Below are 173,710 nucleotides of genomic sequence, written 5' to 3'. Positions count from 1 at the left end.
GTGCCAGAACAGGTGCAGGAAGTCGCCGCCCGGGGTCTCCTCGAGGTAGAGCCCGAAGTTCTTCAGGTCGGACTTGTTCGGCGGGATGCTGCCGGTGACAGGCGAGGGCACCGGGGTGTCCTCCTTGGATCCCTGGCCGAACGAGTCGTCGCCGGTGCCGGACTCGGCGTCCGGCTGCACGACGTAGTCCACCGAGGCCCAGTCGTCCCATCCGACGTTGTCGACCACGAGGTTCGCGTCGGAGTCGATCTCGAAGTTGCTGCCGTCGAGGCTGATGATGCCCGGCGGGTTGACCGCCTGCGCCGGACCGCCGATCATCACGGTGCTCACGAGCGCGAGGAAGCCCACTCCTGCGGCCCCTCGTAGACATCGTCTCCGGAAGGCCGCGCGCTGCTCGGGTGTCCGGATTCGGGTTGTGTGGGGCATCATCGCCTCCGGTGTCGCAGTTTCGTCCGGTCCGGGCGGGCCGGACGTCCCCTGCGGGCGAGCGGGCAGGATCGGGCTCCTGTCATCGGCGCGTCCGCCGACGTGGGTAGGTCGTCGCGGGCGTGCGTCGCGCCGTAGTGGTCCTTGGGTACGCCAGTCCGCACGATACTCCGGCAGCGGTGCGCCCGGAACCGGTACTGAGCAATGCTCATATCCCCAGAACAGGGGTCGATCCGCGCTCGCCGTGGCCGCGGGCGCGGGCGTGGCAGCATGGGTCCATGACCACCGGAGCGCCCAGGCCCAGCGCCGCCCACGTCCTCCGCACGAGCTTCGTGACCGAGGAGTCGGTCTACGGCGTCATCCTCGTCTCGGGCATGATCGTCGTCGCGGCCGGCCACGGCGAGAGCTCGTGGCAGGTGTTCTGGACGGTCCTCATCACGGTGCTGGTGTTCTGGGCCGCGCACGTCTACGCCGGCACGGTCGCCCACCACGGGTTCGACGACGGCCGGATGGTCGGCCTCGGCGAGGCCTTCCGCGGCGCGCTCCGACGCTCGTTCGGCATGCTCGTCGCGGCGCTCATCCCGTCGGCGATCCTGCTGCTCGGCGCGACGCGCGCGATCCCGGACACCCTGGCCAACTGGACCGCCCTCTGGACGGGCGTGGTCGTGCTCGCGGTCCTCGGCTTCATCGCCTTCCGCCGGCGCGGCGCGAGCGTGCTCATGCAGGTGATCGGCGCACTCGGCACGGCGGCCTTCGGCGTCGCGATGATCGTGCTCAAGGCGCTCGTGCACTGACGACGGATGCCGCGCCGCGGCGTGTCGCGGGACCATGGACCCCTGCGCGGGCGGGCCCCTCGATATCGTCGGCTGCGAAGCCGACCCCGGGGGAGTGGATCGCACATGAGCGATGCGACGGACACCGACGACGACCTGCGCGCCCGCATCGCCGAGCTCGAGGCCGAGAACGAACGCCTCCGCGCCGACGTCGCCGAGACGCGCGACCTGTCGGCCGACGTCGCGGCAGTCGCGACCGCGCCGCCGAAGCGGCGTCGGGGGCGCACCGTCGCCGCCGTCGTCCTCGTCGTGCTCGGACTGCTGCTCGCGCCGGTCGCGGTCGTGAGCGCGTGGGCCCGCGCCGAGCTCGTCGACACCGACCGGTTCGTCTCGACGTTCGGTCCGCTCGCCGACGACCCCGAGGTGCAGGCGTTCATCGCCGACGAGGTCACCGTCGCGATCGAAGAGCAGGTCGACATCCCGCAGCTGACGTCGGACGTGTTCGACGGCATCCGCGCCCTCGACCTGCCGCCCCGCGCGGAGGACGCCCTCGGGCTGCTCGAGGCGCCCGCCGCGCAGGGCCTCAGCTCCCTGCTCTCGTCGACGGTCGACCGGGTCATCGCCTCGGACGCGTTCGCGGACGTCTGGCGCGCGTCGCTCACCGCCACGCACCGACAGTTCACCGCCGCGCTCCAGGGCGATCCCGATGCCGCGCTGGCGATCGGCGGCGACGGCACGCTGTCGATCCAGCTCGGGCCGATCATCCAGGCGGTCAAGGACCGCCTGACCGAGCAGGGGGTGGGCTTCGCGGCCGCGATCCCCGTGATCGACCGCAGCGTGCAGATCGCGCAGTCCGACTCGCTCGTCCTCGTGCAGACGATCTACGCGCTCGCGGTCGCCGCCGGCACGTGGCTGCCGTGGGTGGTCCTCGCCCTCCTGGCCGCGGGCGTGCTCGTCGCGAAGCGACGCAGCGTCGCGCTCGTCTGGACCGCGGTCGGGCTGGCGCTCACGATGCTCCTGACCCTCGCCGGCTTCGGCACGGGCCGCCTCTTCTTCGTCGGCACGGTGAGCCCGTCGATCATGCCGAAGGGTGCGGCGGAGTCGCTGTTCGCGGGCCTGACGCAGCTCATGGTGTCGTCGATCACCGCGCTCACGGTGCTCGCGATCGCCGTCGCGCTCATCGCCTGGCTCTCCGGTCCGTCTGCGCCCGCCCGGCGCGTGCGCGGTTTCGCGGACGACGGCTTCGGCGCGGTGCGCTCGAGCGCCGCGTCGCACGGCATCAGCACCGGTCGCTTCGGCGCCGGCCTGCACCGCTGGCGGGTCGTCGCGTACGCCGCGATCGCCGTGATCGCGTCCCTCGTACTGCTCGCGAGCCGGCCGCTGAGTGCGTCGACCGTGCTCTGGACGGTCGTGATCGCCCTCCTGGCCGTGCTCGTCGTCGAGCTGGTCCGGCGACCGGAGGAGGTGCCCGCGCCCTCGGAGACGGACGCGGCGGCCGACGCGGCCGCGGACGCCGGGCATCCGGCCGAGCCCGCACGTCCTGTCGGCTGAGCGCGCACGGCCGGGTTAGGCTCGCGTGCGATGAGACGCACGACGATCGCCCTCCTGGCCGCGCTCGAGGCCACGGTCGCCGCCCTCGTCGGCTACGGCCTCGCGCTGGTCCCGCTCATGCTGCTCTGGGCCGTGCACTTCGGGCTCGCCGTGCCCGTCGACGCGTTCTTCCGCGCCGCGGCCGACGCCTGGCTCCTCGGCCACGGCGTCGACCTCGTCGTGCACCTCGACGCCGCCACCGCGTCGGTGGTCGGCATGGCGGGCGCCGACGAGCCGTTCACGATCGGCATGGCCCTCCTCGGCTTCGCCGCGCTGACCTTCGCGTTCGGCCTCCGGATCGGGCGCCGGGCGACCGCGAGCGGCACCCCCATCGTCGGCGCCGTCTCGGCGGTCCTCGTCACGGCCCTGCTCGGCACCGCGTGCGCGCTGCTCGCGTCGTCGCCCGTCGCGATGCCGGTGGTCTGGCAGGCCGCGGTGCTGCCGGGCGCGATCATCGCCGCCGGCGTGCTCGCGGGCGTGATGGTCTCGTTCGGGCGGCGCGGCTGGGCGACGGATGTCACGACGAGCGCCGTGCGCGAGCGCCTGGACACGGTGCCGTTCGTCGCGAGCGCCGGGGTGCGTTCGGCGATCCGGGTCGGCGTCGGCTCGGCGCTCGGCGTGATCGCCGTCGCCGCGGTCCTCGTCGCGGTGCGCATCGTGCTCGACCATCCGACGATCATCGGGCTCTACCAGACGCTCGGCGCCGGCGTCGACGGTGGCATCGCGATCACGCTCGCCGAACTGCTGCTCCTGCCGAACGTCGTCGTCTGGACCGCGTCGTGGATGCTCGGGCCCGGCTTCGCGCTGGGCACGGGCACCATCGTCTCGCCGAGCGTCACCCTCATCGGACCGGTGCCGGGACTGCCGCTGCTCGGCGGGCTGCCCGCGGAGGGGGCGCCGCTCGGCGTCCTCTGGCTGGCGCTGCCGGTGCTGCTCGGCTTCCTCGGCGCGGCGCTCGTGGCGCGGTCGAAGCCGGAGCGGGACGACGAGCCGTGGTGGGCCACGCTCGCGGTCGGTGCGGGCTCCGGCGTCGTCGCGGGCCTCGTGCTCGGCGTGATGGCGGCCGCGTCGGCCGGTGCGGCCGGCCCGGGACGCCTCGCGGACGTCGGGCCGGACGCCCTGCTCGTGGCCGGGGTCGCTGCGGCGAGCGTCGGGGTCGGTGCGATCGCCGGCGCGTTCGCCGCACGTTCCCGCTCGCGGCACGGACGCCCCGATGAGGAGGAGCCGCCGCCGAACGACCCGTGGTGGCGCGACGCCCGCGCCGACGGCGAGGATCGACCGGCGGAGGACCCCGACGCCACCGTGGAGCTCGACGGCATCACGCGCGGGCGGCGCTGACGCAGCGCCCCGCTCGCGTGCGCGGACCGGAGCGTGTCATCCGCTCGTCCGCGCGACGGGTACCCTCATAGGGTGCTGAAGCTCGTCGTGCTGATCTCGGGCACGGGATCGAACCTCCGCGCGCTGCTCGAGGCGTCCGAGGACGCCGAGTTCCCCGCCCGCGTCGTCGCCATCGGCGCCGACCGGGACTGCGAGGGGCTGGCGCTCGGCGAGGAGTTCGGGATCCCCGCGTTCACCGTGCCCTACACCGCCTACGACTCCCGCGAGGAGTGGGGCGACGCCCTGATCGCGCAGGTCCGCGCGTGGGGCGCCGACCTCGTCATCCTGTCGGGTCTCATGCGGCTCGTGCCGCCCGCGGTCGTCGACGCGTTCAGTCCGTTCCTCGTCAACACGCACCCCGCGTACCTGCCCGAGTTCCCGGGCGCGCACGGCGTGCGCGACGCGCTCGCCGCCGGCGTCACCGAGACCGGGGCCAGCCTCATCGTCGTCGACAACTCGGTCGACGGCGGGCCGATCATCGCCCAGGAGCGCGTGCCGGTGCTCCGCGGCGACACCGAGACCACCCTCCACGACCGCATCAAGCCCGTCGAGCGGCGCCTGCTCATCCAGGCCGTGCTCGACATCGCCAACTCGCACCTCGACCTGAAGGAGCTCGCCGCATCATGAGCGGAGCCACGATCGACCCGGCCCTCTACCGTGAGCGCGACCTCGTCCCCGTCCGCCGCGCCCTCATCGCCGTGAGCGACAAGACCGGGGTCGTCGAACTCGCCACCGCGCTCGTCGACGCCGGCGTCGAGATCATCTCGACGGGCGGCACCTCGAAGGCCATCGCCGACGCGGGCCTGCCCGTCACCCAGGTGGCCGACGTCACCGGCTACCCCGAGCACCTCGACGGGCGCGTGCGCACCCTCCACCCCGCCGTGCACTCCGGGCTGCTCGCCGACCTCCGGCTCGAGCACCACGAGCGGGAGCTCGCCGAGCTCGCCATCGCGCCGTACGAGCTCGTGGTCGTGAACCTCTACCCGTTCGTCGAGACCGTCGCGTCGGGTGCCGAGCCCGACGCCATCGTCGAGCAGATCGACATCGGCGGACCCGCGATGGTGCGCGCGTCGGCGAAGAACCACGCGAACGTCGCCGTGGTCGTCTCGCCCGAGCGCTACGACGAGGTCGTCTCGGCGGTGCGCGCGGGCGGCACCACGCTCGTGCAGCGCCGCGCGCTCGCGCGCGAGGCGTTCCGCCACACCGCCACCTACGACATCGCCGTCGCGTCGTGGATCGGCAACGCGATCGCGCCGGACCAGGCCGCCGAGGAGTCGCCGTTCCCCGCGTGGGTCGGCGCGGCGTGGACCAAGGACGCCGACCTCCGCTACGGCGAGAACTCGCACCAGCAGGCGGCCCGCTACTCGGCCGTCGGCGGCCGCCCGGGCATCGCCCAGGCCCGGCAGCTCCACGGCAAGGAGATGTCGTACAACAACTACGTCGATGCGGATGCCGCGGTGCGGGCCGCCTACGACTTCGCGGCCCCGGCCGTGGCGATCATCAAGCACGCCAACCCGTGCGGCATCGCGGTCGCCGCCGTCGGTGCGGCCGACCCGATCGCGGACGCCCACCGCCGTGCCCACGAGTGCGACCCGGTGTCGGCCTTCGGCGGCGTCATCGCGGCGAACCGCCCCGTGACGCGCGAGATGGCCGAGACGGTCTCCGGCATCTTCACCGAGGTACTCGTCGCGCCGGGCTTCGAGCCCGAGGCGGTCGAGATCCTCACGCAGAAGAAGAACATCCGCCTGCTCGAGCTGCCCGACGGCTTCGAGCCGCCCGTCACCGAGATCCGGCAGGTCTCCGGCGGGCTGCTTCTGCAGCAGGCCGACCGCTCGTTCGCGCCGGCCTCGGAGTGGACGCTCGCCGCAGGCGAGGCCGCCGGCGAGGCGACGCTCGCCGACCTCGAGTTCGCGTGGCGGGCCTGCCGCGCGGTGAAGTCGAACGCGATCCTGCTCGCCTCGGGCGGGGCGTCGGTGGGTGTCGGCATGGGCCAGGTGAACCGCGTCGACTCGTGCAAGCTGGCGGTCGAGCGCGCGGGCGACCGCGCCGCGGGCTCGGTCGCGGCATCCGACGCGTTCTTCCCCTTCGCCGACGGCCTGCAGATCCTGCTCGACGCGGGCGTCACGGCCGTCGTCCAGCCGGGCGGGTCGGTGCGCGACGAGGAGGTCATCGCGGCCGCGAAGGCCGCCGGCGTGACCATGTACTTCACCGGCGAGCGGCACTTCTTCCACTGATCGGATCCGGCCCGCCGGGCGGCGGCCGCGGCGGCGCCGCGGGGGCGGTGCGCGGCGGTACCCTTGAGGTGAGGGCGCCCACGAAGCGCCCGCACAGCCACGCCCACAAGGCGATGAACAAGGAGAACCGATCGATGTCGATCACCCACGCCCCGGCCCCCTCCCCGTCCCACGGGGTCCACGCCGCACTGCCCGTCGACGCCCCCGACCACGAACGCGTGCTCATCACGCGCGGTCCGCGCTCCGGGCTCACCATCATCGTCGCCGTCCACTCGACGGCCCTCGGCCAGGCCCTCGGCGGCGCCCGCGTCTGGCACTACGAGCACTGGACCGACGCGCTGGCCGACGCGCTGCGCCTGTCGCAGGCCATGACCCTCAAGAACGCCGCGGCCGGCCTCGCGCGCGGCGGCGGCAAGTCGGTCGTCTGCATCCCGGCGGGGGAGACGCTCGACGAGGCACGCCGGCACGACGCGATGCTCGACCTCGGCGACGCCGTCGAGTCGCTCGGCGGGGCGTACATGACCGCCGAGGACGTGGGCACGAGCGCCGAGCTCATGTCCGTCGTGCACGAGCGCACCGAGCACGTCTGCGGCCTGCCGGCCGACCAGGGCGGCGTCGGCGAGCCTGCGGATGCCACGGCCGCGGGCGTGCACGCCGGGATCCTCGCGACCCTCGAGCACGTGTTCGGGTCGCGCGAGGTCGCCGGCCGCCACTTCGTGGTCGCCGGCCTCGGCCAGGTGGGCGGGCGCCTCGCGCGCGCGCTCGCCGCGGGCGGCGCCCGCCTCACCGTCGCCGACGTCCACGAGGGCAAGCGCGCCCTCGCCGACGAGCTCGGCGCCGAGTGGGTCTCGCCGGCCGACGCGCACCGCGTCGAGGCCGACGTGTTCGTGCCGTGCGGCCTCGGCGGCGTGCTGACGCCCGAGGTCGTCGAGGAACTCCGCGTCCGCGCCGTCGTCGGCGCCGCCAACAACCAGCTCGCCGAGCGCGACGTGGCCCGGATGCTGCGCCAGCGGGGCATCGTGTGGGCGCCGGACTTCGTGGTGAACGCGGGCGGCGTCGTCTACCTCGACCTCGCGGCGGCGCCGGGCATCGGCCAGGACGAGCTCGACCGCCGCATCGCCGGCATCGGCGACGTGGTCGGCGCCGTCCTGCGGGACGCCGACGCCGCGGGCATCACGACCCTCGAGGCCGCCGAGCGGCTCGCCGTGGCACGCCTCGACGCCGCACGCTGAGCACCCGCGTTGCGGGGCGATGCCGGTCGCCCCGCAACCCGGCGCGACCCCGTTCGCCCGGCCGATAGGCTCATGGCCATGACGCCCCCTGCGACCCAGCCTCCCGCCGTGCCCGCCCCCAGTCCCGCGCAGGCCACCGTGGCCCGTCGCTCGATCGCGGCGCTGGCGTCGGCGGGCTCGGTCGCCCTCGTCGCCTTCGGGGCGGGCGTGCTCGCGAACCTCGTCTCGCGCGACCAGAACCCGGCGGTGCTCGGCCAGATCGTCCCCTACTTCGCCCTCGCGGCGCTCGTGCTCCTCGGCCTGCTCGCGATCGGCAACGCCGTCGGCGCGCTGCGCGCGTGGTTCCTCGCGCTGCCGGTCGGGCTCACGTCCGCCGTGCTCGCGACGCTCCTCGCCGCGAGCGTGAACGTTGCCGCGAGCGGCGTGCAGGTGACGGGCCAGGTCTTCTCGCTCGTGCTCTCGAGCCTGCTCGGGCTGAACCTGGTCTTCATCGTGGCGGCCGTCCTGGCCGAGGTGTTCCTCGCACCACGGGTGTCGCGCGCGGTGCTCCAGCACCGTCCGCGACGCACCACGCGTCGCGTCGCGCTCGTGCGCATCCCCGCGTCGAACCTCGACGAGGCCGAGCTCACGCACGTCGATCGCCGTCCCGTCGACCAGGCCCGGGCCGACGAGCAGTGGGACGACTACTGCGCCGCCCTCGTCGCGGAGGGCTGGGAGACCGTCGAGGTCGACGCGGCGCCCGACCTGCCCGACTCGGTCTTCATCGAGGACACCGTCGCCTTCTTCGGCGACACGGCGGTGCTCACGAACCCCGGCGCCGAGTCGCGGCGACCCGAGCTCGACGCGGTCGAGCGTGCCGTCCGCGCACTGCCGGGCGTCTCGGTGGCCCGCATCGCGGCGCCCGGCACACTCGACGGCGGCGACGTGCTCAAGGTCGGCTCGACCGTGTACGTGGGCGCCTCGTCGCGGACGAACCCCGAGGGAATCCGCCAGCTCCGCGGCATCCTCTCGCCGCTCGGCTACACCGTCGTCGCGGTGCCGATGACCCGGGCGCTGCACCTCAAGAGCGCGGCCACCGCGCTGCCCGACGGTACGGTCATCGGCCATCCCGACCTGCTCGAGACCACGACGCTGTTCCCGCGCTTCCTCGCGGTGCCGGAGCCCGAGGGCGTGGCCGTCGTGGTGCTCACGGACGAGACCCTGCTCATGTCGGCCTCCGCCCCGCGCACGGCCGAGCTGCTCTCGGGCCTCGGCTACCGGGTCGTCACGGTCGACGTCAGCGAGTTCGAGAAGCTCGAGGGCTGCGTCACCTGCCTGTCGGTGCGGGTGCGCTGACGCCGGGCGCCGCGTCGGCGACCCGGCCGTCGGTGCGGCGGCCGACGCATCGGCCGCGCCGGGAAGAATCCGCTCTTGCGTGATCGACGCCGAGGGGCATAGCCTGAAGGGCTGGCCGCTCGGGGACCCATCCGGCGGCCATCGGGTTCGTGACCACGACGTAGGAGGACGACATGAAGAACACCGGCATTCCCGCCCGCACGGTCGCGGCGTTCGGTGCGCTCGTCCCGACGTACGCCGCCCCCGCCACGGCCTCCCGGCACTAGCGCCGCAGGCCGTCCAGCCGGCGGGTCGCCGGCACTCTCCCGCGGGGCCGATGCCCCGCCGTCCGCGCGCTACTGCGCGCTGCCATTTCGCGTATCCCTACGACGAGTCCGCACGTTCGCGACCCGTCGCGCTCTCCCGGAAGGAACCGGCGTGACCGCCACCCATCCCACCCTCCACCCGCCTCAACCGGCGCGCCTCGGCACCGTGCGCGCGCTCATGCGCCTGCGCGCATACGTCGGTCCGGCCATGGCCGCCATCGTCGCGAGCATGGCGGCGTACCTCGTCGCCCAGCTCATCGCGCTGGCCATCCCGCAGGTCCTCGAGTCGATCGTCGACGGACCCCTGGCCGACGGCGACCGCGCCGCGGTCGTGCCGCTGTCGCTGCTCGTGCTCGCGCTCGGCGCCGGCGAGGCCGCCATGTTCGCACTGCGCCGCTGGCTCGTCATAGGCCCGACCACGCGCGTCGAGGCCCGCATGCGCGACGCGCTGTACGCGAAGCTGCAGGACCTCCCGGTGAGCTTCCACGACCGCTGGCCGAGCGGGCAGCTGCTCTCGCGCGCCGTCAGCGACCTCGGCCTCATCCGCCGATGGCTGGCCTTCGGCCTCGTGCTGCTCGTGATGAACCTCGTCGTGATCGTCGTCGGCGCGGCCATCCTGATCTCGATGAGCTGGATGCTCGGGCTCATCTACCTCGCCTGCTCGATCCCGCTCTGGATCGTCGGCTACCGCTTCGAGGGGCGGTACTCCGAGGTCTCGCGCCGCAGCCAGGACCAGTCCGGCGACCTCGCGACCGCCGTCGAGGAGTCCGTGCACGGCATCCGCGTGCTCAAGGCGTTCGGTCGCGGCAAGCACGCGCTGACCTCCTTCCGCGCCCGGGCGGAGGAGCTGCGCTCGACCGAGATCGAGAAGGCCCGGCTCGATGCCTCGATCTGGGTGTGGATCCTCGTGGTCCCGGCGGTCGCGCTCGCCGTCTGCCTCGTGCTCGGCGTCGTGCTCGCGTCGCAGGGCGAGCTCACGGTCGGACAGCTCGTGGCGTTCTTCGCGACGGCCGCGGTGCTCGCGTGGCCGATCGAGTCCATCGGCTTCCTGCTGGCGTTCTCGCTCGACGCGCGGACGGCGACCGACCGGTACTTCGACATCATGGACACCGAGAACGAGGTCACCGATCCGGGGCAGCCGGTCCGCGTCGAGCGGCCCCGCGGCGAACTCGCGTTCCGCGACGTCCGCTTCCGCTACCAGGACTCGCCCGAGCGGTTCGGCGACCTGCTCGACGGCATCGAGCTCGTGCTCGAGCCCGGTGAGACGATGGCGCTCGTCGGCCTCACGGGGTCCGGCAAGACCACGATGACCGCACTCGCGACGCGCCTGTACGACGTGACGGCGGGCTCGGTCGAGCTCGACGGCGTCGACGTCCGCGCGCTCAGCCGCGAGGAGCTGCGTCGCCACATCGCGATGGCGTTCGAGGACGCGACCCTGTTCTCGGCGTCCGTCCGCGACAACGTGCTGCTCGGTCGTCCCGAGCTCACGGGTGACGCGGCATCGGACCCGGCGGTCGCCGCGGAGGCGGAGCGCGTGCTCGAGGAGGCGCTGCGCATCGCGCAGGCCGGGTTCGCGTACGGACTGCCCGACGGCGTCGACACGAAGGTCGGCGAAGAGGGCATGAGCCTCTCCGGCGGCCAGCGGCAGCGGCTCGCGCTCGCGCGCGCCGTGGCGGCCGATCCCGCCGTGCTCGTGCTCGACGACCCGCTCTCGGCCCTCGACGTGGCGACCGAGGCGAATGTCGAGGCCGAGCTGCGCACCGTGCTCGCGAGCACGACGGCCCTGATCGTCGCGCACCGTCCGTCGACGGTCATGCTCGCCGACCGGGTGGCCCTCCTCGAGGACGGGCGCATCACCGCGGTCGGCACCCACTCCGAGCTCCTGCGGGAGTCGGAGCACTACCGCTTCGTCATCTCGAGCCTCGAGGACGAGCAACGACGCGTCCGCGCGGACGCGTCCGACCTGATCGAGGACGAGCTGACGGCCCCGGTCGAGACGAAGGAGGCGATCCGATGAGCACCGTGACCGGAGTGCAGGGCGAGGAGCGCGAGGAGTACACGAAGGCGGAGTCGCGGTGGATCCGCGCGCGCAGCCTCCGGCTGCTCGGCTCCCTGCTGCAGCCGCTGCGGGCGCAGCTCTGGCTGACGATGGCGGTCATCGTCGTCTCGACCGGTGCGCAGGTCGCGGGCCCCGCGATCATCGCGTACGGCATCGACCAGGGACTGCCGGCGCTCATGCGGCAGGACTGGATGCCGATCGGGCTCGCCGGCCTCGCGTACCTGGTGACCGGTGCGGTCGGAGCGTTCCTGATCGCCTGGTACATCCGCCTCGCGGCGCGAGTGAGCCAGTCGGTGCTCATCGAGCTGCGCACGCGGGTGTTCCTGCACACGCAGAAGCTCTCGCTCGAGTTCCACGAGTCGTACACCTCGGGCCGGATCATCTCGCGCCAGACGAGCGACCTCGACGCCATCCGCGAGCTCATGGACGAGGGCATCAACCAGCTCGTCCGGGGCGTGCTGTACATGCTGTTCACGGCGATCGCGCTGGTCTGGCTGGACTGGCTGTCCGGCCTCCTGCTGCTCGTCACCCTGCTGCCCCTGGCGGTGCTCACGCGCTGGTTCCAGGTGCGCTCGCAGCGGCTGTTCCGGCGGTCGCGCGTGGCGAGCGCGAAGCTGATCGTGCAGTTCGTCGAGACGATGACCGGCATCCGCGCGGTGCAGGCGTTCCGGACCGAGCGGCGCAACGAGCGCGTGTTCGGCGACCTCGTCGAGGACTACCGCGACGTCAACGCCAAGGCGCTCGGGCTCTTCGCGGTGTACAACCCGGCGCTCAACTTCATGGGCTACGTCGCGGTCGCCGCGGTGCTGCTCGTGGGCGGGTTCCGCGCCGTCGACGGGGCCATCGAGGTCGGCGTGCTGCTCGCGGCCGTGCTCTACACCAAGCGGTTCTTCGACCCGATGGAGGAGCTGGCCATGTTCTACAACTCCTACCAGTCCGCGGCGTCGGCGCTGGAGAAGATCTCGGGCGTCCTCGAGGAACAGCCGAGCGTACCCGACCCGGCCGACCCGGTCGACCTGTGGACGGCCGACGGCCGCGTGCGGTTCGAGGGCGTGGAGTTCGCGTACACGGCGGATCGCGTCGTGCTGCCCCGGTTCGACCTCGACGTCCCCGCGGGCCAGACCGTCGCGCTCGTCGGGTCGACGGGTGCGGGCAAGTCGACGCTCGCGAAGCTGATCTCGCGGTTCTACGACCCGAGCGACGGGGTGGTGGAGCTCGACGGGGTCGACCTGCGCCGGATGCACCCGAAGGACCTGCGCCGCGCGATCGTCATGGTCACGCAGGAGGCCTACCTCTTCTCCGGCTCGGTCGCCGACAACATCGCCCTCGGCAAGCCGGAGGCGTCGTTCGAGGAGATCGTCGCCGCCGCGCAGGCGGTCGGCGCGCACGAGTTCATCGAGGGACTGCCGAACGGCTACGACACCGACGTGAACAAGCGCGGCGGGCGCGTGTCGGCGGGCCAGCGCCAGCTGATCTCGTTCGCGCGCGCGTTCCTGGCCGACCCGGCGGTGCTCATCCTCGACGAGGCCACGAGCTCGCTCGACATCCCGAGCGAGCGGCTGGTGCAGGAGGGCCTGCAGACGCTGCTCGCCGACCGCACCGCGGTGATCATCGCGCACCGGCTCTCGACGGTCGCCATCGCGGACCGCGTGCTCGTCATGGAGCACGGCCGCATCGTCGAGGACGGCTCGCCCGACGAGCTCATCGGTGGCACCGGCCGGTTCGCCGCGCTGCACGCCGCCTGGCGGGACTCGCTGGTCTAGGGGGGCGGGGCGGATGCCGCGGGCGCGCGCTCGCGGCATCCGCCCCCTGTTGCGCCCGGGCCCGCCGGGACGCGGCGTCAGGCGCGCGGCGCCCGGGTGACGCCGTCGTCCATCGCCGGCACCCGGCGGACGAGGTCCGGCATCCACCAGACGACGTTGGCCCAGACGATGACGAAGACGGTCGCGGCGATCGTGTCGGCCAGGAGCGGGGCGATGCCCCGTGTCGCGACGGCGGCGCCGGCATGCGCGAGCCAGCCCGCCGCCACCGACAGCGCCGTCACCGTGACCCAGTTCACGGCGTTCACACGCTCGAACCATCGCGGCCGGTCCGGGCACGGGGTGTTCCGGTCCGGCCGGTAGACGATCCTGAGCCAGTCGACGGTCAGCGCGATCGTGACGGCGGCGGCACCGGCGGAGAGCACGGCGCGGTTCCACGTGTTCGGCACCTCGGGCGAGCCGCCGGTGGACTCGATGACGAACTGCACCATGGGCAGCACGCCGCCGAGCAGGCCGAAGGTCGCGATCATCAGCACCGCGCGGGCGCGCCGATGCGGCACCGGTGCGCGCGACGACGCCGACGCGAGCCGGACGGCGATCATCGTGAGCGTGACCGTGACGCCCAGGCAGAGGACCATGAGCAGGAAGTTGCTGCCCATGATCGCGATCATGAACGGGAAGACGCTGGCCAGCGCGACGCCCGTCATGACGCGGACCGGGAGGAGCGCCCGGGACCGCGCCGCCTCCGCGTTCGCGCGGAGCGGTCCGGACAGCTCGTCGGCGACGCGCGTCCAGGCACGCAACCGGGTCGTCACCTGCGCGATGATCACGCCGAAGGCGATGAGGCCCGAGATGGCCGCCACGATGATCCAGGTCGTGGACTGGAGCGTCAGGTCGTCCCAGGTGAGCAGCCACGCGACCGCGGCGACGAAGCCGGAGATCAGCGCCAGGCGCGGCGGGTCGGCGATGGTCGGCAGTGGGACGAGCAGCGGCCGCACGAACGCGAGCGCGATCCACGACAGCACGCGCGTCGCGGTCCGGATCGGCTGCACCGCGACGCGGTCGACCAGGCGGAGCGCACGCGACGCGATCGCGAACCGGTACGTCGGACGGAGGTTGGCGATGGTGTCGGTGCCCGCGCGCATCCGTGCCCGCCGGGCGTCGCCCGGGTCCTCACCCGCCGCGTCGTCCTCGGGCATCCGCTGCGTCGGATCCGTGGCGACGGGCGCCTCGGCGGGTTCGAGCGGGGAGAGCCCCTCGTCGGCGAGATCGATCGCGTCCGACTCCGCCAGCACCGCGTCCTGGAGTCGATGCGTCGTGGCATCCGTTCCGGTCGAGCCCGGCGTGATCGAGGCGAAGAAGCGCGTGATGCCGCCGGCGGCGTCGAGTCGCCCCCACCACCAGTCGTTGACCCGCCACTCCCGCGAGAGGAAGCCGAGGAAGTTGCCGATCCCGTAGCCGGCGAGCTTCGAGCCCCGATCGAGCGCCGAGGTGGCTGTCGGCCCGCTCAGCAGCTCCGCCGCGTCCTTCGGGGTCGTGCCCGGCGTGCGGAGCACGCGACCGAGCATCGCGTACCACCGGTCGAGGACCAGCGTCCGGTACGCGCGCGGGTTCACCGGCGGCTCGTCGACGCCGATCGCCCAGTAGCGCACGTTCGACAGTGCCGGCGGGATGCCGGCCGAGTGGTAGAGCGGAGGGAGGTCGGCGGCAGCGAGGATCGGCGCGGCGGCGAGCGGACGCCAGGGGGAGGTCTCCCACTCCGGCGACGACGGCCGGCTCCCGTCGGCGAGTTCTCGCTCGATGGTGACGCTGGCGATGCGGAGGCGCGCGACGGCCCGGTCGAGGTTGTCCCAGAGCTCCCGGAGCCGCCAGCGGCGGTCCTCGGCGAGCCAGCTCGCGACCCAGGCCCCGAGCTCCGTCGTCGAGGGGGCCCCGTCGTGCTCCGTCGCGAAGCGGTCGGACCGCTCGAGCACCTCGGCCGTGGCGCGGTCGCGACCGTCGATCGCCGCGGTGAGTGCGTCGTAGGCGGCGGTGCGGACGGTCGCGAAGTCGGGGCCCTGCCGGGACGACGTCCGAGCCGGCATCGCCTCCAGCGCGCGGGTCCAGCCGAGCACGCAGTTCGCGGCGTCGGCCAGTGCCAGCGAGGAGCGGGCGAGGCGATCCCGATGCTGGGATGGGAGCGCGTCGACCACCCGGCCCGCGGCGTCGTCCAGCCCGGTGAGCCGGAGGAGCGGGATCGGGCGGAACCGGCGACGGCGTGCGAGCGACGAGTGCAACTGCCACAGGCTCGGGGCGGCGATGGTCTCCGCGAGGTGGTCGGCCAGTTCCGCGCCGAGCGCCGCGAGGTACGCCTCGCGTCGGGGGCCGGCGCCGGCGGGGTCGGCGAGCGCACTCCGCACGATCGGAGCCGAGCTGCGGAACCTCGCCGCGGCGACCTGCTGGTCGGTGTTGAAGCGCTCGAGCTCGGCGACCTCGCGGGCCACGGACTCCCGGCGGAGCTGGCGGTCGTACATCGCCTTGATCGCGCTGAAGAAGCGTCCGGCGTGGGGGTTCCAGATCCCGCCGCCGATCGGCGGGTCCGGCTCCGGGTCGAGGAAGAGCATGACCCGGTCGGCGCGCCTCGTCGAGGTCCTGGAGCGTGCGGCGCGGAGGGCTCGCTCGATCGGCACGTTGTCGAACACCGCGCCGTCGACGATGCGGTACGGGTGCGACGCGTCCTCGCGGTGGGCGGCGAACGCGAAGCGCATCCCGGGCCCGGGGCGGTCGTCGCCGTCGTCGGTGTCGTCCCCGCCGTCGATCGAGCGGATCAGGGCGGGCTCGAACCCGCCGGGCAGCGACGACGTCGAACGCGCGGCGAGCGCGAGCCGGGAGAGCCCCACGAGGTCCTGCCGCCGCTCCTCCCACGCCTCGCGGACGTCCTCGTCCGCTGCCGCCTCCCGCCGTTCGACGGCGCGCCCCACCGGGTCCAGCCGGTCCGGTGCGCACGGGTCGGCGCCGAGCTCGATGAGTTCGCGCCCGTCCGCCCGACGACGACGGGCGGGGATGCGATTGCCGGACGGCTGGTCGTCGTCGCCGACGAACCGGAAGTGGCCGCGCCCCTCGTTCGCGTCGATCTCGTACTCGTCCGACGCATCGATGACCGTGGCCGAGAGGTCCACGGCGGCGTACTCGGTCACGAGGTCGCCGTGGCGGTCGTCGTCGTCGTAGATGCCGACGAGCGCGTCGAAGACGTTCTTCCGGAAGTAGTCCTCACCGCGCATGAGCGCGAGGATGCCCTTCGCGCCGGGCGGGTGCAGCAGGCCCCAGAATCCGCCGACCCGGCCCCACGTGCGGAGCAGGCCGCCGAGCCCGGTGCCCGCCCGCTGCGCCACCGCGTACATGACGGCGTTCAGGCCGCCCGCGCTCGCTCCGGCCAGCAGGTCGAACTCCACGCGGTCGAACCCCGCCGCGTCGAGCATCTCGGCGTAGGCCTGCAGGCGGATCCGCACCGGTTCGGTCAGCGGTGTCCCGGGCGTCTCGGGGACCAGGGCGAGCGTCGTGGGGCCGTCGTCGTAGAGGCGGATGCGGCGGAGGAGATCGAGCTCCGCGACCGCTCCGCCGATCCACACGGCGAGGCTCACGCCGCCGCGCATCGCGAGCGCGACCCTGAGGGTCTTGTTGAAGGACGCCGTCGCGCCGGGATGCCGGGCGAGCACCGATTCGACGGTCTCGTCGGGCCCGACCACGACGACGTGGACGGGTCGGGCGGGGGCGGCGCCGACGCCCGTGCTCGGGTCGGATGCCGCGGACGATCCGGTTCGGATCATGACGCTCCTCGGATGGTCGGCGCGGGCCGGCGCCACGGGGCCGCGCGGGGCGGGCAGGGGGTGCGCGGGCCTGGGTACAGCGTGGCACGCCGGGGGACGGCCGCGCACGGGACTGTCCCCACAACGGGGTCCCCCACCGCATCGACGCGACGCGATACCCTCGCCGTAGGCGGCGCTTGGACGTCGGGGGCTCACGCACGCCTTCGATCGGAGGTGCCTTGATGGTTGAGCTCGCACAGGACCGGCCGCTGCGCGTGGCCATCGCGGACGACGCGATGCTGCTCCGCGAGGGGATCGCGAAGGTGCTCGAGGAGGGCGGCATCGAGGTCGTCGCGTCGGTCGGCACGGCCGACGAGCTCCTCGCCGTGCTCGGCGACACCGAGGCCGATGCCGCGGTGCTCGACATCCGCATGCCGCCCAGCTACCGGGACGAGGGCATCGTGGCGCTCGAGCGCATCCGCGAGCGCGGCGACGACCTCGGCGTGCTGCTGCTGTCGATGTACGCGACGCCGGAGTACGCGCTGCGCGTCATGGGCGCGGGCAGCGGCACCGGCTACCTGCTGAAGGAGCGGGTGTCCGAGCCCAAGACCCTGGTGCGCGCGGTGCAGACCGTGGCGGCCGGCGGCTCGGTCGTCGACCCCGAGGTCGTGGAGCAGCTCGTCAAGCGCACGCGCGCGGACGATCCGCTCGCCCGGCTCACCGAGCGCGAGCGCTCGGTGCTCGAGCTCATGGCGCAGGGCTACTCGAACGGCGGCATCGCGCAGACGCTGTTCCTCGGGCTGAAGACCGTGGAGACCCATGTGCGCAGCATCCTGCAGAAGCTCGACCTCGAGGAGTCGCCCGAGCACCACCGCCGGGTGCTCGCGGTGCTCACGCTCCTGGGACAGCGGTGAGGTGACCGCGACGTGATGGCCCCGGGCCGACGCGGACGGATCGCGCGCCGCAGCGCGATCATCGCCACGGTCGTCGCGCTCAGCCTCTTCATGGAGGTGTCGGGCTACCTCGTCACCCCCGAGGCGCTGCGCCCTGAGCTGTCGTGGACGACGGTGCACGCGAGCGTGCCGCTCGTCTTCGCGGCGTGCGCGGGCGTCGCCTGGGCGATCGGGCCGAACCCCGTGCCTGCGCGGCTCATGATCATCTTCGTCCTGTTCTGGATCCCGCAGTCGTTCTACCCGGTCGTCGAGCAGCTCGGCTGGCTGTGGCCGGTCCTCCGCGGGGTCGACCTCGGCTGGGCGGTCGTCGCCGGCATCCTGGTGCTCGTCTACCCCCGCGGCGGCCTCGGCGGGCGGTTCGACCGGTTCATCGCCGCGACGGCGCTGACGGCGACGGTCGTGAACTTCTTCACGGTCCTCGCGCTCGCGGGGACCGACTCGGTGCCCTGCGCCTGCGTGCCGAACCCGTACCGCATCGCCGAGGCGCCGGCGGTCTTCGCGGTCGTCGACATCGGCTACCGCGTCGTGGGCGTGGGCCTCGCGATCGCGATCGCCGTGCGCCTGCTGCTGCGGTGGGTGCGCGGCAGCGTGCCCGCGCGCACCGTCGCGTTCCTCATGCCGGTCGCCCTGCTGGCCTGGGTGAGCACGCTCGCCGCCCAGATGGTGCGCTACGCGACCGGTTCCCCGGCGAACCTCGCGCTCGAGACCGTGTCGCTCGTGGCCATGGCGTCGGTGCCCGTGTGCTTCGTCGCCGGCGTCTCGCACGCCCGCAACATGCGCGCCCGGGTCGCCGATCTCATGCGCATCACGCGCGAGGGCGCCGACCGGGGAATCTGGGCGGAGTCGCTGGCGCGCACGCTGCGCGACGACTCGGTGAAGGTCTACTGGTGGGAGGAGGAACGCGGACGCTACGTGGACGCGTCGGGGCAGCCGATCGACTCCGCCGAGGCGGGTCGCGGGCACAGCATTCTGCCCGTCGCCTCGCCCTCCGGGCTGCCGATCGCGCTCATCCGGCACGACCGGGTGCTCACCGACAACATGCGCCTGCTCGACGGGGTCTCGAGCGCGCTCCGGCTCTCGGTCGACAACGGGCGCCTGCGCTCGGAGATCGAGCGCACGCTCGAGCAGGTGCGCCAGTCGCGCCAGCGCATCGTCGAGGCGGGCGACGAGGCGCGCCGGCGGATCGAGCGCGACCTGCACGACGGCGCGCAGCAGCAGCTCGTGTCGCTCGGCATGCACCTGCGGCTGGCGGCCAACACGGCCCGCCAGGGCGGGCAGGAGGAGCTCGCGGATGCGCTCGACCGATCGATCGACGCGCTGAACCAGGGCCTGAAGGAGCTGCGCGAGCTCGCGCACGGCATCCATCCGAGCCTGCTCTCGCAGGGCGGGCTCGCCCTCGCCCTGCCCGAGATCGCGGGCCGCTGCCCCGTGCCCGTCGAGGTCGGAGTGCAGCCCGAGGGTCGCCTGCCCGAGCTGATCGAGTCGACCGCGTACTTCGCCGTCGCCGAGTCGCTCGCGAACGTCGCGAAGCACTCGCAGGCGACCCGGGCGTGGGTGCGCGCCTACGTCGACGGCGACGAGCTCGTGCTCGTGGTCCGCGACAACAGCGTCGGCGGGGCGTCGCTCGACCGCGGCACCGGCATGCTCGGGATCGTGGACCGGGTCGACGCGGTCGGGGGCACGGTCGAGCTCGACAGCCCGCGTGGCGAGGGCACCACGGTGACGGTGCGGATGCCGGCGCAGCTCGAGGCGTCGCCCGACCTGCCGGTCTCCGGCGCCGGCCTGCTCGTCGCGGCGGAGCCGGAGGCGGCCGCACCCGACTCGGCCGCCGAACCGGGGCCGACGACCTCGGTCGCCCCGGGCGTGATCGGCACGCCGGTCGACCACTGACGGCGGCCGCGCGCGTCGCGTCGCGCCGTGCTCAGCCGCGCCGCCGGCAGGCGGCGAGGTCGATGCGGTAGCCGTCCTCGTCGTCCGCGGCGCGGATCGGGACGCCCTCCGCCTCGTAGTGCCCGCGCGCAGCCTCGGCGTGGCCGGCGGGCGGGCGGCCGTCGGCGCGGACCACGCGCCACCAGGGCACCGTGCCGCCGTAGCGCGCCATGACCTGCCCGACGGCGCGGGCGCCGCGCGAGCCGAGGGTCGCGGCGACGTCACCGTACGTCATCACCGTGCCGGGCGGGATGTCGGCGACGACGGCGAGCACGGCGTCGACGAACCCGTCGCCCTGGCGTGGCATCCGTCGTCGGCCGTCGCGGGTCAGCTGTGGAGTTCGAGCGCCCCGATGACGTCGCCGTACTGGGTCTCGCCGACGTCGCGGAAGCCGATCCGGTGGAAGAACTCGCCGGGGCCGCCCTCACCCGGCTCCCACAGCACCGTGATGCGGTCGAACCCGCGTCGCTCGGCCTCCTCGGCCAGGGCGTGCGCGAGGAATCGGCCGACACCCTTCCCCTGCGCCTCGGCGTCGACGTTGATGCGCCAGATGCAGGCCCGGAACTCCTCGTGCTCGTTCTCGGGGTCGAAGTTGCCGTGGATGAAGCCGACGACCTTGTCGTCGCTCCGGGCGACGCGCTGCCATGCGGTCGCGGGGTTCACGACCGACGACTCGGCCGCGTACGTGACGGGGGCGATGAACTGCTCCTGACCGGGCTTCAGCGACAGGGTGTTCGCCGCGACGATGTTCGTCGCGTTCAGTTCTTCGAGTCGCAGATCAGCCATGCACCGCAGCCTAACCGGATGCGGTGTCGCGCGGGTAACCCCATGCAGGCGGATGCGGTCCGCTCCGAGCGCTCCCGGCGGCGCCACGGAACGGCATCGATCTCTCGATGTCGAGATATTCCGGCGACGCGGTAAGCTGGTCGACGGCGTGTCCGGACACCCCCGAGACTTCCTCGCTTCCCAAGCAATCCCACGAGATCCCAAGGAGACCGCCCCTTGTCGAAGATCAAGGTCGAAGGTACCGTCGTCGAACTCGACGGCGACGAGATGACCCGCATCATCTGGCAGGCCATCAAGGACCAGCTCATCCACCCGTACCTCGACGTGAACCTCGAGTACTACGACCTCTCCATCCAGAAGCGCGACGAGACCGACGACCAGATCACGGTCGACGCGGCGAACGCGATCAAGCAGCACGGCGTCGGCGTCAAGTGCGCGACGATCACGCCCGACGAGGCGCGCGTCGAGGAGTTCGGCCTGAAGAAGATGTGGCGGTCGCCGAACGGCACCATCCGCAACATCCTCGGCGGCGTCATCTTCCGCGAGCCGATCATCATCTCGAACATCCCGCGGCTCGTCCCCGGCTGGAACAAGCCGATCATCGTCGGCCGCCACGCGTTCGGCGACCAGTACCGCGCCACGGACTTCAAGTTCGAGGGCGCCGGCACGCTCACGATGACCTTCACCCCGCAGGACGGCTCCGAGCCGCAGCAGTTCGAGGTCTTCCAGGCCCCGGGCTCGGGCATCGCGATGGGCATGTACAACCTCGACGCGTCGATCCGCGACTTCGCCCGCGCGTCGCTGAACTACGGCCTCGACCGCAACTACCCGGTCTACCTCTCGACGAAGAACACGATCCTGAAGGCCTACGACGGCCGCTTCAAGGACATCTTCCAGGAGGTCTTCGACACCGAGTTCAAGGAGAAGTTCGAGGCCGCCGGCATCACCTACGAGCACCGCCTCATCGACGACATGGTCGCGGCGTCGCTCAAGTGGGAGGGCGGCTACGTCTGGGCGTGCAAGAACTACGACGGCGACGTGCAGTCCGACACCGTCGCGCAGGGCTTCGGCTCGCTCGGCCTCATGACCTCGGTGCTCACCACGCCCGACGGCGGCATCGTCGAGGCCGAGGCGGCGCACGGCACGGTCACGCGCCACTACCGCCAGCACCAGCAGGGCAAGCCCACCTCGACCAACCCGATCGCCTCGATCTTCGCCTGGACGCGCGGCCTCGCGCACCGCGGCAAGCTCGACGGCAACCAGGAGCTGATCGACTTCTCGCACACCCTGGAGGACGTCGTCATCAAGACGGTCGAGTCCGGCGCGATGACGAAGGACCTCGCGCTCCTCGTCGGCCCGGAGCAGGAGTGGCAGACCACCGAGCAGTTCCTCGACTCGATCGACGCGAACCTCAAGGCGCGCCTGGCCGCCTGAGCCTCGCGCTCGCACTTCGAAGGGCCGGATGCCTGGTGCATCCGGCCCTTCGCCGTGCCCGGGCGCGCGCCCGAGCGCCGTTGCCCGCCCGAGTGCCGTTGCTCGTTCGAGTGCCGTTGCTCGTTCGAGTGCCGTTTCTGCGGTGGAGTGCGTCCTGAATCCGCCCTCCACCGCAGAAACGGCACTTCGGCGAGGGCCGGGGCGAGCGGCCGCGCGGGATCGGGGAGGATGGAGGCATGGCCCGCGGCATCCGTCTCGTCCGTCAGTACCCCGTCGTCGCGCTCACGCTCGCGATCGGACTCGTCGGCATCGTGCTCGCGCTCGCGGGGCAGGGCTGGCTCGTCGCCTGGATCTTCAGCGGCTACGCGCTCGCCGTCGCCGCGTGGCAGGCGGTCGGCATGGTGCGCGACATCCTGCGCGGGCACTGGGGCCTCGACATCCTGGCCGTCACGGCGATCGTCGCGACGGTCGTCGTGGGGGAGTACGTCGCCGCCCTCATCGTCGTGCTCATGCTCACCGGCGGCGAGGCGCTCGAGGACTACGCGAACCGCCGCGCCAAGCGCGAGCTCGACGCCCTCCTGACACGCGCGCCGCAGCGCGCGCACCGCGTCGTCGACGACCACTTCGTGGACGTGCCCGTCGACGACGTGCGGCCCGGCGACGTGCTGCTCGTGCGCCCGAGCGAGATCGTGCCCGTCGACGGCACGCTCCGCTCCGACGAGGCCGCGGTCGACGAGTCGTCGATCACGGGCGAGAGCGTGCCGGTCGACAAGCAGTCCGGGGACGCACTGCTCTCGGGCTCGGTCAACGGGCTCTCCGCGATCGAGATCACGGCGACGGCCCGCGCGGCCGACAGCCAGTACCAGCAGATCGTCGCGCTGGTGTCGGAGGCGGCCGCGAGCAAGGCGCCGGTGGTGCGGCTCGCGGACCGGTACGCGGTGCCGTTCACGGTCTTCTCGCTCCTGCTCGCGGGCGTCGCGTGGTGGGTCTCGGGCGACCCGGTCCGGTTCGCCGAGGTGCTCGTGCTGGCGACGCCGTGCCCGCTCCTCATCGCGGCCCCCGTCGCGTTCATCGGCGGCATGAGCCGCGCGGCCCGCAACGGCGTCATCGTGAAGGGCGGCGGCGTGCTCGAGCAGCTCGCCCGGGCCCGCACCGCGGTGTTCGACAAGACCGGCACGCTCACCCACGGCTCGCCCGAGCTCGTCGCGGTGCGACCCGAGCCCGGATTCGGCGACGACGAGCTGCTCGGACTCGTCGCGTCGGCCGAGCAGTACTCGTCGCACGTGCTCGCGGCCTCGATGATCGACGCCGCGACCGAGCGCGGCATCCCGCTCGCCGAGGCGGATGCCGCACGCGAGGCCGCGACCAACGGCGTCGTCGCCCGCATCGGCGGCCGCGAGGTCGTGGTCGGCAAGTACGCCTTCGTCGCCGAGCACGCCCCTGCCGCGCGCCGCACGGAGATCGCCCCCGGCGAGCTCGCGATCTACGTCGCCGTCGACGGCGCATACGCCGGTGCCCTGCTCGCCCGCGACCGGCTCCGCGGCAATGCGGCGGCGACGCTCCAGCGGCTCGACGAGCTCGGCGTGCACCACACGATGATGCTCACCGGCGACGCGCAGGCCACGGCCGACCACATCGCCGCCGAGCTCGGCATCGAGCGCGTCCGGGCCGAGTGCCTCCCGGCCGACAAGGTGCACGAGGTCGCCGAGGTCGCCGAGCGCCCGGTCGTCATGGTCGGCGACGGCGTGAACGACGCCCCCGTCCTCGCGGCGGCCGACGTCGGGATCGCGATGGGCGCGCGCGGTGCGACGGCGGCGAGCGAGTCGGCGGGGGCCGTGATCCTCGTCGACGACATCTCGAGGACTGCGAAGGCGGTCGAGATCGGCCGCGACACCGTGCGGATCGCCCTGCAGTCGATCTGGCTCGGCATCATCGTGAGCGTCGCGCTCATGCTCGTCGCGGCGTTCGGCCTCATCCCGGCGACCGCGGGCGCGCTCCTGCAGGAGCTCGTGGACCTCGCCACGATCCTGGCGGCGCTGCGGGCCATCGGCGGCCGTCGCGACGCACGGGCGGCCGAGGCGGCGGGGTCCGCGGCGGGGTCGGGCTCGTCGGTCGGGGCGGACGCCGCGCGGCGCTGAGTCCCGGCGCCGGTACCCCTCGGGAGCGCCCCGGGCGTCGCGCGTCCCGTCGCGTCGCGACCCGTGCGTGCGCGACTGCGCGCGGCCGGCGGAAGGTCACGGGTTTGTAAAGAACATGAACGAATTTCGTCCGAGGGGTTGCGCCGAGGTTTGTTCGTAAGGTCTACTAACAAACGTGACGGCAACGGAAGCACCACGAGGGCAGGCGCCCGCACCCACCGCGAACGGCGGACGGGCGGGCAACTCCGCCGAGGGCACGACGGCATCGTTCCCCACGAGTCCGCTCTTCGCGGCGCGGGCCCTGCGCACCTCCGGCAAGGTGCTCCCCGAGCACGCGCGCAGCAACAACCGGTCGCTCGTGCTCCAGACGCTCTACACGCTCGGTGCGCAGAGCCGCGCCGACGTCGCCCGGCAGACCGGGCTCACCCGCGTGACCGTCTCCGACCTCGTGGGCGAGCTCATCGCCGAGGGCCTCGTCGTGGAGCTCGGCCAGCGCGAGGACGCGCGGCCGGGCAAGCCCGCGACCCTCATCGACATCGACCGCTCGGGCCACCACGTGATCGCGCTCGACCTCTCCGAGCACACCCGCTTCCGCGGCGCGGTGCTCGACCTCGACGGCGGCATCGTCGCCCAGGCCGAGGTCGCGCTCGACGGCGCGACGGGGGAGCGGGCGTTCGAGCTCGTCGCCGAGCTGCTCGACGGCCTGCTCGCGCTCACCACCGCGACCGTGCTCGGCATCGGCGTCGGATCGCCCGGCGTCGTCGAGCCCAACGGCGTCGTGCGCTCGGCGCCCAACCTCGGCTGGGTCGACCTGCCCCTGCAGGATCGGCTGCACGCCGCCTTCCACCTCCCCGTGCACGTCGCCAACGACGCGAACGTGGCCGTGCTCGCCGAGCACGCCGGCGCCCCCGGCGACCTCGTGCTCGTCAAGGTCGGCCACGGCGTCGGCGCCGGCCTCATCGTCGGCGGCCGACCCGTCCTCGGCGCGGGCAGCGCCGCGGGCGAGATCGGCCACGTCGTCGTCGGCACCGACGGCGGCCCGCGCTGCGCGTGCGGCAAGGACGGATGCCTCGAGGCGTGGCTCGCCGTGCCCCGACTCACTGCCGAGCTCGAACGGCTCGGCGAGGCGGGCGCTCCGGCATCCGCCCGCGAAGAGACCCTGCGGGAAGCGGGCCGACGCCTCGGCATCGTGCTCGCCCCCGTCGTCGGTGCGCTGAACCTCTCCGAGGTCGTGCTCAGCGGACCGGCGGAACTGCTTGACGGCCCGCTGCTCGAGGCGGCCGTCGAGACGGTCCGGAACCGGACGATGACGGAACACCACCGGGAACTGAGGCTCCGGATGACCGCGCACGGGCAGGACATCGTCCTGCGCGGGGCGGCCGTCATGGTCCTCTCCGGCCAACTCGGGGTCTCGTAGGCCCCAACCCCTGCACCACGGGTGGCAGCACCCCCGCTCCCACCTTCCCCCTACGAAAGGAAACCACGCAATGAGGAACCTCGGCATCGTGGCGCTCGGCGCCGCGGCGGCGCTGACCCTCGCCGGGTGCGCGACCAGCGGAGGCGACGCTGCCTCCACCGACGAGAACGCGGAGATCCGCGTCTGGCTCGTCGGCACCGACACCCCCGACGCGGCGCGCGAGCTGCTCGTCGAGACCTTCGAGGAGGAGCACCCCGGCTCCACGCTCGTGATCGAGGAGCAGTCGTGGGACGGTCTCGTCGACCGCCTCACCACGAGCCTCTCCGGCTCGGACAGCCCCGACGTCGTCGAGGTCGGCAACACCCAGGCCTCGGCGTTCACCTCGGCGGGCGCGTTCATGGACCTCACCGACCACTACGACGAGCTCGGCGGCGACGACCTGCTGCCCGGCTTCGTCGAGGCGGGCTCCTACGACGGCAAGTTCTACGCCGCCCCGCTGTACTCGGGCTCGCGCCTCGTGTTCTACAAGAAGGACGCGCTCGCCGCGGCCGGCCTCGACGTCCCGACCACGCTCGACCAGTACGTCGACCAGGGCATCCAGCTCGCTCAGGAGAACGACGGCAAGTCGGGCATCTGGTGGCCCGGCCAGGACTGGTACAACGCCCTGCCCTACATCTGGGAGAACGGCGGCGAGGTGGCAGTCCCGGACGGTGAGGGCTGGGACGCGCAGCTCTCGAGCCCCGAGTCCATCGCCGGCCTCGAGCAGGTCCAGCAGGTCATGACCGAGGCGTCGCGGGCCCCGAAGGACGGCCAGGAGACCAACCCGCAGGTCGGCTTCTGCGACGGCACCACGCTGCAGCTGTCGGCCCCGAGCTGGGTCAAGTGGTCGATCCTCGCTCCCGAGGACGCCGAGACCCCCGGCTGCCCCGACCAGGAGGAGAACCTCGGCGTCTACGCGCTCCCGGGCGCTGACGGCGGCGCGGCGCAGGTCTTCGCCGGCGGCTCGAACATCGCCGTCTCGGCGAAGTCCGCCCACCCCGAGCTCGCGCTCGACGCGCTGAAGATCATCCTCTCCGACGAGTTCCAGACCGTGTACGGCGAGAACGGCCTCGTGCCGGCGAAGCTCTCGCTCGCCGACACGCTCGGCACCGACGAGGTCGCGCAGGCGATCTCCTCTGCCGCGGGCAACGCCAAGCTCACCCCGGCCTCGCCGAAGTGGGCCGACGTCGAGGCCGCGGGCATCCTGCAGGACCTCTTCGTCAACATCGCGCAGGGCGGCGACGTCGCCCAGCTCGCCGCGGAGGCGGACCAGGAGATCGAGGACATCCTCAACGGCTAGTCCCTTCCCACGCGGTGCGGCCGCGCGCACACTACGAAGTGCGGCCGCACCGATCCTCACCAGGCCCCGGGCCGGCAGCGCCCCACACACGCCGCCGGCCCGGACCCATGAGCGGGCACCGCCCGCGGCATCCGTACCTCGCCGTCAGACGCAGGAGCCCCACATGACCACCACCGACACCGGCCTCCCCCCGGCCGTGAGCTCGGTCGAGGGCGAGCGCATGGTCGCGCCGCAGCCCGACCGGCCGCGCCGGCGCCGCCTCAGCCGCCGCGCCGGGGGCCTCACCCCGTACGCCCTCCTCGTCCCCGCCTCGCTCGTCCTCGCCGCCATCGTCGGCTGGCCGCTCATCCAGCTGCTCGTCACGTCGATGCAGGAGTTCGGCCGCGCCCAGGTCTTCGGCGCCCCGCCCGAGTGGGTGTGGTTCCAGAACTACGTCGACGTCCTCACCGACGCCACCTTCTACGAGGTGCTCGCGCGCAGCCTCGTCTTCGCCGCCGCGTGCGTCGTGACCACGATGGTCCTCGGCACGCTCGTGGCCCTCCTCCTCCAGCGCCTGCCCAAGGGCTTCCGCCTGCTGCTGTCCGTGGGCATGCTCCTGGCCTGGGCGATGCCGCCGCTGTCGGCGACGATCGTCTGGGGCTGGATGTTCGACACCGACTACGGCATCGTCAACTCGGTCCTCGTGAACACGTTCGGGCTCGAGGAGTTCCGCCAGCACTCCTGGCTCATCGACCCGCTGAGCTTCTTCCTCGTCGCGGGCGTCATCATCGTCTGGGGCGCGGTGCCGTTCGTCGCCTTCACGCTCTACGCCGGACTGACGCAGGTGCCCGAGGAGGTCCTCGAGGCGGCCCAGCTCGACGGCGCGGGCGCCGTCCACCGCTTCCGGCTCATCGTGTTCCCGTACCTCAAGCCGATCTTCCTGATCACGACGATCCTGCAGATCATCTGGGACCTCAAGGTCTTCACGCAGATCTTCGCGCTGCAGGACATCGGCGGCATCCGCGCCCTCACCAACACGCTGGGCGTGTACATCTACCAGGTCTCGATCGCGGGCGGCGACTTCGGCACCGGCGGCGCGATCGCCGTCATCACGGCCATCATCCTGATGACCGTCTCGCTGTACTACGTCCGCCAGGTCATCAAGGAGGAGGAGCTGTGAGCGCCACCACCGCCACCGCGCCGCGCACCGGCGCCCCGGCCGCGACCTCGTCGGCCCCACGCCGCCGCGGCGGCCGCCGAGGACTCTCGACCGCGCTCTGGAGCGCCCTCTCCGTCGTGCTGTTCGCCCTGTTCTCCTTCCCCGTGTACTGGATGGTGAACACCTCGTTCCAGCCCAACAACGAGATCCGCGGCTCCGAGATCCACTTCTGGCCCGACAACTTCACGCTGCGCAACTACGCGACCGTGCTGTTCGACCCGGGCCGCACGCCCTTCGCACCCGCCGCCGTGAACTCCCTCATCGTGACCCTGACCACGGTGGTCGTCGCGCTCGTGTTCGCCTTCCTCGCCGCGATCGCGGTCACGCGGTTCCGCTTCTCGAGCCGGCGAGGGTTCATCGTCATGATCCTGGTGATCCAGATGATCCCCGGCGAGGCGATGATCGTCTCGATCTTCCGCGTCATCGACGGATGGCACCTGCTCAACACCCTGATCGGCCTGACGATCGTGTACGTGGCGACCGTGCTGCCGTTCACGATCTGGACGCTGCGCGGGTTCGTGAACGGGGTGCCGGCCGACCTGGAGGAGGCCGCGATGATCGACGGCTGCTCCCGTGCCGGCGCGTTCTGGCGGGTCACGTTCCCGCTGCTCGCCCCCGGCCTCGTCGCGACCGGCGTCTTCGGCTTCATCCAGGCGTGGAACGAGTTCGTCATCGCGCTCGTGCTGAACGCCCGCCCCGAGATGATGACGCTGCCCGTGTGGCTGCGCACGTTCCTCGTGGCGAACGGCACCACCAACTGGGCCGCCATCATGGCAGGCTCGACCCTGATGGCGATCCCGGTCATCGTCTTCTTCCTGATCGTCCAGGGCCGGATGACGAGCGGACTCGTGAGCGGAGCGGTCAAGGGATGAGCGAGACGATCCGGAGCGGCGCGGGCACCGACCTGCGTCGCGACATCCTCACGACCCTCCTGCCCGGGTTCGCCGGGCCCGAGGCGCCCGAGTGGCTCCTCGGCCTGCTCCGCGAGGGCCTCGGCGGCGTGTGCGTGTTCGCCACGAACGTGGCATCCGCTCCGCAGCTCGCCGGCCTGACGGCCGAGCTCCGCGCGGCCAATCCGCTCGCGGTCGTGGCGATCGACGAGGAGGGCGGCGACGTCACGCGCCTCTTCGCGGACCGCGGAGCGCCCTTCCCCGGCAACGCCGTGCTGGGCCGCATCGACGACGTGGAGCTCACCCGCGCGGTCGGGCGCGCGGTCGGCGATGCGATCGCGGCGGCGGGCTGCACGATGACCTTCGCCCCGGACGCCGACATCAACTCGAACGCGCAGAACCCGGTGATCGGGGTCCGCAGCTTCGGGGCCGAGCCCGGGCTCGTGTCACGGCACACGGCCGCCTGGGTCGACGGCGTGCAGGCCGCGGGGGTCGATGCGAGCGCCAAGCACTTCCCCGGCCACGGCGACACCGCGACCGACTCGCACCTGGCGCTGCCGGTCGTCGACCTGCCCCTCGGGCGACTCCGCGAGCGCGAGCTCGCTCCGTTCCGGGCCGCGATCGCCGCGGGCACGCGCTCGATCATGACCTCCCACATCCTGCTCCCGCAGCTCGATGCGGAGCACCCCGCCACCCTGTCTCCCCGCATCCTGCACGGCCTGCTCCGCGGGGAGCTGGGGTTCGAGGGCGTCATCGTGTCCGACGCCCTCGACATGGCCGGGGCGAGCGGCGTGCACGGCATCCCCGAGGCCGCCGTGCTCGCGCTCGCCGCCGGCTGCGACCTGCTGTGCATCGGCACGGACAACACCGGTCCCCAGATGGAGGAGATCGCGGCCGCGATCGCCGCGGCGGTCGAGTCGGGTCGCCTGCCGGCCGAGCGCGTCGCCGATGCGGCCGCGCGGGTCCGGGGCCTGGCCGCCGCCCGCTCCGCAGGCCGGGCGACCGTGCCGGCGGCGACCTCCGCCGCGCTCGCCGAGGACCTCGGCGGTCGCGTCAGCGCCTCGTTCCACGTCGCCCCCGAGGTGCGGGAGCGGCTGGCGGGCGCCGCCGCGGTCGGCACCGTCGTCCGCATCGAGACCGTGGCGAACATCGCGGTCGGCGCGGTGCCATGGGGTCCGTTCGCGCTCACCGCGGTGCCCGACGACGACCGGCCGGCTCCGGCGTGGCTCCGCGAGGCCGCCGAGGTCGTCGTCGACGCCGCCTCGCCGCTCGACGACGCCGTCGCGCTCGCGGGACCGGTGCTCGTGATCGGCAAGGACCTGCATCGCCACGCGTTCGCCGTCGAGGCGATCGAGCGGCTGCGTGCCGAGCGCTCCGATGTCGTGACGGTCGACATGGGCTGGCCGAGCGAGGACCTCGCGTTCGCGGACGTCGCGACGTTCGGCGCCTCGCGGGGGGTCTCGGCGCGGTTCGCCGAGCTCGTCGCCGAGGCGCTCGCGGAACCGGCGGAGGTCTCGTGAGGCTCGGGATCGACATCGGCGGCACGAAGACCGCCGCCGTCGCGATCGGCGAGGACGGCGAACTCAGCGACCAGGTGCGCATGCCGACCGGCTTCGGTGCGGAGGCGGTCGTCGCGACCGCGCTGCGGACGGTCGAGCGGATGTCGGAGCTCGCCGGCGTCGAGCCGACCGCGTTCCACTCGATCGGCATCGGCATCCCCGGGTCGGTCGACAGCGCGACCGGCCGCGTGACGCACGCCGTGAACCTCGGGCTCGAGGGGCTCGACCTGGGGCCGCGGCTGGCCGACCGGCTCGGCGTCGACGTGCGCATCGAGAACGACGTGAAGGCGGCGGCCCTGGGCGCGCACCACCTGCTCGGCGTCGCCGACGGGCTCCGGGCGCACTCGATGGCCTACCTCAACCTCGGCACCGGGCTCGCCGCCGGCATCGTGCTCGACGGGCACCTGCTCCGTGGCGGTCGGGGCGTGGCCGGGGAGATCGGGCACATCCCGGTCGACCCGGCGGGCGAGCGCTGCGCGTGCGGGCAGCGGGGATGCCTCGAGACCCTCGCCTCGGGCTCGGCGCTCGCGACGCTGTGGCCGACCGGCCACCGCTACCCGGCCGTCGACCTGTTCGACCGCGCGGACGAGGGCGACCCGGTCGCCGTCGCGGCGCGGCACCGCTTCCTCACGGGCGTGGCCTCGGCCGTGCGACTGCTCGCCCTCACGACCGACGTCGACGACATCGTCGTCGGGGGCGGCCTCGCCGCGCTCGGCGACCGGCTGCTCGAGGGCACGCGCAGCGTGCTGGCCGCGTGGGCGGAGGACTCCGCGTTCCTCGCCTCGCTCGACCTGCCCCGCCGGGTGCAGGTCATCCCGCGCGGATTCCCGGCCGCCGCCGTCGGCGCGGCCCTGATCGGAGAGGAACTGGAGGCGCCGGCATGGCAGAGGTCGTGATCGTCCGAGACGAGCAGGAGGCCGGCGAGCTCGCGGCGACGGTCGTCGCGGACCTGGTCCGCAGGCGCCCGGACGCGGTGCTCGGCCTCGCGACGGGCTCCACGCCGCTCTCGACGTACCGCGCGCTCGCGGGGCGCATCGCCGGCGAGGGCCTCGACGTCTCGCGGGTGCGCGGCTTCGCACTCGACGAGTACGTCGGCCTGCCCGCCGGACACCCGGAGGGCTACCGTCAGGTCATCACGCGCGAGGTCGTGGAGCCGCTCGGGCTGACGCCGGAGCTGGTGCGCGTGCCCAATGGCGATCCCGCGAGCATCCGGACGGCCGCCGAGGACTACGACGCGGCGATCCGCGACGCCGGCGGCGTCGACCTGCAGGTCCTCGGCATCGGGCGCACCGGACACATCGGGTTCAACGAGCCGGGGTCGTCGCTCGCGTCGCGCACGCGCGTGAAGACGCTCACCGAGCAGACGCGCATCGACAACGCCCGTTTCTTCGACTCGATCGACGACGTCCCGATGCACTGCATCACGCAGGGGATCGGGACGATCCTCGAGGCGCGGCACCTGGTGCTCCTCGCGTTCGGCGAGGCGAAGGCCGAGGCGCTCGCGGCGGCCGTCGAGGGCCCGGTCTCGGCGAGCCAGCCGGGTTCGGCGATCCAGCTGCACCCGCACGCGACCGTCATCGCCGACGAGGCGGCGGCGTCGCGGCTCGAGCACGCCGCGTACTACCGCTACGCGTGGGCCAACAAGCCGGACTGGCAGGGCATCTGACGGGGTCCGGGGTCGCGGTGCTGCGCGTCCCGTCGGTGCACGGCCGTGCGATCGGGCGCGCCTCGGTTCAGTGGGCGAGCGCCTCCTCGAGCGCGCCGAGGTAGGCCGCCTCGTCGAAGTCGTCGAGGAGCGCGCGCTGGAGGATGAAGCCCGGCGCCGCGGAGAGGATGACGGGCGTCACCCGCTCGGCCCAGCCGACCGGGTCGCCGTCGACGCGGTCGGGGTTCGCGCGCGCCCAGTCGGCGAGCTGCACGCCGATCGCCGTGCGCAGCCGCAGGAACACGACCTGCACGAGGTCGCGGATCTCGCGGTCGACGATCGCCTCGGACCAGAGCTGGGGGAGGACGTCGCTGAACGGCTCGGTGCGGATGCCGGAGAGCAGCGTCGCGATGACCTCGCCCGGCGACAGCGGGCCCTCGCCCCTGCGACGCTCGGCGAGCTCGATCCGGCGCGACTCGAGGACGCGCGCCGCGGCGGCCGCGAACAGCTCCTTCTTGCCGTCGGGGAAGTTGCCGTAGATCGCCCCGGCCGAGAGCCCGGAGGCCTCCACCAGGTCGGCGATCGAGGTCTTGGCGTAGCCGCGCTCGGCGAAGCACCTGAGCGCGACGTCCAGGATCTCCTCCCGGCGCGCGGCGCGGTACTCCTCGCTCACCTTGGGCATCGGCATCCTCCCGTCGCTTGACGATCCTACGTCGCGGGTCCATTATAAAGAACGAGCATTCGTTTTTTATGAAAGGACGGATCATGTCCTCCCACACCACCCATCGGACCCCGATGGTCCGCGCCGTCGGCATCGGCGCCGTGCTCTCGCTCGTCGTCGGCGTCATCCTGCTGGCGTTCGCCTGGCCATCGGTCACCGCCGATCCCCAGGACCTCCCCGTCGGCATCGTGGGCCCCGACGCCGCGGTGAGCCAGGTCGAGCAGCGCATCGCCGACGAGGCAGGCGGGGCCATCGCCCCCGAGCGCTACGACGACCGCGACGCCGCCGTGTCGGCGATCGAGCAGCGCGAGGTCTACGGCGCCGTCGTGCTCGGCGACGCCCCGACCGACGCGCCCGAGGTCCTCATCGCCACCGCCGCGAGCGCGCCGGTCGCGCAGCAGCTCACCGCCCTCGCCCAGCAGCTGCAGGCGGGCATCGACGAGCAGGTGCGGGCCGCACTTCCGGAGCAGCTCCAGCAGGTGCTCGAGTCGGCCGTGAAGGCCGCCGTCGCCCAGGCCACCGGCCAGGCCGGCGACGGTGCCCCGAGCGCTCCCTCGGTGCCCGAGCTGCCGCAGGTCACCGTGACCGTGACCGACGTCGTGCCGCTCGCCGACACCGACCCGCGCGGCACGGGCCTCGCGGTCGCCATGTTCCCGCTCGTGCTCGGCGGCATGCTCGGCGGCATCGCCATCTCGCTCGCCGTCATCGGCGCCATGCGCCGCGTCGCGGCCGTGATCGCCTACGCGGTCGCCACCGGCCTCGTGCTCGGGGGCATCCTGCAGGGCTGGTTCGGCGCGCTGCAGGGCGACTACTGGGTGAACGCCGGTGCCATCGCGCTCGCCGTCGCCGCCATCGCCGCGCCCATCACCGGGCTCGTCGCGATCATGGGCCGGGCGGGCATCGGCGTCGGCGCCGTGCTGTTCATCCTGGTCGCGAACCCGATCTCGGCGGCGACCGTGCCGGTCGAGTTCCTCGTCTCGCCGTGGGGCGCGATCGGGCAGTGGTTCCCGCCGGGGGCCGCGGCCACGCTCCTGCGCGACCTGTCGTACTTCCCCGACGCGCCGATGGCGTTCCCGTGGCTGGTCCTCGCGGGCTGGGCGGCGGCCGGCATCCTGCTCTCCCTGGTCGGGCACTTCCGCACGGCCGGCGGCGCGGAGTCCGACGACGAGGCGTCCCACGCCGACGAGGAGCTGGCCGAGGCGGATGCCGCGGGCGAGCGTCCCGCGTCGTCAGCCGCGACCGACCGCGACGCCGCCCCGGTCGGCTGAACCGCGCCGACCACCGCAGTGCTCCACCGCGCCGCGGCATCCCCGATCGGATGCCGCGGCGCGGCCGTGCAGCCGGCCCGATTAGGCTTGAACCTCGTGAACGACGCCTCGCCCGAGCCGACCCCCGCGGTCGGCGCCAACGACCTGCTGCGCTTCCTGCTCGAGCTCTTCGCGATCGCGACCCTCGCGATCTTCGGGTTCACGGCGTTCGCCCTGCCGTGGCCCGGCATCCTCACCGGGCTCGGCCTGCCGCTGCTGGCGATCCTGCTCTGGGGCCTGTTCCGGTCGCCCAAGGCGGTCTTCCGGGTGGACCCCTTCGTGAAGGCGCTCGTCGAGATCGCGGTCTTCTCGACGGCGGCGATCGCCTGGTGGGTCATGGGCCAGCCCGTGGTCGCGGTCGTCTTCGCCGTCGTCGCGGCCGTGAGCGGCGTCATCAACGGGCGCCGCGAGTTCCGCGACTGAGGCCCGCCCCGGTCAGCGGAAGATGACCGTGCGCTGGCCGTCGAGCAGCACGCGGCGCTCCGCGAACCACTTCACGGCCTGCGAGAGCGTGCGGCTCTCCTCGTCCTGGCCGATCGCGACGAGCTCCGCGACCGAGCGCGAGTGATCGACCCGCACCACGTTCTGCTCGATGATCGGGCCCTCGTCGAGGTCGCTCGTGACGAAGTGCGCCGTCGCCCCGATGAGCTTCACGCCGCGCGCGTGCGCCTGGCGGTACGGGTTCGCGCCCTTGAAGCCCGGCAGGAACGAGTGGTGGATGTTGATGCAGCGCCCGGCGAGCGCCTCGCAGAGCTCGGGGGAGAGGATCTGCATGTACCGCGCGAGCACCACGAGCTCGATGTCGTGCTCGTCGACCGCCGCGAGGATCCGGCGTTCGAACTCGGCCTTCGTCTCGGGGGAGGTGACCGGCGCGGACTCGAACGGCACGCCGTAGAAGTCGACGAGGTCGCGCAGCGTTCCGTGGTTCGAGAGCACGAGCGGCACCTCGATCGGCAGCTGCCCCGCGTGGTGGCGGAAGAGCAGGTCGTTGACGCAGTGCCCGGCGGTCGAGGCGAGCACGAGGGTGCGCAGCGGCCGACCCACCTCGTCGAGGTGCAGCTCCATGCCCCACCGCTCGACGACCGGCGCGAGCGCGGCCTCGAACTCGTCGCGGCCGGCGGTCGACTCGACCTGCACGCGCATGAAGAACCGGCCCGTGTCGTCGCTGGCGAACTGCTGGCTCTCGGTGATGTTGCCGCGGGACGCGACGATCGCGCCGCTCACGGCGTGCACGATGCCGGGTCCGTCGGTGCAGCTCAGCGTGACGACCCAGTGGTAGCGGTGCGGGCTGTGCGGCTCGGCCTCCGTGGTCATCCGCTCAGCGTACCGTTCGGCCTCCACTCAGGCGGACGCCGCTACACTGGTCGACGGTCGTGCGGACACCGCCGGCCCCGGGCGCGCACGTGAGCGCGTAGTCGACCCGCCGCCGGCCAGGCCGCGAGCGGGGAACGCCGTCGGATGAACCCTTCATGCCGATCACTGAATCGTCGCGCCCGCGCGCGACCACCATGCCCACGATGCCCTGGCGGGCGCTCGTCGCCCTCGCCTCGGCCGTGTTCCTCTCCATCACCATCGAGATGCTCCCGACGGGGCTGCTGCCCGAGATGAGCGCCGACCTCGGCGTCGGCGCGCCGTTCGTCGGGCTGCTCGTCTCGGTGTTCGCGTTCGCCGTCGTCGTGACGTCGACGCCGCTCACCGCACTGCTCCGGCGCGTGCCGCGGCGCACCCTCATGACGGTGGTGCTCGTCGTCCTCGCGCTCTCGACCGGCGCGTCGGCGCTCGCGCCCGACTACGGCACGCTCGTCGCCGTCCGCGTCGTCGGCGGCGTCGCGCACGGGCTCTTCTGGGCCCTCGTCGGCGCCTACCCGGCCCGGCTGGTCGGCGAGGCGCACCTCGGCCGCGCCGTCTCGGTCGTGCTCGGCGGCGGCACCATCGCGCTCATCGCCGGCGTGCCGCTCGCGACGGCGCTCGGCCAGGGCCTCGGCTGGCGCTGGGCGTTCGGCGTCGTCGCGCTGCTCACGCTCGCCGGTGCGGTCGTCGTGCGGCTGGTCGTGCCGGCGGACGACGCCGCGCGCACCGCTCGGCCGACCGCCACCGGTTCGGTGCCGGCGGCCGGCGCCCGGGCCGTGCGCCCGTCCATGCGCGGCGTCGTCGCGGTCAGCGTCGTGACCGCGATCGTGATGGTCGGCCAGTACGCCGCCCTCACGTACGTGGCCCCCCTGCTCACCGACGTCGTCGGCGCGTCGCCGGCGGCGGTCGCCCCGCTCCTGTTCGCGTCGGGCCTCGCCGGTGCCGCCGGGCTCCTCGTTGCGGGCAGCGCGATCGCGCGCGACAGCGTCCGTGCGCTGGTCGTGGCGATGACGCTGCTCGCGATCGCGCTCGTCGCGATCGCCGCCGAGCCCGGGATCTGGCCCGGGATCATCGCGTACACCGTCTGGGGCTTCGCGTTCGGCGCCATCCCGCCGCTGCTCCAGACGCGGCTGCTGCAGGCGGCACCCCCCGAGCGCCGGGACGCCGCGAGCGCGCTCTACACGACCGCGTTCAACGTGGGCATCGGCGGCGGCGCGCTCGTCGGTGCGGTGCTCTTCGGGGCCTTCGGGGTCGGCTCGGTCCCGGTCGCGTACGCGGTGCTGCTCGTCGTGGCGATGCTGGTCGTGGTCGCCTCGGCGCGCGCGGCGCGGGCCCGTGCGGGCGTGCCCGTCCGCGCGTAGGCGGAGCGCCGGCGACCGCCGCCTCCGGGCGGCTCAGGCGTAGCGCGCCCCCGCCGTCCACTTGTGGTTCGCGGGCGCGAGCAGCTCGATCACCGTGGTGCCGGTCGCGTCGATCGTGACCGTCGCGAAGGCGACGCCGTCGGCGAGGAGCTCGACCTCGGCGCCCGGTTCGCCGGTCACGGTGAGCACCAGCTCCGACCCGTGCGCCTCGGCGACCAGCACGGGTTCGGCGACCGGCGCGGGCTCCGGCTCCGGGGCCGGCTCCGGCTCGACGGTCGGCTCGGGGTCGGGTGCCGGCACGCGGTCGACCGCCGGCGCCGGGTCGGCGGCGGGCTCCGCCTGCGGAGCCGGCGACGGGGTCCCGGTCTCGGTCTCCGTCTCGACGGGCGGGGTCGCCGGGTCGGGCTCGGGTTCGGGTGCGGTCGTGGGCGGGATCGCCGGCGCGACCTCGGCGGCGGGCGCGTCGGCGGCGACCGCCGCGGGCAGCTCCGGTGCGCCGTCGGTCGGGGCGAGGGCGGGCAGCAGGAGCAGCGTGGCGGCCGTCGTGGCGACGAGCAGTGCGCCGCCCACTCCGGCCCCGATGGCGACCGCACCGCCGGCGCCGCCCGCGGCGGCGGAGGCCGCGGCGCCCCCGGTCGATGCGGCAGCGCCGGACGCACCGGCGCCCGCGCCGCCCGTGACGGTGATGCCGCCGGACGTCGACGCAGCGCCGGCGAGGCTCCCCGCCCCCGCGGCCGCCACCGTGACCGGGGCCGACGCGCCCAGCGCGGCAGAGTACGCCGTGGCGGCGGTGGTGCCCGCCGCCAGCGGCAGCAGGACGATCGCGAGCCGCGAGCCGACCTCGCGCGCCTCCGCCGCGACGACCGTGCACCGGGCGCAGCCGTCCAGGTGGGCCTCGACCTTCGCCGTGTCGCGCGCGCGGAGCCGCCCCCGCAGGTAGGCGGCGAGTCGGTCGACGGTCCAGCGGCACTCCGGGTCGTGGCCCGCGTCGGCGAGGTGCGCGCGGATCCACTGCTGGCGCAGCCCCTCGCGGGCGCGGTACGCGAGGGCGGCGGTCGCGTTGGCCGACATGCCGACGAGCGGTGCGATCTGCGCCGGCGACATCCGCTCGACCTCGGCGTACCAGAGCACCTCCTGCCAGCGCACCGGGAGCGCCCGGAACGCGGTCGCGGTCGTCGAGCGGTCGAGCTCCGCGAGCACGGCGGCGTCGCTCGTGGCCGGGTCCTCGACCTGGTCGAGCGTGTCGAGCGCGTGCTCGCGCGCGGCGCGGCCCCAGCTCGCCGCCGTGTTGCGGATGGTCGTGAACAGGTAGGGCCGGAAGGCGCCCGTCGGCCCGTGCCCTGCGCCGATCGCCTCGTAGATGCGCGTGAAGGCCTCGGCGACGAGGTCCTCGGCGTCGAGGGTCGTGTGCGACCGGGCGACCGTGCGGGCGGATGCCTCGTGGCGTCGCCACAGCTCGGCGTAGGCCTCGCGGTCGCCGGTCCGGGTCGCGGCGATGAGCGCCGCGTCGGCGAGTTCGGTGCGTGCTGGGGACACGTGCCTGCCTCTCGTCGCGGGCGCGCGGGCGCGCCCGGATCGCGCGCGGTGCCTTCGGGTGCCGGCGGCCTGCGCCGGTCAGGCGTGCGTGCGTTCCCGCTCATTCCACCAGATGGCGCGGCACGTCCACGACCCGGCGATCGGCAGGATCTTCGGGATTCCGCGGATCCGTGGCGGAAGTCGCGTCATGGATGACGGCATCCGCCGTCTCTCCAGTGAGCGACCGTGGACCGGGATGAAGGGCCGGGTGGTCGCTCGGACCCCGCCGGGGCATCGGATCGACACGGGAGACGCACAGCGTCCTCACGGGTCGGGCCGGGAGGATGGCGGAGCGGTCGCCCGAGGGCGGCCGACGGTCAGGCGGACCGCTCGGGGGAGCAGTGCGGTACGACGACCGGGCCGGGCGAGGAGGCGAAGGGGAACAGGCCTCCCGCCCCGCCCGGTGACCGGCTCAGGCGATCCGCTCGCCGGCTCCCCAGACCGCCGCGACCCCGAGGTGCTCGTCGAGCAGCACGGCGTCGGCGGCGAAGCCCGTGTCGAGCCGGCCGAGGTCTCCCGCCCGCCCGATCGCCGACGCGGGCGTGACCGTGAGCGCGCCGACCGCCTCGTGCAGCGGCACCCCGGCGTCGAGGACCGCCCGCCGCAGCGCCTCGTCCTGCGTGAGGGTCGACCCGGCGATGGCGCCGTTCTCCGCGAGGCGCGCGATGCCGTCGCGGACGGTCACCGCGAGCGAGCCGAGCACGTAGTCCCCGTCCGAGGCACCGGCCGCGGCCATCGCGTCGGTCACGAGGGCGACGCGACCCTGCGCGCCGGCGAAGGCGAGCCGCACCACGTCGGGGTGCACGTGGACGCCGTCGTCGATCACCTCGAGCGTCACGTGGTCGGCGTGCATCGCCGCGACCACGGGACCGGGGGCGCGGTGGTGGATGCCGCGCATGCCGTTGAACGCGTGCGTCAGGATCGACGCACCGGCGTCGAACGCGCGCAGCGCCGTCTCGAAGTCGGCACCGGTGTGCCCCACCGCGACGGCCACGCCGGCGTCGACGAACCTGGCGATCGCCTCGGGGGCGCCGTCGTGCTCGGGAGCGATCGTCACCTGCCGGAGGCCGCCGTCCGCCGCCTCGAGCAGCCGGTCGACCGCGACGGCGTCGGCCTGGCGCAGCATGACGGGGTCGTGCGCGCCGCGGAACTCGTGGTCGAGGAACGGGCCCTCGAGGTGCGCACCCAGCACGAGCGGGTCGGATGCCGCGACGCGGGCGATCGCCGAGACGCGCTCCGCGAGCACGTCGACCGGCGCCGTGACCAGCGAGCACACGCTGCGCGTCGTGCCGTGCGCCCGGTGCACCGCGAGCGCCCGCGAGATGGCCTCGCCGCCGTCGTCGAACGCCTCGCCGCCGCCGCCGTGGCAGTGGATGTCGACGAATCCGGGCGTGAGCCAGCGGCCGGCGGCATCCGTCACCTCGACCGCGGCACCGGCCCGGACGTCCTCGGCCTCGCGCCAGGCATCGCCGATGCCGCGGTCCGCGATGCGGTCGCCCTCGAAGCGCACCCACGAGTCCGGCACGGTGTCGCCGCCCGAGACGATGCGGGCGGAGTGGATGACGGTGATCGGCGCGGAGCTCACCGGGCCACGATATCGCTGCGTCGTGAGCCTCCGGCGGGGCGCGTGACGCCCTGCGCAATGCGGCGAGGGCTCGCGGCATCCGTTGCTATGCTTGGCGGCGTCGCGACTGGCGTTGAGATGGGTGACCATCGGGGAGCGACTGGCACGGACCGACCGCACGCCTGGGCCGGTACGCGAGGCCTCGTGGCGCGAGTCGCGCACGAGGCGATTTCCGCAGGTCCGCATGTCATCCCGAAGGAGCCATCCATTGGCTGAGTCACTCACCACCGACGCCCCCGCCGCCGCAGTCGCGGGCGCCGAGTCCGTCTTCAACCAGCCGCTCGCGCAGGTCGATCCGGAGATCGCCGAGGTCCTCGAGCTCGAGCTGAACCGCCAGCGCACCACGCTCGAGATGATCGCGAGCGAGAACTTCGTGCCCGTCTCGGTGCTGCAGTCGCAGGGCTCGGTGCTCACGAACAAGTACGCCGAGGGCTACCCGGGCCGCCGCTACTACGGCGGCTGCGAGTTCGTCGACGTCGCCGAGAACCTCGCCATCCAGCGGGCGAAGAGCCTGTTCGGCGCCGAGTACGCCAACGTGCAGCCCCACTCGGGCGCGACCGCCAACGCGGCCGTGCTCTCGGCGATCGCGACGCCCGGCGACACGATCCTCGGCCTCGAGCTCGCGCACGGCGGCCACCTGACCCACGGCATGAAGCTGAACTTCTCGGGCAAGCTCTACAACGCCGTCGCCTACGGCGTCGACCCCGAGACCTTCCAGGTCGACATGGACGTGGTCCGCGACAAGGCCCTCGAGCACAAGCCCCAGGTCATCATCGCCGGCTGGTCGGCCTACCCGCGCCAGCTCGACTTCGCCGCGTTCCGCGAGATCGCCGACGAGGTGGGCGCGAAGCTCTGGGTCGACATGGCGCACTTCGCCGGCCTCGTGGCCGCGGGCCTGCACCCGAACCCGGTGCCGCACGCCGACGTGGTCTCCTCGACCGTGCACAAGACGATCGGCGGACCGCGCTCGGGCTTCATCCTGTCGCGCGACATGGAGCTGGCGAAGAAGCTCAACTCGAACGTCTTCCCCGGCCAGCAGGGCGGCCCGCTCATGCACGTGATCGCCGCCAAGGCGACCGCGTTCAAGATCGCCGCGTCCGAGGAGTTCCGCGACCGCCAGGAGCGCACCGTCCGCGGCGCGCGCATCCTCGCCGAGCGCCTCGTCGCCGACGACTCCCGCGCCGCGGGCGTCGACGTGCTCACGGGCGGCACCGACGTGCACCTGGTGCTCGCCGACCTCCGCACCTCGGAGCTCGACGGCCAGCAGGCCGAGGACCGCCTCCACGAGGTCGGCATCACCGTCAACCGCAACGCCGTGCCCTTCGACCCGCGCCCGCCGATGGTCACCTCGGGCCTGCGCATCGGCACGCCGGCCCTCGCGACCCGCGGCTTCGGCGACGCCGAGTTCACCGAGGTCGCCGACGTCATCGCGCTCGCGCTGCAGTCGAACCCGGATGTCGCGGCGCTCCGCTCGCGCGTCGAGGCGCTGACCGAGGCCTTCCCGCTCTACCCGGGCCTGCAGCAGTAGTCCGCGCGGCCGGGCCCCGGGGCGCGCGATCGCCCGACCCCGGGCCCGGCCGTACCGATCGGAGGAGTTCCGCGGCGACACGCCGCCCGTGGCATCCGCCCACCGGCGTGTCGGCCGGAATCTCCTCCGTTCCACCCGTCGACCAGCTCGGAAGAGGTACCGAACATGACCGCCACCACCCTGGACGGCGTCGCGACCGCGGCGGCCGTCAAGTCCGAGCTGACCTCGCGGATCGACGACCTGCGCTCCAACGGCGTCGTGCCGGGCCTCGGCACCCTGCTCGTCGGCGACGACCCGGCCTCGCGCTCGTACGTCGCCGGCAAGCACCGCGACTGCGCCGAGGTCGGCATCGAGTCGATCCGCGTCGACCTGCCCGCCTCCGCGACCACCGCCGACGTTCGCGCCGCCATCCACGACCTCAACTCGGCGCGCGAGGTGACCGGCTACATCGTCCAGCTGCCGCTGCCCGCGGGCCACGACGAGAACGCCATGCTCGAGCTCATCGACCCCGACAAGGACGCCGACGGGCTGCACCCCACGAACCTCGGCCGACTCGTGCTCGGCATCGAGGGCGAGCTGCACTCGCCGCTGCCGTGCACGCCGGCCGGCATCGTCGAGATGCTGCAGCGCTACGACGTGGCGATCCGCGGACGCCACGTCGCCGTCATCGGCCGCGGCCTCACGGTCGGCCGCCCGCTCGGGCTGCTGTTCACGCGCAAGGGGCTCGACGCGACCGTGACGCTCACGCACTCGCGCACCGTCGACCTCGCCGACGAGGTGCGCCGCGCCGACATCGTCGTCGCCGCCGTCGGCGTGCCGCACATGGTGAAGGCCGACTGGATCAAGCCCGGCGCAGCCGTGCTCGACGTCGGCATCACGCGCGTCGCCGACGAGGAGACCGGCAAGGGCCGGCTGACGGGCGACGTCGACCCGGCGGTCGCCGAGGTCGCCGGCCACCTCTCGCCGAACCCCGGTGGCGTCGGTCCGATGACCCGCGCCATGCTGCTCGCCAACGTCGTGAAGGCCGCCGAGCTCAAGCTGTACGGGCGCTGACCCGCGCCGCGGCGGCATCCGCCCGCCGCCTGCCCGTCGACGCCCGTTCACCGGGCGTGCACCCGGTGGACGCGTCGCGCGCATAGCTTCGCGGCATGAGCCGCAGCGACCTCACCGAGGCCACCGCCGCCGACGCGACCGCGGGATCCGCCCAGGACGGCGCCGGCGCGCACGGGGAACGTGCCGCGCGCGCACCGGGCGACCGTGGCGCGGCCGGCGGCGGTCGGAGGGCCGGCGCCGCGCTCGCGACCGCGATCATCCCGGCGCGCGGCGGGTCGCAGGGCCTGCCCGGCAAGAACGTGGCGCGCGTGGGGGGCGTGCCACTCGTGGCCCGGGCGGTGCACGCCGCGCTCGCCGCGGAGCGCATCGGGCGCGTCGTCGTCACCACCGACGACGAGGAGATCGCCGAGGTCGCGCGCGGCGCCGGTGCGGAGCTCGTGGAACGCCCCGCGGACCTCGCCGGCGCGACCGCGTCGAGCGAGTCCGCGCTGCTCCACGCGCTCGACGTGCTGGGCGCGCGCGACCGCGCGCCCGTCACGGTGTTCATCCAGGCCACCTCGCCGTTCATCGACCCCGCCGACCTCGATGCCGCCGTGCACCGCGTCGAGACCGGGGAGCGCGACGTCGTGTTCGCGGCGACCCCCACGCACGGGTTCCTCTGGCGCGAGCGTGCCGACGACGCCGACGGGGCGAGCGCGATCGGCGTGAACCACGACCCCGGCGACCGTCCGCGGCGCCAGGACCGCCAGCCCGAGTTCCTCGAGACCGGGGCGTTCTACGTGCTCCGCACCGACGGCTTCCTCCGGGCGCGGCACCGGTTCTTCGGGCGCGTGGGCATCCAGCGCGTCCACCCGGACACGGCCGTCGAGATCGACGACGCCGCCGACCTCGCCCGGGCCCGCGCCCTCGCGCCCCGCGTCGACCGCCGCCTGGCCGGCGCCGTGGCGGCGAGCCTCGCCCGTCGCGCGGGCACGGCGTGGGTCGCCGACCCGCGGCATCCGTTCGTCGACGTCGACGCCGTGGCGACCGACTTCGACGGCGTCCACACCGACGACACCGCGCTGGTCGACGAACTCGGCCGCGAGTCCGTCCGCGTGAGCCGTGCCGACGGTGCGGGCGTCGCCCGCCTCCGCGACGCCGGCATCCCGGTGCTCATCCTCAGCGCCGAGCCGAACCCGGTGGTCTCCCGGCGCGCCGAGAAGCTCGGGGTCGACTGCATCCAGGGCGTCGCCGACAAGGGCGCGGCGCTGCGCGAGTGGGCCGCCGCGCGCGGCCTCCGGCTCGACCGCATCGCGTACCTCGGCAACGACCGGGGCGACATCCCCGCGCTCGACGCGGTCGGCTGGCCGCTGGCGGTGCCCGACGCGGCGCCCGACGCGCTCGAGCGGGCGCGGCACGTGCTCGAGCGGCACGGCGGGCACGGCGCGGTGCGCGAGCTCGCCGACCTCGTGCTGGCCGCCCGCGAGGCGATCGCCGTTTCGGCGACGCCCCGTGACGCACGGCCGGCCGACGGCGGTCGCGACGCCGAGGCCGACGACCGCTGGGAGGGCGAGCCCGCCCCGCCCCGCGAATCCCGCGAGCTCGATCCCGCCCACCCCACGCGCGAGCAGCGCGAGGCCATCAGCGCGGCGTCCTCCGCGACCTGACCGAAGAGAGAGCGAGCACCGGATGTCCGTGCGCATCGGCCACGCCGCCATCGGCGAGTACGACCCCGTCTACGTCATCGCCGAGATCGGCCTGAACCACAACGGCGACGTCGAGCTCGCCAAGCGGCTCATCGAGGTCGCCGCGCGCGCCGGCGCGCAGGCGGTGAAGTTCCAGAAGCGCACGCCCGACCTCTCGACGCCGGAGCACATGAAGGCGACGCCGCGCGAGACGCCGTGGGGCACGATGACCTACCTCGAGTACCGCCACCGCGTCGAGTTCGGCCGCGACGAGTACGCCGCGATCGCCGCGCACGCCTCGCTGCACGGCCTCGACTGGTTCGCCTCGCCGTGGGACGTGCCCGCCGTCGCCGACCTGGAGTCGTACGGCGTCGTGGCGCACAAGATCGCGTCGGCGTCGGTGACCGACCTCGAACTGCTCGAGGCCGTCCGCGCGACGGGCAAGCCCGTCATCCTCTCCACCGGCATGTCGACGATGGACGAGGTCGACCGCGCGGTCGCCGTGCTCGGCACCGAGCGGCTCGTCATCATGCACGCGACCTCGAGCTACCCGATGCCGCCCGAGGAGGCCAACCTGCTCATGGTCCCCGCCCTGAAGCGGCGGTTCCCGGGCGTGCCGATCGGGTACTCGGGCCACGAGCGCGGGCTCCAGATCTCGCTCGCGGCCGTCGCGTTGGGCGCGGTCGCGGTCGAGCGGCACATCACCCTGGACCGCACGATGTGGGGCTCCGACCACTCGGCATCGCTCGAGCCGCAGGGCCTGGAGCACCTCGTGCGCGACATCCGGATCATCGGCGACGCGCTCGGCGACGGCATCAAGCGCGTCTACCCGGGCGAGGAGGCGCCGAAGGCCAAGCTGCGCCGGGTGCTCGCGTGACGGACGCCGTGGAGCGGCGCCTGCTCGTCGTGGGCGACGCCGACTCGTACGTGAAGTGGGGCGCGGCGCTCGCCTCGACGCTGCCGGAACCGTGGCGCGTGCGGCTCGTGGTCGTCGCGTCCCCCGTGCAGCCGAGCGCCCGGCAGCTCGCGCATGCGCTCGACGGGACGAGGTTCGCCCCCGACGAGGTGCGCACGGTGCCGCTGGACGGCCGGGGCGGGCTCGACGACGAGGTCGACGCGTTCGACCCGCACGCGGTGCTGCTCGCGCTGCGCGGGCCGTTCGTGCGGGTGGTCGCGCCGCGGCTCCTGCGGCGCCCGGACCGACCCGCGCTCCTCAGCGGCTTCCCGGGGCTGACCGTCCCCGCGGTCCCGAAGGCCGTGGTCTACCGGGAGCAGACCGACCTCGTGGTCCTGCACAGCCGCCGGGAGGTGCGCGAGTTCCGGGCGATCGCCGCCGAGCTCGGTGTCGACCGGATGTTCGGGCTCGCGACGCTGCCGTTCCTCGCCGGTCGCGGCGCGGCCACCACCACGGATGCCGCGGCCCCCCGCGGCACCGACGTCGTCTTCGCCGCCCAGGCGAAGGTGCCCGCCGAACGGGAGGACCGCGCGCTGCTGCTCGCCGCACTGGCGGAGCTCGCGCGACGGCGGCCGGAGGCCCGCGTGGTCGTGAAGGTCCGCGCCCGGTCGGGCGAGGCGCAGACGCACGCCGAGGCGCACGACTACGCCGACCTCGCCGCGGAGCTCGCCGACCCGCCCGCGAACCTCGTGGTCGAGGACGGGCCGATGGCGGGTCACCTCGCCCGCGCGTCGGCGCTCGTGACCGTGAGCTCGACCGCGGCGCTCGAGGCCGTGGCGCTCGGGATCCCCGTGCTGCTCGTCGACGACTTCGGCGTCTCGTCGGCGATGATCAACACCGTCTTCGAGGACGCCGGGCTGTTCGGCTCGACCCTCGACCTCGTCGAGGGCAGGTTCCGGCACGCCGAACCCGGCTGGCTCGCCGACAACTACTTCCACGCCGCCGACGCGGACGACTGGGCCGCGCGGATGGGGGCCCTCGTCGAAGCGCGCGAGATCGTGCCGCTGCCGATGCTGGAGCGGCGCCACAACCTCGCCGGCGGCGCGCTCCGCACCGCCTTCGAGCGCCGCCGCATGCTCGGCGGGTTCGACCGCACGGCCTCCGGCGCGATCGCCTGGGGCGTCGGAGTCCCGGTCCGCGCCGTCGTCCGTCGCGTGCGGAGGCTCCGGCGCCGGCTCGTCGGTGCGGCGCGGGGCGGGCTTCCGGCGCCGGGCGGGCTCGCCTCGGACGGAGCGGCCGCGACCGCGGCGGCTCGCTCAGTCGACCGGGGCGGTGTGCAGGTCGATGTGCGCGAGGTACGCCTCGGCGTTGCGCCGGATGCCGGCCTGCTCGTCGGCGGAGAGCTCGCGGCGGACCTTGCCGGGCACCCCGGCGACGAGCGAGCCGGGCGGCACGACGGTGCCCTCGAGCACCACGGCGCCGGCCGCGACGAGTGACCCGCGGCCGATGACGGCGCCGTTCAGGACCGTCGCGCCCATGCCGATGAGGCAGTCGTCCTCGACCGTGCAGCCGTGCAGCACGGCGCGGTGGCCGACCGAGACGCCCGCGCCGACCTCGACGGGGTAGCCGGCGTCGACGTGGCAGACGACGCCGTCCTGCAGGTTCGACCGCTCGCCGAGCGTGATCGTCTCGGCCTCCGCGCGCAGTACGGCGTTGTACCAGACGCTCGAGCGCGCCGCGAGGCGCACCTGCCCGACGACGACCGCGCCAAGGGCGACGAAGGCCGTCGGGTCGAGCTCGGGGGCGGGGATGCCGGCGATGGTCAGGATCCGGGCTGAGGGGTCGGCGCTCATGCCGCCAGCCTATTGCGGGCGCTCCGATCGAGTGGATGCCGGGTGCACCGTCGCGGGTCGCGAGCGGTGCACCCGGCATCTCCTCGACGGGCTAGTCGCGGGGTTCGTCCCCGCGGGCGCCGGCATGTCCGCGACGCGCGGCGATGACGAGGCGGATGCCGCGCACGGCGGCCCCCACGGCGAACACCGCGACGCCCGCGACGATCGACGCGACGGGGAGCGTCACGACGAGCACGACGCATCCGATGGCGCCGAACCACGAGAGCCAGTGCGGCACGAGCCGCTCGCCGGCGGGCTGCGTGAGCGCCGACGCGTTCGCGACGAGGTAGTAGAGGAGCACGCCGAACGACGAGAAGCCGATGGCGCCGCGGAGGTCGGCGACGAGCACGAGCACCACGACGGCGAGGCCCGTCGCGAGCTCGGCGACGTGCGGCACCCCGAACCGCGGATGCACGGCGCACAGCGCGCGCGGCAGCTCGCCGTCGCGGGCCATCGCGAGGCTCGTCCGGCCGACGCCGGCGACGAGCGCCAGCAGCGAGCCCAGCGCGGCGACACCGGCGGCGACGCGGACGACGGGCTCGGCCCAGCGCCACCCGGCGACCGCGACCACGTCGACGAGCGGGGCGACGGATGCCGCGAGGTCGTCCGCGCCGAGCGCGCCGACCGCCGCGGTGCCCACGAGCGCGTACACGACGACCACGACCGCGAACGCGATGCCGATCGCGCGCGGGATCGTCCGGCGCGGGTCGCGCACCTCCTCGCCGAGCGTCGCGATGCGCGCGTACCCGGCGAAGGCGAAGAACATGAGGGCGGCCGCCTGCAGCACGCCGTAGGCTCCGAGCCCGCCGGCCGCGGCATCCGTCGCCCGCAGCGACGACTCGGCCCCCGCGGCGCCCACGCCCCAGCCGACGCCCGCGATCGCGGCGACGCCGGCCGCGACGACCACGACGAGCACCGCGAGCACGGCCGACACGATCGCCGACGCGACGCGCGCCGTGCGCGTGACGCCGAGCACGTTGACGCCGACGAGCACGGCGACCGCAGCGACCGCGACCGGCTTCTGCCAGGCGGGCGGCACGAGGTACGCGGCCGCGGTGAGCGCCATCGCGGCGCAGCTGGCCGTCTTGCCGATGACGAACCCCCAGCCCGCGAGGAACCCCGGCCAGGCGCCGAGCCGCTCGCGGCCGTAGCGGTAGGCGCCGCCCGCCTCGGGGTACCGCACGGCGAGCTGCGCGGTCGACCCGGCGTTCGCGAACGCCACGGCCGCCGCGATCGCGAGCCCGGCGAGCAGCCACCCGCCGGCCGCCTTCGCCGCCGGCGCCCACACCGCGAAGACGCCCGCGCCGATCATCGCGGCCAGGCCGATCGCGACCGCGCCGCGGAGCCCGAGACGACGGGCGAGGCGGTCGTGCGGGGCGGCGGAGTCGGTCACGCTCGAACCCTACGGCAGGGCGGTGAACGGGCGGCGGCGGGCGGGCGGTCACCGGGCGACGGATGCCGGGGCATCCGCTCGTAGGATCGACGCATGACCGCCGAGCAGCCCGCCGGACCCTCGCACGCCGCCGTCGACCGCGTCGCGGACGCCCTCGCCGCGCGGGGCGTCGACGCGCGCATCGTGTGGTTCGACGACGCCGTCACGACCGCGCAGCTGGCCGCCGACGCGCTCGGCGTCGAGGTCGGGCAGATCGCGAACTCGCTCGTGTTCACGCTCGACGACGAGCCGATCCTCGTGCTCACCTCCGGCGCGCACCGCGTCGACACGGCGTGGCTCGGCGACCAGCTCGGGGGCACGATCGGCCGGGCCTCCAAGGACGTCGTGAAGGGCGCGACGGGCCAGGTCATCGGCGGCGTGGCGCCGGTCGGGCATCCCACGCCCGTGCGCACGTTCGTCGACACCGACCTGGAGGCGTTCGACGAGGTGTGGGCGGCCGCCGGGCACGCGAAGACGGTGTTCCCGACGACCTACGACGAGCTCGTCCGGATCACGGACGGCACGCCGACCGCGGTCGAGCCGCGCTGAGCGCCGCGGAGGCCGCCGCGCGCCCGAGCGCCGCGTCTCCTACGCGTCGCGGCGCGCGCCCTGCGCCGCGTGCACGGGGAAGACGCCGGGCTCGCGGTAGCCGTGCTCCGCGAACGCCTCGAGCACCTTGCGGGTGATCACGGGCACGAGGTCGTCGATGACGAGCGCGATCGCGGCGCCGCCGAAGCCGCCGCCGGTCATGCGCGCGCCGATCGCGCCGTTCGCCTGCGCGGTCTCGACGGCGAGGTCGAGCTCGGGCACCGAGATCTCGAAGTCGTCGCGCATCGACACGTGCGAGGCGTCGAGCAGCGGCCCGATGGCGCCCGGCCCCTGCTCGCGGAGCGTGCGGACGGTGTCGAGCACCCGCTGGTCCTCGGTGACGACGTGGCGCACCCGACGGAACGTCTCGTCGTCGAGCAGCTCGCGCGCCCGGTCGAGGTCCTCGACGCGCACCTCGCGCAGCGACTCCGCGCCGAGCGCGCGGGCGCCCGCCTCGCACGACGCGCGGCGAGCGGCGTAGCCGCCGGTCGCGTGCGAGTGGCTCACGCGCGTGTCGATCACGAGGAGCGAGAGCCCGGCCTCGGCGAAGCCGAGCGGGATCACGTCGGCGTCGAGGCTGCGGCAGTCGAGGAACACGCCCGAGTCGGCCTCGCCGAGCAGCGATGCGGACTGGTCCATGATGCCGGTCGGCGCGCCGACGACCCGGTTCTCGGCGAGGCGGCCGACCTTCGCGAGCGCCGGGCGGTCGAAGCCGAGGCCCCAGTGCTCGTCGAGCGCGAGCGCGACGGCGCACTCGATCGCGGCCGACGACGACAGGCCGGCGCCCACGGGGACGCCGGAGTCGATGTGCAGGTCGACGCCGCGCACGTGCTCCAGGTCGGCTCCGGACTCGCCCAGGGCCCAGACCACGCCGAGGGGGTACGCCGCCCAGCCGTCGACGGCGTCGGGCGTGAGGTCGTCGAGGTGGACCTCGACGACGTCGGGCGAGAAGGTCGAGGCGACGCGGACCACGCGGTCGTCGCGGTCGCCGAGTGCGACGGTGGTGCGCCGGTCGATCGCGAAGGGGAAGACGAAGCCGTCGTTGTAGTCCGTGTGCTCGCCGATGAGGTTGACGCGGCCCGGCGCGGACCACACCCCTGCCGGGCGGCGGCCGAACTGCTCGGCGAAGAGGTGCTCGGCGGAGGCCACGGGGTCGGTCACAGTTCCACTCCTTCGATCGCGGTGCGCAGCGCGGCGGCCTGCGCCTCGGGCGGCACGTCGCCGATCCAGGCGCCCATGGCCGCCTCGGAGCCGGCGAGGTACTTGAGCCGGTCGGCGGCCCGGCGCGGGCTCGTCAACTGCATCGTGAGGCGCACGTCGTCGCGGTGCTCGTGCACGGGCGCCTGGTGCCAGGCGGCGATGTACGGCGTGGGCGTGTCGTAGAGGCGGTCGACGCCGCGGAGCAGGCGCAGGTAGACGCGCGCGAGCTCGTCGCGCTCGGCCGCGTCGGTGGCCGCGAGGTCGGGCACGTGCCGGTTGGGCACGAGGTGCACCTCGATGGGCCAGCGCGCGGCGAACGGCACGTAGGCGGTCCAGTGGTCGCCGGCGATGAGCACGCGCCCGCCGGACCGCTCGCGCTCGAGCAGGTCGGCCTGCAGCGTCGGGCCGTAGGCGTCGACGGAGGCGAGCAGGCGCTCGGTGCGCGGCGTGACGTACGGGTAGGCGTAGATCTGGCCGTGCGGGTGCGGGAGCGTGACGCCGATCTCGCGGCCGCGGTTCTCGAACGGGAAGACCTGCTGCACGCCCGGCATCGCCGAGAGTGCGGCCGTGCGGTGCGCCCACGCCTCGATGACGGTGCGGGCGCGCGAGACGGTCTGGGTGCCGAACGAGCCCTCGTGCTCCGGGCTGAAGCACACGACCTCGCAGCGGCCGTGCGAGGGGAGCCGGCGTTCCAGCCCGATGGTGCGGACGTCGGCGAGGGCGGATGCGGATGCCGCGGCATCGGCCGACCCGCTCCAGTCGGGCAGTTCCGGGCCGAAGGACGGCGAGCGGTTCTCGAAGACCGCGACGTCGTAGGTGCTCGGGATCTCGGACGGGTTCGTCGCCGTCTGCGGGGCGAGCGGGTCGGCGTCGGCCGGCGGGAGGAAGACCCGGTTCTGGCGGGCTGCGGCGATCGAGACCCAGTCGCCGGTGAGCGGGTCCTGGCGCATCTCGGCCGTCGCCGGCCGCGGGTCGAGCGCGCGCGCGTCGATCGCGCGCTCGGGCGGGAGCGCGGTGTCGGCGTCGTCGAAGTAGATCAGCTCGCGTCCGTCGGCGAGCGTCGAGCGGCGCACCGCGATGCGCGGGTCGAGGATGCCGGGTTCGGTCTGGTGCACGCCGCCACGGTACGCGATTTGCGTTTGAGAAACAAGCAGGTTTCGTATTGCAAAGTCTCGTCGGCCCGGCGATGATGGCCGCATGTCCTCCGACGCGCACGTCGAGCCGCCTCGCGGCCTCGCCGCCGCGGCCACCGCCCGCGACGCCGCCCACCGCCGGTCGCTCACGGCCGACCTCGTCGCCGAACGCGGCTTCGTGCGCGTCGTCGAGCTCAGCGAGTCGTTCGGGGTGACGCCGGTGACCGCACGGGCCGACCTCGATGCCCTCGAGCGCGCCGGCCTCGTCCGTCGCGTGCACGGCGGCGCGGTGCCCGCGGGCACGGGCGTCGCCGAGTCCCGGCCCGAGCGCGAGCCCAGCTTCGAGGAGGCGCTCGCGGCATCCGTCGTGCCCAAGCAGCTGATCGGCGAGCGGGTCGCGGGCATGGTGCGCAGCGGATGGAGCGTCATCCTCGACGTCGGCACGACCACGCTGCAGGTCGCCCGCGCCCTCCGCGCCCGCGACGACCTCGACGACGTGACGATCTTCACCAACGGACTCTCGATCGCGCTCGAGCTCGAGCCCGAGATCCCGCGGTTCACCGTCATAGTCACGGGCGGCACGCTGCGGCCGCGCCAGCACTCGCTCGTGCACCCGCTCGCCGACTCGATCCTCGACGAGGTGCACGTCGACCTGGCGGTCATCGGCTGCAACGGCGTCGATCCCGCCCTCGGGGTCACCAACGCGAACCTGCCCGAGGCGAGCGTCAAGTCGCTCATGCTCCGGCGCGCGGCGCGCGCCGTCGTCGTGGCCGACGCCTCGAAGCTCGGCGAGGTGCACCTCGGGCGGATCGCGCCCGTCGACGCGTTCGACGCGCTGGTCACCGACGCCGCCGCACCGGGCGTGCTCGTCGGCGAGCTCCGCCAGGCCGGACTCGACGTCATCGTCGCCCGTCCGCCCGACCGGCCATAAGGTGGTGTGCATGACCCACCCCACGGGCGATCAGTTCGAACTCGAGACGACCACCTCCACGGGCGACGTCCGCGCGACGGTCACCGCCGTCGCCGCGGGCCTGCGGACCCTCACGATCAACGGCACCGACCTCGTGCCGCCGTACGGCGAGGACCGGACGCCGCCGTCGGGCTCGGGCATCGTGCTCGTGCCGTGGCCGAACCGGATCCGCGACGGCGTCTGGCGGCACGGCGACGAGTCGCACCAGCTGGCCATCACCGAGCCGGCGCGGAACAACGCGATCCACGGCCTCCTCCGCTACACGGAGTACCGGCCGATGGAGCAGGATCGCGACTCGGTCACCCTCGCGGCGACGATCTACCCGCAGCTCGGCTACCCGTTCACCGTCCGGACGGCCGTGCGGTACGAGCTCGTCTCCGACGGCCTGAAGGTCACGCACTTCCTCGAGAACCTCGGCGCCGAGGCCGCACCCGTCGCCGTCGGCACCCACCCGTTCGTGAAGATCGGCGGCGTGCCCACCGAGGAGCTGGTGCTGCGCCTCGACGCCGCGAGCCACCTCGAGGTCGACGACCGCCTGCTGCCGACCGGCGAGGTGCCGGTCGACGGCACCGAATGGGACTTCCGCGAGGGTCGCCGCGTCGCCGACGTCGAGCTCGACGACGCGTTCGGCGAGCTCGCCTCGGTCGACGGCACCGTCGAGCACACGCTGATGGCGCCCGACGGACGCACGGTCTCGGTCTGGGCCGACGACGAGTTCGCGTACGTGCAGGTGTACACGACCGAGAGCTTCCCCGGGGAGTCGAAGGCGATCGCCGTCGAGCCGATGACCGCGCCCGCCGAGGCGTTCAACTCGGGCAAGGGCCTGCGCTGGCTCGACCCGGGCGAGCAGTGGGAGCTCAGCTGGGGCATCCGCTTCGCCGGGTTCACCGCCGAGTGAGCCGCTCGCGCCGCTGACGCGGTCGGGGCCGTCCCGACCCGTCGCGGCGCCGCGCCGGCGCGGTCAGAAGGCGCAGCGGCCCGAGTCGACCTGCTCGCTGAGCGAGGGCGCCTCGTCGGCGAGCGGCTCGAGCGTGCCGACGGGCACCGCGAAGCCGACGTTCTCGACGGTCTGGGACTTCGCGAAGACCACGCCGCCGACCTCGCCGTCGCCCGTGAGCACGGGCCCGCCCGAGTTGCCGTGGTCGACCTGCGCGGCGAGCGTCATGACGTCGCGCGAGCTCGTGTCGCCGTCGATCGAGATCGTGATCGGGCCGTTCGCCATCACCCGCGCGGCCCGCAGCTCGAGCGGGCCGCCGAACGGGTAGCCGGCGACGGCGACGTCGGCCTCGGGGCCGGGCGCGTCGGCGACCTCGAGCGGTGCCACGTCCAGGCCGTCGACCGCGATGACGGCGAGGTCCACGTCGGGCTCGAACGCGACGACCCGGCCGGCGACGGGGCCGCGACCGGGCGCCTCGACGATCGGCTCGACGACGCCGGCGACGACGTGCGCGTTGGTGACCACGCGGTCCGGTGCGACCACGAACCCCGAGCCGGTCAGGTTGCCGCCGCACTCGAACGCCAGTCCGGTGATGCGCACGACGGATGCCGCAGCGGCCTGCAGCTCGGGATCGTCGAGGCCGCCCGACGGCAGCTCCGGGGCGACCGTCGGCCCGTCGAGCACGCCCGTGAGCCACGGGATCGCCTCGCCCGTGGCGACCGTGCGCAGCTCCGCCATGAGGGCGCGGGCCGGCGCCGGGGTCACCTGGTCGATGCCGCGCACCACCCACGAGCCCGACACGGCGGGGGAGACGACGGGCACGCCCATGCTGCCGACGCCCGAGGCGACCAGACCGACGACGAAGGCGGTGACCATCGTGTTCACGATCGCGCCGAGGACGCGGTCGAGGACGCCGAGCTTCACCGCTTCGGCACCGCGCCCCAGCGCCCGCCCGATGGCGGCGCCGAGCGACGTGCCCGCGACGAGCAGGAGCACGGCGACGGCGATCGCGACCGGCGCGCGCCACTCCGGTGCGGCGATGAACGAGACCACCCACGGCATCGCGACGTACGCGGCGATGCCGCCGGCGATGAGGCCCAGCAGCCCGCCGAGGGTGCGCAGCAGCCCGGCGCGCCATCCGTGCACGAGCGCGCCGATGAGCACGAGCACGAGCAGGATGTCGAGGACGAGGCTCCAGGTCATGCGGGGGTGGCTCCGATCTGCCGAGGACACCCCAGCCTCGCGCACCCTCCTCGGAACGGGCTGAGCGGTCGGCGTCCGTCCAGCGTGCGCCGGTAGCGTCGCAGGCATGACGACGACATCCCTGCATGCCGCCGCCGATCCCGACGTCACCGGGCTCGCCGCATGGGCGGTCGGGCTCATGGAGGCCCTGGGCGCTCCCGGTGCCGGACTCGCGATCGCCCTCGAGAACCTCTTCCCGCCGCTGCCGAGCGAGGTCATCCTGCCGCTCGCGGGCTTCACCGCCAGCCGCGGCTCGTTCACGCTCGTCGAGGTGCTCGCCTGGACCACGGCCGGCTCGGTCGTGGGCGCACTCGCGCTCTACCTCGTGGGCGCGCTGCTGGGGCGCGAGCGGACCCGCGCGATCGTGAAGGCGATCCCGCTCGTCGACGTCGCCGACGTCGACCGCACGGAGGCGTGGTTCGACCGCCATGGGCGCCGTGCGGTCTTCTTCGGCCGGATGGTCCCGCTGTTCCGCAGCCTCGTCTCGATCCCCGCGGGCGTCACGCGCATGCAGGTCGGCGCGTTCCTGGCGCTGACCACGCTCGGGAGCGCGATCTGGAACACCGTCTTCGTGCTCGCCGGCTACGTCCTCGGCGAGAACTGGCACGTCGTCGAGCCCTGGTCGGATGCGCTGCAGGTCGTCGTGATCGCGGCCGTCGCGATCGCCGTCGCGGTCTTCGCGGCGAAGCGCGTCGCACGGATCCGCGAGCACCGTCGCCGGGTGGCACGCGGCGAGGAGTCGCCCGGGGGCATGTAGCGCCGGCCCGGGCGACGGCGAGGGTGCGGCGCCGCGGAACCGACGGGCGGGACGCATTCCCCGCGACCCCCGGCGGGACTAGCCTGATCGCGTGGGCAGCCGTCGAGGTGGTCGCGGGGGTGGAGGGTGATCCCGGCGACCCGATATGCGGGACGGACGGGCGTCGACCTCGCCTACAAGGCGTTCGGCGAGGGCGACCGCGACATCGTCCTCGCGTTCGCGTTCATCTCGAACGTCGACGTCTTCTGCGAACTCCCCGAGCACCTCGAGTTCATCGAGCGGCTGCAGGGCCTCGGCGCCCGGGTGATCCTCTTCGACAAGCGCGGCACGGGGCTGTCGGATCGCGGCGGGCTCGACGCCGGCATCGAGGACCACGCCGACGACCTCGTCGCGGTGCTCGACGCCGCGGAGAGCGCGAAGGCGACCGTGATCGGCTGGTTCGACGGCGGCGCGACCGCGCTGGTCGCCGCGGCACGGCACCCCGGGCGCATCGAGTCGGTGATCGCCTACGAGGTGCTCGCGGTCGGCCACGCCGACGAGGGCTTCCCGTGGGCGCTGGATGCCGCGTGGATCGCGAGCCTCATGCGGGGCCTGGAGCCGTCCGAATGGGGGAGGGGGCTCGTCGTCCGGCAGTTCTGGCAGGCGCAGGGCGCGGAGCGGCTGGTCGCGTGGTGGGAGCGGTACGAGAGCATGTCGGCGACGCCGACCGCGGCGAGGCGGCTCGCCGAGGCCATCGTCGGACTCGACATCCGCCCGTACCTCGCCGACGTGCGTGCGCCCGTGCTCGTGCTCCACGACACCGCGCTCGAGGGCGTCGAGGAGGCGCCCATGCGATGGCTCGCCGACGCCCTGCCCGACGCTCGGCTGCAGCTCGTGCACCGGTCGTCGGCCCTGCCGGCGATCCTCCCGGACAGCGCGCTCGTCGACGAGATGGAGGAGTTCCTCACGGGCACGCGGAGCGGTGGACGCCGGGACGTGCTGACGACCGTCTTCACCGACATCGTCGGGTCGACGGCCACGCTCGCCCGGACCGGCGACGAGCGCTGGCGGAGCATCCATGCGGCCCACGACGACGCGCTCCGGCGCTCGATCGCCCGGTTCTCGGGGTCCGAGGCGAACACCACGGGCGACGGGATCGTGGCGACGTTCCCGCTGCCGTCGTCGGCCCTGCACTTCGCCACGCAGGCGCTCGAGTCGGCTGCCGCGCTCGGACTGGAACTGCGCGTCGGCGTCCACTCCGGCGAGCTCATCATGCGGGGCGACGGCCTCGTCGGACTCGCCGTCCACGCGGCGGCGCGGATCTGCGCGATCGCGGATCCCGGTCGCATCATGGTGAGCGACGCCGTCCGGTCGCTCCTGCTCGGGTTCCCGTTCGCGTTCGAGCCGGCCGGGGAGCACGATCTCAAGGGCGTCCCGGACCGCTGGCGACTCTGGTACTGCGTCGACGGTCCGGACGGCCCCGGCGCCGTTCCGCGCTGATCCCACCGGGCGCGCGCACGCCGGACCGCCCTGCGCGCCAATCCCCGACGCGCTCCGCGCCGAACCACACCTGAGAGCAACCCCGCACCTCAGGAGCACCGAATGACCCTCGTCCAGGCCCCGAGCGCCGTCGCACGGCGGCCCGTGCCGACCGCGACGCGCGGGCCGCGGGCGGTGCGGTCTGCCATGCTGGGACCCGTGACCGACGCCGAGCTCGAGCCCGCGGCATCCGGCCCGACCCTCGACGACCTGCTCGTGGGCACCGGTGCCGGCGACCGGGCGGCGTTCGGCGAGCTCTACGACCGCACCGCCTCGCGCGTGCTCGGACTCGTGCGCCGCATCGTCGTCGACCCCGCCCAGGCGGAGGAGGTCGCGCAGGACGTGTTCCTCGAGGTGTGGCAGACGTCGCCGCGCTTCGATCCGGCGCGCGGCTCCGCCATCTCGTGGATGTTCACGCTCGCCCATCGGCGTGCCGTCGACCGCGTGCGGTCCTCCCAGTCCGCCCGCGACCGCGACGAGCGGGTGGGCGTCCGCGACCTCGAGGTGCCCGCCGACACCGTCGCCGAGGCCGCCGAGGTGCGGCTCGACCACGAACGCGCCCGCGAGGCGCTGGCCGAGCTCAGCGAGCTGCAGCGCGAGTGCGTCGCGCTGGCGTACTACGGCGGGCTGACGCAGGCGCAGATCGCCGAGCGCCTGGAGGTGCCGCTCGGCACCGTGAAGACGAGGATGCGCGACGGCATGATCCGGCTGCGCCGACTGATGGGGGTGAGCACATGACCGAGCCCGGAACCGCGGGCGATCCCGTCCCCGAGGACCTCGACACCCTGCTCGCGGCCTACGCCCTCGACGCCGTCGCCGACGACGAGCGCGCGGTCGTCGAGGCGCGGCTCGCGGCCTCGGAGGCGGCGCGCGAGCGCCTGCGCGAGCATCGCGAGGCCGCTGCCGCGCTGGCCGCGTCGGCCGAGCCGGTCACGCCGTCGTCGTCGCTGCGCGCGTCGATCATGGACCGGCTCGACGACCACCCCCAGGTCCCCGCAGACCGGCGGCGCGTGGCGCCGTCGACGACGCCGGAGTCGATGCTGCCCGCGCCTGCCGAACCGCTCGCGCCCGTCTCGCCGCCGGCGCCCGCGACCTCCGCCGGCGCCGCCAGCCCGCCCGGTGCCGGTCCCGTCGAGCGGGCGGCCCGGCGTCGCTGGTTCCAGCGTCCCGGCGCGATCGTCGCGGCCGCCGCGGCCGCGGTGCTGCTCGTCGCGGGGGCGATCTTCGGCGTCAACTGGCCCGGCCCGGCCGGCTGGGGCGCGCAGCGCGACGTCCAGGCCATCGCGTCCGCGCCGGACGCGCAGACGTCGACGACCGCCTCGGCCGCGGGCGGCGAGGTCACGCTCGTGTGGTCGGAGGAGCTCGGACGGTCCGCCGTGCGGACCGCGGACCTGCCCGATCCCGGCAGCGGCTCGACGTACGAGCTGTGGTACATCGACGAGACCGGGGCGGAGCCCGCGGGCACCTTCGACCCGGCGGGCGGCGCGGCCTACGTCGTGCTCGACGGCGCGTTCCGCCCGGGCGTCATCGTGGGGATCACCGTCGAACCTGCCGGAGGATCTCCGGCGCCGACCACCGACCCGGTCGCCGTCTTCGAGACCTGACCCGGTCGGCTAGGGTCGTCAGGGGCCGCGACCGGGCCCACCACCCCACGACGACGAGGAGTGTCGCATGCGCATCGGCATGTTCCTGAGCTACGCCGGCGGATTCCGAGAGGCCGCCGACGAGGTCGCCGAGCTCGAGCGCGCGGGCGTCGACCTGATCGTCGTCCCCGAGGTCTACTCGTTCGACGCGGTGAGCCAGCTCGGGTTCCTCGCGGCGCGCACGTCGCGCATGACGCTCATGAGCGGCATCCTGCAGCTGTACACGCGCACGCCGTCGCTCACGGCGATGACCGCCGCGGGCCTCGACTACGTCTCCGACGGCCGCTTCGAGCTCGGCATCGGCGCCTCCGGTCCGCAGGTCATCGAGGGCTTCCACGGCGTGCCGTACGACGCTCCGGTCGGGCGGACGCGCGAGCTGGTCGACATCTGCCGCATGGTCTGGCGGCGCGAGCGCGTCGTCCACCAGGGCCGCAACTACACGATCCCGCTGCCCGCCGACCAGGGAACCGGACTCGGGAAGCCGCTGAAGCTCATCAACCACCCGGTGCGCGAACGGGTGCCGATCACGATCGCGTCGCTCGGGCCGAAGTCGGTCGAGCAGACCGCCGAGATCGCCGAGGGCTGGCTGCCCATGTTCTACCACCCGGAGCGCGCCGAGCAGGTCTGGGGCGCCTCGCTCGAGGCGGGCCGCGCACGCCGCGACGCCGAGCTCGGCCCGCTCGACGTCTTCGCGAGCCCGGCGCTCGCGATCACCGACGACCCCCGGCTGGTGGAGGCCGCGCTCGCCTCGGTGAAGCCCAACCTCGCGCTGTACGTCGGCGGCATGGGCGCGCGCGGCAAGAACTTCTACAACGACCTCATCGCGAGCTACGGCTTCGCGTCGGACGCCGAGCGCATCCAGGACCTCTTCCTCGACGGACGGCGGGAGGAGGCCGTCGCCGCGGTGCCCGACGACCTCGTGCGCGCCATCTCGCTCATCGGGTCGCCCGCCGAGGTCGCCGAGCGCGTCGCCGCGTTCGCGCGGTCGGGGGTGACGACGCTGAACGCGACCCCGCTCGGACGCGACGCCGACGAGCGACTGGCGCTCATGTCGGGGCTGCGCCGCATCGTCGGCTGACCCGTCACGGCGCCGCGATCGGGCCTGCGGGGGCGACCGGAGTGGGGCCGACGTCGCGCCCGATCGGCCGGTCCGCGCCTGATCGTCGAGCATCACTCACGTCCATCCCCCGTTCGAGGGTGTTCCTGCGGACGGGGTCCCGGACGTACGCTCGGTGCACCGCACGAGGCCGTGCGGGAAGGGGACACCTGGGGAGGAGCCGCCGCGTCGGGGCATCGAGGCCCGCGAACTCCCTCGATCCCCCCGGCGGTGCCCCGGTCCGCCACCGCTCACCCGGCCGATCCGGCATCCGCTGCTCGTGCGAGCGCACGTGGCATCATGGTGCCCACGGGGGCTCCCGGCTCCCGTCGAGCGGGAGGTCGCATGGCCCGGCGAGACGCCGTCGACGCGATCGTGGTCGGGTCCGGCCCGAACGGGCTCGCCGCGGCGGTGACGCTCGCCCGCGCGGGACTGTCGGTGCGCGTGCACGAGGCCGCAGCGGAGCCGGGCGGCGGCGCGAGGACGGCCGAGCTCACGACGCCGGGCTTCCGGCACGACCTGTGCTCCGCCGTGCACCCCATGGCGCTCGCGTCTCCGTTCTTCCGCGCCTTCGGGCTCGACCGGCGCATCTACCTCCGGGTCCCCGAGATCTCGTACGCGCATCCGCTCGACGACGGTCGCGCCGGCATCGCGTGGCACGACCTCGACCGCACCGCGGACGGACTCGGTCGCGACGGCCGCGCCTACCGCCGCCTCCTCGGGCCGCTCGTCGCGCACGAGCGGGCCGTCACCGAGTTCACGGGGTCGACGCTGGTGCGCGTGCCGAGGCATCCGGTCACCGCCGCGCGCTTCGGCCTCCGCGCCCTCGAGCAGGGCGGCCCGGCCTGGGGCCTCCGCTTCCGCGACGAGGTCGCACCGGCGATGCTCACGGGGGTCGCGGCGCACACCATCCGGAGGCTGCCGAGCGTCGCCTCCGCCGGTGCCGGGCTGGTGCTCGCGATGCACGCCCACGCCCGTGGCTGGCCGATCCCCGTCGGCGGCAGCGGCGCCATCATCGCCGCGCTCGTCGACGACCTCGTCGCGCACGGCGGTGAGATCGTGACCGATGCGCCGGTCGAGGACCTGCGGGCGCTGCCCGCCGCGCGCGCCGTGCTGTTCGACGTGACCCCGCGCGCGCTCGACCGGATCGCGGGGGAGCGGATGCCGGCGCGGTACCGGCGCGCCCTGCGACGGTTCCGGTACGGCAACGCCGCCGCGAAGGTGGACTTCGCGCTGTCCGGCCCGGTGCCGTGGACGAACCCGGACCTGGCCGGTGCCGGGACCCTGCACCTCGGCGGGTCCCGCGAGGAGATCGCGGCGGGCGAGCGCGAGGTGGCGCGCGGGCGGCATCCGTCGTCACCGTACGTGCTGGTGTCGCAGCCGTCCCCGTTCGACCCGACGCGCGCACCCGAGGGCCGGCACGTGCTCTGGACGTACACGCACGTGCCGGCCGGGTCCACGGTCGACCCCACCGAGGCCGTCATCCGGCAGGTCGAGCGCTTCGCGCCCGGCTTCCGCGACGTCGTGCTCGCCTCGTCGTCGCGATCGGCCGAGCGGATGCAGTCGGAGAACGCGAACTACATCGGCGGCGACATCGCCTCGGGCGCCCCGTCGCTCGTGCAGCTCGTGCGCCGCCCGGTGCTCTCGCCGGACCCGTGGCGCACGCCGCTGCCGGGCGTCTACCTCGCGTCGGCCTCGACGCCGCCCGGACCCGGCGTCCACGGCCTCGCCGGCTGGCACGCGGCGCGCAGCGCCCTGCGCCATGAGTTCGGGCTCGGGATGCCGCGGCTCGCGCCGTGACGCGTGGCCCGCGGATCCGGCCCACGGGTGCGTGTCTCGCCGGCATGCCTGGCGGACTCACCGGCGCCGCGGATCGAGGTGCCGCGAAACCCGGTCCGCGACGAGGTGCCCCCACAGGGACTCGAACCCTGGACCCACGGATTAACCTGCTGCACTGAGTTTCCCCAGCCACCGCAGAGCGGCTTGCAGTCTGGACTATATCTTCACCTTCGGCCGAGCCGGTCAGGTGCGCCGCGTGTAGTCTCTGAGGTTCCCTTGCGGTTACCTGCTGATTGCCCAATCCCTCGGATTGTCACTGCCCTCAAGGGCGAGTACCTCGGGCTCTCAGGGTGTTCCAGCATATAGCGGCGGTCATCCATCGCATTTCGGCGATGGCGCTCCTGTGTTCTGTTGAAGTCCGTTGCTCTAACCAACTGAGCTATAGGGGCGTGTCAACAATAACAGCCCGGAAGCGGGGATCACGGCGCTCGGAGCGTGCGCTGAACGAGCGGACCAACCGCTGTGGGTGGCACGACGTAGCGTGCATTCATGCCCTCGGAAGGACGTGCGTGAAGACCTGCCCGGTGTGCCGCCGATCGTTGGCAATCACCGCATTCAACATCCGCGCGCGATCCGCCGACGGGCGTCAGTCCGTATGCCGTGAGTGCAACTCGGCGAGAGCACGACGCTACTACGCAGAGAACCTGGACACGCGCCGGAGGGCTGTCGCCGCGCAGGTCGCGAAGACGCGAGCGGCGCACCTGCAGAGGATCGGGAAGTACCTGCTGGAGCACCCCTGCGTGGATTGCGGACAACGCGATGTCCGCGTCCTCGATGTCGACCATCGGGAGGGCGTCGAGAAATCGGCTGAGGTCATGAGACTCGCGAAGGCGGCGTACTCGTGGCGACGAGTACGCGCCGAGATCGCGAAGTGCGAGGTCCGGTGCCGCAACTGCCGTGCCATCGTGACGTATGAGCGCATGGGACCGACGTGGCGGACCGAGCTCATGCGGGCTACCACGCCCGACGCATCCTGACGTCACGGCCGCCGATTCCGCTGACCGCGGAACCCCCGTGGATCGCGGTTCCGCGGGGTATCGTGTCCGCGATGGCCGCAGACTTCCACCGCCCCACGCGCTTCCCGCCGAGCATGTTCGAGGGCTACCTGGGCGCCGAGGACCCGGCGCACGTCAGTCGCGTCGCGCACGACACCGCCGCGGCCGTGCTGTCGCGCGTGCGCGCGGACCCCGACCCCGAGATCGTCGCACGGCTCATCTCGTACGCCGACGAGCACGGGATCGACGCGATCGCCGAGCTGTGGTCGCAGGCCTCGCCCAAGAGCCTGCCGGGCGCGCTCTGGCGGCTGTACCTGCTCCGCACGATGATCCGGCAGGACGCCCCGGGCGTGAGCCTCGCGTTCCAGCGCGGCACCGAGGTCTCGCACACGATCGACCAGGTCATCGCGGGAGCGCCGACCCCCGCCGGGCCGGCCGAGGTCCGCGACCTCGCCGACACGATCCTGCGGGGCGTGTTCGCGGGCGACTTCGCCGCGGCGCTCGAACGCGCCGCCGCCTTCTGCCGGGTGACCTCCATCGGCTTCACGAGCCTCGCCGACGACGCGGATGCCGCGGACGCGGTGCACCCCGAGCGCCCGGGGGTGCTCACGCAGCGTGCCCTCCGGCTCTCCGCGCTCGCGGAGGAGTTCGCCGCCTGCGCCCGCCTCTGGCGCCACGACAGCCTCGACTGACCGACGCGCGAGTCGGGGCGTCGCGGCTCCTCCGCAGGCGCGGGCGGCCGACACGCCCGGCTCGAGCCCGCAGACGCCACGGGGAATAGGTTCCCAGCCGACCTCGTTTAGACTCTTCGTGGCCGGTCGCAGTAACCCCGGGCTCCAACATTCGCCGCTCCGAGCGGCCTCGCGCCGAGAGGCGTTCTGCGGCCGGCCATTTCCCTGCCCGGCGCGAGCATCGCGCCTCCGCGACCGAACTCCCACCATCCCGCCCGACGCCACGGCGTAGCATCGGGGCATGGCCGAGACCGTCACGTTCCTCGTCGATCCGCTGCCGGTGGATGCGTCCACCGAGTTCCTCGAGGCCTCCTTCCGGGAGATCGAGCCCGGGTCCGGCGCCCTCGCCGTGAACGACTTCGCGCCGCACCGCGGCGACGGCGTCTTCGAGACGCTCGCGGTCGTCGACGGCCACGTGCAGGAGGTCGAGCCGCACCTCGCCCGCCTCGCGAACTCGGCGCGCTTGACGGAGCTGCCCGAGCCCAACCTCGAGCAGTGGCGGCTCGTGATCCGCCGCGCCGCCGAGCGCGTGCCCGCGGAGGGCGAGTTCGCCCTCAAGATCGCGCTCAGTCGAGGTGTCGACCCGGGCAACACGCCGACGGGCTGGGTGCATGTCACGCCCGGCGCCGACTTCGCCGCGTCGCGCGAACGCGGCATCCGCGTCGTGACGCTCGATCGCGGCGTGGCACGCGGCGCGGGGGAGCGGTCGCCCTGGCTGCTGCTCGGCGCCAAGACGCTGAGCTACGCGTCGAACATGGCCGCCATCCGCGAGGCCAAGCGCCGCGGCGCCGACGACGCCGTGTTCGTCTCCGCCGACGGGTACGTGCTCGAGGGCCCCACCTCGAGCGTGCTCGCGAGGATCGGCGACGTGATCGTCACCCCGCCGCCCGCCGCCGGCATCCTGCACGGCACGACGCAGCGCAGCGTCTTCGCGTACCTCGAGGGCCAGGGGCGCGCGGTCGAGTACCGCGACCTCACCGTCGACGACCTGCGTGGGGCGGATGCCGCATGGCTGATGTCCAGCGTGCGCATGGCGGCGCCCATCGCCGAGCTCGACGGCACGTCGATGCCCGTCGACCACGAGGCCACGGCCGAGCTCAACGCCTACCTGCTCAGCCCGCGCGACTGACGCGCACCCGCGCCGAGCACGACGACGGCCCGGCCCCGCGAGGGGACCGGGCCGTGGGGCGTCGGGCGCGGATCAGCCGAAGCGACCCGAGACGTAGTCCTCGGTGGCCTTCTCGGCCGGGTTCGAGAAGATCGTCGTCGTCTCGTCGTACTCGATGAGCTTGCCCGGCTTGCCGGTGCCCGCGATGTTGAAGAACGCGGTCTTGTCCGAGACGCGGCTCGCCTGCTGCATGTTGTGGGTCACGATCACGATCGTGTACTCCTGCTTCAGCTCCTCGATGAGGTCCTCGATCGCCAGGGTCGAGATCGGGTCGAGGGCCGAGCACGGCTCGTCCATGAGGATGACCTCGGGCGACACCGCGATCGCACGGGCGATGCAGAGGCGCTGCTGCTGGCCGCCCGACAGGCCGGAGCCCGGGCGGTCGAGACGGTCCTTGACCTCGTTCCAGAGGTTCGCGCCGCGCAGCGACGACTCGACGAGGTCGTCGGCGTCGGACCGCGAGATGCGCTTATTGTTGAGCTTCACGCCCGCGAGCACGTTCTCCTTGATCGACATCGTCGGGAACGGGTTCGGACGCTGGAAGACCATGCCGACCTGGCGGCGCACGAGCACCGGGTCGACCTCGGGCTCGTAGAGGTTGTTGCCGTCGATGAGGACCTCGCCCTCGACGCGGGCGCCGGGGATGACCTCGTGCATGCGGTTGAGGGTGCGGAGGAACGTCGACTTGCCGCAGCCCGACGGGCCGATGAACGCGGTGACGCTCCGGGGCTCGATCTCGAGCGAGACGCCCTCCACGGCGAGGAACTTGCCGTAGTAGACGTTCAGGTCTCGGACTTCGATGCGCTTGGACACTTCGTTTCCTTACTGGGGGTCAGCGACCGTACTTGGGGGCGAAGAACCGCGCGACGAGTCGGGCGACGAGGTTCAGCACCATGACGATGAGGATGAGCGTGAGGGCGGCCGCCCACGCGCGGTCGAGGTACGCCTCGGGCGGGTTCCCCTGGTTGGCGTACTGGGTGTAGACGAACACGGGCAGCGACTGCATGCGTCCCTCGAAGAGGTCGTAGTTCATGCTGTTCGTGAAGCCGGCCGCGATGAGCAGCGGCGCGGTCTCGCCGATGACGCGGGCGATCGAGAGCATGATGCCGGTCGTGATGCCGGCGATCGAGGTCGGCAGCACGACCTTCACGATCGTCAGCCACTTCGGCACGCCGAGGGCGAAGGATGCCTCGCGGAGCTCGTTCGGCACCAGGCGCAGCATCTCCTCGCTGGAGCGCACGACGACGGGGATCATGAGCACGGCGAGCGCGACCGCGCCGGCGATGCCGGTGCGCGTGCCCGGGCCCCAGAAGATCGCGAAGAGCGCGTAGGCGAACAGGCCCGCGACGATCGAGGGGATCCCGGTCATCACGTCGACGAGGAACGTGATCCCGCGGGCCAGACGGCCGCGGCCGTACTCGACGAGGTAGATCGAGGTCATGAGCCCGATCGGGATCGAGATCAGGGCCGCCGTGCCGGTCATGAGCAGCGTGCCCACGATCGCGTGCAGGGCGCCGCCGCCCTCGCCGGTGACGTTGCGCATCGAGTACGAGAAGAACTCGGCGTCGAAGCGGTGCAGACCGAGGGTGATGACCGTGAACGTCAGCGAGACGAGCGGGATCATCGCGATGATGAACGCGCCGGTGACGAGCGCCGTGACGAAGCGGTCGGTCGCCCGTCGCGAGCCCTCGACGATGCGCGAGATCAGCGTGATCGTGACGACGTAGAGGATCGCGCCGATGATGAACGTGCCGACCCAGTTGAACTCGCCGGAGGCGAACGCCAGGACGCCGAACAGGCCGGCCGACACGAGCAGGCTGACGCCGAGCACCATCCACGGGGCGCCGTTGGGCAGCTTGCCCGCGGTGAGCGAGTTGCTGACGGGCGCCGCGGCGGGTCCGCGGGTCTCGGGAGGGGTGATCGTCGTGGTCATCAGTTCGCTCCCGAGAACTCGGCGCGGCGGGCGACGATCCAACGGGCGATCGCGTTCACCGCGAAGGTGACGATGAAGAGGATGAGGCCCGTCGCGATGAGCACGTTGACGTTGATGCCGTACGCCTCCGGGAAGCTCAGGGCGATGTTCGCCGCGATGGTCGACGGATTGACCGAGGTGAGCAGCTGGAACGTGACGGCGCCGGTGGCGGAGAGCACCATGGCGACCGCCATCGTCTCGCCCAGGGCGCGGCCGAGGCCGAGCACGGCGGCCGAGATGATGCCGGGGCGGCCGAACGGCAGCACCGACATCCGGATCATCTCCCAGCGGGTCGCGCCGAGCGCCAGCGCGGCCTCCTCGTGCAGCACGGGCGTCTGCAGGAAGACCTCGCGCGAGATGGCGGTGATGATCGGGATGATCATGACGGCCAGCACCATCGCCGCCGTCAGGATCGTGCGTCCGGTGCCGGAGACCGGACCGGCGAAGAGCGGGAACCAGCCGAGGTTGTCGACGAGCCAGGTGTAGACCGGCTGGACGGCCGGCGCGAGCACGCCGATGCCCCAGAGGCCGAACACGACCGAGGGCACCGCGGCGAGCAGGTCGACCACGTAGCCGAGCACCGACGCGAGCCGGCGCGGGGCGTAGTGCGAGATGAACAGCGCGATGCCGATCGAGATCGGGAGGGCGATGACCAGCGCGAGCGCGGCCGCCCAGATCGTGCCGAAGACGAGGGGGCCGACGTACGACCAGAAGTTCGAGTCGAGGATCGACGCGTCCTCGTGCGTCGCGAAGAGCGCGGGCACGCTCTGCACGATGAGGAACGTCGCGACCGCGGCGAGCGTCACGAGGATCATCGATCCGGCGAACACCGCCGACTTCGAGAAGACGCTGTCGCCGGGGCGCTGCTTCGCCTTGATCGGCGTCGTGGCTGTGGTCATCGAGGAGATCCTCCGATTGTGGTGCGAATGGCACGGGCGTGCCCGGCCCGGCGCTCCGTGGCGGGAGCGACCGGACCGGGCACGCGTCGCATTACTGGATCGAGTCGATCGCCGCCGTGACCTTCTCGCGGAGCGAGTCGGAGATCGGGGCCGAACCGGCGGCCTCGGCCGCGACGTCCTGGCCCTCGGGGCTGGCGATGTAGGAGAGGTACGACTTCACGAGCTCGACGTTCTCGGTCTCGGCGTACTGCTGGCAGGCGATGAGGTAGCTGACCAGGACGATCGGGTAGACGCCGGCCTCCTCGGAGGTGCGGTCGAGCTCGATCGCGAGGTCGTGGTCGTCACGGCCCTCGACGAACGGCGAGGCGTCCACGATCGCGGCCGCGGCCTCGGGCGAGTACTCGACGAAGTCGCCGCCCACGCCGACCGCGACGGTGCCGAGGTCGCCGGCGCGCGACGCGTCGGCGTAGCCGATGGTGCCGGTGCCGTTGGTCACCGCGTCGACGACGCCCGAGGTGCCCTGCGCGCCCTCGCCGCCCTCGAACGGCCACACGCCGTCGGCCTCGTAGGTCCACACGTCGGGCGCCGCAGCACCGAGGTAGTCGGTGAAGTTCTCGGTCGTGCCCGAGTCGTCCGAACGGTGGACCGGGGTGATGGCCTGGTCGGGGAGCTCGACGCCCTCGTTCGTGGCGGCGATCGCCGGGTCGTTCCAGTTGGTGATGTCACCGGCGAAGATGCCCGCGAGCGTGGCCGGGTCGAGGTTGAGGCTGTCGACGCCCTCGACGTTGAAGATCACGGCGATCGGCGAGATGTAGAGCGGGAGCTCGACGATCGTGGTGTCGGGGGCGCACTTCTCGAAGCCGCCCGCGGCGATCTCGTCGTCCTTGAACGCGCGGTCCGAGCCGGCGTAGTCGCTGGCACCGGAGAGGAAGGTGTCGCGACCCGCACCCGAACCGGTCGGGTCGTAGTTGATCGTGACGTCGGGGTTCGCGGTCTGGAAGCCGGCGATCCACGCCTGCTGTGCCGAGTCCTGCGACGACGCGCCGGCGCCGACGAGGTTGCCCGAGAGGGTCGACTCGGAGGCGGCGGTGTCGGTCGAGCCGCCCTCGTTCGCCGCGCAGGAGCTGAGCGCGAGCGCCGCGGTCATGGCGATGACGGCGGGCGCGCCGAAACGCTTGAGGTTCACGTGATTCCCTTCCGGGGGTTGGAGTGCAGGATCCGGGTCGGGTGCCCGACCCGCCTGCGACGCTAATCAGCGTGCGTGACGAGCGTCCCCCACGATGGTGAACGGCAGGTGAACGGCGGCTTTCGGTGCGGATGCCCCCGCTGGGAGTCCGCGGTGAACTAGGCGGACGGCGCGTGCGTCTCGATCGCGATGATGCCCGAGGACGGGTTCGACGACGACAGGTGGACCACGCTGAACGCCCCGACCTCGAGGCTCGCGGCGTCCGACACGTACGCGCCCAGCGGGGTGCCGGTCGCGAGCGCGATCTCGCGCATGATCTCCGGCAGCACGGGGCCGTGGCTGCAGACCACGGCCGTCTTGCCGACCCGCACCCGCTTGCCGATCACGCGGCGCACCTCGTCCGTGCCGGACTCCCACGCGTCCTGGCTGATGCCGTCGTCGCGCTTGATGGGGACGCCGGTGGCGGCCGAGAAGGGCGTGACCGTCGTCACGCACCGCACGGCGGGGCTCGAGACGATCTTGCGGGGCTTCCACGCGCGGAGCGTCTCGACGAGGCCGGCGGCCTGGGTTACGCCGCGGTCGACGAGCGGGCGCGACGTGTCGGCGCCCTTCCACCCCGAACGGGACGTCGCCTTGCCGTGGCGCAGCACGATGAGCGCGAAGGTGTCGGTGACGCCCTGGTCGACGAGGGCGGCGAAGTTGTCGAGGATCTCGCGATCGGGTTCGTAGGTGAGGTAGGAACGGGCGCGCTTGATCGTGACCCACTCGAGCGCCGCGATCTCGGAGTTCGGCCGGAACGTCGAGGCGAGCACGGCCTTGTCGGTGACGTGCGCCGCCCAGTAGTGCACGATCTTCTCGCGGCCGCTCGGCAGCGGGTAGCGGGAGACGCCGACCGGCACGCCGAGCGCGATCCGAAGCCCGGTCTCCTCCGCGATCTCGCGCACCGCGGTCTGCGGCAGCGTCTCGCCCGGGTCGACCTTGCCCTTGGGGATCGTCACGTCGCCGTAGACGGTGCGGTGCACGACGAGCACGTGGATCCGCCCGTCGATGACGCGCCAGCAGACCGCGCCGGCTGCGTAGACGGCGGTGGCGACCTTGCTCATCGGCGCTTCGCCGATCGCGTGCCGCGCTGGGCGACGCGGGTGCTGCGCTGGGCGACCCGCTGGATCCGGAGGTGCTGCAGGTCGTCGAGCGGGCGGCCCGAGTCATCCGTCGAGTGCCTCGTCCAGGTGCCGTCGCCCGCGAGCCACCACGAGCTGGTGTGCTCGGCCATCGCCTCGTCGAAGAGCTCCCCGATCTCGGCGACGTGGTCGGGGTCGGTGAGCCGGACGAGCGCCTCGACGCGTCGATCGAGGTTGCGGTGCATCATGTCGGCCGAGCCGATGTAGACGACCGGGTCGCCGTCGTTGTGGAACGAGAAGATCCGCGAGTGCTCGAGGTAGCGCCCGAGGATCGAGCGCACCTCGATGTTCTCGCTGAGCCCGGGGATGCCCGGTCGCAGGCTGCAGATGCCGCGCACCCAGATCTCCACGGGCACGCCCGCGTTCGAGGCACGGTAGAGGCCGTCGATGATGGCCTCGTCGACCATCGAGTTGACCTTGATGCGGATGCCGGAGGGCCGGCCGGACTCGGCGTTGCGGGTCTCCTGCGCGATGAGCTTGAGCAGTCCCTTCCGGAGGTGGAGGGGGGCGACGAGCAGTCGCTTGAACTTCTTCTCGATCGCGTAGCCCGACAGCTCGTTGAATAGCCGGGTCAGGTCCTTGCCGACCTGGTCGTCGGCCGTGAGGAGCCCGAGGTCCTCGTAGATCCGGCTGGTCTTGGGGTTGTAGTTGCCCGTTCCGATGTGGCTGTAGTGCTTGAGGCCGTCCTTCTCCTGGCGGATGACGAGCGCGAGCTTGCAGTGCGTCTTCAACCCGACGAGGCCGTAGACGACGTGCACGCCGGCCTTCTCGAGCTTGCGCGCCCACGAGATGTTCGCCTGCTCGTCGAAGCGGGCCTTGATCTCGACGAGTGCCAGGACCTGCTTGCCGGACTCCGCGGCGTCGATCAGCGCCTCCACGATCGGGCTGTCGCCCGACGTGCGATACAGCGTCTGCTTGATGGCGAGCACGTCGGGGTCGTCGGCCGCCTGCTCGAGGAACGCCTGCACGCTCGTCGCGAACGACTCGTACGGGTGGTGCAGGAGGACGTCCTTCTCGCCGATCGCGGCGAAGATGTCGGCGCGGCGGTTCGGCTCCGACGGTTGCAGCTGCACGTTCGTCGCCGGCACGTGCGTCGGGTAGTGCAGCTCCGGCCGGTCGATCTTGGCGAGGTCGAAGAGGCCGCCGAGGTCGAGCGGCGAGGGAAGGCGGTAGACCTCCTGCTCGGTGACGTCGAGCTCGCGCACGAGCAGGCCGAGGGTGACCTCGTCCATGTCGTCGGAGATCTCGAGGCGGATGGGCGGACCGAACCGGCGGCGCAGCAGTTCCTTCTCGAGCGCCTTGATGAGGTTCTCGGTCTCGTCCTCCTCGATCTCGACGTCCTCGTTGCGCGTGACGCGGAAGACGTGGTGGTCGAGCACCTCCATGCCGGGGAAGAGGTCGCCCAGGTGGTTCGCGATCAGTTCCTCGAGCGCGATGTAGCGGGCGTCCTCGACGGACTCCGACGGGTCGACGCGCACGAACCGGGGGAGCATCTGGGGCACCTTCACGCGCGCGAACTCCTGCCGGCCGGTGCGGCTGTTGCGCACGCGGACGGAGAGGTTCAGCGAGAGGCCGGAGATGTAGGGGAACGGATGCGCCGGGTCGACCGCGAGCGGCATGAGCACCGGGAAGATCTGCCCGCTGAAGTAGTCGTGCAGGTGCTCGCGCTCGGACTCGTCGAGCCCGCCCCACGAGACCACGTGGATGCCGGACTCCGCCAGCGCCGGCTTGAGCAGTTCCTGGTAGGCCGCCGCGTGCCGGTACTGCAGCTCGTGCGCCTTCTGCGAGATGTCGGAGAGCACCTCGTGCGGCGTCCGCCCGATGTTCGTCGGCACCGCCAGGCCGGTGTTGATGCGGCGCTTCAGCCCGGCGACGCGCACCATGAAGAACTCGTCGAGGTTCGAGGCGAAGATCGCGAGGAAGTTCGCCCGCTCGAGCACCGGCAGCCGCGGGTCCTCCGCGAGCTCGAGCACGCGCTGGTTGAACGCGAGCCAGCTCAGTTCGCGGTCGAGGTAGCGCTCGTCGAGGAGTTCGGGCGCGCCGTCGGTGTCGAGCGGCTCGAAGTCGTCGTCGAAGTCGCTCGCCGTGCGGTCTTCGTCGAGGGTCGTCTCCGCGGTCATCCACACATCATGCCACCGGGCCGTGACGCGGTGGTGAAGTGCGGGTCACCGGCTGGTGAGGTTCGCGTCCTGCTCGTCGTCCTCGTGGACGTTGAAGCGGTAGCCGACGTTGCGGACCGTGCCGATGAGGCTGTCGAGGTCGCCGAGCTTGGCGCGCAGCCGCCGCACGTGGACGTCGACCGTGCGCGTGCCGCCGAAGTAGTCGTAGCCCCACACCTCGCTCAGCAGCTGCTCGCGGGTGAAGACGCGCGACGGGTGCGCCGCGAGGAACCGGAGGAGCTCGAACTCCTTGTAGGTGAGGTCGAGCGTGCGACCGTGCACCTTCGCGGAGTAGCTCGCCTCGTCGATCACGACGCCCGAGGTCTGGATCCGCTCGGCGGGCTGCGACGCCTGCGCGCGGCCGAGCGACAGCCGGATGCGGGCGTCGATCTCGGCCGGCCCGGCCTGTTCGAGGATCACGTCGTCGACGCCCCAGTCCGGCGTGACGGCGGTCAGCCCGCCCTCGGTGACGACGAGGATGAGCGGTACCGAGAGCCCGGTCGTGCGGAGGATCTGGGAGAGGGCCTTCGCACCCGCGAGGTTCGTGCGGGCGTCGAGGAAGACGAGGTCGGCCTCGGGCGCGCGCACCAGCTGGTCGGGCGACGCCGGGATCACGCGCACCCGATGGGTCAGGAGAGACAGGGCCGGGAGAACGTCTTCGTTGGCTGCCGGCGTCAGGATCAGCAGCTGCGCCACGCACACCCTCCAGTAGTAAGGTGCGGTCAATACTACGGGACGATGAACGACGTGGGACGGAAGATGGCGGCGGACGGCATGCAGCAGGGCGAGGCGGCCCCGGCGAGGGGGCTCGTCAGGTGGGGCACGCCCATCACCTGGGCGATCGCGCTCGCCGGCACGGCGACGGTCGTCGGGCTGTCGTGGGGCGGGCGCCACGTGTGGTTCAAGGACGCCGGGCCGTACGCCGCCCTGTCGATGCTCGGCATCGTCTTCGCGGCATCCGTCATCGCGGCGCTCCTGCTCCAGCTGGCCTCCCGCCAGCCGCACGGCTACCTCGGCCGGGCGAGCGCGTCGGTCGCCGGCGTGGTCGTGATCATCGCCCTGGGGGTGCTCGCGCTGCTGCCGGTGCTCGGGTGAGCACCGGGTAGACTCGCACCATGTCCTCGCTGCTCGCGCTCGAACTCTTCTTCATCGGCCTGCTCGGTCTCGCGAGCCTGACCATCGCGTGGATCAGCGGCGTGGTCGTCTACAAGCTCTTCAAGGGGCAGCGCTAGACCGTGATCGAACTGCCGGTCGACCTTCCCGCGGAGCTCGTGCCGCTCTCCTGGCTCATCGGGGTCTGGGAGGGGTCCGGGGTCCTCGACTACACGGTCGGCGACGACTCGGTCACGCACGAGTTCGGCCAGCGCGTGAGCTTCAGCCACGACGGCCTGCCCTACCTCAACTACACGTCGTCGACGTGGCTCTTCCCGCGCGATGCGGATGACGAGCCCACCCCGCTCGCGTCCGAGACGGGGTACTGGCGGCTCTCCCGCCCGCTCGGCGAGGGCGACCCCGGCCCGGGCATGCTCCCGCCGGTCGGCGAGCCCCGCTTCCCCGACGCGGAGTCGGTCGAGACGCTGCGCAACGACGCCGGCGGGTTCGACCTCGAGGTCTCGATCGTGCACCCCGGCGGCGTCAGCGAGCTCTACCTCGGCCAGGTGAAGGGCCCGCGCATCGACCTCGCGACCGACGCCGTGATGCGCACGGCGGGCGCCAAGGAGTACGCGGCCGCGACCCGCCTGTACGGCCTCGTCGAGGGGCACCTGCTGTGGGCGTGGGACATCGCGGCGCTCGGCCAGGACCTGCGCACGCACGCGTCCGCCCGCCTCGCGAAGGTCGACTGATGACCGGTTCGCCCTTCCTCGCCCTGCCGGGTGCGGTCGTCGGCGATCCGCCCGATGAGGGCGTCGCCGCGCACTACGGCAACCCGATGGTCGAGCAGCGCCGACTCGAGCAGGGGCGCGCCATCGTCGACCTCTCCGATCGCGGCGTGCTGACGGTGACCGGGCCCGACCGCCGGTCGTGGCTGAACTCCATGGCGAGCCGGTCGCTCGACCACCTGCAGCCCGGGCAGAGCGCCGAGGCGCTGTTCCTCGACGCGGCCGGGCACGTCGAGCACGCCGTGCACGTCGTCGACGACGGCGAGCGCACGTGGCTCGTGCTCGAAGGCGGCGCCGCGCCCGCGCTCGCCGCCTGGCTCGACCGGATGCGGTTCATGCTGCGCGTCGAGGTGGCGGACGTCACGGCCGACCACGCCGTCGTCGCCGCGATGCCGTCGGGCGACGGCTTCCCGGTCGCGCTGCCCGAGGGCTCGCTCACCTGGACCGACCCGTGGCGGCGCGTGCTCGACGACGGGTACGCGTACGCGCCCGAATCCGGTCATGCGGGCGCGACCTGGCGGCTCGTCGAGGCGATCGTGCCGCGCACGGCCCTGCCCGGGCTCGTGGCGGCCGTCCGCCGCGGGGAGGTCGAGGTCGCGGGCGCGCTCGCACTCGAGGCCCTCCGCATCGCGGCCTGGCGCCCGCGCTTCGCGACCGAGGTCGACGAGCGCACCCTGCCCCACGAGCTCGACTGGCTGCGCAGCGCGGTCGACTTGAACAAGGGGTGCTACCGAGGGCAGGAGACCGTCGCCAAGGTCGTGAACCTCGGCCGCCCGCCGCGCCGCCTCGTCATGCTCCACCTCGACGGCAGCGACACCATCCTCCCGAGGCCGGGCGATGCCGTCGTCGGCATGAAGCAGCGTCCCGAGCCGGCGCCCGGCGAGGAGCCCGAACGGCGCGTCGTCGGTGCGATCACGTCCGCGGCGATGCACCACGAGCTCGGCCCGATCGCGCTCGCCGTCGTCAAGCGCTCGGTGCCCGCCGATCTCGAGCTCATCGTCGAGAGCCACGGCATCGACGTCGCGGCGGCGCAGGTCGAGATCGTGCCCGCCGGTGCCGCGCCCGCCGTGGCGGTGCCCCGCCTGCCGAGGCTCGGCATCCGGCCGTGACCCCGGCGCGCGGCGAGACGGCCGGTCGCCTCGCCGCCGGCCTCGCCCGCCTGCGCGACTCACTCCCCGCGATCCTCCAGATCACGGTCACCGCGGTCGCCGCCTACGCGTTCTCGCGGTACGTCGTCGGCCACGAGCAGCCGCTGATCTCGGCGCTCGTCGCGATCACGTCGCTCGGGTTCGTGCGCGACGCGCGCCCGGTCCGGGTGCTCGAGACCGTCATCGCGATGACGCTCGGCATCGCGCTCGCCGAGGCCCTGCTGCTCGCCGCCGGGCCGGGACTCGTGCAGTACGCCGTCGCGCTCTCGGTGACGCTCGCCGTCGCGCGCTTCCTGTCGCCGAACGCGGCCTTCGCGATCGCCGCCGCGGTGCAGTGCTCGCTCGTCATGCTGGTGCCGGCGCCCGAGGGAGGCCCGTTCGTGCGCACGCTCGACGCGGTCGTGGGCGGCGCGTTCGCCCTGCTCGCGACCGCCGTGATCCCGCGCGATCCCCGACGGGCGGCGCTCCGCGACGGACGTCGCCTGCTCGCGGAGCACGTCGCGGTCCTGGCCGCGCTCACCGACGCGCTCCGCGAGGGCGATGCGGATGCCGCGGGCCGGGCGCTGTCGCGGGCCCGCTCGACGCAGCCCGCGGTCGAGGACTGGACCGCGAGCGTCGACTCGGGCCTCGCCATCGCGCGGGTCTCGCCGATCGTGCGGCGCTCGCGGTTCGACCTCGAGCGGCAGCGGGTCATGCTGTCGGGCGTCGACCTCGCCACGCGCAACCTGCGCATCGTCGCGCGACGCGTGGAATGGGTGCTCCGCGACGGGCGGCCGCGCGACGCCGTCGCGGACGTCGTGGCGCGCATCGGGGTCGCGGTGCAGGCGCTGGAGGAGTCCCTGCGGGACGTCTCCCAGCAACCGGTCGCGCGGCACGCCTTCGCCGAGATCCTCCGTCACCTCGACCCCGCCGCGATCCTCCCCGAGGGGTCCCAGGGGGAGCGCAACACGCTCGCCGCGCTCCGCCCGTACCTCGTCGACCTGCTCACCGCGACCGGGGTCGGCCTCGAGGACGCCCGTTCGCTGCTCCCGGGCGACTGAGCGATCGGGGGTGTCGGTGCGCCACCGCGCTCGCCGCCGCGGCACGCGCGTGGTCACCGAGGGGCGACCGCGGCCCAGTCGAGGCTCAGCTCGCCGAGCCGCCACCGGCGCACACCGCCGTGCACCGGCCATCCGCCGTCGCGGAGCTCCCGCGCGACGGCGATCCAGCGCTGCGACGGCCCGTACACCGAGAGCGGGGCGTGCACGCGCCAGGCCCGGTCCAGCGCGACGAGCAGGTCGTGGATGCGCTCGCCGGGCACGTTCCGGTGGATGAGCGCCTTCGGCAGGCGCTCGGCGACCACGGACGGCGCCTCGAGCCCCGTGAGGCGAAGGCTGATCGTGAACGTCCGGGCACCGGCATCCGTCACGCCCACCCAGCTCGCGATGCGGCCGAGCTCGTCGCACGTGCCCTCGACGAGCAGGCCGCCCGGGGCGAGCCTGGCCGTCATCCGCGACCACGCCGCGCGCACCGCCTCCTCGTCGTACTGCCGCAGCACGTTGAACGCGCGGATGACCGCGGGCGCGCGCCCACCCGGCACGGGCACCTCGAACCCGCCCGGGGCGAACCCGACCGGCAGGTCCGCGGCGAACGGCGTGCGGCCCGCCCGCACGTCGGCGAGCTGCGCCTCGGCCGTCCGGACGCGCCCCGGCTCGATCTCGAGCCCGAGCACGCGGACGTCCGGTCGCGCGCGGCGGAGGCGCGCGGCCAGTTCGAAGGCGGTCACGCCGCTCGCCCCGTAGCCGAGGTCCACGACGAGCGGGTCCGCCGCCCGCCGGAACTCCGGTTGCTCGGCGATCCAGCGGTCGACGCGGCGCAGGCGGTTCGTGTTCGTCGTGCCCCGCGTGATGGATCCGACCGGCATGCCCCCAGTCTCGCAGGCACCCGCACCGCGCAGGCGGCGGCATCCGTCACCGGCCGACGCCCGCCCGTGAGGCGCGCACGGCGCGCCGCTAGGCTGGGCGCATGGTCTACACCCTCGTGCTGCTGCGCCACGGCCAGAGCGACTGGAACGAAAAGAACCTGTTCACCGGCTGGGTCGACGTCCGGCTCAGCGAGACCGGCCGCGCCGAGGCGAAGCGCGCCGGCGAGCTGCTCGTCGAGCAGGGCGTGCTGCCCGACGTGCTGCACACCTCGGTGCTCACGCGTGCGATCCAGACCGCCGACATCGCCCTCGAGGAGGCCGACCGGCTCTGGATCGACGTCCGCCGTTCGTGGCGCCTGAACGAGCGACACTACGGTGCGCTGCAGGGCCTCGACAAGGCCGAGACGCTCGAGAAGTACGGCCAGGAGCAGTTCATGCTCTGGCGCCGCTCGTTCGACGTGCCGCCGCCCGTGCTCGCCGACGACGCCGAGTGGTCGCAGGTCGGCGACCCGCGCTACGCCGGCCTCTCCGACGACGAGATGCCGCGCACCGAGTGCCTGAAGGACGTCATCGCGCGCATGCTCCCGTACTGGGAGTCCGACATCATCCCCGACCTGAAGACGGGGCGGACCGTCCTCGTCACGGCGCACGGCAACTCGCTGCGCGCCCTCGTGAAGCACCTCGACGGCATCTCGGACGAGGACATCGCCGGGCTGAACATCCCCACCGGCATCCCGCTCGTCTACGAGCTCGGCGAGGACTTCATGCCGACCAAGCCGGGCGAGTACCTCGACCCGGAGGCAGCGGCCGCCGGCGCGGCCGCGGTCGCGGCGCAGGGCAAGAAGTAGCCCGTCCGACACGCGACGAGGGCCGAGCGGATGCGACATCCGCTCGGCCCTCGCTCGTGGGTGACGCCGATCAGACCGGCTCGGGCACCCAGTCGCCCGTGGCGAGGTACTGCACCTTCTTCGCGATCGACACGGCGTGGTCGGCGAACCGCTCGTGGTAGCGGCTGGCGAGCGTCGCGTCGACCGTGTCGACCGCCTCGCCCTTCCACGTCTCGCCGAGCACCTTGTCGAACACGGAGAGGTGCAGCGCGTCGACCTTGTCGTCCTCGTTGCGGATCTCCTCCGCGAGCTTGACGTCCTCGCTGCGGAGCAGCTCGACGAGCTGCTTCGCGATCTCGACGTCGAGCGCGCCCATCTCGGCGAACGTCGGCCGCAGCGACTTCGGCACGACCTTGTCGGGGAAGCGGTAGCGGGCGAGCTGCGAGATGTGCGTCGCCATGTCGCCCATGCGCTCGAGCGACGCCGAGATGCGCAGTGCGCTCACGACGATGCGCAGGTCGCGCGCGACGGGCTGCTGGCGCGCGAGGATCGTGATCGCCAGCTCGTCGAGGGCCTGCGCCCGCTGGTCGATCAGGTGGTCGTCGGCGATGACCTCCTCGGCGAGGCTCACGTTCGACTCGTTGAAGGCGCGCGTCGCCTTCTCGATGGCCTCGGCGACGAGCGTCGCGATCTCGACGAGGCCGTCCTGGACCTCGCGCAGTTCCTGCTGGAACACCTCACGCATCTGATTGACCCTCCGATGGTCTCGGGTTCCCACGCGGGCACGCGGGACGACCGGTGCGAACCGGCCCGCGACATCCTCGCCGTCGAAGGTGAACGGCAGGTGCCGTGCGGCTGAACAGTCTCCAACCTACCCCGCAGCGACGCGGGGACGGGCGATCGGGGCCGGACCGCCATGGTTAGGGTGGTGCCATGGACTCCACCTGGTCGGTGCTGGCCGCGCTGACCTTCGGCATCCTCCTCGGGGCCGGGTTCACGGTCGTGCTGCACATGGCCGAACGCCGCGGCCAGAGCGCTGCGCGCGTCGCCGCGCCGACGATCCCGGACGGGGTCGACCAGGTGCTCGACGTGCTGGAGTCCGCGGGCGTGGTCCTCGACCCGTCCAACAACGTCCTGCGGGCCTCGCCGGGCGCCCTCGCCATGGGGCTCGTGCGCAACCAGATGCTGGCGCACCAGGAGCTCGTCGACCTCGTGGCGAAGGTCCGCCGCACCGGCGAGCCCATCGCGGTCGAGCTCGAACTCCCGCGCGGGCCGTTCGGCGACGCGACGCTCCGCCTGGTGGTGCGCGTCGCGCGCCTGGGCACCCGCTTCGTCGTGCTGCTCGCCGACGACCGCACCGAGGCGCACCGCCTCGACGAGGTGCGCCGCGACTTCATCGCGAACATCAGCCACGAGCTGAAGACCCCGATCGCGTCGGTGAGCCTGCTCGCCGAGGCCCTCGACCAGGCCGCCGACGAGCCCGACCAGGTCCGTCGCTTCGCGGACCGGCTCGGCGTCGAGTCGACCCGGCTCGCGCACATCACGGGCGAGGTCATCGAGCTGTCGCGGCTGCAGGCGCGCGACGCGCTGCGACGCGACGAGCTCGTCGACGTCGACCGGGTGGTCGCGGCCGCGGTCGACCAGAACCGCGTGGTCGCCGCCGCGAAGGGCGTCGACGTGGCGGTGCGCGCGAAGTCGCGCGCGGAGGTCTACGGCGACGAGGCGCTGCTCGTCGTCGCGCTGCACAACCTCGTCTCGAACGCGATCGCGTACTCGACCGAGGGCGGACGCGTCGGCGTGGGCGTCATCGTCGACGACGACGCCGTCGAGATCTCGGTCGCGGACCAGGGCATCGGCATCGCGCCCGAGGACCTCGATCGCGTGTTCGAGCGGTTCTACCGGGTCGACCAGGCGCGCTCGCGCAACACGGGCGGCTCCGGGCTCGGCCTCAGCATCGTCAAGCACACGGTGCAGAACCACGGCGGCGACGTCCGCGTGTGGTCGCACCCCGGGCGGGGGTCGACGTTCACCATCCGCCTGCCGCTCGCCGAGCGGCCGATCCCGCGCGAGGCGCCGCCCGCGACCGAGCCCGAGTCCGACGCGGCCCCGCCCGTCGGCGACGACGCCAAGACCCGCATCGCCGCGGCCCTGCCGGCCGCGCCATCCCGAGGAGACCGAGAGTGACCCGCATCCTGCTCGTCGAGGACGAGATCGCGTTGAGCGACCCGCTGAGCTTCCTGCTCGAGCGCGAGGGCTACGAGGTGGAGGTGGCCGCGGACGGCCTCGTCGCCGTGGCCGCGTTCGACCGCGACGGCGCCGACCTGGTGCTGCTCGACCTCATGCTGCCGGGGCTGCCCGGCACCGAGGTGTGCCGTGAGATCCGCCAGCGGTCGAACGTGCCGATCATCATGCTGACCGCGAAGGACTCCGAGGTCGACATCGTGGTGGGGCTCGAGCTCGGGGCCGACGACTACGTCACGAAGCCGTACTCGACGCGCGAGCTGCTCGCCCGGATCCGGGCCGTGCTGCGGCGGCGCGCCGAGCCCGACGACCTCGACGAGGCGATCGTCGAGGGTGGTCGCGTGCGCATGGACGTGGACCGCCACACGGTGGAGGTCGACGGCGAGGCCGTCGCGATGCCGCTGAAGGAGTTCGAGCTGCTCGAGCTGCTCATGCGCAACGCGGGGCGCGTGCTCACGCGCGGCCAGCTCATCGACCGCGTGTGGGGGAGCGACTACTTCGGCGACACCAAGACGCTCGACGTGCACATCAAGCGCATCCGGTCGAAGATCGAGCGCACGCCCTCCGAGCCGGTGCAGCTGGTGACCGTGCGCGGCCTCGGCTACCGGTTCGAGGCGTAGCCGGAACGAGCGGAGCGGATGCCGCCGGCTCTCGCCGCGGCATCCGCTCCGGTGGTCTCGGGGTGTCCCTTACGGGACGAGGTCCTCGTACTCGGGCAGGCGGCCGTCGAGCACCGGGACGGTGATCTCGACGCCCTCGGCGCTGCCGGCCTGGAGGTAGACCTCGACCAGGCCGCCGACCTCGGCGTCGAGGTCCTCGATGAGCAGCGGCTCCTCGTCCTCCGTGCCGAGCGAGACGGTCTCGCCGGCGTCGACGTCGATCTCGAAGGTGTCGCCGGCGTCGACGAGCTGGACCTCGAGGGTCTCGTCGTCGGTGCCCGTGTTGGTGATGGACATGACGAGGTTGCCCTCGGCGCCGTCGTCGCTCACGATGAGGGCGTTGCGCACGTCGAGCGGCCCGACGTCGGCGGAGACGCCGTCGCTCGGGTCGTACTTCTCGGTCGTCGCCTGGTAGGTCAGCATGGCGCACCCGCTGCCGCCGATGGCGATGCCGAGAGCCAGGGCGACGGATGCGGCGAGACGCGCCTTCACAGAACCTCCAAGGACGAGCGTGCGCGCAGCGGCATGGACCCGCGCGCGTGGGATCGAGTCGAGTGTAGCCTACGGCGACCGCGCCCCCCGGGGGCGGAGGCGGAACCTTAGCACTACCTCGGTGTGATATCCTGAAAGTTGCCGAAAGGACGTCTATTCATGCTTTTTGAGGTTGGCGAGACCGTCGTTTACCCCCACCACGGTGCCGCAACGATCGTCGAAGTCAAGAAACGCATCATCAAGGGCGAAGAGAAGCTCTACCTCAAGCTGAACGTCACGCAGGGCGACCTCGTCATCGAGGTTCCCGCCGAGAACGTCGACCTCGTCGGCGTGCGCGACGTGATCGGCAAGGAGGGCCTCGACAAGGTCTTCGAGGTGCTTCGCGCCCCCTTCACCGAGGAGCCGACCAACTGGTCGCGTCGCTACAAGGCGAACCTCGAGAAGCTCGCCTCGGGTGATGTCATCAAGGTGTCGGAGGTCGTGCGCGACCTGTGGCGCCGCGACCAGGACCGCGGCCTGTCCGCCGGTGAGAAGCGCATGCTCGCCAAGGCTCGCCAGATCCTGATCTCGGAGCTCGCGCTCGCCGAGAAGACCGACGAGGAGCAGGCCTCGACGGTCCTCGACGAGGTGCTCGCCTCCTAGCGCTCGACGCAGCAGACCATCGCCGCCGCGGCCCACGCCCGGCGGCGATCGTCGTGTCCGGGGCACCGCGCGGGCGGCGCCCGCGCATGGCGGATCCGGGCGGGTCGCCGCCCTGCGGCGGGACTACGGTGGAGACGTGAACGACTCCACCGTCGCCGTCATCGTCGTCGCCGCGGGCAGCGGCACCCGGCTCGGGCACGCCGAGCCCAAGGCGCTCGTGCCCCTCGGCGGCGACACGATCCTCGGCGTCGCGTTGGATGCCGTGTACGGCATGCGCGAGGCGCCCCACGTCGTCGTCGTCGTCCCGGCCGACCGCGTCGCCGAGGTCCGACGCCGGTACCAGCCGCGTGCCCGCGCGGCCTCCGCGGGCCTCGTCGTCGTCGCGGGCGGCCTGACCCGGCAGGAGTCGGTCGCACGCGGGCTCGCCGAGCTCCCGCGCGAGATCGAGGTCGTGCTCGTGCACGATGCGGCGCGCCCGCTCGCCCCGGCCGCGGTGTTCGACGAGGTCGCCGCCGCCGTCGAGGCGCGCGGCCACGGCATCGTGCCCGGGCTGCCCGTCGTCGACACGGTCAAGCGCGTCGATGCCGAGGGCCGCGTGCTCGAGACCGTCGACCGGTCCGAGCTCGCGGCCATGCAGACCCCGCAGGGCTTCCCGCGGGAAGTGCTCGAGTCGGCGTACGCCGCGGCCCCCGCCGACTTCACGGACGACGCCGCGCTCGTCGCCGCGGCCGGCGTCCCCGTCGACGTGGTGCCGGGCGACGCGCGGGGCTTCAAGGTCACCGTGCCCTCCGACCTCCACCGCGCCGAGCAGCTCGTGGCCGAGCGCGCGGGAGGCGGGCCCGCGGCGGAGGAGCGCGCGGCGCATCGCGCGCTGCCCGCCCACGCGGCGGTCCCGCGCGTCGGCACGGGCGTCGACGTGCACGGCTTCGCCGACGACCCGGCGACGCCGCTGTGGCTGGTCGGGCTGCACTGGCCGGGCGAGCGCGGGCTCTCGGGGCACAGCGACGGCGACGCGGTGGCCCACGCGATCTGCGATGCGCTCCTGGCCGCCGCCGGGCTCGGCGACATCGGCGGCATGTTCGGCACCGCCGACCCGCGGTTCTCGGGTGCGCACGGCGAGGTCTTCCTCGCCGAGACCGTGCGCCGGCTCGGCGCGGACGGCTGGCGCGTCGGCAACGTCTCGGTCCAGGTCGTCGGCAACCGGCCGAAGCTCGCGCCCCGGCGTGCCGAGGCCGAGGCGCTGCTCACCCGCATCGTCGGCGCGCCCGTCAGCGTCGCCGCGACGACCACCGACGGCCTCGGCTTCACCGGGCGGGGCGAGGGCGTCACGGCGATCGCCACCGCGCTGGTGCTCCCGGCCTGACGCGGCCGGGGCGTTGCACGTCACCCGCGCCCGAGGCCCGCGGCGCGTGCCAGCGCGACGGCCTCCTCGCGGGTCGCGACGCCGAGGCGCGCCGGGACGCCGGCGAGCACGTTCCGGACCGTCTTGACGCTCACGTGCAGCCGGGTCGCGATCGCGGCCGGCTCGAGTCCGGCGGCGAGCAGGTCGAGCACCTCGCGCTCGCGTTCGCGCAGCTCCGGCAGCGGCGGCCGCCACGGCCCCGCCCGGGGCTGGAGCAGCGTCACCGCCCGCGCGGCGACGCTCGCGCCGAGCAGGAGCTCGCCGCGTGCCGCGGCGCGCACGACGCGGACCAGCTCGTCGGGATCGGCGCCCTTGAGGACGAAACCGACGGCGCCGTCGCGGAGGGCGGCGGCGACGGCGTCGTCGTCGTCCACCATCGTCAGCATCACGATGCGCACGCCGGGGGCCCGGGTGCGGATGGCGCGGACGGCGTCGATGCCGGTGCGCCGCGGCATCCGGATGTCGAGCAGGAGCACGTCCGGCGCCTCGGTCACCGCGACGCGGATCGCCTCCTCGCCGTCCTCCGCCTCGGCGACGAGCTCGAGGTCGTCGACCGCCCCGAGCATCGCGCGAACGCCGCGACGGAAGAGCGCGTGGTCGTCCGCGATGGCGACGCGGATCGGGGCGGTCACGACGCCTCCGCGGCGGGTGCGTCGACCAGCGGCAGGCGCGCCTCCACCGTGGTGCCGCCCGGGCCGTCGACGACCTCGAGCCGGCCGCCGAGCTCGCGGGCGCGCCGCTCCATCGACGCCAGCCCGAGCCCGGGGGCCTCGTCGCGCCGGCCGTGCCCGTCGTCGGCGACGACGAGGAGGAGCCGGTCGCCGTCGCGGTCGAGCGACACCGTGCATCGCGATCCGCCGGAGTGCCGCACGGCGTTCGCGACGGCCTCGAGCGCGATGGCGTACGCCGCGGACTCGACGGCGGCGGGCAGGGCGGGAGGGTCGTCCGCATCGACCTCGACGCGCACGGGCCCGGTCACCGCCTCCGCGTAGGCCCGGATCGCCCCGACGAGCCCGACGTCGTCCAGTGCCGGCGGACGCAGGCCGCGGACGATCCGGCGCACGTCGTCGACCGCCTGCGTCACCTGCTCGCGGGCGTCGGCGACGAGGCGCACGGCCTCGGCCGCATCCTGCGCCGCCTCGCGTTCCGCCGCGCCGAGGATCAGGGTCGCGGCCGCGAGCGTCGGGCCGAGCTCGTCGTGCAGGTCGTCCCGCACCCGCCTCCGTTCGTCCTCGCGGGCCGCGAGCTGCGCGCGCCGCGACGCCTCCAGCTCGCGCGCCAGCCGACGCCCGTGCAGGACCGCCGCGAGGTGGGCGCGCACCGGTTCGAGCGCCGCCGATTGGGCCGGGTCGAGCAGGTCGGCGCCGCCGCGCTGCTCGAGCACGAGCGTTCCCTCGATGCGGCCGGCGTGGACGAGCGGCACGGCGACCCCGGCGTGGCGCGGGGCCGAGCCGCCGAACTCGATCGCGGCGCTGCGCATGCCGAGCGCCTCGGCGATCGTGGAGGCCACGAGGTCGGGCGCGAGCGACGGGCTCGCCGCCAGCGCGAGTCCGGAACCGAGGTCGGCGAGCATCCGCCGTCGGTCCGCGTCGCTCCCCGTGAGCACGCGTCGCGACGCGCGCAGCACCAGACCATCGAGCGCGGGCAGCACGACGGCGAGGAGCGCGGCCGGCAGGGCCAGTGCGACGGCCGGCTCGGCGCCGGCCGCGCGGAGCGCGGCCGCACCGCCCGCGAACGCCGCGACCGCGACGAGGGCGGTGACGGCGGCGGCGACGACCCGGGCGACGGGTGCGGCCGCACCCCAGAGCCCCCGCCGCAGCACCGCGGCCGCGACCGACACCGGAACGGCCAGGAACGCCGCGACGAGCACGACCTGGAGGACGAGGTCGGTCGGGCCGCCCACCGGAGCGAGGCCGGCGCCCTGCACGCCGGCCGCGAGGCCGAGGACGGCGAAGGACGCGCCGATGGTCGCGTACGTCCCGGCGACGAGCCGGCGCCGGTCGCGGTCGCCGGCGAGGAGCTGCGCGGTGACCGTCGCGAGCACGAGGGCGGCGACGATCACGGTGCCGACCGCGACCACGACGCCGCCCGCCTCGGTGCCCGACGCCAGGGTCGTGAGCAGCACCCACGCGATCGCGACGACGACGAGGGCGCGCGCCCACCACCCGCGGACGACGCCGTCCGGGAACGAGGCGATCCACCAGACGACGAGCAGGATCGACGTGTCGACGAGGATCCCGAGCCAGCCGAGCCCGGGATGCTCGGCGACGAGTGCGGGGACCGATTGCGGGAAGCCGACCGCGATCGCGGTCAGTGCGGCCGCCGCGGTGATCGCGCCCCGCGGTGCGGCGCTCGACAGCGCCCCGCGCAGCAGCAGCGTCGCGACCGCGAGGCACGCCCCCGCCATGAGCAGCGACAGCGCGAGCCCGATGGCGGCGTGCCCGTCGACACCCGTGCCGAGCGCCGAGAGCCGGTTCGCGGCGGCGGTGTCGATCGCGCCGGGCGGGCAGTCGCCGCCGTCGCAGATCGTGGTGCGCGCCCGCCACGCCGCAGGGACGGCGGCGAGCACGAGGATCCCGGCCGACACGGCGGCGGCCGCCACGAGCGCGACGGCGACGCGGCTCGCAGCGGTCCGCTCGGGTCGCTCCCGCTCGGGGGCCATGGCCGCAGTGTATCCGCGGGCGGTCTCGCAGGTCAGGACCGCGGATCCGGACGCGCCGTGAGCGCCACCGCCGCCCAGGCGAGCGCGAGCGGCAGGGAGTTGACGGGCACGAGGAACATGACCGGGACGACGAGCGCCAGGGCCGTCCCGACCCACCACGGCCAGACCCGGCGGCGCAGCGCGCCGAGCACGCCGGCGACCAGCAGGCCGAGCGCCATGAGCGCGACCTCGGCGAGGAACACCTCGACGGGTGGCTCGACGCGCGTGCCGACGACCCACGCCATCGTGAGGCCCGACGCCGCCAGCCCCGCGATGCCCGGCACCCACGCGGCGAGGCGCGCGCCGCGCGGTGCGAGGGCCCCGAGCACGACGGCGCCCGCCAGGAACGCGAGCCCGCCGAGCGCCTCCGAGGCGCCGCCGAGGCCGGTCGCGTGATCGGCCGCGTCGCCGCCGGAGACCACGGCGGCGGCGCCGACGGCGAACTGGGCGGCGTACAGGGCGACGGCGGTCCAGGCGGACCATCGCGCGACGGCGCGGCGCCGGGCGATCGCGGCCGGCGACGGGCCGTCGAGCGGCGCCGACTCGGCGACCTCGGCGGAGGCGGCGAACGCGGTGCGCGGAGTGCGGCTGGACATGGTCGGGCTCCTCTCGGGCAGCGGGCACCGGGCCCGTGCGGCACCGGCGGGCGACCCGCCGCGACGATGCTCCCGCGCCGGGCGTCCCGGGCGGTCGGGCGCCGATCCCGGATGCCGGGCGGCCGGTACGCTTGACGGGTGACCGTGCGACTCTACGATTCGAAGGCCCAGGCGCTGCGTGACTTCGTGCCCCTCGAGGAGGGGCACGTCGGCATGTACGTGTGCGGCCCGACCGTGCAGTCGAGTCCGCACATCGGCCACCTCCGCAGCGCGCTGGTCTACGACATCATGCGCCGCTGGTTCGACGCGCGCGACTACCGCGTCACCTTCATCCGGAACGTCACCGACATCGACGACAAGATCCTGAACGCCGCCGCCGAGGAGGGCATCGGCGAGCAGTGGTGGTCCCTCGCCTACCGCGTGGAGCTCGAGTTCACCGCCGCCTACAACGCCCTCGGCATCCTGCCGCCGACCTACGAGCCGCGCGCGACCGCGAGCGTCACGCAGATGCAGCAGCTCATCGGGCGGCTGATCGACCTCGGCCATGCCTACCCCGCTCCGGACGGGTCCGGCGACGTCTACTTCGACACCGGGAGCTGGCCCGCCTACGGCGAGCTCACGCGCCAGTCCCGCGACCACATGGAGGCCGCGGCCGACAGCGATCCGCGCGGCAAGCGCGACCCGCGCGACTTCGCCCTGTGGAAGGGGCGCAAGCCGACCGAGCCGGTGTCGGCCGGGTGGGACTCGCCGTGGGGTCCCGGGCGGCCCGGCTGGCACATCGAGTGCTCCGCCATGTCGGCGCGATACCTCGGCCCCGAGTTCGACATCCACGGCGGCGGCCTCGACCTCCGCTTCCCCCACCACGAGAACGAGCTGGCCCAGTCCACGGCCGCGGGTGACGGCTTCGCGCGCTACTGGGTGCACAACGGCCTCGTGAACATCGGCGGCCAGAAGATGTCGAAGTCGCTCGGCAACTCGGTCTACGCCTACGAGCTCACCGCCCTCGCCTCGCCGCTCGCGGTGCGGTACCTGCTCGGCCAGGCCCACTACCGCTCGATCCTCGACTACTCGCCGGACTCGCTCGACGACGCCGAGGCGGCGGTCGACCGCATCCGCACCTTCCTGCAGCGCGTCGACCGGCGCCTCGCCGGCACGCGGTACGCCGGCGGCGGGGCGGATGCCTCGTGGCCCGACGCCTTCGCCGAGGCGATGGACGACGACCTCGGCGTGCCCCAGGCGCTGGGCGTGCTGCACGAGACCGTCCGCGCCGGGAACCAGGCGCTCGACGGCGAGGACCTCGGCGTCGCCGCCGAACTGCGCGGGCAGGTGCTCGCCATGGTACGGGTGCTCGGGATCGACCCGACCGATGCGCACTGGTCGACGGATGCCGGACCGGCCGCGGGCGCGCTCGACGCCCTCGTCGCCCGGCTCGTCGACGACCGCCGCGCGGCGCGCGACGCGAAGGACTGGGCCGCCGCCGACCGCATCCGCGCCGAGCTCGCGGACGCCGGCATCACGATCGAAGACAGTCAGACCGGAACGCATTGGAGCCTCACCTCATGAAGGGCAGCAGCGGGAAGTCGCGGCCGGGAGCCGTGCGCAAGAAGGGCAAGGGCAAGCAGGTCGGCACCGGCGGGCACAGCCGCAAGGCGCTCGAGGGCAAGGGGCCGACCCCGAAGGCCGAGGACCGGCCCTACCACCAGGCGTACAAGAAGAAGGCGGCCGCGGAACGCGCGGCCGCGCGCTCGGGCGGGCGTACCTCGCAGCGGCCCGGTGCCCCTCGCGGCGCCTCGGGCGCGGCCAAGCGCGCGAAGTCGGGCGACGAGTCCGAGATCCTCTCCGGGCGCAACTCGGTCGTCGAGGCGCTGCGCACGCGCATCCCCGCGACGACGCTCTACGTGGCGGCCCGCATCGAGATGGACGACCGGGTCAAGGAGTCGCTGAAGATCGCGACCAGCCGCGGCATCCCCGTGCTCGAGGTCATGCGGCCCGAGCTCGACCGCCTCGCGGGCGAGGGCGCCGTGCACCAGGGCGTCGCGATCAAGGTGCCGCCGTACGACTACGCGCACCCCGTCGACCTGCTCGACGAGATCGTCGACGCCGGCGACACGCCGCTCCTCGTCGCGCTCGACGGGGTGACCGACCCGCGCAACCTCGGTGCCATCATCCGCTCGACCGCCGCCTTCGGCGGCCAGGGCGTCATCGTGCCGCAGCGCCGATCGGTGGGCGTCACCGCCGCCGCGTGGAAGACGTCCGCCGGCGCGGCCGCGCGCATCCCGGTCGCGATGGCCTCCAACCTCACCCAGACGCTGAAGGTGCTCAAGGAACGCGGCGTCTTCGTGCTGGGCCTCGACGGCGACGGCGACGTGAGCCTTCCCGGCCTCGACTTCGCCGACCGGCCGGTCGTGATCGTGGTCGGGTCCGAGGGCAAGGGGCTCTCGCGCCTCGTGACCGAGACGTGCGACGCCGTCGTGTCCATCCCGATCTCGTCGGCGACCGAGTCGCTCAACGCGGGCATCGCGGCATCCGTGACCCTCTACGAGATCGCGCGCCTGCGCGCGGCTGCCGAGTAGCCCGGGTTCTCGCCTGAGCGGATGGGATCGCGTTCCACCGGTGTGCGGGGCTCGCCCCGGCGCGGCTCAGGCGGCTCGGTCGAACCAGTCGAGCGCGAGGCGGGCGACCGCGGCGGGGGCGTCGTCGGCGATGAAGTGCGCCGCGTCGTCGACGTACGCGAACTCGACGCGATCGGCGTACCGCTCCGGATGCCGGCAGACGCGCCCGATGATCTCCTCGGTCCAGGGGTGCCCGGGCCGGCCCAAGACGACGAGGGTCGGTACCGTGAGCCTCCGCCGACGGTAGACGCCGCGGGCCATGCGCATCGCCTCGGGGAGCGCCATGCCGCGGAAGAGGGGACGCACCGCGGCGTCGATGGCGGAGCGGCGCATCGGGGCGAGATGGGCGTCGATGACGTGCGATGGCATCGGGTGGGCGACGAACTCCTCGGAGAACGTCGCGCGCAGTGAGGCGCCGGGGCGGTGCCAGAAGTACGGGGGCAGGTGCCGGAAGGCCGGGGCGACCTTCGGGCTGAACGTGATGAAGGCCGGGGGGACCGAGAGCTGCACGGCCGTTCGGACCCGATCCGGATGGTCGTAGGTCAGCTGCACGGCGGTGATCACGCCCATGTCGTGGGAGACGAGGTGCATGCGATCGATGTCGAGGGCAGCGAGGAGGGCGAGCAGGTCGCGCAGCCGGCTCTCGCGGTCGATGCGGGGATCGTCGGCCGTGGTCCAGCCGGCCCCCCGCAGGTCGGGGCAGTAGACGCGGTAGCCCTGTGCGGCGATGACCGGCGCGATGGCGTGCCATTGCCACCAGTGCTGTGGGAATCCGTGCAGCATCATCACGGGTTCGCCCGCGCCGACCGCAGCGACATGGGTGCGGAGGCCGGGCGTCGCGACGACGAGGTGGTCGAAGCCGGGGGCCGACGGCAGCGGCGGCGCCCACGCCGCGACGTCGATCGGAGTGAGGTTCGGCTCGGGTGCGGGCATGACGACCCCTTTCGGCCCGACGTGCACTACGTTCATAGTAGATTCCGTGCAGCGGGGCGTCAATGCCGGCATCGCCGACGGCGTCGCCGGGCCCTCGCGATGCCCGGTTCCTCGACCGCTCCCGCCGTCAGACCTTGAGGCGCCAGTCGCCTTCGTCGTCCGGGTCGTGCACCGGCACGGCGGCCGTGTCCGGCGCGACCGAGGGCAGCGGCGCGGTGATCGCCTCCGTGGGCGGGCCGATGACCGTCGCCTCGTCGCGGCGGTGCCGCAGCACGTCGTTGATGTACGCCGTGAGCGCCTCGGCGAGGGGGATGTCGCGTCCTTCCGTCTGCGCCATGTACCAGCGGTGCTCGAGCAGCTCGTGGAACACCTCGGCGGGCTCGAGCTTGCCGCGGAGCTCCTGCGGGACGGCCCGGATGACCGGTTCGAAGACGCGCATGAGCCACTCGTGGGCGACCATCTCCTCGTCGGCGTCCTGCCGGTAGGCGGCGCGATACGAGTCGAGGTCGTTGAGCAGCCGGCGCGCCTGGTTCTCGCCCGCGTCGAGGCCCGTGAGCCGCAGCAGTCGCCGTTGGTGGTGGCCGGCGTCGACGACCTTGGGCTGGATGCGCAGCGTCGTGCCCGACGTGTCGGTGCGGATGGCGAGCTCCTCGATGTCGAAGCCGAGGTCGTTGAGCCGGTTGACGCGCTCGTTGATGCGCCACCGCTCGGTGACGCCGAACGACTCGCTCCCGGTGAGCTCGCTCCACAGGTTGCGGTAGGCGTCGACGATGCCGTTCGAGATGTTCACCGGGTCGAGCTCGTCGGCAACGCGGCCGCCGGCCTCGAGGTCGAGCAGCTCGCCGGCGATGTTGACGCGGGCGATCTCGAGGTCGTTCTCGCGCTGCCCGTTCGAGAGCCCGCCCTCGTACAGCTTGCCGGTCTCGGCGTCGACGAGGTACGCGGCGAACGCGCCGGCGTCGCGCCGGAAGAGCGTGTTCGAGAGCGACACGTCGCCCCAGAAGAAGCCGATGATGTGCAGCCGGACGAGGAGCACGGCGAGGGCGTCGACGAGGCGCGTCGCGGTGTCCGGGCGTAGGGTCTGCGAGAACAGCGCACGGTAGGGGAGCGAGAAGCGCAGGTGCCGCGTGACGAGCACGGGCGCGAGCGCCTCGCCGTCGGCATCCGTGCGGTTCGTGATCACGGCGACCGGTTCGACGCAGGGGATCTCGAGACGCTGCAGCGTCCGCAGCATCTCGTACTCGCCCTTGGCCATCTCGGCCGTGGTCTCCTTGATCGCCACGACGTGGCCGCTGAGGTGCGCGAAGCGCACGAGGTGGCGCGAGATGCCCTTGGGCAGCGCCGCGATCGCCTCGCTGGGCCACGCCTCGAGGGGCAGGTCCCAGGGGAGGTCCAGCAGGGCGGGGTCGGTCATGGCCGACGTGATCGAGAGAGTGCCGCTCATCACGTCACAGCGTACCCGTGGGGTCCTGCGACGCATGGTGCGGGCGTGCAACTCGGGGTACGATCAGTCGCAATCGATTGCAACAACGCGATCGATTCCCGAGCGACGGGAGCGTGCGGTGAGGTCGGAACGGATGGTGCTGCCGCTGCTCCTGGCGGCGTCGTTCCTCACGTTCACCGACCGGGCGGAGCTGCCTCCGCTGTTCACGACCGTGGCCGACGAGTTCGCGGTCGATGCGGCGGTGGTCACCGTGGCGATGACGGCGTACGTCGCCGCCTACGCGGTCGGCCAGCTCGGCTGGGGGATCGCGGCGCTGCGCGTGGGCCGGGTGCGACTGCTCGTGATCGCGCTCGCCGCGGCCGCCGTGGGACAGCTGGGCACGGCCATCGCGTGGGACCCGGTGTCGCTCACCCTCGCGCGCATCACGGCAGGCGCCGCCTTCGCGGCGATCGTGCCCGCCGCGCTGGTCTGGATCGGCGACAACCTGGACCTCAGGTCGAGGGGCGCCGCGGCCGCGAACCTCGCCGTCGCGCTGTCCCTCGGCATGACCGCGGGAACGGCGGTCGCGGCGCTTGCGGGCGAATGGGGCGCGTGGCGAGCGGTGCCGGCCTCGGCGGCGCTGCTCGCCGCCGTGCTGGCCGTGCTGCTCGCCCGGACGGGTGAACCCGTCCGGGTCGGGCCGGGCCTGCCGGTCCTCGCCGGGTTCCGCGTCGTGCTCGGCGATCCCTGGGTCGTCGCGGTGCTCCTCCTGACTGCGGTCGAGGGGGCGCTCCTCGTCGGCGTGTTCAGCTACCTCCCGGTCGCGGCGGAGCACGGCGGGGCGGGCACGCTCGTCGCCGGGCTGGTCACCGCGCTGTACGGTGTCGCGGTCATCGGCTCGAGCCTGGTCCTGCGCCTGGTCCTGCACCGCGTGGTGCCCGCGGCCGTTCTGGGGATCGCGGGTGCGGCGATCGTCGCCGGCTACTCGCTCCTCGCGCTGCGCACGGACGCCGTGGCCGTCGCGATCGCCGCCGCGCTGCTCGGGCTGGCCTGGGCGGCCGGGCACGTCCAGTTGCAGGTCTGGATGACCGATGCGGTCGCGCGATCGCGTCCGATCGGCGCCGCGGTCTTCGCGCTCGCGCTCTTCGGCGGCGGAGCGATCGGCGCCTGGCTCGGGGGATTCGCCGTGGCAGGACTGCGGTTCGGGCTGCTCTTCGGCGTCTCCGCGCTCGGCGGCGCGGCCTTCGCCCTCGCCGCCGCGATGAGCCGGTCGCGGTACCGTGAACGGGAAGGATGACTCGCCGACGGCGGCGAGGGGGACTGCCGGGGGTGGGGATGCCGAAGCGCGTCACGATGGACGATGTCGCGAAGCTCGCCGAGGTGCACAAGGCCACCGTGTCCCGTGCACTCGATCCGCGGACGCGCGACCAGGTGAACGCGGAGACGGTCAAGCGGGTCAAGCGGGCGGCGCGCCAGCTCGGGTACGTCCCGAACGCCATGGCCCGCGGCCTGCGCACGAGCTCGTCGATGACCGTCGGGGTGATCATCCCCGACCTCATGAACCCGATCTTCCCCCCGATCGTCCGCGGGATCGAGCGGCTGCTCCAGCCCCGCGGGTACACCGCGCTGCTGGCGAACACCGACGGCGACGACGAGGTCGAGCTCTCCGCGTTCGAGTCGTTGCTGCAGCGACGGGTCGACGGGTTCATCCTCGCGACCGGTCGCCTCGGCGAGCAGCCGATGCTCCGGCGCGCGCGCGAGTCGGGCGTCCCGATCGTCATGGTGAACCGGACGTCCGAGACCGGCGACTTCCCCGTGGTCACCGGAGATCAGCGAGCCGGCGTCGAGGCGGCGCTGCGCCACCTGTTCGACCTCGGGCACCGCAGGATCACGCACCTGGCCGGTCCGCCGATGTTCTCGACCACCAAGGCGCGGGCCGAGGCGTTCCGGTCGATCTGCGCCGCCGAGCCCGGGGTCGACGGCGACGTGGTCGAGGCCGCCGCGCTCACGGCCGACGCCGGCGAGGCGGCCATGGACCGGATCATCGCGACCGGAGCCTGCCCGACCGCGGTCCTCGCGGGCAACGACCTCGTGGCGCTCGGTGCGATCCGGGCGATGCGGGCCCACGACCTCCGGGTCCCCGAGGACGTCTCGATCGTCGGGTTCAACGACATGCCGTTCGCCGCCGACTTCTCGCCCGCGCTCACGACCGTCCACGTTCCGCTCCAGGAGATCGGTGCGGAGGCGGCGCGGCTGCTCCTCTCGGGGATCGCGGATGCCGCCCAGCAGCCGGTCACGGTCTCGATGCCCGTCGAATTCGTCGTCCGGGCCTCGACCGCCCCGGTGCACCCCGCCTGACGTCCGAGCGTTGACATCGCCCCGGCTCATGCATATGCTGACCGCAATCGATTGCAGTGCGAAGGCGCCGATGCCTCCGTGCGTTCTCGGCGATCGGGATCTGACAGAGAGGTTGGAAGCCATGCGCAAACCCATCAGCCCGCGTGCCGCGCTCGCATCCGTCTGCGCCGCGTCCGTGCTCCTCGGGGCGACGGCGTGCGCAGCGGATGCGCCGGAGTCCGGCGAGGACGGCCCGATCACGATCGGTGCGTCGCTGCCGCTGACCGGCGAGTTCAGCCAGGGCGGCCTCGACACGCAGCAGGGGTACGAGGTGTGGGTCGAGCTCCAGAACGAGGGGGGCGGCCTGCTCGGCCGCGACGTCGAGATCCTGGTGAAGGACGACGCGACCAACCAGAACACCGTGGTCACGAACTACAACACGCTCGTCGACCAGGACGGCGTGGACCTCCTGCTCGGCACCCAGTCGTCGCTGCTGAACATCCCGGCATCGGCCGTCGCCGAGCGTGCCGGCATGCTCTACGTCTGCCCCTCGTGCGCGTCCCCCGACATGTTCAACCGGGGATTCGAGTACATCTTCTTCTCCCAGCAGGCCACCGCCTCGACGCAGGCCGAGACGTTCGCCGAGTGGGTCGCGGACCTCCCCGCCGACGAGCGCCCGGCCACGGCCGCGTACCCGTCGCTCGACGATCCCTTCGCATCTCCGGTCGTCGAGGGCGTGCGCGAGACGCTCGAGGCCGCCGGCATCGAGACGGTCTATGCGGACGTCTACCCCGCGACGACGAAGAACTTCGACGCCATCGTCGGCGCCATCCGCGACTCCGGCGCCGAGCTCGTGGTCCAGGGTGCGCAGTTCGAGGACGGCGTGAACTTCGTCCGGGCGATGAACCGTGCCGGCTTCGCGCCCGAGCTGCTCTACCAGAGCTCCTCGCCGACGTACGGCGAGCAGTACCTCGAGGGCGTCGGACCCGAGAACGCGCAGGGCGTGTTCTTCTCCTCCAGCTACCACGTCGCTGCCGAGACCGAGGGCAACGCGGAGTTCGTCGCCAAGTACGACGAGATGTTCGGCGGGCTGCCCCCGGAGGACGCCGCCGACGGCTTCGCCGCCGCCCAGGTCGTGGCCGCCGCGGTCGAGGCGGTCGGCGGATACGACGACCAGGCCGCCCTCGCCGACTGGCTGCGCTCGAACTCGGTGGAGACGATCCTCGGGACCCTGCGCTGGAACGAGGACGGAAGCCCCGACGGGCAGTTCCTCGTCGGGCAGTGGCAGGACGGCGTGAGCGATGTCGTGCTCCCCGCCGACGTCGCGACGACGGACCGGATCCTGCGCTGGCGCGGGGACGCGCTCTGATCCGCCGGAGGCGATCCCCATGAACGTGATCCAAGCCCTCGTCTCGGGCCTGCTCGTCGGGGCGGTCTACGCCCTGATGGCCTCCGGCCTGACCCTCGTGTTCGGCGTGATGCGCGTCGTCAACCTCGCGCACGGCGCCTTCGCGATCCTCGCCGCATTCCTGACCTGGACCCTCTGGTCGGGGCTGGGGCTCGACCCGCTCGCGAGCATCCCGATCCTCTCGGTCGTGATGTTCGGCGTCGGCTGGCTGGCGTACGTCCTCATCGTGCGACATGTGCGCAACCGCCACATGAGCATGACGATCCTCGCCACGTTCGGCATCGCACTGCTGCTCGAGGGTGTCATGGGGTTCGCCTGGGGCAACCAGTCGGCCGCCGTGCGCACCGCCTACACCGATTCCTCGGTGACGATCGGACCGCTCTACCTGCCGACCGTCACCCTGATCGCGGCGGCGATCGCGGTCGTGGTCCTCGTCTCGCTCAAGGTGCTGCTCGACCACACGTGGGCGGGGCGCGCGATCCGCGCCTCCTCCGTGAACGAGAGCGGGGCCCTGTTGGTCGGGGTCAGCGTCAAGGCGATCGCGGCGACCACCTTCGGGATCGGCATCGCGACGCTCGGCGCGGGCGGCGCGATCATCGCCGCCACCTACCCCTTCATCCCCGGAAGCCACTACCAGTGGATCGCCCGGCTGCTCGCGATCGCCGTGCTCGGCGGGCTCGGCAGCCTGCCGGGCGCCGTGATCGGCGCGCTCATCATCGGGGTCGGCGAGCAGCTCGCCACGCTCTGGCTGGGTGCGTCGTGGGTGGTCGCGGTGCCCTTCCTCGTGATCTTCATCGTGCTGCTCGTCCGCCCCCAGGGCATCCTCGGGCAGCGACTCAGAGAGGACGCCGTCGCATGAGCATCGACAAGGGTTCGGCGTACACGACCAATCTCCCCACGCCGCCGGCAGCACCCACGAGCGCGGTCCCGCTCTGGGCGCGACCGCGCACCATCCGCATCGCGACGACGATCGTCCTGTCGGCGTCGGCGATCGTCCTGCTCCTCTTCCCCCTCTCGCCCAGCCGATCCGCGCAGAACACGGTGATCATCGCGCTCGTGTTCGCGATCGGCGCCGTGGGACTGAACATCGTGACCGGGTACACGGGCTACCTCTCGCTGAGCCAGTTCGCGTTCGTCGGCATCGGCGCCTACACCGTGGCGATCCTCGCCAGGGCGTGGCCGGACGTGTCGCCGTTCGCCTGGGTGCCCATCGGCGGACTCCTCGCCGCCGCGATGGCCTGCATCCTCGGGCTGGTCACGTACCGCTCGCGGGGTCCGTCCTTCGTCATCATCACGATCGCGTTCCTCTTCCTCGTCCAGTTCATCGCCATCGAGTGGGACGAGCTCACCAACGGCACGGCCGGCATCACGATGCCCCTGCCCGACTGGCCGCGGGAGTGGGGCAACTGGCCGTTCCATCTCGCCCTCGTCGTCCTGCTGGGCCTGTCGCTGCTGATGAGCTGGTGGATCCGGCGCACGAAGTTCGGGCTCGGGCTCATCGCCATCCGCGAGGACGAGGGCAAGGCGGGCACGGTCGGCGTCACCGCTCCGGTCTACAAGCTGCTCGCCTTCGGTGCCAGTGCGCTCTTCGTCGGGATGGCGGGCGGCGTCTACGCCTATTACCTCGGGTTCGTCGACCCCGTCAACATGTTCTCGATCCTGTTCAGCGTCCAGATCGTGCTGTCCGTGATCCTCGGCGGGCGCGGCACGCTCTTCGGCCCCGTCCTCGGTGCGTTCCTCATCGAGCCGTTGAACACCTTCGCGAACAACGTCTCGTTCGGCGTGATCCAGGGCGGAGGCAACCTCCGGCTCGTCATGTTCGGCAGCCTGCTGCTGCTGCTCGTCGTGCTGCTGCCCGAGGGCATCGTGCCCTCCCTGAAGGCGCTCGTGGAGCGAGCCCGCGCGAAGGGCCGGGTCGGCCTGTCCGGCGCACGGCTCGCGCCGCTGTCCTCCTCGACGACGCCGGCCGTCACGACCGAGCGTGCGCCCGCGCACCCGGGACCCGCGCGGGCCCTCCTCGAGGTCCGCGGGCTCTCGAAGTCGTTCGGCGGGAACCACGCGGTCGACGACTGCACGTTCACCGTCCCCGAGGGGTCGATCACCGCGCTCATCGGGCCGAACGGCTCGGGCAAGACCACGGTGTTCAACCTCGTCTCGGGAACCCTCCTCGCCGACCGCGGCGAGATCCTGCTCGACGGTGAGCGCGTCGACCGGGTCGCGCCCTGGGGTCGCGCCCACCGGGGCGTGGGGCGCACCTTCCAGATCACGCGCCTGTTCCGCGAGATGACGGTGCTGGAGAACATCGTCACCCCGCTGCGCAGCTTCTCGATCCCGCGGCTCGGCGTCCCCGCCGTGAGCGGCGCCGAGGCGTCCCGGGCGATGGAGCTGCTCGACTTCGTGGGCCTCGCCGCATACCGCGACGTCCGGGCGGGCTCGCTGTCCTACGGGCAGCAGAAGCTCATCGAGCTCGCGCAGGTGCTCATGCTCGATCCCAAGCTGATCATGCTCGACGAGCCCGCGGGCGGGATCAACCCGACGCTCATCGAGCGCATGGGCGACCTGATCCGCGACCTGAACCGCCAGGGCAAGACCTTCCTGCTCGTCGAGCACAACATGCCGTTCGTGCTCGGGCTGTGCGATCCGATCCGGGTGCTCGCGAAGGGGCACGTCATCGCCGAGGGCGATCCCGACCGCATCCAGAAGGACCCCGCCGTCATCGACGCCTACCTCGGTGACGACTACCTCCTCGAGCGCAAGCCGGCACCGGCCGCTGGGCTCGTGACCGAAGGGAGCACGAGATGATCCGCATGCGCGGCGTCGTCGCCGGGTACGGCGGCGGCCACGTCCTCCAGGGCGTCGACCTCGAGGTCGGCGCGGGCGAACTGGGCTGCATCGTCGGCCCGAACGGCGCGGGCAAGTCGACCGTGCTCCGGACCGTCAGCGGCCTGCTCAAGCCGGCCTCCGGCACGATCACGCTCGACGGCGAGGACATCACGGGCCTCCCGCCCGACCAGATCCTCGGCCGCGGCGTCGCCCAGGTCCCGCAGACGAACGGGCTCTTCGCGAACATGTCCGTCCGCGAGAACATCCTGATGGGCGCGTACGTGATCCGTCGTGATCGGAGCCTCGTGCGCGATCGCCTCGATCACGTGCTCGAGCAGTTCCCGCTCGTCAAGGACCGGCTCGGCGCGAAGTGCGGGCTCCTCTCCGGAGGGCAGCGGCGCATGGTCGAGTTCGCCCGCTCGCTCATGCTCGATCCGAAGCTCGTCCTGCTCGACGAGCCCTCGCTCGGACTCGACCCGCGCTCGCTCGGCGTGATCGACGAATCGGTCTCGGTCATGCGCGAGCGAGGCACCGCGATCCTCATGGTCGAGCAGAACGTCCGCTTCGGGATGCGGATGGCCACGACCGGGATCGTCATGGAGAGCGGTCGCGTGCTGCTGACCGGTCCCGCCTCCGAGATCCTCGACGACCCCGAGATCGCGGACCTGTACTTCGGCGGCGCCGTGACGCACGGCGACGCCGAGACGGACGGGCGCGCACCGTCCCGAACCACCACCACGACGCAAGGATGACACTGATGCCCACCACTCTCCCCACCATCGGTTGGATCGGCGCCGGACGCATGGGCTCGCAGCTCGTGCGGCGCCTGCTCGACGCCGGCTTCGACGTCACCGTCTACAACCGCACCGCCGAGAAGGCGCGTCCGCTCGTCGAGCGCGGCGCGAAGGCCGTCACGCGGCCCGTGGACCTGGCCGACCGCGACGTGGTGTTCACCATGGTCTCGGCGCCGAAGGACCTCGCCGAGGTCACCACCGGGCCCGGCGGCCTGCTCACCGATCCCGACGCGGCGCCGAAGTACCTCGCCGACTCGTCGACGGTCTCGATCGCCGCGAGCGAGGCGCTGCGGGCCGCCGCGGCCCAGCGGGGCACGCAGCTGCTCGCGACGCCCGTCAGCGGCAACCCCGCCGTCATCGCGTCGGGCAAGCTCACGGTCGCCGTCTCCGGTCCGCGGGAGGCGTTCGACGCCGTCGAGCCCGTCCTGCGGCACTTCGGGCGAGGCGTCACGTACGTCGGCGACGGCGAGGTCGCCCGGCTCGTGAAGATCGCCCACAACGTGTTCCTCGGGGTGGTCACGCAGTCGCTCGCCGAGATCACCGTGCTCGCCGAGAAGGGCGGCGTGAGCCGCGCGGCCTTCCTCGACTTCCTCAACGACTCGGTCATGGGGTCGGTGTTCACGCGGTACAAGACGCCCGCGTTCGTGAACCTCGACTTCACGCCGACCTTCACCAACGTGCTCCTGCAGAAGGACTTCGACCTCGGGCTCGAGGCGGGCCACGAACTCGCGGTGCCCATGCCGCTCGCCTCGGCGACGCGCAACATCGTCGCGCAGGAGGTCGGCAACGGCAACGTGGAACTCGACTTCGCGACGCTCCTGCTGACGGTGGCCCGCGGCGCGGGCCTGGAGCTGGAGTCCGAGGAGGCGGCGGTCACCGACGGCCTCGAGCCGGAGCCCGCGCCGGAGTATGCCATGGAGTCGGTCGGATGACGGGCCACGCCCACGGAGCCGGGGCGCACGGCGCCCCGGCGTCCGCCCGGTTCGCACGCCCGTCGGCTCGTCCGGCGGGCGTCCGCCCGCTCGGGGCGCCGGGCCAGAACGGCGTCGACTACGAGCACCGCGTCGACTTCGACCGGCTCCGCAGGTACCGGCTCGATCGTGCGAAGGCGGCGCTCGAGGCCAGCGAGTGCGGCGCCTTCCTGCTGTTCGACTTCTACAACATCCGCTACACCACGCAGACCTGGATCGGCGGGGCGCTCGGCGACAAGATGATCCGCTACGCCCTGCTCATGCGCGGGCACGATCCGATCCTCTGGGACTTCGGCTCCGCCGTCCGCCACCACCAGCTCTACTCGGGCTGGGTGCCCGAGGAGAACTACCGTGCCGGGTTCCTGGGCTTCAAGGGCGCCGTCGCGCCGGAGGGCGGCGCCGGCCTGATGCGCGACGCGGTGAGCGAGATCCGGTCGCTGCTCGCCGGGGCCGGCCTCGCGGACGCCCCCGTCGGGATCGACCTCGTCGAGCCCCCGTTCCTGTTCGAACTCGAGCGGCAGGGCATCCGGGTCGCCGACGCCCAGCAGGCGATGCTCGACGCGCGCGTGATCAAGAACCAGGACGAGGTCATGCTGCTGAACCAGGCCGCGGCGATGGTCGACGGCGTCTACCAGGACATCGCCGAGGCGCTGAAGCCCGGGGTCCGGGAGAACGAGATCGTCGCGCTCGCGAACAAGCGGCTCTACGAGTACGGCAGCGACCAGGTCGAGGCCGTCAACGCGATCTCCGGCGAGCGGTGCAACCCGCACCCGCACAACTTCACCGACCGCATCATCCGCCCCGGCGACCAGGCGTTCTTCGACATCATCCACTCGTTCAACGGCTACCGGACCTGCTACTACCGCACCTTCGGCGTGGGGTGGGCCACCGAGAGCCAGCGCGACGCCTACAAGCAGGCGCGCGAGTGGATGGATGTCGCGCTCGACGCGATCCGACCGGGCGTCGGCAGCGACGACGTGGCCAAGGTGCTTCCGCGGGCGACCGACTTCGGGTTCGACAACGAGCTCGCCGCGTTCGGCCTGCAGTTCGCGCACGGGCTCGGGCTGGGCCTCCACGAGCGCCCGATCATCTCGCGGCTGAACTCCCTGAAGGACCCGGTGGAACTGCAGGCCGGCATGGTCTTCGCGATGGAGACGTACTGCCCCGCCTCCGACGGGATCTCGGCCGCGCGGATCGAGGAGGAGGTCGTGGTCACCGACTACGGCATCGAGGTCCTCACGCGCTTCCCCGCGCAGGAGCTGTTCGTCGCGAACCCCTACTCGAGCTGACGACGCATCCCGAACGCGACGCGGGCCCGGCCGGATCGGCCGGGCCCGCGTCGCGTCGGCGGGTGGGCGTGCTCAGGCCCGCCAGACCGTCTTCAGGTTCGCGAACTCGCGGATGCCGGCGGCGGCGAGCTCGCGGCCGTAGCCGGAGTTCTTGATGCCCCCGAACGGCAGCTCAGGGTAGGAGACCGTCATGCCGTTGACGAACACCGCGCCGGCGTCGAGGGACCGGATGAACCACGCCTCCTCGTCCGGATCCTGCGTCCACACCGCGGAGCTGAGGCCGAAGGTCGTCTGGTTGGCGATGCGCACGGCCTCCTCCCGGTCGGCCACGCGGTAGAGGGATGCCACGGGGCCGAACGCCTCCTCCTGGATGAGCCGCGCGTCGTCGGGCAGCTCGGCGAGCACGGTCGGCGGGTAGAACCATCCCGCCCCGTCCGGGACGCGACCGCCCGCGAGGACGCGGGCGCCCTTGGACACGGCGTCGTCGACGAGCTCGGCGAGCTCGTCGCGGCCGGAGCGGGTGGCCAGGGGCCCCACCTCGACCGTCTCGTCGAGCGGGTCGCCGACTCGCAGGGCCGACATCCGCTCGGCGAACCGGCGGGCGAACTCGTCGTAGACGTCGGCGTGGACGAGGAACCGCTTGCCCGCGATGCAGGACTGGCCGTTGTTGGCGACGCGTGCACGCACCGCGGTCGCGGCCGCGGCGTCGAGGTCGGCGCTCGGCATCACGATGAAGGGGTCGGATCCGCCGAGCTCGAGCACCGCCTTCTTCACGAACCGGCCTGCCGTCGCGGCGACGGCGCGTCCGGCGGGCTCGCTCCCGGTGAGGGTGACCGCCTTGACGCGCGGATCGGCGATGACGGCGTCGACGGCGGCGGAGCCGATGAGGAGCGTCCGGAACGAGCCCTCCGGGAAGCCGCCGCGCTCGAAGAGCGTGTCGAGGTACAGCGCCGACTGCGGCACGTTCGACGCGTGCTTGAGCACCCCGGCGTTGCCGGCCATGAGCGCCGGCGCGGCGAAGCGGATGACCTGCCACAGCGGGTAGTTCCACGGCATGACGGCGAGCACGACGCCCAGCGGCTCGTAGCGGGTGTACGCCCGCGAGGCGCCGACGGCGCCGGGGTCCTCGAGCGGTTCGTCGGCGAGGAAGCGCTCGGCGTTCTCGGCGTAGAAGCGCATGTTCCTGGCGCATTTCCCGACCTCGGCGCGCGCCTGGGCGATGGGCTTGCCCATCTCGACGGTCAGGGTCCGGGCGAGCGATTCGAGGTCCTCCTCGAGCAGGTCGGCGGCGGCGCGCATCCACGCGGCGCGCTCGCCGTACGTCGTGGAACGCAGCGCCCGCGCGGCAGCGTCGGCCTGCGCGATCCGGCGCTCGACCTCGGCCGCGTCGTGCGGCTCGAACTGCTCGACCGGGTCGCCCGTCGCGGGGTTGACGGTGGCGATGGACATCGGTGTCTCCTCTCAGGGGCGTGGTCCGCCCGGCGGTCACCGGGCGAAGATCTCGGGATGCTGCGCGAGCGCGAGCCGCGTCCGGCGGATGTGGTCCGCCAGCACGCGCTCGGCCTCCTCGGCATCGCCGCGACGGATGGCGGCCACGATGAGCCGGTGGTCGTAGTGGGCGCTCCGGTCGCCCTCCGAGCGGAACACGCGGGTGAATGCCCGGCGGTAGTGCTGGGTCCGGTTCCAGAGCTGGCCGACCGTCTCGCCGAGCGTGATGGTCGGCGCCGCGCGGTACGACGCGAAGTGGAATCGTCGGTCGAGCGCGAGGAACTCCTCGGTGTCGCCCGCCTCCTCCATCGCCTCGGCCAGCGTCTCGAGTTCCTCGACGTCGGCGGCCGAGAGCAGCGGCACGTTCATGGCGAGCAGGAGCGGTTCGAGTCGCTCGCGGATCCGGTACAGCTCGTCGCACTCGGCCGGCTCGAGGGCGGTGACCCAGGCTCCGGTGTTCGCGACGACGGTGATGAGGCCCTCGGCGGCAAGCATGCGCAGCGCCTCGCGGACCGGCAGGCGGCTGGCCCCGTGGCGGTCGGCGAGCTCCTCCTGGCGGACGCGGTCGCCCGGGGCGTACTCGCCGCCGAGGATCGCATCGCGCAGGCCCGTTGCGATGCGAGCGGCGGCGCCGCCGTGCCCGGCCGGGACGATCTCGGGCGGCGCGGTCCGATCGGAGATGCGGGCGCTCATCGCGTCGGCTCCGCCGGATGCCAGAGCCGCACCGCGGCATCCCGCTCGTAGGCCTTCCCGCCGGGGAAGCTGACGAGTTCGAACTGCAGCCCCCATGGCGCGCGGAAGTAGACCCATCGTTGGCCGTCGGCGGCCTGCCGGCTCGAGGTCGGCGCGCCCATCGTCTCGACGCCGTGCGCGCGCAGGTGCGCGACCGCGGCGTCGAGGTCGTCGACGTACAGCGCGAGGTGATGCCCGCCGTCGTCGCTGTTGCGCGGAGGGGGCGCCGCGTCTTCGGCGGGCACGTACTTGAAGACCTCGAGGTTCGTGCCGGTGCCGAGCCGGTAGAAGCGGATCTCGGAGATGACGGTGCGCGGGTGCACCCCGAGGTGCTCGTGCATCCACTCGCCGTCGTCGTCGCGCTTGGCGCCGAGGGTGTAGGCGTGCACTGCGCCGAGCACGCCGACGAGGAAGCGCTCGGCCTCGTCGAGGTCCGGGACGTTGATGCCGACGTGGTCGATGCCGCGCAGCCCCGGGATGGTGTCCGTCATTCGGCGGCCCTCCGTTCGTTGGATTGTATCCATTATGACCGTGCGACCTCTGAAATGTCGAGAATGAGAGGATGCGATCGGTTGCATTGAATCCAATTGAGGCGTAGATTCTGGCACCACGACAGAGCGGAACGCCTGTCGCGACGGAGCGAGGGAGCGGGCGAGGATGCCGAGACGACGACGTTTGCAGACCGGGGTCGACTGGATCGAGCTGTCGACGACGACGGCCGACTGGGATCGCGCCGAGCCGGACCTCCTCCTGACCATGCTCGGCCAGCTCCACCTCATCCGCGCGTTCGAGGAAGCCGTGCTCGAGCTCGCCGGCGAAGGGCTGGTGCACGGCCCCGCCCACTCGAGCATCGGCCAGGAGGGCGGCGCGGTCGGATCGATCGTCGGCCTGCGCAGCTCCGATGCCGTGAACGGCTCGCACCGCGGACACCACCAGTTCCTCGCCAAGGTCATCGGGCACGTCTCCGGAGGGCGCCTCGACGTCGGATCCCTCGTCTCCCCGCGGCTGCAGGCCGTGCTGCAGCGCTCGCTCGCCGAGATCCTGGGCCTCGCGCAGGGCTTCTCCGGCGGGCGGGGCGGCTCGATGCACCTGCAGTGGCTCGAGGCGGGCGCACTCGGCACGAACGCGATCGTCGGAGGCGGCGCCCCGATCGCCGCCGGGCACGCCTGGGCGCAGAAGCACGCGGGGACCGACGACCTGACCGTCAACTACTTCGGCGACGGCGCCGCGCAGATCGGCTCCGTCCTCGAGACGATGAACCTCGCCGCCGCGTGGAAGCTGCCCGTCTGCTCCTTCATCGAGAACAACCTCTACGCAGTGGCGACCCGTGCCGACGAGATCACGGCCGACCCGCGGTTCTCCGTCCGGGGGCAGGGCTTCGGCATCCCGTCCTGGCGCGTCGACGGCATGGACCCGCTCGCCGTGCACCTGGCCATGGAGGAGGCCGCCGAGCTCATGCGCGGCGGCGGCGGTCCGACGATCGTCGAGGCCGAGGTGTACCGGTTCTTCCACCAGAACGGCCCCTACCCGGGCAGCGCGTTCGGCTACCGGAGCAAGCAGGAGGAGGCCGACTGGCGCGCCCGCGACCCGCTCGAGCGCGTGGCCGCCGAGATCCGCCGCCGCGACCTCCTCGACGATGCGGCCGTCGCCGCGGTGCGCGACCAGGCCCGGGACGCCATGCGGGCGGCCGTCGCCGAGCTGGTCGAGGACGACCCGGATGCCGCGGGCACCCGCCGCATCCGCCCCGAGCTCTGGCCCGACCCCGCGCGGGTCGACGCCGGCATGCGCGGCGACGCGCGCGAACTCGACGGTCTGCCGGAACTGGAGCCGCTCGCACACACCGGCGCCTGGACCGAGACCCGGTTCGTCGACGCCGTCGCCGGCGTGATGGACCGTCGGATGGGCGCCGACCCCCGCATCATCGTGCTCGGCGAGGACGTCCACCACCTGGGCGGAGGCACGAACGGCGCCACGAAGGGCCTCCTGAAGACGTACGGTCCGGACCGCATCATCGGCACGCCCATCAGCGAGAACGCCTTCACCGGACTCGCGGGCGGAATCGCGCTCGACGGGCGCTTCCGGCCGGTGGTGGAGCTCATGTACCCGGACTTCCTGTGGGTCGCCGCCGACCAGATCTTCAACCAGATCGGCAAGGCGCGGCACATGTTCGGCGACAACGACACCGTCCCGCTCGTCGTGCGGACGAAGGTCGCGATGGGGTCCGGATACGGGTCGCAGCACCTCATGGACCCGGCGGGCATCTTCGCGACCGCCCCGGGCTGGCGCATCGTGGCGGCGTCGGACGCCGCGGACTACGTCGGGCTCATGAACGCCGCACTCGCACTCGAGGACCCAGTGCTGGTCATCGAGCACGTCGACCTCTACGGGCGGTCCGACCGCGTTCCGTCCGGCGATCCCGACTACGTCATCCCGCCGGGGTCCGCCGCCGTGCGTCGAGCGGGGAACGACGTGACGGTCCTCAGCTACCTCACGATGGTGCAGCACAGCCTCGACGCCATCGAGCGGACGGGCGTCGACGCCGAGCTCATCGACCTCCGGTGGCTCGACCGCGCCTCGCTGGACTGGGAGACGATCGGCGAGAGCATCCGGAAGACGAACGCGGTGCTCATCGTCGAGCAGGGCGCGCGCGGCACGTCCTACGGAGGATGGCTCGCCGACGAGCTCCAGCGGCGCTTCTTCGATTGGCTCGACCAGCCCGTCGAACGCGTCACGGGCGGAGAGGCGAGCCCGAGCATCTCGAAGGTGCTGGAACGGGCCGCGATCGCTCGGACCGAGGAGGTCGTCGCCGGACTCGAGCGGGTCCGCGCGGGAATGGGAGGTGCGTGATGGCCACGGTCGTGCGGATGCCCGCCGTGCTGGCCGGCTCCACCGAGGCGGCACTGCAGTCCTGGCTCGTCGAGGAGGGCGCGCAGGTCTCGGTCGGTCATCCGATCGCCGACATCGAGACGGAGAAGGCGGTCGTCGAGTACGCGGCCGAGGCGGAGGGCACGGTCGCCGGGTTCCTCGTCCCGGTCGGAGAGAACGTCGCCGTCGGGACGCCGATCCTGGTGCTCGCCGATCCCGGCGAGAGCGTCGAGGCGGCCGTGCTGGCCGCCGCGGACCTGACGGGCGAGGCGGATGCCGCGGGACCCTCCACCGCGACGGACGCAGCGTCACCCGAGCAGTCCGGGGCCCCCGAGCCGTCCGAGGCCCCCGAGCCGTCCGAGCCGCGTGCACCGGCCGAGCCCGCCCCCGACCCGCTGCCGACCGGTCCGTCGCCCGACGACCACGGCGGGCGTCGGTTCGCGAGCCCGATCGTGCGCCGCCTGGCACGCGAACGCGGGCTCGACCTCGGTCTCCTCCGCGGCACCGGGCCCGGTGGGCGGATCGTGCGCCGCGACCTCGACGCCCTGCGGGAGGACCCGGCACCGGAGGTGCCTGCGCCTTCTGCGGCGTCGGCAGCACCGGCGGGCGTCGCCCCCGCGCCCGCTGTGCCCGTCGACGCGGGCGCCACCGCGACGTCGACGGACTTCGTCGACGTCCCGGCGACGGGCATGCGACGGGCGATCGCCCGCCGCCTCACCGAGTCCGTCACGACGATCCCGCAGTTCCAGCTCGTCGCCGACATCCGGGTCGATGCCCTGCTCGAGCTGCGCGGCCGGATCGCCGAGCAGACGGGCGCCAAGGTCTCGGTCAACGACTTCGTCGTCAAGGCCGTCGGCGCGGCGCTCCGCGACGTGCCGGACGCGAACGCGATCTGGCTCGACGGCACGATCCGCCGGTTCGAGCGGGCCGACATCGGGATCGCCGTGGCCGTCGAGGGCGGCCTGGTCACCCCGGTCGTCCGGGGCGTCGACCGGATGCCGGTCGGCGCGCTCGCCGAGGCCGGGCGCGCGCTCGCCGAGCGGGCGAGGGCCGGAGGGCTGAGGCAGGACGACCTCGAGGGCGGATCGTTCGCCGTCTCGAACCTCGGCATGTTCGGGACGAGGGAGTTCACGGCCATCATCAACCCGCCGCACTCGGGCATCCTCGCGGTGGGCGCCGCCGCGCCGCGTGCGGTCGTGGTCGACGGCGCGCTGGCGATCGCGACGGTCATGACGGTCACGCTCACGGCCGACCATCGCGTGGTCGACGGTGCGCTCGCGGCGCAGTGGATGGCGGCCTTCACGGAGCACGTGGAGCATCCCCTCGGGCTGCTGCTGTAGGTCTCCGTGCGGCCGGTGCCGCCTCGTCGCCGCGGAAACGGATCGGCCGGGCCTCCATGCGGAGACCCGGCCGATGTCGTGGTGCGATCGTCAGCTGACGACGGCCTCCTTGAGCAGGCGCTCACCCGACTCGGCGTCGAAGACGTGCACGTGCTTCGGCGTCGGGAGCAGGTAGACGGTGTCGCCCGCGAACGGGTGCGTGCGGCCGTCGACGCGCGCCACGATGTCGGTGCGCTTGCCCTCGATCTCGGTGTGGCCGTAGAGGTAGCCGTCGGCGCCGAGCTCCTCGACGAGGTCGACCTTCACCTCGAGGCCCTCGCCCGCGCTGGTCGAGACCTGGATGTCCTCCGGGCGCACGCCGACCGTGACGACCGTGCCCGTCGCCGAGTCGAGCGCCTCGCGCTCGATCGGGACGACCGACTGGCCGAAGGCGACGCCGCCGTCGGCGATCGGCGCGTGGAAGAGGTTCATCGCGGGCGAACCGATGAAGCCGGCGACGAAGACGTTGCTCGGCCGCTCGTAGAGCTCGCGCGGGGTGCCGACCTGCTGGAGGACGCCGTCCTTGAGGACCGCGATGCGGTCGCCCATGGTGAGCGCCTCGGTCTGGTCGTGCGTGACGTAGACCGTGGTGACGCCGAGGCGGCGCTGCAGCGAGGCGATCTGGGTGCGCGTCTGGACGCGGAGCTTGGCGTCGAGGTTCGACAGCGGCTCGTCCATGAGGAACACCTGCGGCTGGCGCACGATCGCGCGGCCCATGGCGACGCGCTGGCGCTGGCCGCCCGAGAGGGCCTTCGGCTTGCGGTTGAGGTACGGCTCGAGGTCGAGCAGCTTGGCGGCCTCGAGGACGCGGGCGGCGCGCTCCTCCTTGCCGACGCCGGCGATCTTGAGCGCGAAGCCCATGTTCTCGGCGACGGTCATGTGCGGGTACAGCGCGTAGTTCTGGAAGACCATGGCGATGTCGCGGTCCTTCGGCGGAACGTCCGTGACGTTGCGGTCGCCGATGAAGATGTTGCCCTCGTTGACCTCTTCGAGGCCGGCGAGCATCCGCAGCGAGGTGGACTTGCCGCAGCCCGAGGGACCGACCAGGACGAGGAACTCCCCGTCTGCGATCTCGAGGTCGAGCTTGTCGACGGCGGGACGGGTGCCACCGGGATAGAGCCGGGTGGCCTTGTCGAACGTGACTGATGCCATGGTTCTGCTTCTCCTTCACCGGCAGGTACGTGCCGGACGATCCGTAGTGAATGGAAACGTCGACTTCGGCGTCGACGCCTCCCCAGTATGCCATGGGATGCCGCGGGGGCCGATTCGACGACGTCATCGCCGCACGCGCTCGCCGCCCCCGTCCAGCGCGTGTCCGGGCGTCGTTTGGGCGATTCCCAGTGATCGCTCCTACACTCGTCGATGCGTGCGCCTGCACTCACGCGCGCCCCCACAGCGACCCGGAGTTGACCATCGATGAGCACTGGCGGATCAGAGCCACGTCCCACCCGTAACGAACGACGCGAGGCGGCCCGCGAGAAGGCGCGAGTCCTCCGGGAGGAGCAGAAGAAGCGCGAGCGACGCAACAAGCTGCTCATCCAGGGCGGCGTCGTCGTCGCGATCATCGCGGTGGCCGCCCTCATCGGCGGGCTCATCTTCAACAGCGTGCGCCCCGAGGGCCCCGGGCCGAAGAACATGGCGAGCGACGGCATCCTCATGATCGGGGGCGACGAGGGCATCCAGGTCGTCGAGACCACCGCGATCAAGGCCGGCGGCGAGCCCACGCCCACCGTGCCCGACGAGAGCGGCACGGTCGCCAACATCGTCGTCTACCTCGACTACCTCTGCCCGTTCTGCGGCCAGTTCGAGAACACGAACTCCGAGACCATGCGCACCATGGTCGAGCAGGGCGCGGCGACCCTCGAGATCCACCCGATCGCGATCCTGACGAACAAGTCGGCCGGCACGCAGTACTCGCTGCGCGCCGCGAACGCGGCGGCCTGCGTGGCGGAGAAGTCGCCCGAGGCGTTCTTCGACTTCAACTCGCTGATGTTCCAGAACCAGCCCGAGGAGCTCAGCGCGGGCCTCACGAACGACGAGATCAAGGACCTCGCGAAGCAGGCGGGAGCGGCGTCGTCGGTCGACTCCTGCATCGACGACACCCGCTTCAAGAGCTGGGTGCAGGCGGCCACGGAGCGCGCGCTCACGCAGCCGATCCCGAACTCCGACCTCGCATCGGTCACCGGCACGCCGACCGTGCTCGTGAACGGCAAGCAGTACGTCGGCTCGCTGGAGGACCCGGCCGAGTTCCAGGCCTTCGTCCTGCAGGCGACGGGCGAGAGCTACTCCGAGTCGGAGGCGACCCCGACCCCGACGCCGACGCCCGAGGCGGGCTGACCCCTCGCGTCGCTCCCGCGACGGCCCGGCCGCCCGGCCGGGCCGTCGTCGTGCGTGGGCGAGGTGGGGCTCGATAGGATGTGTGGGTCCCTGCCGGCTTGGCGCAATTGGTAGCGCACCGCTCTTGTAAAGCGGTGGTTACGGGTTCGAGTCCCGTAGCCGGCTCGATGTCGAGATCCCCGGGCCGCCCGGCTCCGTCTCGGTCCGAGGCGCCGACGGCGTCCTCGTCGCCGGGGCCCGCGCCGCACCACCACGTCCACGCCGAGTCGTCGCGCCTGCCCATGTGGCTCGCGATCGCGCTCGTCATCGTCACCGGCGCGTTCGTCGCGCTGCAGTCGCGCATCAACGGCGAGCTTGCGCGCCGGCTCGAGGACTTCTCGGTCGCCGCCGCCATCTCGTTCGGCTCCGGGCTCCTGATCCTCCTGGCGGTCGCCGCGGCATGGCCGGCGGGACGACGCGGACTCGGCCGGCTCCGCGACGCGGTTCGGACCGACCACCTCGCGTGGTGGATGCTGCTCGGGGGCGTCGCCGGCGCGTGGTTCGTCGCGACGCAGGGGATGGCGGTCGGCGTGCTCGGCGTGGCGCTCTTCACGGTCGCCATCGTCGCCGGGCAGACGCTCGGCGGCGTCGTGTTCGACGCGATCGGGCTCGGCCCGGGCGGGCGCCGCCCGTTGAGCCCGACCCGCATCGCGGGCGCCGGGCTCGCGCTCGTCGCGATCGGCTGGGCGGTGTCGGCCCAGGTCGCCGGGGCGGTGCCGCTGTGGCTGATGCTCCTGCCGTTCTCGGCGGGCGTCGGCGCGTCCTGGCAGCAGGCGATGAACGGCCGCGTGCGGACCGCGTCGTCCAGCGCCCTGGCGGCCACGCTGCTGAACTTCCTCGTCGGCACGATCGTGCTCGTCGTCGTCATGCTCGCGCACGCGGCATCCGTGGGCTGGCCCGATTCGCTGCCGACCGAGCCCTGGCTCTACGCCGGCGGCGCCGTGGGGTGCGTGTTCATCGCGGCGCAGGCCGTACTCGTGCGCCGCGTCGGCGTGCTCGTGCTGGCGCTCGGGCTCGTCGCGGGCCAGCTCGCCGCCGCCCTCGCGCTCGACCTGCTGCTGCCGACGTCCGATCGGCCCGTCGGGTTCCCGACCGTGGGCGGCACCGTGCTCGCCCTCGTCGCGGTCGCGCTGGCGAGCATCCGCTGGCGGCCGGCGAAGCACCTCGCGGCCGAGGCGCCGGCGCCGGACGAGGTCAGTCCAGCACGATGAGCCGTGCCGCGGCCGGTTCCGTGGCCCGGCGGGGCGGTCGCTCCGCCTCGATGCGGCCGCCGACGTAGAGCCACCCCATCAGGCGCTCGTGGTCGCCGAGGCCGTGGCTGCGTGCGACCTCGGCATGGCGCGTGTACGGCCCCGTGCGCCACATCACGCCCCACCCGGCATCGTCGAGCAGCAGCTCGAGGAGGTGCGCGACGCCGGCCGCGCACGCCTCCTGCTCCCACTCCGGGACCTTGGGGTGCGGCCGAGGCGCGGCGACGATCGCGAGGAGCAGCGGAGCGCGGAGCGGCTTCGCGGCCAGCTTGTCGGCCGCGGCGCCCTCGAGGCCGGATGCCGCGACCAACGCGTCGCCGAGCCGGGCGCGCGCATCGCCGCGGAGCGCGATCACGCGCCACGGGGCGAGGGCCGCGTGGTCGGCGACGCGGGAGGCCGCATCGAGCAGCAGGGCCAGTTCGGCGTCGGACGGGGCGGCATCCGTCACCTTCGGACGGGACCTGCGCGCGAGGACGGCGTCGCGGACGCGGCCCATCGTCAGGACTCGGGGGTGAAGTCGAGCGCGATCGAGTTCATGCAGTAGCGGTCGCCGGTCGGGGTGCCGAAGCCGTCGGGGAAGACGTGGCCGAGGTGCGAGCCGCACTGCGCGCAGCGCACCTCGGTGCGGACCATGCCGAGCGAGGTGTCCTCGAGCAGTTCCACCGCGTCGGGTCGGACGGACTCGTAGAAGCTCGGCCACCCGCAGCCGGAGTCGAACTTGGTACCCGACTTGAACAGCTCGTTGCCGCACGCGGCGCAGGCGTAGACGCCGGCGCGCTCCTCGTCGAGCAGCTCGCCCGTCCAGGGGCGCTCGGTCGCGGCGTCGCGCAGCACGGCGTAACGATCGTCGCCGAGCTCGTCGCGCCACTGGTCGTCGGACTTGCTCACCTGGTACGGCATCGGTCTCCTCTGGGTGTCGGGCCTTCCATCGTCGCAGCTTCCGGCCGCGTCGGGTGCAACGTCGACCCGCGCGAGGCTGTTCCCGACCCGGGCGAGGCCGCCCCCGCCCGCGCCATCCCGGGCCGCGCCGGGGCGTGGGGCGGCCGCACGGGCTCCGGTCCCTAGGATGTGGTCCACGGATCTCGACACGGGAGGACGACGATGGACGGAGACGGCCTCGACGACGCGCAACGGGCGATCCTCGCCTTCGAGTCCCGGCCCTGGCGGGACCCCGCCCGCAAGGCGGATGCCATCCGCGATGAGCTCGGGCTGTCCGCGGCCCGCTACTATCGGCTCCTCGGCGCCCTCGTCGACTCCCCGGCCGCGCTGCGGCACGATCCGATGCTCGTCGGACGGCTGCAGCGCCAACGGGCCGATCGCGTGCAGTCGCGCTCGCGCCGAACCATCCCGACCGCCCGGCCGCTTCCCTGAGCGCCCCGACCGACTGGATCCCAGGTGCAGAAGTTCCCCCGCGACCGGTTCGACTCGATCCCGCACGGCATGGACCGGGTCGGCGCGCATCGCGCGCCCGAGCGTCGCGGACGGCGCTGGGTGGCCCTCGGCTGGGCCGCCCTCGCGACCGTCGTGCTCGCCGGTGCGGGCATCGCGGCGGTGTCGGTCTACAACCAGCGCCTGAACTTCGACGACGCGGTGCCCACGCCGACGGCGACCGCCGGGCCGACGGCGGAGCCGACGATCGCGCCGGACGTCAACGTCGCGGTACTCAACGGCACGACGACGAGCGGCCTCGCGGCGCGTGCCGGCGAGGCGCTGACGGCCGCCGGCGTGCCCGTCGGCGTCACTTCGAACGCGGACCGGTCCGACGTCGAGCAGACCGTCGTCTACTACGCCACCGCCGACCTCGAGGGGGCCGCCCGCGGCATCGCCCAGACGCTGCCCGAGGCGGAGGTTCAGCTCTCGGAGCAGTTCAGCCTCGAGGGCATGCAGCTGGTCGTCGTGCTGGGGGCCGACTACGCGGAGGCGAGCGCCGGCTGAGGCCGGTGACCGAATCGTTGCCATTCTGCGACCATTCCCGGCCACCGAACTCTTGTGCCCGGGTGTCGCCGCGTGCGTATCTAGATTCGGCGGCTCGAACAACCCGTGTGAGCACCCGACGCCGGTCCCGGTCGTCGACGTCGGCACGACGACCGCCCGGTACCGCCGAAGGCACGTGCTGACTCGAAACACGGCAACATGGGAGCAACGCATGGCGAACGGAACCGTCAAGTGGTTCAACGCTGAAAAGGGATACGGATTCATCACCGTCGACGGTGGAGGCCAGGACGTGTTCGTCCACTACTCCGCCATCGACATGGCCGGCTACAAGGTCCTCGAAGAGGGCCAGCAGGTCACCTTCGAGGTCGGCTCGGGCGCCAAGGGCCCGCAGGCCGAGGCGGTCCGTCCCGCATAGTCCGAGACGTCGGAAGCGCCGCCGGTGACCCCGGCGGCGCTTCCGCATGTCCGCGCGGTGGTCCGGTCGTGTCGCTCGCTTGCACTCGGGACGGGAGAGTGCCAGAATCGATCTGGCACTCACTCGTTCTGAGTGCTAACCCCTTGGAATCTTTCATGACGTCCGGAAGGGACGAGAGACACACATGGCAAAGATCATTGCTTTCGATGAGGAGGCCCGCCGCGGCCTCGAGCGTGGCCTGAACACGCTCGCCGACGCGGTCAAGGTGACCCTCGGCCCGCGCGGCCGCAACGTCGTGCTCGAGAAGAAGTGGGGCGCCCCCACGATCACGAACGACGGCGTGTCGATCGCCAAGGAGATCGAGCTCGACGACCCGTACGAGAAGATCGGCGCGGAGCTCGTCAAGGAGGTCGCGAAGAAGACCGACGACGTCGCCGGTGACGGCACGACCACGTCGGTCGTGCTCGCCCAGGCGCTCGTGCGCGAGGGCCTGCGCAACGTGGCCGCCGGCGCCGACCCCATCTCGCTGAAGCGCGGCATCGAGAAGGCCGTCTCGGCCGTCTCGGAGGAACTGCTCGGCGCGGCGAAGGAGATCGAGACGAAGGACGAGATCGCCGCCACCGCGTCGATCTCCGCCGCCGACGCGCAGATCGGCGAGATCATCGCCGAGGCGATCGACAAGGTCGGCAAGGAGGGCGTCGTCACGGTCGAGGAGTCGAACACGTTCGGCACCGAGCTCGAGCTGACCGAGGGCATGCGCTTCGACAAGGGCTACCTGTCGGCGTACTTCGTGACGGACCCGGAGCGCCAGGAGGCGGTCTTCGAGGACCCGTACATCCTCATCGCCAACCAGAAGATCTCGAACATCAAGGACCTGCTTCCGATCGTCGACAAGGTGATCCAGTCGGGCAAGCAGCTCCTGATCATCGCCGAGGACGTCGACGGCGAGGCCCTGGCCACGCTCGTCGTGAACAAGATCCGCGGCATCTTCAAGTCGGTCGCCGTCAAGGCGCCGGGCTTCGGCGACCGCCGCAAGGCCCAGCTCCAGGACATCGCGATCCTCACCGGCGGTCAGGTCATCTCCGAGGAGGTCGGCCTCAAGCTCGAGAACGCGACGCTCGACCTGCTCGGCCAGGCGCGCAAGGTCGTCATCACCAAGGACGAGACGACCATCGTCGAGGGCGCCGGCGACCCCGACCAGATCGCGGGCCGCGTCGCCCAGATCCGGTCGGAGATCGACAACACCGACTCGGACTACGACCGCGAGAAGCTGCAGGAGCGCCTCGCCAAGCTCGCCGGCGGCGTCGCCGTCATCAAGGCGGGCGCGGCCACCGAGGTCGAGCTCAAGGAGCGCAAGCACCGCATCGAGGACGCCGTCCGCAACGCGAAGGCCGCCGTCGAGGAGGGCATCGTCGCCGGTGGTGGCGTGGCCCTCATCCAGGCGGGCGCGAAGGCGTTCGAGCACCTCGCGCTCGACGGCGACGAGGCGACCGGTGCCAACATCGTTCGCGTGGCCATCGAGGCGCCGCTCAAGCAGATCGCGCTGAACGCGGGCCTCGAGCCGGGCGTCGTCGCGAACAAGGTCTCGGAGCTCCCGGCCGGCCACGGCCTGAACGCCGCGACCGGCGAGTACGGCGACCTCATCGCGCAGGGCATCATCGACCCGGCGAAGGTCACCCGCTCGGCGCTGCAGAACGCCGCGTCGATCGCCGGCCTCTTCCTCACCACCGAGGCCGTCGTCGCCGACAAGCCGGAGAAGACCCCGGCCGCTCCCGCCGACCCGACGGGCGGCATGGACTTCTAGTCCGACGCGGACCCGGGTCCGCACCGCGGCTCCGGCCGTACCACTGCGCGAAGGGCGCCTCCTCCGGGAGGCGCCCTTCGTCGTCCCCGCACGCGGCGCGCCGCCTGCGGCCTCCGGCCGTGCGTCAGCGCACGAACAGCCGTGCGTTCGCCTGCTCGGCGTCGGCGTAGTGCGCGGCCGCCGCGCCGAGCGCCTGGTTCAGCGCCGCGAGGCTCTGCTCCACGTGCTGCTGGGTCACGCGCCAGTCCGCGACGGCGGACTGGAACGCGGTCGAGGCCTGCCCCGTCCACGAGCCCTGGAGCCCGGCGAGCTGCGCGAGCAGGGCCGCGACCTCCGACTGGATCCGCCCGATCGTGGCCTGCACGCCCTGGGTGGCGGCCTGCACCTGCTCGCTGTCGACCTGGTACCTCGTCATGCCTTCATCCGTCCTCTCGTCTCGACGCGCTCCGCGTCGAGGCGACGCTAGGGTTCGCGGCGGCCCGTACCGCGCCGGACCCCGATGATGCGGCGAGACCCTCGGCGACGCGAGCATGTGGAGGACGGGCGGGGAGACGCGCCCCACGACGGCGCGGACGCGCACCTCGCACCGGTGACGCGCTCGCCGGCCGGTCGCCGGCCGGTCAGTCGCGCGCGACGGGCTGCGGGGCCGCGGCCGAGCCGGCCAGCGGGAGCGCGACGCGGAAGGTCGCGCCGCCGCCGGGCGTCTCGACGACGTCGACGTGCCCGTTGTGCGCCGACACGATCGACGAGACGATCGCGAGGCCGAGGCCCGATCCGCCGGTCTCGCGGGTGCGCGAGGTGTCGGCGCGCCAGAACCGCTGGAAGATCTTGTCGCGGATCTGGGGCGGGATGCCCTCGCCGTGGTCGACGATCTCGAGCAGCGCACGCTCCACGTCGTCGTCGACGGACACCCGGATCTCGATCGGGCTGTCCTCGGGCGTGAACCGCATCGCGTTGCCCATGAGGTTGGTGATCACCTGGCGGATCTTGTTCTCCTCGGCCAGCACGATCGCGCGGCGCACCGGCACCGTCGCGGCGGGCTCGGCTGTCGGCGTCGAGGGAGCGGCGATCGGCTCGGCCGTGGTCGTCGTCGCGGCGTCCGCGGCCTCGGTCGCCGTCGCTCGCGACGCACCCGTCCTGGCCCCTCGTCCCCCGTTCGACCCGCGACCTCCGCGGCGCGGTCCGCGCGAGCCGGCGCCGCCCGAGCCGTCCGCGCCGGACTCCACGGGCTCGGCGGGGCGACGGCCCCGGAGTCGGGCGAGGGTGGCGCCGGCGAACGCGATCGGACCCGAGCTGCGGGTCGTCGCGGAATCGAGGTCCACCTCGACGTCGGCCGGGACGACCTCGGTGGCGCCCGTCGCGATCGCCTCGGGCGCGATCACGGTGACGGTTCTGCCCGGGTTCGCGGCCATCGCGTCCAGCGCCGCGTCGCGTGCGAGGGGGACGAGGTCGACCTCGGCGAGGTCCATCGGCTTCGCCTCGTCGAGGCGGGCGAGCGCGAGGAGGTCCTCGACGAGGCCCCCCATGCGGATGGCCTCCTTCTCGATGCGGTCCATCGCCTGGCCAACGTCCTCCGGGTTCTGCAGCGCTCCCATGCGGTACAGCTCGGCGTAGCCGCGCACCGAGACGAGCGGCGTGCGGAGCTCGTGCGACGCGTCGCCGACGAAGCGGCGCATCTGCTCGATCGTCCGCGCGCGGTCCCGGAACGCCCGGTCGATGCGGTTCAGCATCGTGTTCAGCGATCGGTTCAGCCGGCCGACCTCGGTGTTCGGCGTCGCCCCGCCGAGCCGCTGGCTGAAGTCGCCGTCGGCGATCGCCGCCGCGGTGTCCTCGACCTCGCGCAGGGGCGTGAAGGTCGAGGTGACGAGCATGCGCGTGAGGAGCGCGCCGACGAGCACGACGCCGATGCCGAAGCCGAGGAAGATCGTGAGGTACGCCGCGAGGAGTCGCTCGGTGTCCTGCGACGAGATCGCGATGAGGATCGGCGCGTAGCCGCCGCGGTCGTCGGAGCTCATGATCGCGTAGACGCCGCGGAACGTGAGGTCGCCGTTCGTGTCGGGCAGCGAGAAGACCCGGTAACCGCCGCTCGCGTTCTGCTCGAACACGTCGGCCTGGGTGAGGTGGGTCGGGATCAGCGGATAGGTGGACGGGTCGCGCAGGCGCCAGTTGTGGTCGAGGAACGCGCCCGTGCGCGAGTCGTAGATCGCGACGAAGACGTCGTCCGACGTCGTGAAGTCGAACGCGCCGCCGCCGCCATCGGTGGCGGGCGCCTCCGCGTCGCGCGTGAGGTACTCGTAGATCTTGCTCGACGCGATGGTCTCGAGCTTCGTCTCGAGCTGCGACTCGACGTACGAGCGCAGCATCGCCGCCGTGCCGATGCCCGAGACGAGCAGTCCGAGCGTGAGCATGAGCACGGTGACACCCGTGATCTTGGTCCGGAGCGAGATCCGGTTCCAACGGTCGGCGAGGGTCTGGTGCATGGCGTGGCGAGTCTACGCAGCCTCCCTGTACCGGCGCTGGGCTAGGACTTCGACTTCAGCATGTAGCCGAAGCCGCGCTTGGTCTGGATGAGCGGCTCGGAGGAGTGCTGGTCGAGCTTGCGACGCAGGTACGAGATGTAGCTCTCGACGATGCCGGCGTCGCCGTTGAAGTCGTACTCCCAGACGTGGTCGAGGATCTGCGCCTTCGACAGCACCCGGTTCGGGTTCAGCATCAGGTAGCGCAGCAGCTTGAACTCGGTCGGCGAGAGCTCGACCGGCACATCGCCCACGAGGACCTCGTGCGTGTCCTGGTCCATCGTGAGCTCGCCCGTGCGGATGACCGCGTCCTCCTCGGCGTGCATCGTGCGGCGGAGGATGGCGCGGATGCGCGCCACGATCTCGTCGAGGCTGAAGGGCTTGGTGACGTAGTCGTCGCCGCCGACGGTGAGGCCGGTGATCTTGTCCTCGGTGTCGTCCTTCGCCGTGAGGAACAGGATCGGAGCGGTGTACCCGGCCGAACGGAGGCGCTTCGTGACACCGAACCCGTTCATGTCGGGCAGCATCACGTCGAGGATGATGAGGTCGGGCTCCTCCTCGAGCACGGCCGAGATGGTCTGCGCCCCGTTGGCGACGGCGCGCACCGCGAAGCCGGCGAATCGGAGGCTCGTGGTCAGCAGGTCGCGGATGTTGGGCTCGTCGTCGACGATGAGAATGCGGGGTCCCTCACTCATGCAACGATTCTGCTGCACGTGGGCTGGATCTTGGCTGGGAATCAGTCGAGCGCCATGGGTGCGGATGCCATGAGCCTTCGACGCTCGCCCACCGGCGTGCAAGACTCGCGACCATGGCACGCGAACGAGTGGTGGTCGTCGGGGGAGGGCTCACCGCGGCGCGCGCGGTCGAGTCCATGCGGGAGCACGGATTCGACGACGAGATCGCCGTGGTGACCGAGGAGCGCCGCCTGCCCTACGAACGGCCCCCGCTGTCGAAGGGGTACCTGGCCGGATCCGACCCGTCGAGCGTCGTCTACCCGCTACCCGCTCGGTGGTACCGGGAGCACGACGTCGACGTGCGGCGCGGCGTGCGCGCCACGGCGATCGACCCCTCGGCACGCACCGTCGCGACGGACGAGGGCGAGCTCGCCTACGACCGCCTGCTGCTCGCGACCGGCTCCTCCCCGCGGCGCTTCGAGGGACCCGGCGCCGGGCTCCGAGGCGTGCACGTGCTCCGATCGCTCCCCGACTCCACGAGGCTGCGCACGGCGCTCCGCGAGGGCGATCGCCGGGTCGTCGTGCTCGGCTCGGGCTGGATCGGACTCGAGGTCGCGGCGGCCGCGCGCGACTACGGGAACGCCGTCACGGTGCTCGGGCGGAGCGAGGTGCCGCTCGTCGGGGCCGTGGGTCGCGAACTCGGCGGGATGTTCGCCGAGCTGCACCGCGAGCACGGCGTCGAGGTGCGCAACGAGGTCGCGGTCTCCGCCATCGAGGGCGTGGGCCGGCGGGTGCGCGGCGTCGTGCTCGGCACCGGGGAGGAGGTGCCCGCCGACCTCGTCGTCGTCGGCATCGGCGCGACGCCGAACGTCGGGCTCGCGGCATCCGCGGGCCTCACGGTCGAGGACGGCATCGTCACGGACGCGTCCTTCCGCACGAGCGCGGACGGCGTGTTCGCCGCGGGCGACGTGGCGAACGTCTTCAACCCGACGCTCGGCCACCGCCTCCGCGTCGAGCACTGGGCGAACGCCGAGGCGAGCGGCCGCGCCGTCGGGCGCGTGCTCGCCGGCGAGGTGCTCGAGTTCGACGAGATCCCGTACTTCTACACCGACCAGTACGACCTCGGCATGGAGTACTCCGGCTACGGCGAGCTCGCAGACGGGGCCGACCTCGTCGTCCGCGGCGACCTCGCGGCGCGCGAGTGCGTGGCGTTCTGGCTGCGCGAGGGCCGGGTCGTGGCGGGCATGAACGTGAACGTGTGGGACGTGAACGACCAGGTGCAGCGACTCATCCGCTCGGGAGCCGTGGTCGACCCGGTGGCGCTCGCCGACCCCGACGTGCCGCTGGACCGGATCGGCGCTCCCGCGTGAGCGACGTCGTCCGTCGCATCGGTCCGCGCGAGTTCGACTTCTCGCGGCAGGTCGCCGTGATGGCGATCGTCAACCGCACGCCGGACTCGTTCTACGACCGGGGCGCGACCTTCGCGCTCGACCGTGCGGTCGACGCCGCGCGCGCCGCGATCGACGCGGGTGCGGACTGGATCGACATCGGCGGCGCCAAGTTCGCTCCGGGGCCGCCGATCCCGGTCGAGGAGGAGGCGGACCGGGTCGTCCCGGTGGTGGCCGCGCTCGCCGACTCCGGCGCCGTGCTCTCGGTCGACACGTTCCACCCCGAGGTCGCCCGGCGGGCCGTCGAGGCGGGGGCGCACGTGATCAACGACACCACCGGCATCCACGACCCGGCCATGGCCGACGTGGTCGCCGCGAGCGACGCGACCATCGTGATCACCCACAGCCTCGCGGCGCCGCGCACCCCGCACCCCGTGCCCGAGTACGGCGACGTGGTCGCCGAGGTGGTGGGCTTCCTGCACGAGCGCGTCGACCTCGCACGGGCGCACGGCGTGCCCGCGGACCGGATCGTGGTCGACCCCGGTCACGACCTGAACAAGAACACGCTGCACTCGCTCGAGCTGACGAGACGGCTCGACGAGGTCGCCGCGCTCGGCCCGCCGCTGCTCGTCGCGCTGTCGAACAAGGACTTCGTGGGGGAGAGCCTCGGTCGGCGCGACCGAGGCGACCGCGTGATCGGCTCGGTCGCGGCGGCCGTGTACTCGATCGGCAAGGGCGCGCGCATCCTCCGCGTGCACAACGTGCGCGAGACGGTCGACGCGGTCCGCATGGTCGAGGCCATCGAGGGATGGCGCCAGCCGGTCTTCCTCGAGCACAACCGCGCACCCGGGGAGGGGTCGTGAGCGCGGTGCTGACGGGCGCCGACCGCGGGCCGTTCGACCCCGACCGCATGCACGCGGCGTACGCGGTCGACGTCGTCGACGCCGGCGGCGGGGCGGATGCCGCGTTCTGCCGCGTGAACATGGTCGAGAGCCTCGACGGCGCGGCCACCCTCGGCGGGCGCAGCGGCGGGCTCGGCGACGCCGAGGACCAGCGCCTCATGTCGGTGCTCCGCTCGCACGCCGACGTCGTGCTCGTCGGATCCGGCACCGTGCGCGCCGAGGGCTACGGCGGCGCGGGCGTCGTCGACGCGGATGCCGCATGGCGCGCATCGCGCGGACGCGACCCGCAGCCGCGCTTCGCGATCGTCTCGTCGCGGCTCGGGCTCGAGCCGCGGCATCCGTTCTTCGCCGACGCGACGGCGCGGCCGATCGTCGTCACCAGCGAGGCGTCGCCGCCGGGCGCGCGGAGCGCGCTCGAGGAGGTCGCGGACGTGGTGGTCGCGGGCGATCGCCGCGTCGACCTCGTCGCGGCGCTGGCTGAACTCGCCCGCCGCGGCATGCGGTCGATCCTCTCCGAGGGCGGCCCGGGCCTGCTCGGCGCGCTGGCCGAGGCGGACCTCGTCGACGAGCTCTGCGTGACGCTCAGCCCGACCCTCGTCGCGGGCTCGGCGGGACGCATCGCGACGTCGGCCGAGGAGGTCGGAACGCCGATGCGGCTCGTGCACGCGATCCCCGGCGAGCGCATGCTCTTCCTGCGGTACGCCCGCGCGTGACCGACCCCGCGCCACGACGTCGGGCGATGTCCTTCGGGACGCTTCGCGCGATCGGATTGACACCGCCCGCGCACGCCGCCTAGCCTCGCCGTGCGGCGCACGAGTCGCCCGCTTCCACCCCGCTTCGCAGACGAGGAGAGGTACCCGGGTGACCGTCGACGCAGCCGAACGAGCCGAGACCGAGGAGCCCGTCGTGCGACGGGAGAACGTATGGGCGTCGCCCGCCCTCTGGTGGCGGGCGGCGATCGTGCTCGTCGTGCTCTGGGGCCTCATCGCCGGCGAGCGACGGTTCGCGTACTTCACGACGCAGAGCAACCTCATCGTGCTCGCCTACTTCGGGGGCGCCCTCTACTGGATGGTGCGCCGCCGCACCTCGGCGCCGCCCGCGCCCGTGCTCCGCGGCGGCGTGACCACGTGGATCCTCACGACGATGGTCGTCTCGCACGTGCTGCTCAACCACTTCGAGAACCCCATCCCCGGCCTGTTCGTGAACGACCCGACCGACCTGCTGTCGAATCGCGCGATCTTCGCGATGCACTACGTGGTGCCGGTCATGGTGCTCGTGGACTGGGTGGCGTTCGGCCCGCACCGGGTGGTGCGGTGGCGGGATGCCGCGTGGTGGCTCGCGTACCCGACGGCCTACGGGCTCATCTTCCTGTGGCGTGCGCTGGCGTTGCCCGAGGTGCCCGACCGCTTCCCCTACCCGTTCCTCGACACCGACGCACTCGGCGCGTTCGGCTCGTTCCTGGAGATGCTCCGGGTCGTGGCGTACATCGCGGTGCTCGGCGTGCTCGTGATGGGCCTCGACCGGCTCGCGTGGCTCGTCGGCGATCGGTGGCGGCGCGTGCGGCGCCGCGGCGCGGCATCCGGGTGACGCGCCGGGTGGCCCGGCCTCAGGCCGCGAGCGCGTGCGCGTCGAGGATCGTGTAGCTGTAGCCCTGCTCGGCGAGGAACCGCTGGCGGTTCAGCGCGAAGTCCTGGTCGACGGTGTCGCGCGCGACGAGCGTGTAGAAGTTCGCCGACAGGCCGGACTCCTTGGGCCGGAGCAGGCGACCGAGGCGCTGCGCCTCCTCCTGGCGCGAACCGAACGACCCGGAGACCTGGATGGCCACCGTCGCCTCGGGCAGGTCGACCGAGAAGTTCGCCACCTTCGACACCACGAGGACCGGCGTCGTGCCCTCGCGGAACTCCTGGAAGAGCCGCTCCCGCTCGTCGACGGGCGTCGATCCGGTGAGCTGCGGGGCGCCGATCGCCTCGCTGAGCTCGTCGATCTGGTCGAGGTACTGGCCGATGATGAGGATCCGCTCGCCCGCGTGCCGCGCGACGAGCTCCTTGACCACGCCGAGCTTCGCGGGCGCGGTCGCCGCGAGCCGGTAGCGCTCGTCGTCGGCGGATGCCGCGTACGCGAGTCGCTCGGACTGGGGCAGGTCGATGCGCACCTCGTAGCAGGCGGCGGGGGAGATGAAGCCCTGCGCCTCGATCTCCTTCCACGGCGCGTCGAACCGCTTGGGCCCGATCAGCGAGAAGACGTCGCCCTCCCGGCCGTCCTCGCGGACGAGGGTGGCGGTGAGGCCCAGGCGGCGGCGCGCCTGCAGCTCGGCGGTCAGCTTGAACACGGGCGCCGGCAGCAGGTGCACCTCGTCGTACACGACGAGGCCCCAGTCGAGCGCGTCGAGGAGTGCCAGGTGCGCGTACTCGCCCTTCCGCTTCGCGGTCAGGATCTGGTACGTCGCGATCGTGACCGGCTTGACCTCCTTGGTCTGCCCGGAGTACTCGCCGATCTCGTCGGCCGTGAGGCTCGTGCGGCGCAGCAGCTCGTCGCGCCACTGCCGTGCGGAGACCGTGTTCGTGACGAGGATGAGCGTCGTCGTCTTCGCGGTCGCCATCGCGCCCGCGCCGACGAGGGTCTTGCCGGCGCCGCACGGGAGCACCACGACGCCCGAGCCGCCGTCGAAGAAGTTGTCGACCGCCTTCTGCTGGTAGTCGCGCAGGTGCCAGCCGTCCTGCTCGAGCGCGATCTCGTGGGGCGTGCCCGGGGTGTAGCCCGCGAGGTCCTCCGCCGGCCAGCCGAGCTTCACGAGCTCCTGCTTGAGCTGGCCGCGCGCCCACGGCTCGACGAGGAAGCTGGAGTCGTCGAGGCGCTCCGTGAGCAGCCCGGCGACGCGCTTCGACGAGGCGACCTCGGTGAGCACGGCGAGGTCGTCGCTGCGCAGCCGCAGCACGCCGTCGTCGGTGCGGTCGACGACGAGCCGGCCGTACCGGTCGACGGTCTCGCGCATGTCGACGGCCACGGTCTGCGGCACGGGGAACTTCGCGTAGCGCTCGAGGGTGCCGAGCATGTCGTCGGCCGTGTGCCCGGCCGCCCGTGCGTTCCACAGGCCGAGTCGAGTGATCCGGTACGTGTGGATGTGCTCGGGCGCGCGCTCGAGCTCGGCGAAGATCGCGAGATCGTGCCGCGCGTCCTCGGCGAGCGGGTTCGCGACCTCGAGCAGGACGGTGCGGTCGCTCTGGATGATCAGGGGGCCGTCTGACATAGCGGACCAGTCTATCCCGGGTTCCTCCGAGTCCTCCCCGAGGGGCGGATGCCGCGGGCCGGCGTCGCTCAGGACCCGACGGCGCCGGCGGGAGCGGGGGCGACGGCCGCGATCGCGGAGATCGGCAGCGTCCGCTCGATGTCGGACTTCCGGTCCCGCGCGCGGAGGCGGCCGTTCGCGACGCTCGCCGGGGCGAGCAGGTAGTCGGCCGTCTCGCCGCCCGGCATCCGCACGGTGACCGTGAGCGTCTCCTTCGCCCGGGCGGCGGCCTCGAGCTGCCGCGAGAGCCACGCGAGTTCGGTGCCGCCCTCGGCATCGGCCTCGTCGAGCCGGTCGAGCATCGCCTCGAGCGGATCGGTGCGCGGCGCGGGCGCGGGCGCGTGCCCGACGTGGTGGCGTCGGAGCCGCACGATGCGGCCGTCGGCGTCCTCCGCGGCGACCGGGTAGCGCGCGTCGCTGAGGCCCCAGAAGACCACGTCCGGGGTGAAGCGCGAGAGCAGGCGGGTCGGGCCGTCCGGTCGCAGGCCGAGCGAGGAGAGGCTCTGGTCGACGAGCAGGGTCGAGATGAGCTGGGCGTCGTCGGAACGCACGTACGACCGAGCCGGCCCCTCGGTGGCCGCCGCCTCGCCCACGCGCACCGCGCCGAAGCGGGCCGCGGATTCGCCGAGCAAGTACGCGAGCGGCTGCGGGATGCCCGTGAGCGAGATCCGTTCGAGGAAGACGCGGATCTCGTCCTCGCTCTCGCCGGCCGCGAGCGCCCGGTTCACGGATGCCGCGGTGACGCGGTAGCTCGACGCGAGGTCGCGCCCCTCGACCTCGGCGAACACGCGCAGCCGGGCGTCGAGCGAGGGCTCGAGCGGCCCGGGGGAGACGATCGTCAGGTCGTGCTGCACGTAGACCTTGTCGACCTGCTGCGGGAAGTGGCGTGCGAGGCGTGCGGCGGCGGCGTCGAGGTCGCCGCCGAGCACGAGGGCGGCGGTCTCGAGCGGCTCGCCGCCGACCGCGAGCCCGAGCGCCTCGGCGTCCTCGAGCAGCCGCGCCATGCCGTCGGTGAGCCAGGCCCCGCCGCCCGGGTAGTACCAGGCGACGTCGTCGCGGATCGACGTGGCGGTCAGCGCCTCGCTGCGCTGGACGACGAGATCGCGCAGCGGGCCGGGGATGCGCTCGCGCCAGGCCTCGGCGAGGCGCGACCACCGCGGCGCCGTGCCGAGCATGATCCAGGACGCCCCGGCGTCGGACTCGAGCCAGACCGGGCCGTCGCGCACGATCAGGCCGGTCTCGACGGCGCGCCGCACCAGCCGGGGGAAGTCGTCGAGCTCGACGCCGGTGGCCTCGGCGAGCCGCTTCGCGTCGGGCAGCGCGAACCCGCCCTTGGCGAGCTCGCGCGCGGGCTGCACCGCGAGGCCGGACAGCAGCTCCGCCGTCGCGGCGACGGTCGCGTACGCGGTCTCGGCGGCGCGGCGCTCGAGCAGGCCGTGGTCGGCGCGATCCCGGGGGAGGGCGACGGGCGGGGCGTGCGCGGCGAGGGCCTCGAGGTCGGGGAGGTCGTCGCCGAGTCGCGCGTGCAGCCGGGCGGCGACCTCGCCGGGGACGTGGACCCGATCGCCGTCCGGCAGGAGGAGCAGCACGGACTCGAGGCGCTCGAACTGCGTCTCGGCGTCGTCGGCGAGCCCGTCGGCGCCGAGGCGCCGCAGCTCGGCCGACACCTCGGCGCGCTCCGCCCAGCCGGCGTCGTCGGAGGACGCCGCCGCGGCGCCGAGGACGACGAGCGCGGGCCGTTCGAGTCGCTCGACGGCGTGGTCGACGGAGTCCGTGGCGGTCAGCGCCTCCGCGAGGTCGAAGAGGTCGTGCACGCTCGCGTGGTCGAGCTCGCGCGCGGCCAGTGCGGCCGCGAGCCGCTCGCGCGGAATCGCGCGGAGCCTCGCGGCGAGCACCAGCATGGCCGTCAGTCCGTGCCCTGCTTGGATTCCCGCGAGCGGCGGAGGCCGTTGACGATGAGCAGTGCCACGAGCAGCAGGAAGCCGATCGGCAGCCCGATCAGGGGCAGCACGAGGACGACCGGCCAGATGCCCCGGCTGAACCCGTCGTCGGCGCCGACGCCGGCGAGGGTTCCGATCATGACGGCGAAGAAGGCGATGATCGAGAGCCCGACCGTCGCGGCGACCATGTAGGCGAGGATGCGCTCGACGCGATGGCCGGTGATCGGGTCCTGGTTGCTCACGCTCCCCAGAATAGGCCCAGCGGCCGTCTCGGGGGGATGCCGGACCGTAGACTTGGACCCGACGTGCCGGCGTTCCCGGTACGCCCACCACGAATGCGGGAGATCCATCGATGCCCACCGGCAAGGTCAAGTTCTACGACGAGGAGAAGGGGTTCGGCTTCATCAGCGGCGATGACGGCCAGGAGGTCTTCCTCCACGCCTCGGCGCTTCCCGCCGGTGCGACCGTGCGGTCGGGCACCCGGCTCGAGTTCGGCATCGCCCAGGGCAAGCGCGGCGCGCAGGCGCTCTCGGTGCGCGTGCTCGACGCGCCCCCGAGCCTCGCCCGCATGCACCGCAAGCCCGCCGACGACATGGCGGTCATCGTCGAGGACCTGGTGAAGGTGCTCGACGGCATCGGTGCGAACCTCAAGCGCGGCCGGTACCCGGACAACGCCCACAGCCGGAAGATCGCGGCACTGCTGCGCAGGGTGGCGGACGAGCTGGATGCCTGACACCGACCTCCCCGAGGGCGAGACGGCGGCGACCGTCGAGTCCGGGCACGACACGACCGGGTCGGCCGCCGCCGAGCCCGAGTCGCCGGAACCGATCACCGAGGCGGCCCCGGCCGAGCCCGCCGTCGCCGACGAGGTGCTGCTCGCCGCCGTCGACCTCGCGCGCGGGGCGCTCCTCGAGGTGACGGCGGCGCAGACCGTCGGCTCCGTCATCGGTCACGCCGTCGACGGCGAGCGCGTGCTCTCGCTCCACTTCGCGGCCGACCTGGCGGGCTACCCGGGCTGGCACTGGTCGGTCACGCTCGCCCGCGTCGAGGACGGGGAGCCCACCGTGCTCGAGACCGAGCTCATGCCCGGCGAGCGCGCGCTCCTGGCGCCCGAGTGGGTGCCCTGGTCGGAGCGCCTCGCGGACTACCGGGCGGCGCAGGCCGCGGCCGCCGCGGCCGAGGGCGAGTCGGACGAGGACGCCGAGGGCGACGACGCCGACGAGTCGGGGGAGGAGTTCGGCGACGACGACACCGGCGACGACGCCTTCGACGGCATCGACATCGACGCGATCGGCGCCGACGACGAGGGCGACGCCGACGACGTGGATGCGGACGCCGACGATGACGGCGAGTCCGACGACGGCGGGGACGAGGGCGACGCCGACGACGTGGATGCGGACGCCGACGACGCCGACGGCGCGGACGCCGACGACGCGGACGCCAACGACGACGGCGACGCGGGTGCCGAGCCGGAGGACGCGGCTCGCGCGGACGGATCCGCCGGGGACTGACCCTGCCGGGTCAGTCGCGGTCCGGCCGCGCGCGGCGTCGGCGCAGCTGCACGACGACGAGTCCGACGATCCCGAGCCCGACGCCGATCGCGGCCGCGGTGATGAACCACGCGATGCCCGCCTCCGCGAGGGGCTCGCGGAACGCGAGCGCCAGGCCGAGCGCCACGATCCAGCCGGCGGTGCCGGCGAGCAGCGCCTTGCGCGCGTCCGCCCGCACCGGCTCGGGATCGGGGCGTCGCTCGGACTCGGAGAGCCACAGCCGCATGGCCGTCACCCTATCCGTTCTGCGCGAGCACCCAGTCGAGCGACGCGGTCAGCGCCCGCACGTCGTCGGGCTCGATCGCGGTGAAGGTCGCGACGCGCAGCTGGTTCCGCCCGAGCTTGCGGTAGGGCTCGGTGTCGACGATGCCGTTCGCACGCAGCGTCTTCGCGAGCGCCGCGGCATCCGTCGCCTCGTCGAAGTCGATCGTGACGACGACCTGCGACCGGTGGTCGGGGTCGGTGACGAAGGGCGTCGCCTGCGGGGTCGCGGCCGCCCAGTCGTAGAGGATGCCCGACGACTCGCGGGTGCGCGCGTCGGCCCATGCGAGGCCGCCGGAGGCGTTCATCCAGTCGAGCTGGCTCTCGAGGAGCAGGAGCGTCGCCAGCGCCGGGGTGTTCAGCGTCTGGTCGAGGCGCGAGTTGTCGACCGCGTTCTTCAGCGACAGGAAGTCTGGGATGTAGCGGCCGGACGCGGCGACGCGCTCGACGCGCTCGATCGCGGCCGGCGACATGATCGCGAACCACAGCCCGCCGTCGGAGGCGAAGTTCTTCTGGGGCGCGAAGTAGAGGACGTCGAACTCGGCCGGATCGGCCGCCGCGCCGCCCGCGGCGCTCGTCGCGTCGACCACGGTCAGGGCGCCGTCGTCGCCGTGCGCCCGTCGCACCGGCGCCTGGACGCCCGTCGAGGTCTCGTTCTGCGGCCATCCGTACACGTCGACGCCCTCGACGGCCTCGGCCTCGACGCGGCTGCCGGGCTCGGCGCGGCGCACGTCGGGCGCCTCGAGCCACGGTGCGGCGGCCGCCTTGGCGAACTTCGCGCCGAACTCGCCGAAGGAGCAGAGCTGCGCGCGCCGCTCGATCAGGCCGAAGGCCGCGGCATCCCAGAACGCGGTCGAGCCGCCGTTGCCGAGGACGACCTCGTAGCCCTCGGGGAGCGAGTAGAGGTCGGCGATGCCGCGACGCACGCGGCCGACGAGCTGCTTCACGGGCGCCTGCCGGTGCGAGGTGCCGAGCAGGCTCGGGCCGACCTCGGCGAGGTGCGCGAGCTGCTCGGGCCGCACCTTCGAGGGGCCGCAGCCGAAGCGGCCGTCGGCGGGCAGGAGCGACGAGGGGATCACGAGCTCAGGCATGGTCCGATCTTAGGCGGGGGCCGATCGCCATGGCGGCGGATGACGCCGGCTCCGCCGTGCACCGCGTCCACCGCGCGGGCGCCGGGGGCGTGTCGGTCGCGGACAGTAGTCTTGTCTGATGCACGACGCGCCTGCCGGCCGAGGAGGAGTGAGTTGACCGACCTCATCGACACGACCGAGATGTACCTGCGCACCATCCTCGACCTCGAGGAGGAGGGCATCGTCCCGCTGCGCGCCCGCATCTCGGAGCGTCTCGGCCACTCCGGCCCGACGGTCTCCCAGACGGTGGCCCGCATGGAGCGCGACGGCCTGGTGGTCGTCTCCGACGACCGTCACCTCGAGCTCACGGCCGACGGCCGCGAGAAGGCCGTGCACGTCATGCGCAAGCACCGGCTCGCCGAGCGCCTGCTCGCCGACGTGATCGGACTCGACTGGGAGTACGTGCACGACGAGGCATGCCGTTGGGAGCACGTGATGAGCGAGCACGTCGAGCGCCGGCTCATCGAGATCCTCGGGCACCCGACGCACTCGCCGTACGGCAACCCGATCCCCGGCCTCGAGGAGCTCGGGGTCGAGCCCGCCGCGCCGTTCATGCAGGGGGTGCGCAACGTGCTCACCGCGCTCGACGAGGGCGACGGCAGCGCCGAGGGCGTCATCCGCCGGCTCGCCGAGCCGGCGCAGTTCGAGCCCGAGCTGCTGGCCCGCTTCAAGGCCTCCGGCGTCCTCCCCGGCGCCCGGGTCTCGCTGCGCCGCGACGGGCGCACGGTGACGGTGTCGGTCGAGGGCCGCGCCGACGACCTCGAGCTCCCGGCCGAGCTCGCGGGGCACCTCTTCATCGGAGACTGACCGGCGCACCTCGCGCGACGTCGGCGTTCCGTCGCCCGGCGGACGATTCCGGTGGTCGCGAGGTCGTGGAACGGCCGTCTCCGCCGCGCCGTGATCGAAATGTGACAATCGACGACCGCTCGCGTATCCTCGATCGAGTCCGCCGGCGACAAGCCAGCCGGAGGAACAGGGTCGGGACGCTTCCATGCTCACCGCTCGGCCCTCGATACCCGTGACGCGCCGAACGGCGCACAGGTGAGGCGGTGCTCCGGCATCGTGGGGCGGAGGACACGTTTTGGCTCGATTCCCCCGGCGCCGTTCCAGCGCACTCACTTCCCCCAAGCCCCGGACCCGGACCGCCGTCGTGCGACGTGAGGCTCCCGCCGCCCCCGCGGCCGCGACGCCCGCCGAGACGACCGCCGCCCGGTCCCAGAAGGACTCCCTCGGTCGCCGCCTGCGCCGCGGCGGCGCGAAGAACGTCATGGTGATGTCGGTGGCCGCGGGCCTCGTCGGCACCCTCGCCATCCCCGCCTACGCGTTCGCGCCCGGCACCGACGGCATCCAGTTCGGCGCCACCGCCGAGACGCAGCTCACCAAGGCCGCCCCGCAGGACGTCGAGGTCGCCGAGGACGTCATCGCGGCCCCGCTCTCCGAGGACAGCTACGACGCGGTCTCCGGCGAGGAGATCCGCGCCGCCGAGGAGGCCGCGCGAGCGGCCGCCGAGGCCGAGGCCGCCCGCCAGGCCGCCGCCGAGGAGATGGCCTCGTACGCCGCCGCCGCGAGCGAGTACACGCCGGCCGCCGTCTACGGCTCCGCCGACCCCGCGAGCGTCTTCGCGGTCGCGCAGCAGTACCTCGGCGTCCCCTACGTCTACGGCGGCGCCACGCCGGCCGGCTTCGACTGCTCGGGCCTCGTGCAGTACGTCTACGCGCAGTTCGGCATCAGCCTCCCGCACTCGTCGTCCGCGCAGGGCGCCGCGGGCACGCAGATCTCCCTCTCGGAGGCCGTCCCCGGCGACCTCGTCGTCATGAGCGGCCACATCGGCTTCTACGCCGGCAACGGCATGATCCTGCACGCGCCGTACGAGGGCACGGTCGTCCGGACCCAGCCGATCTGGACCAGCGACTACTGGATCGTGCGCATCTGACGTGTGAACACCGTGTGAAGCGTGTCTCGAATGGCGTGCCGGGAGGACCCGGCACGCCATTCGTGTCGTAGCCTTGACCCTGACGATCCGAATACCGGGTAGGGGAAGTCCGATGGTCGGTCCGCGCAACAGCACCCATTCCACGGGTGTGCGCGCGCGCCAAGACCACGGCCGCAGCAGTCAGCCGAGTCTCGACTGCGCCGGGATGCCGACGGGCACTGTCTTCACGACGGTGCCCGTTTCGCGTCTCCGGGGCGTGTCCGCCGTCCCCGCGGCATCCGGGTCGTCCTTCCCTTCACGCGGCTGGAAGCCATCCAGCACCGATCGAAAGGCACCCCATGCGCACCCTCGTGCTGAACGCCGGATATGAGCCCCTCGCCGTCGTCTCCTTCAAGCGCGCCCTGCTGCTCGTCATGAACGAGAAGGCGACCGTCATCCTGCACGACGAGGACAATCCGGTGCACGGCACGACCGGCGACTGGGTCCGCCCGAGCGTCATCCTGCTGACGAGGTACGTGCGGACGCCGCGGGTGCACCACGTCCCGGTGAGTCGTCGCGGCGTGCTCCGACGCGACGAGCACCGCTGCGCCTACTGCGGCAAGTCGGCGGCGACGATCGACCACGTGCTGCCGCGATCGCGCGGCGGACGCGACACGTGGGAGAACCTCGTCGCGTGCTGCCTCCGCTGCAACAACGCCAAGGGCGACCACACTCCGGCAGAGATGGGCTGGACGCTGCGGATCACGCCGCGCATGCCGCACGGCCGTGGCTGGGTGGTCCGCGGATTCGAGCGGCCGCTGCCGCAGTGGAGCGACTTCCTGGAGCGGGCGGCATAGTGACGACGCGCCGCCGCGGCGCATCGTGACAACCGCTCGCGCGGTGCCTTAGGGTGGAACGCGTCCGGAGCACCCCCGGCTCCGACCGACACCCGCACCACCCCCAGCGTGCAGGCCTCCTCGGAGCCTGCGCGGCCCCCCGGAGGTTCACGACCCTTGCACGGTGACGACGCGTACGGCCAGCCCCCGAGCCTGCGGCCGCGGCGCCGGTCGGCGCTGCCCGCGGACGGCTCGCCGGTCCGGCCCGAGCCGCCCCTCGGTCCGTCGACGCCGTCGAGCCGGGCGGATGCCGCGGCCGGCGGTGCGGCGGACGGTGTCGGCCGTCGAGCCGATCGGGCACGTCCTGCCGACGCGTACGGCGTCCGCGACCGGGGCTCGCTCCGCGATCCGGCCGCTCGCGATGCCGGCGCGTTCCCGGAGCGATCGACGCCGTCGTGGGAGCGGACCTCCGCTGAACGGGCCGAGCGGCGACCCGCCATGCCCTCTCCGGAGCGTCGCGAGCGACCCGCGGACCGGAGGACCGGGGCCGACCGGCCCGAGCGTGCCGGGTGGCCCGAACGGCCGGCCCGGTCCGAGCGCCCCGGCCGGGAGCCGTTCGATCGTCCCGAGCGTCCGGCCCGGTCCGAGCGGCCTGCGTGGCCCGAGCGGCCCGCGTGGCCCGAGCGACCCGACGCGCTCCGTTCCGACCCGCGCCGCTCCGAACCGGTCCGTTCCGACGCGCGCCGCTCCGACCCGCGTGAGGACGTGCGCGCCGGCGACGGCCGCGCCGGCGGGCTCGATCGCGCGGCCCTGCGATCCACCGGCGCCGACCGCTCCGACGACGACCGTCCGACCGCGTCCGAGCCCTCGCGCCCGCTCGATCGGTGGTCGTCGCGCGGACGCCCGTCGTCCGCGAACCCGTCCGGTCGGACGGAGGCCCCGGCCCCGACGCAGCGCGCCGGGCGGCGCGCCGACGCGGACCCGTCGGCCCGGCGCGCGCTCGCCGCGCCGTCGACCGGGGCCGCCCCGTCGGCATCGGCCGGCCCCGCGGCATCCGTCGTCGTCCCCGCGGCCGCCGACCCCGTCGCGATCCCCTCGGCCGTCGTGCCGGAGCGCGGCTCCACGAGTTCGATCGCTGCGGCCGAGGCTGCGGCGACCGCTCCCGCGCCGCCGACGCGCCGCTCGGGCGCGCGCGCCCGACGGGATCGCCCGCAGTCGACCTCGCCGGGCGCCGCGCCCTCGAAGACGGGTCCCGTCGCCCGGCGGAACGGTCCGGCCCGGGTCGCCGCGACGGTGCTGCTCGTTCCGGCGCTCATCGGCACCGTGGCGCTGCCCGCCTACGCCTTCCTGCCGGGTGGGCACCTGCCAGGCGGCACGCCGACGAAGTTCAGCCTCTCGATCGCCGAGGCGCAGGGCCTCGAGGTCTCGGAGCACGCCAGCGGCGCGCCGGTCTCGAGCGACAGCTTCTCGGTCACCACCAAGGAGGAGATCGACGCGGCGGCGGCCGAGGCCGAGCGCGCCGCATGGGAGGCCGAGCTCGCGTCGCGCGGCACCGGCGAGTACGCGATCGTCACGCAGCAGGCCGAGGGCGACGACTACCCGTGGTGGTACGAGACGCCGGACGACTACGGCGGCGGCCTCTCACCGCTGCGCTACTACTACCGCGAGTGCGTCGACTTCGTCGCGTGGCGGCTCAACCGCGACGCCGGGGTCACGGGCGCGCCGTGGAAGTGGGACTGGGGCAACCTCGCCTCCGGCAGCGCCTGGATGTGGGCCGACGCGTGGCAGTCCAAGGGCTGGCCGACGAGCGGCGAGCCCGTCGTCGGTGCCGTGGCGTGGTTCCCGTACAACCACGTCGCCTACGTGCAGTCGGTCAACGGCGACGGCACGGTGACGATCGAGGAGTACAACTGGAACTCCGACCACTCGTACCACGTTCGCACCATCCCGGTCGGCGAGGCGCTCTACCTGTACCCGCCCGCGTGATCGCCGGCGTGATCCGCGCCGCCTGAGCGACATCATGGCGAAACGACGTCGCGAAGTTGGACGTTCCGGACAATGACCTCGCACGGTCGGCCTCGATAGCCTGAGTCGTCCCCGACCCAGAGAAACAAGGTGACCGCGATGACGCAGCCCTCAGACGACAACCGGTTCGACGAGAACGGGTTCGTCGACGAGCTCGCCCCGTCGACGTCCGCCATCGTGGTCCTCGGCTACAACTGAGCCCGGACGGCCCACCCCGGGTGGCCGGGGGGTCGTGGCGCGCCCGCTAGACTCGACCGGTCAGCCTCTGTAGCTCAATGGAAGAGCAGCTCCGTCCTAAGGAGAGGGTTGGGGGTTCGAGTCCCTCCAGGGGCACCTGAGACGGCGAATCGCCCGTCCGTCGCGTGAGGCCCGTGCCTCGGCCTCGACCGGGGTCCCCGCCCCGAGCGAGCTTCCGCCGGGGCGGAAGCAATGCGGTTTGTGAGGCTTCCTCCCGCATTCCTAGGCTCGTGGCGAGCCGCGAGGTCGCGGTTCGTGACGCGACACGGAGCCGAGGATGCCTGCCGAGCCACAGCGAACGGGGACAGGGACCCCTGCCGTGCGCCGGCTCGCCGTCTTCGTCTCCGACGGCACCGGGATCACCGCCGAGACGCTCGGCAACGCACTGCTGGTGAACTTCCCCGCGATCTCGTTCGAGCGGTACGCCTTCCCCTTCGTCGACACGGCCGAGGAGGCCGAACTCGTCGTGAGGGAGATCCGCGACGCGGCCGACTCGGGTGCCCTGCCGATCATGTTCACGACGGTCAAGGCGCCCGCCGTGCGGGCCGTCCTCGACGGCGCGCCCGCGATGATCCTCGACCTCCTGAGCGGCCCGCTCACGGAGCTGGAGCGCGCGCTGGGCACGACCGCCTCCGAGCAGCTCGGCCAGTACCACGGCGTCGGGGACATGGAACGGTACTTCGCGCGGATGCGCGCCGTCGAGTACGCGCTCGAGCACGACGACGGCCAGAGCCTGCGCGGCCTCGACGCCGCCGACGTCGTGCTCGTCGCACCGTCGCGGTGCGGCAAGACGCCGACGACGATGTACCTCGCGCTCCGCTACGGACTGCGCGTCGCGAACTACCCGCTCACCGATGACGACTACCACGGCGAGTCGCTGCCGGCGGCCGTCGCGCCGCACCGCGAGCGGTGCTTCGGGCTGACGACCAACGCGCGACGCCTGAGCCAGGTGCGCCACGAGCGCCGACCCGACTCGCGCTACGCGAGCCTCGAGCAGTGCACGTACGAACTGCGCCGCGCGGAGGAGCTCTACCACCGGTTCGACGTCCCGTTCCTCAACTCGGCGAACAAGTCCGTCGAGGAGATGTCGGTCGTCATCCTCCGGTGGCTGCAGGAGCGCGACGCGTCGCGGCGAGACCAGAGAGAGGGGACGCCGTCGGGCGTCCGCAGCAAAGGAGCACGGACATGACGAACATCGCATGGTTCCAGGACCTGGGACTGAAGGACATCGACCAGGTCGGCGGCAAGAACGCCTCGCTGGGGGAGATGGTCAGCAACCTCTCGCACCTCGGCGTCGACGTGCCCGGCGGCTTCGCGACGACGGCCGACGCGTACCGGTCGTTCCTCGAGTCGGGGGGACTGTACGAGCGGATCCGGCGCGCCGCGGAGTCGATCGACGTCGAGGACGTGGCCCAGCTGGCGCGAACGGGCGCCGAGATCCGCGGCTGGATCGAGCGGCAGCCGTTCCCGCCGGACCTCGACCGCGACCTGAGGGACGCGTACCGGACCCTGAGCCGGGGCAATGCCGACCCGGACGAGGTCTCGTGGGCGGTGCGGTCGAGCGCGACCGCCGAGGACCTGCCCGACGCGTCGTTCGCGGGCCAGCAGGAGACGTACCTGAACATCCACGGCGTCGAGAACGTCCTCGCGGCGGTCCGGGCCGTGTTCGCCTCCCTCTACAACGACCGGGCGATCGCGTACCGCGTCCACCACGGCTTCGAGCACCACGACGTCGCGCTCTCCGCGGGCGTGCAGCGGATGGTGCGCTCGGACGTGGGCTCGTCCGGGGTGATGTTCACCGTCGACACGGAGTCCGGATTCGCGAACACCGTGCTCGTGACGTCGTCGTGGGGCCTCGGCGAGGCCGTCGTGCAGGGCGCCGTGAACCCCGACGAGTTCAGCGTCTACAAGCCGGCGCTCCGCGCCGGGCGCCCGTCGATCCTCCGCCGTTCCGTCGGCGACAAGACGGTGAAGATGGTCTACGCCTCCGGGCGCGGCGTCGGCACGAGCACGGTCTTCACCGACGTGCCGCCCGAGGACCGCATCCGCCTGAGCCTCACCGACGAGGAGGTCGTCGAGCTCGCCCGCCAGGCGCTCGTCATCGAGGACCACTACGGACGGGCGATGGACATCGAGTGGGGCAAGGACGGCGTCGACGGCAAGCTCTACATCCTGCAGGCCCGCCCTGAGACGGTGGTGTCGCGCGTCGAGGCCGGCGTGGTCAGCCGCTGGGTGCTGAACGGCCGCGGGCCGGTCGTGACCCAGGGCAGCGCGATCGGCAACCGGATCGGGGCGGGCCCTGCCCGCGTCATCGAGTCGGTGGACTCGATGGAGGACTTCCGCGAGGGCGAGGTGCTCGTCGCCGACATGACCGACCCCGACTGGGAGCCGATCATGAAGCGCGCCTCGGCGATCGTCACCAACCGCGGCGGGCGCACCTGCCATGCGGCGATCATCGCCCGCGAGCTCGGCGTGCCCGCCGTCGTCGGGACCGGGGACGCGACCCGCGTCCTCGTCGACGGACGCGAGGTCACGGTCTCGTGCGCCGAGGGCGATGCGGGCATCATCTACGACGGCATCCTCGACTTCCGCGAGGAGCGCTCGCAGCTCGCGGACATGCCCGAGATCCCGACGAAGATCATGATGAACGTCGGCACGCCCGCGCAGGCGTTCTCGTTCGCGCAGCTGCCGAACCACGGCGTCGGGCTCGCGCGCCTCGAGTTCATCATCAACCGGCAGGTCGGCATCCACCCGCGCGCGCTGCTGGAGTACGACGCGCTCAGCCCCGCGCTGCGGGCGCAGATCGCGCCGCGCATCGCGGCGTACCCGAGTCCGCGCGAGTACTTCGTCAGCCGGGTCACGGAGGGCGTGTCGACGATCGCGGCGGCCTTCGCCCCCGAGCGGGTGATCGTGCGGATGAGCGACTTCAAGTCGAACGAGTACGCCAACCTCATCGGCGGACCGCAGTACGAGCCGGAGGAGGAGAACCCGATGCTCGGCTATCGCGGCGCCTCGCGGTACGTCTCGCCGGAGTTCCGCGAGTGCTTCGAGATGGAGTGCGAGGCGATGAAGCGCGTGCGCGACGACATGGGGCTCGTCAACGTCGCGCTGATGATCCCCTTCGTGCGCACGGTCGACGAGGCACGGGCCGTGATCGAGCTCCTCGCCGAGAACGGCCTGCGCCGCGGCGAGAACGGGCTCGAGGTCATGATGATGTGCGAGCTGCCCTCCAACGCCCTCCTGGCGGACGAGTTCCTCGAGTACTTCGACGGCTTCTCGATCGGGTCGAACGACATGACCCAGCTCACCCTCGGCCTCGACCGTGACTCGGGCCTGGTCTCCTCGCTCTTCGACGAGCGCGACCCCGCCGTCCGGCGGATGCTCACGCTGGCGATCGAGGCGTGCCGGCGCAACGGCAAGTACGTGGGCATCTGCGGCCAGGGTCCGAGCGACCACCCGGACCTCGCCGAGTGGCTGCTCGACGAGGGCATCGGGTCGATGTCGCTGAATCCCGACACCGTGGTGGACACGTGGCTGCGCTTGGCCGGATCCCACCCGCAGCCCGCGTAGGCGTCGGGCGGATGGCCGTCGTCGCGTCGCGGGACGTCGCCGGGCGTCGCACGGGTTCACGCGCCCGCTCCGGATGGGTAGCGTGATGCGCGTGAGCACGCCGATCGATCCCACCACCACGCCCGCCTGGTCCGAACTCGGGACCCTCCGCGAGTCGTTCTCGCCCGACCTCCGGGGCTGGTTCGCCGCCGACCCCGCGCGTGTCGAGCGGATGAGCCTCGCGCTCGCCGACCTCCACGTCGACCTCTCGAAGAACCTCGTGACCGGCGAGGTGCTCGCCGCGCTCGTGCGCCTCGCGGAGCAGGTCGGCGTCGCCGACCGGTTCGCCGCGATGCTCGCCGGCGAGCACATCAACACGACGGAGGACCGTGCCGTGCTGCACACGGCGCTGCGGCGGCCCGCCGGGGCGAGGCCCGAGCTCGTCGTCGACGGGCAGGACGTCGACCACGACGTGCACGAGGTGCTCGACCGGCTCGGCGCGTTCGCCGACCGCGTCCGATCCGGGGACTGGCTCGGCGTGACCGGCAAGCGGGTGACCGATGTCGTGAACATCGGCATCGGCGGATCCGACCTGGGCCCGGTCATGGTCTCCGAGGCGCTGAAGCCGTACGCCGACGCCGGCATCCGCGCGCACTTCGTCTCGAACATCGACCCGACCGACCTCGCGCAGACCACCGCCGGACTCGACCCCGAGACGACGCTGTTCATCGTCGCGTCGAAGACCTTCACGACGCTCGAGACGCTGACGAACGCGCGGCTCGCCCGCGACTGGCTGTGGGACGGCCTCGAGGGCGCCGGCGCCATCGGCGGGGACGAGGCATCCCGCACCGACGCCGTCGCGCACCACTTCGTCGCCGTCTCGACGGCCCTCGACAAGGTGGCGGCCTTCGGCATCGACCCCCGGAACGCCTTCGGGTTCTGGGACTGGGTCGGCGGGCGCTACTCGGTCGACTCCGCGATCGGGCTCTCGCTCGCGATCGAGCTCGGCCCGGACGTCTTCCGAGACCTGCTGGCCGGCTTCCACGCGGTCGACGAGCACGTGCGCTCGACCCCGCTGGAGCGCAACGTCCCCGTGCTGATGGGCCTGCTCAACGTCTGGTACACGAACTTCCTCGGCGCGCAGTCGCACGCGGTGCTGCCGTACGCGCAGCAGCTGCATCGCTTCCCGGCGTACCTGCAGCAGCTGACGATGGAGTCCAACGGCAAGTCCGTCCGGTGGGACGGCACGCCGGTCGCGACCGACACGGGCGAGGTGTTCTGGGGCGAGCCGGGCACGAACGGGCAGCATGCGTTCTACCAGCTCATCCACCAGGGCACGCGGCTGATCCCGGCCGACTTCATCGCCGTCGCGAACCCGGCCTACCCGCTCAGCGACGACGGCCGCGACGTGCACGGCCTCTTCCTCGCGAACTTCCTCGCGCAGACGAAGGCGCTCGCGTTCGGCAAGACCGCCGAGGAGGTCGAGGCCGAGGGCACCACCGGAGCCCTCGTCGCCGCCCGCACGTTCCCCGGCAACCGGCCGACGACGTCGATCTTCGCGCCCGCGCTGACCCCGTCGGTGCTGGGCCAGCTCATCGCGCTCTACGAGCACATCACCTTCACGCAGGGCGTCGTCTGGGGCATCAACTCGTTCGACCAGTGGGGCGTCGAACTCGGCAAGCAGCTCGCGCTGCAGATCGCGCCCGCCCTGGAGGGCGACGCCGATGCGCTCGCCGCGCAGGACGCCTCGACCCGGGCACTGCTCGAGTACTACCGCGCGCAGCGCACCGACTGAGCGGGCGCCGGAGACGGACGGGCGCGGGCCGGATCGGCCCGTGCCCGTCCGACCTGCGGCTCAGCCGCGCATCCGCATCGTGCCCAGGCGCCGTGCGGTGTCGTCCACCGCATCGGCGAAACTCCCGTAGCGCCGCGTGACGCCGGGTCGCGGGCGCATCCACAGCATCTCGTACCCGTCGGCCACCTCGTGGAGGTAGCCGAGGATGCGGCTGGCGCCGCCGCCCTCCCTGCGGTCGGAGACGCGCCAGGTCGTCTGGCTGATCGGCTCCACGTCCAGTGCGTCGCTGATCGTCGCGCCGCGGTACGTCATCGTCGTCCTCCCTCGGCTCGGGATCTCGTTCCCCTCCTCGGTACCCGAACCCGGATCGGGCCGACAGGGCCTTGACAAGCCCCTGTCCCCAGCGGGCCCCGCCGGGATACGGTAGGGGGGTCGTGGGTCCGATGCCCGGAGGTGGATGTGGGGAAGCTGACGTACGACTCGACCCTCGGCGTCGACTTCGACGATCGCGTGCTGGCGCACCTGCAGCTCGTGATCGGCGCGAAGCTGCGTCGCGGCGAGTCCTTCTACTTCAGTTGGCGGGACGATCCGTCGATCGGCAACGGGCGGAGCACCCTGTGGATCCACCCGCGGATCTCGCTCGTCTTCAAGTACGCCGGGGGCCGCCAGCCCTCGATCAACCGCACGTGGGTGGACGCGCTGATGGCCACCGCGAACTCGCCGGGCGGGCTCGTGCTCGTGCCCGAACCCGAGACGCGGGGTGCCGAGGCCAATGGGGGGCACGAATCGTGAAGCGCGTGAACATCCTCTACGACGGCGTCCACTACTCCGTCGGCGAGGCCGACCTCGAGGCGATCAAGCAGGCCATCGAGCAGGCCCACGAGCGGGGCGTCGCCGACTGGATCACGGTGAACTTCGGCGAGGGGCGGCCGCAGCCGGCCCAACTGCTCGTCGGCCGCGGGATCCCGATCAGCATCGTGCCGATCCCCTCCGACGATCCCGCGGAGCAGGACGACGACGAGGCCGAGGTGCGGGCGACCGACGTCGGCGGCGTCGACTCGCCCGACGACCTCAGCGGCTGAAGGCCCGGCCGCACCGGCTGGGCGCCGCGCGGCTCAGCGGAAGCGGGGCCACTCGAGATCGTCGGTGTGATCGGCCACGACCGCGGACGGGTCTGCGATCGGGCGGATGTCCGAGAGGGCGCCGGTGGCGCTGCGCAGTCGACCGACGAGCTCCTCGTCCTCGAGCTCCGCGCCGTGGTCGTTTGAGACGGGCTCGGTCACGAGTTGGCTCGCCGGTCCGATGAGCAGGTGCGCACGCGCGGTGGACCCGTCGTCGAGCCGGACGGGGATGTCGACGGATGCCGCGGACTGCCGCGTCGCGAGCGCCGCGGCGTAGTCGACGATCGCGTCCGCGATCGCGGTGCCCGTCAGCAGCACGCCTCCGGCGTAGTGGATCCGCTCCATGGCGCTGGCCTCCCCATCCTTCTCGAGTCGGTGCGACGGCGTCTGCGCGGACGTCGTCGGGTCGTCAGATCCAGTCCACGGCGTGCACCCAGCCCGCGAGGTACGCGCGCTCGTTGGGTCCGAGCCGGACCCCGGAGCGCGGGACGGGACGTGGGACGAGCTCGCACAGCTCGAAGATGCGGCGCACGACGACCGGCCGGAGCGGCGAGGTGGGGTGCTCCAGGATCTCGAGCTGCAGCGACGTCTCGAGCATCGGCCACCAGACGCCGATGCTGGGCAGCGCCGGCGCCTCCGGCTCGGGCGGATCGATGACGGCGCTCATTGCGCGCGCTCCTCGGTGATCCGCCCGCGCTCGTCCTGCACGGCGACGCGCTCGCCGGCATCCGCATCCTCCTCCGCCCGGGCGCGGCGCTCGACCTCGTCGACCGCCGCGTCCAGGATCCGGTCCTCGTCGCCCGGTTCGTCCCCGCTGCGTTCGTCGCGTGGCTCGGACATGGCATCCCCCGATCGTCGGCGGCAGCGCACCCCCATGCACTGCGACCGATATCGAGGGTACGTCGCCGCGCGCGCCGGCGCAGTCCCTTGACCGACCCTGCGGCCGGTGCTACCCGGGCATCCCGGCGTGCGGTCGTGCGCGTGTCGGGGGACCGGAGCATGATGGTCGGATGGACCTGCCGGTGATGCCGCCCGTCAAGCCGATGCTCGCGAAGTCGGTGAAGCAGATCCCCGACGTCGGCCACGTCGAGCCGAAGTGGGACGGCTTCCGCACGATCGTCTTCCGTGACGGCGACGAGGTCGAGCTCGGCAGCCGCAACGAGCGGCCGATGACGCGGTACTTCCCCGAGCTCGTGGAGGCCCTCCGGGCGAACCTGCCCGAGCGGTGCGTGGTCGACGGCGAGATCGTGCTCGTGCGCGACGGCCGGCTCGACTTCGATGCGCTCCAGCAGCGAATCCACCCCGCGGCGAGCCGCGTGCGGCTGCTGGCCGAGCAGACGCCCGTCTCCTTCGTCGCGTTCGACCTGCTCGCCCAGGGCGACGAGGACCTCACCGACCGCCCGTTCGCCGAGCGCCGAGCGCGTCTCGTCGCCGCGCTCGCCGCGGCATCCGACCCGGTCTTCGTCACGCCCGCGACCGCGGACCGGGCCGAGGCCGAGGACTGGTTCGCGCGGTTCGAGGGCGCCGGGCTCGACGGCGTCGTGGCGAAGCCGCTCGAGGGCACCTACCAGCCCGACAAGCGCACGATGTTCAAGGTGAAGCACGAGCGCACGGCGGACTGCGTGGTCGCCGGGTACCGGTGGCACAAGACCGGCGGGATCGTCGGGTCCCTGCTGCTCGGGCTGTACGGCGATGACGGGAGGCTGCACCACGTGGGGGTGGCGGCGTCCTTCCCCATGGCGAAGCGCCGCGAGCTCGTCGACACGCTCGCGCCGTACGTCGAGGAGGACCTCTCGCGGCATCCGTGGGGCGAGTGGGCCGACCAGGAGGCGCATCGCTCCGGGCGGATGCCGGGCGCCGTCAGTCGCTGGAGCGCGGGCAAGGACCTCTCGTTCGTGCCGCTCCGGCCGGAACTCGTGGTCGAGGTCGCCTACGACCACATGGAGGGCGACCGGTTCCGGCACACCGCCCAGTTCCGGCGATGGCGCACCGACCGCACGCCCGAGAGCTGCACCTACGAGCAGCTCGAGGCGCCGGAGGGGCTCGACCTCGCCGAGATCCTGCCGGTGCGCGGCTGAGCCCGCGGGAGCGCCGGTCGCGGCGCTTCCGGGTCGCGACCGGCGTTCAGAGCACGGTGCGCTGTCCGGCGGAGCCGGCGGTGTGGTGCTCGAACACGAGGTTCGTCTCGGTGAGCGCGACCGCGGGATTGGCGGAGAGGTTCTTCAGGACGAACTGCCGCACGTGCTCGCTGTCGCGCACGCGCACGTGGATCAGGAAGTCCTCGCTGCCGCCGAGGAAGAACAGCTGCGCGACCTCGGGCTCGCGCCGCAGTTCGTCGGAGATCTGCTCCATGAGGTGCCGGGCGCCGGGTCGGATCCGCACCGAGATGAGCGCCTGGAGCGTGTAGCCGAGCATGGCCGGGTTGATCTCGGCCGTGTAGCGCGTGATCACGCCGCGCTCGCGGAGCGAGCGCACGCGGGCGAGGCAGGTCGACGGCGACACGCCCACCTCGCGGGCGAGGTCGACGTTCGGGATGCGCGCGTTCTCGTGCAGGAGGGCGATGATCCGGCGGTCGATGTCGTCGAGGGTCACCCGCACCGGTTCGCTGAACTGCGGCAGATCGGTCATGGGGGCGCTCCTCTACGAACATTCGAGACGGATGCCGAGAGTCTATCGAACATCATGCGGATCCTCTTCACAACAGACGAACAAGCGGCGAGCATGGAGGTACACATCCACACAGCATTCGGAGCGATACCCATGCACGTCGGCGTGCCCGCTGAGGTCAAGAACAACGAATTCCGCGTCGCCATGACGCCGGCGGGAGCGAACGCGCTCTCGCTGCGCGGCCACCGCGTCGACATCCAGGCCGGTGCCGGCGAGGGCGCCGGCTACCACGACGAGGAGTACCGCGCCGCCGGCGCGAACATCGTCGCCACCGCGGCCGAGGCGTGGGCCGCCGAGCTGGTGCTCAAGGTCAAGGAGCCGATCGAGCAGGAGTACGGGTTCCTGCGCGACGACCTCACGCTCTTCACGTACCTCCACCTCGCCGCGGACCTGCCGCTCACCCGCGCCATCCTCGACTCCGGCGTGACCGCGATCGCCTACGAGACCGTCCAGCTCGCCGATCGCTCGCTGCCGCTGCTCACGCCCATGAGCGAGGTCGCCGGCCGGCTGGCCCCGCAGGTCGGCGCCGCCTCGCTGCACGCCTCGAAGGGCGGCCGCGGCGTCCTGCTGGGCGGCGTACCCGGCACGGCCCCGGCCAAGGTCCTCGTCGTGGGCGGCGGCGTCGCCGGCGAGCAGGCCGCGGCCACCGCGCTCGGCATGGGCGCCGACGTCACGGTCATGGACATCTCGCTGCCGAAGCTCCGCGAGCTCGACGCGCGCTACGAGCACCGCATCAAGACGCTCGCCTCGTCGCCCTACGAGGTCGCGCGCCAGGTGCGCGAGGCCGACCTCGTCATCGGTGCGGTCCTCGTGCCGGGCGCTGCGGCCCCGAAGGTCGTGACCGACGAGATGGTCTCCACCATGAAGCGCGGCGCCGTGCTCGTCGACATCGCGATCGACCAGGGCGGCTGCTTCGAGGGCTCGACCGCGACCACGCACGCCGAGCCCACGTACGAGGTGCACGACGCCATCTACTACTGCGTCGCGAACATGCCCGGCGCGGTCCCCGCGACCTCGACGCCGGCGCTCACCAATGCGACGCTGCCGTACGCGCTGAAGATCGCCGACCTGGGCTGGGAGGCCGCCCTCGCCGCCGACCCCGCGCTCGCCAAGGGCCTGAACGCCACCGCAGGCAAGCTGACCAACGAGGGGGTCGCCAAGGCCCACGGGCTGGAGCTGTCCTCCCTCGTCTGACGCCGGGGTGCCCGACCAGGCGCTCCGTGAGCACACGACGGCCGCCGTCCGAGATGGACGGCGGCCGTCGTGGCGTTCCGGGCCGGGCCGCGCGGGGCGCGCCGCTCGCCGTGCGGAGTCGGCGGCGCGTCGGAGCGCCCGGTCAGGAGAGCGAGAGGAAGAGCTTCTCGAGCTCGTCGAAGTCGAGCCGCTCGCCGGAGCCGTCGACCTTGCCGTCGGGGTCCGCGGCGCAGTCGCGCATCGCGGTGGAGATGACGGCGAAGCCGGCCCGGTCGAGGGCGCTCGAGACGGCGGCGAGCTGGTTGACGACGGTGCGGCAGTCGGCACCCGACTCCACGGCGTCGATGACCGCGTTGAGCTGGCCGCGGGCGCGCTTCAGGCGGTTGGCGATGCGGCGCTGGGCGTCCGAGGTGGATTCGGTCGCGACGGTCGTGGTCATGCGGCACCTCCGGTGGTGATGGGCAGTCCGGCGCGGTACCACTCGGTGATGCCGCCGGTGATGTTGACGGCGTCGACGCCCTGCGCCGCCAGGTACTGCGTCGCCTGCGCGCTGCGGCCGCCGGCGTGGCAGAGCACGTAGACGGTGCGGTCGCGGGGGACTTCCTCGACCCGCGCGACGAGGTCGCCGAGCGGGATGTGGTGGGCGTCGTCGAGCCGGGCCTGCGCGAGCTCGCCGTCCTCGCGGACGTCGAGGATCCACGCGTCGGCCACGGCGTGGGCGTCGGTGGGGGAGATCGACTTCATGGGTGCTCCTCGTGCGGATGTCGTGCTCCTGACGAGCATACCCCCATGGTATCAATACCCGCAGGGTATCGAAATCGTCCGCACCGCGGCGATGCTCCGGGCGATCCGCGGCCCGCGCCGTATGGTGACGGTGTGCAACGGCTCGAACGGAACGACGAGGGCGACCTCTTCGACGACGGGCCCGAGACCCCGGACGCCGCGCGCGCCGACGCCTCGGACCCGCAGCGCGACCTGGTGACCCCGCACGCGGTCACCGTCGGCGACCCCTCGGTCGTCGCCGGGAACATCGCCGAGCCCAGCTGGCGGCGCTGGCACGCCGAGCTCCGCGAGCTCGGCGGACGCTCGCCGCTCATCCACTTCGAGGACGCCCCGCGCACGCGGATCGAGCTCTCGACGACGCACCCCGGCGGCCTCCCGCAGTTCATCACCGGCAAGTCGACCCTGCTCTCGAGCCTCATCCGCGACGAGCTCGCGCTGCGCAACGCCCGGCTCGCCGCGGCCGAGATCACCCAGAAGGGCGTCGAGCTGCGCTCCGTGCGCGGCATCGAGTCGGTCCACCTCGCCATCGGCCTCGCCTCGTGGCAGCACGGCGGCGCGGACTTCCTCGCACCCGTGCTCCTGCGCCCACTCGCCATCCGCCGCTACGGCCGCGACTTCGAGCTCAAGCTGAAGGGGCAGCCGTTCCTCAATCCCGCGCTCGCGCGCGAGCTCCACGAGCGCTTCCAGATCACGCTCGACGCCGACGCGTTCGTCGCACTCGCGATCTCGAACGGCGTGTTCAAGCCGCAGCCCGTGATCGACCGGCTGCGCGGGCTCACCTCGCACCTGCCGTACTTCCACGTCGCCCCGCGGCTCGTCGTGTCGTCCTTCGCCGAGGTCGGCCCCGCGATGGGGGCGGATGCCGCGCGGCTCGAGCACCCCGTCATCGACGCGATCGCCGGCAACCCGAACGCGCGCGCCGCGGTCGGTCGGCGCACCGATCCGCCGCTCATCGTTCCGCAGGACGAGCGCCCGCCCTCGACCGACCGGCTGCTCCTCGACGCCGACGCCGAGCAGGAGCAGGTCATCGCGCGCATCGAGCGCGGCGACTCCATCGTGGTCAAGACGCTCCCGGGCACCGGCGGCACCCAGACGATCGTCAACGCCATCGGGGCGCTCGTGGCGAACGAACGGCGCGTGCTCGTGGTCGGCGCCCGGCGTGCGAGCCTCGACGGCATCGCCCACCGGCTCGGGCAGGTCGGCCTCGGTGGCCTCGCGGTCTCGACCGATCGGCTGCGCCGCGACCTCATCCGTTCGATCGCCCGCAACGAGCAGGCCGAGCAGCCGCGCATCGCCGACGTCGACGACGCGCTCGTGCGCCTGCGGCGCGTGCTGCTCGACTACCGCCACGCCCTGACCCGACACGACGGCACGCTCGGCGTCTCGGTGCTCGACGCGCTCACGGCGCTCGCCGGCCTCGCGTCGCTGCCCACGCCGCCCGACACGACGGCACGTCTCGACCGGGCCTCGCTCGAGGGGCTCGCCCGGGGTCGCGACGCCGTGTCGGCCGACCTCGTGCGGGCGGCCGCGCTCGGCGAGTTCCGATACGGGCCGGGCGACTCGCCCTGGTACGGCGCCGACTTCGCGACCTCCGAGGCGGCGACGGCGGCCCACGAACTGGCCAAGCGCCTGAGCGGCACCGACGTGCCGCGGCTGCTCGAGCGAGCCCGCGCGCTCATCGCGCAGACCCGGTTGCGGCAGTTCGAGTCGATCGCCGAGCTCGGCGTGTTCCTGCGGCTGCTGCACGACATCCGCGACACGCTCGACCGGTTCCTTCCGGCCGTCTACGACCGGCCGCTCGGGGAGCTCATCGCCGCCACCGCCCCGCGCCGCGAGACCGGGATGTCGGGTGCGAACCGGCGTCGGCTGAAGCGCCTCGCGCTCGAGTACGTTCGCCCGGGCGTCCACGTCGGCGACCTCAACACGGCCCTCCGCAGCATCCAGCAGCAGCGCACGCTGTGGCACCGCTACTCCGAGGCGGGCGCGGTGCCGAGCGTGCCCGTCGGGCTCGACGACGTCCACGTCGGCTACCACACGGTCGCCGCTGACCTGCAGGAGCTCGACCGCCCGCTCGGCTTGGAGGGCACGCCGAAGCGGCTCGGCGCCCGGCCGCTGCGCGACCTCGAGGCGACCCTCGTCGGCCTCGCCGCGGAGTCGGAGGTGCTGCACAACCTGCAGGAGCGCACCGCGCTGCTCCAGAAGCTCCGCGACCTCGGACTCGATCCGCTGCTCGTCGACCTCGCCGAGCGGCACGTGCCGGAGCAGCAGGTCGCCTCCGAGCTCGAGCTGGCCTGGTGGCAGTCCGTGTTCGAGACGATGCTCGCGGGCGACCCGGCCCTGCTCGGGGCGAACACGAGCGTCCTCGACCGGCTCGAGTCCGACTTCCGGCTCGTCGACGACGCGCACGCCTCGGCCGCCGGCCCGCTGCTGGCGTGGCGTGCCGCCGAGGCGTGGCGGGTCGCGCTCGTCGACCATCCCGAGGAGGCCGAGCGGCTGCGACGGATGCTGCGCGGCGAGCGCGTGCGCCCCGACCGCCTGCACCGCGAGTCGCCGGCGCTGTTCCGCCTGCTCGCCCCGGTCTGGCTCGCGTCGCCGTACGAGGTGCCGGCCATCGACGACGCCATCCGGTTCGACACGGTCGTGCTCGTGGACGCCGGAGCGACGACGATCGCCGAGAACCTCGGCGCCATCCGCCGGGCGAACCAGGTCGTCGCCTTCGGCGACCCCGTCACGCAGACGCCGACCCGCTTCGAGACCGCGATCCGCGCCGACGGCGACGAGCGGCCCTCGCCCGAACACGGCGTCGACGCCCTCCACGCCGACTCGGCGCTCGCGCGACTCGCCGAGCTGCTGCCGACCATGACCCTCACCCGCAGCTATCGGGCGGGCGGCGAGGACCTCGCGGAACTCGTGAACCGCCGCTTCTACGGCGGCCGCATCCTCTCGATGCCGTGGGCGGGCAGTTTCCTCGGCCACGGCAGCCTCGGGCTGCACTACGTGCGCGGCAACGGACTGCCCGATCCGGTGACCGGCACCGTCGAGAGCCTCGACGCCGAGGTCGCGAAGGTCGTCGAGCTCGTCATGGAGCACGCGGTCAAGCGGCCGCGCGAGTCGCTCATGGTCATCACCGCGAGCGCGCGGCACGCCGCGCGCGTGCACCAGGCGGTGCTCGCCGCCTTCGCCAAGCGCAGCGACCTCTCCGACTTCATCCTCCGCGACCGCGCCGAGCCGTTCACGGTGCTCACGCTCGAGCAGGCCGTCGCGCAGAGCCGGGATCGCGTGGTGTTCTCGATCGGCTACGGCCGCACGCCGCACGGTCGGCTGCTGTCGAGCTTCGGCGCACTCGGCGAGCCGGGCGGGGAGCGCCTGCTCGCCGTCGCCATGACGCGCGCGCGTCGCTCCATGGACATCGTGGCGGCCTTCCGGCCCGAGGACATCGACGAGGACCGCCAGCGCCACGGCGTCGTCGCGCTCGCGAGCATCCTGTCGCACACCGAGGAGCAGAAGGACGAGCTCCGCGACGCCGGGCGCGCCGACCCGATGCTGGCCGACCTCGCGTCGCGGCTCGAGCGTCGCGGCATCCGCGTCAGCGTCGCCCACCGGGGCACCCTGTCGCTCGCCGCCGCGCACGCGGGCCGTGCGGTCGTCGTCGAGACCGACATCGCCCTGGCCGACCAGAGCCTGCGCGAGTCGCTGCGCCTGCGGCCGGACGTGCTCCGCCGTCTCGGGTGGCACTACCTCCGGGTGCACAGCTTCGAGCTCTTCAGCGACCCCGAGTCGGTCGCGGAGCGCGTGGCGTCGGTCCTCGGCCGTGCGCCGACCCCGGTGCCCGCGGACGAGGACGAGGAGCCGCGGAGCGCGTGAGCGACCGGCCCGATCGACCCGACGGGCGCGAGGCGGATGCCGCGGAGCCCGAGCCGTCCGGTGCCGACCCCGAGTCGTCGCGGCCGCATCCCGAGGACGAGGATGTCGACGGCGAGGAGGCGCCGGCGCCGCGCCAGCGGGTCGAACGCGCGCGCGGCGCGCGCCGCGCGCGGCTGACGCCCGCGCCGGACACGGACCCGTCGCCCGAGCACGCGGTCCCCGGAGCGCACGAGGACCGCGAGCGGCGGCGCGGCACCGGCCGCCCCGACGACGAGCGGATCACCCGCGAGCGACCCCCGCACTGGTGAGACGACGGAGCGCCCGCCGACGGGGCGGCGGGCGCTCCGGATTCCGCGTGCGCGGAGGGCCTACTCGGGTCGGCCGGCGTCGGCGGCCCGCCGTTCCGCGGCGAGGAGGTCGCGGATCTCGGCGAGCACCGTGAGCTCGGTCTCCGGGTCCTCGGCCTTCGGCTCGCCGGCCTCACGGCGGGCGTCGGCCCGCTCCTTGAGGACGTTCATGGGCATCACGAAGACGAAGTAGACGACCGCGGCGACGATGAGGAACGTGAGCAGCGCCCCGAGCACCGCGCCGAACTTCACCTCGGCGACCCCGCCGTCGGTCGTCGGGATCTCCCAGACGAACGCCGAGTCGAGGCTGTCGGCGCGGAACACCGCGGCGATGAGCGGGTTGAACACGTTGGAGACGATCGAGTTCACGACCGCGGTGAACGCGGCGCCGATGACGACCGCGACCGCGAGGTCGACGACGTTGCCGCGGAGGATGAACTCCTTGAATCCCTTGAGCACGCGCTGGGCCCCCTTCTGTTCCATGTGCATGGCGTGCGGCCGCGCCCTCAGGCGGCCGAGGTGGTCGGGCTCGACGAGCCGCCGGAGGACGAGCCGCCGGAGGACGAGCCGCCGGAGGACGAGCCGCTCGAGGCCTTCTCACCGCCAGACGACGAGCCGCCCGACGAGCCGGAGTCGCCCGAGCCGGCGCGCGAGTCGGTGCGGTAGAACCCCGAGCCGTTGAAGGTCACGCCGACCGTGCCGTACAGCTTGCGCAGGCGGCCCGAGCAGGCCGGGCACTCGGTGAGCGCGTCGTCGGTGAAGGCCTGCTGGATGTCGAAGGCCTCGCCGCACTCGGTGCAGCGGTACGAATAGGTGGGCATGGTCGGCTCCGGTGGTCCGTCGATGGAGGGTGCGGGGTACGCCTCGCGTCAGAGCGCCAGGATCCGCGTCGGGGTCACGACGCCGTTCACGGGCTGGTCGTGCACCTCGCGCGGCACCTCCTCGACGAACTCGCCGTCGAAGACGATGGCGTACACCGGGGGACATTTTCCCATCGAACCGAGGGTCTTGTCGAAGTAGCCCCGGCCCCAGCCGAGCCGCATGCCCGTGGCATCCACCGCGGCGGCCGGGACGAGGATCAGGTCGACGTCGTTGATCGCCATCGGGCCGAGCAGCTCGCCGACCGCCTCGGGCATGCCGTGCAGGCCCGTGACCTCGGACTCCTCCTCGCCGACCGTCCAGTCGAGCAGGCCGTCCTCTCGCGTGATCGGGAAGAGCACCCGGATGCCGTTCGCCTCGGCCCAGTCCACGAACGGACGCGTGTTCGGCTCGTTCGGCATCGAGAGGTAGCACGACAACGAGGTCGCCCCCGTGGAGCCGACGAGCTCCTGCAGCCGCGAGGTGAAGCCCTCGGTCGCCTGTTCGCGTTCGTGCGCGGGCATGTTCCGGCGGCGCTCGCGGAGCTCGGCGCGGAGGATCCGCTTGACCACGGTCGGATCGTCGGGCATGGCGACCATCCTAGGACGATGCCTCCGTCCGACGGGCGGCCCGGGCGGCTACGCTGATGCGCATGACTGATCGGATCACGAAGGCCGTCATCCCTGCCGCCGGCCTGGGAACCCGTTTCCTGCCCGCGACCAAGGCCATGCCGAAGGAGATGCTGCCGGTCGTCGACAAGCCCGCCATCCAGTACGTGGTCGAGGAGGCCGTCGACGCAGGCCTGACCGACGTCCTCATGATCACCGGGCGGAACAAGAACGCGCTCGAGAACCACTTCGACCGCGTCGCCGAGCTCGAGTACACGCTCGAGGCGAAGGGCGACACCGCGAAGCTGCAGAAGGTCAACGAGTCGACCGAGCTCGCGCAGATGCACTACGTGCGCCAGGGCGACCCGAAGGGCCTCGGCCACGCGGTGCTGCGGGCCGAGATGCACGTCGGCGACGAGCCGTTCGCCGTGCTGCTCGGTGACGACATCATCGACGCGCGCGACGTCCTCCTCACCCGCATGCTCGACGAGCAGGTCGCCCGCGACGCCAGCATCGTGGCGCTGCTCGAGGTCGATCCCGACAGCATCCACCTCTACGGCGCCGCCGAGATCGAGGAGACCGACGACCCCGACGTCGTGCGGATCACCGGGCTCGTCGAGAAGCCCGCCAAGGAGGTCGCCCCGTCGAACTACGCGGTGATCGGTCGCTACGTGCTGAAGCCGGGCGTCTTCGAGGTGCTGCACCGCACCGAACCCGGCAAGGGCGGCGAGATCCAGCTCACCGACGCGCTCATGGAGATGGCGGGCGACGTCGAGGGCACGGGCGGCGTCTACGGCGTCGTGTTCCGCGGACGCCGCTACGACACCGGCGACAAGCTCGACTACATCAAGGCGGTCGTGCAGCTCGCCGCGGACCGCGACGACCTCGGTCCCGAACTGCGCCCGTGGCTCGCGGAGTTCTCCGCCGGCCTCGAACAGGGCTGACGTGCCCGCGGCATCCGCTCCGACCCTCGCCGACGGGTCGCTCACGCTGCGACCCATCCGCGTGCGCGACGCGCGCCAGCTGGAACGGGTGCTCCTCGACAACCGCGGGTGGCTCCGCCGCTGGGAGGCCACCTACCCCGGCGGGGGCACGGTGATCGACGCGCGGGGGAGCATCCGCAACCTCAACGCGCACGCCCGCGCCGGCACCGCGCTCCCGTTCGTGCTCGAGTGGGACGGCGAGCTGGTGGGCCAGCTCAACGTCTCCTCGATCACCCACGGCTCGCTCGCCTCGGCGTCCATCGGCTACTGGGTCGCGCGCGAGGTCGCCGGGCGGGGCATCACGCCCACCGCCGTCGCGCTGGCCACGGACCACTGCTTCCGCACGCTCCGGCTGCACCGCATGGAGATCTGCATCCGACCCGAGAACGGGCCGTCGCTGCGCGTCGTCGAGAAGCTCGGCTTCCGCTACGAGGGACTGCGCAGACGGTTCATCCACATCGACGGGGACTGGCGCGACCACTTCGCGTTCGCGCTCGTGGCCGAGGAGGTGCCCGGCGGCGTGCTCCGCCGCTGGCGCGAGGGACGGGCGCCGTCGTCGGCCGCGGCGATCCCCGAGGCCGACCGGCTCGCCGCGCGTACCCCCCTTCGGGTGGGGGATCGCTGACACGCCCCCGCCCGAGCAGTGGCGGGGGGTCCCCGTGACCTAGCGTGGTGCCATGGATCCGATCGGCGGTGGCGTACTCGTGGCGGTTGCCGCGACGCTGTGGATCGCGTACCTGCTGCCCAGCTGGCTCCGCCGACGGCAGTACCTGAACACCGAGCGCAACGCCGTCCGGCTGCAGCAGACGCTGCGGATCCTCGCCGAGACCGCCGAGTCGCCCGAGGAGGTCCGCGTCGGCGTGACCGCGCGCGACGTCGCGGCGCAGGAGCGGATCCTCCACGAGCACGAGCTCGCCGCGCGGCTCGAGGCGCAGGCGGCCGAGAACCGCGCGATCGCCGAACGGAAGGCCGCCGAGGAGGCCGCGGCGGCCGCGGAGCGCGAGCTCGCGGCGCAGGCCGAACGGGCCGCCGCCGAACGTGCGGCCGCCGAGCGCGCCGCTGCGGCCGAGCGGGCGCGCGCGGATGCCGCCGGCCCGAGCGCCACGCGGGCGCGTCGTTCGCGCCGCCGCCGGCGCGCCCTGTGCACGCTGCTGCTGCTGGCGTCGCTCGTCACCGTCGCGCTCGGCACGATGATGCTCGTCGCCGGCGGGACCGGCTACGTGGTGCTCGCCGGAGCCGGCGGCCTGGTCGCCGCGATGACCGGCCTCGTCGTGCTCGCGCGTCGCACGCCGGCGCCCGTCGCGGCCGCCCCGGTGGCGCGGCCCGTCGCCGAGCCGTTCGAGCCGATCGACGTCGAGGAGGAGTCGGCCGCCGACGACGAGGGCTGGACCCCGCAGCCGCTGCCGAAGCCCCTGCACCTCTCCCGTGGCACGATCGCCGCGAGCGTGATGGCCTCCATCGCCGAGGCGGAGCAGCTGAAGCGCACGGCCTCCGACGCCGAGCTCGCGGAGCGGGCCGAGCGGATGGAACCGCAGGTGCCCGTGCTGCGCCCTCCCGCGGCATCCGCCGACCAGGCAGCGACGCAGGCGGCCGGCGACGCGGCGACGCGGCGCCCGGCCGCTTCGGCGTCCGACCCGGCGAATCCGTACGCCCGGATGGGCATCGTCGAGGGCGCCGAGCCCGGCCTCGGAGACCTCGACCAGGTGCTGCGCCGCCGCCGTACCGCCGTCTGATCCGGGTGGTCGGGACCACCCCTCACGGGATGGTAGAGTCGTTGACGGCTCGGGCCCATGGCGCAGTTGGTAGCGCGTCTCGTTCGCAATGAGAAGGTCGGGGGTTCGAATCCCCCTGGGTCCACCACCGAGCGAAGCCCCCGGAATCCGTACGGATGCCGGGGGCTTCGTCGTTGCTCGTACGCTGGAGGCATGAGCGACGCGATCGACCCGGACCGCATCGACGCGGCCGTCGAGCATGCCCTGACCCGGCGCAAGGACTACGGGGCCGAGCGGCTCGACGAGGCCGACGCAGCCGCGGATCCGATCGCCCAGTTCGACCGCTGGCTCGCGGAGGCCGACGAGCGCGGCGTCTACGAGCCGAACGGGATGGTGCTCGGCACGGTCGACGCCGACGGCACGCCGTCGAGCCGCACCGTCCTCCTGCGCGGCGTCGACGATCGCGGGTTCGTCTTCTACACCGACCGGTCGTCGCGGAAGGGCCGCGCGCTCGCGGCCCACCCGACCGCGACGCTGCTCTTCCCGTGGTATCCCGTGCACCGCCAGGTCATCGTGACCGGTGCGGTGCTGCCCGTCGACGACGCCGAGTCCGACGCCTACTGGTCGACCCGGCCGTACGGCTCCCGGATCGCCGCCACGGCGAGCCGGCAGTCGGAGCCGATCGCGTCGCGCACCGAACTCGAGGCCCGCGTCGCGGAGCTCGAGGAGCAGTACCCGGGAGTGGACGAGGTCCGCCGTCCCGAGCGGTGGGGCGGGTACCGGCTGCGGCCGTGGCGCATGGAGTTCTGGCAGGGGCGCACGTCGCGCCTCCACGACCGGCTGGTGTATGCACGCGATCGCGGCGCGACGGACGCCGCCGACGGGGCGTGGCGGCTCGAGCGACTGCAGCCGTAGCCCTCGACGGCCGCCCGTGCAAGGCCCGGTCGCGGCGACGGCGCCGCCCGGTCACGAGCGTAGGCTGAAGCGGATGTCGCTTCCCCCACCGTCGAGCGTCCGAGACGCGAACGATCACCGCTGGCGCGCCTACTGGGTGTGCGTCGGCGTCGCCGCCCTCACGATCATGGACCTCACGAAGGTCAACGTCGCCCTGCCGTCGATCGAGACGGCGCTCGGTGCCGGGTCGACCGAACTGGGCCTGCTCGTGTCCGGGTACGTGCTCGCCTTCGGGCTCACGCTCGTGCCGGCCGGTCGTCTCGGCGACCAGGGCTCGCGCAAGGTCATGTTCATCGTCGGGCTCAGCCTCTTCGCGCTCACGAGCCTCGTCTGCGCGATGGCGCCGTCGTCGCTCGTGCTGCTCGTCGGCCGCCTGGTCCAGGGCGTCGCGGCGGGCATCCAGATGCCGCAGGTCATCGGCATGGTGCAGCAGCTCTTCCAGGGCGCCGAGCGCGGTGCCGCGTTCGGGCTGTTCGGCGCGACCATCGGCATCGCGACCGCGTTCGGCCCGACGCTCGGCGGCCTCGCGATCGCGATCGGCGGACCCGACGACGGATGGCGCGGCATCTTCTGGATGAACGTGCCGCTCGCCCTCATCGCGATCGCGTTCGCCGCGCGCCTGCTGCCCGGCCGGCCGCCGGGCGCCCCCGCGAGGATCTCGCTCGACCCGGTCGGCGTGGTGCTCTTCGGCGTCGCGGTCACGGCGCTCATGTGGCCGTTCCTGCTCACCACGGGCGCGCCCGACGACGACCCGGCGCGCTGGTGGACCCTCGCCGTGTTCGTCGTGGCGCTCGGCGCGTTCCTGTGGTGGGAGCGCCGCCACGAGGCATCCGGCCGGGCGCCGCTCGTGCCGCTCGGGCTGTTCTCGCTCCGCTCGTACCGCAACGGCACGATGCTCGCGACGGCGTACTTCGCCGCGATGCCGGCGTCGTTCCTGCTCACCACGCTGTTCCTGCAGCAGGGGCTCGGGTTGGAGCCGGTGTTCGCCGGAATGGTCACGATCGGCTTCGCGCTCACGAGCGCGTTCACGTCGTGGCTCGGCGGCCGGCTCGTGAACCGCATCGGGCGGCCGCTCGTCGTCGGGGGCCTGCTGCTGCTCCTCGTCGGGTTCGGGCTGCTCGTCGTCGTCGCCGTGACGACGCCGCCGGCCCTCACGCCGTGGCTCATGGCGGTCGTGATGCTCGTCGGCGGCGCCGGCGGCGGGTTCGTGATCGCGCCGAACCAGGTGCTCGCGCTCGCCGACGTCCCCGTCCGCGAGGGCGGCCTCGCGGGCTCGGTCGGCCAGCTCGGCCAACGCATCGGCACCGCGATCGGCACGGCCGTCGCGCTGTCGCTGTTCTACTCGACCGTGTTCCGCGAGCAGGGCGCGGAGCCGCGCATCGACGTGTTCCACCAGGCCTACGCGCTGGGCATCGCCGCGGTCGGCGCCCTGCTGCTCCTGGCGCTCGCGGTCGGCCTGCTCGACCTGCGCCAGCGCATGGGCGCCGCGCGCGCGGCGGAGCCGGGGTCCGGTCGCGAGCCGGAGCGCGAGGCCGGGATGGACCCGGACGCGGACGGGCCCGTCGCGGCCTGAGCGCGTCCCGGATCAGGGCCGCGATCGCCTGCCGTCGGCGGCGTCCTCAGGCCGCGACGGCGCGCTCCGCGGCCAGCAGCCGCTCGAGCTCGGCGGCCGACAGCTCACGGCCGAACGCCGGATGGCCCGGCTCCAGGGCGCGCCCGTTCGCGAGCGCGCCGCCGTCGACGGGGTCGAATCCGAGGTCGTCGATGATGCGCGCCACCGTCGCGCGCGCCTCGGCGTCGTCGCCCACGACCGCGAGCGCGCGGCGCAGCGGCGAGCCGGCGGGCATCGGGTCGTCCTCCATGTCGTGGTAGCCGAGGTGGTTCAACGACTTGACCACGCGGGCGTCGGGATTGAGGGCGGCATGGACCTCGCTCGTCGTGCGCTCGTCGGCGTCGATCTCGGCGATGTGGCCGTCGACCGGCGGCCAGTAGTTGGTGGCGTCCACGACGACCTTGCCGTCGAAGGCGTCCCACGGGACGCTCGCGGCCTTGCCGAACGGGACGGCCACGACGACGACGTCCGCCTCGCGGACGAGCTCCTCCGGCGTGCGCACCCGGGCGCCCGGGGCGACGACCGACACCAGCAGGTCGAGCGCGGTCTGGCGGGGCGAGCCGCTCAGCGCGACCTCGTACCCGGCATCCACGAGCAGCCGGGCGAGCGCGGTGCCCACCTTGCCGGCTCCGAAGATGCCGATGACCGGTCGATCCGCCACGTGCAGCCCTCCTCCGCGCGCCGTCCGGAGGCGCGACCGTCGTCGCGTCGTGCCGCGACGCCTCACCAACCGGAACGCGACGTTCGACCCGGGCATTCCCGCACCGCCGCGGAATACCCTGTGTGCAGGCGAGGTTGCAGGTGCAGGCGCATGCGCACGCATGGACGCGCAACGGACGACGACGGGGAGCAGCGGATGTCACGGCACTGGGAATTCGGACTGGACACGTTCGGCGACGTGACCCTCGCGGCCGACGGCGAGCCGCTGCCGCAGGCGCAGGTGCTGCGCAACGTCGTCGCCGAGGCCGAGCTCGCCGACCGCCTCGGACTCGACTTCTTCGGCGTCGGCGAGCACCACCGGCACGAGTTCGCGATCTCGGCGCCCGAGGTCGTGCTCGCGATGATCGCCGGTCGCACCGAGCGCATCCACCTCGGATCCGCCGTGACCGTCCTGAGCTCCGACGACCCGGTGCGCGTCTACCAGCGCTTCGCCACGCTCGACGGGCTCTCCGGCGGTCGCGCCGAGGTGATCCTCGGGCGCGGATCGTTCATCGAGTCGTTCCCGCTCTTCGGCTACGAGCTCAGCCAGTACCAGGAGCTGTTCGAGCAGAAGCTGAACCTCTTCTCGGCCCTCCTGCCGCAGGAGCCGGTGACCTGGGAGGGCTCGCTCCGCGCTCCGCTGACGGGCCAGGAGGTCTTCCCGCGCGTCGAGGACGGGCCGCTGCGCACCTGGATCGGCGTGGGCGGCAGTCCCGAGTCGGTCGTGCGGGCCGCGCACTACGGCCTGCCGCTGGTGCTCGCGATCATCGGCGGCAGCCCGGCGCGATTCGTGCCGCTCGCCGACCTGTACCGGAAGGCCCTCGCCCAGTTCGGCCACGAGCCGCAGCCGATCGCCGTGCACTCGCCGGGCATCGTCGCCGAGACCGACGAGGAGGCGCTCGAGACGCTCTGGCCGCACTACGAGGTCATCATGAACCGGATCGGCCGCGAGCGCGGCTGGGGCGCGGTCACCCGGGAGCACTTCGAGAGCGAGGCGAGCCCGAACGGCGCGCTGTACGCCGGGTCGCCGGAGACGGTGGCGCAGAAGATCGCGGCGGCGATGCGGGCGCTCGGGGCGCAGCGATTCGACCTGAAGTACTCCAACGGCACGCTCCCGCACGAGGCGATGCTGCGCACCATCGAGCTCTACGGGTCGCAGGTCGTGCCGCGCGTGCGCGAGCTCCTCGCGCAGGACGAGCCCGGCGAGGAGGCCGAGGCCGAGGCCGCCGCCGGCGCCTGACCGGCTAGGGTCGCACGGCCGAGGCGCCCGAGGCCCCGGCGGGCCGGGCGCGACGCTTGACCGCGGCGCGGAACCACGGGGCGTCGGGCAGCCGCGACAGGAACGTGCCGGCGAGGATCGTGATCAGCACGTACCCGGTCGCGAGGGGGGCCAGTGCGGGCTCGATCCCCGAACCCACCGCGAGGCCCGCGATCACGATCGAGAACTCGCCGCGGGGGCCCAGCACGAGTCCGGCGCGCCACTGGCCGAGCGTGCCGACGCCGGCCCGCCGCGCGGCGTACGCGCCCGAGACGAGCTTCGTGAGGATCGTCACCAGGGCGAGCGCGGCGGCGGGCAGCAGCATCGACACGATCTCGACCGAATCCGTCGTGAGGCCGAAGAAGACGAAGAAGATGGCCGCGAACAGGTCGCGGAGCGGCGTGAGCACGGCGCTCGCGTTCTCGGCGACCCGCCCGGAGAGGGCGATGCCGACCAGGAACGCGCCGACGGCGGCCGACACGCTCACCTCCTGCGCCAGTCCGGCGACCAGCATCACGAGGCCGAGCACGCCGAGCAGCAGCGGCTCCGCGTGCTCCGCGGGGAAGAAGCGCGAGATCACGTGCCCCTGTCGCAGGGCGAGGATGAGGATGGCGATCACCACGGTCACGGCGACGGCGACGGCGACGGCGCCCTGCGCGAGGCTGACGCCGACGACCAGTGCCGAGAGCACCGGCAGGTAGAACGCCATCGCCAGGTCCTCCATGACGAGCACGGCGAGCACGGCCGGCGTCTCGCGGTTGGAGAGCCGGCCGAGGTCGCGCAGCAGCTTCGCGATGACGCCGGAGGAGGAGACCCAGGTCACGCCCGCCAGCGCGACGGCCGCGATCGGCCCCCACCCGAGGATGAGGGCGAACGCCGCACCGGGCAGGGCGTTGAGCAGCGCGTCGAGGATGCCCGCCCGGCGCGAGGACTTCAGGCCGATGACGAGCTCCTCGGCCGTGTACTCGAGGCCGAGGAGTGCGAGCAGCAGGATGACGCCGATCTCGGCGCCGGTGGCGAAGAAGTCCTCGCTCGCGTCGAACGGGAGCAGGCCGCCGTTGCCGAACGCGAGTCCGAGCAGGAGGTAGAAGGGGATGGGGGAGAGGCCGATGCGGATGGCGAGGCGCCCGAGAAGGCTCATGCCGAGGAGCAGCGCGCCGACTTCGATCAGGAGCAGCGTGGACTCGTGCATCCGGCCCCCAGCGTCAGTCGGGGCCGTTGGCGAGCAGTCGGGCCACTCCGTCGAGTCCGTCGCGGGTGCCGACGGCGACGATGACGTCGCCGGCGCGCAGCACGTCGGCCGGGGTCGGCGACGGGATCACCTGTCCGTCGCGCATGATCGCCACGATCGACGAATGGGTGCGCGTGCGCGCCTTGGTGTCGCCGAGCGGGTGGTTGAGGTACGGCGAGTCGGTCGGCAGGGCGATCTGCTCCGTGAACAGGCCGGTGGTCGTCTCCGACAGGCTGGTCAGCCTGGCGAGCATGACGGAGGCTCCGAGCACGTCGGCGAGCGCAGCGGCCTCGTCGTCGTTCAGGGGGATGGTGTCACGGCATGCGTCGGGATCGTCCTGGTCGAAGACCCCGAGGTCGCGCTCGCCGTCCCGGTGCGACACCACGCTGATACGCCGACCGCCCTCGGTGACGAGGTCGTGGCGGAAGCCGATCCCGGGCAGGTCGACCTTCTCGATGCGAATTCCCACGCCCGCCATGCTAACCCCGCGCGGGGCCGTCCGGGCTGAGGGACGCTCAGGTCGAGCGATCCGGTGCGCGCGCCGGGCGTCGAGCAGCGTCACGTCGCCGGGGTGGACCGCGTCGTCATGGCGAGCACCGGGGTGCCGCCGTCGTCCTCCATCGCGAACGACACGTGCACCGCGCCGAGCTCGCCGAGCGATCCGGCGTGCGTGCCGCCGCAGGGGATGCGCGCCGACGCGTCCGGGAGCTCGCACACCCAGGTCCGGCGCTCGGTGAGCCCGTCTCCGACCCGCTCGACGCGGACGGGGGCGTCGGCGTCGACCCAGCCGGCGAGCGTGGCGTCGACGGATGCCGCGAGCTCGTCGAGCGCGTCCGCCAGGCCGGCGGCGTCGAAGCCCGCCCGGCGCAGCGACTTGTTCAGCCGGTAGCGGTCGACCGAGCCCATGGGCTCGATGCGGGAGGACGTGATCGCGATGCCGTCGAAGTCGGGGGCGCCGAGCGCGTCCTCGCGGGCCGCCTTGGACCAGCGGTCGGCGAGCGCCCGGTTCAGGGCGAGCGACGCGGCGTGGCACGCGGTGTGGCCGAGCGAGAGCGAGCGGCGGGTCGCGGCATCCGCCTCGAGCTCGACCTCGTCGCCCTCGGCGACCGCGGCGTCGGCGTCGAGGAGGTGGGCGACGACGAAGGTCCAGCCCTCCGTGCCCGGTCGGACGGGGAGGGCGCCGACGTGGAGCTCGTCGCCGTCGGTGGCGGCGACGACGGCGTCGCGGATCGCGTACTCACGGCTCCCGACGCGGAGCACCCCGGCGTCGGCGGGCTGGTCCGGCCAGGCGGCGTCGACCGGGTGGATCGAGGTCCGGTCGGTGACGACGGCGAGCCGGTCGTCGTGCGGCGCGACGGCGACGACGGTCGCGATGGTGCGCAGTTCCCCGGTGGGGTAGGTGACGATCGTGTCGGCGTCGGGCAGCCCCATCAGATGCCGGATTCGCGGCGGCCGAGGACGTTGAAGGGGATCGCGAGGGCGATGGCGACGCAGAGGATGCCGCCGAAGAAGACGATCGCCTCGAATCCGGCCACCACGTCGGCGATGCTGAACAGCCACATGCCGAACACGAACAGCGCCATGGAGATGAGGAACGGGAACAGGCTCACTGGGACCTCCTTCGGACGCGGCGGGGCCGCCGCGGCGCCAGTCTATCGACCGGCCGAGGCGGTGAGGGGACCGTCAGTCCTGCACCGGCCCGAGCCATGCGTTGGCGATGGTGTTCAGTGCGCCGTCGTCGCTGGACGGGTGGAAGACGCCCGCCAGCACGTCGCGCTGGAGGCGACCGAGCTCGTGACCGGCGAAGTAGGTCGCGCCGCCCGCGACGCGGACCGCGGCGTCGACGACGTCGCGCGCGGTCTGCACGGTGCGGACCTTGACGCCCGAGAGCTTCGCGAACCAGAACGCGCCGTGGTCCGCGCCGTCGGCCACGTCGCGGGCGAGCCCGGTGAGCTGGGGTGCGACGCCGTCGAGCGCGAGGGCGGCTTCGGCGATCCGCCGCCGGACCGCCGGATCCTCGGACCGGGGCAGGCCGGTCCGGGCGGACGTCCGCAACCGCGCGGCGTCCACCGCGAGGTCGAGGGCGCGCTCGGCGAGACCCGCGTACACCGAGCTGAGGAAGAGCTCGAAGCACGCGAAGATGGCGAACACGAACGGGTCCGGGTTCGGCCCCGGGTCGAGTCGGCGCACGATCCGGTCGGATGCGGCGACCGCACCGTCGAGCACCGTCGTCCGGCTCTGCGTCGCCCGCATGCCGATCGTGTCCCAGTCGTCGAGCGTGCGCACGTCGGGGTCCTCGCGGTCGATGAACCCGTAGACGAGCTTGGGTGCGTCGTCGGAGGTCGCGTCGAGGCCGTGGACGCCCAGTCGTGTCCAGGCGGGCGACAGCGAGGTGAAGATCTTCCGGCCCGTGTACCGGACGCCGCCGTCGGGCTGCGGGTCGGCGACGGTGCCGGAGCCGAAGAGCATGAGGTCGTTGCCGGCCTCGCTGATGCCGAACGCGAAGACCTCGCCCTCGGCCGCCTCGCGCAGGAGGAAGTCGAGCGCGTCGTCGCCGCGGTCGTGCAGGAGTCGGGCGACGCCGGTCCAGACCAGGTGCATGTTCACGCCGAGTGCGGTCGCGGGGGCTGCGCCGGCGAGTCGGGACTGCGCGCGCACGACGTCCTCGAGGCTCCAGCCGAACCCGCCGAGCGCGGTGGGGACGAGCGCACGGAGGTAGCCGCGTTCGGCGAGCTCCGCGAGGTCGTCGACGAAGAACGCGTTCTCGCGGTCGTAGCGCGCCGCGCGTCCGCGGATGCGGGCGAGCAGGTCGTCGTCGAGGAGGGCTTCCGGAGTCGTCGCGGTCGGCACGGCGCCAGCCTACGCCGACGGGTCGCCCTCCGGGCCGGGCGTCGGTGCGGCGTCTTCGCGCGTGCCCGGGGCGGGGGCCCCCGCCCCGTCGGCGCCGGCGGTCGGCGATCCGTCGCCCGGATGCCGCCGCCGCGTGGCGAGCACCACGATGCCCACGACGATCGCGGCGCCGACCGCGAGCACCGCGATCCACGGCAGCAGCACGCCCACGGCGACCAGGAGTCCGGAGACGAAGCCGGTCAGCGCGTTCCAGCCGGCGACCACGCCGCTCCAGAAGTCGTTCGGCCCGGCCTCGGGCGCCAGCCCCTCGGACAGCAGCTCGACCGTGAGCGTCGAGTAGTCGACCTGGTCGGCGAGGAAGTCGCGCTGCGTCCGCAGCGAGTCGAGCTCGGCTTGGCGGGTGGTCAGCTCCGACTCGATCGCGATGAGGTCGGAGACGTCGTCGGCCTGGGCGAGCAGCGTCCGGAGGCGGTCGACGGAGGTCTGCAGCGACTGGATCCGGGAGTCGAGGTCCTGCTTCTGCTGGGTCACGTCGGAGGCCTCGAGCTGCACGGCGTCGACCTCGCCGAGCTCGCGCAGGTCGGCGAGGACGTCGTCGAACCGCTCGGCCGGGATCCGGACGACCAGGGTCGCGCGCGCCTGCTGCGTGTCGGTGCCCGGCGTCTCGCTCCGGCTGTCGACCCGCCCGTCCGCACGCCCGACGATCGAGGCGACCTCGCCCGCCCGGGCCACGGGATCGTCGACCGTGATCGTCATCCACCCCGTCGTGATGACGCTCCGGCCGTCGTCGATCGTGCCGAACTGCTCGCCCTCGGTGAAGGGCTGCTCGTCTCGTGGGGCGACGCCGCCGTCGGCGGGCGCCTCGGCACCGATGTCGGGCTGGGGTGCGACCCCGCCCCCGTCGGCGCTGCTGTCGGAGCTCCCGCCGGCCATGCTGCAGCCGGAGAGGAGCAGGGCGGAGAGCGCGGCGACGGCCGCGAACCTGAGGCGTCGGCTGGTCATGCGGTCACGGTACCGTCGGGCCGGACGCCGATGTCTGGATGCCCGCTGCGAGTCGGGTCACGATCAGGTCGCGGTCCGCTGGGAGCGCCGGACGCCGGACCGCCCCGCCGCACCGCCGGCGCGGCCGACGATCGTCAGTCGACGTCGGGGTCGCGTCCGGTCCGCTCGCCCGTCTCGAGCGACGCGATGGCGGCGAGGTCGTCGTCGTCGAGCCGGAACGAGAAGACGTCGAGGTTCTCGGCGATGCGCTCGGGGCTCGAGGCCTTCGGGATCACGATCGTGCCCTGCGCGACGTGCCACGCGAGCACCACCTGCGCCGGCGAGCGGCCGTGCTTCGCGGCGATCGGCTCCAGCACGGGATCGCCGAGGAGCCGCCCTCGCGCAAGGGGCGACCAGGCCTCGGTGCGGATGCCGAGGCGCTGGTGCGCGGCGCGCAGCTCGCGCTGCGGCAGCCACGGGTGGAGCTCGACCTGGTTCACGACGGGCGTCGCGCCGGTGGCGTCGATGATGCGCTCGAGGTGGTGGAGGTGGAAGTTCGAGACGCCGATCGAGCTCACGCGGCCCTCGTCGCGCAGGCGGACGAGGGCGCGCCAGGTGTCGACGTAGCGGTCGCGCGACGGCACCGGCCAGTGGATGAGGAAGAGGTCGAGCCGGTCGAGCCCGAAGCGGTCCATGGCGTCGTCGAAGGCGCGCAGGGTCTCGTCGTAGCCGTGGTCGTCGTTCCAGACCTTGCTCGTCACGAAGAGCTCGTCGCGGGGCAGGCCCGACTCGCGCACCGCGACGCCGGCCTCCGCCTCGTTGCCGTAGAGCGCGGCGGTGTCGAGATGGCGGTAGCCGAGGTCGATCGCGGCCGCGGCGAGCCGTGCGGCGTCGCCGACGGGCACCTTGTACATGCCGTAGCCGACCTGCGGGATCGCCCGGCCGTCGGCGAGCGGGATCATGGGTGCGAGGGGCGGATGCGGCATCCGTGCGCCTTTCGTTCCAGCCGGTCAGCTCGGGGTGATGGTGACCGGTTCGGTGTCGGGGATGGGGCTGGCGTCCCGACCTCGGAGGTCCGGGTGCCAGCGTCGTGCGAGGGCGGGGACGAGGAAGCCCAGGAACGCGAGCACGCCCGCCGCCCAGAAGGCGCCGACGGCCTCGTACCCGTCGATGAGGAAGCCCGCGAGCGCCGACCCGAGCGCCGCGCCGATGAGCTGCCCCGTGCCGACCCAGCCGTAGGCCTCGGCGGTGTCGGAGAACTTCACGCTCGCGGACACGATCGCGAACAGCACGGCGAGGGCCGGCGCGATGCCGATCCCGGCGATGAAGAGGGTGATCGCGAGCCACCAGAAGTCGAGCGAGAACGCCGCGAGCGCCGTGCCCGCGAACACGATGAACATGCGGCGCGCCGTGGACCACGGTCCGATCGGCACGTGCCCGAAGCCGAGGCCGCCGGCGAGGCTGCCGATGGAGAAGATGGCGAGCACGATGCCGGCCTCGGCGCCGTCGTGGCCGAACGCCGCGACGACGCCCGCCTCGATCGCGGCGCACGCGCCGATGAGCAGGAAGCCGACGATCGTGGCGAGCAGCACGGGCGGGCGGGCGAGCACCGTGCCGAACGCGCGCTTGGACCGCGGGATCCGGACGCGGCCGAGCTCGGGGGAGGAGATGAACCACGTGCCGCCGACGACCATCATCGCCGCGGCGAGGAGGATGCCCCAGACGGTGCCGACCTGGGTCGACACGAAGGTCGTGACGACCGGGCCCACGACCCAGATGATCTCCTGGGCCGACGCGTCGAGCGAGAAGAGCGGGGTGAGCTGCCGCGAGTTCACCATCTTGGGGTAGATGGTGCGCACGGCCGGCTGCACGGGCGGGGTCGAGAGGCCGCAGACGAGTCCGACGGCCATGTAGGCCGGCACGGTCAGCGGCAGCACGCCGATGGCGACGACGGATGCCGTGCAGACCACGAGCGTCGTGACGAGCACCGGGCGCATGCCGAACCGTCCCATGAGCCGGCTCGTGAGCGGTCCGGCGATCGCCTGGCCGATCGACGTCGCCGCGAGCACGAGGCCCGCGGCGCCGTACGACCCCGTCTCGCGTTCGACATGGAGGAGGAACGCCAGCGACAGCATGCCCGAGGGGAACCGTGCGGTCAGCTGGGCGGCGATGATGCGCGCGACGCCCTTGGTCTTGAGCAGGTCGGAGTAGCTGGCCACGGTGGCTCAATGCTAGCGATCCGAACAGTGTTCGCCTGTGCGCACATCGTATCAGGTCTTCCATATATAAATTTGGACTGATACGATGGCGACGTGCACGCGTTCGACGTCCTCGGCGACCCGGTCCGCCGCCGCATCCTCGACCTCCTGGCGGAGGGGGAGCGGCCGGCGGGGGCCGTGGTCGACGTCGTCGCCGCCGAGTTCGGGATCACGCAACCCGCCGTCTCGCGTCAGCTGCGGATCCTCCGCGAGCAGGGATTCGCGCGCGTGCGGGCCGAGGGCGCCCGGCGCATCTACGCGCTCGAGCGCACCGGGCTCGACGAGGCGGGTGCGCAGCTCGAGCGCTACCGGCGCCTCTGGCCCCAGCGCCTCGACGCGCTGCACACCGAGATCGCGCGCGGCCGACGCGACCGCCGCACCGCGGGCGCCGACGCGTCCGCCCCGACCGAGGAGGCACGATGACCGTCACCGGCGACATCTTCCCCGACGAGCCGGGGTTCCGGCTCGAGTACGACGAGTGGTACGACACCGACCCCGACGACCTCTGGGAGGCCGTCACCCGGCCCGAGCGGCTGGCGCGCTGGATGGCGACGTACCGCGGCGACTTCCGACTCGGCGGGCGCTGGCAGGCGCTCACGCTCTCCGGCGACGTCTACTGCGACGGCGAGGTCACCGACTGCGAACGACCGCGTGCCTTCACCACGACGTGGACCGTCGTCGGCGAGCCGCCGACGACCGTCGTCGTGCACCTGCTCCCCGAAGGCGACGGCACGCGGCTGCGCCTGCGCCACGAACAGGTCACCCGGCTCGAGAGCGGGCCCGGCTGGCACGCCTACCTCGAGAGCCTGTCGTGGCACCTGGCCGACCCGGCCGCACCGCGCGACCGCGAGCGCTGGGCGGCGCGCTTCGACGAGCTCGAGCCCGCCTACGCCGAGCGCTTCGCCGCGCTCACTCCGCCAGCGCCTTGACGATGCGCTTGACCGACACCGTCTCGGCGGTGCGCAGCTCCTGTGCGAACAGGCCCACGCGGAGCTCCTCGAGCATCCAGCGCACGCGCACGAGCCGCGCGTCGGCGTCGGGAGCGATCGGGACGGCGCCCCCCGCCTTCTCGTAGGCGGTGCGCGCCTGGCCGAACTCGGTCACCAGCTGGCGGTCGCGACCCGGGTTCTCCTGCATCCGGCGCACGCGGACGACGATCGCCTCCAGGTAGCGCGGCAGGTGGCGCAGCCGGTCGAGTCCCGTGGCCGAGACGAAGCCGGCCGGCACGAGCGCCTCGAGCTGCGACCGCGCGTCGGCGAGCGCCGACATGAGCTGGAGGCTCGACGCCTTCGAGATCGCGCGGTCCGCCTCGCGCGCCGCCACGAGGATCCGCGACACGAGGCCGACCGTCTCGAACATGCGGTCCATCACGCTCGCCGAGACGGCGTCGCGGACCGCCTCGAACTCGGCGCGCGTGCGGACGAGCCCGTCCGGGTGCCGGGCGCGGAGCTCGGCGTCGACGACCGCCGCGAGGCAGTCGTCGAGCAGCGCGCGCGGTCCCGGGTAGGCGCTCGATGCGAGCGCGAGCTTCTCCTGGTTGGAGAGGTGCTCCTGCACGTAGGCCACCGGGGACGGCGTCGCGAGTACCAGCAGGCGACGGATGCCGCGACGCGACGCCCGGTCCCGCTCCTCGTCGGTGGCGACCAGCCGGAGTGCGACCGAGGCGCCCTCGTCGACGAGCGCGGGGTACGCGCGGACGACGTTGCCGGCCTGGCGCGTGTCGACGTGCGCCGGCAGCTCCTCCCAGTCCCAGGTCGTGACGCCGGTGCGCTCGGCGAACGCGGGTCCGGACGGTGCGCCGCCGCGGTCGGGCCGCGCGGCGTCGGGCGCGCCCTCGCGTGCGGCGCCGCCGGCGGCATCCGCCCCACCGCGGCGACGACCGCCGCGCCCGCCGGGTCCGGCGGCGAAGGTCGAGGCGACCGCGCGACCCGCCCGATCGGCGAGCCGTTCCTGGAGCGCGCCGAGGTCCTTGTCGTCGCCGGCCGTGCGGCCGCGCTCGTCGACCGCGCGGAACGTGACGCGGAGGTGCGGCGGAAGGCGGTCGAGGTCGAAGTCGTCGCCGGTGACGGGGGCGTAGGTGAGTCGCTTGATCACGGCGGCGACCGTCTCGGGGAACGGGTCGCGCGCGGCGCCCGACTCCGGGCCGTCCGGGAGCTCGCCGGCGATCTTCGCGGCCCACTCCGCGGCGGGCACGACCTGGCGCCGGAGCACCTTCGGCAGCGTCCGGAGCATCGCCGTGACGAGCTCGTCGCGGAGCCCCGGGACCTGCCAGTCGAACCCGGTCGCTTCGAGCCTCGGCAGCAGCACGAGGGGCACGAGCACGCTCACGCCGTCGTCCTCGGCACCGGGTTCGAACCGGTACCGCAGCGTGAGGGTCTGGTCGCCCTGCCGCCACCGGTCGGGGAAGCCGTCGTCGGCCGTCGCCTCGTCCTCGCCGACGAGGTCGCGCGCGGTCATCGTCAGCAGGTCGGGCGTGCGCCGGTGCTCGCCGCGCCACCAGCGCTCGAACGCGCGCGCATCGGTCGCGTCATCCGGGAGGCGTTCCTCGTAGAAGGCGACCACGGCCTCGTCGCCCGCGAGCACGTCGCGGCGGCGGGTGCGCTCCTCGAGTTCGCCGAGCTCGCGCCGCAGCTGCCGGTTCCGGCGGATGAAGGCGTACACGTTCCGGTCGAGCCGGTTCCAGTCCCAGTCCTCCTCGACGAGCGCGTGGCGGATGAAGAGCTCGCGCGCGAGCGCGCGGTCGACCCGTGCGAGCTGGACTCGCCGCTTCGGGATGATCGGGACGCCGAACAGGAGCACCTTCTCGTCGGCGACCGCCGACCCCTGCCGGCGCTCCCACCGCGGGGAGGAGAACGAGCGCTTCGCGAGCGGGCCGGCCAGCTGCTCGGCCCACGCCGGGTCGATGGCGGCCGCGGTGCGGGCGAAGAGCCGGCTCGTCTCGACGAGCTCGGCCGACATGATCGCGGCGGGGGGCTTCTTCGCGAGCGTCGAACCGGGGAACACGACGAAGCGCGCATTGCGCGCGCCCACGAACTCCGCCTGCGGTCGGCGACCGCGTCGCTCGGACTCCCGCTGCCCGCCGGCGCCGCCCCGGCCGCTGCCGGTGCGGCCGTCGTCGCGAATGCCGATCTGGGACAGCAGGCCCGCCAGCAGCGCCCGGTGGATGCCGTCGGGGTTCGGTGCGCCGGCCTCCTTCGCGACGTGCAGCCCGAGGGGCTTGGCGAGCCGCACGAGCTGGCGGTACAGGTCCTGCCACTCGCGCACGCGCAGGTAGTTGAGGAACTCGGCGCGGCACATCCGGCGGAACGCGCTGCCCGAGAGCTCCCGCTGCTGCTCCTCGAGGTGGTTCCAGAGGTTCAGCAGCGAGAGGAAGTCGCTCGTCGGGTCGACGAAGCGGCGGTGCATCTCGTCGGCCTGCTCGCGCCGCTCGAGCGGCCGCTCGCGCGGGTCCTGGATGGTCAGCCCGGCGACGATCGCGAGCACCTCGCGGCTCGTTCCCTGGGCCTTCGACTCGAGCACCATCCGCGCGAACCGCGGCTCGATCGGCAGGCGGGCGAGCTGCCGGCCGATGCGCGTGAGCTGCGGGCCGGCCGCGGCATCCGCCTCGTCGATCGCGCCGAGTTCGCGGAGGAGGTCGACGCCGTCGCGGATGCCGCGGGCGTCGGGCGGCGTGAGGAACGGGAAGTCCTCGACGGCGCCGAGGCCGAGCGAGGCCATCTGGAGGATCACCGCGGCGAGGTTCGTGCGGAGGATCTCGGGATCGGTGAACTCCGGGCGCTTCTCGAAGTCGCCCTCGGAGTAGAGGCGGATGGCGATGCCGTCGCTGGTGCGGCCCGACCGGCCCGACCGCTGGTTCGCCGAGGCCTGCGAGATCGGCTCGATCGGCAGGCGCTGCACCTTCGAACGCGCCGAGTAGCGGCTGATTCGCGCCGTGCCGGCGTCGACGACGTAGCGGATGCCGGGCACGGTGAGGCTCGTCTCGGCGACGTTCGTCGCGAGCACGACCCGGCGGCGGAGCCCGGCGACCTTCGACGGCTCGAACACGCGGTGCTGGTCGGCGGACGACAGCCGGCCGTACAGCGGCAGCACCTCGGTGACATCGGCGGCACCACGACGCTGGGCGTGTGCGCGCACGGCGGCCTCGGCGTCGCGGATCTCGCTCTCGCCGGAGAGGAAGACGAGCACGTCGCCCGGTGCCTCCCGGCCCAGCTCGTCGAGCGCGTCGAGGATGCCCTGCTGGATGTCGCGGTCCTCGGCTGCGGCGCCCTCGTCGTCGCCCTCCTCGTCGTCGCCCGCCGCGCTCGCGGCGCCGTCCGCGACGAGCGGGCGGTACCGGACCTCGACCGGGTAGGTGCGGCCGGAGACCTCGATGATCGGGGCCGGTCGGCCTGCGGCATCCGCGAAGTGCGCGGCGAAGCTCTCGGGGTCGATCGTCGCGCTCGTGATGATGACGCGCAGGTCGGGACGCCGGGGGAGGAGGCGCTTCAGGTACCCGAGCAGGAAGTCGATGTTGAGACTGCGCTCGTGCGCCTCGTCGATGATGATCGTGTCGTAGCGGCGCAGGTCGCGGTCGTGGTGGATCTCGTTGAGCAGGATCCCGTCGGTCATCACCTTGATGCGCGTCGCGTCGCTCGCGCGGTCGGTGAACCGGACCTGGTAGCCCACGAGGTCGCCGAGCTCGACGCCGAGCTCCTCCGAGACGCGCTCGGCGATGGTGCGCGCGGCGATGCGCCGCGGCTGCGTGTGCGCGATCCGCTCCCGGCCGAGCTCGAGGCAGATCTTCGGCAGCTGGGTCGTCTTGCCCGATCCGGTGGCTCCGGCGACGATGACGACCTGGTGGTCGCGGACCGCCCGTGCGATGTCGTCGCGTCGACCGCTGACCGGCAGGTCGGCCGGGTAGGTGATCGCGGGGACGGTCGCAGGCATAGCCCTCCATCCTACGCGCGCGGCGGCGCGCGACGACGCCCGGCCGCGGGCGGTGAGGCCGTGGCCGGGCGTCGCGTCCGGATCGCTCAGGCGGCGACCGATGCAGGAGGGACGTGGTGGTTGCCGCGCACGCGGTCGGACGGATCCCATGCCGCCTTGACCGCGCGGAGCCGCGCCCAGGTCGCCTCGTCGAAGAACCGGCTCGCATCGACCGGATGCTCGACGAAGTTCGGGTACTCGCCGACCGCCAGCGGGGAGAGGACGGCGTCGAGCCCGGCGAGCCCGCGCGTCACGGCGGCATCGGACTCGGCATCCATCGGCACGCCCAGCCCGAACACGAGGATCTCGCCCGGGAGCGTGGCCCTCGCGCCCGCGCCCTCGGGACGCCGTGAGAAGGCGCCGCCGATGTGGCGGACCTGGAGCAGTGCGAGCGCGCCGTCCGTTCCGGCGAGCCCGGCCAGCGCGCCGACGGCGTCGTCGGGCAGTTCGTCGACGAGCGCCGTCGTGGACCGGTAGGGCAGCGGCGACTCCGGGTCCATGGCGAGCGTGCCGAGGGCGATCGGCTCCTGCCGTCCCAGCGTGTCCATCGCGGGACCCAGGTCCTCGAGCGGTCCGAGCAGCCGTCTGGCCTCCGATTCGGGGCCGAGGTGGGCCGCCATGACGATCGCGAAGGACTGCCCGCGGACGACGTCCGGCACGTCCGGGGTCGGCGGGAAGTGGATGACGCTCACCCAGGTCGTGAGCTCCTCGGGGAAGGCCGGCAGCAGTCGGGTCCAGGTCGCGAGGACCTCGGCGGCCCGATCGACGGGGAAGAAGAACGCGCCGGCCGCGAGCTCCGGCACCGCGACGACCTCGAACTCGATGGCGGTGACGACGCCGAAGTTGCCGCCGCCGCCGCGCAGCGCCCAGAACAGGTCGGCGTGGTGGTCGGCGTCGGCGCGGATCGCCTCGCCCTCGGCGGTGACGAGCTCGATCGCGCGGACGGCGTTGGTCTGCAGCCCGTGGCGCCGCGTGAGCCAGCCGATGCCGCCGCCCATCGAGTACCCGGCGATGCCCACGTCGAGCGACGAGCCGTGCAGCCCGGCGAGGCCGCGCTCGGAGAGCAGGGGCGCCACGTGCTGCCACTTCGCCGCCGCGCCCACCCGCACGCGACGCGCGACGGGATCGATGTCGACGCCCGTCATGCGCGAGGTGTTGACGAGCATCGCGCCGGCGAGGGTGTCGCGCGAGGAGGCGCCGTGCCCGGTGCCCTGCGCGCCGATGCGGAGCCCGGCGCGCTTCGCGATCGCCACCGCCTCGACCACCTCGTCGGCGTCGCGCGGGAGGGCGATGAGCTCGGGGCGCTGGTCGTCGAGCAGGTTGAAGGTGCTGCGCGCCTCGTCCCAACCGGCATCGCCGGGGGAGAGCACGGTGCACGTCGTGGACGCGGTCTCGAGGGTGGTCATGGTCGTTCCTTTCGGTGAACAGGTCTGTGCGACGAAAAAACGGTACGACCGGGATCACGTGATTGTCAATTGATCGAACACAAGTGTGCGTAGAATTAGGGGGTGGCACGGAGATACGAGCAGAAGGCACGCGCCGAGCAGCAGGAGCAGACCCGTCGGCGGATCGTCGAGGCCGCCCTCGAGCTCCACCGCACCGCAGGCCCGGCCGAGAGCTCGTTCAGCGCGGTCGCCGAGCGCGCCGGCGTGCAACGGAGCACCCTCTACCGGCACTTCCCCGACGACCGCGCGCTGTTCATGGCGTGCTCGGGCCTGCACCTCGACGAGCATCCGTTCCCCGATCCCGCGCCATGGCGCGCGATCGCCGCGCCGGAGGACCGCGCCGAGACCGGCATCGCGGCCGTCTACGCCTACTGGGCGGCGAACGAGTCGCTCATCGCGAACGTGCTGCGCGACGGGGAGCGCGACCCCGTGCTGCACGAGGTGAACGAGCTCCGCATGGGCGAGCCGATGGCCGCGGCACGCGACGCGCTCGTCGACGCGTGGCCCGAGCGCGACCGGACGCCGGAGCTCGTGGCCGCGGCCGCGCTCGCCGTCGACTTCCGCACCTGGCAGACCCTGGTCCGTCGCGGCGGGCTCGGACCGGCGTCGGCGGCTGCGCTCATGGCCTCGACCCTGGTGCACGCGGCGCGGCACGGCGCGGCGGCGACGGTCGCCTGACCCGGGGCGCGTCGGAGGCGCGCGATGGTGCTCGGCGCCGCCGAGGCATCCGTGTTCGCCTGTTCGCGTCCGGCGAACGACGGATGGCTCCGGGCGGCGGACCGTGTTGCATGGCCGTATGAGCGAGACTTCCGTACCGCGAATCCGATTGAACGACGGCCACTCGATCCCGCAGCTCGGCTTCGGCGTGTTCCTCGTCGAACCCGCCGAGACGGAGCGCATCGTCACCGATGCGCTCGACATCGGGTATCGCCATATCGACACCGCACGCATCTACGGCAACGAGGAGGGCGTCGGCCGGGCCCTCGCCGCCTCCCGCATCGCGCGCGACGAGCTGTACGTCACCACCAAGCTCTGGAACGACGACCAGGGCACGCAGTCGGCGTTCGACGCGTTCCAGGGCAGCCTCGACCGCCTCGGCCTGGACCACGTCGACCTCTACCTGATCCACTGGCCGGTCCCGGCGCAGGATCGCTACGTGGAGTCGTGGAAGGCGCTCGAGCAGATCCGCGAGTCCGGCCGGGCCCGGTCGATCGGCGTCTCGAACTTCATGGTCCCGCACCTGCGTCGCCTGCTCGACGAGACCGAGGTCGTGCCGGCCGTCGACCAGATCGAGCTGCACCCGGCGCACCAGCAGCCGGAGACCACGGCCTTCGCCGCGGAGCACGGCATCGCGATCGAGTCGTGGGGGCCGCTCGGGCAGGGGAAGTACCCGCTGCTCGAGTTCCCCGAGGTCACCGAGGCGGCGGCCGCTCACGGGAAGTCCCCGGCGCAGGTCGTGATCCGCTGGCACCTGCAGCGCGGGTTCATCGTGTTCCCGAAGTCCAACCGGCGTGAGCGGATGGCGGAGAACTTCGACGTCCTCGACTTCGAACTGTCGGGCGGTGAGATGGAGCGGATCACGGAGATCGAGCGAGCCGGGCGGCTCGGGCCGGACCCCGCACGCTTCGGCTGAGGCATCCGGACCGCTCCCGCAGGTGGATCCGGCGCGCCATCGGGGGTTCGAGCCTCGGCTCGCACCCCCGCGGCGGTGCCGCTCCGACCGCGACACGCGCGGGCGGCGTGACCGATTTGTGATCGGGTCGCGCCGTGCGTATGTTTGTACCCGTTGCCACGGCAGCCGGGAGCGAGAGCTCAGGGGCCGGGCAGCGAAACCCCAGCCAAACAGCCTCGTAGGCGCTTCGTGCGACTCGGTTGCTTCAAGCCTGGGGGTCACCTCCTCGATGTCGTTCGGTTCGGTCTGAACCTGCGGGTCGAGGTGGTACAGTAGAGAGGTTGCCCCGGGGGCAGGTCGAGAGGCTGAAGCCCGGGTGCGTCCGTTCCTTGAGAACTCAACAGCGTGCACTATGTTCAATGCCAATTTATTTGAACCCCGTGTTCTTCTGCCTTTTGGTGGGGGGACGGGTTTCCTTTGATTGATGGACAATTTGATTTTCGAGTCAGTTGTTTCTCTGTCAGTGATTGAACTTGACCTTCCTTTCGGGGTTGGTTGAACCATTTTTTTTGGAGAGTTTGATCCTGGCTCAGGACGAACGC

General features: G+C 73.1%; 158 protein-coding genes, 3 tRNA genes, 1 pseudogene and 1 riboswitch. Of the genes and pseudogenes, 98 read left to right on the top strand and 64 right to left on the bottom strand.

The window, feature by feature from the left end; genetic code table 11:
- The coding region (locus ABD230_RS18965; protein ID WP_344378901.1) for a hypothetical protein at positions 1 to 348 on the bottom strand (348 nt) is incomplete at its 3' end.
- 356 nt (positions 349 to 704) lie between these two features.
- On the opposite strand from ABD230_RS18965, the gene ABD230_RS18960 reads away from it, so the two are divergent.
- The 9 genes from ABD230_RS18960 (at position 705) to ABD230_RS18920 (ending at position 13,094) form a co-directional block, all read left to right on the top strand.
- Positions 705 to 1,220, top strand: coding sequence for a hypothetical protein (locus ABD230_RS18960; protein ID WP_344378899.1), 516 nt, complete (start codon positions 705 to 707; stop codon positions 1,218 to 1,220).
- Positions 1,221 to 1,325: 105 nt separating this feature from the next.
- Positions 1,326 to 2,750, top strand: a complete 1,425-nt coding sequence (locus ABD230_RS18955; RefSeq protein WP_344378894.1) for a hypothetical protein — start codon at positions 1,326 to 1,328, stop codon at positions 2,748 to 2,750.
- A gap of 30 nt (positions 2,751 to 2,780) precedes the next feature.
- Positions 2,781 to 4,127 (top strand): cell division protein PerM, encoded by a 1,347-nt coding sequence (locus ABD230_RS18950; RefSeq protein WP_344378892.1) that lies wholly within the window; start codon positions 2,781 to 2,783, stop codon positions 4,125 to 4,127.
- Positions 4,128 to 4,199: 72 nt separating this feature from the next.
- Entirely contained in the window at positions 4,200 to 4,793 is a 594-nt protein-coding gene (gene purN, locus ABD230_RS18945) for a phosphoribosylglycinamide formyltransferase (protein WP_344378890.1), read from the top strand.
- On the top strand, positions 4,790 to 6,400 hold the full coding sequence (gene purH / locus ABD230_RS18940; protein ID WP_344378887.1) for a bifunctional phosphoribosylaminoimidazolecarboxamide formyltransferase/IMP cyclohydrolase: 1,611 nt from the start codon (positions 4,790 to 4,792) through the stop codon (positions 6,398 to 6,400). Before purN ends, purH begins: the two co-directional genes overlap by 4 nt.
- 134 nt (positions 6,401 to 6,534) lie before the next feature.
- On the top strand, positions 6,535 to 7,632 hold the full coding sequence (locus ABD230_RS18935) for a Glu/Leu/Phe/Val dehydrogenase family protein (protein ID WP_344378883.1): 1,098 nt from the start codon (positions 6,535 to 6,537) through the stop codon (positions 7,630 to 7,632).
- Positions 7,633 to 7,710: 78 nt separating this feature from the next.
- Entirely contained in the window at positions 7,711 to 8,967 is a 1,257-nt protein-coding gene (gene ddaH, locus ABD230_RS18930; RefSeq protein WP_344378880.1) for a dimethylargininase, read from the top strand.
- Positions 8,968 to 9,450: 483 nt separating this feature from the next.
- On the top strand, positions 9,451 to 11,289 hold the full coding sequence (locus tag ABD230_RS18925) for an ABC transporter ATP-binding protein (RefSeq protein ID WP_344378921.1): 1,839 nt from the start codon (positions 9,451 to 9,453) through the stop codon (positions 11,287 to 11,289).
- Entirely contained in the window at positions 11,286 to 13,094 is a 1,809-nt protein-coding gene (locus ABD230_RS18920) for an ABC transporter ATP-binding protein (RefSeq protein WP_344378878.1), read from the top strand. The genes ABD230_RS18925 and ABD230_RS18920 overlap by 4 nt, the downstream gene beginning before the upstream one ends.
- A 77-nt stretch (positions 13,095 to 13,171) precedes the next feature.
- Here the strand turns inward: ABD230_RS18920 and ABD230_RS18915 are convergent, their stop codons facing one another.
- On the bottom strand, positions 13,172 to 16,897 hold the full coding sequence (locus ABD230_RS18915; RefSeq protein WP_344378876.1) for a DUF3376 domain-containing protein: 3,726 nt from the start codon (positions 16,895 to 16,897) through the stop codon (positions 13,172 to 13,174).
- Between the two features lie 221 nt (positions 16,898 to 17,118).
- Between ABD230_RS18915 and ABD230_RS18910 the strand changes: the two genes are divergently transcribed.
- Together ABD230_RS18910 and ABD230_RS18905 are read left to right on the top strand one after the other, a co-directional pair.
- Complete coding sequence (locus ABD230_RS18910) at positions 17,119 to 17,790, top strand: response regulator (protein ID WP_344378874.1); 672 nt, start codon at positions 17,119 to 17,121, stop codon at positions 17,788 to 17,790.
- 15 nt (positions 17,791 to 17,805) lie between these two features.
- Positions 17,806 to 19,719 carry a sensor histidine kinase gene (locus ABD230_RS18905; RefSeq protein ID WP_344378918.1) on the top strand — a complete coding sequence of 638 codons (1,914 nt, stop codon included), beginning with the start codon at positions 17,806 to 17,808 and terminating at the stop codon, positions 19,717 to 19,719.
- A 31-nt stretch (positions 19,720 to 19,750) separates the two neighbouring features.
- On the opposite strand, the gene ABD230_RS18900 is transcribed toward ABD230_RS18905, so the two are convergent.
- Together ABD230_RS18900 and ABD230_RS18895 are read right to left on the bottom strand one after the other, a co-directional pair.
- Positions 19,751 to 20,065, bottom strand: coding sequence for an MGMT family protein (locus ABD230_RS18900; protein WP_344378872.1), 315 nt, complete (start codon positions 20,063 to 20,065; stop codon positions 19,751 to 19,753).
- Between the two features lie 20 nt (positions 20,066 to 20,085).
- Positions 20,086 to 20,544, bottom strand: a complete 459-nt coding sequence (locus tag ABD230_RS18895) for a GNAT family N-acetyltransferase (protein ID WP_344378870.1) — start codon at positions 20,542 to 20,544, stop codon at positions 20,086 to 20,088.
- A gap of 216 nt (positions 20,545 to 20,760) precedes the next feature.
- On the opposite strand from ABD230_RS18895, the gene ABD230_RS18890 reads away from it, so the two are divergent.
- The 9 genes from ABD230_RS18890 to nagB all read left to right on the top strand — a co-directional run bounded on the left by ABD230_RS18890 (position 20,761) and on the right by nagB (position 32,185).
- Positions 20,761 to 21,978 carry an NADP-dependent isocitrate dehydrogenase gene (locus tag ABD230_RS18890; RefSeq protein WP_344378867.1) on the top strand — a complete coding sequence of 406 codons (1,218 nt, stop codon included), beginning with the start codon at positions 20,761 to 20,763 and terminating at the stop codon, positions 21,976 to 21,978.
- A gap of 236 nt (positions 21,979 to 22,214) precedes the next feature.
- Positions 22,215 to 24,116 carry a heavy metal translocating P-type ATPase gene (locus ABD230_RS18885; protein WP_344378864.1) on the top strand — a complete coding sequence of 634 codons (1,902 nt, stop codon included), beginning with the start codon at positions 22,215 to 22,217 and terminating at the stop codon, positions 24,114 to 24,116.
- A gap of 301 nt (positions 24,117 to 24,417) precedes the next feature.
- Positions 24,418 to 25,533: an ROK family transcriptional regulator gene (locus ABD230_RS18880; RefSeq protein ID WP_344378914.1), complete on the top strand. Its 1,116-nt coding sequence runs from the start codon at positions 24,418 to 24,420 to the stop codon at positions 25,531 to 25,533.
- A gap of 70 nt (positions 25,534 to 25,603) precedes the next feature.
- Entirely contained in the window at positions 25,604 to 26,872 is a 1,269-nt protein-coding gene (locus ABD230_RS18875; RefSeq protein ID WP_344378861.1) for an extracellular solute-binding protein, read from the top strand.
- Positions 26,873 to 27,035: 163 nt separating this feature from the next.
- Positions 27,036 to 28,031, top strand: coding sequence for a carbohydrate ABC transporter permease (locus ABD230_RS18870; RefSeq protein ID WP_344378858.1), 996 nt, complete (start codon positions 27,036 to 27,038; stop codon positions 28,029 to 28,031).
- Positions 28,028 to 28,942: a carbohydrate ABC transporter permease gene (locus tag ABD230_RS18865; RefSeq protein WP_344378852.1), complete on the top strand. Its 915-nt coding sequence runs from the start codon at positions 28,028 to 28,030 to the stop codon at positions 28,940 to 28,942. Before ABD230_RS18870 ends, ABD230_RS18865 begins: the two co-directional genes overlap by 4 nt.
- Positions 28,939 to 30,480 carry a glycoside hydrolase family 3 protein gene (locus ABD230_RS18860; protein WP_344378850.1) on the top strand — a complete coding sequence of 514 codons (1,542 nt, stop codon included), beginning with the start codon at positions 28,939 to 28,941 and terminating at the stop codon, positions 30,478 to 30,480. The genes ABD230_RS18865 and ABD230_RS18860 overlap by 4 nt, the downstream gene beginning before the upstream one ends.
- Positions 30,477 to 31,415, top strand: a complete 939-nt coding sequence (locus ABD230_RS18855) for an ROK family protein (RefSeq protein ID WP_344378847.1) — start codon at positions 30,477 to 30,479, stop codon at positions 31,413 to 31,415. The genes ABD230_RS18860 and ABD230_RS18855 overlap by 4 nt, the downstream gene beginning before the upstream one ends.
- Positions 31,400 to 32,185 carry a glucosamine-6-phosphate deaminase gene (nagB, locus tag ABD230_RS18850; RefSeq protein WP_344378844.1) on the top strand — a complete coding sequence of 262 codons (786 nt, stop codon included), beginning with the start codon at positions 31,400 to 31,402 and terminating at the stop codon, positions 32,183 to 32,185. Before ABD230_RS18855 ends, nagB begins: the two co-directional genes overlap by 16 nt.
- Before the next feature lie 67 nt (positions 32,186 to 32,252).
- Here the strand turns inward: nagB and ABD230_RS18845 are convergent, their stop codons facing one another.
- The gene (locus ABD230_RS18845) at positions 32,253 to 32,846 is read right to left on the bottom strand and encodes a TetR/AcrR family transcriptional regulator (protein ID WP_344378842.1); all 594 of its coding nucleotides are present in this window, start codon (positions 32,844 to 32,846) and stop codon (positions 32,253 to 32,255) included.
- Positions 32,847 to 32,929: 83 nt separating this feature from the next.
- Between ABD230_RS18845 and ABD230_RS18840 the strand changes: the two genes are divergently transcribed.
- Positions 32,930 to 34,153, top strand: coding sequence for an ABC transporter permease (locus ABD230_RS18840; RefSeq protein ID WP_344378839.1), 1,224 nt, complete (start codon positions 32,930 to 32,932; stop codon positions 34,151 to 34,153).
- Positions 34,154 to 34,249: 96 nt separating this feature from the next.
- Complete coding sequence (locus ABD230_RS18835) at positions 34,250 to 34,615, top strand: YrdB family protein (protein WP_344378835.1); 366 nt, start codon at positions 34,250 to 34,252, stop codon at positions 34,613 to 34,615.
- 12 nt (positions 34,616 to 34,627) lie between these two features.
- On the opposite strand, the gene purU is transcribed toward ABD230_RS18835, so the two are convergent.
- Positions 34,628 to 35,506, bottom strand: a complete 879-nt coding sequence (purU, locus tag ABD230_RS18830; RefSeq protein WP_344378832.1) for a formyltetrahydrofolate deformylase — start codon at positions 35,504 to 35,506, stop codon at positions 34,628 to 34,630.
- A gap of 155 nt (positions 35,507 to 35,661) precedes the next feature.
- Here purU and ABD230_RS18825 point away from each other — a divergent pair, with 155 nt between their 5' ends.
- On the top strand, positions 35,662 to 36,903 hold the full coding sequence (locus ABD230_RS18825) for an MFS transporter (protein ID WP_344378829.1): 1,242 nt from the start codon (positions 35,662 to 35,664) through the stop codon (positions 36,901 to 36,903).
- 33 nt (positions 36,904 to 36,936) lie between these two features.
- On the opposite strand, the gene ABD230_RS18820 is transcribed toward ABD230_RS18825, so the two are convergent.
- Complete coding sequence (locus ABD230_RS18820; protein ID WP_344378826.1) at positions 36,937 to 38,439, bottom strand: sigma-70 family RNA polymerase sigma factor; 1,503 nt, start codon at positions 38,437 to 38,439, stop codon at positions 36,937 to 36,939.
- Between the two features lie 451 nt (positions 38,440 to 38,890).
- Positions 38,891 to 40,063: an N-acetylglucosamine-6-phosphate deacetylase gene (gene nagA / locus ABD230_RS18815; RefSeq protein ID WP_344378822.1), complete on the bottom strand. Its 1,173-nt coding sequence runs from the start codon at positions 40,061 to 40,063 to the stop codon at positions 38,891 to 38,893.
- Between the two features lie 92 nt (positions 40,064 to 40,155).
- A riboswitch (ZMP/ZTP riboswitch) is annotated at positions 40,156 to 40,237 on the top strand.
- Between the two features lie 73 nt (positions 40,238 to 40,310).
- Between nagA and glyA the strand changes: the two genes are divergently transcribed.
- The 5 genes and pseudogenes from glyA to ABD230_RS18790 form a co-directional block, all read left to right on the top strand.
- Positions 40,311 to 41,630, top strand: a complete 1,320-nt coding sequence (gene glyA, locus ABD230_RS18810; protein ID WP_344378819.1) for a serine hydroxymethyltransferase — start codon at positions 40,311 to 40,313, stop codon at positions 41,628 to 41,630.
- 165 nt (positions 41,631 to 41,795) lie between these two features.
- Positions 41,796 to 42,683 carry a bifunctional methylenetetrahydrofolate dehydrogenase/methenyltetrahydrofolate cyclohydrolase gene (locus tag ABD230_RS18805; protein ID WP_344378815.1) on the top strand — a complete coding sequence of 296 codons (888 nt, stop codon included), beginning with the start codon at positions 41,796 to 41,798 and terminating at the stop codon, positions 42,681 to 42,683.
- A 95-nt stretch (positions 42,684 to 42,778) separates the two neighbouring features.
- The gene (locus ABD230_RS18800; RefSeq protein ID WP_344378812.1) at positions 42,779 to 44,329 is read left to right on the top strand and encodes a cytidylyltransferase domain-containing protein; all 1,551 of its coding nucleotides are present in this window, start codon (positions 42,779 to 42,781) and stop codon (positions 44,327 to 44,329) included.
- A 22-nt stretch (positions 44,330 to 44,351) separates the two neighbouring features.
- Positions 44,352 to 45,224, top strand: coding sequence for an N-acetylneuraminate synthase family protein (locus tag ABD230_RS18795; protein WP_344378810.1), 873 nt, complete (start codon positions 44,352 to 44,354; stop codon positions 45,222 to 45,224).
- A pseudogene (locus tag ABD230_RS18790) lies at positions 45,221 to 46,267 on the top strand (DUF6716 putative glycosyltransferase); the annotation flags it as partial. The gene ABD230_RS18795 and the pseudogene ABD230_RS18790, both read left to right, overlap by 4 nt.
- A 291-nt stretch (positions 46,268 to 46,558) precedes the next feature.
- On the opposite strand, the gene ABD230_RS18785 reads toward ABD230_RS18790, so the two are convergent.
- Both ABD230_RS18785 and ABD230_RS18780 read right to left on the bottom strand, forming a co-directional pair.
- Positions 46,559 to 47,095 carry a gamma carbonic anhydrase family protein gene (locus ABD230_RS18785; protein ID WP_344378806.1) on the bottom strand — a complete coding sequence of 179 codons (537 nt, stop codon included), beginning with the start codon at positions 47,093 to 47,095 and terminating at the stop codon, positions 46,559 to 46,561.
- 91 nt (positions 47,096 to 47,186) lie between these two features.
- Positions 47,187 to 48,527 (bottom strand): APC family permease, encoded by a 1,341-nt coding sequence (locus ABD230_RS18780; protein WP_344378803.1) that lies wholly within the window; start codon positions 48,525 to 48,527, stop codon positions 47,187 to 47,189.
- A 93-nt stretch (positions 48,528 to 48,620) separates the two neighbouring features.
- Between ABD230_RS18780 and ABD230_RS18775 the strand changes: the two genes are divergently transcribed.
- Positions 48,621 to 49,115 (top strand): YbaK/EbsC family protein, encoded by a 495-nt coding sequence (locus ABD230_RS18775; RefSeq protein WP_344378800.1) that lies wholly within the window; start codon positions 48,621 to 48,623, stop codon positions 49,113 to 49,115.
- A 39-nt stretch (positions 49,116 to 49,154) separates the two neighbouring features.
- On the opposite strand, the gene galK is transcribed toward ABD230_RS18775, so the two are convergent.
- Positions 49,155 to 50,315, bottom strand: a complete 1,161-nt coding sequence (gene galK, locus ABD230_RS18770) for a galactokinase (protein ID WP_344378798.1) — start codon at positions 50,313 to 50,315, stop codon at positions 49,155 to 49,157.
- The gene (galT, locus tag ABD230_RS18765; protein ID WP_344378794.1) at positions 50,312 to 51,469 is read right to left on the bottom strand and encodes a galactose-1-phosphate uridylyltransferase; all 1,158 of its coding nucleotides are present in this window, start codon (positions 51,467 to 51,469) and stop codon (positions 50,312 to 50,314) included. Before galT ends, galK begins: the two co-directional genes overlap by 4 nt.
- Before the next feature lie 82 nt (positions 51,470 to 51,551).
- Here galT and ABD230_RS18760 point away from each other — a divergent pair, with 82 nt between their 5' ends.
- Positions 51,552 to 52,418, top strand: coding sequence for a DeoR/GlpR family DNA-binding transcription regulator (locus ABD230_RS18760; protein ID WP_344378791.1), 867 nt, complete (start codon positions 51,552 to 51,554; stop codon positions 52,416 to 52,418).
- 10 nt (positions 52,419 to 52,428) lie between these two features.
- Complete coding sequence (locus ABD230_RS18755) at positions 52,429 to 53,355, top strand: aldose 1-epimerase family protein (protein WP_344378789.1); 927 nt, start codon at positions 52,429 to 52,431, stop codon at positions 53,353 to 53,355.
- Between the two features lie 63 nt (positions 53,356 to 53,418).
- Here the strand turns inward: ABD230_RS18755 and ABD230_RS18750 are convergent, their stop codons facing one another.
- Positions 53,419 to 54,597: a MarP family serine protease gene (locus ABD230_RS18750; RefSeq protein ID WP_344378782.1), complete on the bottom strand. Its 1,179-nt coding sequence runs from the start codon at positions 54,595 to 54,597 to the stop codon at positions 53,419 to 53,421.
- Positions 54,598 to 54,703: 106 nt separating this feature from the next.
- Here ABD230_RS18750 and ABD230_RS18745 point away from each other — a divergent pair, with 106 nt between their 5' ends.
- The 8 genes from ABD230_RS18745 to ABD230_RS18710 all read left to right on the top strand — a co-directional run bounded on the left by ABD230_RS18745 (position 54,704) and on the right by ABD230_RS18710 (position 64,344).
- On the top strand, positions 54,704 to 55,393 hold the full coding sequence (locus ABD230_RS18745) for a DedA family protein (protein WP_344378777.1): 690 nt from the start codon (positions 54,704 to 54,706) through the stop codon (positions 55,391 to 55,393).
- Positions 55,394 to 55,519: 126 nt separating this feature from the next.
- Complete coding sequence (locus ABD230_RS18740) at positions 55,520 to 56,872, top strand: adenylate/guanylate cyclase domain-containing protein (protein ID WP_344378775.1); 1,353 nt, start codon at positions 55,520 to 55,522, stop codon at positions 56,870 to 56,872.
- Between the two features lie 186 nt (positions 56,873 to 57,058).
- Entirely contained in the window at positions 57,059 to 57,649 is a 591-nt protein-coding gene (gene sigK / locus ABD230_RS18735) for an ECF RNA polymerase sigma factor SigK (RefSeq protein ID WP_344378911.1), read from the top strand.
- The gene (locus ABD230_RS18730; protein WP_344378773.1) at positions 57,646 to 58,515 is read left to right on the top strand and encodes an anti-sigma factor; all 870 of its coding nucleotides are present in this window, start codon (positions 57,646 to 57,648) and stop codon (positions 58,513 to 58,515) included. The genes sigK and ABD230_RS18730 overlap by 4 nt, the downstream gene beginning before the upstream one ends.
- A 67-nt stretch (positions 58,516 to 58,582) precedes the next feature.
- On the top strand, positions 58,583 to 59,632 hold the full coding sequence (locus ABD230_RS18725; RefSeq protein ID WP_344378769.1) for an LLM class F420-dependent oxidoreductase: 1,050 nt from the start codon (positions 58,583 to 58,585) through the stop codon (positions 59,630 to 59,632).
- A gap of 363 nt (positions 59,633 to 59,995) precedes the next feature.
- A complete protein-coding gene (locus ABD230_RS18720) occupies positions 59,996 to 61,450 on the top strand; it encodes a phytoene desaturase family protein (protein WP_344378766.1) in 1,455 nt (484 codons plus the stop codon).
- Positions 61,451 to 62,537: 1,087 nt separating this feature from the next.
- Entirely contained in the window at positions 62,538 to 63,176 is a 639-nt protein-coding gene (locus tag ABD230_RS18715) for a DNA-directed RNA polymerase subunit beta (protein ID WP_344378764.1), read from the top strand.
- A 280-nt stretch (positions 63,177 to 63,456) separates the two neighbouring features.
- On the top strand, positions 63,457 to 64,344 hold the full coding sequence (locus tag ABD230_RS18710) for an aminodeoxychorismate lyase (RefSeq protein ID WP_344378762.1): 888 nt from the start codon (positions 63,457 to 63,459) through the stop codon (positions 64,342 to 64,344).
- Between the two features lie 72 nt (positions 64,345 to 64,416).
- Here ABD230_RS18710 and pstB read toward each other — a convergent pair whose 3' ends face one another.
- The 7 genes from pstB to ABD230_RS18675 form a co-directional block, all read right to left on the bottom strand.
- Positions 64,417 to 65,196, bottom strand: coding sequence for a phosphate ABC transporter ATP-binding protein PstB (gene pstB / locus ABD230_RS18705; protein ID WP_344378760.1), 780 nt, complete (start codon positions 65,194 to 65,196; stop codon positions 64,417 to 64,419).
- Positions 65,197 to 65,215: 19 nt separating this feature from the next.
- Positions 65,216 to 66,316, bottom strand: a complete 1,101-nt coding sequence (pstA, locus tag ABD230_RS18700; protein ID WP_344378757.1) for a phosphate ABC transporter permease PstA — start codon at positions 66,314 to 66,316, stop codon at positions 65,216 to 65,218.
- Positions 66,316 to 67,254, bottom strand: a complete 939-nt coding sequence (gene pstC, locus ABD230_RS18695) for a phosphate ABC transporter permease subunit PstC (RefSeq protein ID WP_344378753.1) — start codon at positions 67,252 to 67,254, stop codon at positions 66,316 to 66,318. The genes pstA and pstC overlap by 1 nt, the downstream gene beginning before the upstream one ends.
- Before the next feature lie 91 nt (positions 67,255 to 67,345).
- Complete coding sequence (pstS, locus tag ABD230_RS18690; protein WP_425546261.1) at positions 67,346 to 68,440, bottom strand: phosphate ABC transporter substrate-binding protein PstS; 1,095 nt, start codon at positions 68,438 to 68,440, stop codon at positions 67,346 to 67,348.
- A 158-nt stretch (positions 68,441 to 68,598) separates the two neighbouring features.
- Positions 68,599 to 69,543: an NUDIX hydrolase gene (locus ABD230_RS18685; RefSeq protein ID WP_344378750.1), complete on the bottom strand. Its 945-nt coding sequence runs from the start codon at positions 69,541 to 69,543 to the stop codon at positions 68,599 to 68,601.
- Positions 69,540 to 71,741 carry an RNA degradosome polyphosphate kinase gene (locus ABD230_RS18680; protein ID WP_344378745.1) on the bottom strand — a complete coding sequence of 734 codons (2,202 nt, stop codon included), beginning with the start codon at positions 71,739 to 71,741 and terminating at the stop codon, positions 69,540 to 69,542. The genes ABD230_RS18685 and ABD230_RS18680 overlap by 4 nt, the downstream gene beginning before the upstream one ends.
- Positions 71,742 to 71,786: 45 nt before the next feature.
- On the bottom strand, positions 71,787 to 72,476 hold the full coding sequence (locus tag ABD230_RS18675; protein WP_344378743.1) for a response regulator transcription factor: 690 nt from the start codon (positions 72,474 to 72,476) through the stop codon (positions 71,787 to 71,789).
- Between the two features lie 51 nt (positions 72,477 to 72,527).
- Between ABD230_RS18675 and ABD230_RS18670 the strand changes: the two genes are divergently transcribed.
- From ABD230_RS18670 to ABD230_RS18655, 4 genes are all read left to right on the top strand, one after another.
- A complete protein-coding gene (locus ABD230_RS18670) occupies positions 72,528 to 72,875 on the top strand; it encodes a hypothetical protein (protein WP_344378740.1) in 348 nt (115 codons plus the stop codon).
- Between the two features lie 140 nt (positions 72,876 to 73,015).
- A complete protein-coding gene (locus tag ABD230_RS18665) occupies positions 73,016 to 73,624 on the top strand; it encodes a nitrobindin family protein (protein WP_344378737.1) in 609 nt (202 codons plus the stop codon).
- Entirely contained in the window at positions 73,624 to 74,769 is a 1,146-nt protein-coding gene (gene ygfZ, locus ABD230_RS18660; RefSeq protein ID WP_344378734.1) for a CAF17-like 4Fe-4S cluster assembly/insertion protein YgfZ, read from the top strand. Before ABD230_RS18665 ends, ygfZ begins: the two co-directional genes overlap by 1 nt.
- Entirely contained in the window at positions 74,766 to 75,848 is a 1,083-nt protein-coding gene (locus ABD230_RS18655) for an FUSC family protein (protein ID WP_344378731.1), read from the top strand. The genes ygfZ and ABD230_RS18655 overlap by 4 nt, the downstream gene beginning before the upstream one ends.
- A 53-nt stretch (positions 75,849 to 75,901) precedes the next feature.
- On the opposite strand, the gene ABD230_RS18650 is transcribed toward ABD230_RS18655, so the two are convergent.
- Positions 75,902 to 76,711, bottom strand: coding sequence for a class I SAM-dependent methyltransferase (locus ABD230_RS18650; RefSeq protein WP_344378730.1), 810 nt, complete (start codon positions 76,709 to 76,711; stop codon positions 75,902 to 75,904).
- Between the two features lie 101 nt (positions 76,712 to 76,812).
- Between ABD230_RS18650 and ABD230_RS18645 the strand changes: the two genes are divergently transcribed.
- Entirely contained in the window at positions 76,813 to 77,559 is a 747-nt protein-coding gene (locus ABD230_RS18645) for a phosphoglyceromutase (RefSeq protein WP_344378727.1), read from the top strand.
- Between the two features lie 70 nt (positions 77,560 to 77,629).
- Here the strand turns inward: ABD230_RS18645 and phoU are convergent, their stop codons facing one another.
- Positions 77,630 to 78,283 carry a phosphate signaling complex protein PhoU gene (gene phoU / locus ABD230_RS18640; protein WP_344378724.1) on the bottom strand — a complete coding sequence of 218 codons (654 nt, stop codon included), beginning with the start codon at positions 78,281 to 78,283 and terminating at the stop codon, positions 77,630 to 77,632.
- Between the two features lie 188 nt (positions 78,284 to 78,471).
- Here phoU and ABD230_RS18635 point away from each other — a divergent pair, with 188 nt between their 5' ends.
- Positions 78,472 to 79,722, top strand: coding sequence for a sensor histidine kinase (locus ABD230_RS18635; protein ID WP_344378720.1), 1,251 nt, complete (start codon positions 78,472 to 78,474; stop codon positions 79,720 to 79,722).
- Entirely contained in the window at positions 79,719 to 80,399 is a 681-nt protein-coding gene (locus tag ABD230_RS18630; protein WP_344378717.1) for a winged helix-turn-helix domain-containing protein, read from the top strand. Before ABD230_RS18635 ends, ABD230_RS18630 begins: the two co-directional genes overlap by 4 nt.
- Before the next feature lie 69 nt (positions 80,400 to 80,468).
- Here the strand turns inward: ABD230_RS18630 and ABD230_RS18625 are convergent, their stop codons facing one another.
- Positions 80,469 to 80,930 carry a hypothetical protein gene (locus tag ABD230_RS18625; RefSeq protein WP_344378715.1) on the bottom strand — a complete coding sequence of 154 codons (462 nt, stop codon included), beginning with the start codon at positions 80,928 to 80,930 and terminating at the stop codon, positions 80,469 to 80,471.
- 159 nt (positions 80,931 to 81,089) lie between these two features.
- On the opposite strand from ABD230_RS18625, the gene ABD230_RS18620 reads away from it, so the two are divergent.
- Entirely contained in the window at positions 81,090 to 81,572 is a 483-nt protein-coding gene (locus ABD230_RS18620) for a CarD family transcriptional regulator (RefSeq protein WP_067948714.1), read from the top strand.
- A gap of 112 nt (positions 81,573 to 81,684) precedes the next feature.
- Positions 81,685 to 82,935, top strand: coding sequence for a 2-C-methyl-D-erythritol 4-phosphate cytidylyltransferase (ispD, locus tag ABD230_RS18615; protein WP_425546262.1), 1,251 nt, complete (start codon positions 81,685 to 81,687; stop codon positions 82,933 to 82,935).
- A gap of 20 nt (positions 82,936 to 82,955) precedes the next feature.
- Here the strand turns inward: ispD and ABD230_RS18610 are convergent, their stop codons facing one another.
- Genes ABD230_RS18610 through ABD230_RS18600 form a run of 3 tightly spaced genes read right to left on the bottom strand, consistent with a single transcriptional unit; the run spans position 82,956 to position 86,271 of the window.
- On the bottom strand, positions 82,956 to 83,606 hold the full coding sequence (locus tag ABD230_RS18610) for a response regulator (RefSeq protein WP_344378699.1): 651 nt from the start codon (positions 83,604 to 83,606) through the stop codon (positions 82,956 to 82,958).
- A complete protein-coding gene (locus tag ABD230_RS18605; protein WP_344378694.1) occupies positions 83,603 to 85,636 on the bottom strand; it encodes a histidine kinase in 2,034 nt (677 codons plus the stop codon). The genes ABD230_RS18610 and ABD230_RS18605 overlap by 4 nt, the downstream gene beginning before the upstream one ends.
- 32 nt (positions 85,637 to 85,668) lie before the next feature.
- A complete protein-coding gene (locus ABD230_RS18600; protein WP_344378689.1) occupies positions 85,669 to 86,271 on the bottom strand; it encodes a hypothetical protein in 603 nt (200 codons plus the stop codon).
- A 138-nt stretch (positions 86,272 to 86,409) separates the two neighbouring features.
- Between ABD230_RS18600 and cysS the strand changes: the two genes are divergently transcribed.
- A complete protein-coding gene (cysS, locus tag ABD230_RS18595; RefSeq protein WP_344378687.1) occupies positions 86,410 to 87,834 on the top strand; it encodes a cysteine--tRNA ligase in 1,425 nt (474 codons plus the stop codon).
- Positions 87,831 to 88,844 carry a 23S rRNA (guanosine(2251)-2'-O)-methyltransferase RlmB gene (gene rlmB / locus ABD230_RS18590; protein ID WP_344378685.1) on the top strand — a complete coding sequence of 338 codons (1,014 nt, stop codon included), beginning with the start codon at positions 87,831 to 87,833 and terminating at the stop codon, positions 88,842 to 88,844. Before cysS ends, rlmB begins: the two co-directional genes overlap by 4 nt.
- A gap of 66 nt (positions 88,845 to 88,910) precedes the next feature.
- Here the strand turns inward: rlmB and ABD230_RS18585 are convergent, their stop codons facing one another.
- Both ABD230_RS18585 and ABD230_RS18580 read right to left on the bottom strand, forming a co-directional pair.
- Positions 88,911 to 89,816 (bottom strand): alpha/beta fold hydrolase, encoded by a 906-nt coding sequence (locus tag ABD230_RS18585; protein WP_344378682.1) that lies wholly within the window; start codon positions 89,814 to 89,816, stop codon positions 88,911 to 88,913.
- A gap of 127 nt (positions 89,817 to 89,943) precedes the next feature.
- Entirely contained in the window at positions 89,944 to 91,260 is a 1,317-nt protein-coding gene (locus ABD230_RS18580; protein WP_344378678.1) for a DUF4032 domain-containing protein, read from the bottom strand.
- Between the two features lie 118 nt (positions 91,261 to 91,378).
- Between ABD230_RS18580 and ABD230_RS18575 the strand changes: the two genes are divergently transcribed.
- The 8 genes from ABD230_RS18575 (at position 91,379) to ABD230_RS18540 (ending at position 100,861) form a co-directional block, all read left to right on the top strand.
- Positions 91,379 to 92,536, top strand: coding sequence for an MFS transporter (locus ABD230_RS18575; protein ID WP_344378675.1), 1,158 nt, complete (start codon positions 91,379 to 91,381; stop codon positions 92,534 to 92,536).
- A 38-nt stretch (positions 92,537 to 92,574) separates the two neighbouring features.
- Entirely contained in the window at positions 92,575 to 93,597 is a 1,023-nt protein-coding gene (locus ABD230_RS18570; protein WP_344378673.1) for a LacI family DNA-binding transcriptional regulator, read from the top strand.
- A gap of 121 nt (positions 93,598 to 93,718) precedes the next feature.
- The gene (locus ABD230_RS18565; protein ID WP_344378671.1) at positions 93,719 to 94,945 is read left to right on the top strand and encodes an amino acid ABC transporter substrate-binding protein; all 1,227 of its coding nucleotides are present in this window, start codon (positions 93,719 to 93,721) and stop codon (positions 94,943 to 94,945) included.
- Positions 94,946 to 94,964: 19 nt separating this feature from the next.
- A complete protein-coding gene (locus ABD230_RS18560; RefSeq protein WP_344378668.1) occupies positions 94,965 to 95,843 on the top strand; it encodes a branched-chain amino acid ABC transporter permease in 879 nt (292 codons plus the stop codon).
- Positions 95,840 to 97,786, top strand: a complete 1,947-nt coding sequence (locus ABD230_RS18555) for a branched-chain amino acid ABC transporter ATP-binding protein/permease (protein WP_344378664.1) — start codon at positions 95,840 to 95,842, stop codon at positions 97,784 to 97,786. Before ABD230_RS18560 ends, ABD230_RS18555 begins: the two co-directional genes overlap by 4 nt.
- Complete coding sequence (locus ABD230_RS18550; RefSeq protein ID WP_344378661.1) at positions 97,783 to 98,559, top strand: ABC transporter ATP-binding protein; 777 nt, start codon at positions 97,783 to 97,785, stop codon at positions 98,557 to 98,559. The genes ABD230_RS18555 and ABD230_RS18550 overlap by 4 nt, the downstream gene beginning before the upstream one ends.
- 5 nt (positions 98,560 to 98,564) lie before the next feature.
- Entirely contained in the window at positions 98,565 to 99,533 is a 969-nt protein-coding gene (locus tag ABD230_RS18545; protein WP_344378659.1) for an NAD(P)-dependent oxidoreductase, read from the top strand.
- A complete protein-coding gene (locus ABD230_RS18540) occupies positions 99,530 to 100,861 on the top strand; it encodes a M24 family metallopeptidase (protein WP_344378657.1) in 1,332 nt (443 codons plus the stop codon). Before ABD230_RS18545 ends, ABD230_RS18540 begins: the two co-directional genes overlap by 4 nt.
- Before the next feature lie 72 nt (positions 100,862 to 100,933).
- On the opposite strand, the gene ABD230_RS18535 is transcribed toward ABD230_RS18540, so the two are convergent.
- From ABD230_RS18535 to ABD230_RS18525, 3 genes are read right to left on the bottom strand one after another with little or no spacing between them, the layout of a single operon-like run.
- Positions 100,934 to 102,310 (bottom strand): NADP-dependent succinic semialdehyde dehydrogenase, encoded by a 1,377-nt coding sequence (locus ABD230_RS18535; RefSeq protein WP_344378655.1) that lies wholly within the window; start codon positions 102,308 to 102,310, stop codon positions 100,934 to 100,936.
- A 36-nt stretch (positions 102,311 to 102,346) separates the two neighbouring features.
- Entirely contained in the window at positions 102,347 to 103,042 is a 696-nt protein-coding gene (locus ABD230_RS18530) for a GntR family transcriptional regulator (RefSeq protein ID WP_344378651.1), read from the bottom strand.
- Positions 103,039 to 103,572, bottom strand: coding sequence for a VOC family protein (locus ABD230_RS18525; protein ID WP_344378647.1), 534 nt, complete (start codon positions 103,570 to 103,572; stop codon positions 103,039 to 103,041). The genes ABD230_RS18530 and ABD230_RS18525 overlap by 4 nt, the downstream gene beginning before the upstream one ends.
- A gap of 166 nt (positions 103,573 to 103,738) precedes the next feature.
- Between ABD230_RS18525 and ABD230_RS18520 the strand changes: the two genes are divergently transcribed.
- Positions 103,739 to 105,928 carry an alpha-ketoacid dehydrogenase subunit alpha/beta gene (locus ABD230_RS18520; RefSeq protein WP_344378645.1) on the top strand — a complete coding sequence of 730 codons (2,190 nt, stop codon included), beginning with the start codon at positions 103,739 to 103,741 and terminating at the stop codon, positions 105,926 to 105,928.
- Positions 105,928 to 107,286, top strand: coding sequence for a dihydrolipoamide acetyltransferase family protein (locus ABD230_RS18515; protein WP_344378642.1), 1,359 nt, complete (start codon positions 105,928 to 105,930; stop codon positions 107,284 to 107,286). The genes ABD230_RS18520 and ABD230_RS18515 overlap by 1 nt, the downstream gene beginning before the upstream one ends.
- A gap of 90 nt (positions 107,287 to 107,376) precedes the next feature.
- Here the strand turns inward: ABD230_RS18515 and ABD230_RS18510 are convergent, their stop codons facing one another.
- Positions 107,377 to 108,477 carry an ABC transporter ATP-binding protein gene (locus ABD230_RS18510; protein ID WP_344378638.1) on the bottom strand — a complete coding sequence of 367 codons (1,101 nt, stop codon included), beginning with the start codon at positions 108,475 to 108,477 and terminating at the stop codon, positions 107,377 to 107,379.
- Positions 108,478 to 108,741: 264 nt separating this feature from the next.
- On the opposite strand from ABD230_RS18510, the gene ABD230_RS18505 reads away from it, so the two are divergent.
- The 3 genes from ABD230_RS18505 (at position 108,742) to ABD230_RS18495 (ending at position 110,912) form a co-directional block, all read left to right on the top strand.
- Positions 108,742 to 109,662, top strand: coding sequence for a DsbA family protein (locus tag ABD230_RS18505; RefSeq protein ID WP_344378635.1), 921 nt, complete (start codon positions 108,742 to 108,744; stop codon positions 109,660 to 109,662).
- A 92-nt stretch (positions 109,663 to 109,754) separates the two neighbouring features.
- A tRNA-Thr gene (locus tag ABD230_RS18500) sits at positions 109,755 to 109,827 on the top strand.
- Between the two features lie 2 nt (positions 109,828 to 109,829).
- Positions 109,830 to 110,912, top strand: coding sequence for a DMT family transporter (locus tag ABD230_RS18495; protein WP_344378632.1), 1,083 nt, complete (start codon positions 109,830 to 109,832; stop codon positions 110,910 to 110,912).
- On the opposite strand, the gene ABD230_RS18490 is transcribed toward ABD230_RS18495, so the two are convergent.
- A complete protein-coding gene (locus ABD230_RS18490; RefSeq protein WP_344378628.1) occupies positions 110,896 to 111,447 on the bottom strand; it encodes a nitroreductase family protein in 552 nt (183 codons plus the stop codon). The two genes, ABD230_RS18495 and ABD230_RS18490, sit on opposite strands and share 17 nt — an antisense overlap.
- Positions 111,448 to 111,449: 2 nt before the next feature.
- Positions 111,450 to 111,851 carry a peptide-methionine (R)-S-oxide reductase MsrB gene (gene msrB, locus ABD230_RS18485; RefSeq protein WP_344378624.1) on the bottom strand — a complete coding sequence of 134 codons (402 nt, stop codon included), beginning with the start codon at positions 111,849 to 111,851 and terminating at the stop codon, positions 111,450 to 111,452.
- Positions 111,852 to 112,052: 201 nt separating this feature from the next.
- Between msrB and ABD230_RS18480 the strand changes: the two genes are divergently transcribed.
- The 4 genes from ABD230_RS18480 to groL all read left to right on the top strand — a co-directional run bounded on the left by ABD230_RS18480 (position 112,053) and on the right by groL (position 115,105).
- Positions 112,053 to 112,322: a DUF3263 domain-containing protein gene (locus ABD230_RS18480; RefSeq protein ID WP_344378621.1), complete on the top strand. Its 270-nt coding sequence runs from the start codon at positions 112,053 to 112,055 to the stop codon at positions 112,320 to 112,322.
- A gap of 24 nt (positions 112,323 to 112,346) precedes the next feature.
- Complete coding sequence (locus tag ABD230_RS18475) at positions 112,347 to 112,886, top strand: LytR C-terminal domain-containing protein (protein WP_344378620.1); 540 nt, start codon at positions 112,347 to 112,349, stop codon at positions 112,884 to 112,886.
- A gap of 211 nt (positions 112,887 to 113,097) precedes the next feature.
- Positions 113,098 to 113,301 carry a cold-shock protein gene (locus ABD230_RS18470; protein WP_344378617.1) on the top strand — a complete coding sequence of 68 codons (204 nt, stop codon included), beginning with the start codon at positions 113,098 to 113,100 and terminating at the stop codon, positions 113,299 to 113,301.
- 184 nt (positions 113,302 to 113,485) lie between these two features.
- Entirely contained in the window at positions 113,486 to 115,105 is a 1,620-nt protein-coding gene (gene groL, locus ABD230_RS18465) for a chaperonin GroEL (RefSeq protein ID WP_344378614.1), read from the top strand.
- A 124-nt stretch (positions 115,106 to 115,229) separates the two neighbouring features.
- Here the strand turns inward: groL and ABD230_RS18460 are convergent, their stop codons facing one another.
- The 3 genes from ABD230_RS18460 to ABD230_RS18450 form a co-directional block, all read right to left on the bottom strand.
- Complete coding sequence (locus ABD230_RS18460) at positions 115,230 to 115,520, bottom strand: WXG100 family type VII secretion target (protein WP_344378612.1); 291 nt, start codon at positions 115,518 to 115,520, stop codon at positions 115,230 to 115,232.
- A gap of 205 nt (positions 115,521 to 115,725) precedes the next feature.
- Positions 115,726 to 117,585, bottom strand: a complete 1,860-nt coding sequence (locus ABD230_RS18455) for a sensor histidine kinase (RefSeq protein WP_344378609.1) — start codon at positions 117,583 to 117,585, stop codon at positions 115,726 to 115,728.
- A gap of 41 nt (positions 117,586 to 117,626) precedes the next feature.
- Entirely contained in the window at positions 117,627 to 118,316 is a 690-nt protein-coding gene (locus ABD230_RS18450; protein ID WP_344378606.1) for a response regulator transcription factor, read from the bottom strand.
- A gap of 113 nt (positions 118,317 to 118,429) precedes the next feature.
- On the opposite strand from ABD230_RS18450, the gene ABD230_RS18445 reads away from it, so the two are divergent.
- The 4 genes from ABD230_RS18445 (at position 118,430) to ABD230_RS18430 (ending at position 122,172) form a co-directional block, all read left to right on the top strand.
- Complete coding sequence (locus ABD230_RS18445; protein WP_344378603.1) at positions 118,430 to 119,665, top strand: NAD(P)/FAD-dependent oxidoreductase; 1,236 nt, start codon at positions 118,430 to 118,432, stop codon at positions 119,663 to 119,665.
- Positions 119,666 to 119,724: 59 nt separating this feature from the next.
- Positions 119,725 to 120,546, top strand: a complete 822-nt coding sequence (gene folP / locus ABD230_RS18440; RefSeq protein WP_344378905.1) for a dihydropteroate synthase — start codon at positions 119,725 to 119,727, stop codon at positions 120,544 to 120,546.
- Positions 120,543 to 121,298, top strand: coding sequence for a pyrimidine reductase family protein (locus ABD230_RS18435; RefSeq protein WP_344378599.1), 756 nt, complete (start codon positions 120,543 to 120,545; stop codon positions 121,296 to 121,298). Before folP ends, ABD230_RS18435 begins: the two co-directional genes overlap by 4 nt.
- A gap of 148 nt (positions 121,299 to 121,446) precedes the next feature.
- Entirely contained in the window at positions 121,447 to 122,172 is a 726-nt protein-coding gene (locus ABD230_RS18430; protein ID WP_344378597.1) for a Pr6Pr family membrane protein, read from the top strand.
- 19 nt (positions 122,173 to 122,191) lie between these two features.
- On the opposite strand, the gene ABD230_RS18425 is transcribed toward ABD230_RS18430, so the two are convergent.
- From ABD230_RS18425 to ABD230_RS18415, 3 genes are all read right to left on the bottom strand, one after another.
- Positions 122,192 to 123,832: a DNA repair helicase XPB gene (locus ABD230_RS18425; protein WP_344378594.1), complete on the bottom strand. Its 1,641-nt coding sequence runs from the start codon at positions 123,830 to 123,832 to the stop codon at positions 122,192 to 122,194.
- 68 nt (positions 123,833 to 123,900) lie between these two features.
- Positions 123,901 to 125,772 (bottom strand): helicase-associated domain-containing protein, encoded by a 1,872-nt coding sequence (locus tag ABD230_RS18420; RefSeq protein ID WP_344378591.1) that lies wholly within the window; start codon positions 125,770 to 125,772, stop codon positions 123,901 to 123,903.
- 5 nt (positions 125,773 to 125,777) lie between these two features.
- On the bottom strand, positions 125,778 to 126,053 hold the full coding sequence (locus tag ABD230_RS18415) for a hypothetical protein (RefSeq protein ID WP_344378588.1): 276 nt from the start codon (positions 126,051 to 126,053) through the stop codon (positions 125,778 to 125,780).
- Positions 126,054 to 126,163: 110 nt separating this feature from the next.
- Between ABD230_RS18415 and ABD230_RS18410 the strand changes: the two genes are divergently transcribed.
- Positions 126,164 to 126,544 (top strand): cold-shock protein, encoded by a 381-nt coding sequence (locus tag ABD230_RS18410; protein WP_344378584.1) that lies wholly within the window; start codon positions 126,164 to 126,166, stop codon positions 126,542 to 126,544.
- Complete coding sequence (locus tag ABD230_RS18405) at positions 126,537 to 127,322, top strand: DUF3027 domain-containing protein (RefSeq protein WP_344378580.1); 786 nt, start codon at positions 126,537 to 126,539, stop codon at positions 127,320 to 127,322. Before ABD230_RS18410 ends, ABD230_RS18405 begins: the two co-directional genes overlap by 8 nt.
- 10 nt (positions 127,323 to 127,332) lie before the next feature.
- On the opposite strand, the gene ABD230_RS18400 is transcribed toward ABD230_RS18405, so the two are convergent.
- Entirely contained in the window at positions 127,333 to 127,587 is a 255-nt protein-coding gene (locus ABD230_RS18400; RefSeq protein ID WP_344378577.1) for a DUF2530 domain-containing protein, read from the bottom strand.
- A gap of 10 nt (positions 127,588 to 127,597) precedes the next feature.
- On the bottom strand, positions 127,598 to 128,713 hold the full coding sequence (gene serC / locus ABD230_RS18395) for a phosphoserine transaminase (protein ID WP_344378574.1): 1,116 nt from the start codon (positions 128,711 to 128,713) through the stop codon (positions 127,598 to 127,600).
- Positions 128,714 to 128,866: 153 nt separating this feature from the next.
- Between serC and ABD230_RS18390 the strand changes: the two genes are divergently transcribed.
- From ABD230_RS18390 to pgi, 8 genes are all read left to right on the top strand, one after another.
- Positions 128,867 to 129,559 (top strand): iron-dependent transcriptional repressor DtxR, encoded by a 693-nt coding sequence (locus ABD230_RS18390; RefSeq protein ID WP_344378571.1) that lies wholly within the window; start codon positions 128,867 to 128,869, stop codon positions 129,557 to 129,559.
- Between the two features lie 343 nt (positions 129,560 to 129,902).
- A complete protein-coding gene (locus ABD230_RS18385; protein ID WP_344378554.1) occupies positions 129,903 to 130,685 on the top strand; it encodes a C40 family peptidase in 783 nt (260 codons plus the stop codon).
- A 338-nt stretch (positions 130,686 to 131,023) separates the two neighbouring features.
- Positions 131,024 to 131,521 (top strand): HNH endonuclease, encoded by a 498-nt coding sequence (locus tag ABD230_RS18380; RefSeq protein ID WP_344378548.1) that lies wholly within the window; start codon positions 131,024 to 131,026, stop codon positions 131,519 to 131,521.
- A 744-nt stretch (positions 131,522 to 132,265) separates the two neighbouring features.
- Positions 132,266 to 133,486: a CHAP domain-containing protein gene (locus tag ABD230_RS18375; RefSeq protein WP_344378542.1), complete on the top strand. Its 1,221-nt coding sequence runs from the start codon at positions 132,266 to 132,268 to the stop codon at positions 133,484 to 133,486.
- Between the two features lie 300 nt (positions 133,487 to 133,786).
- Positions 133,787 to 133,858, top strand: a tRNA-Arg gene (locus ABD230_RS18370).
- 223 nt (positions 133,859 to 134,081) lie between these two features.
- On the top strand, positions 134,082 to 134,951 hold the full coding sequence (locus ABD230_RS18365) for a pyruvate, water dikinase regulatory protein (RefSeq protein WP_344378534.1): 870 nt from the start codon (positions 134,082 to 134,084) through the stop codon (positions 134,949 to 134,951).
- The gene (gene ppsA / locus ABD230_RS18360) at positions 134,948 to 137,332 is read left to right on the top strand and encodes a phosphoenolpyruvate synthase (protein WP_344378532.1); all 2,385 of its coding nucleotides are present in this window, start codon (positions 134,948 to 134,950) and stop codon (positions 137,330 to 137,332) included. Before ABD230_RS18365 ends, ppsA begins: the two co-directional genes overlap by 4 nt.
- 85 nt (positions 137,333 to 137,417) lie before the next feature.
- Complete coding sequence (gene pgi / locus ABD230_RS18355) at positions 137,418 to 139,106, top strand: glucose-6-phosphate isomerase (protein WP_344378521.1); 1,689 nt, start codon at positions 137,418 to 137,420, stop codon at positions 139,104 to 139,106.
- A 60-nt stretch (positions 139,107 to 139,166) separates the two neighbouring features.
- Here pgi and ABD230_RS18350 read toward each other — a convergent pair whose 3' ends face one another.
- Positions 139,167 to 139,418, bottom strand: coding sequence for a hypothetical protein (locus ABD230_RS18350; RefSeq protein WP_344378515.1), 252 nt, complete (start codon positions 139,416 to 139,418; stop codon positions 139,167 to 139,169).
- A gap of 147 nt (positions 139,419 to 139,565) precedes the next feature.
- Here ABD230_RS18350 and ABD230_RS18345 point away from each other — a divergent pair, with 147 nt between their 5' ends.
- The gene (locus ABD230_RS18345; protein ID WP_344378513.1) at positions 139,566 to 139,898 is read left to right on the top strand and encodes a DUF7882 family protein; all 333 of its coding nucleotides are present in this window, start codon (positions 139,566 to 139,568) and stop codon (positions 139,896 to 139,898) included.
- 5 nt (positions 139,899 to 139,903) lie between these two features.
- Positions 139,904 to 140,188: a hypothetical protein gene (locus ABD230_RS18340; RefSeq protein WP_344378501.1), complete on the top strand. Its 285-nt coding sequence runs from the start codon at positions 139,904 to 139,906 to the stop codon at positions 140,186 to 140,188.
- A gap of 33 nt (positions 140,189 to 140,221) precedes the next feature.
- Here the strand turns inward: ABD230_RS18340 and ABD230_RS18335 are convergent, their stop codons facing one another.
- The 3 genes from ABD230_RS18335 to ABD230_RS18325 all read right to left on the bottom strand — a co-directional run bounded on the left by ABD230_RS18335 (position 140,222) and on the right by ABD230_RS18325 (position 141,067).
- A complete protein-coding gene (locus ABD230_RS18335) occupies positions 140,222 to 140,572 on the bottom strand; it encodes a hypothetical protein (protein ID WP_344378499.1) in 351 nt (116 codons plus the stop codon).
- Between the two features lie 64 nt (positions 140,573 to 140,636).
- On the bottom strand, positions 140,637 to 140,894 hold the full coding sequence (locus tag ABD230_RS18330; RefSeq protein WP_344378497.1) for a hypothetical protein: 258 nt from the start codon (positions 140,892 to 140,894) through the stop codon (positions 140,637 to 140,639).
- Positions 140,891 to 141,067, bottom strand: coding sequence for a hypothetical protein (locus tag ABD230_RS18325; RefSeq protein ID WP_344378491.1), 177 nt, complete (start codon positions 141,065 to 141,067; stop codon positions 140,891 to 140,893). Before ABD230_RS18325 ends, ABD230_RS18330 begins: the two co-directional genes overlap by 4 nt.
- 170 nt (positions 141,068 to 141,237) lie before the next feature.
- On the opposite strand from ABD230_RS18325, the gene ABD230_RS18320 reads away from it, so the two are divergent.
- Positions 141,238 to 142,305, top strand: a complete 1,068-nt coding sequence (locus ABD230_RS18320; protein ID WP_344378485.1) for an ATP-dependent DNA ligase — start codon at positions 141,238 to 141,240, stop codon at positions 142,303 to 142,305.
- A gap of 46 nt (positions 142,306 to 142,351) precedes the next feature.
- Here ABD230_RS18320 and ABD230_RS18315 read toward each other — a convergent pair whose 3' ends face one another.
- Positions 142,352 to 142,855 (bottom strand): Lrp/AsnC family transcriptional regulator, encoded by a 504-nt coding sequence (locus tag ABD230_RS18315; RefSeq protein WP_344378482.1) that lies wholly within the window; start codon positions 142,853 to 142,855, stop codon positions 142,352 to 142,354.
- 132 nt (positions 142,856 to 142,987) lie between these two features.
- Here ABD230_RS18315 and ald point away from each other — a divergent pair, with 132 nt between their 5' ends.
- Positions 142,988 to 144,088: an alanine dehydrogenase gene (gene ald / locus ABD230_RS18310; protein ID WP_344378469.1), complete on the top strand. Its 1,101-nt coding sequence runs from the start codon at positions 142,988 to 142,990 to the stop codon at positions 144,086 to 144,088.
- 142 nt (positions 144,089 to 144,230) lie between these two features.
- On the opposite strand, the gene ABD230_RS18305 is transcribed toward ald, so the two are convergent.
- Both ABD230_RS18305 and ABD230_RS18300 read right to left on the bottom strand, forming a co-directional pair.
- Complete coding sequence (locus ABD230_RS18305; protein ID WP_344378465.1) at positions 144,231 to 144,527, bottom strand: metal-sensitive transcriptional regulator; 297 nt, start codon at positions 144,525 to 144,527, stop codon at positions 144,231 to 144,233.
- Positions 144,524 to 144,832 carry a rhodanese-like domain-containing protein gene (locus ABD230_RS18300; RefSeq protein ID WP_344378464.1) on the bottom strand — a complete coding sequence of 103 codons (309 nt, stop codon included), beginning with the start codon at positions 144,830 to 144,832 and terminating at the stop codon, positions 144,524 to 144,526. Before ABD230_RS18300 ends, ABD230_RS18305 begins: the two co-directional genes overlap by 4 nt.
- Positions 144,833 to 144,964: 132 nt before the next feature.
- Here ABD230_RS18300 and ABD230_RS18295 point away from each other — a divergent pair, with 132 nt between their 5' ends.
- Positions 144,965 to 148,735 (top strand): AAA family ATPase, encoded by a 3,771-nt coding sequence (locus tag ABD230_RS18295; RefSeq protein ID WP_425546260.1) that lies wholly within the window; start codon positions 144,965 to 144,967, stop codon positions 148,733 to 148,735.
- Positions 148,732 to 149,043 carry a hypothetical protein gene (locus tag ABD230_RS18290; protein WP_344378459.1) on the top strand — a complete coding sequence of 104 codons (312 nt, stop codon included), beginning with the start codon at positions 148,732 to 148,734 and terminating at the stop codon, positions 149,041 to 149,043. Before ABD230_RS18295 ends, ABD230_RS18290 begins: the two co-directional genes overlap by 4 nt.
- 60 nt (positions 149,044 to 149,103) lie before the next feature.
- Here ABD230_RS18290 and mscL read toward each other — a convergent pair whose 3' ends face one another.
- From mscL to ABD230_RS18275, 3 genes are read right to left on the bottom strand one after another with little or no spacing between them, the layout of a single operon-like run.
- Positions 149,104 to 149,565: a large conductance mechanosensitive channel protein MscL gene (gene mscL, locus ABD230_RS18285; protein ID WP_344378457.1), complete on the bottom strand. Its 462-nt coding sequence runs from the start codon at positions 149,563 to 149,565 to the stop codon at positions 149,104 to 149,106.
- A gap of 23 nt (positions 149,566 to 149,588) precedes the next feature.
- Positions 149,589 to 149,903 carry an FmdB family zinc ribbon protein gene (locus tag ABD230_RS18280; protein WP_344378452.1) on the bottom strand — a complete coding sequence of 105 codons (315 nt, stop codon included), beginning with the start codon at positions 149,901 to 149,903 and terminating at the stop codon, positions 149,589 to 149,591.
- 48 nt (positions 149,904 to 149,951) lie between these two features.
- Entirely contained in the window at positions 149,952 to 150,530 is a 579-nt protein-coding gene (locus ABD230_RS18275) for a 5-formyltetrahydrofolate cyclo-ligase (RefSeq protein WP_344378450.1), read from the bottom strand.
- 62 nt (positions 150,531 to 150,592) lie between these two features.
- On the opposite strand from ABD230_RS18275, the gene galU reads away from it, so the two are divergent.
- The 6 genes from galU (at position 150,593) to ABD230_RS18245 (ending at position 155,770) form a co-directional block, all read left to right on the top strand.
- Positions 150,593 to 151,492, top strand: coding sequence for a UTP--glucose-1-phosphate uridylyltransferase GalU (galU, locus tag ABD230_RS18270; RefSeq protein WP_344378431.1), 900 nt, complete (start codon positions 150,593 to 150,595; stop codon positions 151,490 to 151,492).
- Position 151,493: 1 nt separating this feature from the next.
- Positions 151,494 to 152,156, top strand: a complete 663-nt coding sequence (locus tag ABD230_RS18265) for a GNAT family N-acetyltransferase (RefSeq protein ID WP_344378429.1) — start codon at positions 151,494 to 151,496, stop codon at positions 152,154 to 152,156.
- Positions 152,157 to 152,208: 52 nt separating this feature from the next.
- Positions 152,209 to 153,264 carry a hypothetical protein gene (locus ABD230_RS18260; RefSeq protein ID WP_344378413.1) on the top strand — a complete coding sequence of 352 codons (1,056 nt, stop codon included), beginning with the start codon at positions 152,209 to 152,211 and terminating at the stop codon, positions 153,262 to 153,264.
- A 51-nt stretch (positions 153,265 to 153,315) separates the two neighbouring features.
- Positions 153,316 to 153,391 (top strand) — tRNA-Ala (locus tag ABD230_RS18255).
- 65 nt (positions 153,392 to 153,456) lie between these two features.
- Entirely contained in the window at positions 153,457 to 154,158 is a 702-nt protein-coding gene (gene pdxH, locus ABD230_RS18250; RefSeq protein ID WP_344378411.1) for a pyridoxamine 5'-phosphate oxidase, read from the top strand.
- A 73-nt stretch (positions 154,159 to 154,231) separates the two neighbouring features.
- The gene (locus ABD230_RS18245; protein ID WP_344378406.1) at positions 154,232 to 155,770 is read left to right on the top strand and encodes an MFS transporter; all 1,539 of its coding nucleotides are present in this window, start codon (positions 154,232 to 154,234) and stop codon (positions 155,768 to 155,770) included.
- A gap of 46 nt (positions 155,771 to 155,816) precedes the next feature.
- Here ABD230_RS18245 and ABD230_RS18240 read toward each other — a convergent pair whose 3' ends face one another.
- A complete protein-coding gene (locus ABD230_RS18240) occupies positions 155,817 to 156,470 on the bottom strand; it encodes an NADPH-dependent F420 reductase (protein WP_344378402.1) in 654 nt (217 codons plus the stop codon).
- Positions 156,471 to 156,665: 195 nt separating this feature from the next.
- Between ABD230_RS18240 and ABD230_RS18235 the strand changes: the two genes are divergently transcribed.
- Positions 156,666 to 157,748, top strand: a complete 1,083-nt coding sequence (locus tag ABD230_RS18235) for an LLM class flavin-dependent oxidoreductase (protein WP_344378400.1) — start codon at positions 156,666 to 156,668, stop codon at positions 157,746 to 157,748.
- A gap of 4 nt (positions 157,749 to 157,752) precedes the next feature.
- Here ABD230_RS18235 and ABD230_RS18230 read toward each other — a convergent pair whose 3' ends face one another.
- From ABD230_RS18230 to ABD230_RS18195, 8 genes are all read right to left on the bottom strand, one after another.
- Positions 157,753 to 158,958 carry a cation:proton antiporter gene (locus tag ABD230_RS18230; RefSeq protein WP_344378396.1) on the bottom strand — a complete coding sequence of 402 codons (1,206 nt, stop codon included), beginning with the start codon at positions 158,956 to 158,958 and terminating at the stop codon, positions 157,753 to 157,755.
- A 13-nt stretch (positions 158,959 to 158,971) separates the two neighbouring features.
- Positions 158,972 to 159,466, bottom strand: a complete 495-nt coding sequence (locus ABD230_RS18225) for a cation:proton antiporter regulatory subunit (RefSeq protein ID WP_344378393.1) — start codon at positions 159,464 to 159,466, stop codon at positions 158,972 to 158,974.
- 89 nt (positions 159,467 to 159,555) lie between these two features.
- Entirely contained in the window at positions 159,556 to 160,428 is an 873-nt protein-coding gene (locus ABD230_RS18220; RefSeq protein ID WP_344378391.1) for an alanyl-tRNA editing protein, read from the bottom strand.
- Complete coding sequence (locus ABD230_RS18215; RefSeq protein ID WP_344378389.1) at positions 160,428 to 160,607, bottom strand: hypothetical protein; 180 nt, start codon at positions 160,605 to 160,607, stop codon at positions 160,428 to 160,430. The genes ABD230_RS18220 and ABD230_RS18215 overlap by 1 nt, the downstream gene beginning before the upstream one ends.
- Positions 160,608 to 160,680: 73 nt before the next feature.
- Positions 160,681 to 161,847 (bottom strand): acyl-CoA dehydrogenase family protein, encoded by a 1,167-nt coding sequence (locus tag ABD230_RS18210; RefSeq protein WP_344378387.1) that lies wholly within the window; start codon positions 161,845 to 161,847, stop codon positions 160,681 to 160,683.
- A gap of 9 nt (positions 161,848 to 161,856) precedes the next feature.
- Positions 161,857 to 162,849: a DUF4349 domain-containing protein gene (locus ABD230_RS18205; RefSeq protein ID WP_344378385.1), complete on the bottom strand. Its 993-nt coding sequence runs from the start codon at positions 162,847 to 162,849 to the stop codon at positions 161,857 to 161,859.
- Positions 162,850 to 162,983: 134 nt separating this feature from the next.
- Entirely contained in the window at positions 162,984 to 163,814 is an 831-nt protein-coding gene (locus ABD230_RS18200) for an aldo/keto reductase (protein WP_344378381.1), read from the bottom strand.
- Positions 163,815 to 163,838: 24 nt separating this feature from the next.
- A complete protein-coding gene (locus ABD230_RS18195) occupies positions 163,839 to 165,047 on the bottom strand; it encodes an MFS transporter (protein ID WP_344378378.1) in 1,209 nt (402 codons plus the stop codon).
- A 93-nt stretch (positions 165,048 to 165,140) separates the two neighbouring features.
- Between ABD230_RS18195 and ABD230_RS18190 the strand changes: the two genes are divergently transcribed.
- Both ABD230_RS18190 and ABD230_RS18185 read left to right on the top strand, forming a co-directional pair.
- Positions 165,141 to 165,509, top strand: coding sequence for an ArsR/SmtB family transcription factor (locus ABD230_RS18190; protein WP_344378374.1), 369 nt, complete (start codon positions 165,141 to 165,143; stop codon positions 165,507 to 165,509).
- The gene (locus ABD230_RS18185; protein ID WP_344378368.1) at positions 165,506 to 166,015 is read left to right on the top strand and encodes an SRPBCC domain-containing protein; all 510 of its coding nucleotides are present in this window, start codon (positions 165,506 to 165,508) and stop codon (positions 166,013 to 166,015) included. Before ABD230_RS18190 ends, ABD230_RS18185 begins: the two co-directional genes overlap by 4 nt.
- On the opposite strand, the gene hrpA is transcribed toward ABD230_RS18185, so the two are convergent.
- Together hrpA and ABD230_RS18175 are read right to left on the bottom strand one after the other, a co-directional pair.
- Positions 165,996 to 170,012 (bottom strand): ATP-dependent RNA helicase HrpA, encoded by a 4,017-nt coding sequence (gene hrpA / locus ABD230_RS18180; protein ID WP_344378365.1) that lies wholly within the window; start codon positions 170,010 to 170,012, stop codon positions 165,996 to 165,998. The genes ABD230_RS18185 and hrpA overlap by 20 nt on opposite strands.
- An 86-nt stretch (positions 170,013 to 170,098) precedes the next feature.
- Positions 170,099 to 171,457: an FAD-binding oxidoreductase gene (locus tag ABD230_RS18175; RefSeq protein ID WP_344378362.1), complete on the bottom strand. Its 1,359-nt coding sequence runs from the start codon at positions 171,455 to 171,457 to the stop codon at positions 170,099 to 170,101.
- A gap of 102 nt (positions 171,458 to 171,559) precedes the next feature.
- Here ABD230_RS18175 and ABD230_RS18170 point away from each other — a divergent pair, with 102 nt between their 5' ends.
- Entirely contained in the window at positions 171,560 to 172,174 is a 615-nt protein-coding gene (locus ABD230_RS18170) for a TetR/AcrR family transcriptional regulator (protein WP_344378358.1), read from the top strand.
- 118 nt (positions 172,175 to 172,292) lie between these two features.
- Complete coding sequence (locus tag ABD230_RS18165) at positions 172,293 to 173,129, top strand: aldo/keto reductase (protein WP_344378353.1); 837 nt, start codon at positions 172,293 to 172,295, stop codon at positions 173,127 to 173,129.
- Between the two features lie 395 nt (positions 173,130 to 173,524).
- Here ABD230_RS18165 and ABD230_RS18160 read toward each other — a convergent pair.
- Positions 173,525 to 173,710 (bottom strand): hypothetical protein (locus ABD230_RS18160; RefSeq protein ID WP_344378349.1); only part of this gene is annotated, 186 nt, incomplete at its 5' end.

The sequence above is a fragment of the Agromyces tropicus genome, assembly GCF_039531345.1.
GTDB classification, from domain to species: Bacteria; Actinomycetota; Actinomycetes; order Actinomycetales; family Microbacteriaceae; genus Agromyces; species Agromyces tropicus.
Note: the sequence above shows the minus strand (reverse complement) of the source record. Positions and strands in the feature narration are given on the sequence as shown.

Excerpts from the sequence above, each read along its gene's own strand:
- ABD230_RS18960 (WP_344378899.1), top strand. The coding sequence starts at position 705 with ATGACCACCGGAGCGCCCAGGCCCAGCGCCGCCCACGTCCTCCGCACG.
- ABD230_RS18955 (WP_344378894.1), top strand. The coding sequence starts at position 1,326 with ATGAGCGATGCGACGGACACCGACGACGACCTGCGCGCCCGCATCGCC.
- ABD230_RS18950 (WP_344378892.1), top strand. The coding sequence starts at position 2,781 with ATGAGACGCACGACGATCGCCCTCCTGGCCGCGCTCGAGGCCACGGTC.
- purH (WP_344378887.1), top strand. The coding sequence starts at position 4,790 with ATGAGCGGAGCCACGATCGACCCGGCCCTCTACCGTGAGCGCGACCTC.
- ABD230_RS18935 (WP_344378883.1), top strand. The coding sequence starts at position 6,535 with ATGTCGATCACCCACGCCCCGGCCCCCTCCCCGTCCCACGGGGTCCAC.
- ddaH (WP_344378880.1), top strand. The coding sequence starts at position 7,711 with ATGACGCCCCCTGCGACCCAGCCTCCCGCCGTGCCCGCCCCCAGTCCC.
- ABD230_RS18925 (WP_344378921.1), top strand. The coding sequence starts at position 9,451 with ATGCGCCTGCGCGCATACGTCGGTCCGGCCATGGCCGCCATCGTCGCG.
- ABD230_RS18920 (WP_344378878.1), top strand. The coding sequence starts at position 11,286 with ATGAGCACCGTGACCGGAGTGCAGGGCGAGGAGCGCGAGGAGTACACG.
- ABD230_RS18915 (WP_344378876.1), bottom strand. The coding sequence starts at position 16,897 with ATGATCCGAACCGGATCGTCCGCGGCATCCGACCCGAGCACGGGCGTC.
- ABD230_RS18910 (WP_344378874.1), top strand. The coding sequence starts at position 17,119 with ATGGTTGAGCTCGCACAGGACCGGCCGCTGCGCGTGGCCATCGCGGAC.
- ABD230_RS18905 (WP_344378918.1), top strand. The coding sequence starts at position 17,806 with ATGGCCCCGGGCCGACGCGGACGGATCGCGCGCCGCAGCGCGATCATC.
- ABD230_RS18900 (WP_344378872.1), bottom strand. The coding sequence starts at position 20,065 with ATGCCACGCCAGGGCGACGGGTTCGTCGACGCCGTGCTCGCCGTCGTC.
- ABD230_RS18895 (WP_344378870.1), bottom strand. The coding sequence starts at position 20,544 with ATGGCTGATCTGCGACTCGAAGAACTGAACGCGACGAACATCGTCGCG.
- ABD230_RS18885 (WP_344378864.1), top strand. The coding sequence starts at position 22,215 with ATGGCCCGCGGCATCCGTCTCGTCCGTCAGTACCCCGTCGTCGCGCTC.
- ABD230_RS18875 (WP_344378861.1), top strand. The coding sequence starts at position 25,604 with ATGAGGAACCTCGGCATCGTGGCGCTCGGCGCCGCGGCGGCGCTGACC.
- ABD230_RS18870 (WP_344378858.1), top strand. The coding sequence starts at position 27,036 with ATGACCACCACCGACACCGGCCTCCCCCCGGCCGTGAGCTCGGTCGAG.
- ABD230_RS18860 (WP_344378850.1), top strand. The coding sequence starts at position 28,939 with ATGAGCGAGACGATCCGGAGCGGCGCGGGCACCGACCTGCGTCGCGAC.
- nagB (WP_344378844.1), top strand. The coding sequence starts at position 31,400 with ATGGCAGAGGTCGTGATCGTCCGAGACGAGCAGGAGGCCGGCGAGCTC.
- ABD230_RS18845 (WP_344378842.1), bottom strand. The coding sequence starts at position 32,846 with ATGCCCAAGGTGAGCGAGGAGTACCGCGCCGCGCGCCGGGAGGAGATC.
- ABD230_RS18840 (WP_344378839.1), top strand. The coding sequence starts at position 32,930 with ATGTCCTCCCACACCACCCATCGGACCCCGATGGTCCGCGCCGTCGGC.
- purU (WP_344378832.1), bottom strand. The coding sequence starts at position 35,506 with ATGACCACGGAGGCCGAGCCGCACAGCCCGCACCGCTACCACTGGGTC.
- ABD230_RS18825 (WP_344378829.1), top strand. The coding sequence starts at position 35,662 with ATGCCGATCACTGAATCGTCGCGCCCGCGCGCGACCACCATGCCCACG.
- ABD230_RS18805 (WP_344378815.1), top strand. The coding sequence starts at position 41,796 with ATGACCGCCACCACCCTGGACGGCGTCGCGACCGCGGCGGCCGTCAAG.
- ABD230_RS18800 (WP_344378812.1), top strand. The coding sequence starts at position 42,779 with ATGAGCCGCAGCGACCTCACCGAGGCCACCGCCGCCGACGCGACCGCG.
- ABD230_RS18795 (WP_344378810.1), top strand. The coding sequence starts at position 44,352 with ATGTCCGTGCGCATCGGCCACGCCGCCATCGGCGAGTACGACCCCGTC.
- ABD230_RS18785 (WP_344378806.1), bottom strand. The coding sequence starts at position 47,095 with ATGAGCGCCGACCCCTCAGCCCGGATCCTGACCATCGCCGGCATCCCC.
- ABD230_RS18775 (WP_344378800.1), top strand. The coding sequence starts at position 48,621 with ATGACCGCCGAGCAGCCCGCCGGACCCTCGCACGCCGCCGTCGACCGC.
- ABD230_RS18760 (WP_344378791.1), top strand. The coding sequence starts at position 51,552 with ATGTCCTCCGACGCGCACGTCGAGCCGCCTCGCGGCCTCGCCGCCGCG.
- ABD230_RS18755 (WP_344378789.1), top strand. The coding sequence starts at position 52,429 with ATGACCCACCCCACGGGCGATCAGTTCGAACTCGAGACGACCACCTCC.
- ABD230_RS18750 (WP_344378782.1), bottom strand. The coding sequence starts at position 54,597 with ATGACCTGGAGCCTCGTCCTCGACATCCTGCTCGTGCTCGTGCTCATC.
- ABD230_RS18745 (WP_344378777.1), top strand. The coding sequence starts at position 54,704 with ATGACGACGACATCCCTGCATGCCGCCGCCGATCCCGACGTCACCGGG.
- sigK (WP_344378911.1), top strand. The coding sequence starts at position 57,059 with ATGCTGGGACCCGTGACCGACGCCGAGCTCGAGCCCGCGGCATCCGGC.
- ABD230_RS18730 (WP_344378773.1), top strand. The coding sequence starts at position 57,646 with ATGACCGAGCCCGGAACCGCGGGCGATCCCGTCCCCGAGGACCTCGAC.
- ABD230_RS18725 (WP_344378769.1), top strand. The coding sequence starts at position 58,583 with ATGCGCATCGGCATGTTCCTGAGCTACGCCGGCGGATTCCGAGAGGCC.
- ABD230_RS18720 (WP_344378766.1), top strand. The coding sequence starts at position 59,996 with ATGGCCCGGCGAGACGCCGTCGACGCGATCGTGGTCGGGTCCGGCCCG.
- ABD230_RS18715 (WP_344378764.1), top strand. The coding sequence starts at position 62,538 with ATGGCCGCAGACTTCCACCGCCCCACGCGCTTCCCGCCGAGCATGTTC.
- ABD230_RS18710 (WP_344378762.1), top strand. The coding sequence starts at position 63,457 with ATGGCCGAGACCGTCACGTTCCTCGTCGATCCGCTGCCGGTGGATGCG.
- pstA (WP_344378757.1), bottom strand. The coding sequence starts at position 66,316 with ATGACCACGACGATCACCCCTCCCGAGACCCGCGGACCCGCCGCGGCG.
- pstC (WP_344378753.1), bottom strand. The coding sequence starts at position 67,254 with ATGACCACAGCCACGACGCCGATCAAGGCGAAGCAGCGCCCCGGCGAC.
- ABD230_RS18685 (WP_344378750.1), bottom strand. The coding sequence starts at position 69,543 with ATGAGCAAGGTCGCCACCGCCGTCTACGCAGCCGGCGCGGTCTGCTGG.
- ABD230_RS18680 (WP_344378745.1), bottom strand. The coding sequence starts at position 71,741 with ATGACCGCGGAGACGACCCTCGACGAAGACCGCACGGCGAGCGACTTC.
- ygfZ (WP_344378734.1), top strand. The coding sequence starts at position 73,624 with ATGACCGGTTCGCCCTTCCTCGCCCTGCCGGGTGCGGTCGTCGGCGAT.
- ABD230_RS18650 (WP_344378730.1), bottom strand. The coding sequence starts at position 76,711 with ATGCCGGTCGGATCCATCACGCGGGGCACGACGAACACGAACCGCCTG.
- ABD230_RS18645 (WP_344378727.1), top strand. The coding sequence starts at position 76,813 with ATGGTCTACACCCTCGTGCTGCTGCGCCACGGCCAGAGCGACTGGAAC.
- phoU (WP_344378724.1), bottom strand. The coding sequence starts at position 78,283 with ATGCGTGAGGTGTTCCAGCAGGAACTGCGCGAGGTCCAGGACGGCCTC.
- ABD230_RS18635 (WP_344378720.1), top strand. The coding sequence starts at position 78,472 with ATGGACTCCACCTGGTCGGTGCTGGCCGCGCTGACCTTCGGCATCCTC.
- ABD230_RS18620 (WP_067948714.1), top strand. The coding sequence starts at position 81,090 with ATGCTTTTTGAGGTTGGCGAGACCGTCGTTTACCCCCACCACGGTGCC.
- ABD230_RS18605 (WP_344378694.1), bottom strand. The coding sequence starts at position 85,636 with ATGGCCCCCGAGCGGGAGCGACCCGAGCGGACCGCTGCGAGCCGCGTC.
- ABD230_RS18600 (WP_344378689.1), bottom strand. The coding sequence starts at position 86,271 with ATGTCCAGCCGCACTCCGCGCACCGCGTTCGCCGCCTCCGCCGAGGTC.
- rlmB (WP_344378685.1), top strand. The coding sequence starts at position 87,831 with ATGAAGGGCAGCAGCGGGAAGTCGCGGCCGGGAGCCGTGCGCAAGAAG.
- ABD230_RS18585 (WP_344378682.1), bottom strand. The coding sequence starts at position 89,816 with ATGCCCGCACCCGAGCCGAACCTCACTCCGATCGACGTCGCGGCGTGG.
- ABD230_RS18580 (WP_344378678.1), bottom strand. The coding sequence starts at position 91,260 with ATGAGCGGCACTCTCTCGATCACGTCGGCCATGACCGACCCCGCCCTG.
- ABD230_RS18570 (WP_344378673.1), top strand. The coding sequence starts at position 92,575 with ATGCCGAAGCGCGTCACGATGGACGATGTCGCGAAGCTCGCCGAGGTG.
- ABD230_RS18565 (WP_344378671.1), top strand. The coding sequence starts at position 93,719 with ATGCGCAAACCCATCAGCCCGCGTGCCGCGCTCGCATCCGTCTGCGCC.
- ABD230_RS18560 (WP_344378668.1), top strand. The coding sequence starts at position 94,965 with ATGAACGTGATCCAAGCCCTCGTCTCGGGCCTGCTCGTCGGGGCGGTC.
- ABD230_RS18555 (WP_344378664.1), top strand. The coding sequence starts at position 95,840 with ATGAGCATCGACAAGGGTTCGGCGTACACGACCAATCTCCCCACGCCG.
- ABD230_RS18550 (WP_344378661.1), top strand. The coding sequence starts at position 97,783 with ATGATCCGCATGCGCGGCGTCGTCGCCGGGTACGGCGGCGGCCACGTC.
- ABD230_RS18545 (WP_344378659.1), top strand. The coding sequence starts at position 98,565 with ATGCCCACCACTCTCCCCACCATCGGTTGGATCGGCGCCGGACGCATG.
- ABD230_RS18540 (WP_344378657.1), top strand. The coding sequence starts at position 99,530 with ATGACGGGCCACGCCCACGGAGCCGGGGCGCACGGCGCCCCGGCGTCC.
- ABD230_RS18535 (WP_344378655.1), bottom strand. The coding sequence starts at position 102,310 with ATGTCCATCGCCACCGTCAACCCCGCGACGGGCGACCCGGTCGAGCAG.
- ABD230_RS18530 (WP_344378651.1), bottom strand. The coding sequence starts at position 103,042 with ATGAGCGCCCGCATCTCCGATCGGACCGCGCCGCCCGAGATCGTCCCG.
- ABD230_RS18525 (WP_344378647.1), bottom strand. The coding sequence starts at position 103,572 with ATGACGGACACCATCCCGGGGCTGCGCGGCATCGACCACGTCGGCATC.
- ABD230_RS18520 (WP_344378645.1), top strand. The coding sequence starts at position 103,739 with ATGCCGAGACGACGACGTTTGCAGACCGGGGTCGACTGGATCGAGCTG.
- ABD230_RS18515 (WP_344378642.1), top strand. The coding sequence starts at position 105,928 with ATGGCCACGGTCGTGCGGATGCCCGCCGTGCTGGCCGGCTCCACCGAG.
- ABD230_RS18510 (WP_344378638.1), bottom strand. The coding sequence starts at position 108,477 with ATGGCATCAGTCACGTTCGACAAGGCCACCCGGCTCTATCCCGGTGGC.
- ABD230_RS18505 (WP_344378635.1), top strand. The coding sequence starts at position 108,742 with ATGAGCACTGGCGGATCAGAGCCACGTCCCACCCGTAACGAACGACGC.
- ABD230_RS18495 (WP_344378632.1), top strand. The coding sequence starts at position 109,830 with ATGTCGAGATCCCCGGGCCGCCCGGCTCCGTCTCGGTCCGAGGCGCCG.
- ABD230_RS18490 (WP_344378628.1), bottom strand. The coding sequence starts at position 111,447 with ATGGGCCGCGTCCGCGACGCCGTCCTCGCGCGCAGGTCCCGTCCGAAG.
- msrB (WP_344378624.1), bottom strand. The coding sequence starts at position 111,851 with ATGCCGTACCAGGTGAGCAAGTCCGACGACCAGTGGCGCGACGAGCTC.
- ABD230_RS18480 (WP_344378621.1), top strand. The coding sequence starts at position 112,053 with ATGGACGGAGACGGCCTCGACGACGCGCAACGGGCGATCCTCGCCTTC.
- ABD230_RS18470 (WP_344378617.1), top strand. The coding sequence starts at position 113,098 with ATGGCGAACGGAACCGTCAAGTGGTTCAACGCTGAAAAGGGATACGGA.
- groL (WP_344378614.1), top strand. The coding sequence starts at position 113,486 with ATGGCAAAGATCATTGCTTTCGATGAGGAGGCCCGCCGCGGCCTCGAG.
- ABD230_RS18460 (WP_344378612.1), bottom strand. The coding sequence starts at position 115,520 with ATGACGAGGTACCAGGTCGACAGCGAGCAGGTGCAGGCCGCCACCCAG.
- ABD230_RS18455 (WP_344378609.1), bottom strand. The coding sequence starts at position 117,585 with ATGCACCAGACCCTCGCCGACCGTTGGAACCGGATCTCGCTCCGGACC.
- ABD230_RS18450 (WP_344378606.1), bottom strand. The coding sequence starts at position 118,316 with ATGAGTGAGGGACCCCGCATTCTCATCGTCGACGACGAGCCCAACATC.
- ABD230_RS18445 (WP_344378603.1), top strand. The coding sequence starts at position 118,430 with ATGGCACGCGAACGAGTGGTGGTCGTCGGGGGAGGGCTCACCGCGGCG.
- folP (WP_344378905.1), top strand. The coding sequence starts at position 119,725 with ATGGCGATCGTCAACCGCACGCCGGACTCGTTCTACGACCGGGGCGCG.
- ABD230_RS18425 (WP_344378594.1), bottom strand. The coding sequence starts at position 123,832 with ATGTCAGACGGCCCCCTGATCATCCAGAGCGACCGCACCGTCCTGCTC.
- ABD230_RS18420 (WP_344378591.1), bottom strand. The coding sequence starts at position 125,772 with ATGCTGGTGCTCGCCGCGAGGCTCCGCGCGATTCCGCGCGAGCGGCTC.
- ABD230_RS18410 (WP_344378584.1), top strand. The coding sequence starts at position 126,164 with ATGCCCACCGGCAAGGTCAAGTTCTACGACGAGGAGAAGGGGTTCGGC.
- ABD230_RS18405 (WP_344378580.1), top strand. The coding sequence starts at position 126,537 with ATGCCTGACACCGACCTCCCCGAGGGCGAGACGGCGGCGACCGTCGAG.
- ABD230_RS18400 (WP_344378577.1), bottom strand. The coding sequence starts at position 127,587 with ATGCGGCTGTGGCTCTCCGAGTCCGAGCGACGCCCCGATCCCGAGCCG.
- serC (WP_344378574.1), bottom strand. The coding sequence starts at position 128,713 with ATGCCTGAGCTCGTGATCCCCTCGTCGCTCCTGCCCGCCGACGGCCGC.
- ABD230_RS18380 (WP_344378548.1), top strand. The coding sequence starts at position 131,024 with ATGCGCACCCTCGTGCTGAACGCCGGATATGAGCCCCTCGCCGTCGTC.
- ppsA (WP_344378532.1), top strand. The coding sequence starts at position 134,948 with ATGACGAACATCGCATGGTTCCAGGACCTGGGACTGAAGGACATCGAC.
- pgi (WP_344378521.1), top strand. The coding sequence starts at position 137,418 with ATGCGCGTGAGCACGCCGATCGATCCCACCACCACGCCCGCCTGGTCC.
- ABD230_RS18350 (WP_344378515.1), bottom strand. The coding sequence starts at position 139,418 with ATGACGTACCGCGGCGCGACGATCAGCGACGCACTGGACGTGGAGCCG.
- ABD230_RS18335 (WP_344378499.1), bottom strand. The coding sequence starts at position 140,572 with ATGGAGCGGATCCACTACGCCGGAGGCGTGCTGCTGACGGGCACCGCG.
- ABD230_RS18330 (WP_344378497.1), bottom strand. The coding sequence starts at position 140,894 with ATGAGCGCCGTCATCGATCCGCCCGAGCCGGAGGCGCCGGCGCTGCCC.
- ABD230_RS18325 (WP_344378491.1), bottom strand. The coding sequence starts at position 141,067 with ATGTCCGAGCCACGCGACGAACGCAGCGGGGACGAACCGGGCGACGAG.
- ABD230_RS18320 (WP_344378485.1), top strand. The coding sequence starts at position 141,238 with ATGGACCTGCCGGTGATGCCGCCCGTCAAGCCGATGCTCGCGAAGTCG.
- ABD230_RS18315 (WP_344378482.1), bottom strand. The coding sequence starts at position 142,855 with ATGACCGATCTGCCGCAGTTCAGCGAACCGGTGCGGGTGACCCTCGAC.
- ald (WP_344378469.1), top strand. The coding sequence starts at position 142,988 with ATGCACGTCGGCGTGCCCGCTGAGGTCAAGAACAACGAATTCCGCGTC.
- ABD230_RS18305 (WP_344378465.1), bottom strand. The coding sequence starts at position 144,527 with ATGACCACGACCGTCGCGACCGAATCCACCTCGGACGCCCAGCGCCGC.
- ABD230_RS18300 (WP_344378464.1), bottom strand. The coding sequence starts at position 144,832 with ATGAAGTCGATCTCCCCCACCGACGCCCACGCCGTGGCCGACGCGTGG.
- mscL (WP_344378457.1), bottom strand. The coding sequence starts at position 149,565 with ATGGAACAGAAGGGGGCCCAGCGCGTGCTCAAGGGATTCAAGGAGTTC.
- ABD230_RS18280 (WP_344378452.1), bottom strand. The coding sequence starts at position 149,903 with ATGCCCACCTATTCGTACCGCTGCACCGAGTGCGGCGAGGCCTTCGAC.
- ABD230_RS18275 (WP_344378450.1), bottom strand. The coding sequence starts at position 150,530 with ATGCCCGACGATCCGACCGTGGTCAAGCGGATCCTCCGCGCCGAGCTC.
- galU (WP_344378431.1), top strand. The coding sequence starts at position 150,593 with ATGACTGATCGGATCACGAAGGCCGTCATCCCTGCCGCCGGCCTGGGA.
- ABD230_RS18260 (WP_344378413.1), top strand. The coding sequence starts at position 152,209 with ATGGATCCGATCGGCGGTGGCGTACTCGTGGCGGTTGCCGCGACGCTG.
- pdxH (WP_344378411.1), top strand. The coding sequence starts at position 153,457 with ATGAGCGACGCGATCGACCCGGACCGCATCGACGCGGCCGTCGAGCAT.
- ABD230_RS18245 (WP_344378406.1), top strand. The coding sequence starts at position 154,232 with ATGTCGCTTCCCCCACCGTCGAGCGTCCGAGACGCGAACGATCACCGC.
- ABD230_RS18235 (WP_344378400.1), top strand. The coding sequence starts at position 156,666 with ATGTCACGGCACTGGGAATTCGGACTGGACACGTTCGGCGACGTGACC.
- ABD230_RS18230 (WP_344378396.1), bottom strand. The coding sequence starts at position 158,958 with ATGCACGAGTCCACGCTGCTCCTGATCGAAGTCGGCGCGCTGCTCCTC.
- ABD230_RS18220 (WP_344378391.1), bottom strand. The coding sequence starts at position 160,428 with ATGGGGCTGCCCGACGCCGACACGATCGTCACCTACCCCACCGGGGAA.
- ABD230_RS18205 (WP_344378385.1), bottom strand. The coding sequence starts at position 162,849 with ATGACCAGCCGACGCCTCAGGTTCGCGGCCGTCGCCGCGCTCTCCGCC.
- ABD230_RS18200 (WP_344378381.1), bottom strand. The coding sequence starts at position 163,814 with ATGCCGCATCCGCCCCTCGCACCCATGATCCCGCTCGCCGACGGCCGG.
- ABD230_RS18185 (WP_344378368.1), top strand. The coding sequence starts at position 165,506 with ATGACCGTCACCGGCGACATCTTCCCCGACGAGCCGGGGTTCCGGCTC.
- hrpA (WP_344378365.1), bottom strand. The coding sequence starts at position 170,012 with ATGCCTGCGACCGTCCCCGCGATCACCTACCCGGCCGACCTGCCGGTC.
- ABD230_RS18175 (WP_344378362.1), bottom strand. The coding sequence starts at position 171,457 with ATGACCACCCTCGAGACCGCGTCCACGACGTGCACCGTGCTCTCCCCC.
- ABD230_RS18165 (WP_344378353.1), top strand. The coding sequence starts at position 172,293 with ATGAGCGAGACTTCCGTACCGCGAATCCGATTGAACGACGGCCACTCG.